The sequence below is a fragment of the Dysgonomonas sp. GY75 genome (genome assembly GCF_015234155.1).
GTDB lineage: Bacteria > Bacteroidota > Bacteroidia > Bacteroidales > Dysgonomonadaceae > Dysgonomonas > Dysgonomonas gadei.
The window spans coordinates 576,713-807,398 of sequence record NZ_JADCLQ010000036.1; the positions used below are offsets into that span (position 1 = coordinate 576,713).

Here is a 230,686-nt window from a genome sequence, read left to right on the forward strand (position 1 = left end):
TTTCTATGAGGAAGGAAAATATTACTCCACTGCCGACTCTCGGGCAAAAGTAACTGTATTGGAAGACAACGGTCTCAGAACCATCGTGAAAATAGAAGGGAGTATTTCTACCCACCCTTTCACTCAGATTATTACACTGAATAGTGGGCAGAAACGTATCGATTTCGATCTGACGGTAGATTGGAAGAGCAATGTTGGCATAGGTGAATACAAACAAGGTAGTAACTGGCGCGATAACAGGAGGGCATATGTAGACGACAGGTTCAAATTGAATATAATGTTCCCTGTCGGCTTATCTTCACCCAAATTGTATAAAAACGCTCCTTTCGATGTATGTGAAAGCAATCTCAAAAATACATTCTTCAATACATGGGACAGTATAAAGCACAATATAATACTTAACTGGGTAGACCTCGTCGATAAGGACGAAACATACGGCCTTACCCTTTTATCAGACCATACAACCTCTTATGCCTTTGGCGAGAATTATCCGTTAAGCCTCACCGCACAGTACTCAGGCATCGGACTATGGGGGATGGATTATAAAATAACCGGGCCACTGAAAATGAAATATGCTATCATTCCGCATACGGGAAAATGGGAAGAATCTCATGTATCGACCGAAAGCAACAAGTGGAATGAACCGTTAGTAGTTTCGCTTCTTGATAAAACTGCTACAGAGGACAAATCCTATTTCGACATAGGTAACTCAGGCTATGAGGTAACTGCATTTAAGGCTCACGGGGACGATCTTATCATCAGGCTGTTCAATGCCGAAGGAAATACTTCCGTACAGAAACTGAAGTTCGGATTTCCCGTATCATCAGTGGAAGAAGTTGATTTAAGAGGGAATATAATCACAGAAAATGTAATTGACAAAAACAGTATATCGCTGTCAATACCCCATTTCGGGATTAAGACATTATTAATAAAAAGATAAGATAGGAAAATAATTGAAATGATTGATACTATGCTAAAGATGACAACAGCACTTATAACGGTTCTTTGCCTGACGATAACGGGATGCACCACGGAAGTCAAAACAAAAAGTTCTGCCCCTTCCGATTATGTCAATCCGTTTATCGGAGCCAGTACCAGTGTCGGTGCTGCCGGAGTTTACCACGGACTGGGAAAAACATTTCCCGGCGCGGCCACACCATATGGAATGGTTCAGGTTAACCCCAATACGATAACAGGAGGAGACAATTCGCCGGGTTACAGTTACGAACATAAAACTATCGAGGGTTTTGCGTTCACACAAATGAGTGGTGTGGGTTGGTTCGGCGATATGGGAAATTTCCTTGTAATGCCTACCACCGGTGACCTGAAGATAATTGCGGGTAAAGAAGACGGGAGCATAAGCGGATACCGTTCGCTGTACGATAAGAAGACCGAAACCGCCAAAGCGGGATACTATTCGGTAAACCTGACCGATTATAATATCCGGGTAGAAGCCACGGCTGCACCGCATAGCGGAATGTTACGATTTACATTCCCCGAACATAAACGGTCGCGCATACAGATAGACCTGGCTCGAAGAGTTGGCGGGACATCTACATATCAATATGTAGAAGTAGTCAACGACAGCACTATACAAGGATGGATGAAGTGTACGCCGGATGGCGGCGGATGGGGTGATGGAGAAGGCAATACTGATTATACAGTGTTTTTCTATGCGCAATTCAGCCGTCCGTTGAACAATTACGGCTTCTGGAGCGCCGATATACCTGATAACTGGAAACGTAAACTCAACGATGTAACAAGCATACCTTATCTGAAGAGGATATCGGAAGCTAAAATTATCAAAGACGTTAAGGAGCTGGAAGGCAAACATCTGGGATTCTTTACCGAGTTCGATACGAAAAAAGATGAGGAGGTGACTCTGAAAGTGGGAATATCTTTTGTCGATATGGATGGTGCCGGCAAGAACTTCGAAGCGGAAATAGCAGATAAGAATTTCGACCTTGTCCGCAACGAGGCAAAAGCAAGCTGGGATAGGGAATTGGGCAAAATAAATATTACGGGAGGAACCGACGATCAGAAAACAATTTTCTACACATCCCTTTATCACACAATGATAGATCCGCGCATATATACCGATGTAGACGGGCGTTACACCGGTGGTGATAACCGGATATACAGCGATTCCACATTCACAAAACGCACCATATTCAGCGGATGGGATGTATTCCGCAGCCAGTTCCCTTTGCAAACCATTATTAACCCCGAAGTGGTAAACGATCAGTTGAACTCACTTATCACCCTTGCCGAACAAAGCGGACGCGAATATTACGAGCGCTGGGAAATCATGAACGCATACTCGGGCTGTATGATCGGGAATCCTGCCTTATCGGTTCTGGCAGATGCTTATGTGAAGGGTATCCGCAATTATGATATAGACAAAGCCTACAAGTATGCAGTGAATACATCGAAAAAATATGGCAATGACACCCTCGGCTATACAGCTTCGTCACTCAGCATATCCCATACGCTCGAGTATGCTTATGCCGATTGGTGTATATCCCGTATTGCCAGCAAAATGGGTAATAGCGACGATGAAAAACTGTTTTTGGAAAAAGGTCAGGCTTACAGGAATATCTTCGATAAGGAAAAGGGTTGGTTCCGCCCGCGGAAGGCAGACGGCTCTTGGGAAGAATGGCCTGAGAATGCGCTGTTTAAAGAATGGTACGGTTGCATAGAATCTAATTCTTACCAACAGGGGTGGTTTGTGCCTCACGATATTCCGGGTATGGTAGAATTGATGGGAGGGGAGGATAAGGTCGTTACCAATCTTACCAATCTCTTTGAAAAGACTCCCGACAATTTTTTGTGGAACGATTATTATAATCACGCCAACGAACCCGTACATCATATTCCTTTCCTGTTCAACCGCCTGAGACGACCCTGGCTTACACAAAAATGGACCCGTCACATATGCGATAAAGCCTATGCCAACAAAGTGGAAGGCATAGTGGGTAATGAAGATGTGGGCCAAATGTCGGCCTGGTATGTGCTTGCCGCTTCCGGAATACATCCTGTGTGCCCGGGAGACACACGTATGGAGATAACAAGCCCCGTATTTGACAAGATAGAATATAAGCTGGATTCGAAATACTTTAAGGGAGGGAAGTTTACCATAATAGCACACAATAATTCACCTGAAAATATATACATACAAAAAGCTTTGCTGAATGGAAAAGAATACAGAAACTGTTATATAGATTTTTCAATTATTGCAGACGGAGCCACATTAGAATTATTCATGAGTAACAAACCAAACAAAGACTGGGGTATATGAAATTTGAAGAAGTTTAGAAATATAATGCGGAGTAAATCACAAATACACTTTCTTATGGAATGAAAATAGCGGCTATAAGGGGATCATAATTTGATATATCCAAACAATGTTGATTGATCGACAGCTAGAGTTTTCCGGGTATTTAAATAGAAAGTTTTTATTAACCTAATACATTAATATGTATGAAAAACATTTTATATTTATTATTAACGTTAACAGTCGTATGGGGATGTTTTTCCTCCTGTAACGACAAAGGGTTTCTCGACGAAACCGTAACGACAGACCTTAATTACAATAGGGTTTTTTCCGACAGTGCGCTTACCGAGGGCTTTCTGGCCGAAATCTATCGGGATGTGGGTTTTGACGTGAAAGGTAATCGTTTCAGTACTGTATCGGATCAATTGGGCGGTCTTCAGACCGCATGCGACGAAGCCGAATTCAGGATGTCTTCGGACGGTATAGCCGATGTGCAGTTTGCTTCAGGGACTGTCAATCCGGTAATTATAACCGATGACGCGTGGAAGATACCTTACCAGAATATCAGGAGGGTAAATATCTTCTTTAAAGGGATTGAGCAGGCTCCCCTGCTAGGTTCCCGTAAGGCTCGCCTCAAAGCCGAAGCCCGTTTTTTGAGAGCATGGTACTATCATATTATGGTCAGGCATTACGGGGGCGTGCCTTTAATCGGCGACACCATCTACGCTGACGGAGATAAACCGAAAGATACCCGCGATACATTCGAAGACTGCGTGAATTATATTGTTAAAGAATGTGAGACCGCCGCTACTGAAACCAATCTGCCCGTAAAACCTACGGGATCATACTATGGGCATGTGGGAAGAGGCGCCTGCAGGGCTTTGATCGCCCGCATAAAACTATTGGCCGCCAGTCCTCTTTATAACGGGAACAGCGATATAGTTGCCGGAACAAACGTTCCTGCCGAATTGGTCGGATATCCCGAGTATAGTAAGATGCGATGGAAAGAAGCTATGGATGCTGCAAACAACGTAATCTCTTTAGGGCAATACGGTTTGTATGTATTGCACATGGATCCTTTCAACAACAATAATCCCGATTCGGGACATGGTTTCTATGCTCTGTTCCAATCATTAAAAGACGAATATAAGCCCTCATCCCTCGTTGAATCAATACTCGATGACCGCAGCCTTGGCCGGGTAGCAAGAGAAAGCTGGTTTCAGCCTCCATCCCGTGGCGCTGCAAAGAGTGGATTTATCTATCAGAATCTGGTAGATGCGTTCCCGATGAAAAACGGAAAGCCAATCAGCGATCCGGCTTCAGGATATGATCCAAATAATCCATATGCAAACCGCGACCCGAGGTTCAATAATACCGTGGCCCACGACCAGACAATGATCGCATTAGCACCTAACAATAACCCCGACCCGATAAATGTTTATCGCAAAGCCGATGGTTCATCCAGTGGAAAAGACGCCGTGCATCAGGGTACGCCTACTGGCTATTATATCAACAAAATGGTCAGCCGTCATTTGGCAGCCAATGCTGTGCATGGTGAAAATGAGGCAACTCCTATCTTACGCTATGCCGAAATTTACATGGCCTATGCCGAAGCTATGAACGAATATGAGATGGGTGATGGCAACGGATCTCAACTAGTATCGCCAACTGATAAGACATACGAGGTACTGAAAGCGATCAGGGCACGAGCTGGAATAGAAGCCGGCGCTGACGGAATGTACGGGTTAAAACCGGATATGACACGGCTGGAAATGCGTCAGGCCATCCGTGACGAAAGACGGATCGAATTTGCTATAGAAGGCCATCGCTTTTTTGATGTAAGACGTTGGAAAATAGCTGAACAAACAGACAGCCAGATGATGACAGGTATGGAAGTCCGGCTGACAGCTGATGGAGGTAAGTCGTATACACGTTTCAATGTACGTCAACGTGTGTTCAGGAAGGCAATGTATTTCTGGCCTATCCCATATAAGGAAACCTCCAAGTCTCCCAACCTGATCCAAAATCCTAATTATTAAGATTAAACCTTTTTTCTAACTCTGTAAACAAAGATTCATTATGAGAAGATTAAATATAAAAATGATGTTTATGCTTTGTATTATGGTATGCTCTTTCCTTTCCTGTGATAAATTTAAAGATTCGAATGGGTACGACATCGAAGAACCTGCGAAAAATCTTGCCGGTTCATGGTATATTACCAAGGCGGCCAGGAATGGAATAGAAATCACCAAAGCTGTCGATTTCAGTGCCTTCAGAATTACCTTCAATGACGATAATACTTATACCATCGATAATTACCTTCCATTTCTGGTCCGTCAGGACGGGACATGGAATGTAAACGACCCCCAGTATCCCACACAACTACTGTTTAAGGAAGGAACTTCTACCGAATCCAACATTTCCCTTTTCGAATATCGGACAGTGAAAGGAGAACGCCAGATAACCCTCTCGTTCTCACCGGGATGTCAGAATAATGTATATTCCTATGTATTGGAACGCGCGTCTAATAATTAAAACAGAATGCTATGAAAACAAAATGCAAAGATAAAACATTGATATATAGAATATTGGGATGTATAATGTGTCTTATTGTATTTATCTCCTGCGGCATAGAATGGTTCACAGACCATGGGAGTAAATTCGATGATGAATATAAGGACAACAACTCGCCGGTCATTTATAAGACAAATTCCGTGAAGGCAGGCGAATACGCCGAATTTGTCATGTATATAAAATGCGGGTCGAATAAAGACGGTCAAATAAATAAATTGATCATAGCCGTTAATGTTCCAAAAGTATGGACAGACGCCAAAAACGCGATAGTAACATGGGAAGGTACCGGCAATGGTAAAAATCTGGAGGGAGAACATAAGATGTCGCCGATCCCTGATGGAACCTCCCCTGCGAGAAAGCCGGGCCTGACTTGGGATCAAGCGCTCCTCAACAAATTCGGAGGGGAAAACCCGAATGTACTGGACGATACCCAATGGGTGGCATTTGTGTCTGATGACGCGGCCACAATCGATAACGGAGGCGGTGCGTATGATGTATACGTAAAAATAAAAATAAAAATGAAAACCGGTCCGGACAACCTGAGGGCGAAAATCGGATTCTTCGCAAACTATGAAAACGACGGATTAAGTGAGTATGATCCAAATAGCAATGAAGTAGGGCCAGACCACTGGAAAGCGATGTGGAGCCCCGATTGCTTTGAAGTGACGGATGGCGAAGGCGCCGAACCGATAGACTTCTGCCAGTATCATTTCTATCAGGTGACTCCGGGCAATGCTACTCAAAATGATATTCTTACATTCAGGTATATTGGTGATTATTACAATAACCAGTTGATTAATGAAAGTAATATCTACCTGAATGCCAAAGCCCACACCGCTAATGGTAATACATATACAGTAGACGAAATATCAGACAAAACAAAGTTGCTGAAAGATTCCAGATGGGGAGTAATGTGGAGTGCGACACTGTGGCCTGAAGGCTTTTTCGGCGTACCAGCAAACGAGACTATCACTCATATCGAATATTATTTTACAAATGCGGACGGTTCCCGATATGTCGACAAATATGATGACGAACAAGCAGGAAAAGACGATCCGGCCGGAGACGACGATCATTCGACAAGAGAGAAAAAACCGTTTGTCTACAATTTCATTTGTAAATGAGATCAATGTATAATTTTTTTATAATTAAAACCGGAATTTATGTATAATTCAATATATAAAAAGATGAGTAAGAGCTGCTACTTCTTGCTTATGATCGTATGGTGGTTGTTGTCAGGGTACGGAACCGCTTATGCCCAGGAAAAGGCGGCTAACGACGCATCCGGCTTTTCGGGTGTAGTTGTCGACCAGTATGGGAGACCTGTACAGGGCGTGGAAATAGCCATAAAAACGAGCGGGTACAAGGCGGTAAGCGATGAAACAGGAACATTCGGAATCGATGCCGTCATTGGAAATACACTTATTCTCACACACCCTGATTATCTGATAAAAGAGATCAAGATTCCCAAAGACATCAAAAAGGGAACGGTATTCAAGGTAGATATAAAAGACAAGAAACTAAAAAATCCGGCCAATCTGGATGTCCCTTACGGAAAAACGATAGACAAAGAAACTTATCTGGGTGCGGCATCCACTATCTATACGGACGAAATAGCTCCTGCATTATCAGCTAATATACTGGGTGCATTATCGGGCAGGTTACCGGGCTTGTATGTTTCCCAAGGCAGAGGATACAGGAATACTTTCACCAACCAGAGTACAGTTAGCAATGCTTTTCTGGGCGGTCAGGCCGACGATTCCAGAGTAGGATATAACGACAATACGCAGTATGGTTTCTCATTGCGGGGAGCTTTTTCTCCGGTAGTGGTTGTCGATGGATTTCAGAGCGAACTCTTCAACCTCGATGTGGAAAGCATCGAATCGGTTTCGGTACAGAAAGACGCCTTGTCTTCCATGTTTCTGGGAGGAAGAAGTTCGCGTGGCGTAATGTATATTACTACTAAAAAACCGATAGCAGAAGGATTTAAAATATCATTCACCGGCAGGTATGGCATACAGGAACCAATAAAGACACCTAAGCCGCTCCCATCTTACCAATGGGCTTACCTGCTGAATGAGGCTCTGGTCAACGACGGCAAAAGTGGAGTATATACAGCCAATAACATAGAGTCGTTCCGCTACGGGAAAGATCCGATAGCATACCCTGATGTAAACTGGTACGATCAGATACTAAAAAACAACTCCGATATACAATCCTATAACTTAAACGCAACCGGAGGAAATAAAACAGCCCAATACTTCGTTAGTTTGGGATATTTCACCGAAAACGGGCTGCTACGCGAAAACGCGCAGAATACCTATAATACCAACCTCTCATACGACCGGTACATGGTAACTTCCAAGATTAACGTAAATGTGTTACCGGGGCTCAAAATGGGAGCTACCGTTATAGGGCGTATCGAGGAGGGGAATCAGCCGGGAGCAGGCACAAGCAGTATTATGAGCGATATATACACGCTTCCCGGAAGCGTATATCCGGTTTACAATCCAGATGGTTCTTATGGCGGAAGCAACAGCTACCAGAATAACCTGATGGCGAAAACTATTGGTTCGGGTTATATAAAAGATATTATGCGCGACGGATACGGTAATATTGTTATCGACCACGACATGGCATGGCTTGCCGAAGGCTTATCGGCGCGTATGGTAGGAAGCGTTGTTTCGCAAAGCCGCAGTGCCTTGGACCGCAGCAAGCAGGAACCTGTCTATCTTCGTACTCTGAATCCCGATGGGTCGTTGAGAGGCTATGAACGCTTTGGGAGTATAGTTCCGCAAAGGAATGGCTTCATCGGTGTATCAAACTTCCAGTATATGTATGGGCAGGTTGCACTGGACTATAAAAAAGTGATAAATAAATCGCATACTATAGAAGGAAATGTATTTGCTGACGTAAAAGAGGTTTTGGACAATTATCAATTGCCTGAAAAACCTGCAAATCTTAATGCAGAAGCCAAATACGACTATCAGCAGAAATATTTCGCCCAAGCGGCCGTATCCAGAAGCTACCTGAACAGGTATGCGCCGGGTAAAAGATGGGGGACGTTTTACGCTTTCGGCTTAGGATGGGATATCAGTAAGGAAGCATTTATGCAATCCATAGACTGGGTAAACAAACTAAAGCTACGTGCGGTGTTCGGACAAACGGGAAACAGTATCGGCCGCGACAATTATTACACATGGCGGCAACAATATGAAAGTAACGCTGTGAATGTTGCGGGTACAGGAGCTTATTATCCCCAGGGATCGAACTATACGGGCTTGTATGAAAATGTAGCAGTCGGACTTATCGAAACAAATCTCAGCTTGTCGAATCCGAACCTGACATGGGAAAGAGCCAATAAACTGAATATGGGACTCGATGCCAATCTGTTCGATAACAAACTTTGGATTACAGCTGATTTATACAGCGACAAACATTTCGATCTTTTAATGACCAGGGGGAAAAGCATAGAACTCATCGGGTTGAACTATCCTGCTGAAAATATTGGGAAGGTCCGGTATCAGGGTGCCGACCTCTCAGTAACTTATCAGGATAACATTGGAGATTTCAATTATTACGTGACCGGAAACTGGAGCATAAATCAATCGAAGATTTTATTCATGGACGAACAGAATGTTCCCGAAGAATACATGCGCAGGACAGGTAATCCCGCCGGAACCCGCTACGGACTTATTGCCGAAGGATTTTTCCAGACAAGGGAAGAGGTAGCAAACAGCCCGGTTATTTCCGGCTATAATATCGTCCCGGGCGACCTTAAATATAAGGATATGAATGGCGACGGAGTAATCAACGAATATGACCAGACTGCAATAGGCGGCAATAAACCTCTCTGTTTTTTTGGTCTGAACTTAGGATTTGAATACAAGGGATTTGAACTGTCAGCCTTATTTCAAGGCGCTTACAACCGTGAAATTTACTTCCCGGATGCAGGCTGGGAATATGCAACAGGGTTCATAGCATGGGGCAATACTTACAGTCAGGCATATGAACATGTGCTGAACCGCTGGACTCCCGAAACAGCTGAAACAGCTCTCTTCCCAAGACTTTCCACAAGTCCGAATTACAATGTTGCTCCTAATGGCATGAATAATTCATTCTGGTTGAAATCAGGAAATTACATACGATTAAAAAACCTGAATATAGCCTATACCCTCCCCGATTCATTTGCGCGAAATTATCTTGGCGGAGTGAAAGTAAAAGTATTTGTCGGTGGTCAGAATTTATGGACACAAGCTGCTTTCGATCTGGTTGACCCTGAAGTTGTAGATTTCAGGAACTATCCGGCGCTACGTGGCTTCAACACAGGGATCAACATCAAATTTTAGCATTCTCTAAAAAATGAAAGACATGAAAAATAAATTATATATCATACTGATAGGCCTGTTCTGCACGTTGTGGTCATGCAATGACTATGAAGATGTTCCTGTGGAAAAGCATACGCTTGAGTATGTGTTCTCAACTACAGATTCACTGGGTGTAGACGCAAAAAGGTATTTAAACAACATTTATAGTGTTTTGCGATACGGACACAATGGCATTGACGGAGACTATCTGGATGCAGCTTCGGACGATGCTGTCACATCGGTCAATTCGGAAAATCAAATCTATCAATTGCAGGTAGGCCGTTATTCACCTTTTGTACGCCTTACCGACATGGGATGGGCTAATTATTACAGGGGCATTCGCTGGTCGAATACGTTCATTAATAATATAGACGTGGTTCCATTCATGCAGACATATAACAATCACGCCGGTACAAAAATACCTCTCAACAGAGCATTAAAGGCCGAGGCTCGTTTCTTCAAAGCTCTTTATTATTTCGAACTTGTAAAGCGCTACGGCGGTGTGCCTTTGGTAGGCGATATTCCTTACGAATTGGGCGAACCGATGGAATTTCCACGTAATACGTTCGACGAATGTATAGAGTATATCGTAAATGAGCTCGACAATATCAAAGACAGCCTGCGCTCGGTTCCTATCGCCAATGTAGGAGCTGACGGCCATGTGGTGACATCAGGAGCGGCTATGGCTCTCAAAACAAGGGTATTGCTATATGCCGCAAGCCCATTATTTAACGAATCCCCTATCGAAGCCGGAAATCCGTATGTAGGCTATGATAAATACGATCCTGCCCGCTGGAAAAGGGCAGCCGATGCAGCAGAGAATTTCATCAAAGACTGGGGCCCTGGAGGAAATTATGGCGGATATGCTTTAATGAATGATTTCAGGGATGTATTCCTCTATTATTACGGGCCGTCTACAAATGAAGTCATATTCCATGTACAAGTACAGGACGGCCAGAAAAAAAGAGACGTGGAAGTAAACAACGGGCCGATAGGATTCTCCAGTGAAGCCAAAGGCAACGGACGCACCAGCCCTACACAGAATCTGGTAGATGCTTTCCCGATGAAGGACGGAAAACCGATAAGTGACATGAGTTCGAAATATACATATTCGGAACAATCGATGTACGACAACCGCGATCCCCGCCTCGATTACACAGTATTACATAACGGTTCACGCTGGCTTAGTTCGGTACTGGCCACATACATCGGCGGACGAAACAATCCGAGCGGAACTACCGAAACCACCACAAAAACGAGTTATTATCTGCGCAAGTTTATGGGTAAATACGAAGATAAGGAGAAATATGAAGAGACTCTCCGCAACTGGGTTCTATTCCGCTATGCAGAAATATTACTAAATTATGCAGAAGCCAAAAACGAATATGACCTTGCTTCTTCGAAAACAACAGCCGACGCCAAAGTGATCGAATATATCAGGGAAATAAGGAAAAGAGCCGGTATTGACGGTGACGACGGTACTTACGGCATAGCCGGTAACACAACCTGCGTAGCAATGAGGGAACTCATCCGCAACGAAAGAAGAATTGAAATGGCATTTGAGGAGCAACGCTTCTGGGATATACGGCGTTGGAAAACCGCTGAAGAGATTTTCAACAGCCCACTAAGAGGATTAGCACTGGTGATGAGGACAGGGAATATACAGATTGAACATATTGATGTTCTGAATGCAAAATTCGATCCGAAAAGATACCTATATCCTATACCATACAGCGAAGTAAACAAAAACAGTAACATGGTTCAAAACCCAGGCTGGTAACAAAGCTATGTTTATCAATTCTTTAATAATCGATTGATATGAAAAGACTAACTTTATTATTTATAAGCATACAACTCTTTGCCTTTGCTTTCGGGCAACAACAGTTCCAACTGAAAGGCAAGGTGTCATCAACTGACGGGGAACTTCTCGCCGGAGTGAGCGTCACTATTGATGGAACAACGAATGGCACAATGACAGATTCCGACGGAAACTATACATTAACAGTAAAATCCGGCGATCAGGTAACATTCTCTTTTATCAGTTTCACAAAGCAATCTGTCAAAATAACCAATCAGAAAATTCTGGACATTATACTCCGACCCGATCAGACAGCTTTAGACGAAGTTGTGGTTGTCGGTTATGGTAAAGTAAAAAAAATCACATTGACCGGAGCTGTAAGCGCTATGTCGGCCGAAGATATACGAACAGTTCCCACATCCAGTGTACAAAATGCATTGGCTGGAAAGCTGCCCGGATTCTTTTCTCAACAGCGTTCGGGACAGCCGGGTAAAGACGCTTCCGACTTCTTTATCAGGGGAGTCTCTTCCCTGAACGAGGAGGGCAATCAACCGCTGATCATTGTAGACGATGTGCAATATACATATGACCAGTTGCAACAGATCAATGTGAACGAAATCGAAAGCATTTCGATCCTGAAAGATGCTTCTACTACAGCTATCTATGGTATTAAGGGTGCTAACGGCGTTTTGGTAGTAAAAACCCGCCGTGGCGAAGAAGGCCGCCCCCGTATAAATGTACGGCTCGAAGGTGGTTTGACCATGCCTATCCGTACACCTAAGTTCCTGAATGCTTACGAAGCAGCATCACTCACAAATGAGGCTTTTGTAAATGATGGGTTGGAAAGCAGCAAGCCGTTTAACGATACTGATCTTGAACATTTCAGGCTTGGAGACGACCCTTACGGCCATCCTGATGTAAACTGGTATAAAGAGATTTTTAAAGACGTAGCGAGCCAGCAGAACGCAAATGTGGATATTTCGGGCGGTACCAAAAGGCTGAGATATTTCGTTACGGGCGGATTTTTCTCACAAAACGGTCTGACACGCAATTTCGAAGACCCATACGGCGAAGTGAACACCGATTACTTCTACCGCAGATTTAACTTCCGTTCCAATCTGGATTTCGATGTCACTTCTACCACAAAAGTCCGTCTCGATATGTCGTCCCGTTTTATGAATATCAATGAGCCAAACGGTTTAAATGCGGTAGGAGAGATCTATAATTTCAAGAATATGACTCCGTTTTCAGCTCCATTGAAAAACCCGAACGGAACCTATGCCTATCATAATTACTTCTTTCCCGACAGTAAAGACCCTACTTTGAATGCACGTCTGGCTAATGAAGGTTACAGCCGTACAAGGAGATTCGATTCCAATATACTATTCGACGTATCCCAGAATATGGACTTTGTTACTAAAGGGCTTTCCGGTATGTTACGTGTAGCGTATTCCAGTATAGATGAAAATTCCAGAAGAATGTGGCGTGCCAAGGATATGTATCCTACCTATCACTATACCCCTTCTGAGGATGGAGGTACATATACAATCAACCCTACGGTGAACTCCTATGCTTATGAAAAGTATGTATCGGGCGCCGGTATCAACAAAGCTATCAGGGATTTGAATATACAGACATTCATCAATTACGAACGTACCTTTAACGAAGACCATAATTTCAGTGGAATGTTGTTATACAACAGGCAAAGCCGTACAAGGGACTGGGAAAACGTGCCTTTTTTCAGCCAGCCCGACGTTCCTGCAAAATTTGTCGGATATACAGGCCAAATCAAATATAACTACAAGAACCGGTATCTGTTCGACCTGAACACTGCCTATAATGGTACCGACCGATTTAGCAGAAGCAAGCGTTTCGGCTGGTTCCCCTCTGCCGCAGCAGGATGGAATATTGGAGAAGAACCATTTTTTCAGGAAAAATTCGGCAGCAAGATCGATATGCTGAAAATCAGGGCCTCATATGGTTTGGTGGGATCAGATGCAGCATCGGGCGGCCGTTACCTCTACAAGCAGTATTATGAGCAAGGAGGCGGGTATAGTTTTGGCGAAAATTATAACAATACGATGTCTTCATATAAGGAAGGCTCGTTGGCCGACGAATCGGTTACATGGGAAAAAGCCCGTAAATTCGACGTCGGTATAGATGCCAGCTTGTTAAATAATAAGATATCCTTTACTTTAGACTATTTCTATGATTTCCGCTACGACCAGCTGGTAGAGAGAAGTGACGTATCCCTGGTTTTTGGCCTGGGTTCGGCCCGCAAAAACATAGGAGAAACTTCTAATCAGGGTTTCGACGGGCAAATCGGCTATACTGATAAATTCGGGGATTTTAATTTCAACACCAACCTTGTATTCTCCTATGCAAAGAATAAAGTGAAGTACAAAGCCGAGGCTCAACAAAGATACCCTTGGCTGGCCGAAACCGGCAAACCTATCGGTCAGCCATTCGGTTACACATGGCTTGGATATTACACCCAGCAGGATATAGATGAAATCAACGCAGGCAATCCGAATAAGATTCCCGTACCTTCAGTTCCTGTATCGGCAGGCGACCTGAAATATATGGACCTGAACGGAGACGGCGCCATCGATGACTTCGACAAAAGTGCTATCGGTAAACCTAACCTGCCGACCACCACGCTTGGATTTACGATAGGCGGATCGTATAAAGGTTTTTCTCTGAACCTGTTGTTCCAAGGATCATTCGATTATAGTTTCAGTGTCGTAGGAACGGGCATAGAATCTTTCAAAAGCCAGTTTCAACCTATCCACTTGAAACGCTGGACACAGGAGAGGTATGATAACGGTGAGGTAATCGACTTCCCACGCCTGACAACGAACCCTTCTACCGTAAGCAGCAGCGAAGCATACATGTCGGACTTCTGGCTGGTAAACGCATGGTATATCCGTCTGAAAACGATTGACTTGGGCTATGAGCTTCCTAAGAGTGTATTGCCTAAAGGGATATATAGCACACGCTTCTATATGAATGCTTATAACCTGTTTACTAAAACAAACTATGATAAATATCAGCAGGACCCTGAAATAAAGACAAACTCGGCAGGTGATGCATATATGAACCAGCGGGTGGTAAACTTTGGTGTGCAGATGTCATTCTAAAAAATTACTGTAGCAGGGTTATCTATTGTGTATATGAATGATAACCCTGTACATTTTTGCGATACACATTCATAACCTTAATTTATAATGCATATGAGAAGATTTTATGAGTTTATTAAAGCTTCGCACAGATTATATATATTCGCCCTGTCATTATTTGTTATCAGCTTTATACTATATAGCTGTTTCAGATTGAGATCGCTGAACCATCCCACAACGGCTGAGACTAATAGTTATTTCGACGTGACATTTGTATGCGAACATACCAATCCTACCAAAACAGAAGGAAGGGGGTATTTCGGCGCGCTTTTGCCTAAAGGATGGAGGGCGCAGGATTACACCGAATATACAGTACATTTTCCTAATCCCGATGAAAATATTTATGGGCGCCTCGCTTTCGACCAATATTATACGGACGCTTTAAATGTTGCTTTTCCCGCTCCTGCAGGTTATTATTGGTGGGGTGGCCGTTCGATCGATATACTTGAGCTTTTGCATAGCGACAATAATAAAAGCGATGATTTTACTTTTACGTTCCGCATCTTTACCGATAATCAGACTGGGGATTTTAGCCTTAGATACGTGGTAGGTACTGATGGCAACGGCGAAAACCCGGCCGGTAACGGGAAGTATATCGATGAAACGCGTACAATATCTGTTACACAAGGCAGCGAATATCCGATGCAGAAGACTCCGAACTGGGTACTTTTGCCAAACAGAGGCGAAGATGCCAATGTACAGGTCTATTCCGATAAGGATTACGACGGATTTTTCACCCGCTGGCACGGATGGACAGGCGGAGATATTGGCCGGTCTGAGCCGCTGGGCGACGGGCGGAGTATCTGGGTATGGGGCGACTCCCATACAGGTACTGTGCTTTCCGGCCGTACCAGAGTGGGAACAGGAGATAACCAATTCGAACGCAACTTCGTCATGATGCAGGACGGTGAGGACTTTAGCGCTTTCAGGCTGTTGAATGAAGGTTCGCCGGGTGGCAATCCTCCGGTAAAGGAGGTACTGATACCTACCGATGATAATGGAAATCCTTTGAACAAGAATAGTGTATGGTACTGGCCTGCGGGAAGTTCGGTTTATTATCGCAATGGAGTTCCCGAACTTCAGATGATCCTCAGCCGTGTGCAAAACGATGGCTCAGGAGGGATGTGGGGTATGAACGGCGTGTCGGCGGATGTGGCTGTATTCTCCCTGCCCGATCTAAAGTTGAAGGAGATAAAAAAATATAAGCATATGACCCGGAGCCTCGCAAAAGGTGATAGCAAATTCGGGCTGGATTTCGGAGGATACGTATTTAAAGATGATGACGGAACTGTGTATATATACGGTTATGCTGATATTGAAGGTATCTGTACACGGTACGGCCTTGTAGCCCGTGTTACTAATGGAGACCTTACGGGTAACTGGGAATTTTATAATGCCAGAACAAAAGAATGGTCTACCGACACATCATGGCAGAATGATCTTGCCAATTGGGAAGGAGCGACTATAGTGCAGGACCCTGTGTTTGTATTTAAAGATGCCGGGAAATATTATGGAATTGCCCAGCCGGGAAAATGCTTTAGCGATGAAATCATACTTTATGAAGCTGAAACTCCCTACGGGCCATTCACGAATAGGAGAACAATAGCGAAATTACCGGCCGAAATAAGCACGGAGAACTCATTTTTCTGTTCATTATTAGCCGTTCATCCGCAATATTCCAAAAACGGAGAAATATTCTTTTCTGTTTCCAAAAACTTTCAGGACGACAAGCCATGGTATGCGACCGGAAATGCTGACACATATCTGCCGTACTTCTTCCGGGTGAAAGACTGGCGCGACAACCTGAGCATTGCGAATCAGGATGCTACCGACAATAAGGGCATTCTTACTGCCCAATACGAAAACGACACGGAATATGCGACTGATAATGATGCCGCGACGATCTACTCGGTCAGCGCAGGAAAAGCATGGGTTGAATACGAATCTCCATCTCCGGTTAATTTAAGGCGCTATACGATTACTTCTGCGCCGGATTCTCCCGGCAAAGACCCTCTGCACTGGAAGCTATTGGGTTCGAATGACGGAACATCATGGACTGTACTCGACGAGCGTTATTACGCCGAGTTTGAGCACCGTTCGCAGACTGTGAACTACAATGTGCCTATCGATGGTAATTATACTCATTTCCGCCTCGATGTTCTGGCATCGAAGGAGGGAGGGGAATTACAAATAGCCGAATGGCAGCTTCTGGGGAAATTCAAATATGAGACCGGCTCTGTCGCCGAATTGGAAAGCGTGAGCGTAGATGGTAAGCCTGTGGCTGTACAGGATGTTATGACTATAGATTTGCCGGCTTCAAGCGGAAATAATTTTACGGTGAATCTGGTAACGGTTGACAAAGGGACTATAAACGGTAACGCCGGTGAATATACATTTTCTGCCGGACTGGACAGGCCTGACATCAAGAAATATAATATAAAAGTTATATCGGAAGACGGAAAAGCCGAAAAAGAATATATATTAATCTTCAACAAGCGTTTTGCCTTTAACGACCTTATTAAGGTGAAATGGAATAATACCCTTATGTTGTATCTTAACAAATTGAAAGATTACGATATAACGGGTTACCAGTGGTGCCTCGACGAAAGCCCGATTGCCGGTGCAACAGGAACCAGCTACGTGGCCGGTTCGAAGAAGAACGACCTGCTGAGCCAGACATCTGCCTATCACATTGTATTGAAAACCCCTGATGGAGATTTACGCTCCGAAGCTGAACGGATAACACTGAAAAGCATGGATATACTTACTCATCCGAACCCTGTAAAATCGGGTGAACAAGTAACTGTGGATGCGGATATTGACGAAGATTTACTCCAAAATGCAACGATTGAGGTCTACAACATTTATGGCAACAAACTCAATGCTGTTAAAGCCCAGGGGCGTTCCACTATGGTAAGTATGCCGTTCACATCGGGTATATATATGATCCGGTTCAAAGCAAAAAATGATTTTGAAAAAACACTGAAGGTTGTTGTTAAATAGAAATGCTTTAGTTAAATATATAGTAATGAAACAATTATGAGAAAAACGAAAATAAAAGTCTTTATCGCTATTTTCATTTTATTCGCTTCGGCTACTCTTGTTTCGGCTCAGCAAAAGAAGTCTGAACTTTCGGTATCTGTAGCGGGAGGATTGTCGACGTTGGATTATGAAGCCGCTTTTGGCAACCATAAGAATGGTGCCGGAGGTAACTTTGGGATAGGCTATACCTATTTCATTTCCGAAAATTTCGGCTTGAACACAGGAGCAGAATTCTCCCTATATCAGGCGGAGTTGACTAAAGATAAGTTTAATAATGTGTCCCGGTCTCTGGTGGACGCGTCGGATGGAGAATTGTATGATTTTTATTCCTCGGTGAAGGATTATAAGGAGAAACAAAATGTGGCATATCTGAATATTCCGCTCATGGTGCAGTTCCAGTCCGGGGAAAAGAATAAGCTGTATGCGCAGGCAGGGGTTAAATTGGGTATTCCCGTGAAAGGTAAATACAAATCTTCGGCTTCTGAAATGGTAAATAAAGGATTCTTTCATGATACTGAAAACTGGGGTGAAAGTCAGGAATTTATGGGATTCGGAACATTTTCAGGCTATTCGGGTAATGAAGATATCAGTCTTAAAGTAGTTTGCTTTTTCAGTGCCGATCTTGGTATGAAGTGGGCTTTGTCGGATAAGTTGTTTCTGTATACGGGCGCATATCTCGATTATGGATTGAATGATATTGTAAAAGACAGCCGCAATCAGAACTTTATCAAGTTCGGGAATACAACCGAAGGATTGGTTCCGCTAAATAACAGCGTCCTTAATTCATCGATCGGGTATAGCAGTAATACACTAACCCAAACGTTGAGTGACAGGGTAATACCTGTAAGTATCGGGTTTAAGGCCAGACTGGCTCTGGGTTTATAGTTGTTATTATCCACAAAGTCCGGGTATGAGGATGTTTTATATCCGGATTTTGCGGATTCGAAGAAGTCAAAAAAATGAATCGTAAAAAATGAATAAAAAAGTAGGTCAATAATTGCCGGAGGATAAACTTTAGTGCTGCACACATAAATAATGTATAATATAATTAGGAGAATGTGCTTATATCTTAAAATTAAGAAATTATGAAAAAGAAAATTTTATTATTAGCATTTTTTGCATGTGTGTTAATATCTGTTTCTGCTACAGCACAAACAACCTATCGGTTAGTTATTAACAATGAACTGAATATTTCCTGTCAATTTGAGGTTTATGCAAGACTTAAAATGAGTAGTAGTACCCCGGCCATCGATGCCAACACCTATGATCTAACAGGAGTCAATGAGCCGACTGTGTCTGCATGGTCTTCCGTATCAGGGCAATTAAACTGTTATTCGTTAGAAGGTATTGTAGTTCGCCTTAAACCGGCAATATTTAGTAATTGGTATGGTGATTTTACCGGAGTATCTATGGGTTCATTCGGATCTCATACCATAGACACCGGAATATGGACACAGGGGAGTTCTCAATTGAGTTTTACCTGCCGTATGTCCTATAGCAATAATACCGTTAATGTAACAATTGGGCATTGATGCAGCTTCGCTGATTTCAATGATTTACAACACGTTCTCAATATAACTTTTTTATTCGATTTATAATCATTTAAGTGTATTCTTCTAATTATATTATACATTATTTACAGGAGTTTTGCTTATAGATGTTTTCAAATCCCAATAGTATAAACTGTACTTACAGATAATAAAATGATAATAGTTTGAAATAATAATATATATAATAATGACAGTACGAATAGCCATATTTACGGCCATAGCATTATTGCTGGCAACGTTTACCCAAGCCCAGATAAAAGATTTGGTGCAATATGTAAATACGCTTCAGGGAACCGATTCCAATTTCGGGCTTAGTTACGGTAATACATATCCTACAACAGCTATGCCTTTCGGGATGCACACATGGGCAGCTCAGACAAACAGGAATGGAGAAGGGTTCAAATATATGTATGCCGATAATAAAATCCGGGGATTCCAGCAGGCTCATCAATGTAGTCCGTGGGTGAGTGACTATGCTGTTTATTCCTTCATGCCGATGATCGGAGAGTTGGTTGTAAATCAGGACAAGAGAGCTGCTAAGTTCAGCCACGATAACGAAACCGGCAAACCGCATTATTATAAAGTTACATTCGACAATGGTATTACTACCGAAATGGCACCTACAACGCGCGGAGTACATATCCGCTTCTCGTTTCCTAATAACGGGGATGCTTATCTCGTACTCGATGGATATACCAATATGAGTGAAGTAGAAATAAATCCGCAGAAAAGACAGATCAAAGGCTGGGTAAATAACCAGCGTTTTGTAAATCATCCGGAAAACTTCCGTAATTATTTTATAATACAATTCGATAAGCCTTTTGAGGCATATGGTACATGGGAGAATGAGAAAGACGGAATTTTTCCTGACGAATTGCATCGCGACGGCAAAGGCGCGGGTGCGTACATTAAATTCAAAAAAGGGTCTACGGTACAGCTAAAAGCTGCTTCATCTTATATAAGCCCCGAACAGGCATTGCTCACATTAAACAGGGAATTAGGCAACGATAAGAACCTGGAAGCGACAAAGGCCAGAGGAGCAGAAACATGGAACAAATTACTGAACAGGGTAATTGTAGAAGGAGGAACGGATGAGCAAATAAGAACTTTCTATTCGTGCCTGTTCCGTGCGAATCTTTTCTCTCGTAAGTTTTACGAACGCAACGAGAATAACGAACCCTATTATTATAGTCCTTACGACGGAAAGATTTATAGCGGTTATATGTACACCGATAACGGATTCTGGGATACATTCCGTACACAATTCCCACTAACTAACATTCTCCACCCTACTATGCAGGGACAATATATGAATGCCTTACTCGATGCGCACGACCAGTGCGGCTGGCTGCCTTCATGGTCGCAACCCGGCGAAACAGGCGGTATGATCGGCAACCATGCGATCTCGCTTCTTGCCGATGCATGGGCAAAAGGTATCCGCACATTCGATCCCGGACGGGCTTTGAAAGCCTATGCGCATGAAGCGATGAACAAAGGCCCGTGGGGCGGCGCTAACGGACGTATTTTCTGGAAAGAATATTTCCAGCTGGGTTATGTCCCATATCCGGAATCGTCCGGCTCTACTGCACAGACACTAGAATATGCTTATGATGACTGGTGTGGCTATGAACTGGCAAGAATGACAGGAAACCGTTTCTATATGGATGTTTTTGAAAGACAGGTATATAATTACCGCAATGTATTTGACCCGACCGTAGGATTCATGAGAGGAAAAGATAAAGACGGTAAATGGCAGGAACCATTCGATCCGTTTGTCTGGGGAGGTCCTTATTGTGAAGGCAACGCCTGGCATTATACTTGGTCTGTTTTCCATGATGTACAAGGCCTGATCGATATGTTTGGAGGTCCCGATAAAATGACGGCGAAGATGGACTCCGTATTCACCGTGCCTAATATTATCAAACCCGGCACTTATGGCGGTGTAATCCACGAAATGAGAGAGATGGAACTGGCCGGCATGGGACAATATGCACAGGGCAACCAGCCTATCCAACACATGATTTATATGTATTCGTATGCGGGGCAACCATGGAAAACCCAATACCGGGCACGCCGGATAATGGATGATCTGTATAATCATACCGAGAGAGGCTATCCGGGCGACGAAGATCAGGGAGGTATGGCATCTTGGTATGTACTCAGCGCTTTGGGAATTTATGCCGTTTGCCCTGGAACGAATGAATATATATTGGGTAGTCCGTTATTCAAAAAGGCGACTATTACGATGGAAGACGGTAAGAAATTTACAATCGAGGCAAGCAACAACAATAAAGACAATGTATATGTACAGTCTGCGACACTGAATGGCAGCCCGTGGAATAAGAACTATATCACTTACAAAGACATCGTAAACGGAGGAATAATCAAATATGAGATGGGTAGTCAGCCGAACAAAAGCAGGGGTACAGGTAAAGATGCAGCACCATTCTCTCTTTCAAAAAAATAAAAACAGATACGACTTGAAGTTATGAGTAAAAAGATATTGATATTGACTTGTATGCTGGCTGTTTGGGCTATTCATTATGCAAATGCCCAAAACACTAAAATTTCACTGAACAGCGATGCCGGTAATATACACTGGAAGGTCAGAGCGCAGGATGAAGTAGGCGGGAATGGCCGGCAAATAATGTCCTCCGGATATAATATGTCCGATTGGATAGCGGCAGTAGTTCCGGGTACCGTTTTCGGATCGTATGTAGAAACCGGACTTGAAGAAGACCCGAACTTTGGAGATAATGCCTATAAAGTAGATAGATCGAAATATGATAAGAATTTCTGGTATCGCGGCGAATTTAATACACCTGCTTTATCAGACGGAGAATTACTCTGGCTCAACTTTGAAGGAATAAACAGAAAAGGTGAAATTTACCTTAACGGAAACAGGCTGGGACTTCTCGATGGTTTTATGGATAGGGGCAAATTCGACATCACCGGACTGGTAAACAAAAACGGCAGGAATGTATTAGTGGTATTGGCGTATTGGGTAGGGCTTCCCGTCCCTAACCATGCAAGCCCGACTTACATTTCCAGCGCCAGCTGGGACTGGATGCCTTATGTCCCGGGCTTGTTGAGTGGTATAACCGATGATGTGTATCTCAGCACTTCACGGGAAGTATCTATGGTCGATCCGTGGATAAGGACAAAAGTACCAAACAAGGATAAAGGCTTAATCGAATTACAAGTAGAACTGAGAAATAACACCCCAACAGAACAAACGGGCGTACTGAAGGGAATTATCCGGCCCGGAAATATCGAATTTTCCAAAGAAATAAAAATCGGCGGAGGCATACAGAAACCTTTCAGAATAGAACCGAAAGACTTTAAACAACTGGAAATAGATAATCCAAAACTGTGGTGGCCTAATGGCTACGGCGACCCTAATCTGTATACATGCGATCTCACTTATACAGTGAATGGCAAAATATCCGATTCTAAAAAAATCACATTCGGGATAAAAGAGTACAGCTACGAAAGAGTGGATGATGTATTCCGTATCAAAGTAAACGGAGTACCTGTTTACGCCAAAGGCGGTAACTGGGGCATGAGCGAATATATGCTTCGTTGCCGCGGTGAGGAATATGACCTGAAAGTAAGGTTGCATAAAGAGATGAACTATAACATTATCCGTAACTGGATAGGTTCCACAACTGATGATGAATTTTACGACGCCTGCGATAAATACGGTATTATGGTATGGGACGACTTCTGGTTGAATTCCCATAAGAACCTGCCGGACGATGTGCAGGCATTCAATAACAATGCAATAGAAAAGATCAAGCGTTTGCGTAACCATCCCTGTATAGCTGTATGGTGCGGAGAGAACGAAGGCTATCCGCTTGCTCCGCTCAATGACTGGCTGAGGGGCAATGTGGAACATTTCGATGCCGGCGACCGTTGGTATCAGGACATTTCCAATAATGACGGCCTGTCGGGTAGCGGCCCCTGGGGAAATTTCCATCCGAACTGGTATTTTTCAAAGTATCCGATGATGTACGGTTTCAAAGGCAAGCCGGGTTGGGGATTCCGTACTGAAATAGGCACTGCCGTATTCACTACGTTTGAGAGCTTCCGAAAATTCATGCCGAAAGAATCATGGTGGCCTCGCAACGATATGTGGGATAAGCACTTCTTCGGCCCGCAGGCGGCAAACGCCTCCCCCGACAAATATGTTGGCATGATCACTGAAAATTATGGCAAACCTGAAGGAATCGAAGATTTCTGCCGTAAAGCGCAGCTTCTGAATATAGAGTCTAACAAAGCCATGTATGAAGGATGGCAGCATCATATGTGGAATGACGCCAGCGGGATAATGACGTGGATGAGTCAGTCCGCATACCCGTCATTTGTCTGGCAAACCTACGATTATTATTATGACCTGACCGGAGCATACTGGGGAGTAAAGAAGGCTTGCGAACATGTTCACATCCAGTGGAGCTATGCAGATAATTCAGTAAAAGTAATCAATACTACACTCAACGATGTTAAAGGCCTGACCGCTAAAGCGACAGTTTATAATCTCAACGGAAAAGAAATGAAGAAATATGAACAGCGCGTTGATGCAGATGCAAAGGCCAATAGCATTACTGATCTGTTTTTTATGAACTTCGTCACCGATAATATCGCCTATCAGAAAAAGGTGATGGCCTCTTCCCGATCTATCGATGCAGAAGAAGCCGGGGCAGTAACAGACGGCAGCGATGGAAGCCGTTGGGTCAGCAATTACAACGATAATGAATGGATATACGTAGATTTGGGCGAACGGCAGGAAATTGGCAATATAACCCTTAAATGGGAAGACGCGCATGCCCAGGCGTATAAGTTGCAGGTTTCCGATGATGCAGTAGAGTGGAAAGATGTGTATCAAAACAATAATTCCAAAGGCAAGAACGAAGAGATAAAGATCAAACCCGTTATGGCACGATATGTAAAGATGCTGGGACTGAAACGGGCCACAGAATGGGGCTATTCATTATATGAATTTGAGGTTTACGGACGGAATAAGGCTAAGCCCGATTTAACTCCCGTTCATTTCCTGCGCTTCGAACTGACTGATAACGACGGCAATATTGTATCCGATAATTTCTACTGGCGGTCTACTGTTTTGGGAGACTACACAGCTTTAAACAAGATGGGGAAGGCTAAACTCAGCACGACTTCGAAAATAGAAACGCGCGACAATAAGAAGTTTATAAGAGCAACGGTTAAGAACATAGGTTCATCCGTCGCATTCGCCGTGCATGTACAGTCATATAGGATATCCGACGGAGAACGTATTCTTCCGGCTATTATGAATGATAACTATTTTACCCTGATGCAGGGGGAAAGTAAAGAACTGGAAATAGAATTCGATGCGTCTGTTCTACCGGATAACAACTATAAACTGGAGGTAGTGCCTTATAATAATAAATGAGGAACAGCGTGTTGAGTATCCTAACCAGCGTTATTTTTATTTACATTCAGGACAAACCCCGAAATTTAATCTTTTAAAAAAAAGTTTATCTATATATTTGGCTGGTAACCTTTAACTGTTGGCAGATAGCTCTTTGAAAAATAATTAGCAGATTTGAAACATCGTTCAGCGGAGCGAAGTATAGTTAAAATTAGCATATTAGCAAATGAGTGATAAGTGTAACCTTTGTTACCTTTTAACAAGAATAAGTTTTAAGTAATGAGTATAAAGTTGAAAGAACTGTATTTCTTTTTACCCTAAAGTCACTTGTGCGATAGCCTGAGCCAACGGCTAAAAGCTATCAGTTAATGGCTGAAATATGTGTTACCTTTGTTACTTTTTAACCAAACATAGTTAACGAATACAAAAACAACAAATAAAATATAGTAAAAGAAGTGTCAGATATGTCAGATTTTAACACTACATAGTTAATAAATACAAATAAGTCTATTATCGCACACTATATTATAACCCTTAAAAAACAAGAAGAATTATGCAAAAGAAAAAATGTTTAATTTTCACAATCATATCTTTCCTGTTTATTGCAATCAGCTGTAGTCTGAATGCCTCTATAACAGTATATGACCTGAAGTGTGAAAACCTTACCAACCCTAATGCGATAGACAATACATCGCCGCATTTGAGTTGGAAAATAAAATATACCAAAGGAGCTATGCAACAACAGTATTACGAAATACAGGTTGCCTCCGACAGTATGTCTTTGCTCGGCAACAAGGCTGACTTATGGAACTCCGGCAAACAAAAATCAGCCGCTTCCGTAATGGTCCCGTACAAAGGTAAAGGATTGGCCTCGCGTTCGCTGTGCTACTGGCGGGTTCGTGTATGGAACAGCAAGAATGAAGTTTCGGGATGGAGCGAAATCAACAGATTCGGAGTAGGTATAATCGATAAGGAAGATGCGCAGGGCAGTTATATCGGCTTATCCCCGGCAGCGGGAAATATACAAAGCCCGATACTAAGAAAGAGTTTCAATGTAACTGGTATTAACACATCATTTTTGCATGTCAATGCATTGGGATACTGCGAAGTATATATCAATGGCCGGAAGGTAAGCGATGATGTACTCTCTCCTGCGGTATCACAGTTGAATAAAAGATCCTTGATCGTTACATACGATGTAACCCCCTACCTGAAAGAAGGCAAAAACGATCTGGTCTTGTGGCTTGCCAAAGGATGGTACCGTAAGAATACATTCGATGCCGTATATGACGGGCCTTTGGTGAAGGCTCAGTTGGACATAAAAGAAAGCAACGGATGGAATACCCTTGTTGCTACCGACAGTTCATGGAAAGGCAGGCACGGAGGATATATAGAGACAGGCATATGGCAGGCGCTCCGGTTTGCAGGTGAAAAACTGGACGGAAGAGTACTTCCTAAAGATTTGAACCCCACTACTCTCGATCAAATGAGCTGGTATCCGGTTGCGGAAATCGGTGTTCCGGAACATAAAGCCACTCCCGTAATGACGGAGCCTGACAAAATACAGGAAACCTTAATGCCTCAGAATATCACACAACTTGGCGACAGCACATGGCTCGTGGATATGGGTAAAGTGCTGAACGGCTGGTTTAAGATCCGCCTGCCTCAGCTGAACGAAGGCCAGGAGGTTTTGATGGAATATACCGATTTTATGAAGGAAGATAAATTCGATGATCAGGGACAAAGCGATATTTATGTCGGGGTAGGTAACGGCACGGATGTATTTTGCAATAAATTCCATAGTCATGCTTTCCGTTATATCCGGATATCCAATCTGGCTGCCAAACCAAATAAGGAAGATATAAAAGCATATCTCATCCATACCGATTACCATCAGGCATCGACATTCGAATGTTCTGATCCTGAACTAAATGCCATACACAACATGATTCAATATACCATGAAATGCCTGGCGTACAGCGGATATATGGTAGATTGTCCTCATCTCGAACGTGCCGGATACGGAGGCGACGGAAATTCTTCGACGGAAAGCCTCCAGACCATGTATAATGTTGCTCCCTTGTTTACCAACTGGATGCAGGCATGGGACGATTCGATGCGTGAAGGCGGCAGCCTGCCTCATGTCGCCCCCAACCCGGGAGCAGGCGGTGGTGGCCCGTACTGGTGTGGCTTCATCATTATGGCTCCATGGCAGACGTATCTGAATTATAACGATCCAAGATTGATAGAGAAGCATTACCCGGCCATGAAGGAGTGGCTCGGCTATGTGGAAAAATACACCGTGGACGGATTGCTGAAACGATGGCCCGATACTCCGTATCGTGACTGGTTTCTGGGAGACTGGCTGGCACCGATAGGCGTAGACTCGGGCAATGAGCTGTCTATAAATCTGGTTAATAATTGCTTTGTAAGCGATTGCTTTTCCAAAATGGAAAAGATCGCGGGAATACTGGGTAAGCCCGATGAAGCAAAAGAATTTGCCTCACGCAGGGATAAGCTCAACCAGTTGTTGCAGAAGACGTATTACAATAAAGATGAAAAGATGTATTCGACAGGTTCACAACTGGATATGTCTTATCCTATGCTGGTCGGGGTCACCCCTCCTACCCTATACGACGAGGTTAAGGAGCGGCTGCTCTCCCTGACAGCCGAACGGCACAACAACCATATAGCTGTGGGACTGGTCGGAGTACCTATCCTTACCAAATGGGCAATCGAGAATAAAGCCGCCGATTTTATGTACACTATGCTGAAGAAACACGATTATCCGGGTTATTTACATATGATAGACAATGGAGCGACTACAACCTGGGAATATTGGAGCGGTGAACGCAGCAGGGTGCATAACTGCTACAATGGTATAGGAATGTGGTTCTATCAGGCTGTGGGAGGTATTCGTACCGATGAAGAAAAACCCGGCTATCAGCATGTGATAATAGAACCGCAAATCCCTGAAGGGGTATCATGGGCAAAGACGACGAAAGAATCGCCTTACGGTACTATTTCGGTAGACTGGAAACTGACAGACGGTAAACTGACTATCAATGCCGTATTACCAGTAGGTAGCACAGGCTCTGTTATTCTGCCCCGGAATGCGACGAGCTGCAAACTGAACGGAAAGGCGGTTAAGGCCAAAAATAACAGTGTCGCAATTAATAACGGATCTTATTCTCTCGAAATCTTATTGGGTAATTAGTAACGAGTTGCAGGCTGGCGGGAACATAAATTTTGCAAAGTGACTGAAAGCTTGTGGCTGTCCGAAGGGCAAAGCAGCTTGCAGGAAATATTAAGGATGCCGTATAATCAACATCCTTAATCTTTATCTAACAAATTAAAGACATGATTTTCAATGGAACTGTTTTGAAAATAATTGTTTGATTTTTGGAAAATGCTTTATCTATATAGTAGCTGTTAGCCCATAGCTGTTAGCTTATAGCTCTTTGAAAGAATAATTAGCAGACTTGAAACATCGTTCAACGGAACGAAGTGTGGTTAAAATTAGCATATTAGCAAATGAGTGATAAGTGTAACCTTTGTTACCTTTTAACAAGTAATGGGGTTTAGGTAGTAAGTCATTAGTCTCCTAATTAATAAAAGCTAATTGGCTCTGCTGACCGTTAGTTCTTAATTTTTCATTCTTAATTATTAATTGCTTTCCGTGTTACCTTTGTTACCTTTTGGTGAAACTGTAGGAGCGAAAGATGTTTCGCCCCTACAAACGCCATTAAAAAAAACTGTTATTTTTGTCACCTTTTTTGAGTTGGATGTTGATAATTAAAAACAAACTTTAAATATATTTTATCCATGAAAAAAAATCAGAAAAATATTCTTATCATACTTTTTGTAGTCATTTTTACCGCCTGCGAAAAGAAAGATATTTTTGTTGAAAACCTATTATGTGACTACATGGAAGAACCTTTGTCCATAGAGAGTGTTACCCCTCTCCTCAAGTGGCAACTCTCGTCAGATAAAAGGGCTAAGAGTCAGTCAGCATACCGCATTCTGGTTTCAAGCGATATTTCTTTACTGGAAAAAGATCAGAGTGACTATTGGGATTCGGGGAAGGTAGAATCGTCCGGGTCGATCATCAGATATAAAGGAATACCTCTGAATTCGAAGGCGCAAGCGTACTGGAAGGTAATGGTATGGAACGAAACCGGTATACCTTCCGGTTGGAGCGATATAGCCACCTGGACTATGGGGCTGCTTCAGCCCTCCGATTGGAAGGCCAAATGGATAGGACAAAGAGTGGATCAGTTTGCTGACTCCACACAGATTTTTCCGGCACCTTATCTCCGGAAAGAGTTTGCCGTCGCCAAAGCCGTAAAAAAAGCAATCGCTTATATCAGTGGCCTGGGTTTTTACGAAATGTATATTAATGGAGAGAAAATAGGAGATCAGGTATTGTCCCCTGCCGTTACCAATTATGACCGACGTTCACTCAAAAACCTTTTGTATCATTACGACGACCAATCCACCCAACGTGTGTTTTATAATACATTCGATGTTACTAAAAACTTAAAAACAGAGAACAACGCCATAGGAGTAATACTGGGTAATGGCTGGTACAACCAGCGCGACCGGATTGTCGAAGGATATATGTGGTATGATGTGCCCAAAATGATACTGCAACTGGAGATAGAATATAAGGATGGAACCCGGGAAACGATCGTTTCGGACAAATCGTGGAGAGTAACAACCGGTCCATTGGTACACGATGCCATATTTACGGGGGAAGTATATGATGCCCGTCTGGATCTGGGGGCGTGGAATCGCGAAGCATATGAAGACAAGACATGGCAGCCGGCACTCGAAGTTCGCCCTCCGAGCGGCAAATTAATGGCGCAAACCGTACCTTTCACAAAGGTAATGCGCACGGTAGACGCTACGTTTAAAAATTCCGGTGACAGTATTTATACATTCACTCTCCCGGAAACTATTTCGGGATGGTGTAGCATCAATGTTAAAGGAAATAAAGGAGATACCTTGAAACTTCGGTTCATTACCGAGGAGGGTTACGATTACGGGCAAACAGATACCTATATACTGAGAGGAGGAAATAGTGAGACCTGGGAGCCGAAATTCACATGGCATACTTTCAGAAAGATAGAGATAGCAGCGAAAGACATCTCTGTATCGGAACGCAGCGTAACAGTCAAATCTATTTATACAGATGTCGACAATACAGGCAGCTTCGAGTGCTCGAATGAACTCTTCAATCGCATACACAGAGCCTGGGTCCGCACTATGCATGCAAACTTTAAAGGGATTATAAGCAGCGATCCGCACAGAGAAAGGCTGGCGTATACAGGCGACGGACAGGTAATATCGGAGAGCCTGCTATATTCGTTCGATATGACCCGTTTTCTCAGCAAATTCATTGACGATATGGATGACGCCCGAAATAAAAATACCGGCTATGTACCGCATACCGCGCCATTCAGCGGCGGTGGCGGTGGTCCCGCATGGGGATCGGCTTATGTGATAATACCATGGGCTTATTTTTGCCATTACGGGGATATTTCTATATTGCAAAAACATTATAGTGGAATGAAGCAATGGGTAGGATATCTGCAAACAAGAACGGACGAAAGAGGGCTTGTGGTAAGGGAAGAACCCATGGGATGGTGTCTGGGCGATTGGTGTACACCTTACAACAGGATAGAAATCCCCACAGAATTTGTTAATACGGCTTTCTTCTATCGTACAGCCTGTATAATGGCCAATGTAGCAAAAGTATTGGGCAAGAGTGATGATGAAGCAGCCTTTGCCTCTCTGGCGGAAACTATAAAGAGCAATTTCAATAAAGCTTTTTATGATCCGTCAACCAGTCATTATTGGAAAGGAAAGCAAGGAGCCGACGCTTATGCTCTTGCATTCGGGCTGGTGCCCGAAGATAAACAGGATAATGTTTTGGCTGCCATGCTAAAACATCTGGAAAGTATCAACTATCATTTCGACACGGGAATATTCGGCACACCTCTCACATTGAAAGCGTTAACCGAGAACGGAAGAGAGGATACCGCGTATAAGCTGATGAATCAAAAAGACTTTACAGGATATGGCTATCTGATGGACGACAAGAACAGCACTCTTTGGGAAACATGGGATGGGGGCGGTGACGACCCCAATGGAAGCGGACATTGCCATCCGATGTTTGGCAGTGTGGTCGCATGGTTTTACAACTCGCTTGCCGGAATAAAACCCGATAAATTAAATCCGGGAATGAAGCATTTTTATATAGAGCCTAAACCGGTTCAGGATTTACGGTATTGCAAAGCATCCTACAATAGTTTGTACGGAAAAATCATCTCGGATTGGAGTGTCGATAAAGAAGAGAACTTCTGCCTCAAGGTGCTTATTCCTGTGAATACGACAGCTACAATACGCTTTCCGCGATGGGGGAAAAATATTGTTTTCGAATCGGGAATTCCCCTCGAGGAAGTAAGTGGGATTACGGTAGATAAGAAGAATCCGAATCAAATAACTGTTCCATCCGGATCTTATTATTTTATTGTTTCAAAATATTGAGACGGAACTTGACTAAAGGGTGATTTATACCGGTTTGCCATATAAGAGTAAGCAGGAACCTAAAGAAAACAGTTGGCGGAGAGATTTCTTGTTTATTGATATTCAGATTCCTGCAAGCTCCCAGATTGATTATTTCCGCCAGTTTCTTGCCTGCTTACGGAGCCTGTCGAGCGAGCTTTGACTGGATTGTATTGTATCAGGCCTTACAATCTTTGGCGCTACGCCTTCGATCTTTACATGAGGTGTTTCTTTAGGCTTAGGTAAGGTTGACAAAAATTTATTATACGCCTCCAATAAGTGTGTCGCTTCTTCTGCATTCAGGTCAATATTTTGATAACCTTGAGCATAATGGACTGTGAAATTTTTTATCAGATTATTACTTAGAAAAGACAAATCTCCGCCAAAGATAACCCTTATATCTGCTGTTTTCTGAGCAACAGTATTCATCCTTCTGGCTTTGGCATATCGTACTGCCCGAAGTTCAAATTTACCTTTGTCTGTAACGCATTCCAGCTTTTCATTTTTGTAATATTCCACTGGGACTGCCTCTTCAAACACAGCATCTGTAAACATGTATTTAAGAGAAAGGTGCAGAAAACGGGCTCCTTCTTCCGAAATAAAACGAACAGAAATCATAGGCTCTTTAAACCGGGGTTTCTTTTGCAACTTACCTAGCGATATATTTTCCCACTCCGAGGTTATCGAATTTTTGGAATCCGCTTGTGAAAAAGCAGTCAAGGCTGCAACCATGAATCCGAGTGTCAATATAGTTCTGATATAATTCATATTGTCTTATATTTGTATTTTGTTAATATTTACTTAGCCGTGGCCATAAGTTGACTCTGTCTGCCAGTTCGCTAACTTCCGAATCCAATCTTATTCTATTGTACAGATCAGGATTTAATTTACAAGCATTTATAAGCCTTTTGGCAGCCTCTTTATCATCTTTTTTACGGGAAAATATAATAGCCGATAAATACTCATTTTGCGGAGATTCCGGCAATCCATCCAAAACAGTTAAGGCTTTATCGTTATATCCCAGACATACCAGGCATAAGGCCGTATTATAGTCGCCATAAGCCGCTAATATTTCAAGAGCGTCCATGTATTCTCCGTTTTTCAATAAACGGATCGCATCTGCATAATCTTCACGATAAGTAACCTTAATCGTATCTTTTTCAATATCAGTCCTGCACAGCTCGATAAAATAATCGATACGATTTAGCTTCGGATATATTTCATCCCTGATAATTCTGTAATCTTCAGGATATATTTTCTTGATAGTTTCTTCCGATTTGTCCGGATAGACGGCATTTGTTAATGTATCCAGTATGGCTGCTCTATTAGGTAAATCATTTCGCAGTTGAATTTCTTTGACTAAAGAACTCCAATCTTCCCCTTTAGGTTTAACGACTATAGGTGCCGCAATCTTATTTTTCAAAAAAGCGGAAATTGCATTTCCCCGACGCAGGGATTGTTCATAGTTAGACTCCCAATCACCTTGCAAATCGACACTGCATTGTATAATTATACTATCCACTGAATATTCAGGTTTAGCTGCATAAGTATTATACGCTTCCACCAATTTATCGAAAACACCCTGATTTAGACTCTCATCAAACTGATATGATTTGCGCGTCTTATAATCCGGTTGCGCACTTCCTTTATCAAAAAGGAATTTATGCAATTTCCTGCGGTCTGTGGAGAGATCTCCATCCGCTAATTGTGATAATGAAGCTATAAAATAGGTTAGAGTATCGGAAGTAGGAAATACAAATACAGAACGATCTATAGCCTCTGCTTTCGATTCCAGGACTATCTTCAAATTCTTCATACCCGGCCTTACTACCCACGGCTGTCGATAATGGTAAATAACATCATTCTCTGCTGTAATCGTCGTATCTATTTTCAATCCTTCCGGACCGGACCGGTAAGGGAATTCAACAGTTTCTTTAAAAATATCATCTTTCCGGTTTATATTAAGCTCATTCAATACAATCTCATCTATCAGATAATGATGCTTTGCTATCCTGGCAGAATCTTCGCGGGTAAAAGCTTTTGCCTTCATATCATTTAAGGTTAGCTTTTTTGCATGTATCTCACGATATTTGCGCGGCACATGGCTTCTCTTTAAAATACTATCTTTTTGCGTATGCAGATTAAGATCAATCGTAACACTATCGAGCCACTGTAAAGAGAACACATCTTTCAGAAAATTTACATAGTCTTTCTTATATTTCTGATCATATTTTTCATGTATACCTTCCGAGATTTTCCCACTCTCTCTACTCTTTATTACCTGATTCTCTGCTTTACGCCAATATTTGCTATACATATGTTTTTTGTGGCGCATAGCCAAGGCCTCCATGCTCAGGAATTCCATCTCGTTCATCTTTTTCCAATTCTCATAGTTCCTTACCAGCTCATATTGATTCCGATAATCTTCATAGTTGCGCCGCTGTACTTTATTGATTTCTTTATACAGACTCTTCCAGTTTACAAACAAAGAATCGTAGGCTGAAGGATCGACGATGGTAGAAAGAAAGTCTTCATAGGCCTCATAATCTCCTGTTTGCTTATCTTTGAAGCCTTCTCCGACAAGAATGACCGTATCTAGCCGACAAATAGAATCCCCGTCTATAAGCTTGGGCACAAGCACGAGCCGCCAATTTGGATCTAAAACATCAACAGGTGCAATGATATTAAAGTCAAGATTAACCTTCCCATCACGCTCTGGTGCAAAATATGATTTTACTTTTATAACTACTTCCGATAACTTATAAACTTTACTGGTATCTAGTTTGGTTGCTTGACTGGCGAAGACTTCATTCTCTTCCAGAGATTGGTCTTCGAGATTTGTAAATGATACTTCTTCCGATATTGTCCGGGGTCCGCCTTGTCCTTGTAGTCCTCCGCTATTTACAAAATCTATTTCAGGCTTTGTAGTTTGCATGAAAAGCCGTTCTATTTCTATTTGACCTCGCATCTTATTCGAGGAACAGGAAACAAGCATAACAAATATAGCTAGCAACAAGAGCAGCAATAATAATATGGATGACGATATATTTGATTTATTACTTTTTTTCATATTAATAATTTAATCCTTGATATATTTTTACTTTGGAGATATACTCAACCGCAGCCTAGGTATTTTGATACGTATTTGCTCACTTCTGGAAGTTCCCGGATAACCCAGAACCACTTCTGCCACTTTGGGTGCAGCGTCTTTATACGTATAATCGGGGTCGCATATATATTGCTCTTCGACCACCCAGTCGTATTCTATATTTCGGGGGTTGGCTGTATGTTCGGTAATATTTTTTCTATAAAGGGTATACTTTCCCTGCATTTCACCGGCTTCATTCACTTTTCCCAACGCTTCATATTTCAAGTTTCCAAGTTCGAAATTGAATGTTCCGGCCAGTGTATCATTCTTTACAGTTAACTTTAAATTATTAACGATATAAGATTCCACCGGAATTAACGATACTTTTCTACCTTTCCCTTTTACAAACTCACTCTTTCTCTGCCATTTATATTTTTCACAGTTAATGGTTACAACACCATTTAACCTATTATTAGTAAATGTTGCCGTTATGACTTCACGCCCCGACCAATTACCCTTGTCTTCTCTGGGAAGAGACCATTGCCGCTTGTATTTGCCGTGAAGTATCTTTTTTCCCTCCGGATCTGTATAGTACTCATAAGTGATCACACATCCGGTAATCCTATCCTTAAACTCTTCCTTGAGAATTTTTCTCTCAGACTCCGGCTTTTCTCTATCACGGCTTTTACCGCCATCTGCCTGTAATGAAATGGCAACTAGCAGCCCACTCATTAATGTTAAAATAATTCTGTTCTTTATCATCCTGTTCTATCTTTAATTTCTGCTTAACTGAATCTTGATTAAATGGGAAATACAGGAATTTACAAATTCCACAATCTTAAATAGTTATTCCGGTTAGAATAAAATTTACTAACTCCATTTATTGCTATTTTATTTACCCTTCTGCTAACCTTCCCAAGAGGGAGGGAAGGTTAGTTACAGGGTTGATTACATTGGCTTCCCAGCTCACATAATCACAACAGACTTTACAAAACTACATTGCGGTATCTATTCTATTTTTATTACTCACTTTCGACCATTGGTAATATACCAGTCTTGGCATCTTTAAGAATCTCATCTTCTTCCATTCTGCAATTGCCAAAAAAACTAGCCCCGGCTTCGATCTCTATGTTACGCGCTGTTATCTGTCCTTCGTAATAAGATGAAGCACGCAAAACAACAACGTCCGAGACTATCACATCTCCCAGGATTTTACCAATAACTTCAACTGATTTTCCTACTATTTTCCCCTTGACACAGCCATCAATGCCTATAACTACTTTACCGCCGCTATAGATATCTCCATGCACATTGCCATCTATTCTAAAGTCATCTTCTATTTTGATTTCACCTTTCAGTTCTGCAGAACCGGAAAGAATACTTAGTGACCGTGAATCCGGATTCTGACCATTAGAACCCTTATTTATTCTGTATTTATTAAACATATCAATATATATTAAAAAAGATAACGTAATGAGACTGAATACCCTTTGTTACAGACATAGACAATCTGATCGCCAAGCATTAAATTCCGGCCGGAGAACCCGTGTTCATATCTGGTATCCAGAATAATATGCCGAGTCAGATAAACTCCGGCGCCTATGACGATTCCATAATCGATCCGGTGTCCTGCTTTTTCATATTTTATTCTATTCCCGGAGTCGCTGTCCTTTATGTTGCCTGAGATAGCATAAGAAGTATACAAACCCGCTTGTACAAAAGGTTTTATTTTCGTCGGAAACGGCGTCCATTCGGCTATCAGCGGCAACTTCAGATTATCCTCCATAAAATGATAAGTAATTCCAATATTGTTTCCCATATCATTTTCCAGACTGAATTCCTGATTGAAATAAAGTAGCGCAGCGCGAAGACTCAGGCCAGGTAAACCGATAGGATGTTGGTAAGATAGACCTCCTTCAAAGCCCGCTTTACGGCTTATATCAACTCCGGTATATCTTACTGTAGATGTATTGAGTCTAATCCCGGCTTGTATTCCGATATTTTGAGAACTTACCGTATATGCACCTGCAAGAAGCAATATAGAAATAAAGAGTGTCTTCATAGCAGCATAAAAGTTATCAGACTAAATATAAATACCACAATAGTACCACATCCTCCAATCAGTACAGGTCTTATATCTATTACCGGATTATTGCAACGTTTCCTGAGCACAGGCAACGCTCTTTTTCTATCTCTTCGCACAATATGTATATAATCTGATAAATTTTCGGAAATCATTACCATTTTATTTTTATTGATAAATTATAATTTAAGATACCGGATTTGATACCGGCCTTTGCGTTTCTTGTTAACATAGCAACATCTCTAGATTCAAATATTGGAACATATGAGGAATATCATCTTCTGAAACCGGATGAATATTTTTCCTAAATCTCGGAATCAAACTGTCTTTCCAAAATGCAAATCCTTTACAGATCGTACGACTGACGATCAATACTTCATTCTCTGAACTGTCGAGAACCGTGAAATGCGGATTGAATAAGCAAGGCTCCCCGTCCTTTACGATGACAATCAGGATACTGTTTCCTTCTTCCCTAACGTCTTTGATCTTGAAAATCACATCTACGTTGCAGACCGAGAATAAATTGAAAGCTGAACGCTCAAAGGCGAGCCAGTACCCATCGATCCGGTATAGGCGGATATGTTTGTCGTTTGACTTTTCCTTTTCCAATATTTGCTGAATGTTGCTCATATTTTTCTATTTTTAAGGTGCTATAATTTTGCCAACTTTTATTCCTCCCTCCTTAGTATACACTTTCACAATATAGACCCCCTGGTTTAGAGGGATGAATTTTACATAAAGGCTGGTATTTATTTTCACATCAGAAAATATACGGCGCCCAAGTACATCATATATCCGGATCTGTTCTATATTCCGGTTTGCATTCACTACCAACTGTTTATTATTGTATATGATACTAATGTCGGATCCCGGTTCCGATTCTAACAGATCGGACGATATTAATTGTAAAGCAAACCTATCGGCATCGATATATTCATTTTTAGAATCTACCGTACGTTGAGTAAAAGCATATGTATTATTAAGAAACAGATTTTGCTTAACTCCTAAATATTTATCAACAAGTACCGGGTACAAATCATTGGCAGATAAAAACCGGTCTACATTCTCGAATTTAAGCGAAAGCGTATTTTTAGTATCAGAGCATTTTACTCCTATTTCTATTTCACTAATTCCTTTTTCATATGCCTGAATTAGATTATAACTTTTGTTATCAGTAGCAATAAAGAATGTTTCCGGTATAGCATGCCCTTGCGAACTAATCATTTTCTTAACATTAGATGTATTCGAATCAACTTTAGGCCCGGAAGATATAAGAACAGAACAATCACCTTCGGCCCCACTACCAGCAGTAGACTTCAGATATAAGCTTCCCGCACTTAAAACTGAAGAAGGACTGCCGGCTACAATTGGGCTTGTAAGAGCATAAGTACCTTCGAGAGGAAAAAACAGGTTTACCTCTTCATCCATAAGGGTGATTATAAACGACTGGTATGCTGGAATATAGTTGGAGTTTGAGAAAGAGTAATGTTTCCATGTACCATCCAAACTATTAAACAACTGGTATCCTGCCGTTTCATTTATTTTTTTCCTGGCAGCATCCGAATTGTTTATATCTAAAAAATGACCGGAATTTATTTGTGCCAGGAACGGATTACCAATCATGGCCTTCAATGATGTGCTACTATTCCTTTTTACCTTTTGTTCATAACCAGGGACTGTTGCAGGAGTGCCCGGGACAGTAATATTGGGAGCTGTTCCGTTTTCTTCATAAATAAATCTGTAAGCTTCGCTACCACGCTTCATCCGCCCGAGAGGGGAATACAACAGTTGTAATGTCTGCGTGTTGAAGTAGAAGAACTTACTCTCTTTCGTAAACCTGTCGTAGCTGTGTCCCGGATAATAAGGAAGTTTTTCAGCACTCTCAAAATACGGGATTTCTATTATTCCTTTTAGACCTTCTAGATTGCGATGGTCTGCATAACCGACAGAGTTCTGATATAAAGCAACTTTTACAGCAATAGCATTGTTTGTTTCATTTAACGGCACATCATTAGCTGAGAACTTTTTGCTGAAATCACCAACTTCAATCTCTCTTCCTTTTATTCCGGTTTGGGGATCTGATAAAGCAAATCCGGCCTGCCATGTCAGAGGATATCCCGCAAAAGCAAAATCTCCTGTGGCCATTCCTTTCAGTGGAGCCGATAGTGCATACCACTTATCCCGCATCATTGCTGTACCCGAGATACTACTATTACCAACCGGCTGATTTCCATAATTTACCCCGGCCATATTTCCATAATAACCCCAGTTATATTGGATATACGCTTTCTCATAGGTCAGTCTGTGCTGATATGCCAGCTCCGCTCCATATTCGAATGTTATGTTGCAGCATATAGGCATACCGTACACATCAACCGGCGTGCTATTGGCATCCAGCGATGGATAAACAGTTAAACCTCCCGGAATATATACGTTGGAACAAGAAACAGGTACCATATTCAGTGCTGTTCCCGATACATCTACCCAGTTGGACGGATCGTTCCAATTATTGTTGGCAGCACTTTTTTTCCAATATAGTGTCTGACCACCTGCTACTATACGGATAGAGAAAACATTACTGTAATAAGTTCCTCCATACTGATTGTCTGTAGTTGTCCGGCGATAATAAGCCGGAGATGCAGCCAATATAGCCGGAGTATAGTTAAGCGCATTATTCGTGCCAGGAGCATCGGTCCAAGTTGCATTGTCGGTACTTACCTGCCATTTGTAACTAAAATCACCACTACCCCCCGAGGAGGCCTCTCCTTTTATTTCGGTTGGGATCTGTCCACTACATACATACGGATTACCAGCCAATGTGCCGGCTGTCACAGCATCAGCAATTATATAGGGCCCAAAACCGCCGTATGTAAGCGGAGGATTAGTTACGTCCTGACTATGTGCATATACCACACCCGATTCTACATACCAGTGAATATAATAACCTGTCCTTTTATTTATGTTTGCTCCGTTAAAAGAGACAGTCGTTTTCTTATCCGTATTAATACCATCAGGTATATTCAGATTCGTCCAGTCATTGACGGAAGTAGTGATTGCATTATAATTCTTTTCTGTTGTTATTATATATTTGGCTTTTACATCAAGCGGGTCATAGTTAACTCCTGTACCTGTATGATTTATATTCAAGGCTAACTCTACATTTTTATTTGACGCCGACGTCAGAAATATAGACTTATTGGGTGAAGCGGTTACTTTAATATGTTCATTTATACCCGTATCATTACTTACAACTCTTTGCATACCTATCCTGCGGATATAGCCGGGTAAGGCGATACCTTTCCAGTTCCCGTTAATAAGAAGGACATCAGAATACACACCTATCTGCTTACCTGTCACTATAGGTAAAACTATATAATAAACATCGCCTTTGATTAAGGTAGTGGGCGCAGAAACTACAGTAATTCCGTCTGCCGCCAGAAATTTAATCCCTGTAAAATTACTTGCCGTCCCGGCCTGAAGTTTAAACGTAAGATTACTCATAGATTCATTGTCTTTGTATTCCATCTTTATCCTATAAGCATTGTTCCATGCTTGTTGAGCCGTATAACCAAGCTCAAGAGGAGTTGACGCATAATCAGTAAAGGCAATATCTGTTTTCAAAAGAGGTAGCTCTATGTCTCTTGTACTACCCTGATTTCCTATAACAGTGGTCACTACCGGCATATAAGGACGCCCGTTACTATTACTGGATGCATCGGTAAAGAATGTTGTAAGCTGTTCAAAATGTGCATTGAAAACAAATTTACCGTCCGCACCGGTTCTCCCAACCCTTACCTTTTTCAAATCATAGTCAATTCCCAGCTGGGTAAATATATTTGCCAGACCTGTGGTTTGCGTCAGATCGAGATAAATATTCGCATCAGGCTGATAATCTTCAGTATGCACTGTGATTTTTGTTTTGTTCGGATCGTTTATGTAAGTTATGTTTTTTGCTCCTGCCAGTGCCAGATCAGGAACTACCGTATTTGTTTCCCCTGCTCCATAACCTTCTATAGTTGCAGGTGGCAATGATATTATTGCGCTATTATCCGCATAACATCCTATAACTCCGCTTCCGGTCGGACACCCGCTTCCTATACCCGCCGCATGCCGTCTTGAACTGGCTGTCACATCACCTCCATATATCAGGATTATCCCGTTATAATATGTGTACCATCCACCGCCAATACCCGCAGCATGTCCGCCATTAGCTATCACCGTTCCACTGGAAATAATAATATTTCCTCCGGCTGTATTTCTATACGACCCACCACTACTTCCTGCGTTACAGGTAATTGTAGAAGAAGTGCCTTGTCCGTTTCCCTGCCCCTGAGTAAAATTGGGCGCGCCAATAGCCGCTCCGCCTCCTCCGCTACCGCTTGCACCGACTGTACATCCTGCAGTTAACTTCCCGGAAGAATTATCATCAGGATTATCAGCACTGATATGTATCTGCGCCCCCTGATTTACCTGAATGGCACAATAGTGATTTTGCGTATATGTAAGGGTGTTGGTTCCTTTCAGGATAAAATTGACTTTAGTAACAGGATTAAGATTAGATTGATTATTTTTTCCCAGAACAGTGATACACGAAACATCTGTACTGGTTCCTCTGGCTTCTGTTCCTCCCGTCTTTGATGATGCAATAGACACATTGTCCAATGTGACAGTACCATGGTAACCGGATTGAATTGTGATAGTATTAGCCGTGGTTGTCCCGGTAATAATATAATTACTGGAAGAATTACCCGGTATAGTCAGACTTCCTGAACTTATATTATGTGAAACCACGGTCTGCGCCTGCATAGCTGTTGTTATAAATCCTAACCACAGAATTGAAATTACCTGTACCAAACGTTTTCTTATGCCTTTCTGAAGAAAAGAACCGTTAGAAAATATTTTATGTAAAACAGTAAAATGTTGCATATTTCTTTACATTTATTACTTCACTACTAGGATGAAAATTTGTTACTTATTTTTTGTATAAATCAGTAAAATCTTAATTTTCTTCGATGTATTATAAGGATTAGAACTATTGAACTCCAGATATAACTTATCGTCGAGTACAGCCCATTCAGCGATGAACGATTGTCCGGATGAAAGGTCAAATCCCAGAAAGTTTCCATCGACTTCGTATTTCACTTCCTGATTTTTTATCTCATCTTTTTCAAGATATATTGTATTTTCTTTGATCTCTATTCCAGAGTAAAATTCACCGTAATTACTGGAGCTATCAATATATAGTGTACGTCCTGTATCATCAACACAGACATTTTCCAGTACCCATTTCCCCTGCAGTAAATTCTTATTGTTTTCTTTTGTCTGCGCAACAGAGAACAGTGAGATACTGAAGAAAATAATCAGTAAATATGCCTTTGAACATATATTTTTAGGTTCCATAGACTTGCTCTTTTAATTTATTCAAATATTATCTCCTGATCGATGGGATCAGCCCAATCCTTAACAGTTATATTTATACTCAGATTTGTTTCCGGTTCCCCCCTGAAAGTGACTATGAGTTGTATGATCCGGTTAATTTTAGGCACAAAAGATATCTCGATGGGAGTCTTCCCGAAGTAGCTCTGTCCTTTCAGCGGCATACTGGTACGCAATCGCAATTTGTGAGTTGTGGTATCTATATGCTGTGTTTCGAAAGCATCCGCCCCCCTGTGCGCCGGAACGATAAAATTTACGGTGTCGGCTTTTAATTGGGCATTAAAGTTGAAATACTCCCTGACCGGTATATTTCCCGAGTGGTCCGGATTGTCTTTACCGGGATAATATCCGCCTGTCCAATCCAGCGTTGTAGGCACATCCAGCAGATCGACAAATGCATAATCATTTCTTCCGGTATGTATCTGGTCAAAGCCGGTATAATCCTTTAATATAACCTGTATTTTTGCCACATTCCGGTTCATCGTAGCTTGCTTTTCCGTCTTCATATTTTCGGTTATAACCGTATTTGGTAACGACGCGTATCTGAGTTCTGCCGGAGTTTGTGCTAAAAACTCATTTGCTGAAGTCGTAAAGCCCGTTTTCCACATAGGATAGGTATTTGCTCCCCCATAAGGTGGAAGGGTTACTGTTCCGGCTATATCCGTATTACAAGTCAAAAGCACAAGATTAGATATACCCACAGGCATATAAGTAGAAAGCTTATTGTCATTTCTGACTACATTCAATTTCTTTTCTACAAACTTATCAGTGTTGGTAAACACATATATTAAAGCGTTATTCAGGAATACAGGGTCGGTACCTGACTTTAAAGTCATCGTAATATTTGTTTCAAGAGGTTCTTCTTCCCCCACGATTTTATCTCCGTCGCATCCGGACAAAAGCGCTATTAAGGCAAATGTGACAAATAACCCGAACGCTTTCGCAAATAAATCCATGCAATTAAAGGATAAGCTTATAATGATATTCTTATTCATAATCAGTTCTTTTTACTTGTATACATCCCCTGTCCAAGGAAAGAGATTCCGTCCCACTGTTTCTGTTATTTCAACTTCCGAATCCGTTGCCAGCCCATTCTTCAAGGCTGCAGGATTTCCGTACATACTTCCCAATCCTTTTATAGTAGCTGCGATCTGGTATTGATAATTACGCTTAACATAGTCATGATCTGCTGATTTTCCTGCTTTAGGCTGATTTACTATTACCGGATAGTAGCACTTGAGAGTATTGAGACTATTGTCTTTAGAACTTTTAAAATTGTATCTGACACCTATTACCAGATAAGTGGGATAGCTGCCGCTTTCATTCTCAAATGCATAGAACCATAGAGGCGTCGCATTTGTACTAATATCATAACTAGTTGCCGTAATGGCTTCTAGAAGATAAGATGCCGGCTCACTATCCTGATTCAGATTGTAAATCCGGGCTGAATTATTCAAAAAAGAATAACCTGTTTGACATCCATGACCAAACTTTTCGGCAAATCCAATCTGAGAATCAACTGCAAATTTTGAAGTTGTCTTTGTATTCAGCATGAACACAGAATCTATCTGAAAGGTGTAATCATTTGAAGGATAACTAACCCCTTCAAAAGGCAGACTGGCAGGTAGGTCAAATTCAATTTTTCGTATGGCAATTCTTGCTGCCAAGCGCTCTATGTAAAAAGGGTTAGAGCCATCCAGCAACCAACCCTGACCTGGGTCGACACCATCGGGACGGCCATTATTTGTTGTATATCCCAGATACTGGTGATCATATAAATTGTTAAGGGATACATTTTTTTTATAATTACACATGGTAAGATTCATTTTCAGATTGGAAGGATTTATACCTCCAATAGGTATATCTTCATCCGCATTCGGGGTTGTAGTACCCGGGTAAGGATAACGTCCCTGTGTTGATAAATCTTCGTATTTCTTCAGGAAATCCTGGCTATTGGTTACTGAGCTGAAATATTTATCGGGAGCATTTGCAATCACATAAATATCCCGTTTCCCCGCTGTAACGATTATATCTTTTATTTCATTTATCTCTATATATTCTTTATCGTAAATTTGTCCGGTTACATTTTTTGTCTGACGGGCAACATATCCATATCCATCCAGTTTTCCTTCTTCCGACTCGCCTTCCGATTTGAACACAAGCACTTCGAGACTGTATATCTTACTTTCAGCGCTTAGATCCGGATTACCGGAAGATTTCTCTTTCCCTTGCTGAGGGGCATTAAGTAAAATAGAAAGAGAGGTTTCCTGTTTGAGGCCTTCAAGAGTTGGTGATTCATCTCCGGAACATGAATACATAAGTGCCCCTGCCAGTATGCACATTAGCAGATAAGTATGTTTCTTTATATTCATTTTTTCCATTATCAATTTTCTTCTTTGCATTTGAGTCAGCATCTTAATTATTGAAAAACATAGTGGATGTTGCACCAGGCTATTTTTCTCTTTTCGTTTTTCAGTAAGGATAAGGTGGACAGGCCTGCATAGTTGAATGCACTCCAGCATGTCTCGTTGTAGTTCAATGAGCGTTTCTTTTCCACACCGCGGATATCCACTATGCCTGTCAGCCCCAGTCTTATTGTCAGCTTATCCCTGTTCCCATAGGCGAATGGTATCCATTTATCTTTTCCGGAAACCAGAATTTCCACAACTCCGTTTCTCATCCTATATCTGTAGAAATAGCCGTAAGGCATGATTTTTAGCCGGGAATCATCTATAAAAATTACTCTCATCTCTTTATATAGATTTTCTTTTTCTTCTATCTCATCTTTCCACAAGTCGGATGGTCTTACCTCCGTAATGTCGCAGGTGATAGCCCCTTTACGAGAACCTGTGTACATTACAAACTCTTTTATCTGTGAATGTCTGAATGATAAAATCAAAGGAATATTTATGTGTTTCATGTCTTACTTTTCATTAAATTTTAACTACTAACGACCCCGGCTTTCCATCATACTTTACTTGTTATTCGACAACTGAAAATCCGGCTATAGATTCTTTTGGGGAAATCTGTATTTCAGGTGCATTGTCCGGTTTTTTCACAGAATCTATGGCTACTGCCAATTTTTTAATTCCCTTGTTATCCGGATTGTGCAGAATAATACCGCTCAGATTGATAGCACTACGATTGCCATCGCCCCAGATACGTAAATCATGACGGTTTGTGAATACGAAGTCTTTTCCTTCTTCTGCTGTTGTCTGAGTATCTACTGAACAGGAAATAGCGATATCGCCTCCTGTGGCATTTGTAAGCAAGGCACCATCCGAAGCCCTTAAAAGAGCAAATTTGAAAAAGCCGGAAACAATACTATTCATTCTGCCATGGTCGCCCAGCGAGTTTATCGCAATATGTGCCGGTTGATCTATAATTGTACCGGTACAGCTTAAATTAGAGCTTTCGAAATTGATATTCGCATCATTGATCGCATATATCTTTCTGAAGTCTACAACCACAGACTTAGGTAATTCATAACGGGTGTCTTCTAATGTTTTCACATTAAACGTACCGGAACTGGCACCCCTTCCTATAACTATGCGCGGGCTGACTCCCATGTCAAAGTCCAAATTATCTGCAGTACCTTTTCCATAAATACCTTCCACTATAATATCCGATCCTGTAGCATTGATCAATGCTTCACCATTTGTTTTGAAGATTCCGAGTTCGTATATAATATCCTGTGTCCCTTCCAGTCCTTCACGTGTACCCATCAACTTAACCAATACTTCCTGATCTTCTATATCTCCGACGCCGACAGGCTTCACCATATAGCTTTGTTCAACATTTGCCAGACGCAGTTCGAACATTTTACGCCCTTCCATCAAATTATTTGCCTTCACCGGAACTTCGACATCCTGCTTTATCATATATCGTGCTGTACCATCGTTGGAAGGGACAAAAGACAGGCTCCCCTTTACAGGAATATAGTTATCGCTTTTGTTAGCCGTACCGTCTGTAGTCAGATATTCTACCCTTACAGGAATAGGAGCTCCCTGGTCCGTTGTCGGATAACCGGTAAGTGTGATGGTGAAAATAGCAGTTGTGAAGCCACTTACCGGTTTGTTTATCTTTACATCCGACACATATAGTCCATGTCCTAATTTTATCAGGCGGTTTTTCATATCTTTAAACAAGATATCCCCGTTTGGCGTGAACAGTATTTCTTCAAACATCTTTTTGTCATCCTCTATAGCATAACGATCGAACAGGAGTTCACCTGACGCAGACAGCATACATACCCGTCCACTCGACCTGCTGGTCAAGAATATACCGTTTGTTGTCATATGTACCTGATCGAAATTACCATCAGTAGCTTTCTGGTATATCTGGCGTCCGTCTTTAGACAATCCGATCATTGTACCACGGCCACGTTCTGTATCATAGCCTACAATAACAGATTCTCCCGAAACAGGATTCATTTCCATACCCGAAATAGTTCCCGGCATTATATACTTCTGTAAATCCGTACCATCGTTGCGCAACAGGGAATAGTAGCTCTTATCCGCTGAATTTCCACCAACAAGAACATTCCCGTTCTTTGCAAGAGATAAATATTGTAATGATACCTCGCTCGATGCCGGCACAATCTCTTTACTGAATATAATATCTCCTTCCGGACGTATCTTCATTATTCGTCCACCGGCTATTTGACTGTTTCCAATAAGGAATATGTGATCATCCTCGGCTGTTATCATTTTAAAAAGATGAAATTCCGGTTCCGGTAATTTTGTAACGAATACAGGTTTCCCATTACTGTCGAGCCTGACTACAGCAGACACAGTGCCTTCTTCGGCCGTAAAAGCCGCGTGTATATATTCTCTGGAACTACCGAGTACATCAAACCCCATACATGGACCACCTTCGTCGGAAACATATTTATAAACCACCTTGCCGGTAGAATCCACTTTGGCAAGCATACCTGCCCGAATACTTCCGGAACGTGGCTCATATCCTCCTAACACGAAATTGCCGTCCCGAAGCTGCTGTCCACAAAACAACTCACTACCGGCTTCTCCGACATTAATATCTTTAAGTATTTCTCCTGTTTTATCAGTTATAATAAATCTGCCGTAAACACCCTTGTCTTTTTTCTTCGAAAGCCAATCCCGGGATTGCCCCAGTATCAATAGTTTACTATTACCTATGTGGTAAGCGTTGTTTACAGACTCAAACCCTTTCGTCAAAGTGCGTGAAGCCACAGCCGACCCATCCCTGCTGATCCATGTGACCGTAGTAACACCGTCATTACTTCCTATCAGGGCTACTTCCCCGTTTGTGACAGGGCAGGTATACTGGTATGTGATGTCTTCGCCATATGTCCTGTCATAAACGACAGGCATGTATTGGGCATGAATATTGATTAGTGGATATGTCGATGACAAAACCAAAACGACCAAAATGGCATACAATTTCCTTCTTAACTGCATTGTAATAATATTTATTTTGTTATTGCTTTTATATCTACTCGCCGTACATCCCGGTTGAGTCGTATTTTATTCTCTAATGGAAGATATTGGTAAAGGGATTTACCGGATAATTCCTGATTGAATTGCGATAATAAAGAGGCAAAATCAATATCGGCCGCAATCTGTCCTTTACCTTGCATTAACAGCTTAGCCGTTATACCGTTATCTTTCATCCAGTTTCCGACTTCGACAGCTCTTTTTTCCGAAAGCGCCTGATTATATTGTTCTCCCCCGATTTCATCAGCATAGCCTTCCATGACGAGCGTATCTATTTTGCTGAAATCAGATTCTTTTTGCCATGCCTCAAGGGCTTTCAATGATTCTACACCCAACATATAAGAGTTAAAATCGAAGTAGAGGCTCAACACATGTTCTACAAATCCGCTACTGGGCAGAGCCTCCTTTAAAGGGATGCCTGTATAACTTTTATTTTCGTCCCTTATTAGATTTATAGATCCATTGCTTACAGCTTTAGCTTCTGATATGCCAAAAAGCATGTTATTTTTTCGTTTGTCCGATATATTCCGCTCGAAGTAGAATATATCATCTTTATTTGCTGTTTTTCTGTCCGAAACAATGTATCCTCGGTCTTCGTCGATATGAAGCAGGCTAAAATCATTGTGAACTGTATTTATCGGATAATCAAAATGCACTAAACTTCCATCTACGGTATGTCCGTTTTCATAAGTTATGCCGTATACATCATAACCGCCAAAACCAATATGACCATTGGAGGAAAAGATCAGCATATCATCAAACAAGCTCGGTGAGATTTCATCTCCTTCGGTATTGACCTGAGAGCCAAGGTTTACAGATTCGCCCCATGCTCCCGTCCGGTCGTCCCAGTGAGTGACATAAATATCGTACCCTCCAAAACCACCGGGCATATCCGATGCAAAAAGCAACGAACGGTCGTTATTGAATAAATAGGGATGAGAATAAGAACTACCTTCTATTTGAGGGAAAATTTCTTTGAAGGAAGACCAGCCTTTCCGTTTCTGGTCATAATTTGAATAATATAATCTGGTCTGAAAAGTATTTAGCCCCTGAGCTGTCATTCCTATTCCTTCGCTTTTTCCATAATAAACCTGGGTTACTACCATTCTGGTCATATTACGCGAAAACGACATAGGGCCATTTTGCAAACCGGAAGGAATCATATCCAACATCCGATTCTTTACATCTTCCCCACTCTTAATGGAATATCCGGAATTTTCAGCCAGAGAAAAGTAATTGCTGCGGTGGTAAAATTTCTTATTCGGATCATGGAAACGGCTTTTACTACTGGCATAGATAAATTCGCCCGCCTTCACGCCTACCCAAAATTCAGAATTGGATGTATTTACTTTATCCAATGATCGAACTGTAAATTCGGGCATCCCTATTGGTAAAAAGCCATCTTCGTAATTAAGAGCATGTAGGATATTCTGGTAACGCTGATCTGAATGATAAGTGTCGCGAAAAGCGTATCGGCGGGCCAGACTAATGGCTTTCATTCGCTGTCCGGAAAAACGCAGGGCATCCAGATAATTACAAATATCCGCTGTAGTGAATAAATTGCCGGAGATATTCATGGCTGACTCATAATGAGGTACAGCCTTTGTATAATCCAACAGGGTAAGGTATAAACGCGCTACCTTCAGATGTAAGGCTGCCCCATATCCAGAACTTAAAGCATGACTAAAAGCTGTCTCGTAAATAGTCATTGCCTCGTCGAAATCCTGACGAATGAATTTCCGGTCGGCTCGGGCCTCAATCCCTTTAGCTCTCCTGTCTCCTTCCATTTCATTTTTGATATCATCACCTATTGCAGATAATGAAGTAAAAAACAAGAGTATAAGGAAAGTAGATCGTATTATATTGTTAATCATAAGAGTCTTTTATCTGAATATATTATACACGAATGATACTCCGATTTTAGTGGGTCCTACATAATTTTTTGTCTTTTTGATCTCCTCTGCGAAATTTGCATATTCACCCCCTAGCTGATATTTATCATATTCCAATAAGGCATATCCTACTCCAAGATTAACGTCTATGCGAAAACGACTCGACAGATAGAATTTATATCCGGCTGTGATTCCGGCCGACATCCCCCATCCTTTACGCCGGTAACTGGTTTTCTCTTCGTCCTTGTTTTTTAGTCCGATATTGAAATTTCCGGCCATTGCATAGGGGCCTACATAAAAGCCGTCCCAAAGGTCATTTGTATAATAATACTTAGGATTGAGATAATATCTGAAATCGAGGCTGCCGACAAGTACCCGAAATACTTCTTCATTTTTTTTGAATAAATAAGGCATCCACATGATGTCTGTGTTTATTGTAAGCTGCCGTCCTACAGTCCACTCAATACCAAAATTGGGATTCCCGGTCAAAATAAAAGGAATATTTGTTTTCAGTGCCTGAGATTTTACTACCGGAGTATAACAAAAGAACATCAGTAGTATAGCACCGGTAAAAATGTATTTAAAATAATGTTTCATTGATTCATAAATTAATAAATATCTGTTTATACGCCTATTCCGCCACCGCCGGGTCCGGAGTTTTCTTCCGACTCTATCTGAGGATTCCATTTCTCGGGATCTTCCAATCTCATTATCTGTATATTATCACCATCAACTTCTATTATGTGAGTCTCATTCATATGCAAGATGATTGGAGTTCCCATTTTGTCTGTAAAAGGAATGGTCAGAGTTGATAAGGTATTATCAGATTGCCCGATAAAGCTCAGTTTTAAAACAATAGGTTCTTGCTCGCGTCCTTCTCCGGATAAGTCGGGCGAAGGAAAATAATAATTCTGAACCCCGAATTCGAAATCTTTATATTCAACATCGAATGTTTTACCGCTCAATCGCATTATATCAGATGTACTATTCCGCGAAGATCGGGTACTGGTACTGTCTTTCAGTGCCAACAGATATTGGGTGGTACCTACACCTGAAGCCTCAATATCTATTTTCTTTATATTGGTATATGTTAATGAAGCATCTAATTTGAAAAGATTCTTAAAAGCTATGCAAATACGTCCCACATATTTCCGCTCGAAAAGAGCTGTATCGGAAACTACCGGACCAGGAAAGTTTATTGTTGGAGTTCTATACTCCAGATAGATAGCAGAAGGTTCTTTATAAGTTCCATCCGTAGATTGTTGCAGATCGAATCTGGCTTGACCATATATGTTTAAGTCCTGAAAATGTGTTCCCTGGGCATTTGTGAAGCAGTATACATTGTAACTACCGGGATAAAGCCTGAAATTAAAATTCCCCAGCCTGCTTCGCGCATTTTCCGAAAATGGATTACCGGAATATCTTTCCTTTTTAAGTTCATCGTTATAGATAAAGATGCTAAGATCCTCGATACTATATGTCTCTGTTCTTATATTCTTATCAGCTTTGGGTACATAAATTTCATAATTGGTTTCATCCTCGAAATAGTCATATGTACATGATGATAAATACAATAAAGTAAGCAGATATAAAAACTGTAAGTAATATCTTTTATTCATTTTTTTAGATAATAAGATAACATCCAGCTACTATCCGCCCTGCCGGAACAATACTTTATTCAAGTATTGTCCCAGTAAAAGAGCAAGATAATAATGTTCAATTAGTTATTCAGATCTTGATTGTTAATGAAAAACCCGGCACAAATATTTAGACTTCGACTTGTTCGCTTTCTATTTTTGAGTTCCAGTTTTCAGGAGCGCCAACTTCTATAATCAGTGTGCCTTCGTTTTGAGGTTCAGGTATTTCGGGATATCCCTTCGATTTGATGGTCATATTTACTTCCCGTATCACATTCGGAGAGAAAACACCTTTGATTGTACCTGCCCAATATACCGGTTGAGGTTTTGATGCTATTGTTCCATCAGCATACTCATATCCGGTTGGAGCCCATCCTGTAAGGATAATAAAATACACTCTTGCCGGATCTGCGTTAGCATTAGTAGCTTTTCCCTCTGCCTTGGTAGCATTTGGCAATACGTGAATATCTTTCCATAGTGTAAATTTACTATCTACAATAACTTTTGGATCATAGCCTGTTGTTGGATCGGTATCATTATAAGTACTTGTTCCACTGGAACCGATCATAATTCTGTTAGCATCGGAAGCAGTCTCATAAATACCACCGGCAAATGATCCCAACTTGAGGCCTATACCAACAGGCATGTTTCCTATAGCGATAAAATTGCTGGCATTAGCAAAATCTACGGTGCTCAATTTTGGCGCCGAGTCTTTCTTGTCAGTTTTATCTACGCGTACACGCATCAATGATATTTCCCTTTTCAGCATTAATGGGGAAGAAGAAAGGTCTGTCGTTTTTCCTTCTTCTATTTTTATATTTGAAGAATATGCTGTGAATATTTCTGAAGCAGGCGAGTATGCAGCCGTTTGAGAGAAAGTATGTCCGGCAGGCAGGATAGATTCTTTCAGGTCGATAAACAATTCAGAATTAAGTTTTTTATTCAAAACATTGTATGCATCAAATTTTGCCCAAGTTGTTCCGCCATCGAGTGAAGTAGCTACATTGTCCACATCGCTCTTGATATTAGCCACGATTGCCAGATCATAAGTACCCTGAGGTACATTTGTCCATTTAAAAATCTTGGTTGAAGATGTTGATGGATCTATAACATCTGAGAAAGCAACAGCCCCACTCACTGAGTTATATAAAAACAATTGTATTTTGTTCACGTTGCTCCAACTTGTAACGGGGATAGCTGTTGAAGATGCATCTTTGGTGGTAATACCATCAAAGATGACTTCAGTAACTAAATTTCCCGTATTTGAAGGCACCGGTACATTTTCATTGCCACCTGGTACATTTTCATCGCTACCACAAGACGACAATAGCAAAATGGCAGAGGCCAGGCTAAATAATACTTTTTTCATTTTTCTAATTTTTAATTTAAAATAGATTTTAGATAATATAGTTGATTAAAAAACGAATAATCTCTCCCAATCCAATTTCTATCAATGTCAAACAATATTTGTTAATATACAATTCAATCAAATAGCCTTAACATTGAATAATTCATTTTGCCTCATGTTATATTATTGATAATATTATTATTACCAGTTTGTAATAATATTATCATTCTATTAATTTGTCTGTCACTTTAGAAGTGACAGGCAGAAGATAGACACTGATATATAAATAGCTGACATATAGTATATAAAATACTAACCCAACCTTCAAATAGTTTTACAAACTGTCAAACAAATTATTTATCCGAAAGGATATATAGTATGTAAATTCATAGCTATTAATCTGAATAATAGCTACTTGAACTTGATGCTATATATATAAATAAAGACAGGAATGATTTTTTTTACAAACATTTGTTAAACATATTGAAAACTTGGGTGTTATGGGAATTTTATATTTAGAAGAGCATTTAAGATGTATAAACTATGACCATGATAAAAACCCCGCAATAGAATTTGTCTCTATTGAAGTGGGAGAATCATGGGAAAATCAGTCTTTAGGCAATAAACTAATATTCTTGTTAGATGGAAGACTTATTTTTTCGTTTGGAGAATATTCTGATTGTCAAATCAAATGTAAGCAGATATTATATCTTCCTACAGGCTATAAGTTTACTTGTAAGGCTTTGGAAAAAAGTAATTTCTTTGTAATATGTATACAAGGGCATACATGTTTTTGTGATAACTATCATTTCAAAGATCTTGAGAAAGACGTCTTATATAAGGTTAAACGCTCAGCCTCTACCGGAAATAGTATATTTACATTGGAGATGAATGAATGCTTAGAGAAATATCTTAATAATTTACTTGATTACATACATATTGGAGTAAAATGCAGATCTTTCTATCAACTGAAAATAAAAGAGTTATTTCATATCTTCCGATGGTTTTATCCTAAAAATGTCTTGTGGGAGTTCTTTCAATATGACCTGAAAAGCGGAAATGAGTTTGCAGCATCTATCATGGATACCTGGTATAAATACAAGTCGGTAGGAGAGCTCGCTAATGCCATGAATTATACAACTTCCGGCTTCGAAAAACGATTTAAACGTATATTTGGATTGTCTCCATATAAATGGATGAAAGATCAGAAAGCTAAAAGAATCTTTCATGAGATAAGAAATACCAATCAAACCTTTAAACAGATAAGCTCTGATTTCGGATTTGCATCACTACCGAGTTTTAATGATTTTTGTAAAGCAAATTTTGGAAAGCCGCCGGGCAATATAAGAGAAAAATAATAGGTTTGGCGGAAAATCAGAATAAGTGGGTAGCTATTGATAAGGTTTAATATTAAAATTTAAATAAATTTGTGTATCCATTTTTAGGCTTCTGCCTGTCACTTCTAAAGTGACGGAGTTGATGGTAAATAATCTACTGGTTGTAAAGATACACATTTAACATTTATAAATTGACATATTTATAAATATTTTAACAGTTTTTTGATTAATTATGCATATATACTATTTACTAAAAGATGATTTTTCTTAGAATTACAACAAATCCCGGCCTGCCCTTGTAGAAGGCAAGAAAAACAGGAGTTAATATCTTATGAGTTCTGCAAGGTTATAATATTGATAAGTACTCAGTCTGTCACAAACAACTGTTTTCGCGCATTTATATCTATAGAAGCAGAAACAATATCATTTGCATTGTCTAATACGGAACGATCTAAAGATGCTAAGTAAGTATAAGTCGTTTTTTCATTATTGTGACCTAAACTTTCACTTATTACCCATATAGGCAGATTCTCCTTTTTAGCCATTGTCGCCCAACTATGACGGGATACATGTGTGGATAAGGATTTATCAATATTGGCTTTAGCTGCTAATATCTTGAGATACCGATTTTGTTGGCGCAACCCACTCTCATAGTACAATCGTTTGGACTTATTATCATCGTGAATAATAGGAAATAAATAAGGAGAGTTCTTCACATCGTTAGCAAAGCTGTCTATCAGTAATTGTAATCGGGGTGTGATCTTAATTTCAATCAATTGGCCTGTTTTTTTTCGATAATAACGGATGAGCTCCCCTTGAATATTATCTTTGCGCAAATATGCCATATCTACAAAACTCATACCGCGGGTATGAAAACAAAAGAAAAATAAACGCCAGGCTTTATACAGACTCTCATCATTTACTGAATTAACTGCTTTTTCACTGTCGGGAAATTGAGAGAATTTCAGGTTATGCAGTCGCAGAATTTCATCCTGATCAAGCGCTCGTTTCCGTGTTTTATCTACTCCGGTATAGACTTCCCAAAATGGGTTTTCGTTCTTATTCTCTACAAATCCTTTGCGAACGGCTTTATTATAAATAGCTCGTAGATTTCGCATGTAAAAAGAAATAGTATTCAAACTACGTCCTTTTTCTTTCATAGAGCGCTCATAGTTTCGAATAAGAAAGTTGTCAATTTGAATCATAGGAATATCTTTCCCTTTATTGAATTCTATAAGTCCATAAGCCGCAGTTCGGTAAGCCCGGGCCGTACGCTCTTGTCCGAGGCGGATTAATTCACAAGATAATTGCCTAACCAGTTGCTGAAGACTTATATCAGAGGAATCGTCTCTAAAATGGAGGGCAATATCCTCCACATCATAATGTCCATCTTTCTCCAATGCACACACAGTCTGTTCAAACAGACTTTTACTTTGTTTCAAATACTTTTCTGCTTGAAGCACATACGATTCTCTATCAGGATATTTATGCACTATTCGTTGCTGAACAGCATCCCATTCTTCAGGATATAATTTGAACGGAATACTTAACTGTTTAATTTTTCGATGATGGATGAATCTCATATTCAAACTCCCAACATAATCCGCTCCTCGAGATGAGGAACGGTAGATAAAAGACATAGTCGCCATTATTAAGCTCTTTATATAAATACTAAAAAATTAATTACTCAAATATTTTAAATAGATTCATGTGGTATTAATAGTCACACTCTTGAGACATATTCTATGATAAGACAAAATATATGTATGGGAATTACTTTCCCTATATAATTATAAAATCAGCCTCCCTCGACTCAACTTAAGCAGGGAGATGATGAATCTCCATATTCGGATATATAAATGCCTGACATTGTCAATATAGGGAATGCCCTGGTCTCTACCTTCGTATGTTTAAAAGCTTTTTTTAATGTTTTTAGACGGATAAGAAATACTCTTTTGCATAGGCTATCCTATAAGATTTACATATTTAAAGCCTATAATCCTTCCTCAGAAATCTGTTTGTAAGCAATTATGATCTAAAAGCTATATGGAGAATCATATAGCGATACCAAACAAACCGAAATCATCGTAAAGAGGATAGTGTCTCTTACCGTAGTCTTCACATTCTTAAAAAAAATTTTATATCTTCTTTTGTCTGTCGTCTTTTGGCCTCATCTCTCTTTAATAGTAACCTTTGTTTCGTTAGGAAGCAAACCCAATGAGTGAAGCAAACCGTAAATCCTGGATTGTTTATACTTAATCCAGTATTGGATTGTATAAATTCCTCTGTAATAATATTTATCAGTACTAATATATAAACCCGCAATATGCAGAATCCTACTTTAGGGATTCTTTAAGAAACTCTTTCTTTTCCCAATTAAACGTAGCGGATTCACCTTTACTGAATCGAAAAAACAATATAAAGCCTTATCTTAAATTTGTATTTACCAGTATAACTTACTCTAAGCTATAGTCATTTTTCTTTATGGTCTATGATTTTATATGAATTAGACATAAAGATAATAAGAATATATGTATGTCCTATTTATCCGGAAGCTTTTAATCTGCCTTTTTCTGAAATAGACGATTGTTCGTCATATTTTAAATTAAAAAAACCGCTAAAAATAGCGGTTTTTCTTTGTGGAGCTGGAGGAAACGTATCTCCTACTCTATCCCCCTATAAATGAACATTTTAAAATTCTGAAATTTTGACTGTTCCCGAATTCAGCAGTGCCTGATTCCGCAAAACTAAATGAACGTCATACAGCTACAAAAATAGATATTTTTTTCAATAAAGCAAAACTTTTATACTATTGTTTTTCAGTAGATTATAGACAATAATTTGAACAGCACTTCTTTTTTGTTGGTGGAGTAGAACTTTTATTCAAAGTGATTATTTGCAACAATACTCTAAATAATCTATCCTTACAAATTTTCCTAATTTAGAATAGTGTTAAAAATTACTTAATTACAATTAATTATTTAACCTAAAAGTAAGTATATTTTATCCCAAATACCTTTTTAATAAGGTTTTTCACGAAAATTATATACCAAAAACTATAAACTCTGGTCATGGAGAGTTCTGTACCATTTACTCTGCAATTTGGGGAATAGCGTCTGCCAAATTGAAAATATCCGATAATAAAAATCTATTTTATTTCGATATATTCTTTTGAAAGGTATATCTCTTGGCACCGGCTATGTAAATCTGCTCTTTGGCTGCCATATATAACGAGGTGAATAAAATATTGTTTATTCCCTATATATCATTATTTATATATCTCCAATATCTGCTCAATAATCTTTATAAGGGAGTTTGTCTCTTCTTCTATCCATTCACCTTTTTTTATAAGAGATTGTATAAGTTGCTGCTGACTGGAAGTATATAAACGTTCCGTCAAACCTGAAAAGTGTAATTTAGAATTCCACTCGCTAGCATGATGTTCTTCTGTTTCTTTTATACTTACGGAAAGACCATTAGGCGTAATTAATTGTAGCTCTGTAGTCTTATTTTGTTGATTTTGAATGATTCCATACAGTCTTTCATAAATTTTTAAACCATCAAAATCCCAGTCACACAGATAATAAATAGGATAATCTATTTTGTCCAATCGCTCAATAGGGGCTGTATTATTTCCTCCCGTATACCATAATTCCACATTATATTCGCGGGCAATGTCTAACTTTAGAAATTTAAAATTCTCACATAGAATAATACACTTAGGGGATGGACAAGGGACACGATAAAATCCCTGATTATCATTTTCAGGAAATCTGTCAACCCCTAATATCTTTAAAACTGCATTTTCAAGAACTGAGCTTTTCTTTATATGTTTTCCAGCTTTAAAGAATTTACCTGATACCCCATTGCGACTTTCTTTTCCTTCCTTTATATTCTCTGCGATTTCACACAAAAAAGGGGATAAAGACAGTTCCATCAGGCATTGTATCTCAAACTCTGTATAGTTTTTATAGGGTGATAGCAAGTCATATTTTTCCAGAAAAGGATAATAGCAGTCATACAACAGATCAAATTGTTCCTTTTCGTACTCCCTCTTAAATTTTGGATTAGCCAAGATGATGTTTTTAGCTCTACCTTTGTATGTAATCATACGTTTCTGAAAGAGAAAATCTACATACGGATTTTGTTCTATCCTGCTGGTCGTGCGCCCTGATGTGTATAACTCTTTGAAGGCTTTAATATCCCGCCAACTCAGTTCCTTATTCACCATCTGCTGTTGTAGTTATAGTTTCTACCCCTTTGCCTTCGTCAAAAATAGCATTCACACATATCCGTCCGTTTGCACCACTGGTCCCACTTAATAAATATTGATAGCGCCCCGAATCATAATAATCATCAATTGGTAATATTGACATGACAATAAGTTGATAATCGTTTTGCCGGGCTATTTTTTCCAGAAGATAGAAATTACTACCAGAACTTTCTCCTTCATCGATAGGCATAAAACGTAATCCTTTCGTTTCTTTTTTACCGTTATTTCTTTCTATAAGTGACATGCGTGCTATGCAGAGTAAAGAAACCGCTGCATAGACCTGACCTGAGCTCCCTCCGTTCACCTCGCCGTCTTCCGTAACCATACGGAAGTCGATATCAAAGTATCGTAAAGGATTCAGCAGGTGCTCAATCTGTATATTTTTTGCTTGTCCTCCACATTGATGATATGCTTTTTTCATCATTAGGGCAATGTCTATTTCTTCCAGCAAATCAGCAAATAAACCTGTATTAACATGTAAATTGTCGAGGTATTCATCTAACTGCCTCAAAAAAACAGTAATCCACTCCACAGGATACATTTCAGAATAAACCGGTTTCATTTGTAATTTAATGCCCTGTGATATTTCATACTCATTTTTCTTAAAGAAGCTGCCCATTTCATCAATAGCAGTCATATAATTAATAGTAGTCTCTTCTACTTGTTCAAACAGGTCTTTCAGCATATTTAGTTTACGGTCACCCAGTCGGGTGAACTCTTCTGTTATCTCTTTCAGATAAGCTGCAATCTCATCGAGTACCTTATTTTCGTCGTTCAAAATCCGGTCTACCAGTTCAGAACGTAAAATGGAACGGCTTAAGTGAAGAAAGTCTTCGGAGTTTTCAAATTGAGCATGTGCAGATTCGGGAATATATTGTTCAACAATACTTTTATATTCCTTTAAATACCACTCCTTTTTTGTTTTATAAGCAACTCCTTCCTCCTCTTCCGGATGATTGTAGAGCCCCTCATACTGTTGTAGTTGAACCTCAAACTTTTCATCAATCAAGGATTCATACACAACTATTGCTTTGTTGTATATAAGGCTTTCCTGCTCTAAAAGTATTTCATCATTACCAATCTCTTTCTCACCATATTCTATATGCGTTTCACATTTCTGTATCTCTCCAACTAATTGTAGTTCCGGTAGATCAGATAAAGAAGATAGAGCCTTTAATTCTTCCGGTTTGAATTGATAGTTCTGCATTTCTCCTTCTTTTTTCTCCAATTCCGTAGAATAGTCGCAAGATAGAGATTTCAGTTTCTGACGGAGGTTTTCTGTATCCGGTGTCATGTTTGTATCACTTACATACCCGGCAATCTCTTTTAATTGAAATTGATATACTTTACTATTATCCTTATAGTTTTTCTTTGCATTCTCAAGCCGTTCGTAGTGAGTGGCCAAATGCTTTATAGCTTCTCCCTGTGTTGTATAAAGATGAATCTGCCGTTGAAACTGCTCACTGTTTTTATTTTCGAACAAAGGTTCATTTTCATAAGCAAGAATTTCATTTTTGCAGTTATAGAGGCTAATTGTTTGTAACCCTATTTGATTAGCCAGTTTTTGTAATCGACTGATAATCTCGGCCTCTGCTGTAAGATGGTCGCATTCCTGTCGTGCACAGGCATAATGTGTCTGAAAAAAGGCTGTCAATTTTGCCCGGTCGGTAGTTGTGAAAAAATAATTGTCTACATATTCCACATATTCATGTATTCCCCCTAAGTCAATCCAGAACCCTTTTTTATCTACCTTATGAGTAGAGGCCTTCTGTAAAAGTCTTTCTGGACTAGCCACATACCGTAGGCGTGCTTCCAGATTTTCAGGGGTTATTGTTTTATGTGAACCGAAATGAACTAGTAAACTCTCCTCTTCGGGCGACATTTTCCAGGCATTATTTAATGCCCAAGCTGACAATGAATGAGAATCATTGATATCAGAAAACTTCATGAGCGACTGCTGATATGCTATCTTTTTTTCTAGTACTTCCAGTTGTTCTGCTGTTTTCTCTGTTGCCTTTCCAGCATCCTGCGCCCAGGGGGAGGAGAGAAATTGTTCCCACATCTTGTTTTGCCGGAGCAGAGACTCTAATTCTTTTAATCCCTTCCTAGCCTCACGGTTAGCATAATCATACTTAAATAAGTACTCTATTTTTTCAATAGAACCCTGTTTTTCTAATAACATCTCTATCTGGTCAATGATTGCTCTTTGCTTCTGGAACTCTTCCACCGAGCCAGATATTTCACAAGCTTTTTTCTCCCAGCCAGCAGATTCTTTTTCTATCACCAAACTTTCCCTGAGTCGCGTCTCAATTTCAGTCAAATCCTGCTGTTTATTCGCAATTTCCTGTATGTGCTTCCGCAACTCTTTCCGTTTTAGCAAAAGAAGTGCTCCCTGGTATTGTCTTATTCGGGACTTATATCCTTCAACTTCTGCTTTTTTTTCTGTAATACGTTGGTTGCATTGTTCTTTTTTCCGGAAACTGCTCACCACTCGGGACAGAAAATAAATCCGTTCAGCTTCTGTTTTTTGGTCTTTCAGGTTTTTCAGATGAGTCAGTTGTTTTTCTTTTTTTCTCACCTCATGCAATGTATCATTCATCCGCTCATGATCATGCAGGTCAGCCTCCATTTCGGCTAATTGATTCTGGAAATTAGCATAAATCTCTTTCCCTTTTTCTTCTGTAAAAAAGAATTTCTTAAGGTATTCAGAGTCATATTTGAATCCCCTGCCCCGGGAAAAAGAGCGTAGTGTTTGTGCATAATTTTTCAGTTGCTGACTGGTATATACATTTACAGGAAGTAATTCATAATTCATTAAATACTCATGATATTTTTTCAAGGGCATTTTCTGGCATAGCACTCTTCCTCGTAAGATTTCTGTAAGTTCGTCAATATCCGGAATAATATTCCCCTGTAATATGGATTTATAGGAGAATGATTCGTCTAAGGGTATATATGTCTCCCAATTATAGCCTTGTTGTATCATAAAAGGTTCTACCATACTACCGTTAAGAAACATACCGAAAACAAGGAATTTTCCTTCCTGTACCTCTGCATTTACAAAAACATATCCATACCGGTCAATCGTCAGAGTCTTAAGAGGCCGGTCATCTGTCGATTCTGTAGCCGGGCGATACTCATTTTTACCAACAAATATGAGTTGGAACATATCGGCCACAATGGATTTCCCAATCCCGCTATCTCCGGAAATGTCTGTCCGGAAAGGGTGCAAATCATAGTCGGCCATTACATGTTTTTTGATTCCTAGTAAAGAGATACGGTATAAACGGGGTAATTTTTTAGCCATGGTTTTTCCGGATTATTTCTTCAATATTTCTGATTTCTTTTTCATATAGCAAAAACAAACGGCGCGAAGAGGGCAGTAGTTCAAACTCACCGCTTTCACTATCGAAATAAATCCATCCCAGCGTATAAAACTCCTCCAGGGCAGACCTTACGATTGCGGTTATTGTATTATAATCAGCATCTGTTACAAATTCAGAATCATTTTTAGTCAAAAGCCGTACCAGATTGACATGATAGTTTTCATACTGTTCCCGAATGATACGCAAGAAACCGTCCAGCGTATGCCTCTCTTCTACCTGCCCGTCCAGGTCATAGATATTCAGCATTAGAAACCCAATAACCAGATAGGCATCTTTCAGATAGCGCCTGTTTAATAACGGAATATTCCCCCGACGGTATTTGCCATTTTCATCCTGTTCAAAATCAATAAAAAAGTATTCAAAATCACCCTGTCCGTCACAGGTAAGCATAAACTCAAATAAATCCCGATAGTATTCTTTTAATCCGGGGTAAGCCTTCCTGACGTATTGAAAAATCCCGGCAGGACGAGTTTGCTTCTGTATGTGGACATTGTTTTTTAAATAATAATCCACTTTTGCAAAATACTCTTTTGTCTCAGGAAAGGAAAAGAACGCATAGTTCACTTCTTCCTGTAAATAATCGTTTTCCATATAGAGATTGAAGGGTATTGATGGTTACTTATTTTTTCTTCGGATGTTTCTACTTTATACATTTTGTCCCGGTTATAAAATGTCATAACCAGAGATGTTAAACGGGAGAGAATATTAATATTCCCTTTTTCTTTTATTAATAGATTATGAAACCACGCAGAATAATCAACCGTGCCCGTACTATCCAGCATTTGCTGTAATTCTTTCCGATAATACCGGATTTTCTCCCTTGTTTGGTGAAGTTGTTGATCTTTCTGGTAAGCCTCATCTATTTCATCATGGGAGATGGCGATATAGCGAAACTTATTTTTCCCTGGCAATGTTTTCCCTTCTTCCCATTGTTCTTTTACAATAGTAAACCGCATTACTTCGTCCGCCTTGATTATTTTAGGCGGAATAGCGGGCGGCAATGCAACCTCACTTTTTACATGCCGGCTTTCTGTAAGAAGATAGTTGAGGAATAATTTATATTTCTTATAAAAATCCTGCCTATTGATATCCCTGATAAACTCATTCAATTTAGGTTTCAGCATATCTATTTTACCATTTATTATACGAAGGTTTTTACGCAAGTCATTGAAATAAACAATCACTTGGTTAGCCTCTTTATAATAGATATTTTCGCAGCCGCTGTTCTGATATTCCCTGAGTTTACGAGTAATATCATGTGATGAAGCAAAAGCATAGTTCATCTGTCCAGTCTTCTCTCGCAGCCCTGTCAACGTATCTAACATATTCCGTAACCGCTCAATATCGTATTCCCGGTCGGAAGCAACGATCTCCCGGAATTCAGCCACAGCTTTCCCCACTTGCCAGTCCAACGCAGCGATTTGCGAATCCAGCTTACTTGTATATAGCAGAAAAGTGTCCTCATACCATTCCTGAAAAAAGTCCGGTTGAAAGGCATTCAGCATAAACTTGAAATGTCTTTCAATCTCCGTGGGTTTAAAAGCCTCCTCCAAAAGTTCAGCTGGCCCTTTACAATAATTTTCAGCATAGGGTCGTAAACGATATGTACCCTTCTCTACATCACGCCACAAAAAATACTTTTGTAAATTTCGAATCAGTTCGTTCCAAGATTGATGCTTATTATTCTTTTCAGCGGGGTCTACATACTGCACAGATTTCATAATGTCATCTTCCGTAAAAGTAGAATCAATTTCCCCCATCTGCACCCGTTGATACAAATGAAAAATAATCAGGCTTACCTTTCTTCCCGGAAAGAGGTATCTAAACTCTTGTTTTATTTCTGTATAAACATTAAAATCTGACATTATCTAGATATTAAATTCTAAAAACAGACTTTTACAAATATAAATATTTATATATGAAATAATTTAAGTTAATCCCATATACTGGTTTTATACTTATTTATTTTTATTAAACCGACTGAAGTCCATATCTTCTTTAAATATTCTACTAAAAAAACTGTATTTCTCATATATAATAAAATAACACTAAAAGTCCTGAATTCATTCTAATATATCTCTATAATACAAATTCTAAAAAGCAATTATCCAGTTAATATATAAAACTTTATCTATCAAATCAAAGAGTTTTAGTAAGCAGACAAGGCCAGACAGTACATTATGTACTAAAAAATAATTCTAAAATAATTTGGAAGGATAAAGAAAAGTATATATGTTTGTATTTCCAAAACAGTACGCAGCGTACCAAATAAAATACAAAATGAAAATAAGATTGGGAAATATTGTTGACATCCGCCTAGGGGCATACTGCCAAACCGTTCCTTTTGGAGATATAAGATATCTACAATCGACAGATTATAATTTGAACAGAGAATTGATTCCCACAACTTCTATAACTCCGATGATATCTCTTGATTCAAAAAATAAAAAGCATATCTTAAGAAATAATGAAATTCTTTTTTCTGCTAAAGGGGTAAATAATTATTCAGTGGTATATAAACGTAATTACGAAAATGAATGCATAGCATCTTCTTCATTTTTAGTTCTTACTATCAATAATGAAAATAAAATTTCCCCGGAATACTTATGCTGGTTTCTAAACAATCCAGATACAATGAAGACCTTAAAGACGAGTTCTAAAGGTTCAGCAATACAATCAATAAGTAAAAGTTCCATTGAAGATTTGGAAATAATTATCCCATCGATAGAGAAGCAAAGATTAATAGTAGAGCTAGATACTTTAATTAAAGAAGAATTCAGGATACAAAATGAATTAAATACATTAAAAAAGCAATTATTAATAAAATCAATTAAATAGAAAATATGAGTGCAAAAAAAATAACTCAAAAGGAGATTAACAACATTGTATGGAAGGCTTGTGATACTTTTAGAGGAGTGATTGATCCCAGCCAATATAAAGATTATATACTAACAATGCTGTTCTTAAAATATGTAAGTGATGTCCATAAAGCAAAGTATAATGAATATTTGAGTAAATATGAAGGTGATAAAGAAAGGGCTGAAAGAGCTATGCGACGTGAAAGATTTATCGTGCCTGAGGAAAGTACATTTGACTATTTATTCGAAAGGCGTGGTGATATAAACATAGGCGAACTTATTAATATTGCTTTAATATCGCTAGAAGAAGCTAATAGGGATAAACTCGGTAGTGAAGACGGCAGTGGTGTCTTCAGAAATATTGATTTTAATAGTGGAAATCTTGGAGATATTAAAGAGAAAAATGTCCGCCTAAAAACTCTTTTACTGGATTTCAGTGATGACAAAATGGATTTATCCCCGGAGCATCTAGAAAATAATGACGTGATTGGCGATGCATATATGTACCTTATCGAGCACTTTGCCAGTGATGCAGGAAAGAAGGCTGGAGAGTTCTTTACACCAAAAGAAGTATCTACTCTATTGGCAAAATTGACAAGAAGTAAATCTGGAGCAAGGATATGTGACCCAACTTGTGGTTCCGGCTCATTACTGATTAAAGCAGGAAAAGAAGTTGGAAGCAATAATTTTTCATTATATGGTCAAGAAGTGAATGGAAGTACATGGGCATTGGCTAAAATGAATATGTTTTTACATGGATTTGATAATGCTATTATCCGTTGGGGCGATACACTACGAAATCCTAAGTTGCTGGAAGGAGATGCATTGATGAAATTTGACACAGTAGTTGCAAATCCTCCTTTTTCATTGGATAAATGGGGTGCCGATGAGGCTAAAACGGACAGGTATAATCGTTTCTGGCGAGAGATACCACCAAAAAGTAAGGGAGACTGGGCTTTCATCAGCCACATGGTCGAAGTAGCTTATGAAGGCAAAGGCAAAGTAGGAGTTGTAATTCCTCATGGAGTATTATTCCGAAGTGCAGGTGAAGGACGTATCCGCAAGCAGCTAATTGAAGAAAATTATCTGGAAGCGGTTATCGGATTACCAGCAAACTTATTCTATGGAACGGGTATACCTGCAGCGATAATCCTTTTCAACAAAGGAAAAAAAACAACTGATACATTATTTATTGATGCTTCTTCGGAATTTCTGAATGGGAAAAACCAGAATATACTTAGGGGAGAGGATATAAATCATATTCTGGATGTTTACGAAAAATTCAAGGATGGAGGTTTTAAACCGGGTGTCGTAGAAGAAAAATATGCTTATGTTGCAACGCTCGATGAAATCCGCGAAAACGATTACAACCTTAATATTCCCCGCTATGTAGATACATTTGAGGAAGAAGAGGAAATAGATATCAAAACTGTACAAAAGCAGATTGCAGATTTAGAGCATCAGTTATCTGATATACAAAAGGAAATGGATGACTATCTAAGAGAACTAGGATTTTAATAGATAAAGAATGAAGGAAAACAAAAATATACCTGTTGGATATAAGGATAGTCCTGTTGGGGTTATTCCGAAGGATTGGGAAATATATGATTTAAGATCAGTCGCAACATTTATTAACGGCAGGGCGTATAAACAAGAAGAATTATTAGAAGAAGGGAAATATAAAGTCCTTCGTGTCGGAAATTTTTTCACTAATGACAAATGGTATTATTCCAATTTAGAATTACCAGAAGATAAATATGCCGATTTTGGAGATTTACTTTATGCCTGGTCAGCCTCGTTTGGCCCCCAATTTTGGTTTGATAACAAAATTATATACCATTATCATATCTGGAAGATAGTGCCATCAAATATAATTACAAAACAATATTTATTTCATTTTTTAGATTTTGATGCACACAGACTAAAAACTAAAATTCAAGGGGGAACAATGGCTCACATTACAAAAAGTGAGATGGAAGATCGAAAAATATATCTACCATTAGTTCCAGAACAAAAGAAGATTGCTGAAATATTATCCATATGGGATAATGCTATAGAAGTACAAAGCAAATTAGTTGACAAATTAAAGCTTCGCAAACAAGCTCTTATGCAACAGCTTCTTACAGGGAAGAGACGGTTAAAAGGATTTGATAAGGAATGGAAAGAATATAGACTGGGAGAAATATTTGAAAGGGTAACTCGAAAAAATAATTCTGGAAATACTAATATTGTTACAATCTCCGCTCAAAGAGGCTTTGTTAAGCAAAATGATTTCTTCAAGAAAACTGTAGCAAGTGAAATGTTGGATAATTATTTCTTAATATATAAAGGTGAGTTTTGCTATAATAAAAGCTACTCTAACGGTTATCCGATGGGAGCTACAAAACGTCTCACAAACTTCAATAGCGCTGTTGTTACAACTTTATATATATGTTTCAAACTAATAGGAGATCAATATTACTCAGGAGATTTTTTTGAACACTTTTTTGAAGCTAACCTACTAAACAAAGGATTGTTAAAAATAGCACATGAAGGAGGTAGAGCTCATGGTTTACTAAATGTTACTCCAAACGATTTTTTTAATATCCATATTAAAATCCCTTTATTTGAAGAACAAACAGCAATGGCCAACATACTATCTACTGCCGATAAAGAGATAGAGATAGCCAATGTAAAACTAGACAAATTACGGGAACAGAAGAAAGGTCTTATGCAACAGCTGTTAACAGGTAAAAAACGAGTAAAACTAAATTAATTAAAAAGCATATGGCAAAGAAGACGAAAAAAATAATAGCATTAATCTATGACTTTGACGGAACCTTATCTCCGGGCAATATGCAGGAATTTGGTTTTATGAAAGCCATCGGTAACGACAAAAGAGCTTTTTGGTCTGAAAACACTCAGCTTTCTACCCAAAATGATGCAAGCGAAATTCTTTGCTATATGCATTTAATGATAAAATATGCCAATTCTAAAAATATTTCATTGAAAAGGACTTCCTTCCAAAGCTTCGGAAAAGATATAGAACTGTTCAAAGGTGTGGAAGAATGGTTCTCCCTGATTAACGAATATGGAAAATCGAAAGGGGTTATAATTGAACATTATATCAATTCTTCCGGCTTAAAGGAGATAATAGAAGGAACTCCTATTGCAAAAGAGTTTAAAAATATTTTTGCCTGTTCCTATATGTACGATGTAGATGGCAGAGCCCATTGGCCGGCGGTAGCTGTAGATTATACAGCCAAAACTCAATTTCTCTTTAAGATAAACAAAGGAATAGAGAGCGTCCGCGACAATAAGGAAATAAACAAATATGTGCCGGAACAAGAACGTAAAATACCATTCAGGCATATGATATATTTCGGCGATGGAGAGACTGACATACCTTGTATGAAACTGATTAAGCAGCAAGGAGGGCATTCTATTGCTGTATACAAACCTCGTGACAGAAAAAAGAAAACTGTTGCTGAAAAACTGATAAATGAAAATAGAGTAAATTTTGTATGTTCTGCTGATTATTCTCAAGATAAAGAGATGTATAAAGTGGTAACAAAGATTATCGATAGAATAGTATCAGAGGTAGACTTTACGGATTTGCTAGCAGAACACAAAGAAAAAGCAAAAGAATCTAATACTACTCAACCATGATATCATTCAAAGAAGACCATATCAGCCAGATTCCTGCTTTGCAATTATTGCAGAAGCTGGGTTATATTTACCTTACTCCCGATGAAGTAAATAATTTGAGAGGAGGTAGTAGGACTCAAGTATTATTAGAACCAATACTTCGTAAACAACTAAGGGAGATAAACTCAATACAGTTTCGTTTGTCAAAGGAGGTAATGTTTACTGACCAAAATATAGAAAATGGGATAGAAGCATTGCGTAAAATTCCAATTGAAGAAGGATATATTTCTGCGAACGAATATGTTTATAATCTATTGACATTAGGAAAATCTTTGGAACAAAGCATTGATGGAGATAAAAAAAGTTACAATCTCCACTATATAGATTGGGATAATATAGAAAATAATATATTCCATGTAACAGAGGAGTTTGTTGTCAATCGTACAAGAATTAACGACACCTATCGTCCTGATATTGTTCTGTTTGTAAATGGTATTCCATTGGGAATAATAGAATGCAAGCGACCTGATGTAAAAGATTCACTTGAACAATCTATATCCCAGCATCTTCGCAACCAGAAAGATGATGGAATAAGGGGACTATACGCTTATTCAGCTTTATTATTAGGCATTGCAACCACTTCTTCAAAATATGCCACTACGGGTACACCTGAAGAGTTCTGGAGTATTTGGCGTGAGCAATTTGACAGTAAAATTGAAGAAGAAAATTATAATAATAAGCTATTCAAACTTGTAAATAGACCTCTTTCAGACAAAAAGAAAGATAAACTATTTAACTATCGTTATGCTTACGTTCGTTCTTATTTTGACGAAAAAGAGCAACAAACCATCCTTCCTTGCAACCAGGATAAAACCATATATAATCTATGCAGGCCAGATCGTTTATTGGAACTGTTATTCAGTTTCACCATTTACGAAGATGGAGTAAAAAAGCTAGCACGTTATCAACAATATTTTGTTGTAAAGAAAACGATGCAAAGGATAGACAGGCTTGATGGAGGTAAGCGTAAAGGAGGCGTTATATGGCATACACAAGGAAGTGGAAAATCTCTTACAATGGTAATGCTTGCACAAGCTATCGTTTTGAATAAAACCATCAGAAATTCTAAAATTATATTAGTAACAGACCGTACCGATCTTGACAGGCAAATTACAGCTACACTAAAAAAATGTGGTACTTATGCCGAAAATGCTACTACGGGGAAAAATCTTACAGAATTGTTGCAAAGCAAGAGTGATGCAGTAATAACAACTGTTATAAATAAATTTGAAACTGCTGTAAGAGGAATAAAAGAGCCATTGGATAGTCCTAATATATTTGTATTGGTTGATGAAGGGCATCGTACACAATATGGAGAATTAAGTATCCAAATGAGAAAAACCTTGCCTAATGCTTGCTTCATTGCTTTTACGGGAACTCCACTTATGAAGAAAGAAAAAAATACAGCTTCAAGATTTGGAGGAATGATTACACCTGTATATACAGTTAATCAAGCAGTTGAAGACAAAGCTGTTGTACCATTATTGTATGAGGGACGGATCGTTCCTTTGGACGTTCACGAAAAACCTATTGACAATTATTTTACAAAAATTAGTGAACCGTTAACAGATTATGAGCGAATTGATTTAAAAAGGAAGTTCAGCCGGGCTGACCAGATAAACCAGTCGGACCAGCGTATTTATGCTATTGCTTGGAATATTTCGGAGCATTTTAAAGAAAACTGGCAAGAAACTAAGTTCAAAGGACAGTTAGTCTGTCCTTTGAAAAAAATAGCAATCAAATATAAACAGTTTTTTGATGAAATAGGTATTATTTCGACAGAAGTACTTATCACACCTCCTGACACAAGGGAAGGAGAAGATACAGCTTATGGAGATAGCTCTAGTATAGTAAATTCATTTTGGAAAAAAATGATGGACGAACATGGTTCTGCGAAAAAATATGAAGAAAACCTGATAAATCGCTTCAAGAATAATGATAAACCTGAAATTATTATTGTAGTCGACAAACTCTTGACAGGATTTGACGAGCCTAAAAATACCGTATTATATATTGATCGAAAGCTAAAAGAACACACTCTACTTCAAGCAATTGCAAGAGTTAACAGAGTTTGCGAAGATAAAGACTTTGGATTCATTATTGATTACTATGGAGTTCTAGATCCTTTAAATAATGCTTTAGATGTATATTCAGAATTCGATCCATCGGATTTAGATGGAACCATAATTGATGTGAGTGAAGAAATAAAGGCACTGCCTCAAAAATATTCAGAATTATGGGATATCTTCAAAAGTATAGCGAATAAAAGAGATCTTGAAGCATATGCTCAACTACTAAGATTAGAAGATATACGCCAAAACTTTTATGATAAATTAGTCGCATACACCCGGACATTAAAAATCGCGTTATCATCTATTAATTTTCATAATCAGACTCCTGAAGATGAAATAAAACGGTATAAAGATGATTTAGCTATGTTTTTAAAATTGAGAAGTAGTGTGCAGAAAAGATATTCGGATAATATTGATTATAAAAAGTATGAAGGGCAGATACAGAAACTAATCAATACCCATATTGAAAGCGGAGAAGTAAAAATAGTAACAGATTTGGTAAATATTTTCGATAAAGAAAAATTCTCTGAAGAGGTTGAGAAAGTAATTGGAAAAGCAGCAAAAGCAGATACTATTGCTTCCCGAACAGCAAAGCATATCACTGAGAAGATGGATTATGATCCTATTTTTTATAAGAAATTCTCTGAATTGCTAAAAGAAACAATTAAAGCATATGAACAAGGCCGAATTGATGAAGCTGAATATCTAAGAAGAGTTACAGAGCAAATGAATGCCGTTATATCACATTCAGATAAAAATATTCCTCAAATTCTAACTAATAATAATGCTGCAAGAGCATATTATGGTTTGGTATTTGAATATTTGGGCTCCGTAAAAGAAATAAATATAAAGACAGAGTTAATAGATGTCATTACAACTGTCGCTTTGGACCTGGATAATATTATAAAAAAACATATCTATGATCAAGAACAGCTGATTATAGAATGGAATTTTAAAAGTAATATTACTGGTCCGATGAAAATCGAAATGGAAGATTATCTAATAGATGAAGTAAAACGTAAATATGATATTCCTTTATCTTTTGATGACATGGATGTTCTTATTGAACAATGTGTAAAAGTAGCTAACCTACAATTTAAATGACTCTATCTAAAATAACATACGGAAATACGGAAATTGCTTATAATATAAGTTATTGCAATAGAAAAACGTTGGGAATAACTGTAAATCCAGACTCTACTGTACTCATCAAAGCACCTATAGATTCAGGCTTAGAGCAAATTGAGCAAAAGGTAAGAAAAAGAGCAAAGTGGATTCTGAAACAACAACTTTTTTTTAAGTCCTTTGGAGACAGGTTACCTCCACGCAGATATGTCAGTGGAGAGTCTCATTTTTATTTAGGTCGTCAATATATATTGAAAGTAATAATCGGTCATAATAACCAAGTAAAGTACAAAGGTCGATTTATTGAGGTTACTTGCACAAATAAAATAAAAGTAAAAGCACTATTGGACCAGTGGTATAGAGAACGAGCAAAAATTAAATTTGCAGAAATAGCAGAGCCCTTAATACAACAATTTAGAAAATATAAAGTAGAACCTTCATCTATATTTATACAAGAAATGCAAACTCGTTGGGGGAGCTGCACCAATAAAAGAAAGATAATTTTAAATACTGAGTTAATTAAAGTACCCAAGCCTTGTATTGAATACGTAATAATTCACGAATTATGTCATTTAATATATCAAGGACATACGAAAGAGTTTTATAAACTACTTGGAAATGAAATGCCAAGTTGGAGTAAATGGAAAAATAAATTAGAAATGTTTTTATAATAATCAATACCTATGATCAAAATACCTTTATATCCAGATTACAGTACAGTTTCAATGCTATTAAAAATAATAGATGGTATGCCTGTGGCCGATTTCAAAAATATGTGGAATACTATTTGGAACTTAAGAGGGACTCCCCAAAACACTGTTGATTGGAAAGATCCAGATACATGGATTAATGATAGATTAATAGGTAAAGACAGGGAAGTGGCCTCCAAAATATGGTCTGATAGCCGAAAAACTGTAAATCCTCGTTGGATTAGAGGCGATCAGTTTTTGATGAATGTATATAATTTAATTGAAGAAAAGAATGGATTATACACACAAACGGAAGATGGAAAAAATTTTAGCAGTAGCATTGAGAATTCTGTAATTTCACGTATTGATCTTGAGGAAGGATTAATCCAAATATTACTTCAGTTATCTCTGATTGGAAAGGGTAAACGAGCTGATTTAATGGAAGACTGGGTAGAGTATACTAAGATAAATTCAAATCTCAAACAAGATACTTCTATTAAAAGTTACTTATTATATAGATTAACAAATTTAATTGATAGAGGTTATATAAAAAGAGAAGGTAATACATATGCAATTACAGCTAGAGGTATAAATTATCTAGAATCAGTTAGGCAATCAAATCCGAATCCGATCAATAATAAAGAAACAGATTTAAATTACGAGGTTGAAAAATTTATTACTGAGCAAAGAAAACTTTTAAAAGATTTTTTAGCACGTACTACTCCATATCAGTTTGAACATATTATAAAAGATTTACTAACAGCAATGGGATATGAAGATGTACAGGTTACATCACCGACTAATGATAAAGGTATTGATGTTACTGGTATTAGTCAAAATGGAATAACTACAGTAAAGGAAGTTATTCAAGTAAAAAGGAATACTACCTCAAACATAACGCGTCCAATATTAGACAGTTTGAGAGGATGCTTACATCGCTTCGATGCTTTTCAAGGAACAATAATCACACTTTCTGATTTTGCTAAAGGGGCTAAAGATGCTGCTTTTGAAAAGGGAGCTGCACCACTTACCTTAATAAATGGAGAGAAACTCATAGATTTGCTTATTCAATATGAAATCGGAATCAATAGAAAACGGTTTATTTATTATACTATTGATGAAAGTTATTTTAAAAGTGAAAGTGATGATATAGAATGATTAATTACAGACACAGATAATTGTGAAAAATATAGAATATTACATCTCCTGTTTTAAGAAATTAAAAAGAGCCCCTAATCTAGGAGGAGCTCCTCATAAACCGATTCTTCTATTAAGTGTCATAGACTGCTTTGATGCCGGCTATATAAATTCCGAAAAGATCTATATAACAGCCGAATTGATGGCCTATTTTAAGAGTAATTGGAACTCTTATGTAATGACTAAGCACACAATGAATTTCACCCTTCCCTTTTTTCATATGTCCAGAGAACCTTTTTGGACTTTAGTTGAAAAAAGAGGCTATCATATGATATAGAACTTACATCTAAAAATTCGATTAAATCCTTCAATGCTTTATACAGGGGTACAGAATATGCAGAGATAGATAAAAAACTAGCTATTTTATTTATGAATACTGAGGCCAGATATATTTTAAAAGAAGCATTACTAGAGCTTTATTTTCCTCTTTCAACGCAACAAAAAACTAATACTTATTATCTGGATTCTATAGCAAAGGATATCTTGAATGAATCAGAAGCTACCTATAGAAAGAAACTAGAAAAAATATCAGAATCCATGAATGAAGATGAGTATCAAGAAGAAATTTTTTTAAGAGGTTATGTCTTCAAACAATATATACCTAAAATATACGATCAAACTTGTTGCATTACCGGATATAAAATATCTTCCCTTTTTAATATATCCATGACAGATGCTTGTCATATCATACCTTTTAGTGAGAGTTATGATGATACGATAGGGAATGGTTTATCGCTATGCCCTAATATCCATAGAGCTTTCGACAGAGGGCTAATAACTATAGATGAAGATTAAAAATAATTATATCTAGCAATTTTGAAGAAGATCTAAATAATCCTTTCTCATTAAAAAAATTCGATAACAAAAAAATTTCACTTCCATTCAAATCAAAGAACTTCATGCACCCAAAAAAGAAAATCTATTGTGGCATAATGAGCATGTATTTAGATAAGTAAAACTATTACTAAATATCTTACAAATAAGCTATTGCGTATTCTAATAATATTAGGGTTTAGTAATCAATAAATTAATACGATCCTCTACTTCACCTCTCCTCCGATTCTGCTTCATACTCTGCAAACAAACATCTACAACTAGCTACATACAACATCAAAACATTGATAATCAAGCTCCTATTATCTATTATTGCCATATACTTCAAATAGTTCTTGACCTTTTAAATTATTGGCTGTATGGAAAATAGTAAAGTTATTGTAATAAATCAGCTAGTTTTCGATGAGCTTGTCAACCATCTGAAGCTTCTTGCAAAACGCGTAGATTACCTTCACAAGATGCAGATGAGTAAAAAACTTGGTGAACATCTAAATAGTGAACAAGTATGTAATATTTTAAATATAAAGCCAAGAACTCTCCAAACCTACAGAGATTCCGGAAAAATAGGATTTACACAAATTGGTCGTAAAATATTCTATCGTGTAAACGATGTGGACAAACTTCTTAAAGAAAATATCAACAGTGGAACTACTAACTTAAAAAAGAACAGAAATGGACATAATGGACAAGGATAATCCGGCTATACAAGCAATCTTCGCGTCAATGGATTCTATTTCCTGCAAACTAGATGAATTGTTCAAAGACTACCAGCCTGTATTAAACAATGAACGCTATATTTCCGAAAAACAGTTGGGTAAAATGCTAAATGTTTGTGAACGAACTCTACTTGATTATAGAACACAGGGAATATTATCTTATGTAAAATCCGAAAAGAAAATCATGTATAGGGAATCCGATGTACAGAAAATGCTTGAAAGAATGTATGTAAAAGCTTGGAAAGACTGATTGCTGATTCGGAACAACTTCTGTTATTTTAAGTTTTCCTTGTTAGAAAGGTTGGCATACAAATTACCCCAGTCTTCGATAGATCGCAAAAGCGGCAAGATACTCAATCCTATCTCTGTCAAAAAATACTCGACTCTTAAAGGCACCTCCGCGTAAACTTTTTTTGAGACCATACCGCTCATCTCCAATTCTTTCAATTGTTGTTGCAACACCCGTTTATTGATCCCATCAATCGTTTCACTCATATCTTTAGGGCGTTTAACTTTTCTATTTATCAGGTCGATAATACACAATTTCCATTTGGAGCCTATAACTTCCATGGCGATATTTATTCCACAAGTCAAATCAACCGGAATCTTACGTTCATATCCAGACATATTCTTTTTTGTACAAAAGTACGAATTAACTCACTGATAATGCCATAGTGCTAAAATTATCATCATACGGTAAAATTATCCCTTATAGTATATCAGATCAGCAGTCTAGAACTTTGTTCCCTCAAAACATATTATCGAGTTAAACTAAGAGAAAAACAGAATGAAAACATTAATAGTAGTGGCGCATCCGGAAATTGCAAATTCGAACGTAAACAAAAAATGGGTAGACGAGTTGAGTAAGTATCCCGAAAAATTCACCATACACCAACTATACAATCTATATCCCGATGAGAAAATAGATGTACTAAAGGAGCAAAAACTAATTGAGGCACACGACAAACTCATTTTACAATTTCCGATGTATTGGTTTAATTGTCCGCCGTTACTCAAGAAATGGCTCGATGTGGTATTTACATATGGATGGGCTTATGGATCAAAAGGCAACATGCTCAAAGGAAAGAAAGTAGCTTTAGGTATTTCTGCAGGCATATCAGAAGAAGATTTTGCGGTGTACAGCACACCTTACATTAATATCTTCGACCAATTGACATCGCCTTTTAAAGCTACATTTACCTATACAAAATCAGATTATTGTTCATACTTTACCTTTTTCGATGCGAATGAGCCTACGGCGGAGAAGCTGGAGTTGAAAGCGAAAGAATATGTAAACTTTATACTTTCGCTTTAATCGATAAAGCAAGAGACTGTTTTGGAAAGTCTCTTGCAATGCATGACCAGTAATTTATAAGTATATGTGATAACATATGTAGACATCCGTAGCCAATTACATACAACATATTGATTTACTGAAATGTATCATATAAATTCGAACCATAATATATATTCTATTTACTAAAAATTCAATATTATGGTTAAAGATTTTATCGTTATCGAGAAGATGGTTTTCGACAAAATGTTGGAAGATTTTGCAAAGTTTGTGGTGCAGGTAGAAATACTCTGTGAAAAGCATAGGGACAAAGAAATGCCGGAATGCCTTAATAGTGAAAGTGTATGCGGTATTCTTAATATTAAACCGAAAACTCTAAACTCTTACAGAAAATCAGGAAAAATAGACTTCATCCAAATTAAACGCAAAATTCTCTACCGGGGAGAAGATGTTCAGAGATTATTGGACAGTGACAAAGGTAATTTATCTATAAAAGAATAAAGGAGGACATTTCATGAAACCACTGACATCAACTGATACTCGAATTACTTTCTTTTTTAATTCGTTGCAACGGGTATCCAATAAGTTGGACAACCTGCTGAAAAACCATACTCCCCTATTTAATGGGGAAAGATACATAACCGATGACGACCTCGCAAAAAGGTTAAATCTTCACCGCAGAACTTTGGCTGATTATCGGAAAGATGAAGTTTTACCTTATATACCTTTGGGTGGAAAAGTATTATATAAAGAGTCTGATATCATAAATATGTTGGAAGCTTCATACACCGGAAATGGCAATTCCACTCTATCCAAACAGTAAATAATACTACATTCCAGACTAAACCATCAACACATAGAGCGGAGAACCCTATGTGTTGTTTTTTTGTTATTCAGTTTCAGAAGGTTCGCTCCCGTCATCATCTTGTTCTTTTGACTGTGAATCCATATTTTCCTGAACACGTTTCATTTCATCTATTACTTTCTGATTAAGAATCTTGGCATATATTTGTGTCGTCTTCAGGTCAGTATGCCCCAGCATTTTAGATAAACTTTCGATAGATACTCCCTTGGTCAACATCAAGGTGGCAAAACTATGTCTTGCTAAATGAATTGTCAAAAAAAGAAGATCAATGAATGTATCACTTAAAACGGTTTTAACCAATATATTATATACATATTTTCTTCTTTATTTGAGAGCCATCAGTGATAGGTTCGCAGGAAATACAGCAATGGTTATATGGACAAATAATTACTTGAATTGTGGACAAGTTTATGCATAAAAAGAGCAGACTGAACAGCATAAAATGAATGTGTTTTTTTAACATTTGAATTGTTTGGTAGAATATTAGTGAATGATAATAGAAAAATTCAGAGTATCACTTTTTCTAAAAAAGAAGAGGGTGGACAAATTTGGTAAGAGTCCTATTATAGGCCGCATTGTTGTCAACAACTCAATGGCAGAGTTCAGCCTGAAGTTATCCTGTACACCGGAACTTTGGAATACGCGCGAACGCCGTCTGCAAGGCAGAAGCCGGGAGGCCATCGAAACCAATGCCAAAATAGAAAGGCTCCTGCTTGATGTGCATTCCGTTTTTAATATACTGAAGGAACAAAAGCAGGCATTCGATGCAACTACAGTCAAAGATTTATTGCAGGGAAGAATCGAGGTACAAATGACCTTGCTTAAACTCCTGGACTTACATATAAATGGAATAAAGGAACGCGTTGGAATAGACCGTGCCCCCTCTACCCTGAGTACATATGTATATACAAGACGCTCTTTAGAGGCATTTATCAAAAAAAAGTTGAAAACGAACGATATTGTTTTCGGTCAATTAAGCGAGCAATTCATTGTGGAGTATCAAAAGTTTGCTTTGGAAGATCTGGGATATGCGGTGGAAACTGTACGTCATTACCTGGCCATACTGAAGAAAATTTGCAGAATCGCTTATAATGAAGGCTACTCAACAAGACATTTTTTCAGCCGGTTTAAGCTGCCCATACAAAAGAGATGCGTTTCCAAATCATTGACACGTGAAAATTTTGAAAAACTGAAGGATTTAGAGATCCCTGAAAGATACCCATCCCATATCCTTACAAAAGATTTATTCCTATTTGCGTGCTATACCGGCACGCCCTATGCTGATGTGATAAGCATCACCGGAGAGAATTTATACACTGACGAGCAAGGGAGCTTATGGCTCAAATACCGCAGGAGGAAGAACGAACTTCTGGCCCGGGTTAAATTACTTCCCGAGGCAATTGCTTTAATTGTGAAATACAGGGATGAATCACGGGAGACTTTATTTCCGATGCAATACTACCGGACTTTGAATGCCAATATGAAGGCATTACGAATTATGGCGGGATTGACACAAAACCTCAGCTATCATCTTGGGCGGCATTCATTTGCCAGCCTGATTGCTCTCGAAGAGGGAGTGCCTATAGAAACAATCCGGTTGATGCTCGGGCATAGCAACATCAAAATCACACAGCTATATGCACATGTTACTCCCAAGAGACTTTTTGAAGAGATGGATAAATATATTGAAGCAACGAAGGATCTGAAGCTGATCCTTTGAAAAGGGAAAATAGTCTGCTGTTATCGACAAAAATAGAATAATAACCCATGTCAAAGATTATTATTTCAATGGCAATATTTTCGAGTACAAAAGAATATTTCTCATTTTTTGCAAAATATTCAGCTCTGGAAGGTAAATTTACATTCTTGAAGATAGTAATTTCTTGTATGGATATCTTCTGTGAGAAAAACCGGGATACAAGGTCTATCGTATATATGCAGACAATAAGTTAAGTCTAAGACCTGAGAATAGTAACCCGATACAAACATAAGCCATCTGCCAGAATTGAAAATAATATATTGAATTTCCCTGGAAAATCTAAAAACCGTAGGGCTTGCATTTGTATCGGATTGAGAGGTTTACTTTTTCCGATCTACTTTCACATAAAATTCTTCCAACAGACTTATAATGTCCGACTCCCGATATAATATCTTGCCCCCGATACGGATATAAGGTATTATCCCATCCGTCCGGTACTCCTGTAAGGTCCGGCGGCTTACCTTCAGCTTAACGGAGAGTTCCTTATCCGTAAGATAAGATTCTCCGTTAAGGGATGGCTTTATTTTATCGAACTCACTCAATGACTCTGTAATAATACTTACAGCATTGGAGAAGGATAAGGCCTCCTTGCTATCCTTCATTTTTACATTCATTTCCATATTCTTTTGTATTTATCATATTGGAGTGTAACAACTGCATGACATCTTTCTGCCTGTAATAGGTCTTGTGACTGATCTGCGAATAACCGAGTATTCCCGTTTCCCGGTAAGTTTGCAAGGTGCGTAGAGAGACATCCAGAAGCAGGCAGACATCCTGACTGTCAATCCACTCATCCACACCTTTTTCCGCATGCCTTTTGCGTAATCTTGCCGCATGTTCTGAGAGGCGGACTAGTTTATTCAGCATTTCCCGGAAGGCTTCTTCTTCGAAACAAATTAGTTTCATAAGCATATGTTTTAAATTTATAAAAATAGAACAGCTGCTAAACTACAATACTTTCAGGTCAATTCAATCTGCCTGTCATCGTATTTCACTGTATTTCATCTTATTTCATCGAGATGATCTGCTTTATTTTTGTGTTTTGGAGATTAGCCTTTTAAAATTGTTGCCATTGTTCTCGGATAATAACTGTAATGATTTTTGTAAATTTCATCACAGACAAAACAAAAAGAATCAGATATATGAGGTGTTATTTTTGCATTTCACAAAATGCAAAAATAGCAACAAATAATAGGTATGAATTGCATCGTTTATGTATATTAATATCAGAACAAAGACCCAGAAATTGCTTAAACTTTACGTACCCTGTACAAATGTACCAGACATCAAGTTCATATTTAGTGAAAAATGCTGCCTTTTAGGAAAATATCATTGGGCATTTATAGAATTAATATAGTTCTTTCAGCGTCTATCTAGAAGAGAATAAATACACCAAAATAAAGATAAATCAAAACCTATTGTCTAAAGCTCTTTAGGTCGTTGAAGTCGTATCTACAGCTTATATTCTTCTATTTTCCGATATAGTGTTGCGATTCCTATTTTAAGAATTCTGGCAGCTTCTGCTTTATTTCCTTTCGTATAGTTCAGAATCTTTTCAATATGCAGCCTTTCAATATCAGACAAAGCCATAGTCGTCATAAAGTCTGAAGAATCAGTATTCGGATATTGTATCTCTAAAGGCAATGTTTCGATACCTAAAGTTTCATCATCGGTTAGAATCACACTACGCTCAATAACATTCCTTAATTCCCTTATATTTCCTTTCCAACTATTTTGCTCCAAAAATTTTAAATAATCGGGAGAAATTGTATTAATCCTTTTATTCGATTTAGTTGCAAACAGATTTACAAATTCATCAACAAACAATTTTATGTCAGAAATACGTTCTCTTAGAGGAGGTAAATGTATCTGGAAAACAGATAAACGATAAAATAAATCCCTGCGGAAATGTTCCGTCTCAATTTCTTTCTCCAAAATTCGATTTGTAGCGGCAATGATCCTTACATCAATCTTTTGAGATTTGGTTTCTCCTATTTTTAAGAACTCTTTTGTTTCGAGAACCCTTAGTATTTTGGCTTGGAGGTCAATCGGCATTTCTCCGATTTCGTCCAGAAAAATGGTTCCTTCATGAGCTTCTTCAAAAAGACCTTTCTTATCTTTCAATGCTCCTGTAAATGCTCCTGCTTTGTGCCCGAATAGTTCACTCTCCAAGAGCTCTTTGCTAAAAGCGGAGCAATTGATTGCAACGAAGGGATTATTCTTTCGCTGGCTTCCGTAGTGTATCGATTGAGCGAAAACTTCTTTGCCTGTTCCGGTTTCTCCGGTCAACAATACAGTCGCATCTGTTTGCGCTACCTTACGTCCCATTTCTATAGAAGAAAGAATAGGAGCGGATTTTCCTATAATGTTTTCAAAAGAATATTTCTGTTCTATTTTTTGTTCAAGCTGGTTCACACGTTTCGATAGTTCTACTTTCTCCAAAGCTCTGTACACTAAAGGAATTATGCGGTTGTTATCATCCCCCTTTGTTATGTAATCAAAAGCACCGTTCTTTATAGCCTGTACACCATCCGGAATATTCCCGTATGCTGTCAGCAGTATGATTTCAGCCAACGGTTGTATTTTTTTCATCTGGGGAATCAGCTCAACACCATTGGCGTCAGGTAGCTTGACATCACAAATTACAACATCGAAATACTGCTTTTCCAATAGTTTTAATCCTGCTGCTCCGGTTTCAGCCTGAGACACTTCTATCTTTTCCAGCTCGATAATGCGAGCCATCAGTTTGCGAAGTTTCTCTTCATCGTCTATCAATAATATCTTTTTCATCTTTATCTTTCTTTTTTATATGGGGCTGAGAACTTAATTTTTGTTGTATGGAATAATAAAAAAGAATGTGCTTCCCATACCCGGATCGCTATTCACACCAATTATTCCTCCTTGACCTTCAATAAATTCTTTACTGATCGCCAATCCTAGTCCTGATCCTGATTTTGAGCTTCCCGGAATTTGAAAATAACGCTCAAATATTTTTTTCTTATATCTGGAGTCAATGCCTTTACCAAAATCCTGTACGGAGAATAATGCACCCTTGTCATCTTTCTTCAAAGAAACGATAATATCGCTGTCTTCCATTGAATAACGGATGGCATTGGTCAGGAAGTTGATTAATACCCATGCTGTTTTTTCGGCATCCGCTATGATTTCAGGAATCTCAGGTTCCATATCCACCTGAAGTTTTATCTTCTTATGCTCTGCCTGTAATTTTGTTGTGTCAATAGCATACCTGACAATAAGGGTAGGATCTGTTGATTGAATATTCAACTGAATGTTTCCTGTTTCTACCTGAGACATATTCAGTAGTTCTCCGGTGATTTGTAAGAGCCGCGTACTGTCTTCTTTTATACCCTCTACTAACTGTTTTTGTTCATCGTTTAACGATCCTGTGGCATTATGTTCAAGTAACTGCGTACTCATCTTTATAGAAGATATCGGCGTTTTCAACTCGTGTGATATAGTTGCTATAAAGTTCGTTTTAGCTGAATCCAGTTCCTTAAAAATAGTGATGTTCTTTAATAGGATAACATAGCCTATCAGTTCTGTTATATGTTCTCCTGTTTTATTGATTTCTATATGGATGATTTCTTTTTCAAAATAAGATTCTTTCTCATCAGAGAAGATCTTTAAAGGCCCTTCATCTTTTTTTGCTGAAGGATGAATCAAATCCACAATAAGTGTACGGATCAGATCATTGGTAACAGCAATATCCTGAACCGGTTTATTTAAAATTTCATCGCGGGATAGGCCTGTTATTTTCAAGGCTTCATCGTTGATGAAAATAATAACTTTATGCTCATCGAGCCCGATAACCGGATCATGCATGTTATTGATAAGGGTTTCCACTCGCTTCTTTTCCTTAAGTATTTTCTCTAGTCTGCTGTTAGAATATTCTTCCAGCTTCTCGGCCATTATATTGAACGATTTAGCCAGGTCTCCATATTCATTATGGCTTTCATAGTTTAGCCGTTGCCGATAATTCTGATTGGCTATTTCTTTTATACTCTCAGTCAATTGAAGGATCGGATTTGCGATGTTTCCTGGTAGTTTGACCTGCAAAGCAAAAGCAATGGTAAAACACAGCACTCCTGTTATAATGATCCAGATAATAGCATTCTCTGCAGTATTATTTGCTATATGACTTTTCTGGACAATTGCATCCATGTTGAGTTTCATCAAAGCTGCAATATCCTTTCGTATTATAACTTTGAGGCTGTCATTCGCTGTATTGTCTTTCAAGTCCGAGAAAAGATTGGATATTTGCAATGTTATCTCCGACTCCCCCGTTTCAGTTTCATTTTTCAGTTGCTTTTTTAGATTCGTTTCAAATGAAGATACAGCCTTCGGATTGCCTTCCATTTCATCCAGTGCGAGCAACATATTACGGGAATATTCAAGTGTATTGTAATTTGCTATAAGTATATTCCCTGTATCTCTTCTCAGATCATTGATATACCAAATACTTACTCCTGCCAATAATATAATCAGGCAGAAGAGCAGTCCTACTCCGAATGTTAACTTGGTCTTTATTTTCATGACAGAATAATTAGGTCTATACCTTTTTTTTTTAATTCACTTAATATTTTTTTATATGTGGCGACATAGAATAACATTCGCCATCTGCTGATGTAAGGCATCCCGATACAAACAGTCGATACATCTTTCTTAATGGCTTGTTCGAGAATAGCTTCCGGTATATTCTTATGTTTTAACTGTATTACCTGTCCTCCTAACTCAATAGCCATTTTGAAACTGTTTATCAATTTTCGTTGGCTGTCTAAGGCTATCTTGTCGGCTCCTTCTTTTGGGGTTTGTACATACAGAACGTACCATTCGCCGCTATAATAACTGGCCAGACGTGCTGTTTTGCGGATAATATTATTGGCTTTCTTCCCATTACTGCCTATACATGCCATAAAGTTTTTATGCAATCCGGGCTGAGAAGACAATGTTTCATCATCAGCTTTTTTCAATACATGGCTTGCTACCTCTTTTAAAGCTAATTCCCGTAAACGCAGTATGTGTTCCGTCTTAAAGAAATTAGCTAAAGCAGCCTGTATCTTATCGGACGGATATATTTTACCATCTTTAAGCCGGCTTACCAGGTCATCGGCAGACAAATCTATGTTCACGACTTCATCAGCCATCGCTATCACACGGTCAGGAATACGCTCAGCAACTTCTATTCCTGTAATTTTTTTCACTTCTTCATTCAGACCTTCTATATGCTGAACGTTTACCGCACTGATTACATTGATGCCCGCTTCGAGTATTTCAAGAACATCCTGCCAACGTTTTTCATTCTTACTTCCCTCTACATTAGTATGTGCCAGTTCATCTACAATTACAGCTTCGGGATGTAAATTTATAACAGCCTGCACATCCAGTTCTTCCAACTCTTTGCCTTTGTAAAAAATCTTTCTTCTGGGAATCACAGGTATTCCACCCAATAATGCAACAGTTTCTTTTCTGTTGTGGGTTTCGATATAGCCGATCTTGATATCTACACCTCCTTCCAGCAGAATGTGCGCTTCCTGAAGCATTCTGTAAGTCTTGCCAACACCGGCAATCATCCCGATATATAGTTTAAATTTCCCTCTCTTCGATTGCTTGATCAAATTGAGAAAATATTCAGCACTTTTTCTTTCCTCATCCATCGTTTAATACGATTTTCAATTTAGTCCTTAAATCCTTAGTATAGAAACAGTTTATTTTGAAAGTAGTTTTATATATAAAATAAAAGTACAAAACTCTTGTCTATAATTGGCAAGAGTTCTGATAATTAAATCAGTTTTAAAAATTGACGGCAATACTTGTTATGGCAGAAAGATTATTTTTCTTCATATTATCATCTCTGTCTAAAAAAACAGCATCTTTACTATCGAAGTTTTTTACTTCCGTCCGCCAAACCAGATTAGACAAGATATAGTAATCCGCATTCAGGGAATAACCAAGCGTCCGAAATCCGTTAGGCGTATCAGATGAGATGATGACTCCATTCTTGTCGGAATAATATTCACCTCGTGCCGCAAAAGCAAGCTTATCGGATGGTTTATATCTGACAATTAAAACCGGTGAATACCAACTGTTATATTTACTGCTTCCTTTTTCTTTTTGCTCGATACCTATATCAAATCCTGCGGAAACACCCCATTGATCATTTATCTGGTAGATAGCATAGAGATCATGAAAGTAACGCATCTGGCGGATACTATCAGCTTTGTCATTTCCTATAAATGAAGAGCTGTTAAGCGTCAGTTTATCATTTGGTTTGTAGACTAGCTGATGCCCGAAGGATGGAACACTGTTTCCATCAACTTGTTGTATGCGTTGCCATCCATTAACAACAAGTAAACTGGCTGTCCATTTTTCATTGGCTGTTGAATAGGTCAATTTTGCCCCGGTTTCGAAGTAAGGGCTATTTTCTGCACCCATGCTCCTTGTTAATGTCCAGCAATCTTTACTGATTGCACTTTCGCTCCCGATGTGAGAGGGCATAATTCCGGCATCCAGCCATAAATTATGAGTTTTGGAAAGTTTAATTCCAATGTTGGCTTCATAGATATTTTTCAGGACTCCGGGTTCTGCCACATAATTGGCATTCATGTAAGTTCCTACACCGATAGCTAAATTAGCTCTAAGCATTTCAGTATTATATGCAGCTTTGATAAAGCCTAAATTCAGGTTGAATTCATTATTCCGATTTTGGCTGTACACGAAATTAGGACGTGTGTTGTTCAGTGGATTATTAAAATCATACTGATAGTATACTTCGCCATAACCACTGATTGTGAGTGGATTTTCTTTTTCTTGAGCGGACATCACTTGCCCTGCTCCCAGCAATATTGCCAGAAGAATCAAACTCTTTTTCATCTTTTTTAGATTGACTTTGTTATTTTAAATTATCCAAAGCTATGTTTAGCTTCAATACATTGATCTTCTCAGGGCCGAATAAACCAAGCAAAGGTTTTTCTGTTTGGGTATCAATTAGCTCAAGTAGTTTAGCTTCGTCTATCTTGCGAATTTTTGCTATACGTTTTACTTGCACCCTAGCAGCTTGTACCGAAAAATCAGGATCGAGTCCGCTTCCGCTGGCAGTCACTAAACCGACAGGTATTTCAGCTTTATTTACCTTCGGATTGTGTACAAGAAATGTATCAATACGTGCCTGAACCTGTGCCAGATATTCTTCATTGGATGGACCTTTATTACTTCCGCCTGACCCTCCTGCATTATAATCGACAGCTGATGGTCTTGACCAGAAATATTTATCGTCTGTAAATGCTTGCCCAATATTTGAATAGTACTTTTTACCATTGTGTTCTATTATCTCTCCTTTACCTTGATTCGGAGAGAGTTGAGCAATCCCCCAAACTGCTATAGGATAAAGTACTACAAGCAAAATGATCAGAACAAAAGTTAATCTTATTGCAGGGGAAATATTTTTTTTCATTGTCTTGTCTTTTTTAAATAAATAATGATACAATTATGTCAATCAACTTGATTCCGATAAACGGAACAAGAATTCCTCCTAAACCGTAGATAAGAAGGTTCCGTCTTAAAAGAGCCGATGCTCCTATTGGTTTATAAGCGACTCCTTTCAGAGCTAGAGGAATTAGGATCGGGATAATGATTGCATTGAAAATGATGGCTGAAAGGATAGCACTTTCGGGACTGCTCAATTTCATAATGTTGAGGCTCTGTAAAGCCGGGATTGCTGTAATAAACAATGCCGGAATGATAGCAAAATATTTAGCGACATCATTAGCAATACTGAATGTGGTAAGTGTACCTCTTGTCATTAACAATTGCTTGCCGATTTCTACCACCTCAATCAGTTTGGTCGGATCATTATCCAGATCGACCATGTTTCCTGCTTCTTTGGCTGCCTGTGTCCCGCTATTCATCGCTACACCCACATTGGCTTGAGCCAGAGCAGGAGCATCGTTAGTTCCGTCACCCATCATGGCAACCAGCCGTCCTTCATTTTGTTCTTTTTTTATATAGTTCATTTTATCTTCGGGTTTGGCTTCGGCTATAAAGTCATCAACTCCTGCTTTTTCCGAAATATATTTTGCAGTCAGAGGATTGTCTCCGGTTACCATTACTGTTTTTATTCCCATTTTGCGTAACCGTTCGAAGCGTTCCTGTATCCCCGGTTTAATAATATCCTGTAATTCAATCGTACCAACAATCTTATTGTTAACCGAGACAACTAAAGGTGTTCCTCCGTTTTCTGAGATTATTTTCACCATGTTAGCCACGTCTTCCGGATATGGATTACCGTTCTTTTCAGCTAATGACCGAATAGCATCGGCAGCCCCTTTGCGGATTTGCATATCTCCAACATCTACACCGGAACAACGTGTTTCGGCTGTAAACTCAATAAATTTAAAACGGGATGCTGGCATATCGTAATTTGACGGATTCACCTGAGCCAGTTCGACGATTGATTTGCCTTCGGGTGTCTGATCTGCTAATGAACTGAGAACAGCAACCCTGATAAACTCATCGTTGTTTACTCCATCAGCAGGATAAAAGTGAGTTGCTTTACGGTTACCGATTGTAATGGTACCTGTTTTATCTAAAAGCAGAACATCAATATCTCCGGCAGTTTCTACAGCCTTGCCACTCTTAGTTATCACATTTGCCCGCAATGCCCTGTCCATACCTGCAATACCTATTGCAGACAATAACCCTCCGATAGTGGTTGGAATCAGGCAAACAAACAGTGAAATAAACGCAGCAATTGTAATAGATACATTCGCATAGTCGGCAAAAGGTTTTAATGTAACGCAGACAATAATGAAGACAAGCGTGAATCCTGCCAGCAAGATCGTTAAAGCGATTTCATTGGGAGTTTTTTGACGGCTTGCACCTTCTACCAAGGCAATCATCTTGTCAAGAAAACTTTCTCCGGGCTGGGTTGTGACCTGTACAATTATTTTATCGGATAGGACTTTTGTTCCTCCTGTAACTGAGCTCTTATCGCCTCCGGCTTCCCTGATTACGGGTGCTGATTCTCCGGTAATGGCACTCTCATCTATTGTTGCCAACCCTTCAATGATCTCTCCATCGGCGGGGATAATATCTCCCGATTCACAAACAAAAACATCACCTTTCTTTAATAAAGCAGAAGATACAACGCTGCCGTTCTGAAGTTTTGCGGGTGTTTCTTCCCTCGTTTTGCGTAAACTGTCTGCCTGAGCTTTACCGCGTGCTTCTGCTATTGCTTCCGCAAAATTGGCAAATAGCAGCGTAATGAATAGAATGATGAATACAGTGAAATTATAGCCGAAGCTACCTTGTCCTTGTGCTCCGGCAAGTGTCCAGAGGCTGACAATTAGCATTACGAGAGTTCCGATCTCCACAGTAAACATGATTGGGTTGCGGAACATTATTTTAGGATTTAGTTTCACAAAAGATTGTTTCAGTGCTTCCTGAAGCATCTCTTTTTGAAATAATGATTTATTATTATTCATATCTTGAGTTTCTTTGATCAATTAATAAAGAGTAAAGTATTCGGCAATCGGACCCAATGCCAATGATGGAAAAAATGATAATGCTGCAATAATAAAGATTACCGCAAAAACCATCAGCCCGAATGTCGGTGTATCGGTTTTCAGCGTTCCATCACCTTCTGGTATAAATTTCTTCTCTGCCAAAAGTCCGGCAATAGCAACAGGACCGATGATAGGGATAAACCGCGATAGGACAAGAACTATTCCTGTACTGATATTCCACCACAATGTGTTATCTCCTAAGCCTTCAAAACCACTACCGTTGTTTGCTGAAGATGAAGTATACTCGTACAACATTTCGCTGAATCCGTGAAAACCCGGGTTGTTTAGTGTTTCGGTTGTAAGGTGAGGTAATGCTGCTGCCAGCCCCGTGCCGACAAGGATAAAGAAAGGATGTATCAGCGCAATAATCATTGCTATTTTCATTTCCCGGGCTTCTACTTTTTTTCCTAAGAATTCGGGTGTACGTCCAACCATCAATCCACTTATAAATACAGCGAGAATGATAAATATGAAGAAGTTCAGGATACCGACTCCAACACCGCCGTAAAAGCTGTTTATCATCATAGCCAATAATTGGTTCATTCCTGATAGGGGCATCGTACTGTCATGCATAGCATTGACCGATCCTGTTGAAATTACGGTGGTGACAATACTCCAAAATCCGGAAGCCGGTGCTCCTAAGCGGATTTCTTTGCCTTCCATTGCCCCCAGCGAATTGTCGACACCCATTGCCGAGATTGCAGGATTACCACTTGCTTCCATTCCGATATTCGGGATGGTAAGCAATAGAAAACCAACTGTCATAACACCGAATATCATCCACGATAATTTCTTGCGGCCAATGAAATAACCGAAAGCAAATATCATTGCCAGTGGAATGAGCAATTGAGCGATCATCTCTGCCATATTAGTCAGATAAGTAGGATTTTCAAACGGATGGGCAGAGTTCACACCGAAGAAGCCTCCTCCATTCGTTCCCACATGCTTAATGGCTATAAATGCAGCTGCGGGACCTCTGGATATTTCTACTGTATTCTCCTGTAGTGTGGTAATACTGTCTTTTCCTTCAAAAGTCATCGGAGTGCCTTGAAACAATAATATTATGGCAACGATAAAAGATACTGGTAAGAGGATGCGGGTACAGGATTTTACAAAGAAATTATAAAAGTTACCCAATTGAGTAGTTGTCTTATCCCTGAATGCTCTGAAAATAATAGCAGCTGCAGCCATACCTGTTCCTGCCGACACGAATTGTAAGAACATCAGCCACATCTGACCGAAATAACTCAAACCTGTTTCTCCCGAGTAATGTTGCAGATTACAGTTTACCACAAAAGATATGGTTGTATTAAATGCCAGATCGGGAGACATGCTTGGGTTATTATCCGGGTTTAGAGGTAAACTGCCTTGTGTCATTAAGATTAACATTCCCAGTAAAAACCAGACAAAGTTAATAGTTAGCAGTGCGACAAGGTGTTGCTTCCAGGTCATCTCTTTATTTGGGTCAATACCGCTTAGCTTGTAAAAGAATCTCTCGATCGGATTAAAAATAGGATCTAATAAGGTTTTACTTCCTGCATAAACTTTTGCAATGTATTTGCCGAAAGGAATAGCTAATGCTATCGATAATGCAAACATTGCTATAATGCCTAAAATTTCTGTATTCATATTTTTATTTTTAATTTCAGTTTTCAATGAGTCTAAGAACAAATCCCATTGTGGCCGCTATCGCAAAAAATACGATTAGTAGATGAGTCGATTTTACCGATTGGCGTATAGATACCAATTTGCGTAATCTTGAGATATTTGCTTTATTTTTCATTTTGTTTCTTTTAGTTTAAAACTTCTCGGGTTTTACCAATACGTAATAGATATACCCGAATACGGCAATCGCAACAATAAATAATGCTATCATAACTTAGTTTTCTAAAATTGTTTTTAAATATTCTTTTCTTAATTCCATCGGGAAAAGATGTAAATGCTCTTTAAGGCTTGCCGGGCTCTCAATGGATGATAATTCTGTGAAGAATTCATTTTCAATCGCATTGCGCGTATATTGATTGCCTCCGTTATACAAAAGGGCTATGACCTTTATGATTTCCTGAACGCTTGCTAAATCATCAGGAGTCCCAACTTTTAATTTATCGATACAAACCTTTGCGATTTTCCTTAAGACGACATATTCGGTCATCTCGCTATCACTCTTTACGAGGTCGTCTATCCAGGCTTCTTGTTCAGGAATCCATTCCCGGACAGTATTTATAATCTTTGTTTTCATCGTTTTTATATCTTATCAAAAAAATCTATTGATTTATACAATAGTCCAAAACAGGCTATACCTGCTATTACTAATATTACAGTGAGCATATTCTTCTTTTTTTTAGTTATACCTATAAATTTTTCAGTCATTTCATAGATATATACCATTTATATGCCAAACTATCATACTTGAATCTAATCTACTGTATATAACACATTTACATCAATCATATAAATAGAGAAAGCCTATCATTTTAATAATATGTATATCAAAATGATAGGTTATGGAGAGCTATTGCAGAAAGCTTTGATTTCATACTTGTATTTAATGAAAAGATTATCCTTGTTTTCAACAGAAGGAAGATATTTATTAATCCTGTTCAAATGCGAGTATCCTCTCCATTATTTATTGTAGTTCCAAGCATAATTACTATTCCGATAAATGTTAAAAAAATATCCTGGCTGAAAAAATATCTTTATTTTTGGATTTCATTTGGATTTACTACAAGGATGTATTTCCTTTTACGTCTAAAGTTCTACGATATCTTATAAAGTTTACATAGATGACAGGAGAAAAAAGAGAAGCTATCGATAAGGTAGTCCAACCCATTCAGCGGTTTATATTACAAGAAAAGGCCGGAGGTATAGTCCTCGGGCTGAGTGTTATCATAGCTATGATTTTAGCCAATTCCCCATGGTCCGAAGACTATTTCCATATATTGGAACATAAATTGGGATTTATATTCGATGGCACTCCATTCTTTGAATATAGCATTCATCACTGGATTAATGACGGGTTGATGGCTGTTTTCTTCTTTGTCGTCGGACTAGAACTCAAAAGGGAGATTGTTGGAGGAGAATTGTCCAATCCCCGCAAAGCCCTTTTGCCTATTGGTGCTGCAATCGGGGGTATGCTGGTACCCGCACTCATCTATATCGGGTTTAATCCATCAGGAGAAGTTCATCACGGATGGGGAATACCCATGGCAACCGATATTGCTTTTGCTTTGGGTGTTTTGTATCTTTTAGGAAGTAAAATACCACTATCACTGAAAGTGTTTCTAACAGCATTGGCTATTGTTGATGACTTGGGTGCAGTCTTGGTCATTGCATTTTTCTATACTTCTGACATCTCTTTCTTCAGCCTTGCCACAGGCTTTGCTTTTGCACTTATTATGTTTGTTGGCAATAAGATGGGAGTAAGAAGTATTTTGTTCTATGCCATATTTGGAATCCTTGGGGTATGGACATCTTTTCTCTTATCAGGAGTACATGCTACAATAGCTTCTGTTATTGCAGCCTTTATGATTCCTGCGGATGTGAAAATAAGAGAGAATCTATTTGTGGAACGGATAAAGAATTATCTGAACAAATTCAGGGAGGTCGATCCTAAAAACGAAATTCCGACACTTACAAATGACCAGTTGCATTTGTTGGAAGAAATAAAAATAGATACCAATAAAGCCATTCCGCCATTGCAACGCTTAGAACATAGGATGCATCCTTTAGTGACATTTGTTATCATTCCAATATTTGCTCTGGCCAATGCCGGTGTTTCACTGAATATTGATATGGAACAATTATTCAGTACGAATATAGCTCTTGGTGTAGGCTTAGGCTTGTTAGTGGGTAAGGTAGTGGGTGTTGTCGGCTTTACCCTTTTACTGATAAAGCTTAAAGTCGCACCATTCCCTCAAGGGATGAATGTGCGCAACCTGTTTGGTTTAGGATTGCTGGCATCTATCGGCTTTACCATGTCGCTATTTATCACATCGCTGGCATTTACTCATCCCGAATATATGGTACAGGCTAAGATCGGTATTTTTGCTGCTTCTATCATCGGGGGAGTGTTAGGATATATCACATTAAGCCGCTCAGTAAAAGCATAAATAATGTTGTCCCGAATAAAATATATCGGATTAAATCCGGCAAGATTGTTTGTTCTCAGTTTTTTAGGTTTGATTCTTATCGGAACAATCTTACTGTTACTACCCATATCCACGACAGGGAGTATCAGTCTGATCGATGCTCTTTTTACAACAACGAGTGCAGTCTGTGTAACAGGTCTGGTAGCATTGGATACAAGTAAAGATTTTACATTGTTCGGACAAACAGTCATCATGGTTATGATTCAAGCCGGAGGTTTGGGTATACTAACTTTCGCCAGTTACTTCAGCTACTTCTTTAAAGGAGGATCGTCTTATGAAGACCAACTGACAATAGGTAACATCTCGAATATAGAAAAGATCGATGAAATCTTTAAAACGTTAAAACGAATATTGATTATAACGATTGGCATCGAAGCTGTCGGGGCTTTCTTTATTCTTACTAGTTTAAGTTCTGCTTTGATGCCTGGTCTGGGTGATCGGATTTATTTTTCAGTATTTCATTCCATATCCGCTTTTTGTAATGCAGGCTTTTCCACATTGCCCCATGGTATCATGGAAAACGGATATGTGGATAACTACAGATTCCAATTGAGCCTGATATTCCTTTTTGTTCTCGGAGGATTAGGATTCCCGATTGTAATCAACTTATTGAAATACCTGAAACATTTAATCAGAAGAACATTCTTACAGATTTTCAATCATAAAAAAGATGTTTACAAGCCTTGGGTGATGAAACTGGGAAGTAAGATCAACCTGATAACAACATTCTCTTTAATTGTTATCGGAACCATCCTTATTTTTATAAACGAATATAACAATATACTATCTTCTCATCAGGGAGTCGGAAAATTTGTTACAGCATTGTTTACAGCAACAACACCGCGAACAGCAGGGTTCAATTCAGTTGATTTTAATCAGTTACATCTATCGTCTCTGATTATTATAATCATCTTGATGTGGATTGGAGCTTCTCCTGCCTCTACGGGAGGAGGTATAAAAACCAGTACATTTGCAATAGCCGTTCTGAATTTTATCAGTTTAGCCAGAGGGCGGAAAAATATAGAAGTGTATAGCCGGGAGGTTTCTGAGACTTCAATAAGGCGTGCTTTTGCGGTAATGACACTTTCTGTTGTTGTGTTAGGGATAGGGTCATTACTTATTTCATATTTCGATGAGGGCTTACGATTATTGGATATTATCTTTGAATCGGTTTCTGCATATAGCACGGTTGGGCTCAGTTTGGGAATAACTCCAACCTTAAGTTCTGCCAGTAAACTGGTCTTGATTATACTAATGTTTATAGGCCGTGTAACAACACTCACTTTGCTTATTGCTTTCTTTAAGCAGGTAAGGATGTCTAATTATACTTATCCATCAGAAGAAATATTGATCAATTAAAAAAAGAAAAAATGAAATATATTATTGTCGGGCTGGGAGTTTTCGGTTCCTCTCTTGCTGAAAAATTAGCATCGCAGGGCAATGAAGTAATCGGAGTAGATACGAAAATGCAACGGGTGAATGAATTGAAAGATAAGATAACACATGTCGCCTGTTTAAACGTAACGGATGCAGCAGCTGTGGAAACATTACCTTTAAAAAACACGGATGTTGTTATTGTCTGTATCGGAGAGGATCAGGGTGCTAATATAATGGCAACAGCGATGTTTAAAAATCTGAATGTAAAACGGCTTATCGGAAGATCCTTGAATCCTTTGCATGAGAATGTATTACAGGCAATCGGCGTACATGAGATTGTTCGCCCGGAAGAAGAAACTGCTGAGAGATGGGCAAAGAAACTAACGCTTCGGGGGATGGTCGATTCTTTTGAATTAAACGAAAATTACAGCATTGTAGAAGTTGTGGTACCTGAAATCTTTATCGGCAAAACGATCGAAGAAGTCGGCTTTCGTAAAGAATATAATATTCTGGTACTGACAATCGTAAAAAATGTAGAAGAACGAAGTTTCATAGGTAAAACCAGAGTTGTTGCAGATGTACAGGGTATACCAAACCCCGATACAATGTTAGAAGAAAATGACATTTTAGTTGTATACGGGTCAAACAGAGATATTAAACAGTTTTTAAGCAAGAATAAAAAACATAAATAGAAGTTGTCCGGGCTAATTTAAAATTACTCAAAAAGGAAGGGTAATTTATTAATACCTAAAGAATTAATAACCGAAACTTAAGCCATTTAAAGATAGTGAGATACATGATGCTCTGTGTCGATACAAGCATTTGGTGGGCAATATACAACGCAAGATAGTTCCGGTCATTGCAGACAACACCACCAATGCAAAGGTGCTGTCCTATCAGGAAAGCTTTCTTACACAGCAAAAAGAAAAATCGCTTATCGTTTATACAAAAGATATTGCTCTATTTGCCATCGAATTTGAGACTATTTATATGTATACCTTTGAAGGAAAGAAGTTTTCAGTATTCAAAAACATGGATTATATAGAGTCGGTATGCGACCCTCGCTTGTTTTTTCGGATCAATAGACAAATGCTTGTACATCGGAACAATATCTTATCTATAGAGCCTTACTTCAATCGCAAAGTAGTCTTGCATCTGAATGTTAATGCCGAAGAGAAAGCTGTTGTCAGCAGATTAAGTGTTACTCCTTTGAAAAAATGGATTGAAAAAGGAAATGCTATTGGAGATTAGTTGGGGAGGTATAAGCCTCAATTTTTTATCTATGTAAAAAAGATAGAATCAGACTCAGTATATATAAAAATTTCTTATATATTTTTAAGACATCATCCATATTTAGTATATTTGTTGAGACTAAGTCGTTCTTTGTTTATTGCAGGCTAAAGTAGAATAAGGAGGTTAGCTCGTTTCCAAATCGTTACCTATTTTTTGAGACGTAGTTGTAACAATTTGTTATCTATGTAGTTACAAATATGCTATGTCTTGCTGTGTGTGTCGTAAGCTGTTTCTTTATGCTGCACAAATCGGCAATTTCTTTCAAATAAGCATTCATCTTTTGATTAGTAGGAACAGGAAGAAGTACTCCTTTACGAACACAATCGGGATGTTGTTTATAGCGCTCCAGAATATTCATCGGTACTTCCATCAAAGGTATATTACACATGTTGTTAGTTTTCTCCCTGCGCTTACGAACCCATGTGACTCCTTCATTGTCCAATACCAGATGTTCTGTCTTTAAGTTCTTCACGTCACTGAAGGCAAGACCCGTCCAGCAGCAAAAAACAAAGGCATCACGGATAATATCCAAACGCTTTATCTCAAATTTCTTTTCCATCAGTTTTTTCAATTCATGGTCTTCAAGGAAGTCGCGCTCGACTTCCTCGAGATGAAACTTGATATTGGCAAAGGGGTCTTTCTTTATCCATTCGTTGGCTAAGGCAATACGAATAATCTTTTTGAAGTTCTTCAGGTATTTAGTTGCTGAGTTATGGTTACAGTTACGTTCTGTTTTCAAGAAGAACTCATAATCCTTTATAAACTGGTGATTAACTTCCTCCAGATAAACATCGTCTTTGTTATAATTCAACTGTATGAATTCCTGTGTATGCCGGTAAGAGGTTTCGTAACGCATAACCGTAGCCGGCGACATATCTTTTCCTGCTAGTTTCCTACACCTTTCATTATGCTCCATAAAAACAGAGAGTAATGTCCTACGGGTTTCGTCTTCCCTGCCCAGATAGCGGTCTAAAATAATTTTCGGGTTAATCTCGACTCCGTCAAGTTCGAGTTCCCGATAAATTTCCATTATACGCAACCGGATAGAATCTAGACGATTATTTACTTCTTGTGATTTACGGTCTTTACCGATCACTTTTTCGGCAAACTTGTTCCATTTGTCGGGTTCCACATTCAGGGCGATAGTTGTCTCTATACGCTGTCCTCCAACAGTTATACGCATAAAGACTGGGCTTTCTCCTTTTTTCGAGATTCTGGATGGCTTTACCAAGAACAAGGTCTTGAAGGTTTTTCTACTCATAACTTTTAATTTTTTATGATTTATTGATTTTAAAAGTATGAGATTCAACTGTTACGGGCAGGTTTTAGATTCGGGTAAACTCTACAAAATGAATAGATTACAATCTAATTCGGGGACAATTTTTCGGATTTTAAACTGTCCCCGAATTTATCAGTGAACTATCCCCGAATTTGCCGTTTTTTACCACTTTATAGAAAATAAAAAATCCTGAAACTCATTGAATTTCAGGATTTTGATTCATTTCACTTATTCTCTTTGTGGAGCTGGAGGGAATTGAACCCTCGTCCAAACAAGGAACTAATTTGCTTTCTACATGCTTATCTTCGCTTAAATTGTAGGGAGTAGACAAGACCGAAGCCACCAATCTAAACCTTAGCTTCTTTATTTCAGATAAAAGCCGAAGCCTCTCCTATCCTATCTCCGATTTGCCTGCACCACCTTATCGGTACGCTTCGAAGCCACAGCTTCCGGGTGATGTCTTGTCCTTACACCTGTGCAAGGATTAAGCTATATCTACTATACTTCGATTAAGCAGCAAGAGCGTAATTGTTATTGCCAGTTAAATTTGTGACGTCTAAGATTATAGTGCCAGCCGACTATGCACTGCATGCTTACAAACCATTTCATCTCGCTGTCAAAGCCAGTCAGCCCCATTGGTTTATTTACAATTGATATACAACATTTTAATATCAATCTAAGATATCGAGTAATGTTTATTAATACAATATCTGCTACAAAGATAATTCTTTTTGAGATACATAACAAGTTAAAGAATATCTATATCCGTACATATGATCTTTTGATACCCCTACTTCTTTGGCGTCAACACTTATAAGGAGCTCTTTGGAATTCTATTTACTCGAGAACTCCCTGCCAAAACCTATTCTTGAGATTTCCGTAAATAACTGTCTATAATCTTTTTATATTTTCTATAAGAGATGCATAGCAATCCGGCTATCACCAGACCTATCAATGTAGTGAGAATAATGGTAAAATCGAATTGCATCTCCCCCGCATAACTATGCATTCCCCCAAGAAAGTAGTTCACACCAAAATATGTCATCAACACTGTGGAGAATGACAGTAGGCCAAAGGCATGAAAGAAAAACAGATCTGTAAATAGCTTCAGATTTTTCTGGTGAATAACCAGACTGTACACAAGAAATGTTATCAGCGCCCATACCTCTTTCGGGTCCCATCCCCAATAACGTCCCCACGATATATTTGCCCATACAGCGCCAATAAAAATACCGGCGCCCAAGAATAAAAGACCGGGATAGAGACAGATCAGGCTGTAGATTTTATTCTGTTCCAGTTTTTTCAGAGTATCCGCAACATCTTTGTTCCTACATAGAGCTATTTGTATCAATGAAATAAGACTATTAAGCATAATAAAAGCCAATAATGTATAGGCAAGCATAATCACTGATACGTGAATGCTTAACAGTGGGGAGGAAAGGACAGGTACCAATGGCGTTATCCGGGGATTCATCATACCCAAATGAGCTACAAGAAGAGAACAGCCTGAGATTAAGTAGCCGAATGATACTATCAAAGGCATTTTGCGTCCTGCTAAAACGGCGATCAACATGGCTGACCATGCAATAAGAAGCATCGTTTCAAATCCGTTACTGAACGGCAATCGTCCTCCTATATACGTCCTGACACCAATAGAAAAGGTATGCACGATAAAAGATAAAATAAGCAGAAGGAAGAATATCTTATCTGCATGCTTAACCCTCTTATCCACCAGAAAAAAGACACATAAGAGAGACAATAATCCCAGAGTAAGATTTATTTTAAACAAGATCGAGGTAAAATTTACATTGGTATAAAAGATCTCTATATCACGATGCAGGTCTGATGGAAGCACTTCCTCTGCATTCGCTTTCTGATAATCACTTATCGTTTCAAGAGCAAGCTTCGCATTCTCTTCGCTATTGACCGAAATTGCCTGATAATAAGACAAAAGAGAATTCCTTATCAGTTTTATATTTTTCTGTTCATCTTTAGTCCTGAGATTTTGCGTAGGGTAAAACCACTTTACATCATTATCGATCTTTTGCGGATATATCTGTAAAAGACTCCCGTTATGAAGCATATTGATTAATTGTATCTTCTCATCCAGCTTTTCCACCTCTTTCAGCAAAGACGTTTTTGGCGAATTACCGCTCAGATCTTTCCAATACTTACTTAGCTTATAGTTACCTTCCGGATCATAGAAATCTATCAATGCAGCTTTTTCCGTTCCGGCATTTAATTCTTCTTTCAGCAAACCATCCTTTACCTCGAACAAGGCTACCTGCTGCCATTTGTCAGGAAAAAAGAGAAATCCCATCAGGAACTGATTTGCATCGAGATAACTGAATGATGTCTTTCCTGTAATTTTCAAAGTAAAATCATGGGCAAAGGTTGTTACAGGGCTTATACTTCCATCATACAGCATCCATAATTTACAGAATTCCTTTGCTTGCTTTTTGTTTACGGACAAGCTATCCTTAGTAAGAATCTGAGAAAAACAGGATACCGGAATAATAAATAATATGATTATCAATGCTTTTTTCAGGAGGGGATGATCCAGTAACTTCCGGAAAGCATTTTGGGGCGAGAATAAATACCAGATCATCGCTAAAACGAATAAGACATAACCGGCATAGGTAAGAGGGATCCCCCAACTATCATGGTTGACACTCAATATACTTGTTCGCCAATCGTCTTCGAAAGACGACTGATAGAAGCGGTAGCCATTGTAACTGAATATATTATTCATAGACACCTCCCCTATCGTGGTTTTACCCGAAAGTTTATCCATTATAGAGAAATGCGAAATATAGTCGGCCGGAGCATTCGTCCCTGCATAGTATGAAACATAGAAAGTATCCAGCCGCATCCGGAAAGGTAGCTCAACGGTATCCGCGTCAGCCTGCATTTTGCTACAATCCGTATCTTTACTGAGAATAACATAGCCATGTTCGGCAAACAGTTTTGTACAAAAAGCCCCGGCTAGTATCAGTATAAAGGAAATATGGACGAATAGTAACGGTAAATTCTTATATATCTGACCTTTTACGATTCCCATAAGACTAAGTACAACCAATAATCCCCACAAACCGGAAAACCACCATGAGCCGTATATATGAGAATAGGTATATTCCGAGCCATGACTCTTTTCCACAAAGGTTGCCAAAGCCATAATAACGGAAAGGACAAAAACACCCCAAAAAGGAAGCTTCTGCAATGAGAACAATGCCAGCAATCTATTTTTCATCTGTCAAGATCAGAATTTTTCAAACCGGTTCGCTTCTATTTTTTTGATTGCAATACATTCTATTTCTATCAGCCATCCCGGACGGCAGACAGGAGCCCAGACGATTACTTTAGGCAGTTCTTTATAATATTTATCAAGATAATCGGAAACTATCTGATAATCCGCCGTATCGCGCAGATATACAATCATTTTCGAAATATCATTCATCACCGCATCCGCCTCTGCGAGCAGAACTTCTATGTTCTCTATTGTCCGCTCTACCTGTTTTTCAATGTTGGTAAGATGTACAATTTCCCCTTTATTATCTATGCTGGCCGTACCTGATATGAAAATATGCCTGCGATCACCATAATCGACCGTAGTTCCCCGCTCGAAAGTCACCCCGTATTCATGGGTAGGATTCAGGTGAGTAGAGGCATGGAGATATTTGATTTGTTCCTGAGAAATACCTTTAACAGCATAAGCGTCCATCAATACCAATGTCTGAGCGTCAGTATACCGCCCTTCTATACCCGTACTTGCAATATAGTGAGTCTCTTTATTCAGGCCTTCCCTGTTGAAGCAGGCGATACGGGCCTTTACCATCTCTGAGTAATGGACATCTACTCCCTGCACATATATCCAGGTGCGGATACAATTATCCTTCAACGTGCAGCCATGCAGATACAATGATTCCAGATATGTATTGAAAATACATTCCGTCTCGGCATACTCATCCTTCAATGATTTTTGCAATTGAGTATTATAGATATGCTTGAAATGAGGGCGCGACAAAACTGTTGTACCATAACCGTCTGTATATATTCCACTATCAGCGACAAAATATGCCCACACAGATACTTTTGTTCCATTCAGAGGTGGCTGTTGTACAACAGAAACGGCAGCGTCCTCGTTCTTCCGCTTCAAAAATTGGGATTGATTGACAGCATCACTCACAAAGTACCGTTTCAATACCAATGCGGAACCATCTAATATGTCCGACTGCTGCAAACGTTCCAAAGCAGCTTCTATATCTCTGTACTGAATTTCAGCATTGTTGTGTTTATTATTCAGCTCAATAATGGCATGATATTCTGCCACCCCGCCTTCGGGTAAGAAGCAACTTAAATTTATATTGACGGACAAGTCGTCCCATTCTATATTTATATATTCCATTTCTGTTTATGATTATTCACTTTTAGCCCCGCCTTTTATCCACTGCTCGACCAGCACAATATCATCATCTTTAAGTGACGACAGGCTCGAATGCTGATTGGGCAAGGCTTCGCCTTTCAATATATCCATCAGATAACTATTCTGAATATTCCCCGGGCTTATCCGCTTTTTATCCGTATTGTGCAATGCGGTTATGCCTACCAAGTCTTCATGGCTCTTCCCTTCGGTTAAATGCAGGCCTGCTGCGGCAAATCCGCTTCCCCCGTGACACTGGAGGCATTGAGAAAACACCTGTTTCTGCACCCGCCCAAACATTGCCAAATCGATATTTTGAAGTGGAATCTCAAAATCTTCCTTTGGCATACTGATTATCGGATAGGTATAAAAAGGATAAATCTTATAGTTACTATGCTCTTGTACGAGGTATAATGCCAGATATGTTGTATTCTCCGGAATATTAGCCAACGAGACCGTAACCACTCCATTATCTGAGGGTTTAGATATTACTTTCGATGATATTGGATACGCCAGATCATCGTTGAAAGATCCGAATACTATCTTATAGCTTTCAGGAAAGGCCTCGATGTGTGTAAAATGGAAACTGACAGAAACATCTACATCCGTTCCGCCCGAACTCTTATCTTTAGGATATATATCCCCACTATCGCAACCTGAAGTAATGACAGGCAGTGAGACGACAAACAATATCCAAAATTTTATCAAATTATTCTTTCCCATGATTTTATTTATCAGAAAGAAAATTGGAACATTACCTGTGCAAAATGTTGTGCAAGGCCTAAATCATCATTATCCCTCTCGAGTTGGTTTTCGTGTCCCCATTTACCCAGATACTGGTACATAGCCTGTAATTTCAGGTTATAACCGACGATATAATAATTGAACCCTACTGCCGGGGCATTCAGGATACCATCGGTCCTGGATGAGTTGCGGTCGAAGAAATCATATCGCGCCGCCAATTGCATTTTCGGATTCACAAAATAACCTCCCTGAATATAGCCGCCGACAAAATCGTAAGAATGAGAAACCTGCTGCCTTTCTACAAAATCCATATTTAAATAACAGGCTTCTGCCGAAATATACCAGCGATTATATAAATAGGAAAACTCCAGACCTGCACGAAAATCATTACTTGCCTGCCAGTTGGCTTCCACATTGTAAGAAGAAGAAAGCGCAACTAAAAATTTATTATTATTCAAATCATCGGGGCTTCCCTGATGGGTAGGCATCACACCTTTAGGCATATAAGCAATACGCCCCGAGTATAGCAGTGACGGGATGTGCAGATCGTCGCTGATAGTCTTCTTCGCGCTATTCACTGTTATGCCTGTTCCATTAAAAATGCCGACCCTGTATTCCCATTTATTCTTGATCAAGCCATGTACCTGTACACCAAGATCGAATCCGGTCGCAAAATTAGGATTGACTGAATTTATAGAATATGGAATATTAACCGGAGCAGTGAGCGAAACAGGTAACGATGGGAAAAGCGTTTCCCCCAATGTCACAAGATAGGCCTGATTAAAGGGAGTTTTAAATTTCCCCACTCGGAAGCGCAATTCATCTTTCAGATTGAGGTCTGCCCATGCCTGCTGAAGCAAAGCATCTCCCGACTGAGCCGCATTCAATGTAAGATTAAACGTTACTTTCCCGAAAGCCTTTCCGGCAAAGCCGATCAATGCGTTTCCTATCTCAAAGCCGCTATTGGCTACATTGTCCTGATCGTCGGCGCCAATCTGCTCATCATCGTAGTAATTCATCTTGGCCGACGCCTGTACAAGAGCAAAGGGCTTAAAAACAAAGTCCCCGGCCTTACTTTCGAAGCTGAATCCTTTCTTTCCGGCAAGAGGGATAACATCGCTTTCGATATATTTATCATTATTATCACTCTCCTGTGCTAATAAATTTACGGATAGAAGTAATCCTGCGAATAATAAAAATCTGAATTTCATATCAATGTATTCTTTTCTATTTAGTTTAAAGTGAATTGAGGAATATCTGCAAAGCGTCCCTGTCTTCTTTCGACATGCGGCTGAACAACTCCCGCGACACACTACCTTCGCCTCCATGCCACATGATAGCCTCAAGAAGGTTCCGGGCACGCCCATCGTGCAGAAAGTGCGTATGTCCGTTTACGGTTTCCTGCAAACCAATACCCCACAACGGAGTTGTACGCCACTCATAGGTATAGGCGGCTCCCGATTTATAACCGCTGTCCAGCTCACGTCCCATATCGTGCAAGAGAAAATCGCTGTATGGATGTATCGTCTGGTTGCACAGCCATGGAAGGCGTGTCCCGTTCAGTAAAACAGGGGCATCCTGCCGGGTGTGTAAAGTCGGGGTATGACACAGATGACATTTGGCTTTATAGAAGTTCTCTTCGCCTTTTTTCACCAGTTCATGCGTAACATTCCGCCGTGCGGGAACACCCAATGTACTCAGATACAGATCGACATTCTCCATATCATGCGTTGATATCTGGATACCGTAATGTGAGTAACCAACGTTCTGAGACTGCCCTTCACTCACTTCAAGCGGGTAGCGGTCGTTTGTAACTCCGAGGTCGGACGAGAAACCTAATTCTACAGTCAGGTCTGCATGATGTGCTTTATTCCCGCCTACTCCTATCATGGTCTTGTTGCGTTCCTGTATGACGGCAAGCCGTCCCGAAATTCCGTATTCGGGATAGTTGCTTTGTGCAGCCAACCTTCTCAATTCATCGGGATCGAGTGCCATTATCTGCCCCATACCTACATGCCGGAGAGGGATACGTACATCAATAATCAGATCTTCGGGTTTTATTTCATCGGCATACCATTCCGAAATAGAATAATGAGGAGTGATAAGGGAATACTTTTCACCATCAGGAAAAGAATACTCTTTCTCTTCATAAGTTACCTTAAGCTTTCCCTCCGGTTCAACCCCTACAATAGATTGATCATGCAAGACTCGTCCATATTGACGAAAAAAGGCTCCATTCTTTCGTGTAATATAAGCAAGCATAGAAGAGAAGCCATATTTACCGGAACCTCCTTCCGAAAAAAGAGTGGGATAAGTCCGCCCTGCATTCTTATGGCAACTTCCGCACGAATAACCTGCATAGAGAGGCCCAAGCCCTCCTTTGTTCGGATCGGACTGGTCTGTTGTCCGGGGATCATCATAAAGTTGATCTCCCAGATTGAATCGGGTCAACATATCACCCTTCACCCACGGCGCAGGAGTATCATATGCCCTGATCCCGGACATAAATACGGTAGATGTTCCGGCCGATAATTCGTCCGGATGTGCAACTTTTCCATTGGGCTTGTAAATGATATCATCGTCGTTGTCGCTACAAGCAGTAAATGCCGTGATGCAAAGACACATCACGACACCAACTTTTAAGAATTTATATCTTAACATAAATAGTTTTTCATAAATCTGTCAGAATCTAAGTAATATTGTTATTCCCTGATTCTCCTATTTGTTGATTACTTAGTATAGAGAAAAGAGATTATTAATCTTTCAGCTGTTTAATTTTCTCGAAACTCAATTGTAAATCGGTACAAGCATCTATTGCCGCATCCACTTTAGCTCCGGTCAGATTGTTACGGAAAGGACGTTGCATTCCTTCATTAATCGCTTTATAAGCTTTATCGATTGCCGCAGTAATCTCTGCATCTAAAGCTGCATTCTTAGACTCTACAAAAACAGACATGCTGTGTTGGCTTCTGTTGGATGTAGTTTTATTCAATCCCCCGAAATACGAGTTGCGAATACTGATGATATTGTTTGCATAGTCATCGATTGAGTTCCAGCTATACCATGACTCCACTTCGAGAACCGCTTCGTCAGTTCTTCCATCCAGAGCCAAATCTCTCGGAGCTCCTATTTTCTGGGCGGCTACCTCATCTGCGATTCCGGCACATCCTTCAATTATATTATCAATGGCATCATCCATTGTGGCAAGGTCAACACCACTGCTTGTTATTGCATTCTTGAAATTATAAGCAAAATTGTATTGGGTAGGATCTTCGTCAAATGTATTGATCACAGCCTGATCCTTTGCACTGATATTTTGAGTTCCATTCCATGCAGCCCACAACATGATGCAGTCGTTTCTAAGGTATTCGGTCGCGATTACTAAATATTGGATTTCTGCTTCGGAAAGAGGTGTAGTGGAAAGCACTTTAGGATTTCCATCCGAGAATATCAGATATTCGATTGTGTGAAAACCGTGAACGCCCGGGTCCATAATCTTATCGATAGTAATACTTCCGGAATTGATTATTTTATCTATATCTCCTTTCTTCAGAGGCCATGAGTCCAAAGAAGGGTCGAGACCCAGCCTGTCTGCCGGTCCGTACAAACAACTTTCACTTTGCTCCCAGGGGATACGTGTGGCACGCCAGGCTGCACAAACTGCATTCAGATTTGCTTGTGTTCTTCCTGTACTGGTACTGAATGTTTGCACCGCATCGTAAAGGGTCCATGCCTTATTTTTCATATCTGCATAGGTAGGAAGTATAACATCGTCTGTATACACCTTTAGCACCTGGGTAAAATCATATCCATACCCGTCATCTGTAAATTCACCTTCAGGACTGTCTTCACCGCATGAAGAAAAGAAATATAAAGCAGAGAACAACAGTAAAAAATAAACGCTTAATTTTTTCATTATTTTTGGTTATTATGTAAAATTGATATTAAAAGGATTCGGATTAATTTATATTCTTATTTTTTGAAGAACCACCCGGTATACACCAAAGCCAATCCGAATGTATTCTCATCATTATAGTTGCCCCCGTCAAGCCTTCTGTTCGAATAATCGGCTTTCAGCACCATATTAGGCAACAGGTTATAGTTTACACCAAATGTGAATATATTCCTTTTGTTTATAGGCATTTCGGCCATACCCTCCTCTACATTCTCAGCACTATTGTAGTACTCATATCTTACGAAAGGCATCAACCTCTCTTTTGTTTTGAAGAACGAGAGTATATTATATCCGGCCTCAATGGAATATGTTACAGCATTTTTAGCCACAGGTGTGCGGGGAAAACCTGTATTCTTCGATACACTTTTGTTTATTTGAGATACTCTCTTCGATGCGCCGAGATTTCCATATACAAAATTACCCCTCACAGCCAGATTCTTTGACAGGTATTGGGCATCCGCCGAAATGATGCTGACAGGAGCTTTTATTCCGGTCATCTTTTGAGGTTTACTTGCATTTTTTGCCGTATTCCCATAATATCCCGATACACTCAATCTCAAATTCCTGATCCCTTTATATTCTACCCTTCCGGCAACTGCGGGATTGGTCATCGTAGAACTTTCAAATATGCTTTGACGCCCGCCTTTTATCCAATTGGCAGATGAAAAACCATTGGGATCAAGCCCGTTAACAAGCATCAGTTCATATCTGAACCCGGAAAAATAACCGAGTACCGATATCCCCGTTTCATGCCATGTGCAAGGTAATATCGTAGATTCTCCCTCCGGTCTGGTTGTTCCGAAAAAGAATATGGGTTCGTGATGCGCATTCGTAATGCCGACAGGAACTATCATATGCCCTGCCCTGATATTAAAGGCATTACTAAACCGTTTGGTTATATGGAACTGCTCCAGTTCTATTTCACCACCTTTCTCTATCTCCGTTTCATATTCTCCACCTTCTTCATATTCAAGTTCCATCGCAGAACCTGTACCTCCATATTCTATCTCAAGCTCTGTGGAAAATACAATATCAGGCCTGAATTTATATTCGAACGAAAATACGGCTCTGGGTATTGAGATATAAGAGCGTTTGTCGCTTGGTGCCCCTGCCGGATCTTTATACCTGTCGGGACCATAATCCATTTGCTGAAAGAGAATTTCTCCGTATCCGCCAAAACGATATTTATTGTAATTCCATTCGGGAGGAGTATCTGCTGCGATTGTATCGCTTTTTTCAGGGATAGCCTCTTGCTGGGCTAAAATTTTATTACAGAAGAGGATTGATAGTAGTATTAATAACGTAATCTGGGTCTTCATAAATTTTATCTATTTATAATAGACGACAAATGTACAGGTGTTAATTTTATCTAACAATCACTATTTTTTATTATATTTTGATAAAATCATACCTACATCTAGGTATGATTTAGTTAAGAAAAACAAACTTTTCACTACAGAATAATATTTGCATACTCGATTTAAAACCATATAGGCGATATGAATGGTATAAATAAGAGAAATAGATAAAAAAGCTCTCTAAAAAGACAAATACTCCATAAACCTACCCTTCAGACCGCCATATGCCTTAAACAAATCTTATACTATTAATCAATTAAATACAGGATATATCTTTATAACATATCCTCCGCCGGGAGCCATCGAAACAGGCAATTTACGATCTACGGGAATGTCAATAACCTCTTTCCTGTAATCGCGGGCAGCTTTATCGGCATTTACCCCATCCTTAAATACTTCACCTTTGAATTTGCCTTCACCCAGAAAAGACAAATCCAGTTCAAGGCTTCGTGCATCCCAGTTAGTCATGGAGCCGACATACCATACATCCCCTTTTTTACGGGCAATACTTATATACTTTCCTATTTCCCCGTTCAATGAAATTGTGTTATCCCAAATAGTTGGCACTGAGGCGATATATTCTGTACATTCTTTCTCCTGCATATAATTGGATGGGTTATCGCAAAGCATATTCAGAGGAGATTCGAATATGATATATTGTGCAAGTTGGCGACAGCGTGTACCCTGACTCATAGCTTCACTATACACAGACCTGTAATTGCTCTTAGTCGCGTTACGCATTGCTCCCTGAGTATAGTCTACCGGGCCGGCAACCTGACGGATAAACGGCATTGTAACATCATAAGTTACCTGATCCGTATCTGCATCCCATTTCATTTGCTCCAGTCCGAACACACCTTCGAAATTGATAACATTGGGGTAAGTGCGTTGCAATCCCGTCGGTTTATATGTACCATGATAGTCCATCAGCATTTTGTACTTCGCGGCAATCTGAGCCCCTTTGCGATGGAAGTCCACCATCAGTTGATCGTCTCTATCCATAAAATCCACCTTGAATCCTCTTATTCCCATTTCGGAATAATGTTTACAGATACCCTCCATATCACGATTAAGCGCCCAGTATCCTGCCCATAAAATAAGCCCTACATTTTTCTTACCGGCATAATCTATCAGTTCTTTCAGGTTTATTTCCGGTACAACCTGCATTAGATCGGCTTGCAAGTTCACAGCCCATCCTTCATCCAGAATAACATATTCAATACCGGATTTTGAAGCGAAATCAATATAATACTTGTAAGTTTCGTTATTCACCCCTGTCTTAAAGTCCACACCATACAGATTCCAGCTATTCCACCAGTCCCAGGCTACTTTTCCCGGCTTCACCCACGAATAATCTCCATGGGCAGGGCTAGCAAGTTTATAGACCATATCGTTATTAGTCAGCTCATAATCTTCTGATGAGATGATTAACGCACGCCACGGAAATTCCGTAGCCCCCTCAAATTTAGCAATATAAGGCTCTACAGATTGCACTTCACTCTGTAACATATTATGGCCGCCTTGCTTAATTTCATCCGGATAAGGAGCAAATACCCCGGAGAGAGTATTACCTCCTGTCTTATTATACAGGTACATACCCGGATAATTCATTAAATCGGCCTCTGCCAGACATATCTTTTTCCCGTTAGTACCTTCAATAACCAATGGTGAAAAAGCCAAACGCCCTTTTGTCCATTCAGATAAGAGACTATGTTCATATATATTTTCGAACGAATTATAAAACTGCATTTCAAAAGTTGTGTTCTGATAGCCGCTTTTCGCTCTCTTCGACTGATTATCCCTTACATAAGGAATAAAGGCTTGGGGATCGCCGGGAAAATTAAAATCAGCTTGTTCGTTTACAACAACAAAAGGTTTCTTCGACGTAGACACAAAACGATAAGCGATACCATCATTATATGCCCTGAATATCACGCTGTAGTCTCCCTTGAATTTTAAGAAAAGCTCATTGTAATGATCTTCGATCTTGTTCTTTTTATAAATAAAGGCGTCGATAGTTTGATTTATTGTCCGTGTCGATGATTTTTCTAATTTAGCATCGACGCCATAATTAAATCCGTCGCCTAAAGTCATGGAGGCAACAGATCTGTCAAGCATCATATCTCCTTGATGAAACACTGAATACTCTATGGTTTTACCTATAGATATATTAACTTCAATCTTGTTATCAGGTGATTTCAGAGTAAATTGCTTTTGTGCCAGGATATCCACCTGACAAAAAACTAAGCTTATCAATAGAATCAAAAAAGTATTATTTCTCATTGGTTTATCGTATTCTTATTTATAAATAATTACAAGGAAAACATGCTGAATTAAGTAATTTAATCGCAATTAATGACACATTTCAAACTTTTTCAACTCTATATTTCCTCTTTTCATTAATCGTTTATTTATCAAGCACATATATTCAAAAGGTAACAAAGGTAACAGAAATATCAGTTAGCAGCGAACAGTCATCAGTTAATAACTTGCATCTCGTGCCTTGTCTACTCGTATCTCATATAACTTAAAACTTACTACTTGTTAAAAAGTAACAAAGGTTACAGTTTTCGCTCAATTTCCGATAGTAGCTTTTTATCTTTCGCATATCACATCAAATAATTTACATACAGATAATTAAATTCATTATTTATTACAAAATTCAAAGTATAAAAATCATATATATAAATATTTTATAATTGTTTCCGGGTTGTCTATATCTTGCTGCGACTATTTAATAACCTCACTATATTCTCAACCGTTCTCTCCACATTTTCTGCTCCCTTTTTCATAGCCTCCCCGATAGTCATTGCACCGGGTACAATCCCCAAAATAGCATCAAAACCTATACAGTACAACTGTTCGATACCCTCTCCTATATATCCGGCAATAGCTATCACTGTTTTATCTGCCGCTTTTGCAGTCCGTGCCACCCCAAAAGGTGTTTTCCCGTATTGTGTCTGAAAATCGATACCACCTTCACCCGTGAATACTATATCCGCTTTTTGTACGATTTCTTTCAGATTGGTATAATTGATTATAATATCAACCCCTTTTTCCAAACGGGCATTGGTAAAGGCTAACAATCCGGCTCCCAAACCACCTGCGGCTCCGGCACCGGGTATATCTTTCACTTCTTTTTTCAAGTCCCTGGAGATAATCCCTGCATAACGATCAAGCGCATTATCCAGAATCGTTACCATTTCAGCAGTTGCGCCTTTTTGCGGGCCAAAGACAAAAGACGCTCCGGTCTTGCCGCAAAGCGGATTTGTAACATCACAGGCCACTTCAATATCCACATCTTTCAACCTCGGGTCGAGTGAAGAAATATCTATCCTGTCCAATCCGGCTAGTGCAGCCCCTCCCGGGGGAAGCTCCCGCCCTTCTTTATCCAGGAATTTCGCTCCGAGCGCCCGGGCAAAACCCGCACCACCATCATTGGTAGCACTCCCTCCTATTCCAAGAATAATTTTATGAACACCCCTGTCGAGACATGCCTTTACTAATTGCCCTGTACCATAAGTCGTGGTAATGAGTGGATTTTTTGTATTCTCATCCACAAAGTGTATTCCGCTGGCAGAAGCCATCTCGATAGCAGCAGTTTTGCCATTACCCATAATTCCATACCGTGCTTTCACTTGTTTACCCAAAGGGCCTGTAACATCCAGTTCATAGATAGTTCCGTTTGTAGCATCCACCAGCGACTGCATTGTACCTTCTCCCCCATCGGCCATGGGTACTTTTATGCATTCCGCATCGGGTAAAACTTTCTTTATTCCACGTTCCATGGCATCACAAACCTGTTTCGCGGTCATCGAGCCTTTAAATGAATCGGGAGCCAGAACAAAAACGGTATTTTTCATATATGATAAATATTTGTTTAAACTAAATGATATAAAGTATGCGATTGTAGTGTGGAATTAAATGTTCTATTTTTCTAACGCGCCGGCCGGCTTGTTTTTCATTTTGCCTTGATGCAAAACGAAACAAAAAATCAAGGCTGCATCCCCCGGCGACCCAAAACCGCAGCTTCGGTGGAGCAAAATAATACGGAGTCATTTTTAGCCGGATTATCAGTCGGGTATAACAGCTACCGTATTTTGCCCTACACCTCCGCTTTACGGATTGGGTACCCCGCCTGCGGGACGAGGCCGAGACCGCAATGCGACGACAGGTCGCCGAGGAACGAAGCGCTAGCTTTTTGCTTACTTTTGGGCAATGCCAAAAGTGAGGACAAGCCCGGGAGGGCGCGGCAGGATTGAGCTAAAATTCCCAATATAAATTAAGAATAGAACTATGTCGAGAAGATTAGAACTATTCTATATAACAATAAACATTATTCATTCCTCAAAATATAAACCCATACAGAACTGTAGAAACAATTGTCATAACCCCACCTATAATGGCTTCATACGGAACAACTTCCATACGCTCCTTAATCGACATATACATCGAACCTGCCGTTACATGAAAGTAATTCCCCTGAGGAAGCTGGTCTATCACCGTTGCCCCTGTGTGCACCATCACCGCCGCCGCAATAGGTGCCGTCCCTATATCAAGAATAGCTTTACCGAAAGAACCCGAAGCCAATATCACCCCTGTGGATGTCGAAGCGGTTGCTGCCGCCATCAATACTCCTGCGATAGGGGCAAGGAACGTCCCGGAAATTCCGGATTCATTGATAAGAGCCACAATCCTTACAGATAAATCCGATGCGGATATCAATCCGGCTATCGCTCCCGCGCCTATCAGGATAAGTACAGTTGCGGTCATACGGTTCATACCGCTTGCTGTATAATCGAGTATTTTCTTTGCCTTTCCCATTGCTATCATCCCTATTATCCCGGCTATAGGAAGTACATACATCGCATCCAGTTTCAGACTTTGCAATGCAGGAATACCAAAGATAGAACCAATAGGATTAATCATTAACAGTAATATCGCAACTACCGGCGCAACAATCGCTTTACGAAAAGGGGGATAATCCGAGGTATCGGCAGGCATTTTTATATCGCTGTCCTTTATCTCCGATCCTTTATTCTTAATCATCGTAGCCACAAAAACAGTCACAAGCAATCCGAAAACCGCAGGGATAAAGCCATAGAGCATGACATCACTCAACTCCACCCCGAAGCCATTGGCAACAGCAATAGAATTCGGATTGGGAGATATTACATTACCAGCCTTCCCGCCACCCGAAAGGGCTAAAAGAAGGGCTATCTTGGAAAAACCCATTGTTTTAGCCACCGACAGTCCGATCGGGGCTACAATAAGCACTGCTACCGGAATGAATACTCCTACGGCCGTGATTATCATCGTAGCCAAGGCAAGAGCAAGAATGGCTTTACTGCCTCCGAGCTTCCTGACAATTGTCTGCGCGAGGGTTTCCGCAGCACCCGAGTCCATCATGACCCCGGCCAGTACCCCGGCTGCCAATACCCTGACTACAATACCGATAATGCTTTGCGTTCCATTAATGATAATGGTGGTCGTTTGCAGGAAATCCGCTCCGCCGATCAGGGAGCCTGTTATCGCGCCCAGGAATAAAGAATAAACAGGATTCAGCTTTTTTAAAATCAGGATGATCGCTATCGCCAGACCGATCAAGGCTCCATACCAGTCAATGGTTGCTGCTTCCATATATAGTTTATTTCAGGTTCTTGATCCTTATGTTTTTAAACTTAACAGGCGAACCATGCCCCAGGAAACCGATATGTCCCTTTTTGTTGAATAGTCCCGGATGGTTTTTCTTATCAGGCATCCCGTTTTTAGTCGCTTCTCTTATATTTCCGTCAAGGATAACAGTTCCGTTAAGAGTTATCTTTATGTTATCGCCATTAGCGACAACTTCCTGATAATTCCATTCTCCGACAGGCTTCAGACATCCTCTCTTGGCCGGAATAATACCATAGACCGAACCGTGGTACTGATACACGGCTAGATTGCTGTACACAGGAGCTTCATTGTCCAGAATCTGCAGTTCCATACCAACATAAGCGGCATCACCTTCCATCGGGGTACGGATACCCAAACCATTGTTTGCGCCGGGGGTCAACTGAAACTCGAAACGGAAAATAAAGTTAGAGAATTCTTCTTTCGTATATAAATTTCCTCCGTGGGCGCTGCTCGGATGCAGAGATATACAACCATTCTCCAAAATATAGTCAGTTACATTTCCTGTCCACTGATCCATATTGGTACCGTCAAAGAGAATATAATACCCCTCCTTTTTTTCTTCATCCGGGAGCTGGAAAGGTTTAGGAGGAACTAAGCTACTCAGATGATCACGAATAGCTTGTTTCTGATATTCAGCATCCGGATTATCAAGCACAAGGATGACCTTATTTAATAAATCTTCCACATTTTTTCCTGCAAAATCTTTATTGGCCAGAGCTATCGTCATTACAGCCTGGGCAGCCTCCTGTTGCACAGACGTGTCATCAAGATATTTTCCTGCCGCCAGCATTGCGGGATATACGTTGGTCTTACCAAGCTGGGTCAATATAGATTTCTTTTGCGCGGTAGTTCTGGCCAGCGACAAGGCAGTGTTAAGATACCCGAACCGTTCTTCCGCCTTGACCTGAGGGTTAGAGACAAGCCCTATATATCCTGATAAGGAGCGGTCAAAATAGGCGGACAAGCCGGCATCTTTACAGATAGCCAACAAGTCTTTAGCTGCCTCGATACCTTTCCAGTCGAGCAACGAGCGGAAAGCGACTTCCTGAGCTTCGCCAGTAGAATTTTTGAAACCTTCGGATATTATTTTTAAAGCCTGTTTATCTCCGGTTGCCGCTAAGACAGGATAATACAGGTATTTTTTATCTGAAGAAGTTTTATCCATCTGGTTAATAACCAAAGTCACCTGCTTATCTGCAGGATATTCCGATAATGAATTTATTATTGCTTGCTGTACCGGAAATACGAAAGAAGCATCGGATTTTTCCAGCAACCCATACAGACCGGATAAATTACCGGAGGTACTGACATCTTTCAGCGCTGCATAGGCTGCCGCTTTTACTTCTTGTGAGTCCGATGTCAATAAGCCGAATACTATATCACCATATTTCGACGTTTTTCGGGCTGCCAGTAATTCCAAGGCGGCAACTTTCCCGTCATTGGTAGCCTTATCCATTACGGGAACAATAGCAGCAGATATATTTCCATTCATAGATAACAGGCCATTTTTAGCCATCAACACAACTTCCTTATTATCAGATGCCAGCAAATCCGCCAGAGCCAGTATAGACTTATGCCCTCCGATTCTGACCAAAACATCTATGGTCGCTTTTTTCAGGATCATATCATTGTTTCCTAACTGCTCAATGAATATATCTGTAGCGAAGGAACCTATTAATGCTTTCTTCTTTTCATCTGCGCACTCCTGTAAAAACCAGTTGGTAATATCCGTCTTTACTGCCGGCTGCGCCTTTTGCATTGTCTTTAACAGTTCCATATACATATTTCCGGAAGCAAATTCCGATGCAAAATTCAGAGCAGCAAACCTATAATTCCTGTTATCTTCTTTGAGTGCAGCCTGTAATAACTTTAACGCATCGCCGGGATTGGCGCTCATCAGTATTTGCAAAGCGGATTCACGCGTATGTCCCTGACCTGCTTTTTCGGCTTTTTTCATCAAATCATTCGCCAACTTCGCCACATCTTTTGTATCACCCTTATCAAGTAATCTTTTCAGCAGTGCGATGTAAGCCTCTGTCGCCCCTGATTTATCTACCGCATAACCCGCCTTCTCCGCAGCTAAGGACAAATCCTTTAAAGAAGCTTTTGATCCGCAACGGCTTAAAGCATACAATGTGGCTTTCCGAATATCATCGTCGTTATCATTGCCCAATATAGCAAGCAGCTTTCCTTCCGCGTCTGTTATCTGCATTTCAGCGATAGCTTCGATAATATCTTTTTTCGCCTTTTGATTAGCCGCCGTAGCAAGAGCATCCAACAGTGCCTTGGCGGCATTATCGGATTTGATCGAAACCAATGCACGACAGGCCGGGCCACTTAAAGATTCATCACTGATAAACGACGACAGTTTTTCCACAGATTCATCTTTTCCTACGATTTGGAGCTGACGGATAATAAAGGCTTTGACATCCTTATTATCAGTCATATCCAATGCTTTTATATAAGCATTAGAAACAGTTATACGATTTGCGTCCTGTCCCTTAGCAGAAACATGGCAGGAAAGCCCGTTCAGGGCATACTCCACCTGAGCATTGCTTCCTTTACCGGGAGGATTCATCATTTTTATCAGCTGAAAAACACCTTCTTCTTTTGCCGAAGCCAGATCATTTAACAGCAGATTGTATTGTTCCGCATTCTGAACCGGCATCTGTGCCAGAACATCAGCAACGATAGTCTCAACCGTTCTCCCCACCGGAGTCTGGCAAACAGCCATGAGACAATATATATAAGCTAAACAGAATAAATATATCTTTTTCATAAAAATCACTTTAAGATTAAACCATTATATATTCCAAGGTGAGCGCATTGGCTGATCCACCAGACAGTTTGCCGCTTCATCATTGATAAACTCAAGTTTCACCGGATCGAAATGCAATGTGCGGTTTAACCTTAATGCTACAAGTCCCATATTCACAATAGTTGCAGACCTGAATCCGTTTTGCTCGTTGAGGGCAAATGTTTTACGGGTTTTCACACTTTCTATAAAGTCTGTAACCTGAGCTTCCGGTTCGGGATAGTCGGCCAGTTTTTTCTCCCAATCAGGGATATCGCATACGAAGTTCTTATATACATTTCCCTTAGGGCCTGATATATACGGAGTATCAGGGTTTCCATAATCGCCTCCCCACAATACTATCTGGCAACCATCATCGTAGGTATAAGTTATAGAGCGCCAAACTCCAATGGCATCGGGGTGCTGCTGAGGTGCATCTACTTCCACTTTCACAGGGCTTGTATGGTCTTTACCCAAAAGATACTGAACGGGGTCTATGTAATGCTGTCCCATATCACCTAATCCTCCGCCATCATAATCCCAATAACCACGGAATGTACTATGAACACGGTGAGAGTTATATGGTTTGTACGGCGCAGGTCCGAGCCACATATCATAATCCAGTTCTTCAGGAATTGGTTGCGGTTCGAGATACTCTTTTCCTACCCAAAAGAATTTCCAGTCAAATCCGGTATGTTTACTTATCGTTACTTTCAACGGCCAGCCTAACATACCGCTCTGTACCAACTTCTTTAATGGCTGAACAGGAGTTCCCAATCCATAAAAATTATCCTTGAAACGAAACCATGTATTCAGCCGGAACATGTTTCCATATTGTTTTACAGCTTCCATCACCCTTTTACCCTCGCCTATAGTACGGGTCATGGGTTTTTCGCACCAAATATCTTTTCCGGCTTTGGCTGCTTCTACCGACATGATACCATGCCAGTGCGGAGGTGTCGCTATATGGACAATATCGACATTTTTGTCCATAATGAGATCCCTGAAATCATGATATGCCGCTATTTTGTCTGTGACAAGGTTTTTACCTAATTCCAGGTGTTTCTTATCTACATCGCAAACTGCGACTAAACGTGTACCAGCATATTTAAGATGTCCACGTCCCATGTTTCCTGTACCAATTATGCCCTTGGTCAACTGGTCGCTGGGAGCTATATAGCCATTTCCCAGTACTTGCCGGGGAATAATTGTAAGAGCTGTGAATGCCCCTAAAGTCTTTAAAAAATTTCGTCGGTTAGTTTTCATAATATCTGCTAATTTTATTTCATGGTCTAGTGTTTCATGGTCCAGGATTTCAAGATTTTTAATATAAGCCGTTTCTCAATACTGCTTGCATTAATCAGATAGTAATGATCATTGAGAAAAGAGGGAAGTACAGATTCTATATCTGTACTTCCTCAAAGATAAGATTATTTCCGTTACCGTTGAACGATAATTTTCAGTTTACATTTTCTTCCATAGAGTTTTGTTACCCCTGAATAATCGAATCCGACCAGTCCCGGAGCAGAGTAGAATGCTTCCGGAGATTTATTTGCTATACCGGCGCCCAGACCCGTCGTTACATCTTCTATCTTATTATTTGAAGATAAAACATCCGAATCATCACCTGCTTGTACTACTTTCATAACTCCGAATTTATTTTCTGCCGTTCGAAAAGCAATATAAGTTCCATTCGTTATTTGTAAAACAGCAGGGCTGGCAGATGTACCAGAATTCGTTCTCTGTGGAAGAGAACGTAAATCTGTAGTAGTACTGTAAACCGGAACATAACCAGCAAGTAGGTTTAATAATTCATATGCCTCCCAATTCCCGGTAGTTGTTTCAAAAAAATCATCCAAATTCATCGATGTGACAAGATCTGTTGTTATGATCTTGAGTTGAGTTCTATTTCTATTTACAGTAGTAAACCAATCTTTATCTAATTGACGTCCTACCGGACCTCCGTCAAGACGATCAGCAGATACATATGCAAAGCCTCTATTGCCTACCCGATTAAGAAATCCACTAGCATCAGTAATATTAGTATTTCTCCAAATATTCACAAAAGCAAAATCCACACTTCCGGAAGAAACAGATATGACATCAGAAAGAGACAAAATATTTTTTACCGAACCTCCCACGTTTATTCCCTCTATTGAGAATAGATATGGCTGAGATGCGGCAGGTAGAAGACTTGCTCCAGAGTAGCATTCCCATTCCGGAGCCATCTCTACATTATCAAATATATAAGCTCTGCCCGGAGGTATTCCTGTTATCTCTTTTATATTCACGAAATGTACTTTCTCCACATTCCTGATATCGACTGCCTTAATCATAATCGCGTCAGCCCTTTCATCGTCTACTGTAATAGAGAATTGGAATGATTTCTCTTTATCGTTCGATACAGCAATATTCTTTACATCCTGAAGTTCAAGATATGGTGATTTCTGAACCAAACCATAGCTCAAAGATTTAAGTCCCTCAATGGAAGATACTACCCCCTCCAACGAAACAGTACCATTTAACTCTACAGATTCGATCTCGGCCGGATCTGTTGTGATTTTCGGAGGTATTCCTGTTATCTTTTCAATAGGAATATTCTGTATTACTTGTTTTACATAAATATCATTGGCTACGATCGCAATACCACCCGCATCTTCAGCACTTACAGGAACTTCGATAGAGAAACTATAAGTGTTAGGAAATTCAGCCAGCTTCACATGCACTCTTTTGTTGGCATCTATTTCCTCATATCCGTCTGCCGTTTTACGCAAAAGAGTCCCATAAATATTCCGTAATCCATTAGGAGCAGTAACAGTACCTTCTACTACTTTGTTGGTATTTATATCCACTTCACCATATGATGTTTCAGTAGTCAGGCTTACTGTAGGAGGCGGATAAGCATTATCATCCAGATAATTGGTTGTTTTATCGTCATCGCTGCAAGCCATAAAAAGGGCAGCTACTATAAACGAAACGCACAATAACTTATATCTGATATATAATAGATTTTTTTTCATATTAATTCATTTTTAGTCATTAATTAGTCTCTAAAGTTAACGTCGTGATAATCGGTAAATGATCTGATAACTGGGTAACCGGGGTGTAGGAGTCTACAGTTTTCCAGACATTAGATGCCGGATAACAAAATATGTAATCGATCTTAGATTTTGGGCTCTTGGCCGGAATCGTAAAATCCATTGTACTCACCTGCATCCAGTTTTTCATACCATTGGCAATTTCATCCGAATCGGGTCTGGCATTAAAATCACCGCATAGTATGACCGGTGTTTCAATCTTCATCAATTGTTGATTAATGAAATCCACTTGTGCCCTTCTCACTGCCGAGGTTGTATAATCGAGATGGGTACAGGCAAAAGTGATTGATTTTCCTTCAGATAATTCTACTACTCCCGTTAAAAGCGCCCGCCGCTCTTTTGCCCCTTCCGGCATTGGCAAGAATATACGCTGCGACTGACTGATAGGATATTTACTAAGTATGCCAATACCATAATATCCGCCGGCGTAATCTATTGTTCTACCGTAAAGAGATAGCATTCCTGTACGAAAAGCCAGTTCCGATATGAAATTCTTACCATTCTGGTGCGGCGCCCTTGTTCTCGAAGTATTTACATCTACCTCCTGCAAAGCAACAATATCAGGGTTTTCTTTCTTTATAAATTCAGCAAATTCTTCTAATGAAGCCAATTCTCCAAAACGAAGGTTATAGCACAATACTTTAAGCTGAACTTTATCCTGTGCCAGTAAGTTTACTGCTGAAAAAGAAAGGATTATCAGTATATATACACGAAAGTTAAATATCTTCTTCATCTATATTTTTATTTGAGTAATTCAATCTGAATAAGAAAGCTTTTAATATCTCCTGATATGGCAGTTTCACTCATGTCTCTCAGTTTCCATTTTGATGATCCAAGAATATATATACAATATTCGCTCGATTTATTCGCATTGTCTATAATATTCAGCATATAAGAATCTTTTGTTAAAGCAGTACTTAGCAACGACTCTAATTTAGATGAGAGAGATCTCTTGACAGTACCGACAACTAATGTGGAAACAAAAAGATTATTCTTTATGGAACTGACAGCAGCTGTGATTTGATCTTCTGAACTGAAAGATGCAGAGGAGAATCTCATTTTCAACGAAGAAGTAAATGGAATCTCTGCCTGAAACATCCAACAATCAGTGGTCAAAACCGTTTGTTGCATATCACTTAATGCCTGACCAAGAAGTATTGTATTTCCCAGATACTCGTTACCGGTTTTTCCCCGAGGGACAAAATAAGGCATATAAAGGGACTGATGTGCAACTTTTGCAGCCGGATTCAGCATCTCGGTAGCCGAAAAAGAAACATTTGTATTAGTCAGCAAGATTGCATTTTGCTCTGTTGCCTTTATCTTATTTACCACGGAACTATAATTCGCATTTGGGAAGAGGTTTCCGGCAGATAAATCGGATATCACCAGAACCTTGGCAGTTCTGTTCTTATCCCATACATCGTCCTTTCCGCCTCCACCTCCATCGCCTCCGTCATCACCACTATCGGAAGAACAAGCAAACAATAGTACAGATAACAGTATTCCCATCAGTTTTATTAAATCTTTCATATCCGGTTATTTATTATATTCAACATCTGTTACCAAGGCGCAATGATCAGAAATCCCTGTTTCTTTCAGTATCTCATAGGATTTTACAGTCCATTTCCCTGTAGGTTTAGCAAAAATATAATCGATCTTACTTGTAGGGATTGCAGGGAAAGTCGGAAAATTATTACAAATCCGTTGCCAGTTAGACATTCCCTGCACAATAGCATTTTCTCCGGGTTTGGCATTAAAATCCCCGGCCAATATAGTAGGAAATGAATTTCCTATATATGAGTCCAACTGGCGCGCCATATCTAAACGCACATTATCCGTTGAATGGTCGAGATGAGTAGCCGCCACCCGCACTTTTTCGTTGCTTCCGGGTAATATTACATCAATATAGAGAACAGTCCGCTTTTCTTTCATATCGGCAGAACTGCTAGTCAAAGGGTTATTGGATATTTTCTGTATCGGATATTTTGACAGAATAGCAACCCCATATTCCCCCTGTTGATAAACTATGGCCGGGCCAAAAGCGGAAAACATCCCCATCTCCGCAGCTAACTCTGTCGTAAAATCTTTCCCTCCATTTCTCACAGTAAAGTAATCCACTTCCTGCAATATGATAAAGTCCGGATTATGCTTCTTGATCAAAGTAGCAAACGGTTTGGCTGAATAATTAACCATCTGTCCCGACATACGGGTATTGAAATTCATCAGCCTGAATGATGTCTGCGCCATAAGCACACCATTGGCCAGCAATCCTAGTAAAGCACAAATAATTAAATATCTAATCTTGTTCGTCATAATCATTTATTTTGATAATTGTCATTCCCATCCCGGATTGTTCGGTTTCAGATTCGGATTTAACTCCATCTGCCGGTATGGAAGTGAGAACAGATAATTTTTAGGACTTGAGAAAACACGGGAATCGTCAAATATCAGGAATCCCTTGTCGTCAAACTTGGTAGTTGCCGTAAACACCGCAGGATCGTAAGCGTAATCCTTACGGATACCTTTCATAATTCCTTTTTCCTGACGTTCGGGCGTTTCCGATTTATCTACTCCCAATTCGTATCCTTGTTTCCACCTCATAAGGTCGTACCAGCGATGCCCTTCCATAAATAGTTCCACACGGCGCTCGCGCTGAAGTTCCGTTTTCAGATCCAGTCCGTTGCTTTGCAATTCCGTAAGGATCATTTTCTTCATCCCTACCCTGTCTCTCAATTTATTGATCGTTTTATCAATAATATCCTGATCCAAAGAATTCAAGTTGAACATGGCTTCGGCATAGTTAAGAAGCACTTCTCCGTAACGGATAAAGATTATATCATTGTCATCCTGATTGTAAAGTGGGACTTTAGATGGCTCACAATATTTACGGATATAGTAACCTGTATAAGTCACAGCTCCTTTTCCGTCATTGTTGAACTTAGGTGAACGGAAAATATTTGTTTTAGATGCGTCTTCGGCAGCATTTGCCGTGCCTCTGCCGTCTACTTTCCCGTACCATTTGTCGTATCCCGGATAAACAAAAGACTGTTTCAACCGGGGGTCCCTGTTAACGAATACACTATCATATGCACTATAAGCCGGAGTATATGTTCCATCACCTTTGTACAGTTTTGATTTTTCGATAGGCAAACCATCAGTACACAGGTAACTATCTACCATAGATTTGGTCGCGTTAAATCTTATAATCTGGTCGGGAACCTGTAATTCACGGCTCAAATTATGTCTTGTCGGAGATGGCAAATCAAAATTATAAACATAGGACAAAATTGCTTCTTTATTACCGGCTTTACGGGATGCCCTTCCTTCAAATGTGAACAGGTCGAAATAGTCCTGGTTCGGACGTCCGGTTGTATATAGTTCGTGGTAAGCATATTCTCCGCCCGGCATAAGGGCTTCGCAAGCTGCTTTAGCAACGGTCCATCTTTCATTTTGTAATGCAACACGCGATTCCATGGCTTTTGCAGCAGCACCTGAAATTCGTCCAAAGCTGGTAGTTGCGGGTTCTATATACCGGGGTAAAGTTTTTGCAGCGGCATCCAGTTCTTCCAGCATAAAATCTACAATTTCACTGCGGGAAGTACGGGCATCAAACAACCTGTCATCACCCGGAGGTAACGGTTCTGTAATGAATGGTACATCGCCCCAGAAACATGTAAGATAATAGTAAATAAATGCTCTCAGAAATCGTACTTCTCCGGCATATTGTTCCAGCTTTTTAGAGTCTACAATACCTTCGGCGCGTTTATAATTCGCCAGAAAATAATTACAGCGCCTCAATTGCTTGTATGCATCTTTATAGCGACTATCTAATGTGGAAAAGTCTGAACCGTACAGTCCGCTTCCTACCTGCCTCCAGCCGCTGAGAGTATACCATAAAGCATTATCGCTCAACCCTTCCGAGATATTGATCATCATATCTTTTCCTATCAAAGTCCAGTAACAGCCATTCGCCGCGTTTTTGACCTGTAACTCCGATTCCCAAAAATTTGCATCGGTAAGTTCGTCTAATGGAGCCTTTTCCAGAAAGTCATCATTACAGGAAAAGAGTATAGCTGAAAATACGAATATAAAGATGTATGTAATATTCTTTTTCATAATCAAATGTGTTTTTAATGAAGACTTATATTTACACCAAATACGAAAGTTTTTATCTGAGGATAATTACCTCCACCCTGAATAGGAGTTTCCGGATCGCTGGAAGAGAAATAGTCGGAAATTGTAAACAGATTATCTGCCGACACATAGAAACGGCACTTGTCTATTCTCACATGCTTTGTCCACTTCGCAGGTAATGTATAACCGATCTGTATATTTTTCATTCTCAGATACGATGCATCCTCAATCCAGAATGTAGAAAAACGTTGGTTATAACTTTGATTATATGTGAAACGAGGGTATTTTGCATTCGGATTCGGATTAGACGCCTGATAACGATCCTGGTGGAAAGTCTGAGGATATGTAGACTGATCGGTAAAGGCATGGCGTGCAGGCCCGTAAATGTATCCGTCTACTTTACCCACTCCCTGAAGCAAGAAACTGAAATCAATACCTTTATATTCTATATCACCTTTCAAGCTAAATGTATAACGAGGCAAAGAGCTTCCGACAACTTTTCTGTCGTTATCCAAATCAATGGCACCGTCTCCATTAAAATCTTTATACTTTATATCTCCGGGTTGTACCAGCCCTGCGTCACCCGACATAATAGGGAACTTCGGATTCATATACTTACCCCTTGCCGCATCATAATATTCAAAATCGGTAGGCATGGCTATACCATCGGCTACCAAGCCATAAAATGCGTCATAGGTATCTCCTTGCCTGGTTATAGTATATGTCCCTATTTTTTCCGATTCCCATTTTGTTATTTTATTTTTTACGTCGGCCAATGTAAATCTTAGTCCGTAGTTGATATCTGAGCCTACTTTATCTCTCCAGTCTACTTGTATTTCCCATCCCTTATTTTCCATTTCGCCGCCATTTTCATCCATATCTTTGAGGAATCCGCCGACTGCAGGCTGCTCACGAGTATACATTATCCTTTTTGTTTTCCGAAGATAATAATCACCGGAGAAAGACAGTTTACTGTTCAACACATTTATATCCAAACCAATATTGGTAGTATGCACCATTTCCCACAGCAACATAGGATTACCGATATAAGTCTCAGCATATCCGTCATTTGGGACTGCTCCCAATGCCGGCACAGACACATAACCTATACGGGAAAGATAAGGGTAGAGATCCGAACCTGTAGAATATTGATTACCAAGTATACCCCATGATCCGCGTAATTTTAACTGATCAAGGAAGCTCCTGAAATTTTCCATAAAATTCTCTTCGGAAATGCGCCATCCGGCAGAGAAAGAAGGGAACCATTCTCCACGATAACTTTTATCGAAGCGAGATGTTAAGTCATAACGAAGATTCGCTTCCAATAGATACTTGCTCTTATAATCATAGTTTAAACGCCCGAAGCCTGAACGCATAGACCAATGGCTGGCAGCAGACGAGTTTGCCTGAGTATCGGCAGATCCGAATTCAAGGACAGGATCTTTTTCCGTGATCAGATTTTTTCTCGAAGCATTAAACTGGTCGCTCCTTTGCCATTCCTGCTGATAGCCCAACATTACCTGGAAACTATGGTCCTTGATTTTCAGGTTATAGTCTGTCTGAATAAATAAGTTTTGGCTAAGAGTCCTGTAATCACGGTTCTCTATAGAGTTTGGTGTATTGGTTGTATACCATACTTCGTCCGTATCCGGATAGTAGAAGTTGATCGTTTTGCTAAAAAGATTCCTGAAACTGTTGGATTGACGGGTGATATAATTTGCAGAAGCCGTCCAGCCTTTCATTATAGCTGCTTCCACCGTAAAGTTTCCGGTAAATTCATTCGATCTGAAGTTCTGACCGCCGCCGTCGGTAAGATAGGCAACCTGGTTACTTTGTCCTCCTCCGTATCCCCATTTACCGTCGGTAAAACGAACCGGGACTAACGGACGGGTTCTCATTGCATTATACAAAGATCCTGCGGTGAGATCAAAAGATGCATTAGGTGCAGTAAAGTTTCTCTCGATATATCCCATATTTGCCGTAATATTAAATATATCAGCTACTTTTGTATTCAGTTTTAAACGGACATTGTGCCTTTGTGAACTGGTAGACTTCCCTACAGTCAAGCCCTTCTGATCAAGATAACCGTAAGATATCAGATACCCCATATTTTTCGCTTTGCCGTCTACACTTGCATTAAAGTTATATTGCGGCGCTGAAGATTTGAATACAGCATCTATCCAATCGGTGTTGGCATAATAATTCGGGTCTGAACCGTCAAGAACTTTTTGTATATCCGCAGCTGTATAGTTCTGATTACCTCCAATATTTGCCTGAGCCTCATTTTCCCAAGCCATAAAGGTCGGGCTGTCTGCCATTTTAGGCATTTTGGTTGGCTGCTGTATTCCTATATAGGAATTGATGTTGATATGAGGGGCCCGTTCACCGCCTTTTACACTCTTGGTAGTAATTAATATTACCCCGTTTGCGGCACGGTTTCCATATATCGCCGCCGAAGCAGCATCCTTCAATACAGAAATACTTTCTATATCGTTCGGATTGATAATATTCATATCGCCTTCAGCTCCATCGATCAGTATCAATGGACTATTATTGGATACAGAACCGATACCTCTGATCTGTATCGATGCATTAGACTGTCCCGGCAGCCCCCCATTTGCACTGGCTGTAACGGTCATCCCCGGCACCAAGCCCTGCAAACCTGTAGATACATTGGTGATCGGGCGTTTATTCAGTTCTTCGGGAGTGACCACTCCGACAGAACCCGTCAGATTAATTTTCTTTTGTGTACCATATCCGACTACCACTATTTCATCCAACAGCTTATCCAAGGGCTGTAAAACAACATTAAATTCGCCCTCATTCCTGATTTTTACCGACTCTGTCTGGTAACTCACATAAGAAACTTCCAAAACTGCTCCTACAGATGCTTCGATAGAGAACTTCCCATCTATATCCGTCAAGGTGGCAATAGTTGTTCCTACTATTTTCACCGTAGCCCCAATCAGAGGTTCCCCTTCACTATCAGTCACTGTCCCTCTTATCGTTTTTTTATTTGTAGGAACCTGCTGTGATGCCGGTTTCAGGATTATTTGCCTGTTCAATATTTCGAAAGTAATACCTTTGCCATCAAATGCTTTTTGCAGAATGGCCGGCACTGTTTCATTTCTGAAATATGCAGCAATTTGCTGGTTCATATCAATCGACGAATTAAAAACAAATGTGTAATTCGTTTTCTTTTCTATCTGGCTTGTCAACTCTTTAAGCGTCATCTCTCCGGCAAGGCTGATTTTCGACAATGTTTGATTTGTATTTGCTACTGAAGATAATGAACAAAGAGAAAACACGAAAAAAGACAAAATTGCGATAAATCTAGTCGTTTTTATCATAGTTTAGATTGTTAAATTTTTGAATAAACTATTATCTTTGCAACAGACAATCGGAATAATAACCTTTTGCCAAGAATTTATTCTTAGCAATTTATGCGCGGTATTATAATCGAATTGTTGCTTAAATCGGGTTAAGAAATTTGGGGTTTCTTAGCCCGTTTTTTTCCGGCTCTATCTATATCTGATGGTCACCTCCTCTCCCTTTATTTTATAATTAATTGGTGTTATCTTATTTATTAACTCGAGTATTTCTGTCAGCGATTCTGTTTTTATAGTCATCCAATAGTGTTCATGCGATATTTTACCTTCTACCGTAATATTGACACCATACCAACGCTCCATTTTAGTGATGACTACAGGCATAGGATCGTTTATAATCTTGAGCTGTCCATGCCGCCATATACCATCTATATCCGGATCACAGGCTTCAATTTTAAAGTTGTTATTATCTTTATTTATAACTATTTTTTCATTAGGCTTCAATACTCCGAATATCTTGTCATTTATCTTTCCCACAGAGACTTTCCCGGTCATAACGGAGACTGACATCTCCTTGTCCCGTTGATAAGCCTCAACATCGAACGAAGTACCTAATACACTTACCTGTATATCATTAATCGAAATCTTAAAGTTTAATTTTTCATTCCTTGCCACATCAAAATATGCTTCCCCATCCATCTTAATATTCCGGTTATCAACTCCATAATCGGTATTATATGTTAATCTTGTACCCGAATTCAACCATACTAATGTACCATCAGGCAAAAAGAGTTTTGTCTTTTGTCCCGGAGGTGATTCTACAGTAACATCTTTTTGTAAGGATTTTGTTGACCTTGTCTGAAGAAAAGAGAAAGATAAACCTATAAGTAAAGCAATAGTTGCTGCAATACCGGCTATTTGAAAAAGTGTTTTCCGACCATATGATTTCTCTGTAATTTCATTTACCTTTGTACCCTCTTCACTGATGTTATTTGAAGATGATTCTATACGCTCTTTAAAAAGATCGAAAGCCTTGTCTTTATCATATTTTTGACTCTCCTTAATATATTCAAAAGAATAATATATATTTTTTATTTCTTCAAAGTAGGACACATGAAGTTCAGACTCTGACAACCAAAGTTGCAGATCATCATTATCTTTTCCAGAAAGAACTCCTTCAAGAAAATCTATAATAAGAGTAAGTTTATGCTCGTCTATATTGCGGTATTCTTCCATTTATATGTTGCTTATATAATTAAAGACAAGCCAAAAGGAAAAAAGGGTAAATCAAAACAGATCTTTTTTCAATAAAATTAATAAGAAGGGAATTAATACATTTATATAGTCTTTCAGATCGTTTCTCAAACGGGACAATGCAACCTTCATATGATATTTTACAGTATCTACCGAAACATCGAGAGTCTCGGCAATTTCGTGATACTTCATATCAGAAAACCGGCTCAGCTCAAATACCCTGCGAGTTAAGTCGGGCATATTTGCAAGAGTATCCTTAATTTTCAAGTCAAGCTCTCTTTCTATCAGCTTTGTCAATGGGGTATTCTCCAGATAAATCAGTACATCTGTATTTTTCTCCATAGATGCCTGAAGTTCTGATTTTATAGCCTCCATTTTTTTCTCTCTGATCAGATAGTTTATCGATGTGTTTCTAACCGCACTCATCAGATAACCACGCAAAGAACTATTGATTATCAAATTATCATGTTTAGACCAAATCGAGAAAATAACATCTCCTACAATCATTTCCGCTATATAAATGTCTTTCACATACTGATAAGCATATGTACATAAAGCCTGATAGTGATGATCATATATATACTTATAGGCGTCCTCTTTTCCTGCAATTAAGTCTTTTATCAGATCTTGCTCCTTATCCATGATGCAAAAATATCTTTTGTGCTTAGCTTGTCTTAGTTATAGTTTTTTTACAAAAGAGGCTGATACTGCACGTTCGGTTTATCTACTTTGTCTCTGTTTTTGACTCTGCAAAAGTATTCTATTATCCACCTTTTGACGTTTCTTTTTGGTTTCTTTTTGGTTTCTTTTTGTCGAATCTTACTTTTTCATTATCCTTAATTGCTAAACCTGCAGAGCCAACCAGCTCGCAATTATCACTTTATAGAAAAATAAATCAAACAAGATAGTTCTTAATCACTGAACCTGAGAAATTTATAAATTCATTTTTCACTAACTAGTTATTCCTTTTAATTAATTTATTACATCCAGATAGATTTTACATTAAATACCTCCAGATCTTTTATTTCAATATTATTACCCCAGAAATGAAGCCCTTCCTTATTGTTTATATCAGGTCTTCTTTCCATAGAGTAAGAATATGCGCCCCCATCGATAAATACCTCTATAGATGTCTTATCAATATATATGTCAGCCGACAACTCCATACTTGTCATATCTTCGGGAGAATAGAATATTCCGTTGATCCTGGTAGAGTTCAGGTCATAATCGAGAATCCTCTGTCCGAAGAGGTTGAAACCCGCGCTGGTTGCATGAGACAGCTTTATTCTGGTCTTTACTCTCAGACAATCTGCCGAATAGAACTCTTTGAGTAACTCGTTTGCTTTATCTGATGTCAGGTTATTCCATTTACGGGCCGGGACAAAAAGTTGTTCGGCTTCCCTTACAGGAATATTGAATAATCTGGGACCATCTTTTGTATTCTTTAATTTCAGTTCAGTAGGCAAAAGCATCATCCCATTAAAAGGCATACCCGCATGGCTTATGCGCCCCCAACCGATCTGTACGCGCCGTCCGTCTGTCATATTGGTAATAGTCTGAGCTGCATATATCGATCCGCTGCAATATAAATATTTCCCTTTTTCGGGAGTAAATATTTTTCCGTCAAACGAGCCCAGCATATATGTTCCCGATGCTCCGTACATAACCCATTTGGTATTGTCAGGATTATCATCTATAGCCAGCTCGAAGAGTTCGGGGCATTCCCAGAATCCGGTAACATGGCTTTCATATTTCCAATCCTTAAGGTTTGCAGAAGTATATATTGAATGTCCGTCACGTTCGTTGAGCACCATTACCCAATGGTTGCCGGGTGTGTACCGGAATACTTTCGGATCGCGGGTATCCTGGCTGTTCCATATATGTTTGGAATCAATAACCGGATTGCCTGCATATTTGGTAAATGTACGTCCCTTATCCAGACTGTAGGCAATACACTGCACCTGTTTTTCAGAACTAGCAGCAGTATAAGCGGCGATCATAGCCGGGGCCTGCCCTTTATTATAACCTGCTGTATTATCGTAATCTATAACTGCCGATCCTGAAAACATCCCTCCGAGATGATCCGGATACAAAGCATCGGGAAGTTCTTCCCAATGTATAAGGTCTTTACTTACGGCATGTCCCCAGTGCATATTTTCCCATTCCCTTTCATATGGGTTATGCTGATAGAAAAGGTGATATTCTCCGTCATAATATATCAGTCCGTTCGGATCATTAATCCATCCGCGACGGGTTGTGAAATGAAATTGCGGGCGGTTCTTCTCTTTATAGAGACTATCCTGCCCTGCAATGATATCATCCTGATATATTTTGGTTAAAGCCTTATCACTGCCATCATACTTTATTGTGATAGTTTTACCTTTCAGGTCGGAGACATCCTTAAACACCCAGTAATCAGCTTCTTCGGGCGCTAAGCGGATAACAACGGACAAGTCTTCCTTGCCATCTGTCGTGAATATCATTCTTGCCCTGTCTTGTTTGTGCGATACAGGAAAATTCAGATATTTTTTATTGACTTTAATCTTGATTTCTCCGGCTGACATGGAAAGACTCATAAAAATAAAAAGGCTTGGGATCAATGCCTTTAATGCTAGTGGTTTCATCTGGTATATTTTAGTATTAAATAATTCGTTTAAGCAAGTATAACTTCAATATAAAATATTTGATAGACCCAAAAGTAGATCTATTAATATTTACACCTTATGGAATAGCCCCGATAACTCCAAATATTAAGAGTATCTGTAACCTGAGATTATATTAATCTTTGATATTTATTCCGGTATCCTTCAAAAACTCAGAAGGAGTCTGTCCTGTAAGTTTCTTCATCGTATGAAAAAATGAACTCCTCGAACTAAATCCGCATTCCTTTGCTAAAGCACTAAGTGTATATTGATGGAGCAGTCCCTCCGCAGCCTTTTTCTTAAACATTTCGATCCTGTATTTAGATATGAAATTAGAAAAATTAGTATCCAGGTATTGATTTAAAACCTGCGATATCTTTGTTTTCGGACAATTGATAGCTTGCGCAATATCGTCAAGTTTAAGTTCCGGATTAAGATATGGTTTTTCATCTTCCATATACTGTATGAGCTGCAATTTTATATTCTCCAACTCATCTTTTTCTATTTTCTGGTTCTGGTATTTTGCTTTAGTTGTGTCTTCTTGGTTTTTTGCCGCATTTTTATAATTCCTTAGTCTTCGTATAAACCATTTATAGGTGTAAATAAATAAGATAGCTATAATTACTATTATAAACAAAGCCCAATAAATCAGATATGATTTATCCTTATAAACCACAAACATCTTTTCTGATGAATGATCTCCGGCTTTTCTGATTTTCAGAATATAAGAGCCACTCGGAATATCCGGTATCAAAATCTCATTACCGGCCAGGGTTTTATGCCATGCACTATCCTTTAAGTTTTCCAACTTATATTCATAAACAATTGAGGAAGGGTAATCATATTTGAAGTCAGAAAATTTGAATATGAGATTCTTTTGCGAAGAAGGTAATTCGATTGTTCTACTATATTCCGGAGCTTCGGATAATTTCCGTATTTCATAATCTTCGGGGAAACCATCAATTACAACTTTAGTGATGAGGATGTTATTCTTATAATCATCTTTTACATTAATAGAATCTAAATACAGAAGCCCTTTTTCATTACCCCACCATAATATATCGTTCTCTGTTTTTTGCACTGCTCCATCGTTGAAAGCATAGCTGGAAATACCGTCATGTAAAGAATATATTCTATAACCGGACGAATTGTTATCATATAAGACTATTCCTTTCGGGGTAGACATCCATATCTTACCACGCTCCCCTTCTATGATAGAAGAAACATAATTATCCGGTAAAATATCATGTATTGTGTAGTTCTTATAAGAACTTAAATCAGGAGATATTTTAATAGCCCCCTGATTTTCACACCCTAACCATATATTACCACCAGAATCCTGAAATAAAGTACGAACTATCCCAATAAAAGACAGATCGATAGAGGCAGGTTGTTTAAAAACGCCATCCTGAAAATAGCATATCCCTGCTCTTGTTGCAATCCAGATTCTCCCCGAAGAGTCTTTCAGTAAACTATATATATCGTTGGATATGATATCCGAATTCTGAGTATTATAGACAGTATATTTCTTATTATCAAATTCATATTTTATCAGACCTGATAAGGTGCCAAACCATAAAGTACTATCGTCTCCTTTAATAATAGAATAGAACGATGCCTCTGAAAAAACAGGACTGTTATCGAATCTTTTTATCGATTTTGTCTTTGTTTCGAAGAAATTAAGACCACCTCCGTAAGTGCCTATAAGATAGTCGCCATTGAAAGGTAAAATCGATAAAATTATATTTGATTTTAGATCCGGGGTATTATCAATAGTAAACCATTGAAATTCTCCGTTTTGGTTATAAATAAATCCGTTGCGGGCGCCATAAACACCCAATCCGTCATTATCAATATGGAAAGATCTGATATTCAGAAAAGATGAGTTGAAATACCGGTTATCTAACGTCTTAAAATTATTCTCATGAGAAGGCATATAATTCAGTCCACCAGAGAAAGTCCCTACCCAAAACATATTATCTTCAATCAACAACGAATATATGGCATTGGAACTTAATGTATTCTTTTGTGAAGTATTTTGTGCTATTGTCGATATATTTTTATCCTTAAGACTTAACACCTTCAGGCCATTTCCGTTCGTACCTATATATAGCTTATCACTATGATAGGCTATAGTCTGTATATAAGACGTCTCTATAGAGGCCACATCTGTAAATGTATCAGAATTTGTATCGAAGGATATGACCTTACTGCTTTGAGTACCGATATACAATTTATTGTTCACACCAATCAAACATGATAACTTGCTATCGGAGGGATTTTCAAAATTTAGTGTTTGGTTCGAATCCGGATTATATTTGATAAGGGCGCCCAAACATGTAAGCCAACAGTTATTTTTGTCATCTACATATATATCCGTTATTATTTTTTTTTCGAATGAAGTTTTTTTTACAAGAGAAGCTGTAAGGCTATTCTTCTTCAAAAAATATAATCCCCTATCACTCAATATATATACATTCTTATTCTTATCAAAAGCAAGTTTTTTAAAAGAAACATTATCATCGTTTGCAAAAGATAAACGTATGTTCTTTCTCAATCTCCGATCATATTTATACAATTCTCTTTCGGAGAGTATATACAGACTTGTAGTATCAGGCTCAATAATTGAGACTATCGATTTATCTTTGAATTCGTCAAAAAATAAGATTGCAGTGCCGTCAAACCTATTAAGCCCGTTTGCAGTCCCCAACCATATGAAGTTCTTATAATCCCGATGTATACAATTAATTGTATTACTTGTTAATCCTTGTTCTACAGTAAGGTTTCTGAAAGAATAACCATCTGTAGCAAATAAGGACAAACCAGATAAAAATACAAAAACTATAAGAAATAAATTCTTCATTCTCAAATTAGCGGGAAATTAACATCAAATTTTATTAGACTTTATCAAAGTTATTAATAATAAATAGCAGATACAGCAGACTAAATTTTGTTTTTCAGACTTACCTTCTTTATTATTTCTTCTTAAAAAGAATAATACTCTCGTTGTAAAATAAAAATCTAAAGTAAGAAATATTTCACTGATTACAATATTTGCGGTCGGTTTTTAAGAAGCTGTTTGAATTATATCACTTATCTGTTTTTGTTAAAACCTGACACATCTGACAGTTTTCTTAATTTTTTCAGTCGTCATATTTTTCTTCTTTTTGTGTTCGGCCTTTCTTTTCTGTGAAGATGTAAGTACTTGCATATCCTTTTTTATATGTCCGTTTTTTGGGGGGAACTCTGTGATGGCCTCCGCGCAGGTTTCCAATATTTCTTCCGCCGGATTCAGTATAATTTCTTTTTCAGGTTCTACTCTTTTCTTCAGAGTTTCGGGTTTACTCTTCATTACGCATTCTTTAGCGGACTTCTCCTCTCCTTGCCGGCTCTTATCCTGTCTGTCAAGCAGCATCTTTATCGTACGCAGATCGGGCGGGCATTCCTTTTTCGTAACAGTCTTTTGCTTGAAGACTAGTTCGCCTGTATGCCCATCGGGGACATAGATGTCTTTTTCTACCGTGGTGTAATAGCCTTCAAGTTTCTTTTTCAGCGAAGCATGCATCATCGTCATCAGTTCGGCTTCGCGGCGCGCTACCGCCTGTTCCACTTCACTGCGGAAATCGCCTCTGGTATTCATCCAGCAATAATATGTCTCACGGCTGATGCCTGTTGCCTTACATACCTGTGATACGGTGAAAAATTCGTCTTCAAGCAGGTTTACAATTTTTTCTGTCAATTCTGTACTGTACTTTGCCATAATAAATTTTTTAATTTGAATATTAGCATATTAGCAAATGAATTCCGGGTATATCGCTTTGCGCTATTTACAAATCTGCTAATTTGCTAATTAGTTTCTTTATAGATAAACAGAATTCCTACCCATACAAAATTTTAACATTTTAGAGGTAAGTGGCAGAAGCTTCGCGCTGCGGCGGCCTCCTTCCGTCGGCTGCACCGAAACACTACGCTTATAATAGTCAAATTACTCCGTTATAACTCAAACAGCTTCTTAGATTATAACGTAAACAGCATGCAAAAAGGAGTCCATAAATAATTTTGCACTCAGGCAATCAAATCCGAAATATTTTTTCAGGACTTATTAAGCCTCTTAAAAAGGATAAAATAAGATTTACTCTAAGTATTTTTGTTTCGTTAACAAATACTCAAAACAGAATAAACCATAAACTATCATGAAAGATCCCTAACGAAAAATATGAATATAATAAATATAAAAAGTTAACCTGAATGATACCTTAGAAATTGACTCCCTATTTACTATCTTGATATAGTAATCTGATAAATCATAATAATTAAATAATAAATACATGGAAATATGAATGTAAAACCTAATTCTAAATTCCGGAAAAACAAAATTGCATTACTCACCGCTGCCTTTATGCTATGCAGTATATGCAATTCTTTCCTGCATGCAAATTATTCTAATGAGAATCTGTCCGTAAATCAAACAAACCGGACGATCAAAGGAAAAGTTACCGATAAAGTTGGTGACCCTCTTATCGGTGTCTCTGTAACTGTCACAGGAACCACCGTGGGCGCGATGACCGACATCGACGGAGCATACACAATAAATATGCCTCAGGGAGCTACACAGCTAAGATTTAGCTTTATTGGCTTCAAAGAACAAATCGTCGATATCCAAAACAAAACAAATATTGACATCGTGTTAGAAGAAGATAATCAACTCTTGGACGAAGTAGTGGTAGTTGGTTATGGCACTCAGAAGAAAGAGACACTAACAGGTTCTGTTGCCGTGGTAGACGGAAAAGCCATGGAAAACAAAGGAACCCTGTCAAGTCCTTTACAGGCTTTGCAAGGACAAGTTCCCGGTGTCATTATTACTCGCTCCTCATCGGCTCCCGGTGACGAAAGCTGGAGCATGAGCCTTCGTGGAGCTGTATCCAGGAATGCGACATCGCCTTTGATCATCATCGATGGAATAGAATATGAGAGTGCCAATGAACTTCGCCTGTTAAATCCATCGGATATAGAATCTATCAACTTCCTTAAAGACGCGTCTGCATCTATATATGGTAGTAAGGCTGCCGGAGGTGTTGTATTGGTTCAAACAAAAAAAGCCAAAGGCGGTAAAACCCGGGTAGAATACAACGGCTCAGTCTCTGCAAAATTTGTAGGATTAATGCCGGAAATGATGAGTCTCTCCCAATGGGCTGACGCTGTAATACAGGCACGGACTAATGATGGCTATAATAACGATGATGTATGGATGCGATATGCAAAACTGGCTTTAGCCAATAAAGGAAGCTATATCAACCTCGATCATGCAAGTAACCCTATATCCGGTGCTTTCACCGATGTAGCCGATTATGTATTTTTCGATACCAATTGGAACGATATTATGTGGGGGACAGCAGCTTCTACACAACATGAACTGAGTATATCGGGTGGAGGAGATAAAGCCACATATCGCGCGTCTTTGGGTTATATGTACGACGACAGTAACCTGAAATGGGGAGAAAACAATAACAATCGTTACAACTTCCGCCTGAGCAACTCGTTCAAATTGACGAATGCCCTCTCGCTCGAATCGGTTATAGCATATAATCGCCAGGACCAGGTGGCTCCCTCTCAAGTTGGTTCCGTTTTAGCCACTTCCATCCAGCAGCCGGGATTCCCGTCATCTACTGTCGATGGTAAACCATATGCATGGGGTACATGGGGTGCTCCTAACTGGTATGCTGAACTTGGAGGAGAAAACAAACTGAAAGTTTCAGCTATTAATATAAGCGAATCGTTCAACTATTCTTTAACAAAAGATTTAAAAGCAGTCGCAACACTGGGTTATAATACATCAACATCCACACGCGATATTGTATCAAAATCAATTGATTGGTATAATTATGCCGGGACACGTGTTATTAGAACTGCCCCCACTCAAGATAAAAGCTTCTATACAAAAACAAATTCCAGAACAGATTTTTACTCTCTGTCGGGATATCTGGAATGGAGCCGTATTTTTGCAAAAGATCATGACATAAAAGTTATGGGTGGTGCACAATACAATATGAAAGAGTATGAATATTCATACAGCCGTACTGATAATGTAATGCCGGGGTTGGAAATTCCAAATGGAGAAGGAACATCATGGATAATAAATCCCGATAATAAGGATGACAGGGCCAAAAAGAATCAGGAGGCCATCATGTCATATTTTGGAAGGATCAATTATACTTTTCAAAGTAAATATATGCTGGAAGGTCAGTTCCGTTACGACGGTTCTTCCAAATTTCAATCGGATAACCGTTGGGCTGCATTTTGGGGAGCCTCTGCCGGATGGCGTATATCGGAGGAAGCATTCATGCAAGATCTAAGCAATTATGTTAGTAATTTGAAATTGAGAGCTTCATACGGAAACGTAGGAAATCAAAGTGGAATCGATCTTTATGACGGAGTACAGCTATATAATGCATATTCGGGTTCCGGAGCATTAATCGGGAATGGGAAGGTTACTTACATAGACACTAATGGTAAGTTAGTTAGCCAGGACCGTACATGGGAAAGAATACACAATTATAATATAGGGCTGGACTTTGGCTTTTTCGGAGGAAGATTAAACGGTACTGTTGAATATTTCTGGAAAAAGAATAACAATATGCTTGTTAGAAATGCTTATCCTTCAATATTAGGAGACGAAGCGCCTCAACATAATGCGGGTAAATTTAAGGGGAATGGATTCGAGGGCAGTTTTACCTGGTCAGACAAGATTGGCAATGTACGCTACAATCTGGGTGCAACATATACTTATGCTAATACCAAGCTGACAGACAATGGAGGAGACGCCGCTCTTGGCCAAGGAATAAAATCGGATAGAGAAGGTTATTCCCTAAATTCAGTTTTCGGATTACGCTATTGTGGCAAAATTCAGACATTGGAACAATTGGATAAATATGTAGCCAAATATAAATCGAATAGTCCTCTGATTGCAAATGCATTGGGTAGTCTGCGCCTGGGAGACAATATGTTTGAGGATGTGAATGGCGATGGAGCTATAACTGTCGAAGACCTTGTATATCTCGGTACAGACGATCCTAAAATATCATTCTCATTTAATATGGGAATAGAATGGAATGGATTTGACCTATCTGCTATATTACAGGGTGTAGGAAAACGTACTATAATGCGTGATAGTCCTTTACGCATACCTATGCGTGCAGTATACATGAATTCATCCACTCATTCTATAGGAAAGGTTTGGAGTCAGGAAAATCCGAATGGACGCTATCCGCAATATACCAATAACGGCTCACTTAATGATTACAACTATTTTCCTTCATCATGGTCTGCTGAAGATGGATCCTATTTACGCTTGAAGAATATTACGCTGGGATACACTCTTCCTGCTTCGCTGATAGCAAAAACAAAAGTTTTAAGTAAAGTCCGTGTCTATATTACAGGTACCGATTTGTGGGAACATTCCAAAATTAATGATGGCTGGGACCCTGAAGCAATCAGTAAAACCGGTGAAAACAGTAATGGTTTGAAGCGTTATCCGTTTACAAGAAGCTTAACTTTCGGAACTAACATCACATTTTAAAATTTGAAACAATGAGAAAATATTATATATTTTTACTTACTATCATTATAGGACTGGTATCTCATTCGTGCCTGGACCTGGATCCTAAAGATCAGTTAGCAGAAACAAATCTGTGGCAAAGGCCAAACGATTTCAAACTATTTGCAAATCAGTTCTATGGTTGGACAAGAGACTTCTCCAGCAGTGTATATGATGCTCCCCATTCCGACAAACGTTCAGATATCATACTGGACAGTAACGATAAGAACAATGTATACAGACTGGGTACAAACGGCCTGACAGAAACGGATAATAATTACAATGATGCTTATAAGAGAATCCGCCGGACCAATCTATTGTTGAAAAATGCGGAGACTTATGCTAAACAAGTAGACATTGCCCAGTATATTGGCGAAGCCAGATTTTTCCGGGCTTATTGCTACTACGATCTCTTACAGCTATTCGGAGATGTGATCGTCACAGATAAACCATTGGATATTACTGATCCTGAACTTTATGTTGCACGCAACAATCGCAGCGAAGTTGTGGATTTTATGATTGCGGATTTGCAGGATGCAGCTTTAAAACTACCCGCTACCGCTTCTGTTGAAAACGGCAGGATAGGAAGTGAAGGAGCATTATCCTTCTTGTCCAGAGTGGCACTATATGAAGGCACATGGCAAAAGTCGCGTGGAAATACTGCTCGTGGTAAAGAATTGCTCGACATTGCAGCAAAGGCAGCTAAACAGGTTATCGACAGCAGGAACTTCGAATTATTCAAGCCTGCTATATTAGGTGATAGTGTGCAGAAATATATGTTCATACTGGAAGATGTTAAATCAAATCCGGCCGGATTACAGAAAAGTGCGAATAAAGAGTACATTTTCGCTCGTCGTCATGATGAGACATTATCTCCTATCGGAAAGAATATAACAAAAGAATGCCTCATCAATGTTCAGCAAGTTTCCCGTAAATTTGTAAATATGTATTTATGTGATAATGGTTTACCTATTGAATACAATAGTACAACAAATCCTCGTTTCCAGGGATATACAAAGATCGATTCTGAATTCCAAAACCGGGATAACCGCATGCGTTATACATTAGCCAGGCCCCACGATACTTTTTGGAGCAATGAAAACCCTCGTGTTACCTGGTCGGGAGATGAAGCCGATCTTGCTTCTGCCAGTATCAAAGACTTTAAACCCGGTAGCGGAAGCGGTTATGCAAACCAGAAATGGAGTACGGAAAGAAAGGTAAATACAAATTATGAAGGATATGACTACCCGATCATACGGTATGCCGAGGTCCTTTTGAACTACGCCGAAGCTCTGTTTGAACGAGACGATGCTATTTCAGATCAGGATCTGGATATATCTCTCAATCTGGTACGTCTGCGTGTAAATTCATCAATGCCAAAACTGTCAAATGATCTGGTGAGTGTAAACGGCTTAAACATGCGTACAGAGATCCGTCGCGAACGTACTATAGAGTTATATAATGAAGGTTTCCGTATAGATGACCTGAAGCGCTGGAAAACAGCAGAAACTGAAATGCCGATGGATTTCATAGGTATTAAATGGGAAGGAACAGAATTTCAGACTGTATATTCAAATCCAGGTTATAGCAGGAATGCAGAAGGATGCCTGATTATTGAAAATGGACGTAAATGGGCAGAAAAGAATTACTTATACCCTATTCCGGCCGATCAAAAACGTTTGAATCCAAATTTGGGACAAAATCCGGGTTGGGGAAATTAATTAACAAAAATGCAAGTTATGAAAAAGCTTAAATTATATACAGCGTTAATGCTACTATTTACAGGATGTATACTACTTACATCTTGCGAGGATAAAGATTACACAACAGGAATGCCTGAAGCAAAACTGATTGATGAAATATCTATTGACAATTTTAAATCAGAGACTTTATTCCTGGCAGTTAATATGGACTCTGTTTTGAAATGGACTGTCAGTCCTGCCGAACTGAAAGATAAAAGTATCATCTGGAAATCTTCGGATGAATCTGTGGCTACAGTATCGCAAGATGGGAAAATTACAGGAGTATCAGTTGGTGAAGCTGTGATAACTATTGCTCCCGGTATTGGATTTGGTGCAACAAATGCAGTAAAGTCTATTCCTGTAAAAATTGTATCGTCAATTATAAAAGCCACCGATATTACATTTTCAAATACAGAGACTTCCATCTATGAAACAGATGATCTTCCTTTGAAATATACGATTTCCCCCGCAGATCATACTTATGACTACCTCACATGGGAAAGCAGCAATCCTTCTGTTGCAACAGTTTCTGACAAAGGAATAGTTACAGGTGTTAAGGCGGGAAATGTTACAATCACAGCCCGCACACATGATGGAAGTAAAGTATCGGCCAGTTATGATCTTACAATTATTGCTTATATTTCCGCGGAGAAAGTTGAGATACAACCATATAATGATCTGCTATGTATTAATGCTCCTGTTATGCTGAATGTGACTTACACCCCGGCTGATGCAACTCTGGGTTCAGTTGAGTGGACATCTAGTAATGAAAGTATACTTAAGGTAGATAAAGGATTACTCACCCCGGTTGGGTTTGGTCCTGTTGAGATTACAGCCAAATGTATAGAAACCGGTTATCAATCGAGTGTATCCGTAACAGTAGATCCGGGATGGTATAAATGGGATGCTACGGATGGTTTTAAAGGTTGGTCAGTTGTTACTTCAGGAGCAAGTTCGGTAATAGCGAACGGAAAGATGACTGTAACTATGTCTAAAGGGACAAAATGGCGTGCAGATATTAAATATAGTGAGTCGCCAATTTCTTTTGGAGGCAGCCGTCCTATTCTTGCTATAAAAGGAACTATGCCATCATCAGGCAGCCGTAAATGGGATGCCGTAGCCGTCACATCCGAAGGGAATGTCAATAGTGGAGGACCTAATCAGACTGGAATAAAAACAGCGAAAGATAAAACACCTGTTTACTATTATGATATGACCGCAAAAATACCGGCATTAGCTACAGGCTTATTTCCATTCTCTACTTTCCAGTTCAAAATGGCTGACTTCCCTCTGGAGGATTCTAACGGTACATACGACATATACTGGATCAGGACATTTAAAGATGAAGTGGACTTGAATGCATTTCTTGCTGCCGAATAAATCCAGATAAGATATGTAACCGGTCTATTGACGGCCGGTTACGTATAACCGACCATTACAAAAAATAAAGTAATCATGAAAAAAATATTTATATATTCATTAATGTTTATCGCCACTACAACCTTTGGAGCATGTAGTAGTGAAATAAAAGACGGAACTACTGATATTGACAGCTGGCCCGATCCGGTTGAAGAGTTCGATGTGAAACTATCGCACCCCTGCATGCTTCACACCGCTGCCGATTTCAAACGTGTAAAAGAAAAAGTTAATGCGAATGCACAACCTTGGACTGACGGATGGAACATATTAATTGCAAATGATAAGGCACAGGAGACCTATACAGCTAATCCTGTTGCAAAATTGATCAGAGGCGGAGGATCAAAAGAAGAACCTGAAGCCGACAATTACAGTAAAGCAATGTATGATGTTGCAGCTGCATACCAACTCGGTTTAAGATGGAAAATTTCCGGAGACGATAAGTATGCAGACGCTGCTGTTAAAATCCTAAACGCATGGGCTACCACTTGTAAATCTATCAATGGCGACTCTAACAAATACCTGGCTGCGGGTATATATGGTTATCAATTTGCCAATGCTGCTGAAATTCTTCGAGATTATTCAGGTTGGGCTGCTGCCGATTTCAATGCATACAAGACATGGTTATCAGATCTGTTCTATCCTTTAAACAAAGATTTCCTGGAAAGGCATAATGGAACATGTATTTCGCACTACTGGACCAACTGGGATGTTTGTAACATGGCATCAGGCCTTGCAATAGGTATCCTGTGTGACGATAAGGAGAAGATAAATTATAATCTCAATTATTTTAAAAAAGGTGCAGGAAACGGCGGTATCAATCAGGCTGTAACATCACTACATACACTTAATGGACAGGTATTAGGGCAAGGACAGGAATCGGGACGTGACCAGGGGCACGCAACATTGGTGATTTCGTTGTATGGAGCATTCTGCCAGATGGCTTACAATATCGGGGTAGACTTTTTTGCATATGATAATAATAAGTTATTGGCTCTATGCGAATATACAGCCATGTATAATGTAGATACAACTATTGCAGATACGGATATGCCTTTTACCAAATATACAAATTGTGAAGGTGAAACGCATACAATTATTTCAAATGTAGGAAGAGGAACACTACGTCCTGCATGGGAACTCATATACAACCACTACGCAAAGGTGAAAAAGATTTCTGCTCCATGGTCTCAGAAATTTGCAGAAAAAGTGAGACCTGAAGGTGGTGGAGGCAACTATGGCCCAAATAGTGGAGGATATGACCAAATGGGCTTTGGTACACTAATGTATACTCAGGAATAAATAAGCATTGACCGGAAGCCTCTTTTTATAAGAGAGGCTTCTGAATTTAAATTTTATCGTACCGGAAAACATGAGAAAGCTAATTTTTATAATCTTTATATCAATTATTGGTAACATGCAGGCGTCTGAATGGCAATGGTCTGTAAAGATCAGGGATTATGTATCCCCGGAAACGAATGCCTGCCCCGAAGCTTTTTTATGGATACCGTCCGATTGCAAACAAGTACGAACCATCGTAGTCGGACAGCATAATATGTGCGAAGAACCAATATTCGAGCACCCAACTTTCAGAAAAACGATGGCTGATCTGGGATTTGCAATCATATGGATAACTCCTGGGATAGATCAGTCCTGGGATGTAGCAAATGGCTGTCAGAAATATTTTGATGTCATGCTAAATAATCTGGCTGATGTTAGTGGCTATTCCGAATTGAGTAATGCACCAATCGTTCCTCTCGGACACTCTGCTATGGCCACATTCCCATGGAATTTCGCAGCATGGAATCCGGATCGGACATTGGCGATTATTTCATATCATGGAGATGCCCCACGCACAAATCTGACGGGTTACGGAGGGGAGAACCTTGAGTGGGGGAGAACCCGCAATATCGATGGCATTCCGGGATTGATGATTGAAGGAGAATATGAATGGTGGGAAGCAAGGGTAAATCCGGCTCTGGCATTCAGGATGATGTATCCCGAAAGCTGTATCTCTTTTCTTTGCGATGCCGGACACGGACATTTCGATGTATCTGATGAGGTTGTAAATTACATCTCCCTGTTTTTAAGAAAAGCAGCGCAATATCGTTTACCTGAAAAACAACCATTAGATAAATCCACTGAACTAAGGAAAGTCGATATAAAAAAAGGATGGCTTGCCGAACGTTGGCGCCCTGATCATAAAAAACGTGCACAAACAACTCCTTTTTCAGAATATAAGGGAGATAGCCATGATGCGTTTTGGTATTTCGATAAAGAGATGGCTGACCAGACAGAAGAATATTACGCAAATGAAAGGAACAAAAAGAATCAATATATAGGATTTACGCAGAAGGGAAAATTTATTAATTATCAAAATACGCATGCGGGATATAGCATGGAATTCGAACCTGAAAATGACGGTCTGACTTTCCATATATCACCATTATTTGTGGATTCATCAAAAATACGCCCATCAACCAATCGTTCTGCAAATGGGAACATTAGAGTAGACCGAATTTGCGGCCCTGTTGAAAAAATAAATGATACGACATTTACGGTCCGTTTCTATCATATGGGCCTGAATAATCAGAGAAGAACAAACGACATCTGGTTATTAGCTTCTAACTCTGGAGATAAAGAGTATAAAAGTGCTGTACAACAAATCAATATAAAAATACCATATCCGAATAAAGATGGTAAAAAGCAAGTTATTGAATTCGAACCGATAAAGAATATACATAGAGATAGTAAACCGATAAAACTTAATGCGGTCTCTGACAGTGGACTTCCTGTCTATTATTATGTAAAAGAAGGCCCTGTAAAAATTGAATACAATAAACTGATTATAAACAAGATCCCTCCTCGTGCCAAGTATCCTGTAAAAGTTACGGTCGTGGCATGGCAATATGGACGCAACACAGGAGCTAAGGTACAAACAGCTGAACCCGTTGAAAGATCGTTTAATATAGAATATTAATAATATAAAGGAATAATAAAAACCATGAAAAAAGGTCTGAATATTTTAATGTTGTTTTGTTTATTCACAATTGGGCTGCAAGCTCAAATCATTATAGAGTCTACCCGGTCACAGGTAACATCTCCAGACGGTAAGTATATCTTCGATACTTATCAGAAAGAATTTCCGAAAGGGAAAAAACAGCTCTATTATACCCTCTCATATAATAACAAAACCGTTATCGAGGAATCAGAGCTAGGTGTATTAATAGAAAATCAACTATTTGAATCAGCATTAGCTATCCCAAACGATACTTTTAAAATATGGGGAGAAAACCTTACCCTCACAGGAAAAACTGAAAATAATGTAAATACTGTATGGAAACCTGTATACGGAGAACATGCTACTATTCGAGACCATTACAATGAATTAACTCTCAAATTCTTCAAATCCGGTGAAAATACAGGAGAACATGAAGGGGGGTACGACAAACGCCGGTACTATATGATGAACTTTATTATCCGTGCCTATAACGACGGAATTGCGTTCCGTTATCACTTCCCTGAAGCAACAAACGGATTATTCCTTCATATAACCGGAGAACAAACACAGTTCACATTACCCGAAGGTACAATGGCATATTATGAGCGCTGGGCACAAGGGCCATATTCGCTTTTGCCTTTGAAAGACTGGACAGACGAGTGCGAGCGCCCTTTAACGATGAAACTGCAAAATGGATTAACAGTTGCTCTTGCCGAAGCAGAAATGATCGATTATGCCCGTATGAAATTCCGACTGAATGATAAAAAAGCAAATACATTACAGGCATCATTATATAGTTCAGTGGACGTTATCACTCCATATAGCACTCCTTGGCGTGTAATTATGGCAGCAGAAAAGGCAACCGACCTGATAGCTAACAACGATATAATATTAAATCTTAATCCCGAAAATAAGATAAAAGATACCTCATGGATAAAACCCGGAAAAGTAATACGTGTTGCTAAACTGACACAGGAAGATGCTAAAAAATGTGTTGACTTTGCGGCAGAAAGAGGTCTTCAATATATTCACATCGATGCAGGCTGGTATGGACCCGAAATAAGTATGAGTTCAGATGCTACAACAGTTGCCAAAAACAGGGATTTTGACATTCCTTCATTGACTGCTTATGCTTCATCGAAAGGAATCGGCTTGATGGTATATGTCAATCAAAGGGCACTTGTACAGCAATTGGATGATATACTGCCGCTTTATAAGAAATGGGGAATAAAAGGTATAAAGTTTGGATTCGTTCAAATCGGCAATCAGCATTGGTCTACATGGCTGCATGATGCCGTAAGAAAATGTGCCGAATATGAAATGCTGATTGATATTCACGATGAATACCGTCCCACTGGCTTCAGCCGTACCTATCCCAATCTTATGACTCAGGAAGGAATTCGAGGAAATGAGGAAATGCCGGATGCAACACATAATACGATATTGCCGTTTACACGTTTTCTTGCAGGCGCGGGGGATTATACAATTTGTTATTACAACAACAGGATAAAAACAACTCATGCCCATCAACTGGCAATGGCTGCCGTTTATTACAGCCCGTTACAGTTCCTGTACTGGTACGATCAGCCATCGGCATACACCGGAGAACCCGAAATAGAGTTCTTTGACAAAGTAAAAACAGTCTGGGACGATACGAAAGCAATAGATGGAGATATAGGGGAATTTGTTACGATTGCGCGCCGTAGTGGCGAAGATTGGTCTTTAGGTACACTAGGAAATAACGAGGCTCGCAATATTACTACTCCCCTCTCTTTCCTAGACAAAGGACAAAAATACATAGCCAACATCTACACGGATGACGATAAGATAGAAACAAAAACAAAAGTAAGGGTAACCCGGCTGATAGTAGACAATACCTTCAGTCTGCAATTCCGGCTAAAAGCAAGCGGTGGTTGTGCCATACATTTTACTCCCGCAACGAAAGAGGATATCAAGAAATACAAGGCATATAAAAAGGATCAGATACTATAAATAATATGAAGAAAATATATATAATAATATTATCACTTTTTTGTCAACTCTCGATAAATGCTCAATCTGTTTATCCGGGGCAACATTTAGACAAAATAAAACAACCACTGAATGGAGAGGTCAAAGCCTTTAGTTTTGATCTGAAAGATGTCCGTTTACTAGATTCTCCGTTCAGGCAAAACATGGAACGTGAATCCAAATGGATATTATCGCTCGGTGTAGACAGGCTTCTTCATAGTTTCCGCAATACAGCAGGAGTTTATGCCGGGCGCGAAGGGGGCTATATGACCATAAAGAAACTTGGCGGATGGGAATCTCTTGATTGTGAACTCCGTGGACATTCCATAGGGCATATTATGTCTGGTTTGGCTTATCTCTATGCATCCACAGGAGATGAACGATATAAGATAAAAGCGGATAGCCTTGTGGCAGGATTAGCAGAAGTACAGGATATATTAATAGAGAACGGACAGAAAGGATATATCAGCGCTTATCCCGAAAACCTTATCAATCGTAATATAGCAGGAAAAAGCGTTTGGGCACCATGGTATACGTTGCACAAAGTATATGCAGGACTCATCGACCAATACCTTTATTGTGATAACAAAGAAGCACTCGATATAATGAAGAAAGCGGCTTCATGGGCATATCAGAAACTAATGCCACTTAGTGAAGAACAACGTGCCCTCATGCTTCGCAACGAGTTCGGAGGAGTAAATGAAGCTTTTTATAACTTGTATGCGATAACAGGAAATCCCGAGCATAAAAAATTAGCCGAATTCTTTTATCATGCAGATGTAATAGATCCTTTGGCAGAACATAAAGCCGACCTTTATTTTAAACATGCCAATACATTTATACCGAAAGTAATAGGAGAAGCCCGTAATTACGAACTGCATAACAGTGAACGCTCAAAAGACATAGCTAACTTTTTCTGGAATACAGTAATAGATCATCAGACCTATTGCACAGGAGGAAACAGCCATAAAGAAAAATTCATACACTCTGACAGCATTTCTAAAAACCTGACAGGCTACACACAGGAAACCTGTAATACCAATAATATGCTGAAACTTACCCGGCATCTTTTCTGTTGGGATGCAAACGCGAAATATGCAGATTATTACGAAAGGGCTTTATACAATCATATTCTCGGACAGCAAGACCCTCAGTCGGGTATGGTCGCTTATTTCCTGCCAATGCTTCCCGGTGCGCATAAAGTATACAGCACTCCCGAAAACTCATTCTGGTGCTGTGTAGGAACAGGCTTTGAGAACCATGCGAAATACGGAGAAGCCATTTACTATCACGATAATAACGGGTTATATGTAAATCTCTTTATTCCATCGGAACTGACGTGGAAAGAAAAAGAAATAAAAATAAAACAAGAAACAGCTTTTCCCGAAGAGGGAAACATATGTTTGACAGTCACTACTGATAAAGATATAAAAATGCCTGTTTACCTGCGCTATCCGTCATGGACCAGTAATGTAGAGGTAAAAGTAAATGGTAAAAAAATGAAGATAAAACAATCTCCATCAGGCTATATCACTATAGACAGAACCTGGAAGAATGGGGATAAAATTGAAGTACATTACCCGATGCACCTGTATTTGACTGAAACAAATGATAATCCTGATAAGGCTGCAATTATGTACGGCCCTCTCGTACTGGCAGGTACAATGGGAACAGAGGGGATGAAAGCGCCTGCACCCTTCTCTAACCCAGAGTTGTATAATGATTATTATACTTACGACTATAATGTGCCAGACAGTATGAAAACAGGATTAAAACTTGATAAAAAGAATCTGGAACAATATATCAAATCAGTTTCCGGAAATCCTTTGACTTTTTATGTAGAAAAAGAAAATGTTCGTTTAGAACCTATCTATAGGATTCATCATCAGCGTTATGTAGTTTATTGGGACTTATTAAAATAAAAGTATGAAAAAGACATCATTGTTTGCAACATTACTCTTAATGGTATTCGTAAATAACCTCGCTTTCACACAGATTGTAACCCATTCTGTACCGAAAGAACTTTATTACAAGATGCATAATGACGATTATACCGTGCAGGTACGTGTTCCGGGAGATCGGGAATGGACAGACCTGTATGAGTATAACGTGAAAGTGGATATGGATACGAAATCCGATGCATCGATGGTTTATTTTGATTTTAATGGTACTGTCGAGATCAAAGTACAGAAGAATAACGGAGATATAAATAAGGCCGTAATTCGTCCGCTATCGAAAGGGATAATACCACAGATCAATGATAATGTTATAACTTTCATGCTTGATTCACCCAAGAACTTATCGGTAGAATTTAACGGAGACCGCCTCCGCAATCTGCATATTTTCACAAACCCCATTGAGACAGATAAGCCCCAAAAAGATACGGAAGGAATTATGTATTTTGAAGCGGGATTACATAAACCGACCGGTGATGAAGGTGTCTTCAAAATCCCATCGAATACGACTGTTTATTTGGAAGGCGGGGCTGTACTGAATGGAAAACTACTATGCGAGAATGTAGAAAATGTGAAAATATGTGGACGAGGTTTCATCTTGGAACCAACGCAAGGTATTGCCATCAACTTCTCCAAGAATGTGCAGATTCATGATATAATAGCCATCAATCCGCGTCACTACTCAATTGCCGGAGGCCAGTCATCGGGAATAACGATCCGCAATTTCAGATCATTCAGCAATCAGGGGTGGAGTGACGGTATTGATATGATGTGCTGCCGTGATGTGCTGATAGATAACGTCTTTATGCGCAATAGTGATGATTGTATTGCCTTATACAACCACAGATGGGAATTTTACGGAGGAAGCAGCAACATAACTGTGCAGAATTCCACTCTATGGGCAGATATCGCTCATCCCATAAATATGGGTGGACATGGAGACCCAAACAATAATCCCGGTGAGGTGATGGAAAATATAACGATCCGCAATGTCGATATTTTAGAGCATGATGAGGACGATCCTCCTTATCAGGGATGTATCTCTATTGATGCAGGAGATCGTAATCTGGTACGCAATGTATTATGTGAAGATATCAGGGTGGAAAATATACAGGAAGGAAGATTACTGTATATAAAGGTTCGTTTCAATGAGAAATATGATAAACAACCCGGACGCGGTATTGAAAACGTTACGTTCCGCAATATATCCTATAATGGCACGAATGAGAGTTTATGTGTACTCGAGGGGCTAAGTAAAGATCAGATAATAAAAGACATAACCTTTGAGAATATAACCATAAACGGTAAAAGGATTAACAATCTGGATTATTTCCGTCAGAATGAGTTTGTTAAGAATATTCGCTTTAAATAAAAATCAGGAAAATGAAATATATAGTTATCACCATATTTCTCTTAATCACTTATCCGTATTTATCGGCACAGCAAATACCATTACCCTCAAATCTGCCGCAGGCACATCCCCGGTTAATGACCACACCCGGCTATAAACCTACATTGGAAAAGCAGCTAAAGGAAGATATATGGGCAAAAGAAGTGATGCAAGGTATACTGGACAGAATAAACCCCTATGTAGAGAGGACACAGACAGAACCCGACTGGCTTTATTCCCGCCTGATGATGTACTGGAAAAGTAAAGCGACACAAGTATATATCAATGGAGGAGTTTATTCCCATGCCGACGGCGAAGCCCCCGTTCCTACTGTTCGTTTCGGCAGCACACGCGGAGTGAGTTCACCTTTCAGCCGGCCCAAGATAGAAGATATTGTCCCTTATATGGACGATACAAAAGGAGTTTATTTCCGTAATACATCAAAAGAAAGCAGCCCTCTGGAATGGGTTGACCAATCAAACGTATCGGGAGGAAGTATCGAAAGTGTAAACGAAGAGATAATGCGGATTGCTAAAGATGCAGCTTTTGTATATTGGATAACCGGCGATGAAAAATATGCAAAATTTGCGTTCGATCTGTTCAACACTTATATGATGGGAATGCATTACCGTACCGAGCCTGTCGATTTAGGTAACGGACATGCGCAGACATTAGCAGGGATGTCCACATTCGAAGTAATACAGGAACGTATACTTAACGAACTGGCTTATTTATACGATTTCATCTACCCTTACATACAAGCAAAACATAGTGATAAAACAGATATATATGCCATAACATTCAAAAAGTGGATAGATATATCGATCAAAAACGGTGTTCCCCATAACAACTGGAATCTGCATAAGTCTAAGTTTATTCTTAAAGTGGCAATGGTACTAGAGGATAATAGAACCTATGCAGACGGTAAAGGACGAGAGTATTATATAGACTATATACTGAATAAAACCTCTGCCCGCCAATGGTCACTAACTGACTTTATGAAATACGGCTACGATTATGATACAGGTATATGGAACGAATGTCCCGGATATGCACAGGGCGTAACTAAAGATCTGACCAATTTTATCCGCGATTACGATAATACCTTCAATCAGAATTTACTACCCTATATCCCTGTAATGGTAGAGGCGGTAAAAGTGCTTCCTCAATACCTGTTTCCAAACAACCAGATTACGGCATTCGGTGACACCTATTATGGAGGATTGCATACTGAAGCAATGAGCGATATGGTGCGCATTGCTCAAAAGTATGGTGACAAAGAGAATGAAATATTATTTACTAAAATGTACAAGCTGTTCGAACCAAATGCAGTACAACAGGGTACCCCGGAAAAGTTAGCTCCGCAGGTAGCATCATTCTTTACAAGCAAGCCGCTTGCTTTAGATAAAAACATAGAGAAAGGCAAACCTGGTGATTATATTACACAGACCTTTTACGCCCCGAATGTAAGCTGGTTTGTGCAGCGCAATAAATACGATGACAAGCAAAATAGTCTGATGATATCCCAATACGCTTCGTATGGAAACCATGCCCACAGCAACGGTGTTGCCATGGAACTGTATGGCAAAGGCCATATACTTGGGGCAGAATCAGGTATCGGTTCAACCTATTTTGAAAAGCCATACCTGGAATACTACTCACAGTTTCCTGCGCACAATACGGTGATGGTAGACGGTATATCCAAATATCCGGAAATGCTGAGCAACCACCCCTTCGACTTACTTAGCTGTTATCCCGAATCCAATCAGAAAGAAGGTTATTACAAAAATATAACCTTTTCGGATGTATACTTCTTAGAACCCGAAAGCCGCAGCGACCAGAACCGCCTGTTAAGCATTGTCAGCACAGGAGAGGCAACAGGATATTATGTCGATATCTTCCGCTCGAAGAAACAACGTAATGGAGATAAGTTCCATGACTATTTCTATCATAATCTCGGACAAGAACTTTTTATCCAAAATATAAAAGGGGAAAATTTAAACCTGCAACCAAGCGAAGAAATGGCTTTTGCAGGAGGACATCTTTTTGCCCTCGATTATATGTGGGATAAGAAGTCGGCAAAGACAAACGAGGACTATCAGGCTGTATGGAAAATGAGCTTTCCAGATGGCAACCATATATATATGAATTTATGGATGAAGGGATATCCTAACAGAGAAATATTCTCTATCAAAGCGCCGGCATGCAAAGCATTCCGTAATAATAATGACTTTCCGTATGAAGTAAATAAATCGCCATATCTGACGATTGCAGCCCGTCAATATGGCGAGGCCTGGAATCGTCCGTTTGTATCGGTATTTGAGCCGGCTACCGAGAAAGAAGGTAAATCCATCCGGTCGATAGAATCATTTAATGTAAACGATGCTTCCCCCGATTTTGTAGGCTTAGTGGTAAATAATAAATCAGGCAGGACAGATTATATCTTTTCTTCGGTAAAGGACGAAATGGTTGTTTATAACAATATGGCAGTTAACGGAACATATGCAGTAATAAGTGAGAAAGGTAATGATTTTACCTTATTCTTAGGCAATGGAACATTGGTAGGAGGCAAAGGCTTTAAAATAGAAGCGGCTGAAAAAGTAAATGCTGTACTCGAATATAAAAACGGGGAATATTACTTCACCTGCGATAAGCCTGTTACAATAAAAACAGAAAAAGGTAAGCAAATTAATAAGGATAAGACAACTTATCAAAAGATAAAGCTATGAAGAAAAACATATTTATATCGATAACTATCCTGGCAGTTGGTTTCTTCTGCTTGAACCGGGTACAAGCAGCCTCTGTACATATTTCCAGCCTGAAGGAATTAGTTTATTACGCTCACGAAAGTAATAATAATGTCAAGCTGAAACCGGGTATATATAGATTAACCGACTATTTGACCCCCGATTCGATAGAAGCCAAGTTAAAAAGGAATGATTTTCAATATATTACTTTCAAAGGGAATAATAATACATTCAATCTTGAAGGTGTCCATATAGAAATAGATACCAAACTACGGGAACTGCTAAAGTTCCCCATTCATACAAATGAAATAATAGTATCCGGAAATGGAAATATACTAAAAGGGCTGAAAATAACCTGCATAGGAAATGGCCTTTCTCCCGGGGGAGCCACGTTTGAAGTAGCAGGAGAAAATAATAAGATAGAAGATTTTAATATTACAGTCCGGGGTTCTTTTCCGTATGGCTATGGTGATTTGTTCGGTAAGGGAGGTCCCGATGTCATAAGGCATAAGAAGCAAAGCGGATTCCTTATCACAGGCAGTTATACGCGAATAATCAGGTGCAAACTTTTTATGCGTTCGTTCGGACACGGCTTTTACATCCAGAAAGAAGCGGGTAATATATATTTTGAAGATTGTTATGTAGAGGGAGAAGTCCGTCCGACAGACGAAATAATAAAGGAAACATCAGGTCCTGCTTTCGATGTTAAATTCCGGACATGGACTCCTAACAGGGAAGGAAAATATATTGTGACTCCCGGTTATATGAAGTCCCTTTGTGAAGACGGTTTCCGCACATACGGGCAAAATAAGAGTATCCATTTCAAAAACTGCGTTGCAAAAAACACGCGCGGAGGATTCGAATTACGCACAAATGGAGGCGTCACTTTGGAAAATTGTTCTGTAATCGGCGTAGAAAGAGGCTTTTGGTTTGGAAACAATGCTGTGGCTAAGAATTGCAAAGGTGATGCCAACTATGGCCCTCTACTATTTATGGAAGGTAGTAATGCGAATGTTGAAATAGAAGTATTACCCGATGAGTCGGACAGAATTGTCCATGCCCTGGCAACCATTCAAGGAAATAATAATAAGATAATATTAAAATCTTCAAAAGGCAAGAATAGGACAAAGCCTTTATCTATACTGATAGGATATACCCATCCCGAACATGGAGAAGCAATGTCTCCATATGGAGAGGGAAAATGCACAAAACTCCAATTTAAAAATACAACCGGTATGCCGGTCATTGTCGGCCCTATGGTAAGCGATTGTATTATTGAAACAATAGGCGCTATTGGAGAAGACGAAGGGCAAAATAATACTATAAAATATCTGAAATAAACTATGAAAAGAATAGCCATCATATTAAACCTGTTGGTTTGCCTGATATCCAATGCCCAAACATACAAATCGCAAGTCTGGGTAGCAGATCAGGGTAACGGGACATACAAGAACCCTATACTTTATGCCGACTATTCCGATCCGGACGTTATCCGTGTAGGGGATGATTATTATATGACAGCCTCCAGTTTCAACTGTGTGCCGGGCTTACCGATATTACATTCGAAAGATCTGATCAATTGGAGAATTATTAACTATGCTCTTCAGGACTTATACACGGAAGGTATAGAACTACAAAACTTCTTTGATAAAGCACAGCATGGCAAAGGTGTATGGGCTCCATGTATCCGCTACCATAAAGGCGAATATATGATCTATTGGGGCGATCCTGACTTTGGCATCTATGTAGTCAAGACAAAGGATATATCCGGGAGATGGGATAAACCGATACTCGTGCTTCCCGGAAAAGGGAGAATAGACCCTAGTCCGCTCTTCGACGATGATGGTAAAGTATACCTTACTCATGCCTGGGCAGGGAGCCGCACTAATATGAATAGTGTAATGACCCTTTGTGAATTAAATGAGGATGGAACAAAGGCTATCAGTGAGGAAAGTCTTATTTATGACGGATTACTTCATGGTAACCATACAACCGAAGGTGGCAAATTTTATAAAAAGGATGGATATTATTACCTGCTGGCTCCTGCCGGAGGGGTAGAAATGGGTTGGCAGATAGCTCTCCGTTCGAAAAATATATACGGACCTTACGAAATGAAAAAAGTTCTCTATCAAGGTAATACGGATATCAATGGTCCTCATCAGGGAGGGTTAGTGGATACACAGACTGGTGAATGGTGGTTTATGCATTTTCAAGATAAGGGAGCATACGGGCGTATAATACATCTGCAACCTGTAACATGGAAAGATAACTGGCCTGTAATGGGCGTTAACGATAAAAATTATTGTGGTGAACCTGTATTGTCTTATAAAAAACCTAATGTAGGAAAAACTTATCCGATACAAACACCTCAGGAAAGTGATGAATTCAATACTCCGAAGTTGGGCTTACAATGGTCGTGGCATGCCAATCCTCAACAGACCTGGGGATATGCTTCCAATTTGGGGTATTACAGAATGTACGGGCAATATTACCCGATATTTTATAATAACTTCTGGGATATCCCGAACCTGTTGATGCAAAAAATCACAGCACCGGAATTTACTGTTACTATGAAAGTAACAGCAGTACTGCAAAATGAAGGAGACAAAGCAGGCCTTATCATGATGGGTTGGGATTATGCATACATAGCTCTGGTAAAAACAAGAGATGGTTATGACCTGGAACAAATAGAATGTAAGGATGCTGAACAAAAAAACAAAGAAAAGGAAATCGCAAGAGTTACACTGAGAAATCTGAAAACTGAAATAAAATATAATTACCATACAAAACTGGAAAATACAGAATTCTATTTTCGGGCATCAGTAAAAGAGGGTGGTATGTGCTCTTTCTCTTACAGTACAGATGGTAAGAAATTTCAAAAGCCAGGTGAACAGTTTACTGCCAGACAAGGAAAATGGATTGGAGCAAAAACAGGTATGTTCATTTTAAATAAAACAGAAAAGACACAACGTTCATGGATTGATATAGATTGGTTCAGGATAGAAAAAAGGTGAAAATATAAAGTATAAAACATATATGAAACTAAGAAATGTCATTTTAGGAATCAGTACCTCTTTATTACTGTTCTCCTGCACACAGAAAAACACATCAGAAGACTTTGATGTAGATAAAAACCTGATCTATTGTAATACACAAATACAAAGGACATTATCTGAAATATCCGGCAAGCAGATGATGCCACGCAATATCATGGACAGCCTGACCCATTGGAAACTTGTCCCTATAGAAATTAGTGAATGGACCATTGGCTTCTGGCCCGGCATACTTTGGTATAATTACGAAAACACAAAAAACCCCACAGATGCGGATGTAGCAACTTATTATACCGACTTGCTGGAACCACTCACCAAACTTCCGGCTTATGATCATGACCTCGGCTTTCAGATATTTTGTAGCTATGGAAATGCTTATCGTTTAACCGGAAATGAGAAATATAAGCAGATCATCCTGAATGCAGCCGATACACTTGCTACCCTGTTCAATCCGAAAGTAGGAACAATCCTGTCATGGCCACGCGAAGTAGAACCTAATAATTGGCCGCATAATACAATCATGGATAATATGATTAATCTGGAAATGCTGTTTTGGGCAGCCAAAAATGGCGGTGACAAAAAACTTTACGAAATTGCTACAAAGCATGCAGAGACCACTATGAAACATCATTTCCGTGAGGATGGTGGGAATTATCACGTAGCAGTTTATGACACCATTACAGGAGATTTTATCAAAGGGGTCACCCACCAGGGATATGCCGACAGCACTCTTTGGGCAAGGGGACAGGCTTGGGCTATTTATGGTTACGCGATGGTTTACCGTGAAACACAGGATAAAACCTTCTTACGCTTTGCAGAAAAAGTAACAGATCTTTATTTAAACAGGTTACCAAAAGACGAATATGTACCTTTCTGGGACTTCGATGCACCTAATATTCCAAACGAGCCACGTGATGCTTCGGCGGCGGCAATCGTTGCTTCGGGACTTTTGGAACTATCTCAATTGGAAGATAATCCACAAAAAGCACAAGAATATAAAACTGCTGCAATAAACATGCTCATTGAACTTTCTTCGGATAAATTCCAGAGTGGAGCGTGTAAACCGTCATTCTTATTGCATAGTGTTGGACATTGGCCTAATGGCTCAGAAGTGGACGCTGCGATCAATTATGCAGACTATTACTATATCGAAGCCTTGATAAGGTATAAGAAAATGATGAATGGACTATCTGTTATTGAAAACCTCAAGGGTTAATATCGAATCCTGATTTTTGAAAGAGTTTAGGTACTCGTATTATCATTGTAGCAAAGATAATTTTTGACTTATTCCTTACAGGATTCACCTCCCATTATCCACATTATAATATAATTAAAGCAAAAGAGAGTTTTACACGCTGTGTAAAACTCTCTTTTCTTCGTAGCGGGACCGAGAATTGAACTCGGGACCTCATGATTATGAATCATGCGCTCTAACCATCTGAGCTATCCCGCCAACTTTATGTTAGCGGGTGCAAAAATAGAAGATTATTTTATATAATACAAACTTCCGGCTGGAAAATAACAAAAATATTTCCATCCTCTCATTAAATGAAGCTTATAAGCCTATATAAATTCACTAATAAAGATTAAGAACAATATCTTTCATCATAATATTTGCCTTAACATTTTTCTTTTTACTACTTTTGTACTCAATTTGAGTATCTGTAGTTAATGCTAAAAATTAAACGACTATATACATTCGTCATCCAAACATTCCTACCTGTCTTTGCTATGACATTTGTGATATGTTTGTTCATTGTACTGATGCAATTCTTGTGGCGTTATGTCGAAGACCTTGTTGGTAAAGGGCTCGACATTTCGGTCTTAGCCGAACTCTTTCTATATGCCGCCTTCCAGCTAATACCAATGGCGCTGCCTTTGTCTCTGCTATTGGCTTCGCTTATGGCATTCGGTAATCTGGGCGAGCGGCTCGAATTACTTTCCATCAAAGCATCCGGAGTCTCGCTACTTAAAGCGATGAAGCCTCTGATAATACTTGTCGCATTTATTTCCATTGGCGCATTCTTTTTTCAGAATGAGGCAATGCCCCGTATTCAGGTTAAATTAAGGGCGTTGTTATGGTCAATCAAGCAGAAATCGCCCGAACTGGATATCCCTGAAGGCTCTTTTTATAGCGACATTCCAAACTATAACCTGTATGTGAAGAAGAAAAATCGCGAAACCAAGATGTTGCACGAAGTGATGATATACGATACATCCAAAGGCTTTGACAACATGGCTGTAATAGTTTGCGATTCGGCCCTGATGAGAGGTTCGGAAGACAAAACCTTTCTTTTATTAAACCTGTATCACGGGCAGCAGTTCGCTAATTTCCGGCAAGCCGATGTTAATAGCACAAGTAGCAGAAACAATAATCAATTTGCGCCCTATAGCCGGGAGAATTTCAAGGAAAAAGAAGTTATTATTCCGTTCAATACAGGATTTGACCGCATGGATGAATCCAATCTGGAAGGAACACAGATATCCAAAAATATCGTTCAGCTCTCCCACTCCATCGACTCCATGAGTGCGCGACTGGATAGTGTAAATATCAGGGACCGGAAAATAATCGGCCAACACACATATTTCTCATACCGGAATACTGAAGCCTATCAAAACAGGCTTAAAGAAGCCGATTCGCTCAAAGTAGAGAAACCTAAAGCCCTACAAAAAAAGGAACAACCGGCAAAAATTGATTTCGATTCCTTACTGAATTCATACAGCAGAGACGAAATGGCGCAACATTTAATGTCTGCTGCCAGCGAAGCCGAGAATAGCCGTTACAACATGCTGGAGTCTACCCAAAAAGCAGGACTTCAAAAAAACATCAGGTTTCACGAAGTAGAGAGGCATCGCAAATTCACCCTATCTTTTGCCTGTCTTATCTTCTTCTTCATAGGCGCTCCTTTGGGCGCGATTATACGCAAAGGTGGATTAGGGATGCCTGTAGTTGTGTCTGTCGCGTTATTTATAGTCTACTATATTATAGACAACATTGGCTATAAAATGGCTCGCGACGGCGTCTGGGAAGCGTGGCAGGGTATGTGGCTCAGTTCATTCGCATTATTCCCGTTAGGCGTATTCCTCACTTATAAAGCGATGAATGATTCCGCCTTATTCAATCCTGAAGCATATGGTAAATTTATACGGAAGATCTTCTTTATAAAGACTCCTCCAAAGATCAGCGATGAAAGGCGCAATATTATTGTCAAAAAAATACCTGATGTATCGGAGCTCGATCTTCAACCCGAAATCCTTAATGGTCTACGCGCTATGGATACCGACAAACTACGGGATTTGATACAGAATTATAAGAAATATAATTACGAAAAGGATATGCAGCTGGCCGCCCTGAGTATCCTGAAAGAAAGAGGAGCTGAAATAGGCGGGATCATAGATAAACAAGACGCACAATATATGGATAATGCCGAATTCCTGTATGACTATAGTTCTAAATGGACTATGGCAGGTTATATCTTATGCATCTTCCTCCTGATAACCAATCTGACAGGGTTTTCATGGATCATCGACGTTTCGTATCTATTCTTGTTTATACGGTCGATGTTTTACTATTTTGCTTTTTACACCAATATAAAGAAGCGGTCTAAACTATACCATTTCTTTATTGTAATATTCTCATTTATGTTCTATCCTCTCGTATATTTCTATGTTACCAGACAGATAGGCAAGGATAAAAAAGAAGTTGAAATCATTTCATACTCTTAAGTTTTTAAGGAAAGATATATAATATGGAAAAAATAAAACTGGATACAGTAGAAGAAGCCATAGAAGAAATAAGGAATGGCAACTTCGTTATTGTTGTCGATGATGAAGACCGCGAAAATGAAGGAGACCTCATCATTGCCGCGGAAGCCATCACTCCGGAAAAGGTAAATTTTATGGAGACACATGCCAGAGGCCTTATTTGTGCACCCATTACAGCAGAACGTTGTGAAGAACTTGATTTACCAATGATGGTTACTCACAACACTGCAACTCATGCCACACCTTTTACAGTATCTATAGATTTACTCAAAAATGGTGTAACCACCGGAATATCAGCCTACGACAGGGCGCAAACAATACTTGCACTGACCCGTAAAGACACCAAGCCTGAAGATTTTGGGCGTCCCGGACACATTTTCCCTCTACGTGCCAAAGACAAAGGTGTACTTAGCCGCATCGGGCATACAGAAGCAGCCGTAGACCTTGCCCGCCTTGCCGGATTATATCCCGCAGGAGTTCTGATAGAGATAAAGAAAGAAGACGGAGAAATGGCGCGCCTACCCGAATTACGCGAAATGGCCGACAAATATAATCTGAAATTAATTTCGGTAGCCGATCTTATAAAATACAGACTGGAAAGAGAATCACTGATCGAAAAAGGGGCGGAAGTGAATATGCCTACCGAATACGGGCATTTTCATCTGATTCCTTTCAAACAAAAATCGACAGGACTGGAACATGTAGCACTTATAAAAGGAACATGGGAGAAAGATGAACCTATCCTTGTCCGTGTACACTCATCATGCGTTACAGGCGACATATTCGGCTCTAAGCGTTGCGAGTGTGGCGAACAGCTGCACAAGTCAATGGAGATGATCCAGAAAGAAGGAAAAGGTGTAATCGTATATCTTAATCAGGAAGGACGCGGAATCGGGCTAATGGCAAAGATGGAAGCCTACAAACTTCAGGAAGAAGGATACGATACAGTAGATGCAAACCTTCATCTTGGTTACCGTGCCGACGAACGCGACTATGGCGTAGGAGCAGCCATCCTAAGAGAATTAGGTGTCAGTAAGATGCGATTATTAACCAATAACCCTGTCAAGCGAAAGGGATTAGAATCTTTCGGACTGACTGTAGTAGGCAATGTGCCTATCGAAGTTACACCTAACAAATATAACGAGTTCTATATGCATACGAAAAAAGAGCGTATGGGGCACGATTTACATAATGTAGATTAATCAAGAAAAGGTCAATAACCTAAATATAATAAACAACTATGTCACAAGTATCAGCACGTATAGCAAGTCTTGCAGTATCGGAGACTTTGGCTATGTCTCAGAAAAGCAATGAGCTAAAAGCTCAGGGCATCAATGTTATCAACCTGAGTGTAGGGGAACCTGATTTCTTCACCCCCGCCCATGTAAAAGAAGCTGCAAAAAAAGCTATCGACGATAACTTTTCTTTCTATACACCCGTGCCCGGCTATCTGTCGCTGCGGCAGGCAATATGCAAAAAGCTGGAAACAGAAAACGGACTTAGCTATAAGCCTGAGCAGATTATTTGTTCTAATGGAGCAAAGCAGGACGTTTGTAATGTGGTACTTTGTGTTGTCAATCCGGGTGACGAAGTGATTATCCCTGCTCCATGCTGGGTTAGTTATGTAGAAATGGTGAAACTGGCGGAAGGTAAAAGTGTGGTAATACGCACAGGTATCGAACAGGATTTTAAAATGACTCCTGCGCAACTGGAAGCAGCTATTACGCCAAAGACAAGGGCTATTATATTATGCTCGCCTTCGAATCCTACAGGCAGCATCTATTCTAAAGCCGAACTGGAGGCAATAGCAAATGTATTGGCCAAGCATCCGAACATCATCATCATTGCGGACGAGATATACGAACATATTAACTATCTGGGAAAACATGAGAGCATTGCCCAGTTCGAAAATATCAAAGACCGTGTTGCCATTATCAACGGAGTATCCAAAGCATATGCCATGACAGGCTGGCGTCTGGGATGGGTAGCCGCACCTCAGTGGCTCGCTTCGGCTTGTAACAAATTGCAGGGACAATATACTTCAGGGGCTTCATCCATAGCTCAGAAGGCTGCCGAAGCGGCTTATCTGGGAGAACAACAATGCGTGGAAGACATGAGACTGGCATTCCAACGCCGTCGCGACCTGATTGTGAAGCTGGCGTCTGAGATAGAAGGATTTAAGGTGAATAAGCCGGAAGGGGCTTTCTATCTGTTCCCAGAATGCAGCTATTATCTTGGTAAGTCGTACAATGGACGGCAAATAAATACATCGGCTGATCTCGCGATGTTCCTGCTCGAAGAAGGCCATGTGGCTTGTGTGGGCGGACTTGCATTCGAAGCACCGGACTATATCCGTTTTTCATATGCTACTTCTGACGAGAATATTGTAGAGGCTATGAGACGGGTGAAAGAGACGTTGGGGAAATTGAAGTAAACATAACATCTACAGATAAAGAACAAAGGTTGGTTCCTTATTGGAAGCCAGCCTTTAATACTTAATCAGGGCAAACGCATCAAATTGTTCAACTTCTATCGAAGGCCCGTAGGGGCGTATTGCATACGCCCGCATAGCAAAATATCACAATTGGGCGTATGCAATACGCCCCTACATGAGGCTGAAAACAACTTTAGGAATTTTGATGCGTTTGCCCTAATACTTAATGCGAATCATTAGTTATATAAGATTCGTTATTCAGAAATAACTCATATAATACACAAAAGCCACATTTTTTATAAAGTAATGTGGCAATGTGAATACAAAAATGTTAAAAAACAAAAAGATTGTAACCTTTTTATTTTTTTTGCGACATATAAGTATAAAAGTTCTGGCTCGAGCGCTAACACTTTATAATAAAATCTATATTTGTGTGTTCATAATTTTCATATCTAACAGTTAATAAGCGTGATAAGAATTAATAACTTGAACAAGACCTACTATAACGGCGCTCCTTTGCACGTTTTGAAGGGGATCAATCTGGAAGTTGAGAAAGGAGAGCTGGTTTCCATCATGGGAGCTTCCGGTTCGGGTAAATCCACTCTATTGAATATTCTCGGTATACTGGACAATTACGACACGGGTCAGTATTATCTCGACAATGTTTTGATAAATAAACCGAGCGAGACATATGCAGCCGAATTGAGAAACAAGAAGATAGGTTTTATTTTCCAGTCTTTCAACCTTATTTCATTCAAAAATGCAATGGAAAATGTCGCATTGCCCCTCTATTATCAGGGGATGAACCGTAAGAAACGGAATAAGCTGGCAATGGAATACCTAGACAAAATGGGACTGGCAAGTCATGCCGACCATTTGCCCAACGAATTATCGGGAGGACAGAAGCAGCGTGTTGCCATAGCGCGTGCACTCATAGCACAGCCCCAGGTAATACTGGCCGACGAACCTACGGGTGCATTAGATAGTACAACGTCAAGAGACGTAATGCAATTGTTGCGAGAGATAAATACAAACGATGGTATCACAATGCTTATCGTAACGCACGAACAGGCTGTAGCCAATGCGACCGACCGCGTAATACATATAAAAGACGGTATAATAGGTTCGATAGAGATAAACGAGAATCCTGTAATAGAGATGTAAGGCCACAGGCCCTTTATTATCCGGTAAGTAAAACAACAGGAATGAGTAAGAGTTATTGAAATATATAAAATCTGTCCATTCCTTAAATAACACCTTTTTCTATGTTTGATTTTGACTCACTACGGGAAATACTCTCAACCATCAGTAAAAATAAGCTGCGCACCACCCTTACAGGCTTTGCTGTGGCTTGGGGTATATTTATGCTGATAGTCCTGCTAGGAACCGGAAATGGACTGAAAAACGGAGTAACTTCAAACTTTTCCCGTAGAGCCCAGAATTCAGTTACCTTGTGGCCGGGATGGACCTCGATGCCGTATAAAGGATTTCCCACCAACAGAGAGATCAAATTTGACGGACGGGATTATGACCTGATAAAAAATAAGATTCCGGAAGTACAATATGTTTCCGCACGGATAAGTAAGACCGTCAACCTGTCTTATCTGCAGGAATATGGTTCATGGTCGCTTGACGGGGTTTCTCAAGATGCAGCATATATAAATAATATCAAGGTAAGAAGCGGGGAAGGTCGTTTTCTGAATAAAATTGATGTGGATAATCGCAGAAAAGTAATAGTTATCAATCAGGAAATAAAAAAGATATTATTTAAAGATCAGGACCCTTTAGGAAAATATGTGATCGCTGATAACAATATGGCATATCAGGTGATCGGGATTTATGACGACGAAAATGAATTCCGTAACAGCCCTCCGGCGTACATTCCTTTCACAACTGCTCAGATGCTCTATAGTAAAGGCTTTGGATTCCGGCAAATCGATTTCACCATAGTCGGGTTAAATACATTGAAACAGAATCAGGATTTCACAGAAAGATTGCGTCAAAAACTCGGAAAACTGCACGAGTTCGATCCCGCCGACAGATCTGCCCTCTACATCCGTAATACCGCTGAAGACATGATTGAAGCAAACATGATTTTTTCAGGTATCAATATATTTTTATGGATAATAGGCGGGGCTTCGCTCATGGCAGGAATAGTAGGCGTAGGCAATATAATGTTGATAACAGTAAAAGAACGGACAAGGGAAATAGGGATACGAAAAGCAATAGGTGCAAAATCAGGCTCGATATTGAGACTGATCATATTTGAATCCATTCTTATAACTACCATCGCCGGCTATATAGGAATGATGGGGGGAATAGCCATAAATGAATTCGGGCTGATGACCGATCTGATATTTAGCATGCCTACCGACGGGCCCCCGATATTCAAAGATCCTTCGGTCGATTTATCAACTATCTTTAAAGCAACTATCGTCATGATAATAGCGGGTGTCGTATCGGGATTTATGCCTGCGCTGAAAGCGACAAAGATAAGTCCGATAGAAGCTATGCGGGCAGAATAAAAAAATTAAATTAGCGCAATATGTTTGATTTAGATAACTGGCAGGAGATATGGATTACCATCAAGCGAAACAAGCTTCGGAGTTTTCTTACAGGCTTTGGAGTATTTTGGGGGCTTTTCATGCTTATTCTGCTCATCGGACTGGGAGGTTCCTTGCAAGGAGGAATATATAAAAACTTCGAGGCTTTTGCCTCCAATTCCTGCTTCTTCTGGACACAACGTACAAGTGAACCTTATGATGGGTTCCGGAAAGGCCGTCAGTGGACGATGAAGACAAAAGATGTGCAAGCAATAAGAGATAAAGCCAAATCGGTAGAATATGTATCTCCGGTACTGTTTATTGGCGGCGGTGACAAAAATGTAGTTAACGGGAATAAATCGGGAAGCTATGGCGTCAGAGGCATATATACTGAACACTTTAAGATAGAAGGCCAGCACGTTCTGCAAGGACGCCTGTTTAATGAGATAGATATAGATAAGAGTCGCAAAGTCTGTATTATTGGCCGGGAGGTTTACGAAACATTATTCGCCAAAAGCGAAGACCCTATAGGAAAGTATATCAGAGTAAATGGGATTTACTTTCAAGTGATAGGAGTCATCCGGCCAAAATCGAAAATATCCATTGGAGGAGATGTGGAATCGTCTGTATTCTTACCATTCTCCACCACCCAGAGGGCTTTCAATCAGGGACAGGATATTTATTTCATGGCATGCACCGCCAAGCCCGGCTATCCGGCATCAGTCGTAGAACAAGAGGTAAAAAGCATCTTAAAGGCCGCACACAGCATATCCCCCTCGGACGAAAAGGCAATAGGCAGTTTCAATATAGAGAAAGAGTTCCAGATATTCAACAACCTGTTCAGCGGAATTGATATATTGATTTGGTTTGTTGGAATAGGAGCCCTTATGTCCGGTATCATAGGGATAAGTAATATCATGCTGGTCACCGTACGGGAACGTACCCGGGAAATCGGCGTGCGCAGGGCGATAGGAGCCAAACCGCTTTCCGTTATGTTGCAAATAATGAGTGAGAGTTTCGTATTGACAGCAATCGCTGGATTTTCGGGATTTTTCTTTGGTGTGCTTATTTTAAGTATGATAAGTCAGGGAATGAGTAGTATGAATAACGAAGATATGATTTTCTTACCTCCGTTAGTTTCCTTTGGTACAGCAATGGCTGCCATGGGAATACTCATCGCATCGGGAATTTTTGCAGGCCTCATGCCTGCCATGCGGGCACTCAGTGTGAAAGCGATAGATGCTATCAGGGACGAATAAATTTATCTATATATAAATAGCCGGCTCATTGCCGTAAACATACAAGCCTCTGTAGAGTCAGAGACGGTAAAATAAAAAATGTGACACATCAAAAAGTATGATAAAGTTGTAACCTTTGTTACCTTTTAACAAGTAGTAAGTATAAAGGAGTTCTAATTGTTGACTGCTAACTGTTTACTGTTAACTGTAAATAGTGTAACCTTTGTTACTTTTTGGATGATGATTAATAATATAACAGAAAAAAATTGTAAACTATATATTATATGAAAAAGGTTCTCAGAATAGCACTGTTTGTGATTATAGGATTAGTGGTCCTTGGCACATTCTTTTTCCTTTGGAAAAAATCGCAGCCTAAAGAAGTCAGATACGAAATCATTACCGTTGAAGAAGGAAATGTGGAAAATACTTCAGTAGCAACAGGTAAAGTATCGCCCCGTGATGAAATTTTAATCAAGCCGCAGATATCCGGTATTATATCGGAGGTTCTTAAAGAAGCAGGTGACTTTGTAAAACAGGGAGATATTATTGCCACCGTAAAGGTTATACCCGAAGTTGCCCAGTTGAACTCTGCCGAATCACGCGTGAATGTAGCACAGATTAACCTTACACAGGTAAGAGCTGAACATGAACGACAAAAAGACCTGTTTTCGAAGGGAGTGATAGCCAAAGAAGAAATGGACAAATCGGATGCCGATTACAAAAAGGCTATCGAGGAACTGGAAAATTCGAAAGACAATCTGGATATCGTAAAAACCGGTATATCTAAAAAAACGGCACAATATAGCAACACACAAATCCGTTCTACCATCACAGGTATGATATTGGATGTACCGGTAAAAGCCGGTAACTCGGTGATACAGGCCAACACATTCAACGACGGTACCACTATCGCCACTGTAGCAAACATGAATGATATGATATTCATCGGAAAGATAGACGAAACTGAAGTAGGCCGCGTACATACAGGTATGCCGATCAAACTGTCGGTAGGGGCTATTGAAGGTAAAAAATTTGATGCAATATTAGAGTATATCGCACCTAAAGGAGTAGAGGAAAACGGAGCCATCCTGTTTGAAATAAAGGCTGCCGCCCGCATCCCCGATACAGTGATGGTGAGAGCCGGATATAGCGCCAACGCCGAGATCGTATTGGCTAAAGTGGAAAAGGTATTGACCATACCCGAAAGTACAATCACATTCAGCAACGATTCATCTTTCGTTTATATACTGACAGACACTACCAACCACAAGCAGGTATTTGACAAAAAGCTGGTAAAAGTAGGATTATCGGACGGAATAAAAGTAGAAGTAAAAGAGGGACTCAGCAAAGGCCAGAAAGTCAGAGGCAATGAAGTTTCGGACAAGCCAAAAGAAGCTCCTAAAAATTAACAGACGCATATGAAAAAATATATAATATCGTGCAGTTTATTACTTGTTTGTCTATGTTCTCAGGCTCAGAACAAATGGACACTAAGACAATGTGTCGATTATGCCGTCGAGAATAATATAGAACTGAAACAGCAATCGCTGGATGTAAAAAACTCGGAAATAAACCTGAGCACCAGTAAAAACAGCCGTCTGCCCGACCTGAATGCCAGTATGGGACAAAGTTTCAACTTCGGGCGGTCTACTTTGGGTACAAACGTCTCCGAAGCAGTAAACTCATCCCGTTCGTCATTCAGTGTATCGACCTCTGTCCCTATATTCACTGGTTTCAGGATTCCTAACCAGATAAAGGCCGATGAACTGACTTTACAGGCAGCAATGGAGGGTTTGAAAAAAGCTCAGGAGAACCTGGAATTACAGGTGGTATCCTTATACCTCGATGTATTGTTCAAAAAAGAAATACTCAAGGCATATCAGGAGCAGGCAGGATTGAGCAAACAGCAGGTAGAGCGCACCAGTATGCTGGTCGAATCAGGCAAAGTACCGACATCGCAATTGTATGACATAAAGGCACAGTTGGCAAAAGATGAATCGAACGTGACAATGGCCGACAATGACCTGGCTCTGTCGCTCCTGAATTTGTCTCAGGCCCTGAACCTTGCATCGAACGACGCTTTCGATATTGAAGAGCCGAAAGTAGACAATATAGTAGATAATAATCTGGGGAGCGTACTTCCGCCAAATCAGGTCTATCAGATGGCTCTGGGTATTAAACCTCATATAAAGGAAGCTGAATATAAACTTGAGAGCAGCAAAAAAAGTCTGAAAGTAGCTCAGGCAGGTTATTGGCCTACCCTTAACTTCAGCGCAGGTTATAGCACCTTCTACCAGAGTATCGCGGGGAAGAATACTGCAAGTTTCAGTAGGCAAATCAAAGATTTCGGCTCAGAAAATTTGAGTTTTAGCTTAAGTATTCCTATCTTTAACCGTTTCGAAACAAGAAACAGAGTACGAAGTGCACGCCTAAGCATCGAGAACCAGAATTTAGCGCTTGACAATGTGAAACTTGCATTATATAAAGAGATTCAGCAAGCATACCAGAGTGCAGTTTCGTCCCAGGCCAAGTATAATTCGGCAAGTAAGGCTTATGAAGCCGCTGACGAATCGTTCAAATATGCCCGTGAACGTTACGACATTGGTAAATCGACTGTATTTGAATTTAACGAAGCCCAAACAAAATTACTGACCAGCAAATCGGAACGTATACAAGCGAAATACGATTTCATATTCAGAGCAAAGATTCTGGATTTCTATCAAGGTAAAGAAATCGATATAGAATAAAGATATAGTAGTTTAGTGAAGCGCCTTCCATAATGATTAAAGCCCTGTGATATATAAAATCACAGGGCTTTTTTTGCATTGATATGAATGCTCAAACAGACAAAGGATCACATCTGGCAGAAAGCTTAAGCCTGTTCTACCCCCTCTACAGATTTTCTACAGGTTCTTCATTTAGCTTTGCATCTGTAATTATAATATAAGCTATACACAAACCATTATTAATAAAAGACAACATTATGAAACAGTATTTCAATCTTGCAGCTAGCTTAATCACAGGGCTACTTCTTCTGATTACACCTGCTTGCAGTTCTGATGAAGATGATATAATAGACAATAATATTGTAGATGTAGTCGAGGGTCCATCAAAGAACGATGTTTTAAGCATTCCTACAGATGCGGCTTATTTGGGGGATTCAATCAGATATATGAGGACATATGCGCTAAGCACTCACCCGATAAAAAAGGTATCTGCTTCCACCACTCAAAATGGGCATATAGCTGTATTCGGTGGTTATAAAGAACAAACAGCTATATATATCTATGCAAAGGCTGACAACGAAAGTATAGACTTATCTGATGAACAAGCAAAAGCAATTCTGGAGAAGTATTATAACATAGAATCATATGCCAACGATACTGAAATAGTAGCCAATGTTTCTGAAAAGAGTGGCGTAATACAAGGTACAGACTACGGTAAGCTAAGGGTCTCTATCAAGATTTTCACACCTGAAAGCGTATCCACAGCTCTAAGTATAGCCAAAGGTAGTATCATGGTGAAAAACATAAGTGGAAACAATCATACTGCTAAGTCCATATCCGGATCAATCAAATATATTGATTCGTCGGGTAGGAACTTTACAGTAGAATCCGAATCCGGATATATAGGAATGATTAATACGAGTGCTTCGGAATCCATGAATACAAAACTATCCAAGGGGAATATTCAACTGGTATTACCGAAAGATACTAAAGCCACTTTAGACTTGCAGTCCTCTACAAATATCAATGCATATATACTCAATAGTTCTAATTTCAAAGGAACGACTTCGAAGACGAAAGTACAAGGTAAACTGAATGGAGGAGGTTTTCAGATAAACTCAGCATCAGGCATGGGCGTTATAGTTTTCCGGTGGTACGAGAACAATGAGAAATACTAAATTATTATAGATCAAACCAAACTTTTATAGTCTTTACAAAACCACAATAATAGCAGGGTACCGTCTGTATAGGGTACTCTGCTTTATACAAAATAAATAAAGATTGTTATGAGAATATATTTGGTACTGTCCATATTATTATTGAGCTGTGCTACAAAGGTTAATACTTTCCCTTCTTTGCAATACAGAAATAATATACCTGAAAAGGTGCAGGTATTTCTGGACAGGCATTTCAGTAAATACGAGATAGATAAACTAAAGTATGATGCAAAAGACGGAGAGTGTAAGGTAAAATACAAAAATGGTATTAAGGTACAGTTTGACGGGAACGGCGACTGGGAAGAAATAGAAAGTGACTATACCCCCCTACCCAAAAGCATTATAGATATATTACCTAAGCCTGCAATTGCCTATATAGCGAAAAACTACCCACAGAAAGCTATTGTAAAGGTGAAACATAAATCGTACGGCTATAGGGTAAAATTAGCAGATGCGGCCGAATTGAATTTCAATCAGACAGGTAATTTAATCAAGGTATCTCACTAAAAGGAATCTTCCAGACCTTACTATATACGCAAAAAGGGAAAGCATCGATAAAGAAGACTTTCCCTTTTTTATGTAAAAGTATAAGATTATCCGAAGAGCTTTTCAGGATAAATCCTCTCATCTACCAGTTCTTGTATGCGTAAGGCTACTTCAGGACGATCGGTGGCGTATGTAATACCAAACCAGACCGATGGTGTATTTATCAGTTTCACTTTTACTTCTTTCTTCTCTACCAAATCGTTAACCACCGTAGGAATCAGAAATTCAGCCTTGAGGTTGTTCTGGTTTTCTTTCAGGAAGTTTTCAAAACTTTTTTCCGACAAGTCGAAATAGTCGGGTGTGAACCCCCACATATTCATCGATACAGGAGTTGTATCGGTCAGTTTTTTCCATGTACCATCTTCGTCTTTGTAGCAGGGAACACCATCGATACGTTCTATCTGCGTCCGTTCTACGACTTTGGTCAGATAATTTTCATCGTCGAGCTGACATACACCACGCGCCACTGTTCCGCTTTCGGAAAGGGTATTACCTAACAGATAGCCTATCATACAATAGCTACGGGTCTTATCGCCCATAGTCTTGAGCATACCTGCTAAAATCTGAAAACTGGAACGACCATAGAAATCATCGGCGTTGATAATACCAAAAGGCTCCTTGATAACATCTTTCCCCATCAGCAAGGCATGGTTTGTCCCCCACGGCTTTTCTCTTTCGGGATTCGGAACAAACCCTGCAGGAATATAGTCTAATTCCTGAAAAACGACCTCTACAGATATTTTGTCCTCATATTTAGAAATCACTTTTTCTCTGAATTCTTTCTCAAAAGAGTGTCTGATAACAAATACTATTTTGCCAAAACCTGCCTGTATAGCATCATACACAGAGTAATCCATGATGGTCTCCCCATGAGGGCCAAGTCCGTCAAGCTGTTTGAGGCCTCCGTAGCGGCTACCCATTCCGGCCGCCAAAATAAACAATGTAGGTTTCATCTTTTCCTTTATTTGAATGTTATATTTGGATTTCGTTTTTCTGTCGGATTACAGTAATCCGGAATTGTCCTCACAAAAAGAGGTAACCACAAATATAGCTAAAATTTATCAAAGCCGCCATATTATTTATCATCTCCGAATATACTTCCGTATCGGTGATATTCGTAAGCAATGCTTTGCTCCTTCAGATAATGAAGCATTTCGAGACGTCCTTCCGCAAGGGGTTTGTTATTTGCGATATGTTTGCCAAGTTTTGCTGCTTTCAGATATATAGCATCGGATGCAGCCGGAGAACAAATGCGGATACGTTCATAGTTCTCTATCTCTTCCACAAACCTGTCTTCGTCCTGCATTTTGATAACGATCCCCAATAAAGTCAAAGCTGCTTTCTCTATAGCCTGCAATTTACTGTCCGAACCGGAAATACTTACAGTAACAGGAGCCTTAGCTATTGTTACAGCCAAAAGAATCAGCAAAATATCACACAGGTCATCATCTTCCTGAACACGCACGCCTATACTCTTCAACGGCAGGTAGCGGAATATATTTTCTTCGCCATAGATATGGTTTACATCTCTTTCTAAAGAGAACTCCGTACCCCAAGCGTTCTTATAGCTTTCCGCGGCATAGTTCAAGCGGTTTTTATCTTTATCGGTATCTACCAGATCGCTCAACTGAGATTTAACAGAGGTTACAGGAACTTCATTTTCAGCAAATTCCACAAAGCAGGACACATAATTAGGCCCTCCGGCTTTGATCCCTCCGCCAAATGCAGAACGTTTCATTCCGCCAAACGGTTGACGATTGACGATTGCGCCCGTAATCCCCCTGTTTATATATAGGTTTCCGGCCTCGATACTGTTCTTCCACAGCAATTGCTCTTCTTCATCCAGACTTTGTAATCCTGCCGTAAGCCCATATTCAGACGAATTGGCAAATTCGATGCCCTGCTCCAAATCATCGATACAGACAACAGACAAAAGTGGAGCGAACAACTCGTTTCTGAATGTAAAGCTCGCCGGCTTCACCCCCCATTTTACAGTAGGTTTGAGCATATACTTCTTTTCATCGAGAAATTCCGGTGCCACAAGCCACGATTCTCCTTCTTCAAGGTTTTCTATTGCATGCAAGAGTTTATCGTTGTCGTTGGTTATCATCGGCCCCACCATATTCATTGTGTCCCAAACACTACCAGTACGCATACTGGTCACCGCATCCCTCAACTTCGATTTGAAATTTTCATCATTGTATGTCTTCTTATCAAGCAATAAGAGCGAACATGCCGAACATTTTTGTCCTGCATTGCTAAATGCTGAAGACACAACATTTAATATCGCATGATCCTGATCGCCGTTGCCTGTAAGTATGATAGCATTCTTCCCCCCTGTTTCAGCTGAAAGCGGTGTCTTCGGACTGTTTTCCAATAAGCGGAATGCGGTATCCGTCCCACCTGTAAGTATTACATGCTTGATAGATGGATGTGCTGTGAGATAGTTCAATGATGAACGGTCGGCGCTGCATACCACCTGCAATGTCTCTTTTGGCACACCTGCGTCCCAGAAACATTTAGCAAATTCCCAGGCGACAGGCAAAGCAACAGTCGCAGGTTTCAGTATCACCGTATTACCCCCAGCCAATGCAGCAGCTACTCCCCCGACAGGGATAGCCAGAGGGAAATTCCAAGGCGGGATAACAAGGATTATACCTTTTGGTGTATTTTCTACTGTTTTCAGTTCATCGAAATGCTTCATTGTGATGGGATAGAAGCGACAGAAATCGATAGCTTCCGACACCTCCACATCTCCTTCCATAAAGGTCTTGCCAGTAATAGCAGACATGCAGCCTATAAGGTCGCCACGTTTGGCACTCAGGTTATCGGCTACCTGATGAAGTATTTCGTTGCGTCTATTTACAGAGGTCTTTCTCCACTCCGGTTTGTCCTCCCCGGCAATAGCGATTATTTCCTTTATCTGTTCCAATGAGGAAAGGTTGGCTTCACAGAAGCAGACCTCATCATTTCGGCTGCGGTCGTAATATTTTTTCTTATGTGCGGTTATCTCTTCCCTATCCCCTATTTGCACAGGCACAATAAAATTCTTGTCATTTACCAATGTGCCCCATTTACGAAGCGATTCCAAAGCCCATTCACGATTTTCATGCAGGTCGAGATCGGTATCGGGTTCGTTACGGAATACATTGATATCTTTTACCGGAACGGGCTTTTCTTTCCGGTTTTGTGAACGGAAAGATTTAGGTTGCACACTGTCTTTCTGGTTATACGCTTCTGCAAACTGGTTAGCAAGAAAGTTCCATTGCGGACTATCCAGTTTCAGATTGAAGGAATAGCTAAGGAAATTATCCTTTCCCGTATTTTCATCCAACCGGCGCACCAGATAAGACACAGCATTAAGGAAATGTTCCTTTTTCACAACCGGTGTATATAGTATGATCTGTTTTCCGAAATTGCGCATCACACGCGGCAGGTTGTTTGCCATACCTTCCAGCATTTCGAAAGTCACATATTCGGATGTTCTATATTTTTCGCTCAGCAAATAAGCGTAGGCAATACTGAAAAAGTTGTGGGAAGCTACGCCCACATGCATCGCTTCTGCATTTTCGGGCTGTAAAGCAATATCGAGAATATGCATATAATTCGCATCCACATCTACTTTGGTAGGTAATACAGGGTTTGTCCATCCTTTCAATGATGAAATAATGCTTTCCATTTGCAGGTTCGCACCTTTCACCAGACGCATTTTCAGCGGTGCGCCTCCTTCGGCATAACGTTTCCTGGCAAACTTCAACAAACGTTCCTGAAACAGTCCCGCATCGGGAAGATAGGCCTGTACCACGATACCGGCACTGTAATTTTTGAACTGCGGCATGCTCAATACTTCTTCGAATACGTCGAGAGTGAGTTCCGTATCTTTATATTCTTCCATATCCAGATTCACGAACTTCGGTTTTGTAACCCCGTCCTGATCTGTATACGGATAATCTATTGCCTGCTGATATATTGTGGCTACCAGTTTACAGAGTTCTTTTTTATTCTGTTCGTAGCTTAACGGATGTATCTGCGCGTAAATACCTGACAGCTTAATGGAAATATAATTGATATCCGGCTCTTTCAGCGCTTCCAGATAATGCAGGTAACGGTGATTGGCTTCCCCATCTCCAAGTACAACTTCGCCCAACAGGTTCACATTCTGTCCTATCTTACTTTTCCATCTGCCTGACAGGTGTCCGGTAAGGGCAGGACGTTCTTCCGAAATGATTATTTTATCAGTTTCTTTACGCAATCTTTCTTTAAACAGGGGAATAGAAATACCTTCGAACAGATATCCTATGCTTGTAAACAGCCTTAGCTGAAAACGGTCGAACGGACTGAAAAAATCAGGAACACCATATTCTTCGATCAAGAGCTTCATCCGCTTTGCCAGCTTCTTATTGTCTCTTACCTGAGAAGACTCATCCAACATTTTGGACAACAATGTTTTATTGGCAGGTGTTTGTATAAGTGAAGCATATTTCTTCTGCTCTTTTACTTCCTGCGGAGTTAACTCTTTTTCTGCTTTGTCGAGAAATTGTTTTGCCCATTCGAGGACTTCTGTAGATGTGATTTTTTCCATTAGCGCATTAAGTATTAACTGGGTTATTTTTTGTTCTAAGTTAAAATAAAAGTGTGAGAATAAAGATGATTTGAGACAAAAAAATAACAAGAGTTGTTATACTTGCGCGGAAGGATTAACAAATAATGTTAATCAGTCATTAAACACAAAAGAAGAGACTCACCCAAAGGTGAGTCAAAACCGATAGAATTAAATACGAAATAATTTAAAATATTTTTTCGCCTTGTTCGTCATAGTTTATAGGGATGCATCTTACTTATAAAAATGAGTATGAAAATAAAAACAAGTATAAAATGTTTAACAGAAGAAGCCGTGAAGTCATATCTTTACAAATATTCGAACGAAAATGCACCGGCTGCGAAAATTGTGTGGAAAAATGCCGTCGTAAAGTTATCGGCATGACATACAAAGACGGACGCAGTTATGCAACAGTGGAATATCCCGAAAGATGTGCCGGATGCGGGAAGTGTGAATTTGTATGCCCTTCGGATGCAATAGAATTAATAACAGCATAATAACGGATAATAAATAATAAGATGAATAAGAAAAAGAAGTTTTTAGGTATATTGATATTTATAGCAGTGTTTGCCGCGTCCATAGCCATAGTTATGTTACTCTGGAATGCTCTGATACCATCCATCGTAGGCTGGACTGCAATAAATTACTGGCAGGCCGCAGGCTTAATGATACTGTGTCGCCTCTTGCTCGGAGGATTCGGACGGTTTGGAAAAGGTCATTTTTTCAGAGGACGGGGCCATCACGATCATCGCCACTTTCACGATCTGAGAGAACGTATGAAAGGTATGTCACGGGACGAACGCCGTGACTATATCCGAGAACATATGAGAGCAGCACATTCCTTCGGAGAACGATTCAAAGAAAACAGAGAAAATTCTCAATCCGGCAATAAGCCAGAATAAGCAAATATGACAACAGATTTGCCACAGGAGCAGGACGCTTCCGGTATTTTCAAAAAATACCGGACACAACTCAGGAATTATATCTCCAAACGGGTATTCTCTAAAGAAGACGGGGAAGACATCTTGCAGAATGTCTTCTACCAGCTTTCGAAGATCGACCTGATAGAAAAGCCTATCGAACAGGTTTCGGCATGGCTCTATTCGGTTGCCAACAACCAGATAATAGACCGTAGCCGTAAACACAGGGAAGAGGAGATGAAGACCGTTATCTCCGACAACGGTGAGGAACTTTTCCTTGCCGAGGTTACAGGGTTATTACTCGACGAAGACTCATCTCCCGAAACAGAATATCTACGTTCTCTGGTTTGGGTAGAACTGGAAGCGGCTCTGGCCGAACTACCGGAAGAGCAGCGCGAAATATTCGAACTGACAGAGCTGGAAGGTTACTCTTTTAAAGAAATATCCGAAGCGACCGGTATAGGAGTCAATACGCTTATCTCCCGTAAACGCTATGCAGTGCTGCATCTGCGCGAGCGATTAAAAGACCTGTATGACGAGTTGCTCTATAGTTAACAATTGAATTTCGTTTTTTCATCCTTTTATCTACAACTACCTCCATCTCATTCCTTTTATCATTATATACAGCTTTCGACCACATAAATATCTGTGAAAAATAAACACGCTTATACCGCAATCTACATAAGACTTTACTATTTTTATAAAAAAGATTATATCCGATGTTACAAATTTTGGAGACCTACGTTATCTATATAAATAACAAATAGGTCTGAGACCTTAAAATGGAATTAGAGAGATTTAAATCGACAGTGATACCCTTACGTGAAAAACTGCAGATTTTTGCAAAGGGTATACTAAAGAATGATATTGACGCGGAAGATGCTGTTCAGGAAACATTCTTGAGGCTATGGAATGTACGCAGTCAGCTCAATACGCATCCCAACATCGGAGGATTCGCAATGCAAACATTGAAAAATATATGTATCGACAGATTAAGAAGTGAACGCTACGATGTCGCTATCGACAATGTGGCTGTAAGTACTACTGCCGTTACTCCATATACATATACCGAGCAAAACGATAGTGTGACTGTCATTCGAAAAATTATAGACACGTTGCCCGAAACCCAGCGGAGAATAATGCTGATGCGCGATGTGGAAGGTTATGAATTGGACGAGATAGCGGAAATTATGGGAGCCGAAGCCGCCACGGTGAGAGTCAATCTCTCCAGAGCCCGGAAGACGGTCCGGGATAAATTTATAAGTATCAATAAAGCAATATGACAATATGATGAATGATATTGATAAAATATTAGAAAAATACTTCGACGGGGAAACATCTCTCGAAGAAGAAAAGATACTACGGCAATATTTCCGGCAACCGGAGATTGAAGAGCGACACAAAATGTATGCTTCCATGTTCAATTTCTTTTCACAGGAACGAAAGGAAGCCGTCATTGAAAAGAAAAAAAAGAAAATACCTGTATATGCATGGGTGAGCATAGCCGCAAGTATACTGATACTTCTTACCATAAAATCCGTCCATACAGACATGGAAGGCGAAGCAGCCAAATCGATGCTGTATATCGACGGTAAGAAAATAACGAATATGCAAACAATCAATTCCGAAGCGCTGATATCGATAGAAAATGTATCGGAGGTGGATGCCGATGTCATTGATTCGCAGATAGGGATACTGGACTCTTTCACAGAATAAAAACAACAGATTATGAAACATAGACTATTTATATTAACCCTCATGCTACTGACAGCCACAATCACAGCTTTGGCTCAGGACGGACTGAAAATTAAAGACATATTCGACAAATATGGCAAACGCGAAGGTTCGGTATTACTGCAATTGTCGTCCGATGTTCTTTCACAGGGAAGTAACATCACTTCTTACAAAAGTCTCATTCTGGACGAAAATACCCAAAACAGGATGGATATAGCAGAAGCACTGAAGTCCGACACACGCGGAAAGTTAACAATTTCGGAAGTGAAGAAAGACGGCCTAATAGAATCGGGTTCTTATTATCTGGGAAAGGATAAAACGAATAATAGTGAATTTATCCTGTATAAGAATAAAGGCAGGAAAATCACCCTTGTTTATCTGAAAGGTAATTTCCCGTCGGGACATCTGGATGCCGAACTGAAAAAGTTGAAAGACCTCTTTATCTATGTCAATAACAAACGTATTAAGTTACAATAAAACCAATATATTATGAGACAACTAATAATTATACTTGCATTTTCCTTATTCACAATATCTGTCTTTGCCGACGATATAAAGCAACCGCAAGATACAATCATCAGAACGGTGGTAACCGAGACCGTTACAGATACCGTTACCGGACTAGTAACCACAACCCGCACCGAAACAGAAAAGATAATACCGACAGTCGTCGAACCCGAAAGTTCGGTGATGTATGACGGATCGTCTTACAATTTCATCTTTTCGTGGAAAAAGAAGAAACACCTCAGTCCGCACTGGACTGGCATAGGGATGGGTTTCATGAATTACGACGATATTCCTAACGGAAAATTAAAAATGAGTACATCGCATAATTTCACAGTCAACATAATCGATTTTCACAAACAGATAAAAAACTCCAATTGGTTATTGGTTAGCGGTATCGGAAGCGAATGGTCACGGTATCATTTCGATGATAATTCCGCACTCACAAAGAAAGATGGGATCACAGTTTTTGAGCCTGCACCGGAAGGAATTAATTATAAAGCAACTCAATTAATTGCTTATTATGTTACCATCCCTCTCTTACTGGAATATCAGACTTCCAATTTTCATATATCGGGAGGCGTAGTAGGCTTCTTAAAATACTATTCCAAATCGCAGGTGAAATTCAAAGATGACGAAGGTACACATAAGGTAAGTATGGGACAGGACCTGAATATCCGCCCTATAGATATGAGATTCAGACTTCAGATGGGGATAAATAATGTAGGCGTCTATGCTTATTATGCCCCGTTCTCGATGTTTGGCAAAGATAAAGGACCTGATCTGAAAACATATACTATAGGTATTATGATTGGTATTTAGATAATTAGATTTTGTAAAAAGCTTATTATTTAAGTTTAATGTTGGATTTTTCTAACGCGCCTGTCAGCTTGTTTTTCATTTTGCCTTGATGCAAAACGAAACAAAAAATCAAGGCGGCGACCCTCGGCGACCCAAAACCGCAGCTTCGGTGGCGCAAAATAATACGGATTCATCTTCAGTTGGATTATCAACCGTGTATAGCAGCTACCATATTTTGCCCTACACCTCCGCTTTACGGATTGGGTACCCCGCCTGCGGGACGAGGCCGTTACCGCGATGCGGCGACAGAACAGAGGCTTCTCATGCTTTAGCCCCACGTGCGTCAGCCCTTGCGCATTAGCGACGCAGGCGGGGTACCCAATCCGTTGCAGACGGCGTAGAATCAAACGGGGCGATAGCCCGTGTGTTTGATTCAGCCGACGAAACGGTTTTGGGTCGCCGAGGAACGAAGCGCTAGCCTTTTGGTTCGTTTTGGGCAATGCCAAAATGAACATTTAAGCGCAACGAAGTGAAGCAGAAAATAATAGAACTTATAAATACATCACTAATCTTTATTAACTGCTTAATACTAACAATGTAGTATATTCATTAAACACCAAAAGTAATTTCTATACGAAAAGTATTTTTCTCAGTATAATCATATCGGGCTTCGAAGTTATTCTTATCACAGATAGATTTCACGATATTAAGTCCAAGCCCCGATGAATCTTCAGCCTTGTGGTGAAAAGCCATCCTGTTGAACAGATTAGCTGATATGTCCCCTTCTGCGCAACTATTACTTATGACCAGTTGCGTTTGATCGAGATGTATATCTATCCGCCCATCTGCGATATTATGCCTTACAGCATTGCTTAGCAGGTTGGATAATAATATTTCCGCCAATGTGGGATTTATAAAAAGTGCACACGGTTCTATCTTGGTGGTGAGAATAAGACTCTTTGCTTCAAACAACTCTTCCAAATCGGAGAGGTAGAGAGAAAGGAGTTTCTTCATATCCACTTCTTTCTTTTCCTCATACTGATTATTATTTATTTTGGTAATCAGCAGGAGCGATTTATTTAATTTCGACAACCGGGATACAGCCCTCGATATAGCCCTTACGGACTTGGCCTGTTCTTCATTCTCCATCAAACCTGTGTTCTGCATCAATAGATCCAGCTTCGATTTTATGATAGACAGCGGCGTTTGCATTTCATGCGAAGCATCTTCGGTAAAGATGCGGGAGTTTTCGTAATCTTCATTGATTTTATCCACCATCCGCATAATAACATCATTGATCTCGTCAAACTCCTTGATGCCCGGATTCTTTAGTTCGAGAACAGTATTTGCCTTCAGGTCGTATTCGTGCAGTTTCCGGAGATTGTCATCAAGCGGTTTCCATATATTTCTTTTCAGCAGATGTTCTACCACATATGTAAATGATATAAGCAGGATAAACAATATCAGAAGTGATGATACGATCGCATAGAACAAATCGTTCGATATCATTGTAGGCTGGTTGATATTGATCAGGTGGTGTTCATCCTTGTACGATACTGTGAAGTAGAGCTGGCGGTAGGGCGTGAATGTGCCCGTCTCCTCGCTGTACATAATTGTATCTTTGAAAACTTCTTTGGGGAATATGTCCGGGTCTGCAATCCGTTTCTCTTCTATTCTGGCGGGTTTAAGAACGAGTGTCGCCGCCAGAGGCAATGTATCGTTCCGGGCGACAAACTGCTCTATCCTTTTTTTTTGATCATTCAGCATCTGATCGCTGGAGTAATGAATAAAAAAACGGAAGATAAAGAAATGAGACACCGCTCCTATAACCAGTACTACAAGTATAGAGATAAAAAGATATTTCCGGATCAATTTTATCAGAGTCATTCTTCCGAGAATTTATATCCGATACCGTAAACCGTCTTTATATAATCTTCACACCCGTTGTCGATCAGTTTCTTTCTCAGATTTTTGATATGATTGTATATGAAATCGAACGAATCGGCTGTCAGGCTCATATCATCACCCCACAAGTGTTCGGCTATATCTTCTTTACTCAATACCTTATCCTCATTCATTATAAAGTAAAGAAGCAAATCGTATTCTTTTCGGGTAAGCACGACTTCCTTCTCATTCACAAAGAGCCGGCGGTTGTCGAACTGAACAGTCAGTTCATTGAATTTCTTTTCATTACTCCCTTTAAAACCTCTGCGGCGAATAATGGATTTGATACGAGCATTCAGTTCCGACAGATGGAAAGGCTTTGTCAAATAATCATCGGCCCCGATATCCAGTCCTATAAGTTTATCGTCCAGAGAGTTTTTTGCCGAAATGATAATCACCCCCGCATCTTTATTCTTACTTTTCAGTTTCCGTATAATATCCAGTCCGCTTCCTCCGGGGAGGTTTATATCTACTACCACACAGTCATAATCATATAACGTTACTTTCTCCTCAGCCATAGAGTAGGCAGTTACAGATTCGACCGAAAAAGATTCCGAAACAAGAAATTCGGTAATCGACTCCAGCAGATCTATTTCATCTTCTATTATTAACAGATTCATTTGGTTATCAATATTTAAGTAGCAGAAAAATTTAAAGATATACTATCAATAGCTAATTACTACCGTTTCACGTCCTTCAATAAGAAACAGGTTCTTAGAATTACAAATCTACTAAATTATATTTTAAGTCTATCTCTAAACAGAATGCCTGTACAAATAATGTACAGGCATTCCCATGGAAAAAAATAGTTGTATCATCCTTTTATCAGACTTCCCTTATGGTCAAAAACCAAACTTCTGTAGTATGAATGATAACCATTCCCTCCAAACCTTATCTTTATAGAATCAATACTATTTGCTTCCGGCTTCTTTAACAAACATATATAATGAATCTGTAGAGATTCTGTAGCATAAAATATTTTTCAGTATTTAAGTAGTCGCCTAAATACACGACATCACAAATAAAACGCCTATCTTTGCACCCTGTACAGTAGGCCGGTTTGCCGCTGGCTGCCGTAAGGCGGAAAGAGGAAAGTCCGGGCAACACAGAGCATCGTACTTCTTAATGGGAAGCTGCTTGTGAGGGCAGAGTTGAAGGTAACAGAGAATAACCGCCCCTTCGGGGGTAAGGGTGAAAAGGCGGGGTAAGAGCCCACCGCCCGTGCAGCAATGTATCGGGGCCGTACCACTTGCGAGTTGTAAGACCATGTATACCGGCGCATGTAGGGCTGCTCGCCCGATGCCGGGGGGTAGGTCGCTAGAGCCTGCCGGTGACGGCTGGCGTAGATAAATGGCAAACACCTTGCCTGGCAAGGAACAGAACCCGGCTTACAGGCCTGCTGTATTTTTATTGTTTGAAATGGATGAGAATCGGTAATGTAAAATATACAGGTACAGTCACACCGTTTTGCTTACCCGGAATCCATTTAGGCATGGATCTTATCACGCGGGCAACTTCTTTATCATATGCAGGTTCCACACCTCTTATCACTGTCACATCAGTCACCTCTCCGGTTTTTGATACCACAAAACGAATCGTAACACGTCCCTGTATACCCGGCTCATATACCGAAGCCGGAATTTTCAGATTCTCATTTATAAAATTATGCATGGCAGCTTCGCCTCCCGGAAACCGGGGCATCTGCTCTACTGTAATAAACGGTTTTGAAGAATCTGTATCTTCTTCAATTACAGGTGGGGTAAACTCCTCTGTAGGTGTACTCTCTGCTATTTGTTCAACTGCTTCCGCTTCAGAGGCTACAGCCTTACTTTCCCGGATAACTTCGCTTTTTCTCTTCTGCCTGGTCTCCGTAGATTTTTCGGGTTTATCATTATAGAAATAATATACAGCGAAAGCTGCAACAGCAATAAAAAGTACGGTCAGAGCTTTTATTACAAAAGAGTTATTGTTTGATTTTTTTACCGCTACTGCCGTTTTTGTCATAATTGTCTGTCTGTTTTTGATAAACCATAGTGTTAAAGTTTAATTATATATAGTGTCAGCGCTCACTTTTATTATACTCTTTCGGTCGGAGGGATTCTTTATATACCGGATTCCAGTATGTAAATATCCTGCCCTGCATGCTATCCTTATAATATTCTGTTCTCAGATTGAATACTGTTACCATATATCTCAATAGCTCAACCTGTTTGGTAGTGCCGGAAGCAAATGAGTTTGTATTTTCTAAGATATTAAATATAAACTTTCTATCATTGAATGAAAAGTGTAGTACAGTATTAGACCGCCCGTTTACGATATTTGCTCCCCGCACATATTCCAGATTGACAGAACTCCCGGAATACTTGAGATTACCGTTAAAAAAGATATTTATTTCATTAGCCGGACTAAAGGTTATTTTCACCCGCCTCACAAATATGAAAACAAAGCATATAGATAATGCCCATGTGGCAAAGATAAAATAATGGATATGTTCTATCCTGAAATAGAAAAAAGCAGGAATATAGAGTATCCAGATAGGAGCGGCCATAAGAAGAATCTGCTTTATCGAATATGGTATTGCCCAAAACTTAAATTCTTTCACGGGATTGTGATGATATTAGTTTTTATTTATCTATACAAGAAAGCCACCGCAAGTTAATTAATAATTTACAATGAATAAATAACAATATATAAATTTTAATAATCCATCACAAAAACAAAATTACAGTATGAAATACACGAACAAATTAGCCGTACGCATCGTGGAAATGATAGAACAGGACTTGTGTAGCATTTCCGAAATATGCAAATCATTTAAGATCAGCCGTAAGACATTTTATGAATGGAAAAAGGCAAAACCCGAGTTTGGCGAAGCAGTAGAAGAAGCCGTAGAGCATCGTGAAGAGGTGATGATAGCCTCGGCTCGCATAGGTTTGAAGCAATTGCTGGAAGGCTATGTGCAGAAGAAAGAAAAGATCACCTATGTCCCCGATAAGAACAATCCGGTGGAAGATGTGGAGAAATGCCGTGTGGTGGAAAAGAAATTCTGTCCGCCAAGCATCCGCGCTATAAAGTATGTACTCGACCGCGAAGAAAGGAAGAAAGATAAAGACCAACTACAGGCCTCGGCACGCCGTCCGCTGGTTATCGAAGTACAGGACGAGGAAACCAAACGGCAACTGATGATCTTACAGGAGAATGGCTTCCGTCCGGGCGGTTCGCTCGATCCGGAGGTAGTGGCGGCCGTAGACAGAAAAATGGAAGAGGAACGAACCAATGGTCACAGGAGCGAAGCGTATGTAAAAGTGAAAAGTGAAGAATTAAAAGTAGAAAATGAGCAAGAGCAAGTTATGAAACAGATGCCTGTCGCACAATCATCTGCCACCCTGAAAGAAAGGCCTCTGCGCTACCGGAATCTTTTGCGAGGCTATTAATGTGTAACCTTTGTTACCTTTTATTTTTAACCACAGAGTAAACGGAGTAGCACGGAGTCTTTTTATTTACGGATGCTTCGCTTCACTCAGCATGACAAAGTTGGTTGTTCTTTACTACTAATTGTACAGAGTGTTACAAGTGTTACCTTTTTGCGTCTTTGCATCTTTGCGAGCGTTATCTCTCATCCCTGATTAAGATGAAGTTACGGAGTTTTTAGAAGAAAAAGTGATAATAAAAATTGTGTGAAAAGTCGTCAGGTTTGTCAGGTTTTGTATATAAGCTATCGGCTAACAGCTATCAGCTAATAGCTAAAAATGTGTTACCTTTTAACTACTCATAGTTAACGAATGTAAAATACGCAAGATGAAAGTAGTGGAAAACTGTCAGATGTGTCAGGTTTTAACGAAATACAGTTAATAAATATAAATAAGGCAATGAGCTATGAAATTCACTTCAGTATAACCAAGCGCAACATTGTTTACTGATGACTGTTAACTGTTCACTGAAACAAGTGTCACCTTTGTTACTTTTTCGCAACAATATACGGCATTAATACGTTCCCTATTAAAAGAACAAACTATCTTTGTCAATATTTTGGATATTATATGATTGAAAAAATAACGAATTTTGTAAAAAGGATAATCCGTTTCCTTTCCTACGACATCTGGCGAATCAATAAGAAAGACAGGTCGTCGCGGAAAATAGGATTTTATAATATAATCAAATCCTTTATTCTGGCTATCCGTAATATCGACGGGGCGCAACTCTTCACGCGTGCATCGGCTCTTACTTACAGCACCCTATTGTCCATAGTGCCATTGCTGGCCGTATTGTTTGCCATAGCCCGCGGGTTCGGGTTTCAGAATATAGTGAAGAGCCAGCTATTCAGCTACTTTGCCGGACAGGAAGAATTATTGAATAAAGCTACCGCCTTTATCGATAAGTCTATCGAATATGCTCAGGGTGGCGTATTTCTGGGCATTGGTGTAATATTATTGCTATATACGGTTATCAACCTGTTGTCTAACATCGAGGACAACTTCAACAAGATGTGGCAGGTAAAAACAGGACGGTCATATTTCCGTATGTTTACCGACTACCTTGCCCTGATAATTATCACACCTGTATTCCTGATCTGTAATGCAGGTATCACGATTTTGCTGAATTCCACGGCCGAACAACAATATCTGCTGGGGCTGGTAATAAGTCCGATGATGAAGGTGATTCCGTTCCTGATTACAATCCTGTTATTTACGATATTATATATTTATATACCTAATACGAAAGTGAAGTTTACCAGCGCTTTGTTCGGCGGTATTTTCACAGGTATTGCCTTTCAGGTATTCCAGATGTTGTATATCAGCGGGCAGATATGGATATCGAAGTATAATGCCATTTACGGTAGTTTTGCCGCATTACCATTACTGTTGTTGTGGTTACAGCTGACATGGTTCTTCGTCTTGTTCGGAGTACAGCTATCCTTTGCCTATCAGAATGTGAATAAATTCAGTTTCGAACACGAAACATCCAGTATAAGCCGCAGGTACAAAGATTTTGTCCTGCTACTGATAATGACACTTATAGTTAAACGTTTCGAAAAAGGCCATACGCCTTACACCGCGGACGAACTGTCGGAATATTATAAAATACCGACCAAGCTGACCAACGATAGCCTTTTCTATCTGCAGGAAATAGGCCTTATCGTAGAAACCCCGTCGGCAGACACTCTTGTCCCCGCTTATATCCCCGCTATGGACATCAATCATATAACAGTGTGCTACCTCTTCGAAAAAATAGACCTGCATGGCTCGGAAGACTTCGTTATCGATACCGATATATTATTCCGCAGCGAATGGGAGACTATCCTCTCCATGCGGGAAGCAGAAAGCAATAGTTGCAGTGATAAATTGTTGAAAGATTTGTAAATAATGTATCAGAACACAGCAACTAAATGAAATCAGGCATACAAAATCTAACGGAAGGGAAAATATTTTCTACCCTGATACGTCTTGCACTCCCTCTGATGGGTACAAGTTTCCTGCAAATGGCATATACACTCATGGCTATGTCGTGGGTGGGACGACTGGGGACTGTATCGCATCCCGAAATCGCAACTAAGTCGGAAGCTGCGATAGGCGCCATCGGCATGCTCTTGTGGCTGACTGCATCGGTCGCTTATCTGGCCATGATAGGTTCGGAAGTGGCTGTCGGCCAATCCATAGGTGCGAAGAAGATGAAACGTGCTGCCATCTATGCTTCCCATTCCACCACTACCTCGATAATACTGGGTGTGATATGGATCGCCATTCTCTTTATATTTGCCAATCAGATACTATCGTTTTTCAAGCTGGAAGCCGACATTACGGAAGATGCCGTACTTTATCTCCGCATACTCACCGTCAGCCTGCCGTTTCAGTTCCTGTCCTACAATTTCACGGGTATATACAACGGAGCCGGACGCAGCATCGTACCTTTCCGCAATAATGCCGCAGGGCTTGTACTGAACATGATCCTCGACCCTATATTGATGTTTGTGATGGGATTAGGCCTACATGGAGCAGCAATAGGGACAGTTGCCGCACAATTGTTCGTATTCTCGTTGTTCTTCTATCAGATAAAATTCGGGAACCGGATATTGGGAAACTTCTCATTCTTTATCAGGCCCAAAGCTATTTACCTGAAACGTATATTCTTCCTCGGAACTCCCGTGTCCGTAATGAATTCGCTCTATGCCATCATCAATATGAATCTGGCGAGGGTAGCATCTATTCATGGCGGGCACCTGGGGCTGATGACTCAGACCACAGGCGGGCAGATAGAAGCTGTGACCTGGAACACATCGCAGGGATTTTCCACGGCCCTCAGTGCATTTGTAGCTCAAAACTATGCTGCCAATAAACTGGAAAGAGGAAAGAAAGCCTATTACTATACTATACGGGTAATGCTTACGTTGGGTATTGTCGTCAGCATCTGCTTTATGCTGTTTGGGGCACAGATATTCGGTATCATCGTACCCGAAGAAAATGCAATGGAAGCAGGGGCACAATATCTGTTCGTAATGGGGCTGGTTCAGATATTTATGATGTTTGAGCTTACCACACAGGGAATGTTCAACGGAATAGGGCGCACCATAGAGCCCGCCATTATCAGCATTACATTCAATGCGCTACGCATCCCGCTTGCTTACTATCTGGCGGCGCAAATGGGTATAACAGGTGTCTGGTGGGCAATTGCGATTTCAACTATCTGTAAAGGGGTTATATTGCCGACATGGTTTGCAATTGTTTACAGAAGGATAAAGAAAAAGAAGCCTAAGGTCAGTTAGCAGTCAACAGTAATCAGTTAACAGTCAGACAGCTTCCGATTCTTCATTCTTTGTTTTACACTTGCACCTTATCTATATATTTGTTGAGGGTTATGTTTCAACAAGCGTTCTTTGGCAGCCATTTCATATTTAGTACCGGGACGTCCGTAATTGCAAAAAGGATAGATACTGATTCCTCCACGTGGGGTAAAGATACCTACCACTTCAATGTATTTCGGGTTCATCAGATTTACAAGGTCCTTCATTATGATGTTTACACAATCTTCGTGAAAAGCCCCATGATTGCGAAAGCTAAACATATATAATTTAAGACTTTTACTTTCCACCATCTTTACATCAGGGATATAATTGATGTGGATAGTAGCAAAATCGGGTTGTCCGGTAATCGGGCATAAACTTGTAAATTCGGGACAATTGAATGTTACCCAGTAATCGTTACCCTGATGCTTGTTTTCGAATGCTTCCAATACTTCGGGAGCATAATCATCTTTATACTCTGTTTTAGCGCCAAGATGGCTCAATCCTTCTATTCCCATTGTCCTTTTATTTTTAAATAATTCTCCAAACCTTGTTTACGCAGCTTACAGGCGGGACAATGTCCACAACCATCAGCTATAATGCCATTGTAACAGGTCAGGGTTTGAGTGCGCACGACGTCGAAAACGCCCAATTGGTCGGCTAACTGCCATACAGCAGTCTTGTCGCGCCACATCAACGGTGTATGAATCTGGAAATGCTCGTCCATCGCCAAATTGATCGAAGCATTCGCCGATAGTATAAACGTATCCCTGCAATCGGGATAACCACTGTAATCGGCTTCGGATACTCCTGTCACAATGTGACGGATATCATGCGAACGGGCTATGACAGCCGCGAAAGTCAGAAACAACAGGTTCCGCCCCGGAACAAATGTATTCGGGTACGAATCGGCTGGTTTTTCCTGATCCATTACAATATCACTTGTCAAAGAGTTTACAGACAACTGGCTTATAATAGATGCATCCAACAACTGGAAGGGTACACCTGCATGTCCGGCAATTGACTGTGCCACCTCTACCTCTTTAGAGTGGCGTTGACCGTAAGTAAAGCATAGAGTGCGAACGGAAGAAAAGTTTTCAATAGCCCAGTAAAGGCATGTTGTAGAGTCCTGTCCACCTGAGAACAAGACCAATGCTGGTTCTTTTTTATTCATTAATTCTTTGTTTTTTACGTGGTTGTTCCTAAGCTACACGGACAGGCGAAAGCCTTTCAGGTACAAAAGTAGTAATTTTTAATAGGAATTAATTCAAAAAATAAAGAAAGAATGATTCGTTGGTAGCAAAGGTTTATCTCCGGTCGGGTATTGGATTCTGTAAGCCTACGGTACAAGAACAAAATAATGGCAATCTGAAACAAACAAATGAACATACAAAAAAGAGCTACAATAGGTAACTGCAACTCTTTTATATTCATTAATAGCTTATGTGCTTATTCAACTTCCAGCACATTTACCATCTGAGGTTCTACATCAGCTTTACCTTCTCCGTCTACCTGCTCTACTTTCTGGATGAATACATGTAAGAGGCCTTTTTCCCGCCATAGCTCGGTATCGAAGGACGGTTCCCATGAACCGAGGGAAACATCGGTCAAGTCACTGATCTCCCATTTGTTTTTCTTTATGTCTTTACAAATGGCAACCGAGGCTTTCTCTCCCCTTTCTTCATCCCGGAACAGTAGGTATAATTCTGTCGATTTGCCCTTCACCTTTGCTACTACTTGCGGGCGGGATATCGGGATACGCTTCGTCCCCGTTCCTTTCAGGGAGAATGGCGTTTTGCGAAAACCCAGATTTAAGTCATTCCATTTCTTACCTGTATAGTAAACGATATGGTATTGTGGGATATCCGAATCCTGTTCTCTCCAGTAAGTCGCTATATAGGGATTCCCTTTAGCATCGGTAACCATCGACGTCTGATTGATCAGCTCGCTATTTTGGGGTATAGGACAGGCTATTTCCGATTTTGCCGCGGTAATCGGCAAACTGTACTTTTCGCCTTTCGAGTTTTCCCATGACACACCGCCATCGGAAGACCTCGCATAACACAAGTCGTGATTGGTGGCAACATCGGCAGTTTCACGCCATACCCACGACAGGTGAATAGTCCCTTTATCGTCTATGCATGATTGCCAATAGGCATTGCGCTGGTTTTCACCATCAATAAAGTTTTTCTGTATTTGACCCCAAGTCTTTGATTTCCGGTCATACCTGTTCATAACGAGGTTCCCTCTACCCGACTGCCCGTCACGATACATGAATATCAAGTCTCCATCGGGCATTTTCAGAAACTCGGGATAGGTGACATTCGTTTCCAGGCTTCCGGTCATAGGCTGCTTTTCACCCAGCTCGAGGGAATAAGGCGCTATCCCTTTTGCATAACGCAACGGATGTCCGTGATGATCCCATGAAACATGCAGATAACCACCTCCGTCGGTCATAATACTGATAGAATTGTGAGCATCGGATACATTACCTTTATATTGGGTCTTGCTTATAGTCCAGCTATCCTCTCCAATATTGCGTTTACCTAATGTAAGGAAACCGTCGGGATCGTAATAGGCTATAAACTGGACATTGTTATGGGTAACGAGCGAATTTTTGCGAAATACAGTCACATTCACAGAATTGTTTGACCAGCCCGGCGCTACAGGGATCAGCTTCTGAGCATGAGCTGATAAGGAGAATAATATAATACTTAATAATAGGTACTTCTTTATTTTCATGATTATAATTTTCAGTCCGGACTATTCGGCTTTTTGATAAACACGTACATAGTCGATTTCGTAGGTCAAAGGAAATGCATTATCATCCGGTGTGCCACCATTTCCCCCGATAGCCAAATTTAATAAAATATAATGAGGCTGCCTAAAAGGATTCATATTTTTACCTATCGAACCATTCTGAGTATCTTTGAGTAAAGTTTCGTTTACCATCACATCATCTATATATAAACGAATGGCATCCGCATCCCAGTCCATACGCCATACGTGGAACTTATCGGCCCAAAAGGGGTCTTTATCTGTAAAGTTGGTAAATGGTATTATCTCCGAGTCCCATTTGGCATCGTATCTTTTGTCTGTTCCCCATGCTGTATTGGCCAATATGTGAGGCTTCCCTCCTACCAGATAATATTCCATCAGGTCTATTTCTCCGTTCGACGGCCATTCCATAGAAGTCCCCAGTGTCCAGATGGCAGGCCATGAACCTGTTGCGGTAGGTATCTTCGCCCTGATTTCGAAACGGCCGTACCGGAATTCTTTTTTTTCTACCGTTTTTATGGAAGATGACGTATAACCGGCATATTCACGGTTCCTCCTCCAATCGGAACTTCCCGGTTCATAAGCAGGGTTCTTTACCTGCTCCCTCCTGCCCTGTATATTGAGTACTCCGTTCTTGCATACCGCGTTGTCCGGTTGATACCATTGCAGTTCCTGATTCCTTACAAAGCCATTTTCATAGCTCCATACATTGGAATCAGGCTTACCGTCTTTGTCAAACTCATCGTTCCAGACAAGATCCCAGCCTTGTATATCTTTAGGAATAGCATTGTCTGCATTTATATGATCGAAGATATCCAGATTCCATCCGTCCATCCATTTCAATACAGGCATACCATTCTCGAAGAGTATCGGAAGCCAGATATATCGCCCGTCGATAGGGTCCTTAGGTGTCCATCTGTCTCCCATAAAAATAAAGGCGTCTTTCTTTCCGGCGACCGGCAATACATAGGTACTCTGCGAATGGAATGTAAGTTCCGCATCTTTCCCTACACAAGGATTCGGATGCAACGTCCACGGCCCCCAGATATTACCGGCAGTGAGCAAACGGGCAGCATTCGGGGCCCAGCCGGTACATCCTGATGTTATCATAAAGTAGCGTCCATATTTCTTGAACACAGCAGGGGCTTCGTTATGCCCCCCCGGTTCTATACGGATGTATTTTCCCGTATAACCTAAGTAATCGTCCGTCAGTTCAGCTATCTGAAGTGTAAGGTTTTCTTCTGATGCATAGATATGATAGGCCTTTCCATCATCATCTACATATAAAGTCATATCGCGGGACATCTGCCCTACTGCAAAATCGCGACGGGTGAATAATCCGTCATCCACAGCTTTATGCCATTCGGGAGTCCACCAGTCTTTAAAATCGGTAGATTTTATTGTTGAAGTTTGCTGTTCTGTGGTCATATTCACAGGCCATTTACCGGCATTCACCCTGCTATTCTTTATAAACCGGTAGGGGCCTACCGCATTATCACTCACAGCGATGCCGACATTGGCTGCCGCATAACCTTTGCCTTTGAGTTCGAGATGGAAATACATCACAAACTTTTTAGTATTCTCATTGTATATAACTTTGGGACGTTCTATTATGCAGCCTTTTACGATAGGGCTACTCCTATCCTCCGAAACAGGCAGAGCTACACCCTCATTCTTCCAGTTATACAAATCATCGGATGAATAGCATGTGACGCCAACAAACGCAGAGTTGGACTTTCCTCCTTTATGCTCCCCAAACCAATAGTACTTTCCATTGTGATAGAGAATACCTCCTCCATGCGCGTTGATATGAACACCTTTATCATCGGGCCAAAGCTGGCCGGGGCGGATAATCTGTTCTCTGTTTTGTTGCGAAAAGCAGGGAAGACCCGATAACATTAATAAGCCTGTCAATAAAAGGCTATAAATACTTCTATGTATATTTTTCATTATTATCGTCTTAAAACACCAAGATAGGAGATCCTTCCACAGAGCTCCTATCCTGGCAATCTATTTATTTACAATGAATCTTAATTTACCTTATCTTGATCAGCCACAGCATCCTGCCATGAATCCCATTTAGGAGTTGCAGCGTCATAACCATCATAACCGTAGTTCTGGCTAAGTTCTCCTTTATTGTTAGCAGTAATCGCAGCATTTGGAATAGGCCACAAGAAGTTACATTTGTCCATCTGGTAATTGAATGTATTAGGGCGAACACTTCTTGGTCCCTGATTGTACATACCATAGCGTGTTACCCGCTTATACCAGTAGCTACCACCATTCAAGTCTGTACCGGATTCTTTATACAATGTATTTACATCATAGGTACCACCCCACTCATCTGGTTTCCCGCTCAGGGCAAGGCAATACGATACACGTTTCAATTCCACATTGCGCCATTCTTCCAGGTATAGTTCACGAGCGCGCTCATCCATAATATCACCGATAGTCACAGTAGTGTATAGTTCCGTACATTTCGCTCTCTTCCTCACTTCGTTTACATCTGAAGCTGCCCCTGCCGGGTCTCCCAGATAAAATTTAGCTTCGGCACGGAGAAGATACGCCTCTGCCAAGCGGTAAAGATACCAGTCGGCAATACCTCCGTTAGTAGCTCCATTGAATTGGTTGGAACTCTGGCTAGCTTCTGCCAGTACATCGTTCAAATAAATTTTGTATTGAGGCCAGTCGAACCAAACGCGAAGGGAGTCTGTACACAATAGAGCACCAGTATCCGGATGCTTGAACATAAGATTTTTACCAAACCATGTAGATGACGGATCGTTATATTTAATTGAGTCCATTCTACCCCAGTTACCAACCGTACTGTTATGACGCAAATCACCTTTATCATCTACCCCATTTACTTTCCACACTCCGTTAGAAGCAAACCAAGTCAGACGCCATGTAGCAATACCACGTCCGATAGATCTGATATAATCGTAATTAGCCCGGTAATTTGTATTATTGCGGGCATAATTCACAACTGCTTGTTTTCCGTCAGGCGTTTTCAGGTCTGAACCACTTGTATAACTAGGTCCGAAAATACGCATTGTAAGGAACTCGATCATCGACTCGGCAGTCGCGCCACGATTTACCATGCCCATTATTACTTCTTTGTTAGTACCGGCAAGTTTATTTTCAGGGCGGTGCAGATCCCATATTACATTGCGGGTCACTTTCCATGTTTGAGGAGAATAAGTATCTACAAAAGATCCGAAATTATCCTGCATCAATGAATAGCCGGAGCTGTTAATCAAGATATCCGCCTGGTCTTTTGCTTTCTGAAACTGACCTGTAGCCATATAGCATTTGATAAGTAACATACGGCAAGCACCTTTATTTACCATTCCTGTATATTTTATATCTTTTTGGTCCGGCACCCATTCTACGGCAAATTCCATATCTTTGGTTATCATGTCCAGAATTGCTTCTTTTTTGGTAGAACGATAATTTTGTTTAGGAACTGAGAGAATTTTAGTTACCAATGGCACGTCACCAAATTGGAAAACTAACGAAAGATAGCGAAACGAACGATGGAAATACGCTCTACCCAGATAAGCATTTTTGGTTGCCTCATCCAAACCTTCCACATTATTGATAAAGGTGGTAATAGTATTTGCATATTTTATACCATTATAAGTTTCATCCCAAAAGTAGCTTCTCCAGTCTCCCGCATCATATCCGGCACCACTTGTGGGTGTCATCTGGTTTGCCACATCGCTAAACAAGGCTGAATCATCGGTCTTACTTGCTACGGATAGTTCAGAAAATAGATACTCGGTACCGATAGGCACGGAAATATTTCTGTTTTCATAGCTTGTCCAGTAGGAACGAAGGTGACGATCGGCCTGAGCCAACACAGCCTGCATACCCGATTCAGTAGTAAATGTAATCCCCGGCTCGTAAAACGACAGAGGATCAGGCTCCAAAAAATCATCGGAACAACTGCCGAAAAATAATGAACTACACATTGCGGTTACCAGCCCTATTGCCGATAATCTGTTCTTCATATTCTTATATATCTTTTTCATGTTTTATTACAATTTAGAAGGTTAAGTTTAAACCAAGCGAATAAATGCGGGATGCCAAACCTCCATTGTTGTTGGCTCCTGTTTCAGGATCACCATATTCCCAGTCTTTTTTCCATACGGCTACATTGCGAACCGAACCAAAAATTTTCACATTCTGCACATCGAACCTTTGCAGCCACGCTTTAGGTAAGGTATAGCCTACCGATATATTTTCAAGGCGGATAAACGAGCGATCGTGAAGTCTACCGGCAGTAACTGCACCTGTAGGCCCTTGTGCATTTAAGCGTCCATATTTATTAGTCGGATTATCTATTGTCCAGTATTCTTTAGCATATGTATTCAAACCATTAGTGATTAACGAACCGGCATTATCCTGATTCAAATAATATGTTTCAAGCGATTTATGGCCCATATAAGAATATATGCTAAACGACAGGCTCAGGTTCTTCCATAAAGTAAAATCATTACGGATCGACCAATGAATAGGAGGAGATGTTTTTCCTAAGAATTGCTTATCGTTATCATTATATACCGGTGAAGTAGAACCATCGGCATTTACCTTATCATCGGCAGTATAGGAATTTTCCACTTTAGGATCGCCGGGTTTCTGTCCATATCTGGCTGCTTCTTCAACTTCATCTGCCTGCCAGATTCCGGTTACTTTATAATCCCAGATTGTACCGATAGCCTGCCCGATAAACCAACCGTTTGTTTTATCGTCCATTTCTTTTGTACCTACAACTTTTCCTGAAGCATCAAGGACATCTTCATATTGATAATAGAGATGTTTGATTTCATTCTTGTTATAAGAAAAGCCAAAGGTTGTTCTCCATTCAAAATTGTCAGTCTTCATGTTGAGGGAGTTAATCGCAAACTCCACACCTCTGTTCTGCACCTCACCCAGATTGGTACCTATGCCTGAAAAACCTGTAAATCCAGGCAAACGCTGAGTCATTATCATATCGTGTGTAGTAATTGTATAATACTCAAGGTTACCAGTGATACGATCGTTTAGGAAACCATAGTCCCATCCGAAGTTCCAAGCCTCTGTCTTTTCCCATTGCAAGCCGGGATTCGCCATACGGTCGATACGCAAATAGTTCATGTTAACCAAATTACCGGAAGCATCCAGGTATCCTTGTTTTTTGTCTGTCACAAGATTGGCTATTGACACATATGGATTTTCAAGTGAACGGTTACCGTTTTTACCCCACGACACACGTAATTTCCCTGAGCTCATTGGTTTCCATTTGAAAAAATCTTCATTTACAAATGACCAGGCAAGTGCTACCGACGGGAAAGTAGCATGAGGATTATTTTGTCCGAATGCAGAGTATCCATCACGGCGAACCGAAGTTGTCAACATATACTTGTCATCATACGAATAAAATAAACGAGCTAAGAGAGCATCAGCCGTATAATGCGTATCTTCTGACGAATAAGAACTTTTTGTTTTATCTCCGTCCTTTGTATTATGGAAGCCCAATGCATCTGATGGCAAAATATTGCGAGCTTCTATTCTGTCTTTCCAATATCTTTGTTCTTCAGCCTCCTGAACTAAAGTTACATTTACTTTATGTTTTTGAGCAAAAGTATAATCCCAATTGATTGTATTGTTAATAGACCAGTCGAAGCGTTTTGCCTGCTCACGATTTACCAGACCACCGGTACTTACCCAGTCGGGATGTTGAGAGGATTCGAAGTAGCGATCGAAGAAATATTGATAACGAGGTGAACCATTAAAGGAATAAGTAATATTGAAAGGTAATTTCACTTTTGCAGTAAAAATACTGTTCAATACCTGATAGCCTTTTTCCAATTCCATATACTGACGGTTGTAATCATAGTTCCATCCATAATTCTGACTGGCTCCCATCGGACGATATACTAAGTTACCATCACTATCGCGGTAAGATGCATATGGGCTAAGTCGTACCTGATTGGCATCCCAGTAGTTATGACCTAATCCGGGTTGGATATCGCCATCGCTACGATCCTGGAAGTTTACATTAGCACTTATCTCTAACCATTTAGTTACTGTTCCTGTAAGTTTCAGATTGGCGCGGACAGATTGATACTCATTACCAACAACGGCACCTTCGTTTTTAAGGTAACCAAGAGACATATAATAGTTCATCCGTTCACTGGCTCCCGACACACTCGCATTATAATCCTGATTGATACCCGTACGGAAAGTATGGTCGTACCAGTCGAAGGAATTTCCATCAATATAGTTCTGAAGCACAATGTCACTCAGGTTTAAGCGTCTGCCGTATATACTGGCATCGGATTCACCCGTTGCATTGGTCGTATATCCCCGCCAGGTATCAGGCGAAACTCCGTATTGAGATAAATTGTTCGGATTGTCATAATATCCATATTTGCCTTTAGTCGTACCTGTCTGATAGGCTTCGTATTTACCCGTTTCGGAGTTCACTCCGTAGGTACCGGTTTTGTACCAGTCTTCACGATATTGCATATAACCATCAGGGCTAAACACTTTACGATAATCGCTCTTGGTAGTGACACCGAAGTTTGCACTAACATTTACGACGGGCTTACCCATCTGCCCTTTTTTGGTAGTAATGATAATAACTCCACTTGCAGCTCTCGCTCCATATACGGAAGCCGCCGAAGCATCTTTCAATACATCGATCTGTCCTATATCATCAGGGTTGATTTCCGACAATTCACCGTAGAACATCATTCCGTCGAGGATAATCAATGGGTCATTGTGCCCACCTCCGGTACTTACCGAACGCTGACCACGTATCTGCATAGAACCTCCACCTTTGGCATCGGCACTATAGCCGACTGACAGACCTGGGGTTCCACGAAGAATGTCCTGAACTGTCTTTGGATTTTCGTTCGCCAACCTGTCGGGACGAACCTGTACGATAGATCCTGTCAGGTCTTTCTTTCGCATTGTCCCGTAACCGATAACTACGACCTCATCCAACATCTTGGAATCTTCTTCCAACTTTATTAGAAAACTCGTTTGGTTTTCAACATTTACTTCCTGTTTGATGTACCCTACATAAGATATCACAAGTGTAGAATTAGCCGCAGCCGGCAGTGTAAATTTCCCGTCGATATCGGTTACAGTACCTACGGTCGAACCCTTCACCACGACAGATACGCCGATAAGGGCTTCACCTGTATTTGCATCAGATACTGTACCTTGCACCGTTCTATTTTGAGCAAATATTCCGGATGAAAAGGTTATTAATGCAAACAACAAGAAAAATGAGAAGAAAGATTTTGGTACTGCCTTTCCGCATACCTCACTTTGCTTTTTTAAATAAGTATATTTTCCCATAGTAATTAAGTAATTAAATAAGTAATAGGTTAGTTTTTTCTCTTACAATTGATCTGCTATAGTATTCATATGAAACCAGTATGACTAAAAAAAATACAGAAAACCCCTATCCCGGATATTTTTCCCTATCCGGAATAAGAGTTTCCTGTATCAAATAATATAATAAGATGTAATAATCCTGAGAAGAATTCTTTCTCCGGACTATAAATTGGTTTATTTTTATTATATTCTTTCTCTCTAGCAAAACACAGCTAATATCCAAATTTTCAGAAGAAAAAATGGGATAATTTGTTGTTATATTTTTGGTTTTATAATACATAAAATCAGAACTGTGTTTTACATTAAGAGTATTATTAATTTATGGTATTTCCTGAATTCTAAACAGAATATCGTAATTCATCCGGTTTTAATCAGACAGGGCTTTTGTTATGAATTATTTTTCCCATGGTGGTCTAGATAATAGTTAAGTAAGCAATAGCAAAATTGATAATTAATAAAGGTTTCTATAAGGGTAATTTCATTCAAAAAGGATGAAATTTGATTCTTTTCTACATTTTTAATCCCTTATTGCATGGTCTTTAGGGAATGATTGCCCGCTCCATGCTTTCTTTTCAGTCCAGTCCTGAGCTGGGGAAGTCCAGAAAGAATGACTGGCAGGTAAACCCAGGGGAAGGAATACTTCTGTCGTCAGATATAAACTTCCATTATTTGTATACCAATCAGCCAAATCGGGTTGATGTCCCGCAAATCCCAATTGCAAGAAACCTCCCTTATTAAAGTTGCCTTCCATAGAGAACATACGCTTCATAACACATGTTAACGCATTACGCACCTGTCCCTCAGGTAGCTCTTCCGGTAAATATTCTTTCCACGACAATAAAGCCAGTGGTTGAAACGCACCCATACGGTAAGTCATAGAGCGGCCGAATGCAGGGAATGTGGCTTCTGGTGAAATAAAACGTTCGAGTATGATACCAAAGCGTTGCATGCGTTTTTTTGCTGTGTCGAGATTCTTTTGCACTACAGCCAGATTCTTGTCACGTAACCTGATCTGACGGTCAACAAGTACTTCCAATACCTGCACATACATAGGCTGAATAACAAAACTGTTATAATAGTCGAATGCAAAGTGTGAGCCATCCGAGTACCAGCCATCTCCCACATACCATTCCTCAATCTTACGAATAGCGCTGTGGATACGATACATATCGCATTGCGCATCTACAGAGAGTAAGAATGACTCTACCATTGCCGAAAACAAAAGCCAGTTTGTATAAGGAGGATCGATACGGCGCAATTGCTGAAATTCTTCAATATATCTCTTCTTCGTCAAATCATCCAAAGGTTCCCATAATTGCTTAGGCGCACGCAGAAAACTGGAAGCGATATATGCGGCATCTACCAATGGCTGCCCCTCGTTGCGCCACAACAGATAATCCGGGCTGGCCGGATCAACCGCCTGCGCATAACTTTTAAGCGCCCATTCGCGTAATTGTTTCCGTTGCTTACCTTCGACAGTATCATCATCCGGCAAGCTAAGCCATGGCGCTAATCCGGACATCAGACGGCCAAAGCATTCCATGTATGAAACACGTTTGTCACGTCCGTCCCATGTAGGGCTTAATTCCAGTTCCATATTCCTGGACAACTCACCCTTGCTCATATTACTAAGGACAGGCGAGGCTATTTTGTAAAGCAGATCAGTCCAGTAAGCACGGTCGTTTGGTATCTCTTCTTTCTGATCCATATTTGCATATGATGGTAAAGAAAGAAGGACTGTAAGTGTCAGTAGTATATATATTTTTTTCATAAGTATAAAATTTATTTTAAGTATTTGACCATTTCTGCAGCTGCCAGAAGAAATGCACCCACTCCGAAATCGGCTGTTGTATCAGGTCCTACATTTTTATGCTGGTCGGCTCTTTCGCCTATCGGTTGCACATATCCTATCGAGCCGTCAGGCTGCAAAGCTGTTTCTGTCAGATATTTCCAACTCTTATCAATTGCCGGTTTATAAGCATCCTTATCTAATATGTTATTATTCACTCCCCATAGAAAACCATAGGCAAAAAATGCCGTTCCACTGGTTTCATATCCAGGCGCCTGTTCCAGATCGAGCATGCTACGGCTCCAGAAACCTTCTTCCTGTTGACAGGCAGCTATAGCCTTTGCCATATCCTGATAGATCTGTATATATTCGGCCCGGTGTGGATTATCTTGTGGTAAGTCTGCCAGCACTCTTGGGATAGCGGCAAAAACCCATCCGTTACCTCTGGCCCAAAAGTCTTTCAAACCCTTGTTTGTCTTATGCTTCGGATAGATATATTTGGCATCGCGGTAAAACAGACTGCTTTCTTTATCATACATTAAGTCGCGGGCATAGGCGAAATATTCATATAACTTATCCAGATATTGCTTATCTCCCGTAATCTTATATAGCCGTGTCATCACAGGCATTACCATATATAATCCGTCGGCCCACCACCAATAATCCACATTAGGGGTAGACATCTGGTATTTCATCACTTCTTTTGCACGGGCTATTTTCGTTTCGTCTTTCTCTTCATCGAGATTATATAAGTCTATGTACACCTGAAAACAAGTCTGAAAGTCTCCGAACAGCACATACTCGTCCGTTTCTCCATAAGAGTATTTCCATTCCTGTTTATCATCGGATTTAGCACCCTTCCATTCATTTTTCTCCGACCACGCTTTCGAATATGCTTTATATTCTTCTATACCCGTGGTTTCATAGGCAGCCATATTTCCTGTATGGTATGCAGCCCTGTGCCAAAAGGAATTCTCATGCCCGGGATGAGCAGACTGCCAATGATTGTTCACTTTCTTTATTAATTCCACAACTTCCGTTTCAGTCATTGTATTGTCCGAGGTACTCTCATTTATTTTATTGGCATTCCCAATACATGATGCATATATAAAGAAGAATGGTAACAAGAGGTATAATTTTCTTTTCATGGTGTAATTATATACTTAGATTTTTCACACGTTTCATTAGTACAAAAGTGCCTAAGAATATTCTAACTAACAGGATTCAATTAGGTCAAAAAGGGGGGAGATTTGATTCAGAATTAAAATTCACCGATAAAAAAACCTTGCCTGAAAAGAATTTCGGGCAAGGTCTGTAATTTATTATTCTAATCTGTTTATTTTATAACACTGATCGTGTAGCCATATGTGTATTCTTTTCCAAAGAACCTGTATGGCGACAGCGGACTTGCGCCCCATGAATTCAATCCGGCTACTCCACGCTGAAATAGGTCAACACACAATACAGTCTCGTTACGCGGCAGAATATCGGAAGCATGCTGTTGTTTCTTCGTCATGCCCGGGTCGAGGTCTTCCGGCTTATTGTTGGTCGCACTTACCGATAAAGGTTGTATTCCCGTAACTTTAATCCCGTTACCGTCTTTATTCTTCAATGTCAGCCAACGAACATCAGTCTTATTTCCTGTCTCTTGCGGACGGTAATAAGCAAAAGCCTGTTCTTCAACTTTACCATTCCAGATGCCCATAAATGTATCATGGTTACGATCTATATAATTTTCCCACGGCCCACGTCCATACCATGTAAAGTCATCCACTTGCTTAGGTAGAGTCATAATCATACCGAAACGTACCATCTCAGGAAGATCATCTGCCAAGGCTTTGTAATTAGCCACAGTGGTGAGGCTTCCATCTTTGTTCACAGTATAGGCCAAATCGACTTTCGCTTCAATTCCTTTCAGCTTAGCCTCATAATTAACCGTAATACCCCCGTTAGCCTCTTGCGAGCCTTTGAATGTATATATAATATTATGTCCGGCAGCATCCCACAAACGCAGGTTATACTGAACCCATTCTCCGAAGTCGTTATCCGTAGGAGCACGCCAGAAGTTCAAACGAGGAAGTTCGTTGAATACTTTCTTTCCGTCATTAGTCATAGAAAGCAAGCTGCGGCCATCCTTCGATGAGAATTCATAAGCCAGAGTTCCCGATGTTACGATGATCTTGTCGTCTTTTTTATCTATAGTCAAAGAACCCGATGCGTCAGACGATTGTTCAAAATAATTATTGGAAACAAAAGCAAATTCACCTTTAGCTACTTCAAATCCGGCCTTGATAAAAGGTGTATCTTCCTTGCTGTATGCAAATAATTGAAGATAATATTCAGTTCCGGCTTCTGCTGTTATCGCAGGGATGTTCAGTTTGATATCTTTCCGCAAGTCGGCAGGTACAGTAATATCGAATGTACCTTCACCTGCATTTTCTCCGTTTTTCAGCAATACCCATTTATAAGTATAATTCTTATTGGTAAGGTCGGTAAACTTGAAGTCATTGATTACAGTGATTATACCATTATTCAGATCTTTAGCCTCGAATAAGATATTCTGATATACTTTCTTCACAATGTGGGTGTGTGGAATATAGTTCTGGTCAGGGCTGATAAGACCGTCGGCAACAAAGTTCCCGTCATTCATCTTATTATATCCTTTCAGGTCGCCACCGTATGCCCAGTAGAAACGATCCTGTTCGTCCTTAGCCGGGTATCCGTGATTGTACCATTCCCAGATAAAGCCGCCCTGCATATTTTTGCTCGAGCGCATCAAATCCCAGTATTCCTGGAAATTACCCATACTATTACCCATTGCATGCGCATACTCGCACATGATATAAGGACGTCCCAAATCTTTGGCTGCATCACGTTTCATATTTTCCCATGAAGGATACATGTGACAGATAATATCGGTGTTGCGGTCTTTCTGATATGCTTGCTCATATTGTACCGGACGGCTGTTATCCCGGGCTTTTGCCCAATCGTACATATCGAAGAACGCTTTGCCGTTGCTGGCCTCATTACCCAGCGACCAGAAAATAACCGAAGCATGATTCTTGTCACGTTCCACTGCACGGATGATACGATCCATATGTGTGGCATGCCATTCGGGGAAGTTCGATACATTATCCGGGCCATAACCCAGGCCATGTGATTCAAGGTTTGCTTCGTCTACCAGATAAATGCCGTACTCGTCACAAAGCTTGTACCAAAGCGGTTGTTGCGGATAATGGGACGTACGCACAGCATTTATATTCAGTTCTTTCATCAGTTGCAGGTTACGCATCATTTCTTTGCGGGTAACTACCTGTCCCGTATTTGTATTGAACTCATGCAGGTTCACTCCTTTAAAGAATACTTTTTTACCATTGACAAACAGTTGTCCGTCTTTTATTTCAATCTTACGGAACCCTATTTTGTGCGAAGTCGCTTCCACCACATTACCTTTACTATCCTTTAATGTAATCAGCATAGTATACAGGTTCGGTGTTTCGGCTGTCCATTTCAACGGATTTGATACATTTCCTGAAAATGACAGGTCACTGGTACTCTCTGCCGGAATAGATGTTTTCTGAGACTTGCCGAATACTTTCTTTCCTGTATTATCGATTATCGCTACATCTACAGTTTGGGCCTGCGCTGCATTCGTATAATTCTTCAGTTTTATATCCACACTGAATACTCCGTTCTTGTAATTCTTATCCAGATCGGGATGAGCAAAGAAATCCCATATACGAGTCTGCGCCGTACTATATAAATATACGCTCCTGTTTATTCCTCCCAGACGCCACATATCCTGATCTTCGAGATATGAACCATCGCTGAATTTATGCACTTCACAAGCCAGTAAATTTTTACCCTTGCGTATATATTTTGTAATATCGAATTCAGCCGGGCTTTTGGCATTTTCGGTATAACCTACTTTTTGCCCGTTTACCCATACATACATCGAATTCGTACCTCCATCGAAATGAATGAATACCTTACGCCCGTCCCAATTGTCCGGGATATTGAATTCGTGACGGTACGCCCCTGTCGGCGAATCTTCCCTATCGATATACGGTGGATTCTTCTTGAAGCCGAAGCCAGTGTTTACATACATCGGAATACCGTAACCGTTGAATTCCCAATTACCCGGCACAGGCATGTTTACCCACTTGCCCGCATCATAGTTTTCCTTATAAAATCCTTCCGGAACTTCCGCTACCTTAGGTACCCAGTGGAATTTCCACATTCCATCGAGTAACTGATAATAAGGTGAAGCCGCGTAATCATCAGTCAATGCCAATTGATCGGATGGATAAGGCAATGACGTCGCGCGGGTTTCTTCCTTATTTACTGCAAAAACTTCCGGATTTTCCCAATCAGGGACGTTATTCTGGGCAAAAAGGCCTGAGCACAGAAACACTGAAAGTAAAAAGAGTGTTTTTTTCATGTTTTAGCTTTTGATTGTTATATATAAGAGATTATCTTGCAATGCCACAAATATAGAGAAAGCCGGGGGTAGAGTCAAAGTTTACTTTGAGTATGCCGAGGCGCATCTTATATTCTACAAATATAATGAAAACAGAACCGCACGAGGGTATACAAATCATTCATATAGGGTAAAAATAGTTCCATTTTCTTTAAAAAAGCACTTTTAACTATTTATTGGTGTAAAAATAACAATTATTATTTTTAATATTGTATTTCCTAAAACCTAATACCGAAATTAAACATGTTTTACTGCTTAAAACGACACCGGTTATATTTATTATTATTTGTTTTTGTTTTTCTGAACATTGAGGCAAAGCAAATATCCGTAAAGCCAATTCCCCTAATAAGTCAATTGCCGTCAAATTCTGTCCGCAGAATACATCAGGACAAAGAGGGCTTCATGTGGTTTGGTACTTTAGACGGGCTGTGCAGATATGATGGATATCGCATACTGACCTTCCGTTCCAACCTGAACAACCCTGATTTAATCGCGAGCAATGATATTTCCTGCCTGGCCGAAGATAAAAATAACCGCTTGTGGATAGGCACGCGCAGCGGAATCAATATTCTGGATAAAAAGACATATATAATCACACCTCTGGAGGATAAGGAAATCCTGAATCAAAATATAGAAACGATTCTGGTCGCATCCGACGGTAATATATGGGTAGGAACACGAAGCACTGTTTTATGCTATAATCCGGATCTGACACTGAAGAAGAAATACAATAACGAACTCCCTTCCACAAATATCAATTCTATCTACGAAGCCCCCGACGGCACTCTGTGGGTTGCACTATGGAGGAATGGCATATACAGATACAATCCTAAAGATGATACATTCAAACATTATCCTCAGATCGGAAGCGGGAACAATCCTTTCAGAATATATCAGGATAACAGGAAGCAATATTGGGTTTGCACATGGGGTAATGGATTGTATCTGTTCAATCCTGAGAAAGAAGGAGATGAGATGTATATCCGGCAAGAGGTTTTCAACAAGGAAAGACAACTGGCAGAAGATACATTTTTCAGCATTGTACAGGACGACAAATACGGATACGTCTGGGTGATGTCTATCTCCGGCTTGCATGCTTTCGAATATGATAAGGAGGGCAAACTAAAAAACATTGATATATCCTACCTGTTCAAGGAATCTAATAATATATACAGTGAGATAATAAAGGACCGGACAGGAAACTTATGGATAGCAACGTTCAGCGAAGGAGTGCTTACAATCAATTTCGACCGCCCTGTCATTAAAAACTATTCCATCTCATCAATCAAGGAACGAACAGGAATAACACCCAATATAACAGCCATCAGCGGAGATGGGGAGGGAGACATTTGGGTAAATCAGAACCGATGGGGCTTGGGAATATTCAATCCTGAAAAGAACAGTATCCGTTTATATTCGGATTACCCCCAATTGAAAAATCTCCCGATGTTGAGTAATGTTAGCTGCATCTCCCAGTTTCGTTCTATTCCGGAAGAAATATGGGTAGGACCTGAAAACGAAGCAAGGATTTACTGTATGAAGAAGGACAAAGATAATATTGTCGTTTCCAGAAGTATCGACTTATCAGTCATTGCTTCAGATGCAGGTAATCCCCGCATATTTTTTGAAGACCGGAATAATAATATCTGGATAGTAACCTCTACAGGTCTTCTCATCAAGCCATATAATAAAGATAATATAGAAGTGGTGAGCTTTTCCCTCGGCACTATTTCGGGGATAACGGAAGATACAAGAGGAACGATCTGGATCAGCAGTAAAACATCCGGCGTATCTCAAATCCTTATGACAGGCAACTTCCAGGCTGGAAAATCTCAAATAAAGAATTTCAATAAAGAAGGAAACAATCTGCCGAGCAATAACATAGAATCCATCTGCGCCGATATAAACGGCAAAGTATGGCTGGGAACTAAAGAGGGCAGCATCATAGCCTATGATCTCATCAGCCAGCAGTTCAAAGACGTATCCCAATCGCTGAAGATGACCGGCGAAGCTATACTTAATATCGTCACCGACAACTTCGGCCATGTATGGGTATCTACAAATAAACGTATTACGGAGTACAATCCTGAAAACGGAGCCTCGAAAAATTATTCGGGTACCGATGGAGTTATAGTCAACTCATTCCTCATCAATTCTTATTTCAAGAATAAAGACGGTAAAATATACTTTGGAGGAAATAAGGGGATTTCGGTATTTAGCCCATCCGAAACTTTATCCGAACAGGCAAAACAAACACGGACTTTCATTACTGATATAAAGATCAACAATTCATCCGTTTTTCAGGGAAATAAAAATCAGCGATTCGATATAACTTCGCAGTCCCTGACTTTCGAGCCTGACGATAAGAATATCGAGATTGATTTTTCGTCCCTCGATTATACATTCCCTTCCAAGATCCAGTATGCCTATAAGATGGAAGGAGTAGACGACGACTGGGTATATACGGAGAATGACCGCCAGTTTGCAATATATAACCAGCTCAGTAAAGGTTCGCATACATTCTACATCAAAGCTACAGATGAAAACAGGCTCTGGAGCAGCGAGATCACCAGGCTTATAATATATAAACGCCCCGCATTCTATGAAACATGGTGGGCATATGCCATCTATATTGTATTATTACTCGCCGCGATCTACTGGACATACAGAATCATAAAGAACAGGATAAAACTTCGCAACGAACTGAAAATAGCGCAGATAGAAAAAGACAAGTCGGAAGAGCTCACACAAACCAAACTGCGTTACTTTACCAATATATCACATGATTTTCTCACGCCATTGACCATTATATCCTGTCTGATCGATGATGCAGAAATCACATATAAAAGCAAGATTACCCAGTTCGACACCATGCGATCTAGCGTCAACCGCCTGAGACGGCTTTTACAGCAAGTGTTAGACTTCAGGAAAGTAGAAAGCGGAAATATGAAACTCAAAATATCACAGGGAGAGGTTGTTACATTTATACAGGATATATGCTATACCAATTTCCTGCCATTGATGAAGAAAAAAGACATCGAGTTTTCTTTCAACTCCCAGCCAAGCCATATACAGGGATACTTCGATGCTGATAAAATAGATAAAGTAGTATTCAATATGTTATCCAATGCATATAAATACACACCCCGGAATGGAAAGGTGGAGATAAGCCTGAACAAATACCAGAGAAACAACCATCCGCACCTGCAAATCAGGATAAGTGATACCGGAGTAGGAATAGCCAAAGAAGACCAGGCCGATATCTTCACACGCTTCTATACCAACAGGATGACTGAAGCCAGTGACACAAACGGCATAGGGCTATCTCTTACCAAAGACCTTGTAGACCTCCATCACGGAACCATTAGTGTGGAAAGTGAAGTGGATGCGGGCACTACATTTACAATAGATATCCCAATAGACAAAGAAAGCTATAACGATTCGGAAATGGGCAAATCGGATCAAGTCATTGTATACGAAAAGAATATAGACCTGATGTCATTAGATGAACCTTCCGGTGAAGATATAAATGCAAACAATCAGGATGTCAAAGAACGCACGGCCGTATTACTGGTAGAGGACAACGAAGAGTTACTTACCCTTATCGGCAATATACTGTCGAAACATTACCATGTACTCACAGCCTCTAATGGAGTGGAAGCATTGGACCGTGTAAAAGACAACGATATAGACATCGTAATCAGCGATGTTATGATGCCCCGTATGGACGGGCTGGAACTTTGCCGCAGATTGAAGAAAGATATCGAAACCAGCCATATTCCTGTAATATTACTAACTGCAAAAAACAGTGCAGACGACCGCATAGAATGCTACAATGCCGGAGCTGACGGATATATATCTAAACCTTTTGAACTTAAAGTATTGGAAGCCCGTATCAACAATTTCCTTGCAAACAAGAAGGACAAGCAAAAAGAATTCAAGACGGATGTGGAAATAAACATCTCTACGCTCGAATACCCATCTATAGATGAACAGTTCCTCAATAATGCGATAAAGATAATAGAGGAGCATCTGTCCGAACCAGAGTTCGATGTCAATACATTTGCCGAGCATCTGAATATGTCCAAGTCTTCCCTGTACCGTAAGATAAAGACCATGACAGGGCTTGCGCCTATCGAATTTATCCGCAATATCAGGTTGAAACATGCCTGCCAGATGTTGAAAGACAAGTCCATATCCATATCGGAGGTCGCCTATTCGGTAGGCTTCTCAGACCCGAAGTATTTTACATCGTGCTTCAAGCTGGAATTCAATCTAACACCTAGCGATTTTCAACGAAATGCAGGCTAATAAACCAAAAGGCCGGAATAACACGTAACCCAATCATGCTATCCGGCCTTTACCTTAAAAGCCTAAAAACCAGAAAAACCTATAGTATATGATTTCATGTTTCAAGATTTACATCCATTGATTTCGAGAATCTTGAAATTTTATAACGTCGGGACTACCGCTTTGATACTGCCGTCCGTATTAAACTCCATTTTATCGATACATACCTCCCTGTGAAAGCCTGCCGCATCGCCCATCTTTATCCCGTTAGGACGGTTGAAACGATGATATACGATATACCACTCATCCTTTCCCGGTATTTGCAGTACCGAATTATGACCCGTTCCATAAATGCCTTTAGCTGCATCTTTTGCCAGGATCAGATTATTTTCGGGGATAGTAATGACTCCCGTAGGTGATGTGGAAGTACCATACCTTACCCGGTAATTTTCGCTCCGGGTATCGTCTTCCGACCAAAGGAAGTAATACGTTCCCTTTCTATAAAAGACCGAGATAGCCTCACGGAATGTCTTATCAGGAGTGCGTACCTGAACAGTTTCTTTCTTTATCGACACCATATCTTTATTCAGTTCAGCCACAGCCATATATCCATTACCCCAATAGAGATAACTTTTGCCCGTCTTCGGATCTGTAAACACATCAGGGTCTATCTCCTGCCCGCCTTTCACCCCTTCCGGCCTGAAATCGATCAATGCTTTACCCGAGTCCACGAACGGACCTGCCGGATCTTCGGCGACAGCCACCCCGATCTTCTGCGCGGCAGTGAAATAATAGTAATATTTATATTTACCATCTACCTTCTTCTCTTCAATACACGGAGCCCACGCATTCCTGTTGGCCCACGAAACATCTTTTTTCAGGTCGAGCATTACACCTTCATCTTTCCAATCTTTCAGGTTGTCGGAAGAGAATGTCTTGAAGTAGTAACCGCCCCAACCATCGAACCCGTCGCTGGTAGGATAGATATAGTATTTCTTTGTTTTATTGGAATATATAATATCAGGGTCGGCATAGTAGCCCGTAAGCACCGGATTATTTCCTATCGAGGGAAAACCTTCCGGCATGCCCCATTTAGCAGTCAATGCCTTTAGTTCCTGACGTGTCACAGGAATAACCGAACCATGGCGGGGATGGAAATCCATCGATATCTCATGGTCTATAATACTGAAATTTTCCAGATCAGTACTTTCACAGAACTGATATTTACCTTTCATATATACGTCATACATCAATATATAAGTATCTGTATTTATCAGCCTGAATACACTTGAGCCTTCTACTGCATCGGTAGTCTGTTGCTTATAACCTTCATGCTCCGTCCATTTACCGGAAGTCAGCGAGTTGGTCGTAGCCAGTTTTATACCATTGCCGTGTCCTTCAGTTTTGTAAAACATATAGAAAGTTCCATCTTTCAGGATAATATCCCCGTCTATACACGATTTTTCATTCTCCGGGAAAAACAACTGTTTCGGCTCTCCTTCAAAATCGGTAAAATCAGCATTTGCATAAGCATAATATATAATATCCTGGCCGTCGCCATGCTTCATCGACCAGTAAACCATGTATTTCTTTGCTTCGGGGTCATAAATGGTTTGTGGAGCCCATACCCGTTTCAGGTCTTCCTGCCCTGTATATTTATTTTGAATATTTACGATGCCCGACGACCAGTTTACCAAATCTGTGGACTTCAAAAGGATCATAGCCCGGTTCGAATCCCAGCCTTTCGACGATGTCATATCCGTCACCACCATATAAAAGGTTTTTCCGTCCTCACATCTTAATATATGCGGATCGCGGACACCTCCTGTCGAACTGATTAGTTTGGAATCAATTACCGGCTTATTGCCATTCAACGATTTATAATTATATCCATCCGCGCTTATGGCAAAATGGATCGCCTCTTCTTCCACCCTATTTCCTGTAAAGTAAGCGAACAGATAAGCTACATAGTCTTTTTCCACAGCTCCTGATCTGTACTCCTGAGCATAAGAGGGTATAAACAGAACTGAGATAAAAAGACAAATTAAAAATTTAGATTTCATGGTTTTCATTCGTGTAAATAAAATGATGTTTTAATTCAAGTTCAAATATCTGCAATATATCCCATAATCAGGGGTGAAAAATCGTTCAATTAGAGACTGTAAATAAGCTAACGTAAAAAAAGGTAACAAAGGTAACAGATATTTCAGCTTTTAGCTGATAGCTATTAGCCGTTAGCTTTGGCTATCGCATAAGTGGCTTTACAGCGAACAGTCATCAGTTAACAACTTGTATCTCGTGTCTTGTCTACGCGTATCTCATACAACTTTCAACTTAAAACTTACTACTTGTTAAAAAGTAACAAAGGTAACGCATTTTTAGCTATTAGCTGATAGCTGTTAGCCGATAGCTTATCTACAAAACCTGACAAACCTGACGACTTTTTACACAATTTTTATTGTCACTTTTTCTTCTAAAAACTCCGTGCTACTCCGTTTACTCTGTGGTTAAAAATAAAAGGTAACAAAGGTTACACTATTTCATTCATTTGCTAATCTGCTAATTTACAAATCTGCTGATTCATTTTTTCAAAGAGCTACAAGCTATCAGCTAAAGGCTAAAAGCTTATACATATAGATAAAGTTTTCAAATTCTCTAAACTCTACAAGAATAATGATAACTTATTACTCATATAAGCCTTATGAGTTCACCTATTAGTTTGATAAATCTGTTTACTGCATATAGTTTAATTAATGCCTTTTGTTAACTTTGTAGCGATTTTGAGAAATTCAATAAAATATGGCAAAAGAACTAAAAGAACTGACACCAAGAAGTAAGGATTACAGTCAGTGGTACCTCGATTTGGTAATGAAAGCAGATTTGGCGGAGAATTCCGCAGTGCGCGGATGCATGGTAATAAAACCATACGGTTACGCTATTTGGGAAAAAATGCAGCGTCAGCTTGACGATATGTTTAAAGAAACAGGGCATGTGAATGCTTATTTCCCGCTTTTTATTCCCAAATCATTTCTTAGTAAAGAGGCCGACCACGTGGAAGGTTTTGCGAAAGAGTGTGCTGTAGTGACTCATTACCGTCTGAAGAACGATCCGGACGGGAAGGGTGTAATAGTAGACCCTGAAGCAAAACTGGAAGAGGAACTGATTGTACGCCCTACATCCGAAACTATTATATGGAATACTTACCGCAACTGGATACAGTCTTATCGTGATTTGCCTATTCTGGTAAATCAGTGGGCAAATGTTGTCCGTTGGGAGATGCGCACGCGTCTGTTTCTCCGTACAGCTGAGTTTCTTTGGCAGGAAGGGCATACCGCTCATGCAACCAGAGAAGAAGCTGAAGCGGAAACTATACAGATGCTGAATGTGTATGCACAATTTGCCGAAGAATACATGGCTATGCCTGTTATTAAAGGGGTAAAATCTGCGTCCGAACGCTTTGCGGGAGCTATCGACACATATACTATCGAAGCTATGATGCAGGATGGTAAAGCCTTGCAATCGGGTACATCACACTTCTTAGGCCAGAATTTCGCCAAAGCTTTCGATGTGAGGTTTGCGGATAAAGAAGGCAAAATGGAACATGTATGGGCGACTTCGTGGGGAGTTTCTACCCGTCTGATAGGTGCACTGATAATGGCACATTCGGATGATAACGGTCTGGTACTACCTCCAAAGCTGGCTCCGTTTCAGGTTGTAATTGTTCCTATCTATAAAGGAGATGAGCAATTAGCTCTTATCAATGAAAAAGTGGATGGTCTTGTAAAATCGCTGAAAGCATTAGGTATCAGTGTTAAATATGACAATGCCGATAATAAGAAACCGGGGTGGAAATTTTCGGAGTATGAACTGAAGGGTGTGCCTGTACGCCTGGCAATGGGTGCGCGCGATATGGAAAACAATACCGTAGAAGTTGCCCGCCGTGATACATTGACAAAGGAGACTGTATCGTGCGACGGCCTTGATATATACATTAAAAATTTGCTGGACGAAATTCAGGCGAATATTTACAAGAAGGCCTTTGACCTTAGGGCTGCACAGACAATCACTGTCGATTCTTACGATGAATTCAAAGAAAAGATAGAAGAAGGCGTCTTTATTCTTGCTCATTGGGATGGAACAGCCGAAACAGAAGAAAAGGTAAAAGCTGAAACAAAGGCGACAATCCGCTGTATTCCACTCGAAGGGGATAAGACTCCTGGCAAGTGTATGGTGACAGGTAAGCCATCGGCTCAGCGGGTGGTATTTGCACGCGCATATTAAGCAATTATATAATTTATTCAGGCCTTTGAGATTCTGATAGTAGAATTTCAAAGGCTTTTGTTTTATTTATTTTCATGAAGTACTCAATCAGACATTAAGCGATGCGGATTGAGTTCCCTCTTTTAAAAGATTTCCTTATTTTTTCCGAAAACATGTAACGTTTTATTTTTATATGCGTCATATATAATAGAAAGCGCTTCTATAGAATTCAGTAAAAGGAAATTTTAAACCAAAAAGAGTGTGATCATGAAAACAATATTCTTATACATTATATTAGCTGTGTTGTTCTCTGTAACAAATCTATATGCAGGCGAACCGGAACCTAAAATATTTACAAATGTAGAGCCTACCGAATGGGGTACATTGAAAGAATATACTTATTTTGATAACAGCGGCCTGCAAGCTGTTAAGAAGGAAGTTTGCAGTTACGATAAATCAGATAAGCTATTCAACAAGACAATTTACAGGTGGGATAGTGATTCCGGATGGATAAATGTCCAGCAATATACTTATGAATACAATGATAATGGGCTGGTGGCAAAAATAGTACGTGCCGACTGGAACAAAAAATCAAAGAATTGGTCAGCTAATGTCAAAGAATTCATTCATACCTATAACTCCGCAGGCGAATTAGTTGCCATAAAATGATAATAAAGAGAAGTCACAACCTTTGGTAGTTATGGTAACATGCTACCAAAGGTTTTTGATTTTTCCGGTGATTCTCTATTCATTATATATTTTTTGCCCCGATAATATGCATAACATAGTACTATTTAGAATATTCTACTGTGCATAATAAATTACAATTGATTATCAGATATTTAAATATTGTTAAATGAATTATTTTTTTGAAATAATCTGTAACTTTTATTATATCGATTGCGTCATATTAATAGAAAACGATTAGAAATCGAAAAGAAATAAATAACAATAACTATAAAAAATACAATCATGAAAGCAATTATTTTAACCTCAGTCCTTACAGCTTTTTTGTCAGTAACAAGCCTCTATGCAGGCGAACCTAAAACAAAAGTTTACAGCAACGAAGAAACCTCTGCTACAGGAGTAATAAAAGAGCTTATCTCGTACGATACAGAATTGGGTTGCCCAATAGACAAGGCTATATATCATTATAATCCGGACGGACTTCTTCAGAAAAAGACTCTCTATAAATGGGATAGAAATGCCGGATGGATAGGTAGCCAGAAATATGACTATGAATGTAATGGAGACGGAAAGATTATAAATCTCATCTATACAGAGTGGAACGATAAATTGAATACCTGGTCTTGCCGTTCGGAACAGCTGGTTCATATATACGATACTGAAGGCGAGCTTCTTGCAACGAAGCAGATACATATAAACAACGACAGCACCTATCTTATGTCCCAGAAATAAAAAATATACACTCTTTCTTTATATATAGAAGCTCTGCTCTCCGGATGAATGACGGGGGCAGGGCTTTTCCCTTTCTGTTGTCCGAAAAAATATGTAATTTTAGAGATTATATCAATGTTATAACTGATGACTGACACAACGAATATAGGACTAGTACTGGAAGGCGGTGGTATGCGCGGGGTTTTTACTTGTGGTGTGCTCGACTATTTTATGGATAATGATATTACGTTCCCATATGCGATCGGGGTATCTGCGGGTGCATGCAACGGACTGTCTTACATGTCAAAACAGCGGGGGCGTGCCAAATACAGCAATATCGACTTGCTGGCCAAATATAAATATATAGGATTCAAGCATTATATCAAGAAGCGCAATATCATGGATTTTGACTTATTATTCCATGAGTTCCCCGATAATATTATTCCCTACGATTATGAAACCTATTTCGCTTCTCCTGCCCGTTTCGAAATGGTGACATCCAACTGCCTCACGGGAAAAGCGGAATATTACGAAGAAAAAAGCAATAAGGAACGTGTTATAGACATTGTTAAGGCCTCGAGCAGCCTGCCTATATTATGCCCTATCACCTATGTAGACGATATCCCGATGCTCGATGGCGGTATCTGCGATTCCGTACCGGTTGTCCGGGCAATGGAACAGGGATACAGCAAAAACGTAGTGGTACTTACCCGAAACAAAGGCTATCGCAAGGAAGGTAAGGATATAAAAGTACCATCTTTCATATATCGGAAATATCCGGCTATGCGTGAAGCATTAAGTAACCGGAACAGCTTATATAATGCCCAGCTCGAATTGGTTGATAAACTGGAAGAAGAGGGGCGAATATTCGTCATCCGTCCGAAAGAACCCATATTGGTAGACCGTATCGAAAAAGATGTGGATAAACTGACTTCTTTATATGAGCAGGGATATGAATGTGCAAAGGACATCTACACGATGAATATTTAAATAAAAAATACACTTACCTTATTGTTTTTTTTAACATATATCTACAAATAGCATTGTTACTTGTAACCCCTTTTGTGTAAAAGAATACTTAATGTATTTAATACAATATGACTGACATTCTTATTGTATGGAATACGATATTTAAATACCAGTATTACAATTATTTACAATAATATTTTATTTTAAAATACTTTGAAATGAAAATATTATTCGTACTTTCGTGTATCACATTCTATGATTAAGATACCATGAAAGCAAATTTTATCCATACATATGTATCAGTAGACTGTGTTGTCTTTGGCTTTGAAGACGATCAGCTAAATATTCTCCTTGTTCAGCGCGGTGCTGATAAAAAAGGAGTGAAGGATCTGAAATTACCCGGAAGCCTTATATATAATGAAGAAGATGTAGACGATGCCGCTCACAGGGTTCTCTTCGAATTGACCGGGATCAAACGCATGTCATTAAAACAGTTCCGCTGTTTCGCCTCACCCGATCGTACAAAGAATCCGGACGATGTAAAATGGCTGGATGTAGCCTATCAGCCCAATATAAACAGGCTGATAACCGTTGCTTATCTCTCCCTTTGCAAGGTGGATAGGAAACTCAACAATATATCGAAGTATAAGCTGACAGAGTGGTGCCCTATCAACAAACTGCCACAAATGCCGTTCGACCACAATCAGATTGTAAAGGAATCCCTCACCGAGATACGCCAATGGATAGAATTTGATCCCGCAATTGTTTTCGAATTACTTCCTCAGAAATTTACAATAAGCCAGTTACATAAACTGTATGAGGCTATCTACAATAAAGCGATCGATATACGCAACTTTCACAAAAAAGTAGCCGCGATGCCTTATGTTGTGGCATTGGAGGAGAGACAGAAAGATGTTTCACATCGTGCTGCCCGCTTCTATAAGTTCGACAAGAAAGAATATAATAAAAGGAAAACTAGTATATGACAGTTAACAGTCAACAGTTAGCAGTTAACAAGGAGTGATTCATTAATTCATAATTTATAACTTATAATAGAAAAGCATGTATTTATTAGGTTACGACATAGGCAGTTCGTCTGTAAAAGCCTGTTTGGTGAAAGCCGATACAGGCAAGATTGTTGCTTCAGACTTCTTCCCGAAAGAAGAAATGAAAATCACAGCCGTAAAATCAGGCTGGGCGGAACAAGACCCTGCCGACTGGTGGAAAAGCCTCAAACTGGCTCATCAATCGGTAATGCAAAAAGCAGGAGCCAAAGGTGAAGATATTCAGGCTATAGGTATTACCTGGCAGATGCATGGATTGGTATTGGTAGATAAGGATAAGAATGTGCTGCGCCCTTCCATTATCTGGTGCGATAGCCGTGCCGTGCCATATGGTGAAAAGGCTTTTAAAGCGATTGGTGAAGAAAAATGTCTTTCTCATCTGCTCAATTCCCCGGGTAACTTCACAGCATCTAAACTGGCATGGGTAAAAGAAAACGAACCACAAGTATTTGAGAAAATAGATAAACTGATGCTGCCCGGCGACTATATCGGCATGAAACTTACAGGAGATATTGTGGTAACTATCGAGGGTATGTCGGAAGGTATTTTCTGGGATTTCAAGACAAATGCATTGTCGGAAGATGTACTCAACTATTATGGAATACCAAAAAGCTTTTTCCCTGAGATAAAACCGATATTCGGCGTACAAGGCAATGTGTCGGCTGAGGCAGCAAAGGAACTGGGACTGAAGGAAGGTACTCCTGTGTCTTACCGCGCAGGCGACCAACCTAACAATGCCCTGTCTCTGAACGTATTCGAACCGGGAGAAATTGCATCTACGGCTGGTACCTCGGGAGTTGTATATGGTGTATTGGATCAGCTCAATTACGATAAACTGTCTCGTGTAAATACATTTGCACATGTGAATTATACTACCGACCTGACCCGTCTTGGTGTTTTGTTGTGCATCAATGGAACAGGTATCCTCAATTCGTGGCTCAAACGCAATCTGGCATTGGACGGACTTTCGTATGCAGATATGAACGATCTGGCTGCTCAATCGCCAATAGGAGCAAAAGGATTAAGTATAATTCCGTTTGGTAACGGAGCCGAGCGTGTTCTTGAAAATCAAGATGTGAACTGTTCCATCCACGGTATCAATTTCAATATACATGACAAAAAGGATGTACTCCGAGCAGCTCAGGAGGGTATCGTATTCTCATACGAATACGGAATGGAGATAATGCGCGAAATGGGAATGAATATCCACACTATTAAAGCCGGATATGCCAATATGTTCCTTAGTCCGGTTTTTGCTCAAACACTGGCCAGCGTAAGCGGTGCTACAATAGAATTATATAATACAGATGGTGCTGCCGGAGCCGCAAAAGGCGCGGGCATCGGTATCGGTCTGTATGCATCGAATAAAGAAGCTTTCGCTTCGCTTGAGAAACTATCGGTTGTGAAACCGGATACGGCAAACAAAGCACAATACAGAGAAGCCTATGAACGATGGAAGAATCTAGTAACCAAATAATATTATTCAGTTAACCAATTAGAAACGAAAATTATGAAAAAAGTATTGTGTATAATTGGACTTGTCAGTTTAGTTTGTTCGTGCTCTGAATCCCCTCAGGTAAAATGGGTAAGTACAACACCCGATTCCTGTTTTGTAGAAAACCCTTCGATAGCCATGGCAGAGGCAACTGCTGAAGTTGATGTAACAATATTGACGGATAAACCTCTGCAAACCGTAGATGGTTTTGGCGGGTGTTTCAATGAACTGGGATGGACTACTCTGTCAGCATTGAACGATGCAGACCGTGACGCGGTTATAAAAGACCTGTTCAGCGAAGACGGGATGAATTTCACCCTGAACCGTATGCCTATTGGTGCGAATGACTTCTCCCGGGACTGGTATTCGTACAATGAAACGGATAAGGATTTTGAAATGAAAAACTTTTCTATCGACAACGACAAGGAAACACTGATACCTTTCATAAAAGCTGCTCAAAAAATAAACCCCGATGTGAAAATATGGGCCTCACCCTGGTGTCCGCCTTCGTGGATGAAGTATAATAAGCATTATGCATGTAAGCCAAATCCGAAAGTGAACGACCTGAAAGGAAGCCCTACTCAGGATCTGGAAGGAACGAATATGTTTATTCAGGAACCTGAATACTTCAAGGCTTATGCCCTATATTTCAGGAAATTTATAGAGGCTTATAAGAATGAAGGTATAAGCATCGGAATGATCGCCCCTCAGAATGAATTTAATTCATGCCAGATATTTCCGTCATGCACGTGGACAGCCGCAGGGCTTAGCACATTTATAGGCGATTATCTGGGGCCACAGATGAAAGAAATGGGAGTAGATGTAATGTTTGGCACTATGGAAAGAGGAAATGCTTTACTGGTCGATACCATCATGCAGAATAAAAGCGGAGAATATATTTCCCAAATCGGCTTCCAGTGGGCCGGAAAAGAATCCATTGCCAAGATACACGAAACATATCCCGATATGAAGCTGATGCAGACCGAAAGCGAGTGTGGTGACGGAAAGAATTCATGGGATCAATGTTTCTATATCTGGAACCTGATGAAGCATTACTTCAATAATGGTATATCTGCTTATATGTACTGGAATATTTCATTGGATAAAGACCCTGCGAACAATCGTTGGCAATGGCCGCAAAATTCATTGATATCAGTAGATCAAGAGAATAAGACTTACAAATATAACCCTGAATACTATCTGATGAAACAGTTCAGCCATTTTGTAAAACCAGGGGCAAAGCGACTTTCTACCGAAGGTAGTTATGATAACATGCTTGCATTCCTCAATCCAGACAATTCGGTGGTAGTGATAGCTGCGAATGAGGGCGCTGCAAATCAGATTTTAAAGATTAAGGTGAATGACCAGATGATGACCGTGGATTTGAAAATGAAGTCGATCAATACATTCCTGGTAGAAGCGAAAAAGTAAATTATTATAAACTAACTAATCATTTTAAATAACAAATTTAATTATGGAAATTTTAAAAGGTACAAAAGAATTTTTTCCGGGAATCGGAAAAATCAAATTTGAAGGAAAAGAAAGCAAAAACCCGTTAGCTTATCGTTTCTACGATGAAAACAAAGTGGTAATGGGTAAAAGCATGAAAGACTGGATGCGTTTTGCTATGGCTTACTGGCATACATTGTGTGCTAACGGCGGCGATCCGTTCGGCGGAGCAACTATCCACCATCCTTGGAATATAGGTAATGATGCTATCAGCAATGCCAAATATAAAATGGATGCAGCTTTCGAGTTCATGACTAAGATGGGAATACCATACTATTGCTTCCACGATGTAGACCTGGTAGATGCAGGCAATTCATGGACTGAGTATGAAAAGAATCTGCAAACCATCGTCGATTTTGCGAAAGAAAAGCAAGCAGCATCAGGTATTAAGCTCCTGTGGGGTACAGCTAATGTATTCAGCCACGAGCGTTATATGAATGGTGCTTCTACAAACCCTGACTTTGATGTTGTTGCATGCGCAGCTACTCAGGTAAAGAACGCAATCGACGCTACTATCGCTTTGGGTGGCTCCAACTATGTATTCTGGGGCGGTCGCGAAGGTTATATGAGCTTGTTGAATACAGATATGAAACGTGAAAAAGATCACCTTGCACGCTTCCTGTCAATGTCTCGTGACTATGCTCGCAAACAAGGCTTTACAGGTACATTCCTGATTGAGCCTAAGCCGATGGAACCTACTAAACATCAGTACGATTATGATACTGAAACTGTTATCGGATTCCTTCGCAACTATGGTTTGGATAAAGATTTCAAAGTAAATATCGAGGTTAACCATGCTACACTGGCAGGCCATACATTCGAACACGAATTGCAGGCTGCTGTTGATGCTGGGCTTCTGGGTAGTATCGATGCCAATCGTGGCGACTATCAGAATGGATGGGATACAGACCAGTTCCCTATCGACCTGTACGATCTGGCTCAGGCTTGGTTGGTATTGCTTCCGGCAGGAGGTCTTGGTAATGGCGGTGTAAACTTCGATGCTAAGATCCGTCGTAATTCAACAGACAGAGACGATTTGTTCATCGCTCACATTTCGGGTATGGATGTATTTGCACGTGGCCTCTTGATCGCTGCTGATATACTTGAAAAATCTGACTATAAGAAACTTCGTCAGACTCGTTATGCTTCTTTCGACAATGGAGATGGTAAAGCATTCGAAGATGGTAAACTGACTCTTGAAGACTTACGCACAATTGCACACAAAGTTGGCGAACCGAAACAAATAAGCGGTAAGCAGGAACTTTATGAAGCTATTGTAAACATGTATATTTAAAATACAGATACAAGTAAACGAGATACAAGTAAACAAAAGAGACTTGTATCTCGTATCTTGTCAACTTGTTAACTAACAAAGAACCAATGAATAACGAAGTAAGTAAATCATATACCATAAAACTCACGCTCATTGCTACCCTCGGAGGGCTGCTGTTCGGATACGATACGGCAGTTATATCGGGTACAGTGGAGTCGTTGAGGCATTTTTTTATAGACCCGATGGGCTTGCCTCTCAACGAAGCAAATGCGATGGAGGGTTTTGTAATAAGCAGCGCACTGATAGGATGTATCTTCGGTGCAGCAATGGCTGGCTGGGTAAGTCAGACATTCGGTCGCAGAAAAGCATTGTTTGCTGCGGCTATCCTGTTTTTATTGGCAGCTATCGGTTCGGCATGGCCCGAAATCGGATATCATATGCCGAGCGATGGTGACCATTCTTTTGTATATCATTTTGTAGCATATCGCATACTTGGAGGAATAGGTGTAGGTATAGCATCGATGGTGTCACCTATGTACATCGCCGAGATTGCCCCACCTGATAAACGTGGTAGTCTGGTAGGTCTTAACCAGTTTGCTATCATCTTTGGTATGCTTGTCGTATATTTTGTCAACTACTTCATTGCTAAACAGGGCGATACGGAGTGGTTACATACTACAGGCTGGAGATATATGTTTGCCTCGCTGGCAATTCCGTCAGTAATCTTCTTTGTATTATTATTTGCAGCTCCGGAAACTCCGAGATGGCTGGTAATGAAAGGACGAATAAAACAAGCCGAAAGTATTCTGACAAAACTGGTTGGCAGTGCAATGGCTAAAACAGAAATAGAAGACATTAAGCATAGTTTCGATAAAGAAGAGACAGTATCTCTTAAACCATATTACAGGTTTATGATGACATGGCTGATATTGTTCGTTGTGGGTATCATTTCCCTTTCACTTGCAAGCGTTTCAAGCGCATTGGAGATATCGATGATTGTGAGTTTCCTTATAGCACTATACGTCCCTATCAAGTCATACGGCTTCCTTATTATTATGACAGGCGTTTTACTATCTGCATTCCAGCAGTTTGTAGGTATCAATGTGGTTCTATATTACGCTCCTGAAATATTCAAGAGCATGGGCTCGGGTACAGACTCGGCGTTGTTACAAACCATCATTGTCGGTATTATCAATCTGTCTTTTACCGTACTGGCGATTCTGACAGTAGATAAATTCGGACGTAAGCCGTTGCTGATCACAGGCGCTTTAGTGATGGCCGCATCTATGCTGGGCTTGGGAACATCCTTCTCTCAGGGACTTCCGGGTGGACTTAAACTTGTGTTTATGCTTACTTATACAGCCGGATTCGCCATGTCGTGGGGGCCTGTTTGCTGGGTAATGCTGGCAGAAATATTTCCTAACTCGGTGCGTTCCAGTGTGATGTCTATTGCCGTAGCTGCACAATGGGTATCGAATTTCCTCATTTCGTGGACATTCCCTATCATGGACAAGAACGATACATTGGTAGGTATGTTCAATCACGGATTCTCATACTGGGTTTATGGTGCACTGGCTATCCTTGCAGCATTGTTCGTATGGAAGCGTTTGCCTGAAACCAAGGGGAAGACTTTGGAGGATATGGAGAAACTGTGGAAGAAGTAAGGATATAAGATTTAATCTTTTTAGTCAATAAAAAAGCAGAAGAAACCCAAACGTATTCTTCTGCTTTTTCTTTTATGTATTATCGTACCCGGTTAAATATTGTCGATTGGCTTATACTTAGGAACCAATGATTTCATTATTACCCAACCTATAAGATAAGCAATAGCACAAACACAGAAAATAATAAAGTAACCTGCCGGTTTTCCTTCAAATCCCATAAATGTCATTTGAGTTTCATCTGCATATACAAACAAATTACCTGCCGATTTCTGCAATATCATAGAACCGATACCTCCGGCCATGCCTCCAATACCTGTAATAGATGCAATCGCTCCTTTAGGGAACATATCGCCTACCGTAGAGAAGATGTTGGCCGACCAAGACTGATGCGCAGCACCTCCGATACCGATCATTATCACAGGCAGCCAAGGAGAAATTGTACCTAACGGTTGCGCGAATAAGACTACCAGCGGAAAGAATGCGAATATTAACATCGCCCTCATACGTGCTGCATACGGGTTCATACCCGTTTTATTCATGATGATAGTCGGCAATTTTCCACCGAAAATGGATAACATGGTAATTGCATATAATGTGAAAATTAATGCAATACCGAGTCCTTCCGAAGTTTTGATACCAAATTGTGTGTTCAGGTAAGATGGAGTCCAGAAGAGGAAGAACCACCACACACCATCGGTCATGAATTTACCAATAGCGAAAGACCATGTCTGTTTATAAGAAAAACATTTCCAGAAAGGAATCTTTTTTTCTTCAGTCTCTTTTCCGCTATCCATAGTCCCATCTTCATGCTTGTCTTGTTCTATATATTCAAGTTCCGCACTATTCACATGCTTGCTTTTCGCCGGAGCATCATATAGGAATACCCAGAATCCCATCCATACAAAACCGAGGGCACCAATAACAATAAAGGCCATTTCCCATCCCCAGAATTTAGCTAATACAGGTATACTCAAAGGTGCAATTAAAGCTCCTATTGAGGCTCCGGCATTAAATATTGAAGTGGCATAAGCACGGTCTTTCTTAGGGAAATATTCTGCTGTAACCTTGATTGCAGCCGGAAAGTTTCCTGCTTCTCCTAATGCCAGTACACAACGGGCAAAGAGGAAAGCATACATACTGATGGTAGCGATCACAACTGCTACATCTCCTGTTGCAGCAGCCAGTTCAGCGGCACTGTGCATTCCTACATAGGCTTCGGTAAATACGCCGCAGACAGCATGAAGACAAGCCCCTACCGACCATATCCCGATAGCCCAAAGGAATCCTTTTTTACTGCCCATCCAGTCAACGAAACGCCCTGCAAATAGCATACAGGCAGCATATACAATGGAGAATACTGCTGTGATAGTACCATAGTGAGATTCATCCCAATGGAACTCCGGTTTAATAAATTCATCCCAGGTGAGTGACAATACCTGCCTGTCGAGGTAGTTAACCGTCGTGGCGAAGAAAAGCATTGCACAGATCGTCCACCTGTAATTTGTCATTTTTTGTTTGTTCATGGAATCGTTTTAAGAGTTATATTATTTCCTGATTTTAGCTATTATAGCCAGAGCTTCTTTACACATTTCCGTTATCTTACCCCAATCCTTTGCTGCAATTACATCTTTAGGAAACAGGTTAGAACCCATACCTACGGCAGTAACGCCTGCACTGAACCATTTGGTCAGATTTTCTTCCGTAGGCGTAACACCTCCGGTAACCATGACGTTAGACCATGGCATAGGCGCTTTCAATCCTTTTACAAAACCCGGCCCTACAACATCTCCAGGGAATACTTTTACAACTTCCGCTCCCAATTCCTGGGCATAACCTACCTCCGATACAGATCCACAGCCCGGTATATAGGCTACCTGACGGCGGTTACATACCTTAAAGATATCCGGATTGAGCAACGGACCTACCACAAAGTTTGCCCCAAGCTGTAAAAACAAAGAAGCGGTACCTGCATCAACAATTGAGCCGATACCGAGTATCATTTCCGGACATTCTTTTGCTGCCCATTTATTTAGTTCGCCGAATATCTCGTGTGCAAAATCTCCACGGTTAGTGAACTCGAAAGCCCGTACTCCACCTTCATAACAAGCTTTCAGTACTTGCTTGGATGTTTCGAGGTCGCTATGGTAAAATACCGGTACCATCCCGGTCTCTGCCATTACCTGGCAGGCTTTTATTCTAGAGAAACGCATATAAGTGAAAAATTAAAAGTGAAAAGTGAAAAATGGAAGAAATCCTCATTTCTCACTTAATTTATTTTTTACAGTTTTAATAGATGATATCAAAATATAAATCAGTTCGGAACAATCAGAAGCTAAACTTTCGTATTCAGATACTGATATATAATTAGTATCCTTTAAAAGACAAATCCAATAGTCAGTTTCATTCGCTTCTTTAAGAGCAATACTTAATTTATGCACAAAGTCAGATTTGCTTTGTGCAAATTCAGCTTCTCTTATTAAAGCTCCGATTGCTGTACCACTACGCAAAACCTGTTTTGATAATACATACTCAGATTTTTCTTTTCGTAAAAACTGAACAAGATTGACTATCCTGACAGCAAAAGCATAACTTTTTACTACAAGTATCGATTTTTCTTTTCTTATTATATTTTCGTTATTATCCATCTTTAAAAAATTGAAGTGAAAAGCAAAAAACTATTGATACATATTTTTAGTTTTTCACTTTTCACTTTTCGTTTTTTACGGTTGCTTGCCAATATAAGCCAATATACCTCCGTCCACATACAATACATGTCCGTTTACGAAGTCCGAAGCATGTGATGCAAGGAATACAGCCGGGCCTTCCAGGTCTTCGGGTGTTCCCCAGCGTGCAGCAGGAGTTTTAGCTATGATAAATGAATCGAACGGATGGCGTGAACCGTCAGCCTGTTTCTCACGTAGAGGAGCAGTCTGAGGTGTTGCGATATAACCCGGTCCGATACCATTGCACTGAATGTTATATTCTCCGTATTCGGATGCGATATTGCGTGTAAGCATCTTCAGTCCGCCTTTGGCAGCAGCGTAAGCCGATACCGTTTCGCGACCAAGTTCGCTCATCATAGAGCATATATTGATAATCTTGCCATGACCTTTTTTGATCATACCCGGTATAACTGCTTTTGCAACGATAAACGGAGCATTGAGATCCACATCTATTACCTGACGGAATTCAGCAGCGCTCATTTCTATCATCGGGATACGTTTGATGATACCCGCATTATTTACGAGGATATCGATAACACCCACTTCTTTTTCTATCTGTGCAACCATTGCATTTACCTGATCTTCGCTAGTTACATCACACACATAACCTTTGGCATTGATTCCTGCTTCTTTGTATGAAGCCAGGCCTTTATCAACAAATTCTTGTTTCAGGTCATTGAAAACGATAGTTGCGCCTGCCTTTGCCAATGCAGAAGCAATAGCAAAGCCGATACCGTAAGATGCTCCGGTAACTAAAGCTATTTTTCCGTTTAATGAGAATTGATTTTGCATATTTTTATTAATTTGAAAATTCGATGATTAGAAAATTAGCAAATGAAAAATGAGTTGATTAATCAATTTCCGAATCTGCTAATTTTCAAATTTGCTAATTGGTATTATCTCGATACCCTTCCCGAACCGTCACCCTTCATCAGGTTCTCTACTTCCGGAACAGTAACGAGGTTGAAATCTCCATATACAGTATGTTTCAGACAAGAAGCAGCTACTGCAAATTCCAGTGCTTTCTGATCGTCATTCGGATAAGAGATAAGCCCGTAGATAAGCCCGCCCATAAACGAGTCGCCACCACCCACACGGTCTACTATATGTGTGATATCGTAACGTTTCGATTGATATAGCTTATCTGAATACAGGCATCCTCCCCATGTATTATGGTTTGCATTGATAGAACCGCGAAGTGTGATAATCACTTTCTTTGCGCGAGGGAAGCGTTTCATCATTTGTGTACATACCGACTCAAACTCAGCAGCATCCACTTCTCCGCCTGTATGAGCCACATCGAAGCCTTCCGGTTTGATACCGAATACTTTTTCAGCATCCTCTTCGTTACCCAAAATCACATCACAGCCTTCTACAAGGGCAGGCATAACTTCCGATACGGATTTGCCATACTTCCACAAGTTCTTACGATAGTTGAGGTCTGTGGAAACAGTTACTCCCATTTCGTTCGCTACCTTGATTGCTTCCAGACATGCGTCTGCCGCACCCTGCGATATAGCCGGAGTGATACCTGTCCAGTGAAACCATTGCGCATCTTTGAATACTTCTTTCCAGTCTACCATTCCCGGTTTGATGTCGGCAATAGCTGAATTGGCTCTGTCATAAACTACTTTCGATGCACGTGCAACAGCTCCCGTTTCGAGGAAATAGATACCGACACGGTCACCGCCACGGATGATATTATTTACACCAACATTGTATTTACGAAGGTCGGAAATACACCATTCCGCGATGTCGTTTTTAGGCAGACGGGTTACAAAATCGGTAGGAATCCCGTAATTAGACAATGATACGGCAACATTAGCCTCACCTCCACCGAATGTGGCGTTCAAATTATTAGATTGTATAAATCTCTGATATCCGGGAGTTGCAAGACGCAACATGATTTCCCCGAATGTTACTACTTTCTTCATAGTGTGTTTTGACATTAATCTATTTATATGTTACAACTAGCGGATTATTCAACCCTTCTGAAAATTCTTTCACATAGTTTTCGAAATCGGCAACTGTCGCAAACCCGAACTTAGACCATCCGTAGCCACTGTAATAAGTTACCGGGATATTCGGTTGCTGGGTAGTTATCGCCAGTACATGTGAATATGTGTCTTTTTTCTTTGTTTTAGGATTGTCAACGGTGTATGTGTCTACAATTGACTTATCTATTCCCTGAGGAAAAACCATCGCCAGATATACATTGTCTACCATGTCGCTCTTTGGTTCGGCATACACGACATATTTATCCGAAGAGATAATAGAGTCGTTTTTCTCTCTCTTTACTATTCCGGCTGCCACCTGCATAGGCTCTTTTATAGTATAAGCCTGCACAATCTTAGACAATTGGGAACCTGCATCGATTGAGATAGTCCGGTTTTCAGCTACAGACTTTCCATCTACATCCAGATTTTTGTATGTCAGTTTGAAGGTTGTACGAAGGGGACCATTATCCAATAATTCTTCCGAAGCAAAATTTTCGTTCAGCCATAACTTGTCATTCACATACGGAGCCATTGCTCCTGCGCCCAGTGTGCGGCCTACTTTGTAGTCATCCTGCCCTTCGCCGTGGTCTTCGTGGTACGATGCTTCTCCAGCAAGGTCGGCTTTATACCATTTGTCGATAATTAGGTTGTTTGTACGCTTGTACCACGCATCGATACCGTTGCTCGGGCCGTCTATTTCTATCAGAGCAGGGCCGTAGATACGGAATGCCACACGGTCATTTTCCCATGCAAAGTCATCTTTACGTTCAGTGATAAAGCGACCGTATGTTTTTGCTTCATAAGCCTGATTTATATCGGTAGTGATAACAAAAATTTTCGATTCTTTGGCTTTCAGTTCCGGCTGGAAAATAAGCTTTCTGTCGTATGTTACCTGAGACGGGATGATTTCACCGGCGTTGTTTTTTACTACATAAACAGCACTATCGGTCAATGTTACTTTAGCTTTGATGCTGTCTAACGGGATTTCGACCATATCGGCTACACGGTCAAAGTCGCTTGTATTTTCTACTGTTATATTCATTTCCTTGTTTGAGGAACAAGAGAAAAGAAATATAACGGAAAGAAAGAAACTAAATATTTTTTTCATATTATTTATTTTTTGATGATATATGGCTTAACGCAGTTTATCAGCAGTGAAGGTGTCCATATCGTCATAATCGAGATTTTCGCCGCACATAGCCCAGATAAATGTATAGTTGCTCGTTCCCGCGGCCGAGTGGATAGACCATGACGGGGAAATAACAGCCTGCTCGTTACCCATAAAGATATGGCGTGTTTCCTGAGGCTGTCCCATAAAGTGGCATACAGCCTGCTGTGCAGGTACTTTGAAATAGAAGTATGCTTCCATACGGCGCGAGTGTGTATGAGGAGGCATGGTGTTCCATACGCTTCCTTCCTTGATTTCGGTCATACCCATCTGCAACTGGCAGCAAGGTACGATTTCGCTTAATATGATTTGGTTCAGCAAACGCTCGTTAGATGTGGCAGGTACACCGAGATCCCTTGTACGGCGCATAGCAGATGTGATCTGAGCCGTGGGATATTCTTTATGTGCCGGAGAAGAAGCGAAGTAATATTTTGCAGGTTTGGCTGCGTCATTACTTTTGAAGGTAACTTCTTTAGAGCCACGGCCTACATATACAGCATCCTTGAATGCCATGCTGTAATCTTTTCCGTCTACTGTAACTACTCCTTCGCCTTCGATACAGATGATACCCAGTTCGCGGCGTTCACAGAAATATTCCGAACGGATAAGGTCTACCGTTTCCAGTTTCAGAGCCTCTTTTACAGGCAGGGCACCGCCGATAATCAGACGGTCGTTGTGTGTATAAGTCATTAATACACTGTCGGCTTCAAATAATTTTTCTACTAAAAACTCTTTACGCAATTGTGTGGTGTCGTAATTTTTTACATCGTTGGGGTGCGTGCCCCAGCGTTCTTCAATTACTGTTTTCATTTCTTTATCCTTTATGTTTGGTTATTGATATATTTTAAAACTTAAAAAATTCCTTAGCGTTGTAATATGATACGTTTTCGACCAGTTTACCCAGAAAATCCAATTCGGATGAAGGGAGCAGACCTTGTTCCACATCCCTTCCTATCAGATTACACAGTATGCGGCGGAAATATTCGTGGCGAGGATATGACAGGAAGCTGCGCGAGTCGGTCAGCATACCTACAAAGCGACTCAATAAGCCCAAGTTAGACAATGAGTTCATCTGCGCTTCCATCCCTGTTTTCTGGTCGAGGAACCACCATCCCGAACCGAATTGTATCTTTCCGGCAACCGAACCATCCTGGAAGTTTCCTATCATGGTTGCAATCAGGTCATTGTCGCGCGGGTTCAGGTTGTAAATAATCGTTTTGGCTAGTTTATTATCTGTATCCAGCCTGTTGAGGAATTTCGACATAGCTTTTGCTATTGTGAAGTCTCCGATAGAATCAAAACCTGTATCCGGGCCTAATTTTTTAAACAGACGGGTATTATTGTTGCGGATAGCGCCATAGTGAAACTGCTGTGTCCAGCCTTTCTCCCAGTCCATGATAGCCCCTTCGACAAGCATAGCCGATTTGAATTTGATGATTTCTTCATGTGTAAGCTCTTTCCCTCCATACACTTTATTGAAAATAGCATCTATTTCCACCTGTGTATAATCTTCTGCATAGAATTCTTCGATACCGTGGTCTGATAGTTTACAGCCTACACTTGCAAAAAAGTCGTGACGTTTGCGCAGTGCAGTAATCAGATCACTGAAGTTGCTGATAGCTACGCCCGACACTTCCGATAATTTCTCCACATACCCCCTGAATGAATCGGGTATCTCAACGGCCATAGCCTTATCGGGACGCCATGTAGGAAGCACCTTAATAGAGAATCCCTCATTCTTTAAAGCCAGATGATATTGAAGCGAATCGATAGGGTCGTCTGTTGTACAAACAGCTTCCACGTTGTAATGCTTCATCAGCCCGCGAGCCGAGAATTGAGGAGTGCGCAGTTTGGCAGTACATTCGTCAAAAATTTCTTTAGCTGTTTCGGGTTTTAATATTTTTGTTACACCGAATGCCGTTTTCAGTTCCAGATGTGTCCAGTGGTAGAGCGGGTTACGCATTGTATAAGGCACTGTTTCCGCCCATTTCTCAAACTTTTCCCAATCGGTGGTATCTTTTCCTGTGCAATAGCGTTCATCCACACCGTTGGTACGCATTGCACGCCATTTGTAGTGGTCGCCGCCCAGCCATATTTCACCCAGATTGTCGAACTGATAATCTTCTGCTATCAGTTTAGGGTCGAGGTGACAATGATAGTCTATAATAGGCAGATGTTTTGCATGCTGATGATACAGGTATTCTGCCGTTTCGTTTTGCAATACGAAGTTATCGTCTAAAAACTGTTTCATAATTTTAAGCTTTTAGCCTTTAGCTTTTAGCTATTAGCTGTTAATCAGAAATCTGGTCTGCTAACGGCTAATAGCTGACAGCTGTCAGCTATATTATATATAATGTTTTTGCTATACCCAATTCCAGTCCCCTGAGTTCGGCTAATCCCCTGAGACGGCCGATGCATGAGTAACCCGGATTCGTTTTTTTGTTCAGGTCGTCGATCATCTGGTGTCCGTGGTCGGGACGAAAAGGAATGGAAATGTTGCGTTTTTGCTGCACTTCCAGAAATCCTTTCATCACGCTGTACATATCCACATCGCCTTCCAGATGGTTTGCTTCGTAAAAATTACCTTCCCTGTCGCGCTGAGTGGAGCGCAGGTGAACGAAATTTATCCTGTCGCCAAGACGTTTTATCATGTTCGGCATGTCATTATCAGCTCTTACACCGAATGAGCCTGTGCAGAAGCATAGCCCGTTCGATTTGTTTGGCACGGCCTCTACCAGTTTATTGAAATCCGATTCAGTGCTTAATATACGTGGAAGACCGAGAATCGGATAGGGCGGATCGTCGGGGTGAATAGCAAGAACGGCATCCACTTCATCGGCTACAGGTGCGATCTGACTAACAAAGTATATCAGGTTTTTCCTTAATGTCTCTGCATCTATACCGTTATATCTGTCGAGTTGAGCCTGAAATTCCTGAAGTGTAAAACTCTCTTCCGCACCGGGCAGTCCTGCTATCATATTGCGTACCAAAAGGTCTTTTTCTTCCTGAGACATGCTTTCGTAGCGGGCTTTCGCTTTAGCGATATCTCCGGCTGAATATTCTTTTTCCGCACCCGGGCGTTTCAGTATGAATAACTCGAAGGCCATAAACGCAGCACGCTCGAAACGCAGGGCCTTAGACCCGTCGGGCAGGGTATAAGCCAAATCGGTACGTGTCCAGTCCAGTACCGGCATAAAGTTGTATGTGATGATCTTCACTCCGCACTTTGCCAGATTACGGACGCTTTCCTTGTAATTTTCGATATATTCTTTGTAGTTTCCTTCCTGTGTTTTGATATGTTCGTGTACAGGAATACTTTCTACCACAGACCAGGTCAGTCCGGCCTTTTCAATAATGTCTTTGCGTTTTTGTATTTCTTCTACAGTCCATATTTCACCATTTTTGATGTGGTGCAGGGCTGTGACTATTCCGGTTGCTCCGGCCTGTCTTATATCTGCTAATGATACAGGGTCGTTTGGCCCGTACCAGCGCCATGTTTGTTCGCTTAGTATCATAAATTCTTTAGTTTCAAGATTTAAAAATTTCAGGATTTCAAGATTAAATTGAGAATGTGTTGAATCCCCCGTCTACTACAAGTATAGAACCGTTTACAAAACTGGAAGCATCGCTTACCAGATAATGTATAGCTCCCAGAAGTTCTTCCGATTCACCAAAGCGGCGGAATGGCGTGTGTGCGATAACCGATTTTGCACGGTCGGTATACGAACCATCGGGATTGAGCATCAGGTTCCTGTTTTGCTCTGTGATAAAGAAACCCGGGGCCAAAGCGTTTACACGGAAGCCTTCACCGAATTTCGTAGACAATTCCCCTGCCATGTATTCTGTAAAATTGGCCACAGCCGATTTTGCCACACCGTAA

160 protein-coding genes, 1 tRNA gene and 2 other RNA genes (2 of these 163 cut by a window edge) are annotated in these 230,686 nt (G+C 40.0%); 77 read left to right on the forward strand and 86 right to left on the reverse strand.

The features are described from left to right. The 15 genes from IR083_RS14520 to IR083_RS14590 all read left to right on the forward strand — a co-directional run. Positions 1-940, forward strand: the final stretch of a protein-coding gene (locus tag IR083_RS14520) for a glycoside hydrolase family 38 C-terminal domain-containing protein (protein ID WP_194224860.1). 1,595 nt of this gene lie to the left of the window's left edge; the window shows 940 of its 2,535 coding nt (coding positions 1,596-2,535); its start codon lies beyond the left edge, outside the window; it ends in the stop codon at positions 938-940. 30 nt (positions 941-970) lie between these two features. After that, positions 971-3,298 carry a GH92 family glycosyl hydrolase gene (locus tag IR083_RS14525; protein ID WP_242052426.1) on the forward strand — a complete coding sequence of 776 codons (2,328 nt, stop codon included), beginning with the start codon at positions 971-973 and terminating at the stop codon, positions 3,296-3,298. 182 nt (positions 3,299-3,480) lie between these two features. Continuing rightward, the gene (locus tag IR083_RS14530; protein ID WP_006799990.1) at positions 3,481-5,313 is read left to right on the forward strand and encodes a RagB/SusD family nutrient uptake outer membrane protein; all 1,833 of its coding nucleotides are present in this window, start codon (positions 3,481-3,483) and stop codon (positions 5,311-5,313) included. Positions 5,314-5,353: 40 nt separating this feature from the next. Next, positions 5,354-5,809 carry a DUF5004 domain-containing protein gene (locus IR083_RS14535; protein WP_044216152.1) on the forward strand — a complete coding sequence of 152 codons (456 nt, stop codon included), beginning with the start codon at positions 5,354-5,356 and terminating at the stop codon, positions 5,807-5,809. Positions 5,810-5,820: 11 nt separating this feature from the next. After that, positions 5,821-6,972: a DUF4961 domain-containing protein gene (locus tag IR083_RS14540; RefSeq protein ID WP_006799988.1), complete on the forward strand. Its 1,152-nt coding sequence runs from the start codon at positions 5,821-5,823 to the stop codon at positions 6,970-6,972. Between the two features lie 39 nt (positions 6,973-7,011). Beyond that, entirely contained in the window at positions 7,012-10,197 is a 3,186-nt protein-coding gene (locus IR083_RS14545) for a SusC/RagA family TonB-linked outer membrane protein (RefSeq protein WP_194224862.1), read from the forward strand. Positions 10,198-10,210: 13 nt separating this feature from the next. Further along, the gene (locus IR083_RS14550; protein ID WP_044216150.1) at positions 10,211-11,995 is read left to right on the forward strand and encodes a RagB/SusD family nutrient uptake outer membrane protein; all 1,785 of its coding nucleotides are present in this window, start codon (positions 10,211-10,213) and stop codon (positions 11,993-11,995) included. A 38-nt stretch (positions 11,996-12,033) separates the two neighbouring features. Next, positions 12,034-15,153 (forward strand): SusC/RagA family TonB-linked outer membrane protein, encoded by a 3,120-nt coding sequence (locus IR083_RS14555; RefSeq protein ID WP_194224863.1) that lies wholly within the window; start codon positions 12,034-12,036, stop codon positions 15,151-15,153. A gap of 93 nt (positions 15,154-15,246) precedes the next feature. Then, entirely contained in the window at positions 15,247-18,195 is a 2,949-nt protein-coding gene (locus tag IR083_RS14560; protein ID WP_194224864.1) for a DUF5005 domain-containing protein, read from the forward strand. Between the two features lie 36 nt (positions 18,196-18,231). Further along, positions 18,232-19,119 (forward strand): porin family protein, encoded by an 888-nt coding sequence (locus tag IR083_RS14565; protein WP_006799983.1) that lies wholly within the window; start codon positions 18,232-18,234, stop codon positions 19,117-19,119. A 341-nt stretch (positions 19,120-19,460) separates the two neighbouring features. Further along, positions 19,461-19,766, forward strand: a complete 306-nt coding sequence (locus tag IR083_RS14570; RefSeq protein ID WP_044216148.1) for a hypothetical protein — start codon at positions 19,461-19,463, stop codon at positions 19,764-19,766. A gap of 205 nt (positions 19,767-19,971) precedes the next feature. Then, complete coding sequence (locus IR083_RS14575; RefSeq protein ID WP_194224865.1) at positions 19,972-22,251, forward strand: GH92 family glycosyl hydrolase; 2,280 nt, start codon at positions 19,972-19,974, stop codon at positions 22,249-22,251. A 21-nt stretch (positions 22,252-22,272) separates the two neighbouring features. Continuing rightward, positions 22,273-25,215, forward strand: a complete 2,943-nt coding sequence (locus IR083_RS14580; protein ID WP_242052427.1) for a discoidin domain-containing protein — start codon at positions 22,273-22,275, stop codon at positions 25,213-25,215. Between the two features lie 532 nt (positions 25,216-25,747). Then, positions 25,748-28,411: a family 78 glycoside hydrolase catalytic domain gene (locus tag IR083_RS14585; protein ID WP_194224866.1), complete on the forward strand. Its 2,664-nt coding sequence runs from the start codon at positions 25,748-25,750 to the stop codon at positions 28,409-28,411. A 608-nt stretch (positions 28,412-29,019) separates the two neighbouring features. Continuing rightward, the gene (locus IR083_RS14590; protein ID WP_194224867.1) at positions 29,020-31,746 is read left to right on the forward strand and encodes a family 78 glycoside hydrolase catalytic domain; all 2,727 of its coding nucleotides are present in this window, start codon (positions 29,020-29,022) and stop codon (positions 31,744-31,746) included. Positions 31,747-31,875: 129 nt separating this feature from the next. Here the strand turns inward: IR083_RS14590 and IR083_RS14595 are convergent, their stop codons facing one another. The 16 genes from IR083_RS14595 to IR083_RS14670 all read right to left on the reverse strand — a co-directional run bounded on the left by IR083_RS14595 (position 31,876) and on the right by IR083_RS14670 (position 52,746). Then, positions 31,876-32,532 (reverse strand): hypothetical protein, encoded by a 657-nt coding sequence (locus tag IR083_RS14595; protein WP_194224868.1) that lies wholly within the window; start codon positions 32,530-32,532, stop codon positions 31,876-31,878. Positions 32,533-32,554: 22 nt separating this feature from the next. Further along, a complete protein-coding gene (locus IR083_RS14600) occupies positions 32,555-34,834 on the reverse strand; it encodes a hypothetical protein (protein WP_194224869.1) in 2,280 nt (759 codons plus the stop codon). Between the two features lie 27 nt (positions 34,835-34,861). Beyond that, positions 34,862-35,614, reverse strand: coding sequence for a hypothetical protein (locus tag IR083_RS14605; protein WP_194224870.1), 753 nt, complete (start codon positions 35,612-35,614; stop codon positions 34,862-34,864). Between the two features lie 260 nt (positions 35,615-35,874). Further along, positions 35,875-36,297: a polymer-forming cytoskeletal protein gene (locus IR083_RS14610; RefSeq protein WP_006799974.1), complete on the reverse strand. Its 423-nt coding sequence runs from the start codon at positions 36,295-36,297 to the stop codon at positions 35,875-35,877. 11 nt (positions 36,298-36,308) lie between these two features. After that, on the reverse strand, positions 36,309-36,914 hold the full coding sequence (locus IR083_RS14615) for a porin family protein (protein WP_194224871.1): 606 nt from the start codon (positions 36,912-36,914) through the stop codon (positions 36,309-36,311). A gap of 246 nt (positions 36,915-37,160) precedes the next feature. Beyond that, positions 37,161-37,565: a hypothetical protein gene (locus IR083_RS14620; RefSeq protein WP_006799971.1), complete on the reverse strand. Its 405-nt coding sequence runs from the start codon at positions 37,563-37,565 to the stop codon at positions 37,161-37,163. 12 nt (positions 37,566-37,577) lie between these two features. Beyond that, on the reverse strand, positions 37,578-41,861 hold the full coding sequence (locus IR083_RS14625) for a T9SS type A sorting domain-containing protein (protein WP_194224872.1): 4,284 nt from the start codon (positions 41,859-41,861) through the stop codon (positions 37,578-37,580). A 42-nt stretch (positions 41,862-41,903) separates the two neighbouring features. Then, positions 41,904-42,335 carry a hypothetical protein gene (locus IR083_RS14630; RefSeq protein ID WP_194224873.1) on the reverse strand — a complete coding sequence of 144 codons (432 nt, stop codon included), beginning with the start codon at positions 42,333-42,335 and terminating at the stop codon, positions 41,904-41,906. Positions 42,336-42,352: 17 nt separating this feature from the next. Next, entirely contained in the window at positions 42,353-43,366 is a 1,014-nt protein-coding gene (locus tag IR083_RS14635; RefSeq protein WP_194224874.1) for a FimB/Mfa2 family fimbrial subunit, read from the reverse strand. Positions 43,367-43,378: 12 nt separating this feature from the next. Then, positions 43,379-44,773, reverse strand: coding sequence for a fimbrial protein (locus tag IR083_RS14640; RefSeq protein WP_194224875.1), 1,395 nt, complete (start codon positions 44,771-44,773; stop codon positions 43,379-43,381). A gap of 17 nt (positions 44,774-44,790) precedes the next feature. Then, on the reverse strand, positions 44,791-45,291 hold the full coding sequence (locus IR083_RS14645) for a hypothetical protein (RefSeq protein WP_006799966.1): 501 nt from the start codon (positions 45,289-45,291) through the stop codon (positions 44,791-44,793). A 61-nt stretch (positions 45,292-45,352) separates the two neighbouring features. Then, positions 45,353-47,812 carry a Calx-beta domain-containing protein gene (locus tag IR083_RS14650; protein WP_194224876.1) on the reverse strand — a complete coding sequence of 820 codons (2,460 nt, stop codon included), beginning with the start codon at positions 47,810-47,812 and terminating at the stop codon, positions 45,353-45,355. 11 nt (positions 47,813-47,823) lie between these two features. Further along, the gene (locus IR083_RS14655) at positions 47,824-49,722 is read right to left on the reverse strand and encodes an OmpA family protein (RefSeq protein WP_194224877.1); all 1,899 of its coding nucleotides are present in this window, start codon (positions 49,720-49,722) and stop codon (positions 47,824-47,826) included. 9 nt (positions 49,723-49,731) lie between these two features. Continuing rightward, the gene (locus tag IR083_RS14660) at positions 49,732-50,337 is read right to left on the reverse strand and encodes a DUF3575 domain-containing protein (protein ID WP_006799963.1); all 606 of its coding nucleotides are present in this window, start codon (positions 50,335-50,337) and stop codon (positions 49,732-49,734) included. A 26-nt stretch (positions 50,338-50,363) separates the two neighbouring features. Continuing rightward, complete coding sequence (locus IR083_RS14665; RefSeq protein ID WP_006799962.1) at positions 50,364-51,359, reverse strand: hypothetical protein; 996 nt, start codon at positions 51,357-51,359, stop codon at positions 50,364-50,366. Positions 51,360-51,507: 148 nt separating this feature from the next. Next, positions 51,508-52,746 (reverse strand): FimB/Mfa2 family fimbrial subunit, encoded by a 1,239-nt coding sequence (locus IR083_RS14670; protein WP_006799961.1) that lies wholly within the window; start codon positions 52,744-52,746, stop codon positions 51,508-51,510. 479 nt (positions 52,747-53,225) lie between these two features. On the opposite strand from IR083_RS14670, the gene IR083_RS14675 reads away from it, so the two are divergent. Then, positions 53,226-54,083, forward strand: a complete 858-nt coding sequence (locus IR083_RS14675) for a helix-turn-helix domain-containing protein (protein WP_006799960.1) — start codon at positions 53,226-53,228, stop codon at positions 54,081-54,083. 344 nt (positions 54,084-54,427) lie between these two features. On the opposite strand, the gene IR083_RS14680 is transcribed toward IR083_RS14675, so the two are convergent. The 5 genes from IR083_RS14680 to IR083_RS14700 form a co-directional block, all read right to left on the reverse strand. Continuing rightward, positions 54,428-55,702, reverse strand: a complete 1,275-nt coding sequence (locus IR083_RS14680; RefSeq protein ID WP_194224878.1) for a site-specific integrase — start codon at positions 55,700-55,702, stop codon at positions 54,428-54,430. Between the two features lie 1,628 nt (positions 55,703-57,330). After that, positions 57,331-58,293: a hypothetical protein gene (locus IR083_RS14685; RefSeq protein ID WP_194224879.1), complete on the reverse strand. Its 963-nt coding sequence runs from the start codon at positions 58,291-58,293 to the stop codon at positions 57,331-57,333. After that, positions 58,283-61,642 carry a hypothetical protein gene (locus IR083_RS14690; protein WP_194224880.1) on the reverse strand — a complete coding sequence of 1,120 codons (3,360 nt, stop codon included), beginning with the start codon at positions 61,640-61,642 and terminating at the stop codon, positions 58,283-58,285. Before IR083_RS14690 ends, IR083_RS14685 begins: the two co-directional genes overlap by 11 nt. Next, positions 61,635-62,312: a condensin complex protein MksE gene (locus IR083_RS14695; protein ID WP_194224881.1), complete on the reverse strand. Its 678-nt coding sequence runs from the start codon at positions 62,310-62,312 to the stop codon at positions 61,635-61,637. The genes IR083_RS14690 and IR083_RS14695 overlap by 8 nt, the downstream gene beginning before the upstream one ends. Next, the gene (locus IR083_RS14700; protein WP_194224882.1) at positions 62,282-63,586 is read right to left on the reverse strand and encodes a hypothetical protein; all 1,305 of its coding nucleotides are present in this window, start codon (positions 63,584-63,586) and stop codon (positions 62,282-62,284) included. The genes IR083_RS14695 and IR083_RS14700 overlap by 31 nt, the downstream gene beginning before the upstream one ends. 415 nt (positions 63,587-64,001) lie before the next feature. Between IR083_RS14700 and IR083_RS14705 the strand changes: the two genes are divergently transcribed. The 10 genes from IR083_RS14705 to IR083_RS14750 all read left to right on the forward strand — a co-directional run bounded on the left by IR083_RS14705 (position 64,002) and on the right by IR083_RS14750 (position 75,149). Next, positions 64,002-64,559 (forward strand): restriction endonuclease subunit S, encoded by a 558-nt coding sequence (locus IR083_RS14705; protein ID WP_194224883.1) that lies wholly within the window; start codon positions 64,002-64,004, stop codon positions 64,557-64,559. A 5-nt stretch (positions 64,560-64,564) separates the two neighbouring features. Then, a complete protein-coding gene (locus IR083_RS14710) occupies positions 64,565-66,097 on the forward strand; it encodes a type I restriction-modification system subunit M (protein ID WP_194224884.1) in 1,533 nt (510 codons plus the stop codon). A gap of 10 nt (positions 66,098-66,107) precedes the next feature. Continuing rightward, positions 66,108-67,334, forward strand: coding sequence for a restriction endonuclease subunit S (locus IR083_RS14715; protein ID WP_194224885.1), 1,227 nt, complete (start codon positions 66,108-66,110; stop codon positions 67,332-67,334). 11 nt (positions 67,335-67,345) lie between these two features. Next, positions 67,346-68,227 (forward strand): HAD family hydrolase, encoded by an 882-nt coding sequence (locus tag IR083_RS14720; RefSeq protein ID WP_194224886.1) that lies wholly within the window; start codon positions 67,346-67,348, stop codon positions 68,225-68,227. Next, complete coding sequence (locus IR083_RS14725) at positions 68,224-71,442, forward strand: type I restriction endonuclease subunit R (protein WP_194224887.1); 3,219 nt, start codon at positions 68,224-68,226, stop codon at positions 71,440-71,442. Before IR083_RS14720 ends, IR083_RS14725 begins: the two co-directional genes overlap by 4 nt. Next, positions 71,439-72,134, forward strand: coding sequence for a M48 family metallopeptidase (locus tag IR083_RS14730; RefSeq protein ID WP_194224888.1), 696 nt, complete (start codon positions 71,439-71,441; stop codon positions 72,132-72,134). Before IR083_RS14725 ends, IR083_RS14730 begins: the two co-directional genes overlap by 4 nt. Before the next feature lie 12 nt (positions 72,135-72,146). Next, positions 72,147-73,310: a restriction endonuclease gene (locus IR083_RS14735; RefSeq protein ID WP_194224889.1), complete on the forward strand. Its 1,164-nt coding sequence runs from the start codon at positions 72,147-72,149 to the stop codon at positions 73,308-73,310. A gap of 408 nt (positions 73,311-73,718) precedes the next feature. Then, positions 73,719-74,144 carry an HNH endonuclease gene (locus tag IR083_RS14740; RefSeq protein WP_194224890.1) on the forward strand — a complete coding sequence of 142 codons (426 nt, stop codon included), beginning with the start codon at positions 73,719-73,721 and terminating at the stop codon, positions 74,142-74,144. Positions 74,145-74,542: 398 nt separating this feature from the next. Further along, positions 74,543-74,878, forward strand: coding sequence for a helix-turn-helix domain-containing protein (locus IR083_RS14745; protein ID WP_194224891.1), 336 nt, complete (start codon positions 74,543-74,545; stop codon positions 74,876-74,878). Continuing rightward, complete coding sequence (locus tag IR083_RS14750) at positions 74,856-75,149, forward strand: helix-turn-helix domain-containing protein (RefSeq protein WP_194224892.1); 294 nt, start codon at positions 74,856-74,858, stop codon at positions 75,147-75,149. Before IR083_RS14745 ends, IR083_RS14750 begins: the two co-directional genes overlap by 23 nt. Positions 75,150-75,172: 23 nt before the next feature. On the opposite strand, the gene IR083_RS14755 is transcribed toward IR083_RS14750, so the two are convergent. After that, positions 75,173-75,526, reverse strand: a complete 354-nt coding sequence (locus tag IR083_RS14755; RefSeq protein ID WP_194224893.1) for a winged helix-turn-helix transcriptional regulator — start codon at positions 75,524-75,526, stop codon at positions 75,173-75,175. Between the two features lie 160 nt (positions 75,527-75,686). Between IR083_RS14755 and IR083_RS14760 the strand changes: the two genes are divergently transcribed. From IR083_RS14760 to IR083_RS14770, 3 genes are all read left to right on the forward strand, one after another. Further along, the gene (locus IR083_RS14760; RefSeq protein ID WP_194224894.1) at positions 75,687-76,214 is read left to right on the forward strand and encodes an NAD(P)H-dependent oxidoreductase; all 528 of its coding nucleotides are present in this window, start codon (positions 75,687-75,689) and stop codon (positions 76,212-76,214) included. A gap of 180 nt (positions 76,215-76,394) precedes the next feature. Further along, positions 76,395-76,694 (forward strand): helix-turn-helix domain-containing protein, encoded by a 300-nt coding sequence (locus IR083_RS14765; RefSeq protein WP_194224895.1) that lies wholly within the window; start codon positions 76,395-76,397, stop codon positions 76,692-76,694. Between the two features lie 13 nt (positions 76,695-76,707). Further along, positions 76,708-77,016, forward strand: a complete 309-nt coding sequence (locus IR083_RS14770) for a helix-turn-helix domain-containing protein (RefSeq protein WP_194224896.1) — start codon at positions 76,708-76,710, stop codon at positions 77,014-77,016. A gap of 66 nt (positions 77,017-77,082) precedes the next feature. Here the strand turns inward: IR083_RS14770 and IR083_RS14775 are convergent, their stop codons facing one another. Continuing rightward, a complete protein-coding gene (locus IR083_RS14775) occupies positions 77,083-77,313 on the reverse strand; it encodes a tyrosine-type recombinase/integrase (RefSeq protein ID WP_242052428.1) in 231 nt (76 codons plus the stop codon). Positions 77,314-77,548: 235 nt separating this feature from the next. Between IR083_RS14775 and IR083_RS14780 the strand changes: the two genes are divergently transcribed. Continuing rightward, positions 77,549-78,778 (forward strand): site-specific integrase, encoded by a 1,230-nt coding sequence (locus IR083_RS14780; RefSeq protein ID WP_194224897.1) that lies wholly within the window; start codon positions 77,549-77,551, stop codon positions 78,776-78,778. Between the two features lie 359 nt (positions 78,779-79,137). Here IR083_RS14780 and IR083_RS14785 read toward each other — a convergent pair whose 3' ends face one another. The 11 genes from IR083_RS14785 to IR083_RS14835 all read right to left on the reverse strand — a co-directional run bounded on the left by IR083_RS14785 (position 79,138) and on the right by IR083_RS14835 (position 90,637). Continuing rightward, positions 79,138-79,437, reverse strand: a complete 300-nt coding sequence (locus IR083_RS14785) for a helix-turn-helix domain-containing protein (protein WP_194224898.1) — start codon at positions 79,435-79,437, stop codon at positions 79,138-79,140. Continuing rightward, positions 79,409-79,723, reverse strand: a complete 315-nt coding sequence (locus IR083_RS14790; RefSeq protein ID WP_194224899.1) for a helix-turn-helix domain-containing protein — start codon at positions 79,721-79,723, stop codon at positions 79,409-79,411. The genes IR083_RS14785 and IR083_RS14790 overlap by 29 nt, the downstream gene beginning before the upstream one ends. A 546-nt stretch (positions 79,724-80,269) precedes the next feature. Continuing rightward, positions 80,270-81,607: a sigma-54-dependent transcriptional regulator gene (locus IR083_RS14795; RefSeq protein WP_194224900.1), complete on the reverse strand. Its 1,338-nt coding sequence runs from the start codon at positions 81,605-81,607 to the stop codon at positions 80,270-80,272. A gap of 33 nt (positions 81,608-81,640) precedes the next feature. Further along, the gene (locus IR083_RS14800; protein ID WP_194224901.1) at positions 81,641-83,371 is read right to left on the reverse strand and encodes an ATP-binding protein; all 1,731 of its coding nucleotides are present in this window, start codon (positions 83,369-83,371) and stop codon (positions 81,641-81,643) included. After that, positions 83,368-84,492: a sensor protein KdpD gene (locus IR083_RS14805; protein ID WP_194224902.1), complete on the reverse strand. Its 1,125-nt coding sequence runs from the start codon at positions 84,490-84,492 to the stop codon at positions 83,368-83,370. The genes IR083_RS14800 and IR083_RS14805 overlap by 4 nt, the downstream gene beginning before the upstream one ends. Before the next feature lie 136 nt (positions 84,493-84,628). After that, positions 84,629-85,708, reverse strand: a complete 1,080-nt coding sequence (locus tag IR083_RS14810) for a porin (protein WP_194224903.1) — start codon at positions 85,706-85,708, stop codon at positions 84,629-84,631. Between the two features lie 19 nt (positions 85,709-85,727). Further along, entirely contained in the window at positions 85,728-86,288 is a 561-nt protein-coding gene (locus IR083_RS14815; RefSeq protein WP_194224904.1) for a K(+)-transporting ATPase subunit C, read from the reverse strand. Between the two features lie 13 nt (positions 86,289-86,301). Further along, positions 86,302-88,317 carry a potassium-transporting ATPase subunit KdpB gene (kdpB, locus tag IR083_RS14820; RefSeq protein ID WP_194224905.1) on the reverse strand — a complete coding sequence of 672 codons (2,016 nt, stop codon included), beginning with the start codon at positions 88,315-88,317 and terminating at the stop codon, positions 86,302-86,304. Between the two features lie 21 nt (positions 88,318-88,338). Then, positions 88,339-90,027: a potassium-transporting ATPase subunit KdpA gene (kdpA, locus tag IR083_RS14825; RefSeq protein WP_194224906.1), complete on the reverse strand. Its 1,689-nt coding sequence runs from the start codon at positions 90,025-90,027 to the stop codon at positions 88,339-88,341. A gap of 169 nt (positions 90,028-90,196) precedes the next feature. After that, entirely contained in the window at positions 90,197-90,274 is a 78-nt protein-coding gene (locus tag IR083_RS14830) for a potassium-transporting ATPase subunit F (protein ID WP_194225036.1), read from the reverse strand. A gap of 3 nt (positions 90,275-90,277) precedes the next feature. After that, on the reverse strand, positions 90,278-90,637 hold the full coding sequence (locus tag IR083_RS14835) for a hypothetical protein (RefSeq protein ID WP_194224907.1): 360 nt from the start codon (positions 90,635-90,637) through the stop codon (positions 90,278-90,280). Positions 90,638-91,181: 544 nt separating this feature from the next. Here IR083_RS14835 and nhaA point away from each other — a divergent pair. The 4 genes from nhaA to IR083_RS24805 all read left to right on the forward strand — a co-directional run bounded on the left by nhaA (position 91,182) and on the right by IR083_RS24805 (position 95,174). Continuing rightward, a complete protein-coding gene (gene nhaA, locus IR083_RS14840; protein WP_194224908.1) occupies positions 91,182-92,507 on the forward strand; it encodes a Na+/H+ antiporter NhaA in 1,326 nt (441 codons plus the stop codon). A gap of 3 nt (positions 92,508-92,510) precedes the next feature. Next, entirely contained in the window at positions 92,511-93,905 is a 1,395-nt protein-coding gene (locus IR083_RS14845; RefSeq protein WP_194224909.1) for a TrkH family potassium uptake protein, read from the forward strand. Between the two features lie 11 nt (positions 93,906-93,916). Further along, positions 93,917-94,615 carry a potassium channel family protein gene (locus IR083_RS14850; RefSeq protein WP_194224910.1) on the forward strand — a complete coding sequence of 233 codons (699 nt, stop codon included), beginning with the start codon at positions 93,917-93,919 and terminating at the stop codon, positions 94,613-94,615. A 133-nt stretch (positions 94,616-94,748) separates the two neighbouring features. Next, positions 94,749-95,174 (forward strand): LytTR family transcriptional regulator DNA-binding domain-containing protein, encoded by a 426-nt coding sequence (locus IR083_RS24805; protein ID WP_194224911.1) that lies wholly within the window; start codon positions 94,749-94,751, stop codon positions 95,172-95,174. Between the two features lie 223 nt (positions 95,175-95,397). On the opposite strand, the gene IR083_RS14860 is transcribed toward IR083_RS24805, so the two are convergent. The 25 genes from IR083_RS14860 to IR083_RS14980 form a co-directional block, all read right to left on the reverse strand. Then, positions 95,398-96,477, reverse strand: a complete 1,080-nt coding sequence (locus tag IR083_RS14860; RefSeq protein ID WP_194224912.1) for a site-specific integrase — start codon at positions 96,475-96,477, stop codon at positions 95,398-95,400. 255 nt (positions 96,478-96,732) lie between these two features. Beyond that, positions 96,733-97,129, reverse strand: a transfer-messenger RNA (tmRNA) gene (gene ssrA, locus IR083_RS14865). Between the two features lie 228 nt (positions 97,130-97,357). Continuing rightward, positions 97,358-99,745, reverse strand: a complete 2,388-nt coding sequence (ccsA, locus tag IR083_RS14870) for a cytochrome c biogenesis protein CcsA (RefSeq protein WP_194224913.1) — start codon at positions 99,743-99,745, stop codon at positions 97,358-97,360. A gap of 9 nt (positions 99,746-99,754) precedes the next feature. Next, complete coding sequence (locus tag IR083_RS14875) at positions 99,755-100,900, reverse strand: Rid family hydrolase (RefSeq protein ID WP_194224914.1); 1,146 nt, start codon at positions 100,898-100,900, stop codon at positions 99,755-99,757. Positions 100,901-100,912: 12 nt separating this feature from the next. Beyond that, the gene (locus tag IR083_RS14880) at positions 100,913-101,638 is read right to left on the reverse strand and encodes a hypothetical protein (protein ID WP_006799956.1); all 726 of its coding nucleotides are present in this window, start codon (positions 101,636-101,638) and stop codon (positions 100,913-100,915) included. A gap of 11 nt (positions 101,639-101,649) precedes the next feature. After that, positions 101,650-102,870 (reverse strand): porin, encoded by a 1,221-nt coding sequence (locus tag IR083_RS14885; RefSeq protein ID WP_194224915.1) that lies wholly within the window; start codon positions 102,868-102,870, stop codon positions 101,650-101,652. A gap of 25 nt (positions 102,871-102,895) precedes the next feature. Continuing rightward, on the reverse strand, positions 102,896-104,284 hold the full coding sequence (locus tag IR083_RS14890; protein ID WP_194225037.1) for a di-heme oxidoredictase family protein: 1,389 nt from the start codon (positions 104,282-104,284) through the stop codon (positions 102,896-102,898). 130 nt (positions 104,285-104,414) lie between these two features. Further along, a complete protein-coding gene (locus IR083_RS14895) occupies positions 104,415-105,575 on the reverse strand; it encodes an imelysin family protein (RefSeq protein ID WP_194224916.1) in 1,161 nt (386 codons plus the stop codon). Between the two features lie 56 nt (positions 105,576-105,631). Next, positions 105,632-106,933 carry a hypothetical protein gene (locus IR083_RS14900; RefSeq protein ID WP_194224917.1) on the reverse strand — a complete coding sequence of 434 codons (1,302 nt, stop codon included), beginning with the start codon at positions 106,931-106,933 and terminating at the stop codon, positions 105,632-105,634. Positions 106,934-107,224: 291 nt separating this feature from the next. Next, on the reverse strand, positions 107,225-109,255 hold the full coding sequence (locus IR083_RS14905) for a glycoside hydrolase family 97 protein (RefSeq protein ID WP_194224918.1): 2,031 nt from the start codon (positions 109,253-109,255) through the stop codon (positions 107,225-107,227). 431 nt (positions 109,256-109,686) lie between these two features. Then, entirely contained in the window at positions 109,687-110,835 is a 1,149-nt protein-coding gene (locus IR083_RS14910) for a glycerate kinase (protein ID WP_194224919.1), read from the reverse strand. A 484-nt stretch (positions 110,836-111,319) separates the two neighbouring features. Further along, complete coding sequence (locus tag IR083_RS14915) at positions 111,320-112,612, reverse strand: GntP family permease (protein WP_194224920.1); 1,293 nt, start codon at positions 112,610-112,612, stop codon at positions 111,320-111,322. A gap of 7 nt (positions 112,613-112,619) precedes the next feature. Further along, the gene (locus tag IR083_RS14920; protein WP_194224921.1) at positions 112,620-115,427 is read right to left on the reverse strand and encodes a family 16 glycoside hydrolase; all 2,808 of its coding nucleotides are present in this window, start codon (positions 115,425-115,427) and stop codon (positions 112,620-112,622) included. 24 nt (positions 115,428-115,451) lie between these two features. Further along, a complete protein-coding gene (locus IR083_RS14925; RefSeq protein WP_006799947.1) occupies positions 115,452-116,708 on the reverse strand; it encodes a Gfo/Idh/MocA family oxidoreductase in 1,257 nt (418 codons plus the stop codon). A gap of 173 nt (positions 116,709-116,881) precedes the next feature. Next, positions 116,882-118,462, reverse strand: a complete 1,581-nt coding sequence (locus IR083_RS14930) for a hypothetical protein (protein WP_194224922.1) — start codon at positions 118,460-118,462, stop codon at positions 116,882-116,884. A gap of 19 nt (positions 118,463-118,481) precedes the next feature. Then, positions 118,482-119,273: an endonuclease/exonuclease/phosphatase family protein gene (locus tag IR083_RS14935; RefSeq protein ID WP_194224923.1), complete on the reverse strand. Its 792-nt coding sequence runs from the start codon at positions 119,271-119,273 to the stop codon at positions 118,482-118,484. 8 nt (positions 119,274-119,281) lie between these two features. After that, positions 119,282-120,070 (reverse strand): hypothetical protein, encoded by a 789-nt coding sequence (locus IR083_RS14940; protein ID WP_194224924.1) that lies wholly within the window; start codon positions 120,068-120,070, stop codon positions 119,282-119,284. Between the two features lie 6 nt (positions 120,071-120,076). Continuing rightward, entirely contained in the window at positions 120,077-120,853 is a 777-nt protein-coding gene (locus IR083_RS14945; protein ID WP_194224925.1) for an endonuclease/exonuclease/phosphatase family protein, read from the reverse strand. Positions 120,854-120,874: 21 nt separating this feature from the next. Beyond that, positions 120,875-122,656 (reverse strand): RagB/SusD family nutrient uptake outer membrane protein, encoded by a 1,782-nt coding sequence (locus tag IR083_RS14950; RefSeq protein ID WP_194224926.1) that lies wholly within the window; start codon positions 122,654-122,656, stop codon positions 120,875-120,877. Positions 122,657-122,670: 14 nt separating this feature from the next. Then, a complete protein-coding gene (locus IR083_RS14955) occupies positions 122,671-126,024 on the reverse strand; it encodes a TonB-dependent receptor (RefSeq protein WP_194224927.1) in 3,354 nt (1,117 codons plus the stop codon). Between the two features lie 171 nt (positions 126,025-126,195). Further along, the gene (locus tag IR083_RS14960; protein WP_194224928.1) at positions 126,196-127,239 is read right to left on the reverse strand and encodes a FecR family protein; all 1,044 of its coding nucleotides are present in this window, start codon (positions 127,237-127,239) and stop codon (positions 126,196-126,198) included. A 51-nt stretch (positions 127,240-127,290) separates the two neighbouring features. Next, entirely contained in the window at positions 127,291-127,899 is a 609-nt protein-coding gene (locus tag IR083_RS14965) for an RNA polymerase sigma-70 factor (protein ID WP_006799939.1), read from the reverse strand. Between the two features lie 338 nt (positions 127,900-128,237). After that, positions 128,238-129,833 carry a DUF4980 domain-containing protein gene (locus IR083_RS14970; protein ID WP_410492887.1) on the reverse strand — a complete coding sequence of 532 codons (1,596 nt, stop codon included), beginning with the start codon at positions 129,831-129,833 and terminating at the stop codon, positions 128,238-128,240. 202 nt (positions 129,834-130,035) lie between these two features. Beyond that, entirely contained in the window at positions 130,036-132,762 is a 2,727-nt protein-coding gene (locus IR083_RS14975; RefSeq protein WP_194224930.1) for a two-component regulator propeller domain-containing protein, read from the reverse strand. A 243-nt stretch (positions 132,763-133,005) separates the two neighbouring features. Then, positions 133,006-133,659, reverse strand: coding sequence for a helix-turn-helix transcriptional regulator (locus IR083_RS14980; RefSeq protein WP_194224931.1), 654 nt, complete (start codon positions 133,657-133,659; stop codon positions 133,006-133,008). A gap of 576 nt (positions 133,660-134,235) precedes the next feature. Between IR083_RS14980 and IR083_RS14985 the strand changes: the two genes are divergently transcribed. The 12 genes from IR083_RS14985 (at position 134,236) to IR083_RS15040 (ending at position 156,023) form a co-directional block, all read left to right on the forward strand. After that, complete coding sequence (locus IR083_RS14985) at positions 134,236-137,475, forward strand: SusC/RagA family TonB-linked outer membrane protein (protein ID WP_194224932.1); 3,240 nt, start codon at positions 134,236-134,238, stop codon at positions 137,473-137,475. Between the two features lie 11 nt (positions 137,476-137,486). After that, a complete protein-coding gene (locus tag IR083_RS14990) occupies positions 137,487-139,214 on the forward strand; it encodes a RagB/SusD family nutrient uptake outer membrane protein (RefSeq protein ID WP_194224933.1) in 1,728 nt (575 codons plus the stop codon). Positions 139,215-139,232: 18 nt separating this feature from the next. Then, positions 139,233-140,615, forward strand: a complete 1,383-nt coding sequence (locus IR083_RS14995; protein ID WP_194224934.1) for an Ig-like domain-containing protein — start codon at positions 139,233-139,235, stop codon at positions 140,613-140,615. Positions 140,616-140,690: 75 nt separating this feature from the next. Beyond that, a complete protein-coding gene (locus IR083_RS15000; RefSeq protein WP_194224935.1) occupies positions 140,691-141,953 on the forward strand; it encodes an alginate lyase family protein in 1,263 nt (420 codons plus the stop codon). Positions 141,954-142,023: 70 nt separating this feature from the next. Next, entirely contained in the window at positions 142,024-143,631 is a 1,608-nt protein-coding gene (locus tag IR083_RS15005; protein WP_194224936.1) for a hypothetical protein, read from the forward strand. A gap of 24 nt (positions 143,632-143,655) precedes the next feature. Next, positions 143,656-145,644, forward strand: coding sequence for a glycoside hydrolase family 97 protein (locus IR083_RS15010; RefSeq protein WP_194224937.1), 1,989 nt, complete (start codon positions 143,656-143,658; stop codon positions 145,642-145,644). A gap of 5 nt (positions 145,645-145,649) precedes the next feature. Beyond that, positions 145,650-147,584, forward strand: a complete 1,935-nt coding sequence (locus IR083_RS15015; RefSeq protein WP_194224938.1) for a glycoside hydrolase family 127 protein — start codon at positions 145,650-145,652, stop codon at positions 147,582-147,584. Between the two features lie 4 nt (positions 147,585-147,588). Continuing rightward, on the forward strand, positions 147,589-148,989 hold the full coding sequence (locus IR083_RS15020) for a glycosyl hydrolase family 28 protein (protein WP_194224939.1): 1,401 nt from the start codon (positions 147,589-147,591) through the stop codon (positions 148,987-148,989). An 11-nt stretch (positions 148,990-149,000) separates the two neighbouring features. Then, the gene (locus tag IR083_RS15025) at positions 149,001-151,736 is read left to right on the forward strand and encodes a heparinase II/III family protein (RefSeq protein WP_194224940.1); all 2,736 of its coding nucleotides are present in this window, start codon (positions 149,001-149,003) and stop codon (positions 151,734-151,736) included. After that, positions 151,733-153,094 (forward strand): right-handed parallel beta-helix repeat-containing protein, encoded by a 1,362-nt coding sequence (locus IR083_RS15030; RefSeq protein WP_194224941.1) that lies wholly within the window; start codon positions 151,733-151,735, stop codon positions 153,092-153,094. The genes IR083_RS15025 and IR083_RS15030 overlap by 4 nt, the downstream gene beginning before the upstream one ends. 3 nt (positions 153,095-153,097) lie before the next feature. Next, positions 153,098-154,768: a glycoside hydrolase 43 family protein gene (locus IR083_RS15035; protein ID WP_194224942.1), complete on the forward strand. Its 1,671-nt coding sequence runs from the start codon at positions 153,098-153,100 to the stop codon at positions 154,766-154,768. Positions 154,769-154,790: 22 nt separating this feature from the next. Continuing rightward, positions 154,791-156,023 carry a glycoside hydrolase family 88 protein gene (locus IR083_RS15040; protein ID WP_006799923.1) on the forward strand — a complete coding sequence of 411 codons (1,233 nt, stop codon included), beginning with the start codon at positions 154,791-154,793 and terminating at the stop codon, positions 156,021-156,023. Positions 156,024-156,186: 163 nt separating this feature from the next. Here the strand turns inward: IR083_RS15040 and IR083_RS15045 are convergent. Then, positions 156,187-156,260, reverse strand: a tRNA-Met gene (locus IR083_RS15045). 218 nt (positions 156,261-156,478) lie between these two features. Here IR083_RS15045 and IR083_RS15050 point away from each other — a divergent pair. From IR083_RS15050 to IR083_RS15095, 10 genes are all read left to right on the forward strand, one after another. Then, positions 156,479-158,533: an LptF/LptG family permease gene (locus IR083_RS15050; RefSeq protein WP_194224943.1), complete on the forward strand. Its 2,055-nt coding sequence runs from the start codon at positions 156,479-156,481 to the stop codon at positions 158,531-158,533. A 23-nt stretch (positions 158,534-158,556) separates the two neighbouring features. Next, on the forward strand, positions 158,557-159,774 hold the full coding sequence (locus IR083_RS15055; RefSeq protein ID WP_006799921.1) for a bifunctional 3,4-dihydroxy-2-butanone-4-phosphate synthase/GTP cyclohydrolase II: 1,218 nt from the start codon (positions 158,557-158,559) through the stop codon (positions 159,772-159,774). A 38-nt stretch (positions 159,775-159,812) separates the two neighbouring features. Then, a complete protein-coding gene (locus IR083_RS15060; RefSeq protein WP_194224944.1) occupies positions 159,813-161,006 on the forward strand; it encodes a pyridoxal phosphate-dependent aminotransferase in 1,194 nt (397 codons plus the stop codon). A gap of 468 nt (positions 161,007-161,474) precedes the next feature. Then, on the forward strand, positions 161,475-162,170 hold the full coding sequence (locus IR083_RS15065) for an ABC transporter ATP-binding protein (protein ID WP_006799919.1): 696 nt from the start codon (positions 161,475-161,477) through the stop codon (positions 162,168-162,170). Positions 162,171-162,271: 101 nt separating this feature from the next. Further along, a complete protein-coding gene (locus tag IR083_RS15070; RefSeq protein ID WP_194224945.1) occupies positions 162,272-163,531 on the forward strand; it encodes an ABC transporter permease in 1,260 nt (419 codons plus the stop codon). 20 nt (positions 163,532-163,551) lie between these two features. Beyond that, positions 163,552-164,808, forward strand: a complete 1,257-nt coding sequence (locus IR083_RS15075) for an ABC transporter permease (RefSeq protein ID WP_006799917.1) — start codon at positions 163,552-163,554, stop codon at positions 164,806-164,808. A gap of 263 nt (positions 164,809-165,071) precedes the next feature. Beyond that, on the forward strand, positions 165,072-166,196 hold the full coding sequence (locus tag IR083_RS15080; protein WP_194224946.1) for an efflux RND transporter periplasmic adaptor subunit: 1,125 nt from the start codon (positions 165,072-165,074) through the stop codon (positions 166,194-166,196). A gap of 9 nt (positions 166,197-166,205) precedes the next feature. Beyond that, on the forward strand, positions 166,206-167,534 hold the full coding sequence (locus IR083_RS15085) for a TolC family protein (RefSeq protein ID WP_194224947.1): 1,329 nt from the start codon (positions 166,206-166,208) through the stop codon (positions 167,532-167,534). Between the two features lie 236 nt (positions 167,535-167,770). Then, positions 167,771-168,691, forward strand: a complete 921-nt coding sequence (locus IR083_RS15090; RefSeq protein ID WP_194224948.1) for a hypothetical protein — start codon at positions 167,771-167,773, stop codon at positions 168,689-168,691. Between the two features lie 108 nt (positions 168,692-168,799). Beyond that, positions 168,800-169,237 carry a PepSY-like domain-containing protein gene (locus tag IR083_RS15095; protein WP_006799913.1) on the forward strand — a complete coding sequence of 146 codons (438 nt, stop codon included), beginning with the start codon at positions 168,800-168,802 and terminating at the stop codon, positions 169,235-169,237. An 86-nt stretch (positions 169,238-169,323) separates the two neighbouring features. Here IR083_RS15095 and IR083_RS15100 read toward each other — a convergent pair whose 3' ends face one another. Both IR083_RS15100 and IR083_RS15105 read right to left on the reverse strand, forming a co-directional pair. Then, entirely contained in the window at positions 169,324-170,229 is a 906-nt protein-coding gene (locus IR083_RS15100; protein ID WP_194224949.1) for a nucleotidyltransferase, read from the reverse strand. Positions 170,230-170,351: 122 nt separating this feature from the next. Next, on the reverse strand, positions 170,352-173,858 hold the full coding sequence (locus IR083_RS15105) for a proline dehydrogenase family protein (protein ID WP_194224950.1): 3,507 nt from the start codon (positions 173,856-173,858) through the stop codon (positions 170,352-170,354). A 293-nt stretch (positions 173,859-174,151) separates the two neighbouring features. Here IR083_RS15105 and IR083_RS15110 point away from each other — a divergent pair, with 293 nt between their 5' ends. The 7 genes from IR083_RS15110 (at position 174,152) to IR083_RS15140 (ending at position 177,856) form a co-directional block, all read left to right on the forward strand. Continuing rightward, positions 174,152-174,373, forward strand: a complete 222-nt coding sequence (locus IR083_RS15110) for a 4Fe-4S binding protein (RefSeq protein WP_006799909.1) — start codon at positions 174,152-174,154, stop codon at positions 174,371-174,373. Between the two features lie 21 nt (positions 174,374-174,394). After that, on the forward strand, positions 174,395-174,778 hold the full coding sequence (locus tag IR083_RS15115; RefSeq protein WP_006799908.1) for a hypothetical protein: 384 nt from the start codon (positions 174,395-174,397) through the stop codon (positions 174,776-174,778). 6 nt (positions 174,779-174,784) lie between these two features. Continuing rightward, the gene (locus IR083_RS15120; RefSeq protein ID WP_194224951.1) at positions 174,785-175,351 is read left to right on the forward strand and encodes an RNA polymerase sigma factor; all 567 of its coding nucleotides are present in this window, start codon (positions 174,785-174,787) and stop codon (positions 175,349-175,351) included. A 227-nt stretch (positions 175,352-175,578) separates the two neighbouring features. Then, entirely contained in the window at positions 175,579-176,079 is a 501-nt protein-coding gene (locus IR083_RS15125; protein WP_006799906.1) for an RNA polymerase sigma factor, read from the forward strand. 4 nt (positions 176,080-176,083) lie between these two features. After that, the gene (locus IR083_RS15130) at positions 176,084-176,512 is read left to right on the forward strand and encodes a hypothetical protein (protein ID WP_194224952.1); all 429 of its coding nucleotides are present in this window, start codon (positions 176,084-176,086) and stop codon (positions 176,510-176,512) included. Positions 176,513-176,524: 12 nt separating this feature from the next. Then, on the forward strand, positions 176,525-177,007 hold the full coding sequence (locus IR083_RS15135) for a hypothetical protein (RefSeq protein ID WP_006799904.1): 483 nt from the start codon (positions 176,525-176,527) through the stop codon (positions 177,005-177,007). A gap of 12 nt (positions 177,008-177,019) precedes the next feature. Continuing rightward, positions 177,020-177,856: a hypothetical protein gene (locus IR083_RS15140; RefSeq protein WP_194224953.1), complete on the forward strand. Its 837-nt coding sequence runs from the start codon at positions 177,020-177,022 to the stop codon at positions 177,854-177,856. Between the two features lie 588 nt (positions 177,857-178,444). Here IR083_RS15140 and IR083_RS15145 read toward each other — a convergent pair. Beyond that, positions 178,445-179,722, reverse strand: a complete 1,278-nt coding sequence (locus tag IR083_RS15145; protein ID WP_194224954.1) for a sensor histidine kinase — start codon at positions 179,720-179,722, stop codon at positions 178,445-178,447. Then, positions 179,719-180,399: a response regulator transcription factor gene (locus IR083_RS15150; RefSeq protein WP_194224955.1), complete on the reverse strand. Its 681-nt coding sequence runs from the start codon at positions 180,397-180,399 to the stop codon at positions 179,719-179,721. Before IR083_RS15150 ends, IR083_RS15145 begins: the two co-directional genes overlap by 4 nt. A 427-nt stretch (positions 180,400-180,826) precedes the next feature. Here IR083_RS15150 and rnpB point away from each other — a divergent pair. Beyond that, positions 180,827-181,186, forward strand: an RNA gene (rnpB, locus tag IR083_RS15155) — RNase P RNA component class A. Here rnpB and IR083_RS15160 read toward each other — a convergent pair. Beyond that, the gene (locus IR083_RS15160; RefSeq protein ID WP_194224956.1) at positions 181,187-181,783 is read right to left on the reverse strand and encodes an energy transducer TonB; all 597 of its coding nucleotides are present in this window, start codon (positions 181,781-181,783) and stop codon (positions 181,187-181,189) included. Positions 181,784-181,838: 55 nt separating this feature from the next. Next, a complete protein-coding gene (locus IR083_RS15165; RefSeq protein ID WP_194224957.1) occupies positions 181,839-182,381 on the reverse strand; it encodes a hypothetical protein in 543 nt (180 codons plus the stop codon). 127 nt (positions 182,382-182,508) lie between these two features. Between IR083_RS15165 and IR083_RS15170 the strand changes: the two genes are divergently transcribed. From IR083_RS15170 to IR083_RS15180, 3 genes are all read left to right on the forward strand, one after another. Next, the gene (locus IR083_RS15170) at positions 182,509-183,213 is read left to right on the forward strand and encodes a helix-turn-helix domain-containing protein (protein ID WP_194224958.1); all 705 of its coding nucleotides are present in this window, start codon (positions 182,509-182,511) and stop codon (positions 183,211-183,213) included. 606 nt (positions 183,214-183,819) lie between these two features. Further along, on the forward strand, positions 183,820-185,139 hold the full coding sequence (locus IR083_RS15175; RefSeq protein ID WP_194224959.1) for a YihY/virulence factor BrkB family protein: 1,320 nt from the start codon (positions 183,820-183,822) through the stop codon (positions 185,137-185,139). 26 nt (positions 185,140-185,165) lie between these two features. Next, on the forward strand, positions 185,166-186,539 hold the full coding sequence (locus IR083_RS15180; RefSeq protein ID WP_194224960.1) for an MATE family efflux transporter: 1,374 nt from the start codon (positions 185,166-185,168) through the stop codon (positions 186,537-186,539). Positions 186,540-186,607: 68 nt separating this feature from the next. Here the strand turns inward: IR083_RS15180 and queF are convergent, their stop codons facing one another. The 9 genes from queF to IR083_RS15225 all read right to left on the reverse strand — a co-directional run bounded on the left by queF (position 186,608) and on the right by IR083_RS15225 (position 202,957). Beyond that, entirely contained in the window at positions 186,608-187,075 is a 468-nt protein-coding gene (queF, locus tag IR083_RS15185) for a preQ(1) synthase (RefSeq protein ID WP_006799893.1), read from the reverse strand. Beyond that, positions 187,066-187,731, reverse strand: coding sequence for a 7-cyano-7-deazaguanine synthase QueC (gene queC / locus IR083_RS15190; RefSeq protein ID WP_194224961.1), 666 nt, complete (start codon positions 187,729-187,731; stop codon positions 187,066-187,068). The genes queF and queC overlap by 10 nt, the downstream gene beginning before the upstream one ends. Positions 187,732-188,006: 275 nt before the next feature. Then, entirely contained in the window at positions 188,007-189,299 is a 1,293-nt protein-coding gene (locus IR083_RS15195) for a BNR repeat-containing protein (RefSeq protein WP_194224962.1), read from the reverse strand. A 21-nt stretch (positions 189,300-189,320) separates the two neighbouring features. After that, positions 189,321-191,285: a family 43 glycosylhydrolase gene (locus IR083_RS15200; RefSeq protein ID WP_194224963.1), complete on the reverse strand. Its 1,965-nt coding sequence runs from the start codon at positions 191,283-191,285 to the stop codon at positions 189,321-189,323. Between the two features lie 80 nt (positions 191,286-191,365). Next, entirely contained in the window at positions 191,366-193,369 is a 2,004-nt protein-coding gene (locus IR083_RS15205) for a RagB/SusD family nutrient uptake outer membrane protein (RefSeq protein ID WP_006799889.1), read from the reverse strand. Positions 193,370-193,382: 13 nt separating this feature from the next. Further along, positions 193,383-196,688 (reverse strand): SusC/RagA family TonB-linked outer membrane protein, encoded by a 3,306-nt coding sequence (locus tag IR083_RS15210; RefSeq protein ID WP_194224964.1) that lies wholly within the window; start codon positions 196,686-196,688, stop codon positions 193,383-193,385. A gap of 556 nt (positions 196,689-197,244) precedes the next feature. After that, a complete protein-coding gene (locus tag IR083_RS15215) occupies positions 197,245-198,498 on the reverse strand; it encodes a DUF2264 domain-containing protein (RefSeq protein WP_006801682.1) in 1,254 nt (417 codons plus the stop codon). 11 nt (positions 198,499-198,509) lie between these two features. Then, positions 198,510-199,664, reverse strand: coding sequence for a glycoside hydrolase family 88 protein (locus IR083_RS15220; RefSeq protein ID WP_006801681.1), 1,155 nt, complete (start codon positions 199,662-199,664; stop codon positions 198,510-198,512). Positions 199,665-199,852: 188 nt separating this feature from the next. Further along, entirely contained in the window at positions 199,853-202,957 is a 3,105-nt protein-coding gene (locus tag IR083_RS15225; RefSeq protein ID WP_194224965.1) for a glycoside hydrolase family 2 TIM barrel-domain containing protein, read from the reverse strand. A 393-nt stretch (positions 202,958-203,350) separates the two neighbouring features. Here IR083_RS15225 and IR083_RS15230 point away from each other — a divergent pair, with 393 nt between their 5' ends. Beyond that, positions 203,351-207,307, forward strand: coding sequence for a two-component regulator propeller domain-containing protein (locus IR083_RS15230; protein WP_317174743.1), 3,957 nt, complete (start codon positions 203,351-203,353; stop codon positions 207,305-207,307). Positions 207,308-207,447: 140 nt separating this feature from the next. Here the strand turns inward: IR083_RS15230 and IR083_RS15235 are convergent, their stop codons facing one another. Continuing rightward, entirely contained in the window at positions 207,448-209,349 is a 1,902-nt protein-coding gene (locus IR083_RS15235; RefSeq protein WP_194224967.1) for a family 43 glycosylhydrolase, read from the reverse strand. Positions 209,350-210,085: 736 nt separating this feature from the next. On the opposite strand from IR083_RS15235, the gene proS reads away from it, so the two are divergent. From proS to xylE, 9 genes are all read left to right on the forward strand, one after another. After that, on the forward strand, positions 210,086-211,567 hold the full coding sequence (gene proS / locus IR083_RS15240) for a proline--tRNA ligase (protein ID WP_194224968.1): 1,482 nt from the start codon (positions 210,086-210,088) through the stop codon (positions 211,565-211,567). A gap of 240 nt (positions 211,568-211,807) precedes the next feature. Further along, on the forward strand, positions 211,808-212,215 hold the full coding sequence (locus IR083_RS15245; protein WP_260397876.1) for a DUF3836 domain-containing protein: 408 nt from the start codon (positions 211,808-211,810) through the stop codon (positions 212,213-212,215). 303 nt (positions 212,216-212,518) lie between these two features. Beyond that, on the forward strand, positions 212,519-212,965 hold the full coding sequence (locus tag IR083_RS15250) for a DUF3836 domain-containing protein (protein WP_006801269.1): 447 nt from the start codon (positions 212,519-212,521) through the stop codon (positions 212,963-212,965). 126 nt (positions 212,966-213,091) lie between these two features. Further along, positions 213,092-213,934: a patatin family protein gene (locus IR083_RS15255; protein ID WP_194224969.1), complete on the forward strand. Its 843-nt coding sequence runs from the start codon at positions 213,092-213,094 to the stop codon at positions 213,932-213,934. Between the two features lie 248 nt (positions 213,935-214,182). After that, positions 214,183-214,899 carry an NUDIX hydrolase gene (locus tag IR083_RS15260; RefSeq protein ID WP_006801271.1) on the forward strand — a complete coding sequence of 239 codons (717 nt, stop codon included), beginning with the start codon at positions 214,183-214,185 and terminating at the stop codon, positions 214,897-214,899. A 76-nt stretch (positions 214,900-214,975) separates the two neighbouring features. After that, positions 214,976-216,454, forward strand: coding sequence for a xylulokinase (locus tag IR083_RS15265; protein ID WP_194224970.1), 1,479 nt, complete (start codon positions 214,976-214,978; stop codon positions 216,452-216,454). A 33-nt stretch (positions 216,455-216,487) separates the two neighbouring features. Continuing rightward, positions 216,488-217,903, forward strand: a complete 1,416-nt coding sequence (locus tag IR083_RS15270) for a glycoside hydrolase family 30 protein (protein ID WP_194224971.1) — start codon at positions 216,488-216,490, stop codon at positions 217,901-217,903. Between the two features lie 43 nt (positions 217,904-217,946). Then, positions 217,947-219,275, forward strand: a complete 1,329-nt coding sequence (gene xylA / locus IR083_RS15275; protein WP_006801274.1) for a xylose isomerase — start codon at positions 217,947-217,949, stop codon at positions 219,273-219,275. An 86-nt stretch (positions 219,276-219,361) separates the two neighbouring features. Further along, on the forward strand, positions 219,362-220,918 hold the full coding sequence (gene xylE, locus IR083_RS15280; protein ID WP_006801275.1) for a D-xylose transporter XylE: 1,557 nt from the start codon (positions 219,362-219,364) through the stop codon (positions 220,916-220,918). A 92-nt stretch (positions 220,919-221,010) separates the two neighbouring features. Here xylE and IR083_RS15285 read toward each other — a convergent pair whose 3' ends face one another. From IR083_RS15285 to IR083_RS15330, 10 genes are all read right to left on the reverse strand, one after another. Next, on the reverse strand, positions 221,011-222,441 hold the full coding sequence (locus tag IR083_RS15285) for an MFS transporter (protein ID WP_006801276.1): 1,431 nt from the start codon (positions 222,439-222,441) through the stop codon (positions 221,011-221,013). Positions 222,442-222,462: 21 nt separating this feature from the next. Next, on the reverse strand, positions 222,463-223,128 hold the full coding sequence (locus IR083_RS15290; protein WP_006801277.1) for a bifunctional 4-hydroxy-2-oxoglutarate aldolase/2-dehydro-3-deoxy-phosphogluconate aldolase: 666 nt from the start codon (positions 223,126-223,128) through the stop codon (positions 222,463-222,465). 45 nt (positions 223,129-223,173) lie between these two features. Continuing rightward, a complete protein-coding gene (locus IR083_RS15295) occupies positions 223,174-223,563 on the reverse strand; it encodes a four helix bundle protein (RefSeq protein ID WP_006801278.1) in 390 nt (129 codons plus the stop codon). Positions 223,564-223,638: 75 nt separating this feature from the next. Continuing rightward, positions 223,639-224,433: a gluconate 5-dehydrogenase gene (locus IR083_RS15300; protein ID WP_194224972.1), complete on the reverse strand. Its 795-nt coding sequence runs from the start codon at positions 224,431-224,433 to the stop codon at positions 223,639-223,641. A 104-nt stretch (positions 224,434-224,537) separates the two neighbouring features. Further along, on the reverse strand, positions 224,538-225,575 hold the full coding sequence (locus IR083_RS15305; protein ID WP_194224973.1) for a sugar kinase: 1,038 nt from the start codon (positions 225,573-225,575) through the stop codon (positions 224,538-224,540). A gap of 19 nt (positions 225,576-225,594) precedes the next feature. After that, positions 225,595-226,746: a DUF4861 domain-containing protein gene (locus IR083_RS15310; protein WP_194224974.1), complete on the reverse strand. Its 1,152-nt coding sequence runs from the start codon at positions 226,744-226,746 to the stop codon at positions 225,595-225,597. Positions 226,747-226,773: 27 nt separating this feature from the next. Beyond that, positions 226,774-227,616 (reverse strand): 5-dehydro-4-deoxy-D-glucuronate isomerase, encoded by an 843-nt coding sequence (gene kduI / locus IR083_RS15315; RefSeq protein ID WP_194224975.1) that lies wholly within the window; start codon positions 227,614-227,616, stop codon positions 226,774-226,776. Between the two features lie 34 nt (positions 227,617-227,650). Continuing rightward, positions 227,651-229,057 (reverse strand): glucuronate isomerase, encoded by a 1,407-nt coding sequence (gene uxaC / locus IR083_RS15320; RefSeq protein WP_194224976.1) that lies wholly within the window; start codon positions 229,055-229,057, stop codon positions 227,651-227,653. 88 nt (positions 229,058-229,145) lie between these two features. Next, complete coding sequence (uxuA, locus tag IR083_RS15325; protein ID WP_194224977.1) at positions 229,146-230,321, reverse strand: mannonate dehydratase; 1,176 nt, start codon at positions 230,319-230,321, stop codon at positions 229,146-229,148. 43 nt (positions 230,322-230,364) lie between these two features. Continuing rightward, a protein-coding gene (locus IR083_RS15330; RefSeq protein ID WP_006801285.1) for an SDR family oxidoreductase crosses the window boundary here: on the reverse strand, positions 230,365-230,686 show its 3' end. 494 nt of this gene lie beyond the right edge of the window; the window shows 322 of its 816 coding nt (coding positions 495-816); its start codon lies beyond the right edge, outside the window; it ends in the stop codon at positions 230,365-230,367.

Coding starts and splice junctions, on each gene's coding strand:
- IR083_RS15150 (WP_194224955.1), bottom strand. CDS start 180,399: ATGAATCTGTTAATAATAGAAGATGAAATAGATCTGCTGGAGTCGATT.
- IR083_RS15295 (WP_006801278.1), bottom strand. CDS start 223,563: ATGGATAATAACGAAAATATAATAAGAAAAGAAAAATCGATACTTGTA.
- IR083_RS14830 (WP_194225036.1), bottom strand. CDS start 90,274: ATGATAGCATTATTTATTGTTGCGATTGCCGTATTCGGGTATATCTAT.
- IR083_RS14920 (WP_194224921.1), bottom strand. CDS start 115,427: ATGAAAAAGATATATTTATTCTGTTTAGCTTATATATATTGTCTCATG.
- IR083_RS15130 (WP_194224952.1), top strand. CDS start 176,084: ATGATGAATGATATTGATAAAATATTAGAAAAATACTTCGACGGGGAA.
- IR083_RS14935 (WP_194224923.1), bottom strand. CDS start 119,273: ATGAAGAAGATATTTAACTTTCGTGTATATATACTGATAATCCTTTCT.
- IR083_RS15080 (WP_194224946.1), top strand. CDS start 165,072: ATGAAAAAGGTTCTCAGAATAGCACTGTTTGTGATTATAGGATTAGTG.
- IR083_RS14690 (WP_194224880.1), bottom strand. CDS start 61,642: ATGGCTAAAAAATTACCCCGTTTATACCGTATCTCTTTACTAGGAATC.
- IR083_RS15260 (WP_006801271.1), top strand. CDS start 214,183: ATGAAAGCAAATTTTATCCATACATATGTATCAGTAGACTGTGTTGTC.
- IR083_RS15120 (WP_194224951.1), top strand. CDS start 174,785: ATGACAACAGATTTGCCACAGGAGCAGGACGCTTCCGGTATTTTCAAA.
- IR083_RS14720 (WP_194224886.1), top strand. CDS start 67,346: ATGGCAAAGAAGACGAAAAAAATAATAGCATTAATCTATGACTTTGAC.
- IR083_RS14585 (WP_194224866.1), top strand. CDS start 25,748: ATGCAAAAGAAAAAATGTTTAATTTTCACAATCATATCTTTCCTGTTT.
- IR083_RS15270 (WP_194224971.1), top strand. CDS start 216,488: ATGAAAAAAGTATTGTGTATAATTGGACTTGTCAGTTTAGTTTGTTCG.
- IR083_RS14735 (WP_194224889.1), top strand. CDS start 72,147: ATGATCAAAATACCTTTATATCCAGATTACAGTACAGTTTCAATGCTA.
- IR083_RS14645 (WP_006799966.1), bottom strand. CDS start 45,291: ATGAAACACATAAATATTCCTTTGATTTTATCATTCAGACATTCACAG.
- IR083_RS14640 (WP_194224875.1), bottom strand. CDS start 44,773: ATGCAAAGAAGAAAATTGATAATGGAAAAAATGAATATAAAGAAACAT.
- IR083_RS15285 (WP_006801276.1), bottom strand. CDS start 222,441: ATGAACAAACAAAAAATGACAAATTACAGGTGGACGATCTGTGCAATG.
- IR083_RS14760 (WP_194224894.1), top strand. CDS start 75,687: ATGAAAACATTAATAGTAGTGGCGCATCCGGAAATTGCAAATTCGAAC.
- IR083_RS15135 (WP_006799904.1), top strand. CDS start 176,525: ATGAAACATAGACTATTTATATTAACCCTCATGCTACTGACAGCCACA.
- IR083_RS15035 (WP_194224942.1), top strand. CDS start 153,098: ATGAAAAGAATAGCCATCATATTAAACCTGTTGGTTTGCCTGATATCC.
- IR083_RS14850 (WP_194224910.1), top strand. CDS start 93,917: ATGAAATATATTATTGTCGGGCTGGGAGTTTTCGGTTCCTCTCTTGCT.
- IR083_RS14570 (WP_044216148.1), top strand. CDS start 19,461: ATGAGTAGTAGTACCCCGGCCATCGATGCCAACACCTATGATCTAACA.
- IR083_RS14610 (WP_006799974.1), bottom strand. CDS start 36,297: ATGTTTAATAAATACAGAATAAATAAGGGTTCTAATGGTCAGAATCCG.
- IR083_RS14620 (WP_006799971.1), bottom strand. CDS start 37,565: ATGAGCAACATTCAGCAAATATTGGAAAAGGAAAAGTCAAACGACAAA.
- IR083_RS14915 (WP_194224920.1), bottom strand. CDS start 112,612: ATGGAAGCAGCAACCATTGACTGGTATGGAGCCTTGATCGGTCTGGCG.
- IR083_RS14630 (WP_194224873.1), bottom strand. CDS start 42,335: ATGGAACCTAAAAATATATGTTCAAAGGCATATTTACTGATTATTTTC.
- IR083_RS14525 (WP_242052426.1), top strand. CDS start 971: ATGCTAAAGATGACAACAGCACTTATAACGGTTCTTTGCCTGACGATA.
- IR083_RS14910 (WP_194224919.1), bottom strand. CDS start 110,835: ATGAAAAATACCGTTTTTGTTCTGGCTCCCGATTCATTTAAAGGCTCG.
- IR083_RS14615 (WP_194224871.1), bottom strand. CDS start 36,914: ATGAAGACACTCTTTATTTCTATATTGCTTCTTGCAGGTGCATATACG.
- IR083_RS14880 (WP_006799956.1), bottom strand. CDS start 101,638: ATGGGAAAGAATAATTTGATAAAATTTTGGATATTGTTTGTCGTCTCA.
- IR083_RS14590 (WP_194224867.1), top strand. CDS start 29,020: ATGAAAAAAAATCAGAAAAATATTCTTATCATACTTTTTGTAGTCATT.
- IR083_RS14930 (WP_194224922.1), bottom strand. CDS start 118,462: ATGAAAAAAAATCTATTATATATCAGATATAAGTTATTGTGCGTTTCG.
- IR083_RS15300 (WP_194224972.1), bottom strand. CDS start 224,433: ATGCAAAATCAATTCTCATTAAACGGAAAAATAGCTTTAGTTACCGGA.
- IR083_RS14810 (WP_194224903.1), bottom strand. CDS start 85,708: ATGAAAAAGAGTTTGATTCTTCTGGCAATATTGCTGGGAGCAGGGCAA.
- IR083_RS14890 (WP_194225037.1), bottom strand. CDS start 104,284: ATGTGTCTTTGCATCACGGCATTTACTGCTTGTAGCGACAACGACGAT.
- IR083_RS15005 (WP_194224936.1), top strand. CDS start 142,024: ATGAGAAAGCTAATTTTTATAATCTTTATATCAATTATTGGTAACATG.
- IR083_RS14695 (WP_194224881.1), bottom strand. CDS start 62,312: ATGGAAAACGATTATTTACAGGAAGAAGTGAACTATGCGTTCTTTTCC.
- IR083_RS15015 (WP_194224938.1), top strand. CDS start 145,650: ATGAAGAAAATATATATAATAATATTATCACTTTTTTGTCAACTCTCG.
- IR083_RS14605 (WP_194224870.1), bottom strand. CDS start 35,614: ATGATAAAGAACAGAATTATTTTAACATTAATGAGTGGGCTGCTAGTT.
- xylE (WP_006801275.1), top strand. CDS start 219,362: ATGAATAACGAAGTAAGTAAATCATATACCATAAAACTCACGCTCATT.
- IR083_RS14715 (WP_194224885.1), top strand. CDS start 66,108: ATGAAGGAAAACAAAAATATACCTGTTGGATATAAGGATAGTCCTGTT.
- IR083_RS15145 (WP_194224954.1), bottom strand. CDS start 179,722: ATGACTCTGATAAAATTGATCCGGAAATATCTTTTTATCTCTATACTT.
- IR083_RS14600 (WP_194224869.1), bottom strand. CDS start 34,834: ATGAAAAAAAGTAATAAATCAAATATATCGTCATCCATATTATTATTG.
- IR083_RS15235 (WP_194224967.1), bottom strand. CDS start 209,349: ATGAAATCTAAATTTTTAATTTGTCTTTTTATCTCAGTTCTGTTTATA.
- nhaA (WP_194224908.1), top strand. CDS start 91,182: ATGACAGGAGAAAAAAGAGAAGCTATCGATAAGGTAGTCCAACCCATT.
- IR083_RS15175 (WP_194224959.1), top strand. CDS start 183,820: ATGATTGAAAAAATAACGAATTTTGTAAAAAGGATAATCCGTTTCCTT.
- IR083_RS14970 (WP_410492887.1), bottom strand. CDS start 129,833: ATGAGTCTTTCCATGTCAGCCGGAGAAATCAAGATTAAAGTCAATAAA.
- uxuA (WP_194224977.1), bottom strand. CDS start 230,321: ATGATACTAAGCGAACAAACATGGCGCTGGTACGGGCCAAACGACCCT.
- IR083_RS14945 (WP_194224925.1), bottom strand. CDS start 120,853: ATGACGAACAAGATTAGATATTTAATTATTTGTGCTTTACTAGGATTG.
- IR083_RS15100 (WP_194224949.1), bottom strand. CDS start 170,229: ATGAAACCTACATTGTTTATTTTGGCGGCCGGAATGGGTAGCCGCTAC.
- IR083_RS14625 (WP_194224872.1), bottom strand. CDS start 41,861: ATGCAACATTTTACTGTTTTACATAAAATATTTTCTAACGGTTCTTTT.
- IR083_RS14705 (WP_194224883.1), top strand. CDS start 64,002: ATGAAAATAAGATTGGGAAATATTGTTGACATCCGCCTAGGGGCATAC.
- IR083_RS14845 (WP_194224909.1), top strand. CDS start 92,511: ATGTTGTCCCGAATAAAATATATCGGATTAAATCCGGCAAGATTGTTT.
- IR083_RS14685 (WP_194224879.1), bottom strand. CDS start 58,293: ATGGTGAATAAGGAACTGAGTTGGCGGGATATTAAAGCCTTCAAAGAG.
- IR083_RS14905 (WP_194224918.1), bottom strand. CDS start 109,255: ATGAGAAATAATACTTTTTTGATTCTATTGATAAGCTTAGTTTTTTGT.
- IR083_RS15255 (WP_194224969.1), top strand. CDS start 213,092: ATGACTGACACAACGAATATAGGACTAGTACTGGAAGGCGGTGGTATG.
- IR083_RS14550 (WP_044216150.1), top strand. CDS start 10,211: ATGAAAGACATGAAAAATAAATTATATATCATACTGATAGGCCTGTTC.
- IR083_RS15170 (WP_194224958.1), top strand. CDS start 182,509: ATGAAATACACGAACAAATTAGCCGTACGCATCGTGGAAATGATAGAA.
- IR083_RS14995 (WP_194224934.1), top strand. CDS start 139,233: ATGAAAAAGCTTAAATTATATACAGCGTTAATGCTACTATTTACAGGA.
- IR083_RS15290 (WP_006801277.1), bottom strand. CDS start 223,128: ATGCGTTTCTCTAGAATAAAAGCCTGCCAGGTAATGGCAGAGACCGGG.
- IR083_RS15025 (WP_194224940.1), top strand. CDS start 149,001: ATGAAATATATAGTTATCACCATATTTCTCTTAATCACTTATCCGTAT.
- IR083_RS15180 (WP_194224960.1), top strand. CDS start 185,166: ATGAAATCAGGCATACAAAATCTAACGGAAGGGAAAATATTTTCTACC.
- IR083_RS14885 (WP_194224915.1), bottom strand. CDS start 102,870: ATGAAATTCAGATTTTTATTATTCGCAGGATTACTTCTATCCGTAAAT.
- IR083_RS15110 (WP_006799909.1), top strand. CDS start 174,152: ATGTTTAACAGAAGAAGCCGTGAAGTCATATCTTTACAAATATTCGAA.
- IR083_RS14765 (WP_194224895.1), top strand. CDS start 76,395: ATGGTTAAAGATTTTATCGTTATCGAGAAGATGGTTTTCGACAAAATG.
- IR083_RS15210 (WP_194224964.1), bottom strand. CDS start 196,688: ATGGGAAAATATACTTATTTAAAAAAGCAAAGTGAGGTATGCGGAAAG.
- IR083_RS15310 (WP_194224974.1), bottom strand. CDS start 226,746: ATGAAAAAAATATTTAGTTTCTTTCTTTCCGTTATATTTCTTTTCTCT.
- IR083_RS14700 (WP_194224882.1), bottom strand. CDS start 63,586: ATGTCAGATTTTAATGTTTATACAGAAATAAAACAAGAGTTTAGATAC.
- IR083_RS14560 (WP_194224864.1), top strand. CDS start 15,247: ATGAGAAGATTTTATGAGTTTATTAAAGCTTCGCACAGATTATATATA.
- IR083_RS14535 (WP_044216152.1), top strand. CDS start 5,354: ATGAGAAGATTAAATATAAAAATGATGTTTATGCTTTGTATTATGGTA.
- IR083_RS15115 (WP_006799908.1), top strand. CDS start 174,395: ATGAATAAGAAAAAGAAGTTTTTAGGTATATTGATATTTATAGCAGTG.
- IR083_RS14795 (WP_194224900.1), bottom strand. CDS start 81,607: ATGAAAAAGATATTATTGATAGACGATGAAGAGAAACTTCGCAAACTG.
- IR083_RS15010 (WP_194224937.1), top strand. CDS start 143,656: ATGAAAAAAGGTCTGAATATTTTAATGTTGTTTTGTTTATTCACAATT.
- IR083_RS15040 (WP_006799923.1), top strand. CDS start 154,791: ATGAAACTAAGAAATGTCATTTTAGGAATCAGTACCTCTTTATTACTG.
- IR083_RS14595 (WP_194224868.1), bottom strand. CDS start 32,532: ATGAATTATATCAGAACTATATTGACACTCGGATTCATGGTTGCAGCC.
- IR083_RS14985 (WP_194224932.1), top strand. CDS start 134,236: ATGAATGTAAAACCTAATTCTAAATTCCGGAAAAACAAAATTGCATTA.
- kduI (WP_194224975.1), bottom strand. CDS start 227,616: ATGAAAACAGTAATTGAAGAACGCTGGGGCACGCACCCCAACGATGTA.
- IR083_RS15095 (WP_006799913.1), top strand. CDS start 168,800: ATGAGAATATATTTGGTACTGTCCATATTATTATTGAGCTGTGCTACA.
- IR083_RS14670 (WP_006799961.1), bottom strand. CDS start 52,746: ATGAAAAAAGTATTATTTAGCCTGGCCTCTGCCATTTTGCTATTGTCG.
- IR083_RS14900 (WP_194224917.1), bottom strand. CDS start 106,933: ATGAAGACCCAGATTACGTTATTAATACTACTATCAATCCTCTTCTGT.
- IR083_RS14895 (WP_194224916.1), bottom strand. CDS start 105,575: ATGAAAAAATTAAGCGTTTATTTTTTACTGTTGTTCTCTGCTTTATAT.
- IR083_RS15265 (WP_194224970.1), top strand. CDS start 214,976: ATGTATTTATTAGGTTACGACATAGGCAGTTCGTCTGTAAAAGCCTGT.
- IR083_RS15105 (WP_194224950.1), bottom strand. CDS start 173,858: ATGGAAAAAATCACATCTACAGAAGTCCTCGAATGGGCAAAACAATTT.
- IR083_RS14665 (WP_006799962.1), bottom strand. CDS start 51,359: ATGAATAAAAGATATTACTTACAGTTTTTATATCTGCTTACTTTATTG.
- IR083_RS14770 (WP_194224896.1), top strand. CDS start 76,708: ATGAAACCACTGACATCAACTGATACTCGAATTACTTTCTTTTTTAAT.
- IR083_RS14660 (WP_006799963.1), bottom strand. CDS start 50,337: ATGAAACATTATTTTAAATACATTTTTACCGGTGCTATACTACTGATG.
- IR083_RS14740 (WP_194224890.1), top strand. CDS start 73,719: ATGAATACTGAGGCCAGATATATTTTAAAAGAAGCATTACTAGAGCTT.
- IR083_RS14955 (WP_194224927.1), bottom strand. CDS start 126,024: ATGATAAAAACGACTAGATTTATCGCAATTTTGTCTTTTTTCGTGTTT.
- IR083_RS14960 (WP_194224928.1), bottom strand. CDS start 127,239: ATGGAAGAATACCGCAATATAGACGAGCATAAACTTACTCTTATTATA.
- IR083_RS15075 (WP_006799917.1), top strand. CDS start 163,552: ATGTTTGATTTAGATAACTGGCAGGAGATATGGATTACCATCAAGCGA.
- IR083_RS15205 (WP_006799889.1), bottom strand. CDS start 193,369: ATGAAAAAGATATATAAGAATATGAAGAACAGATTATCGGCAATAGGG.
- IR083_RS15125 (WP_006799906.1), top strand. CDS start 175,579: ATGGAATTAGAGAGATTTAAATCGACAGTGATACCCTTACGTGAAAAA.
- IR083_RS14540 (WP_006799988.1), top strand. CDS start 5,821: ATGAAAACAAAATGCAAAGATAAAACATTGATATATAGAATATTGGGA.
- IR083_RS14805 (WP_194224902.1), bottom strand. CDS start 84,492: ATGGATGAGGAAAGAAAAAGTGCTGAATATTTTCTCAATTTGATCAAG.
- IR083_RS14925 (WP_006799947.1), bottom strand. CDS start 116,708: ATGAAAACTAACCGACGAAATTTTTTAAAGACTTTAGGGGCATTCACA.
- IR083_RS15050 (WP_194224943.1), top strand. CDS start 156,479: ATGCTAAAAATTAAACGACTATATACATTCGTCATCCAAACATTCCTA.
- IR083_RS14675 (WP_006799960.1), top strand. CDS start 53,226: ATGGGAATTTTATATTTAGAAGAGCATTTAAGATGTATAAACTATGAC.
- IR083_RS14980 (WP_194224931.1), bottom strand. CDS start 133,659: ATGGCAAAGTACAGTACAGAATTGACAGAAAAAATTGTAAACCTGCTT.
- IR083_RS15220 (WP_006801681.1), bottom strand. CDS start 199,664: ATGAAAAGAAAATTATACCTCTTGTTACCATTCTTCTTTATATATGCA.
- IR083_RS15215 (WP_006801682.1), bottom strand. CDS start 198,498: ATGAAAAAAATATATATACTACTGACACTTACAGTCCTTCTTTCTTTA.
- IR083_RS14680 (WP_194224878.1), bottom strand. CDS start 55,702: ATGTCTTTTATCTACCGTTCCTCATCTCGAGGAGCGGATTATGTTGGG.
- IR083_RS14785 (WP_194224898.1), bottom strand. CDS start 79,437: ATGGAAATGAATGTAAAAATGAAGGATAGCAAGGAGGCCTTATCCTTC.
- IR083_RS14650 (WP_194224876.1), bottom strand. CDS start 47,812: ATGCAGTTAAGAAGGAAATTGTATGCCATTTTGGTCGTTTTGGTTTTG.
- IR083_RS14555 (WP_194224863.1), top strand. CDS start 12,034: ATGAAAAGACTAACTTTATTATTTATAAGCATACAACTCTTTGCCTTT.
- IR083_RS14835 (WP_194224907.1), bottom strand. CDS start 90,637: ATGAAAACAAAGATTATAAATACTGTCCGGGAATGGATTCCTGAACAA.
- uxaC (WP_194224976.1), bottom strand. CDS start 229,057: ATGAAACAGTTTTTAGACGATAACTTCGTATTGCAAAACGAAACGGCA.
- IR083_RS15160 (WP_194224956.1), bottom strand. CDS start 181,783: ATGACAAAAACGGCAGTAGCGGTAAAAAAATCAAACAATAACTCTTTT.
- IR083_RS14725 (WP_194224887.1), top strand. CDS start 68,224: ATGATATCATTCAAAGAAGACCATATCAGCCAGATTCCTGCTTTGCAA.
- IR083_RS14800 (WP_194224901.1), bottom strand. CDS start 83,371: ATGAAAATAAAGACCAAGTTAACATTCGGAGTAGGACTGCTCTTCTGC.
- IR083_RS14965 (WP_006799939.1), bottom strand. CDS start 127,899: ATGGATAAGGAGCAAGATCTGATAAAAGACTTAATTGCAGGAAAAGAG.
- IR083_RS15090 (WP_194224948.1), top strand. CDS start 167,771: ATGAAACAGTATTTCAATCTTGCAGCTAGCTTAATCACAGGGCTACTT.
- IR083_RS15195 (WP_194224962.1), bottom strand. CDS start 189,299: ATGAAAATAAAGAAGTACCTATTATTAAGTATTATATTATTCTCCTTA.
- IR083_RS15085 (WP_194224947.1), top strand. CDS start 166,206: ATGAAAAAATATATAATATCGTGCAGTTTATTACTTGTTTGTCTATGT.
- IR083_RS14655 (WP_194224877.1), bottom strand. CDS start 49,722: ATGATTAACAATATAATACGATCTACTTTCCTTATACTCTTGTTTTTT.
- IR083_RS15305 (WP_194224973.1), bottom strand. CDS start 225,575: ATGAAGAAAGTAGTAACATTCGGGGAAATCATGTTGCGTCTTGCAACT.
- IR083_RS14975 (WP_194224930.1), bottom strand. CDS start 132,762: ATGAAGAATTTATTTCTTATAGTTTTTGTATTTTTATCTGGTTTGTCC.
- proS (WP_194224968.1), top strand. CDS start 210,086: ATGGCAAAAGAACTAAAAGAACTGACACCAAGAAGTAAGGATTACAGT.
- IR083_RS14950 (WP_194224926.1), bottom strand. CDS start 122,656: ATGAAAAAGAATATTACATACATCTTTATATTCGTATTTTCAGCTATA.
- queF (WP_006799893.1), bottom strand. CDS start 187,075: ATGGGAATAGAAGGATTGAGCCATCTTGGCGCTAAAACAGAGTATAAA.
- IR083_RS15000 (WP_194224935.1), top strand. CDS start 140,691: ATGAAAAAAATATTTATATATTCATTAATGTTTATCGCCACTACAACC.
- IR083_RS14580 (WP_242052427.1), top strand. CDS start 22,273: ATGAGTAAAAAGATATTGATATTGACTTGTATGCTGGCTGTTTGGGCT.
- xylA (WP_006801274.1), top strand. CDS start 217,947: ATGGAAATTTTAAAAGGTACAAAAGAATTTTTTCCGGGAATCGGAAAA.
- IR083_RS14940 (WP_194224924.1), bottom strand. CDS start 120,070: ATGAAAGATTTAATAAAACTGATGGGAATACTGTTATCTGTACTATTG.
- IR083_RS15030 (WP_194224941.1), top strand. CDS start 151,733: ATGAAGAAAAACATATTTATATCGATAACTATCCTGGCAGTTGGTTTC.
- IR083_RS15200 (WP_194224963.1), bottom strand. CDS start 191,285: ATGAAAAATATACATAGAAGTATTTATAGCCTTTTATTGACAGGCTTA.
- IR083_RS14730 (WP_194224888.1), top strand. CDS start 71,439: ATGACTCTATCTAAAATAACATACGGAAATACGGAAATTGCTTATAAT.
- IR083_RS15020 (WP_194224939.1), top strand. CDS start 147,589: ATGAAAAAGACATCATTGTTTGCAACATTACTCTTAATGGTATTCGTA.
- IR083_RS14635 (WP_194224874.1), bottom strand. CDS start 43,366: ATGAATAAGAATATCATTATAAGCTTATCCTTTAATTGCATGGATTTA.
- IR083_RS15070 (WP_194224945.1), top strand. CDS start 162,272: ATGTTTGATTTTGACTCACTACGGGAAATACTCTCAACCATCAGTAAA.
- IR083_RS15060 (WP_194224944.1), top strand. CDS start 159,813: ATGTCACAAGTATCAGCACGTATAGCAAGTCTTGCAGTATCGGAGACT.
- IR083_RS15055 (WP_006799921.1), top strand. CDS start 158,557: ATGGAAAAAATAAAACTGGATACAGTAGAAGAAGCCATAGAAGAAATA.
- IR083_RS14710 (WP_194224884.1), top strand. CDS start 64,565: ATGAGTGCAAAAAAAATAACTCAAAAGGAGATTAACAACATTGTATGG.
- IR083_RS15250 (WP_006801269.1), top strand. CDS start 212,519: ATGAAAGCAATTATTTTAACCTCAGTCCTTACAGCTTTTTTGTCAGTA.
- IR083_RS14815 (WP_194224904.1), bottom strand. CDS start 86,288: ATGAAAAAAAATATTTCCCCTGCAATAAGATTAACTTTTGTTCTGATC.
- IR083_RS14750 (WP_194224892.1), top strand. CDS start 74,856: ATGGACATAATGGACAAGGATAATCCGGCTATACAAGCAATCTTCGCG.
- IR083_RS14990 (WP_194224933.1), top strand. CDS start 137,487: ATGAGAAAATATTATATATTTTTACTTACTATCATTATAGGACTGGTA.
- IR083_RS15140 (WP_194224953.1), top strand. CDS start 177,020: ATGAGACAACTAATAATTATACTTGCATTTTCCTTATTCACAATATCT.
- IR083_RS14780 (WP_194224897.1), top strand. CDS start 77,549: ATGATAATAGAAAAATTCAGAGTATCACTTTTTCTAAAAAAGAAGAGG.
- IR083_RS14530 (WP_006799990.1), top strand. CDS start 3,481: ATGAAAAACATTTTATATTTATTATTAACGTTAACAGTCGTATGGGGA.
- IR083_RS14545 (WP_194224862.1), top strand. CDS start 7,012: ATGTATAATTCAATATATAAAAAGATGAGTAAGAGCTGCTACTTCTTG.
- ccsA (WP_194224913.1), bottom strand. CDS start 99,745: ATGAAAAATAGATTGCTGGCATTGTTCTCATTGCAGAAGCTTCCTTTT.
- kdpB (WP_194224905.1), bottom strand. CDS start 88,317: ATGAATAATAATAAATCATTATTTCAAAAAGAGATGCTTCAGGAAGCA.
- kdpA (WP_194224906.1), bottom strand. CDS start 90,027: ATGAATACAGAAATTTTAGGCATTATAGCAATGTTTGCATTATCGATA.
- IR083_RS15225 (WP_194224965.1), bottom strand. CDS start 202,957: ATGAAAAAAACACTCTTTTTACTTTCAGTGTTTCTGTGCTCAGGCCTT.
- IR083_RS14875 (WP_194224914.1), bottom strand. CDS start 100,900: ATGGAATATATAAATATAGAATGGGACGACTTGTCCGTCAATATAAAT.
- IR083_RS14860 (WP_194224912.1), bottom strand. CDS start 96,477: ATGAGTAGAAAAACCTTCAAGACCTTGTTCTTGGTAAAGCCATCCAGA.
- IR083_RS14565 (WP_006799983.1), top strand. CDS start 18,232: ATGAGAAAAACGAAAATAAAAGTCTTTATCGCTATTTTCATTTTATTC.
- queC (WP_194224961.1), bottom strand. CDS start 187,731: ATGAATAAAAAAGAACCAGCATTGGTCTTGTTCTCAGGTGGACAGGAC.
- IR083_RS14755 (WP_194224893.1), bottom strand. CDS start 75,526: ATGTCTGGATATGAACGTAAGATTCCGGTTGATTTGACTTGTGGAATA.
- IR083_RS14790 (WP_194224899.1), bottom strand. CDS start 79,723: ATGAAACTAATTTGTTTCGAAGAAGAAGCCTTCCGGGAAATGCTGAAT.
- IR083_RS14745 (WP_194224891.1), top strand. CDS start 74,543: ATGGAAAATAGTAAAGTTATTGTAATAAATCAGCTAGTTTTCGATGAG.
- IR083_RS14575 (WP_194224865.1), top strand. CDS start 19,972: ATGACAGTACGAATAGCCATATTTACGGCCATAGCATTATTGCTGGCA.